This window comes from Achromobacter sp. 1L-A-4-B-C2 (genome assembly GCF_057291955.1).
The window spans coordinates 514672-739947 of sequence record NZ_JBXAWP010000004.1; the positions used below are offsets into that span (position 1 = coordinate 514672).

Below are 225276 nucleotides of genomic sequence, written 5' to 3' on the forward strand. Positions count from 1 at the left end.
GCGGTCCAGGTCTTCAAGATTCATGGGAGGCGCCATCGGCAGGCTGCTGGCCAGGCCGCCCGGGCCGGTCAACCCCGCCCAGGCCTGGCGCATCATTTCCATGCTGGCCAGCAAGGGGTTGCCCGACAGATCGGAATTCTGCCCCATGCCAGGAAGGACGAACGGGTTGGTGAATTGGTCGCTCATGCCAGGTCTCCCCAAAGACTAGTGCCGCCGGCCGCGGATCATCCGGGCAGCAGCTGGTTGTTTTCCACACGCACGTGGTCGCCGGACGCAAAAGCAAACGGCTGCGCGCTGCGAAACTGGCGCGCACTGCCGTCGCTCATGCGGACCGTCAGCTCATAGTGCGTCACCGTTTGTTGCTGTCTGATATTACGCTCAACTTCGCGGCCTGCCAAAGCACCGCCGACTGCGCCAAGCACCGTCAGCGCCGTCTTGCCGCTGCCTCCGCCAAATTGATTACCCACTACGCCGCCCACCACGCCGCCACCGATGGTGCCGACCAGGTGATCGCTGTTGTCCTTGACCGGCACCTGCACCTGGCGGATGGTTTCCACCACGCCACAGCTCTGGCAAGCCTGCTGCGCCGGGGCGGGCGCGGGTGCGCGAGGGGCCGACGCAGACGCCGGGCGGGCCTGCTGCGTCGCGGGTGCGGATGGCTGCGCCTGACGCGTAGCCGGTGCCGGGGCGGGCTCTGGTGCGGGCGCCAGGTTAGCGCTCTCGGGGCCGGCTTCGGCCACGGGCGTATCGGCGTGCGGGTTGGCCGAGGGCGAGGGCAACCAGCCCATCACCGCGGCCACGCCCACTGCGCACATGACGATCACGGCGATGGCGGCTGCCGCAACCAACGGGTGCAAGCCGCTGCGCGGGCTTTGAATTCGGGTGGATGTATTCATGACGATGCTCCATCGTAACTAACCGGCATCGGTATAGCACCCGGGCGCGGTTTCGGCATGTTGCGATGGTGACGCTTCTTTGCAGGCGTTGCAGCGCGTCGCGGCGCGGTGGACAGCCTTGGGCATTCGTGGACAATAGGCGGATGGATTCCATTTCCCTGCCCCAACTCGAACAGGCGATCAATTACTGGCGCAACGTCTCGCCGTCTGTCGGCGACGAATCGCGCCTGTGCCCGGAAGCGGCGGCGCTGGCCACGCCCTATGCCTTGATGATCATTTCGCACCGCCACGACATCGCGGTTGCCGAACTGAATGAAAAAGCCCAGGCGGCGTTGGCCGGCTGGGCTGCTGCGGGCACTACGGCCCGCTGATTTTTCTGCTGATTCTTCTGATCGTCGAACTGATCCCTGCATGGATCCCTGTGCGGATCCTTCCCCGGCACCACTGCCTCAGTTCTTGAGCAGCGCCTGGATGTCGTGCGTCAGCGCGTCCACGCCCAGGTTGTTATTGGCCAGCACGCGCGATTCGCCCTTGCCATCAATCAGGTAGAACGCGGCGGTGTGATCCATCGTGTAGTTGCCGTCCTTGGTGGGGGCCTTGGCGTAGTACGCCTTGAACGATGCCGCCGCCTTCTTGATCTGATCCGGCGTGCCGGTCAGCCCCAGAAAACGCGGGTCGAAAGCCGTCACGTACTGCTTGAGCACTTCCTGCGTGTCCCGCTCCGGGTCCACTGTAATCAGCAGCACCTGCACGCGGTCGGCGTCCTGGCCCAGCTTTTTCATCACCTCGGTCAGCTCTGCCAACGACGTGGGACACACGTCGGGGCACTGCGTGAACCCGAAGAACACCACCACCACCTTGCCGGCAAAGTCGGATAGCTGACGGCTCTTGCCGTTGGTATCGGTCAGTTCCATGCCACGGCCCAGTTGGGTACCGCTGATGTCGCTGCCCTTGAACTTGGGCGCGGCATCGCCGCAGGCGGCAAGCGCGCCGGCAAGAACCGTCACGGCGGTGGCGGCGGCAAGGCGCAGGCCCAGCCGGCGGCTGGCGGAAAACACGGACATCAACAACCTCCAGGGGTCAGCGCAGCAGGCCGACCCAGTGGTCCACCAGCAGGGCGCCGAATAGCAGCGCCAGGTAGAGAATGGAAAAGCGGAACATGCTGCGCGCCAGTTCGTCGCTATAGGCGCGGTACAACCGCCACGCATAGGACACGAACATGCCGCCCAGCACCAGCGCCGACAGCAGATACAGTGCGCCGCTCATGCGGATGGCGTAGGGCAACAGCGTCGTTGCGACCAGCGCCACGCTATAGAGCAAGATGTGCAGGCGCGTGAACTGGTTGCCGTGCGTCACCGGCAGCATGGGCAGGCCGGCCTTGGCGTAGTCATGGTTGCGGTACAGCGCCAGCGCCCAGAAATGCGGTGGCGTCCAGATGAAGATGATCAGCACCAGCACCCAGGCTTCGGCCGGAACCGAATCGGCCACCGCTGCCCACCCCAACGCGGGCGGCATCGCGCCCGACAGGCCGCCGATCACGATGTTCTGCGGCGTGCGCGGCTTGAGGATGACGGTATAGATAACGGCGTAGCCCACAAAGGTGGCAAACGTCAGCCACATGGTCAGCGGGTTCACCAGCGTGTACAGCACGAACATGCCCGCGCCGCCCAGCAAGCCGGACAAGCTCAATACCTGGAAGGCTGAAATGGTGCCACGCGCGGTGGCGCGTCGCGCGGTGCGCAGCATACGCGCGTCGACTTCCTGTTCGATCAGGCAATTGATGGCGAAGGCGGCTGCGGCAAGCAGCCAGATGCCGATAGTGCCGAACAGCACGCGGCGCATATCGGGTACGCCCGGCACGGCGAGAAACATGCCGATGACCGCGCAAAACACCGCCAACTGCGTAACGCGCGGCTTGGTGAGGACGAGGTATTGGCGGAACAATCCGGGTTGAGGAGCGGCAAGACTGGTCATAGTGGACCCTATTTTAAACGCGCACCGAATTGGGGCCATAGCCCCCTGCCGGCACGCTTCCCGCCGTGGACAAGCGCACCATCAGCACCACGGCGGCCAAGGTCAAACCGGCCGCGCCCCCATTGTGCAACACCGCGATCAGCAAGGGCCACTGGAAAAAGATGGTCGTCAGGCCGGTGAACAGCTGGGCGGCCAACAGCGCCAACATCAGCGTGGCCGGGCCGCGCAGGCCCGGTTCGACCCGCAACCGCCATGCCAGCGTGCCCAGGTACAGGAACACGACGAAGGCAAAATTGCGGTGCACCCAATGAATCGCGGTCAGCGCGGGTTGCGAGATCATTTCCCCTGAGGGCAGTTCACCCAGGCCACGGATCACGGAATAGCCGCCGTGAAAATCCATGTCCGGCACCCACTGCCCGTGGCACATGGGAAAGTCCATGCAGGCCAGCGCCGCGTAGTTGGTGCTGACCCAGCCGCCCAGCGTCACCTGCACCAGCAGCAGGCCGAAGCCCGCCGCCACCCACGGCTTCCAGCGCTTGGCCGCCGCGGCGATCGCCAGATGCGGGCGTTCACGCGCCGACAACCAGGTCATCAGCGCCAGCACCGACAAGCCGAACACCAGATGGGCCGTCACCACGGCGGGCATCAGCTTGTGCGTGACGGTCCACGCGCCGAACGCGCCCTGCACGCACACGGCCACCAGGGTGGTCACGGCCAGCGCGGGCGACCGGCCCAGTTCACGGCGATAGCGCCATGCCATGTAGACGATGCCGATGATGAGCATGCCCAGGATGGAGCCCACGTAGCGGTGGATCATTTCGATCCAGGCCTTGGACATGGTCACCGGGCCGAACGGCATGGCTTGTGACGCCTGGTGGATGTCGCCCTGCGCGCCCAGCGGCGTCACGCTGCCGTAGCAGCCGGGCCAGTCGGGGCAACCCAGGCCGGAATCCGTCAGGCGCACGAACGCGCCGAACATGATGAGGTCCAGCGTCAGGAACCAGGTAAAGAAAACGAGCTTGCGATAACGCGCTTTGATGCGTTCCATGTCAACCAGGAAAAAAAGAAAATGCCCGCGCCCCTCGGGGGAAATCCGTCAACCGATGCGCGAGTTATAGACGAGCTTGCTGATGTCCTTGCGCACTTTGACGCCATCGGCATCGGCAGGGTACTGCATCATCAGGTTGCCCAGCGGGTCGATTACCCACATGGGGTCCTGCAACGGCGGCTGTCCGGCTGCGCTATCGCGGGCCAGCAGGTAGCGGGCAAGCTGGTCCGGATTCACGCGCAGCATGACCGTGCCTTGATAGGCTTCCAGTACCTTTTCGGGCACGGGGGCATCGTCGGTGATGAACCAGACGCGCGCCAGGCGGTCCACGTTCTTGCCCTGACTGGCATGCGTGTTGCGCGTGATGTAGAGCTTGCGCGCGCAGCTTTCGGGGCAGGCGGCGCCGTCGGCGGCCACCAGCAGCCATTTGCCCTTGAGGCTTTGCAGGTCGAAGGGCTTGCCGTCCAGGGTGGTCAGCTTCAGGTCGGCGGCGGCGGGCATGGGCCGCTGGGGCGAGACCAGCGTGCCGTAGTTGCTGGAATCCGATGGCCACCACTGCGGGTTCATGTAGACGACGAAGGCGGCCACGATGGGCGCCAGCGAACACAGGAACACCAGCACCATGGGCATCAACGAGCGCTTGCGCGCGGGCGGACGGGATGAAATGTCGCGAGCCACTTTATATCCTGGAAAAGTCTTTCATTGACGCGCGCTCAAGGCTTTGGACCTTGTCCCGCGCGCTGGCGCATGCGCTTGATGGCGCCCCCCAGCACCACCAGCCATGCGATGGCGGCAATCGAAGCAAACGCAAACCACTGCACGGCGTAAGACGTGTTTTTCTGAAAGTCCACCGGCGGCTGCGGCCAGTCGCGCACCAGGCCGTCGGCACTGTTCTGGCCGGGCTGGCCGGTCTGGGTCAGCACGACAGGCAGCAGGTTCAGCCCCGTTGCGCGGGCATAGGCGTCCAGCGGCAAGTTCTGGACCTGCGGCAACCTGCCGCCCGCGACGGGCCACGTGGCGGGCAGGGCGGATTGGTCCTGCCCACCCAGCGACCACAATTCGAACATGCGCGGCACGCGTTCGGCCATTTCGCCGGTGATGGTCTGCGGGCCTTGCGGCGTGGCGGGCAGCGCGGGTTCGCCCTGGCCCGGCATGACGCGGGGCAACCAGCCGCGCAGCACCAGCACGGCCTGGCGCGACGAGGCATCCAGCAACAGCGGCGTGGCCAGCCAGTAGCCCGGCCGCCCTTCGTGGTTGCGATTGTCCAGCAGTACACTGAATTGCGGCAGCCACGCGCCCGTAGCCTGCGCCACGCGCCACGGCGTCAGGTCATCGGACGGGGTAGCGGGCGTGAGCATCACCGGCGCTTGCTTGCGGCCCGCTTCGATAGCGGCCAGAATGGCGCGTCGCTCATCGCTGCGACGCAACTGCCACTGCCCGAGCGACGCCAGAATCACCACGGCAACGCCAAGCAGAATCAAGGCGGCTATGGTGTTGCGGGTTGAATGCGGTCGGGCCATGTATCGTTGCTAACTCTGTTTTGTCCGGAGACCACCATGCGCGTTTTCGTCGTACTGGCCTTCATCGGAATTCTGGCCAGTCTGGCATCCGCCCTGGTCTATCTGATGCGGGACAAAGGGTCCACCAGCCGCACCGTCAATGCGCTGACCGTGCGCATCGGGCTATCGGTTGCCCTGTTTCTGTTTGTGCTGTTCGCCCACCACATGGGCTGGATCGAGAGCACGGGCCTGCGCTGACGCGCCGGCCCCGGCGTGCGGCAAGCCTGAAAAGGAATCGGGCGCCGCGCGTTAATCGACAGGGTTATCGCCCTGGAGTTCCCGCGCGGCGCCCAACTTGCGGCGCCGCCAGCCTAGAACCAGTACACAAACAGGTACAGGCCCAGCCACACCACGTCCACAAAGTGCCAGTACCACGCGGCGCCTTCAAAGCCGAAGTGATGATCGGCGGTGAAGTGCCCGCGCATCAAGCGCACCAGGATCACCGTCAGCATGGTGGCGCCCAGGATCACGTGGAATCCGTGGAAACCGGTCAGCATGTAGAACAGCGAACCGTACGCGCCCGAATTGAATTTCAGGTTCAGTTCGGTATAGGCGTGATGGTATTCGGCGGCCTGACAGGCCACGAAGACAAAGCCCAGGATGACCGTGGCGGCCAGCCAGAACATCGTCTTGCCACGATGGTTTTCGCGCAGCGCGTGGTGCGCGATGGTCAGCGTGACGCCCGAGGAAAGCAGCAGCGCGGTGTTGATCGTGGGCAGCCAGAACGGGCCTACCGTCTGGAACTCTTCGACTACGCCGGCCGGCCCGAAGTTGGGCCATGCGGCCTTGAAGTCGGGCCAAAGCATCAGGCGGTGATCGATGTCGCCCAGCCACGGCGTGGTGATGGTGCGGGTGTACCAGAGGGCACCGAAGAACGCCGCGAAGAACATCACTTCCGAGAAAATGAACCAGCTCATGCCCCAGCGGTACGAACCGTCGATGCGCTTGCTGTTCAGGCCGGCTTCGGATTCCTGGATGGCGTCGCCGAACCAGTAATACAGCACCACGATCAAACCGATAAAGCCCGCCAGCACGGACCATTTTGCCCAGCTGACCCCGTTGATCCAGCCCGCGGCGCCCAGCCCCATGAACAGCAGCGCCACCGCCGTACGCACGGGATGCCCCGAGTCGGCGGGCACAAAGTAGTACGGTGCCTCTTTACCTTGAACCGAGTGGCTTGCACTCATGGCTTTCTCCCTGGTACAGATTTAGATTTAAGTGATTCAAGTCAGGCTGGAAACGGCCCAACGCACAATTAATACCAGCACAGTCACGAAGATTGCCGCCGCCAGCAGCCCAGCCAGAATCACGTGCACCGGGTTCAGCTTGGCGCTGTCTTCCCGGTAGCCCGCGCCCTTGCGTACGCCAAAGAACCCCCACGCCACCGCCTTCATCGTCTGAAGGAAACTGAGCTTGCGGCGTGAGGTTTCGTGCAGGTCGTCGCTCATAAAGGGGCCTAACCGACCGCGTTGCCCGTCAGCAGCGCCGAACCGCGAAACACGGTCCAGCCGAACACGGCAATGACGAAGGCCACGAGGACCCATCCTGCAATCTTGTTACGGCGGCGCTGCTCGGGAGTCATTGCTGTGCTACCTGGATCGTGGAAGACGGTTTACTTCACTTCGGGCGGAATTTCGAAGGTGTGGAACGGGGCGGGCGAAGGCACCGTCCATTCCAGCCCTTCGGCGCCTTCCCACGGCTTGGCGGCCGCCGGTTCACCCTTGCCCATGTAGCAACGAATGATCGCCCACAGGAAGATCAGCTGCGACAGGCCGAACCAGAACGCGCCGATGGTGGCCATCTGGTGGAAGGTCGTGAATTGCGCGGCGTAGTCGGCGTAGCGACGCGGCATGCCGGCCAGCCCCAGGAAGTGCATGGGGAAGAAAGTCACGTTGAAGGAAATCAGCGTGGACCAGAAGTGCAGCTTGCCCAGCTTTTCGCTGTACATGCGGCCCGTCCACTTCGGCACCCAGTAGTAAGCGCCCGCGAACAGCGCGAACAGCGAACCGGCCACCAGCACGTAGTGGAAGTGCGCCACCACGTAATAGGTGTCGTGCACCTGGATGTCGATGGGCGCCACCGACAGGATCAGGCCGGTAAAGCCGCCCATGGTGAACACGAAGATGAAGCCGATCGAGAACAGCATCGGCGTTTCGAACGTCATGGAGCCGCGCCACATGGTGGCGACCCAGTTGAACACCTTCACCCCGGTGGGGATGGAGATGAGCATGGTGGCGTACATGAAGTAAAGCTGGCCGGTGACCGGCATGCCCGTCGTGAACATGTGGTGGGCCCACACGATGAACGACAGCACGGCAATGGACGCGGTGGCGTACACCATCGAGGCGTAGCCGAACAGCTTCTTGCGGGCGAACGCGGGCACGATGGCCGACACGATACCGAACGCCGGCAAGATCATGATGTAGACCTCGGGGTGCCCGAAGAACCAGAACACGTGCTGGTACAGAACCGGGTCGCCACCGGCGGCGGCGTTAAAGAAGCCCGTGCCGAAGTGGCGGTCGGTCAGCACCATGGTGATGGCGGCGGCCAGCACCGGCATCACGGCCAGCAGCAGGAACGCGGTGATCAGCCAGGTCCAGCAGAACAGCGGCATCTTCATCAGCGTGAGGCCGGGGGCGCGCATGTTCAGGATGGTCACGATGATGTTGATCGCGCCCATGATCGAGGACGCGCCCATCAAGTGCATCGCAAAAATGCCCAGGTCCATGCCCGGACCCATCTGCAACGACAGCGGTGCGTACAGCGTCCAGCCGGCGGCGGTGGCGCCACCCGGCACGAAGAACGACGCCGTCAGCATGATGGCTGCCACCGGCAGCAACCAGAAGCTGAAGTTGTTCATGCGCGCGAACGCCATGTCGGATGCGCCGATCTGCATCGGGATCATCCAGTTCGCAAAGCCCACGAAGGCCGGCATGATGGCGCCGAACACCATGATGATGCCGTGCATGGTGGTGAACTGGTTGAACAGTTCGGGGCGGAAGAATTGCAGACCCGGCTCGAACAATTCGGTACGCAGCAGCAAGGCTAGCGTGCCGCCTTCCAGCAACATGGCAAACGAGAAGATGAGATACATCGTCCCGATGTCTTTATGGTTCGTGGCGAAAAGCCAGCGACGCCAACCCGAAGGCATGGCGTGGTGGTGGTCATCGTGACCGTGGCCGTGGCCCGGCGACACGTGGTCTACAGTGACGCTGCTCATGATGGACTCCTTCCTGCTGAGTGCCGGCCCCGATCCACGGGACCGGCAGGGTATCTCTAACTAAACGGAACCGGTTCTATCGGTGTAGGGCGCAGGGCTGCGCGATCAACGCGCGGCCGCAACGTCCTTCGGTAGAACCGTCGGGTCCTGCCCCTTGCCTGCATTGCTCCAGGCATGGCGTGTATAGCTGATGACCGCTGCGATCTCGACATCATTGAGCTGCCCGCCAAATGCCGCCATCGCGGTGCCGGGCTTGCCCTTGAGCACGGTGTTGATCTGGCCCGCCTTGGGGCCTAGAACAACCTTGTCTCCGTCGAGTGCCGGGAAGCTGCCCGGGATGCCCTTGCCGTTGGCCTGGTGACAGGCCACGCAATTCGCGGCGAAGACTTTTTCGCCACGGGCAACCAGTTCGGTTTCCGTCCACTCTTTATTAGGATCGTCGGCGTTTGCCGCCATTTTCTTCTTTTGGTCTTCAACCCACTTATCGTAGTCCGCTTGCGCCAGGACTTCGACAACGATGGGCATGAAGGCGTGGTCCTTGCCGCACAGTTCGGCGCACTGGCCCCGGTAGATGCCCGGGGTATCGGCACGGAACCAGGCGTCGCGCAGGAAGCCGGGGATGGCGTCCTGCTTGACGCCGAAGTCGGGAATCATCCACGAGTGGATCACGTCGGCCGCGGTCAGCACGACCCGGACCTTTTTGTCCACCGGCACCACCATGTGGTTGTCCACTTCCATGAGATAGAACTCGCCCTTGGGCTCGCGGTTCTCGATCTGCGCGCGGGGCGTGGACAGCGTGGACAGGAACTTGACGCCGGCGGCAGAGCCGTCGAGGTACTCGTAGCCCCACTTCCATTGATAGCCGGTGACCTTGATGGTGAGGTCGGCGCTTGAGGTGTCCTTCATAGCCACGACCGTCTTGGTCGCCGGCAGCGCCATGGCGATGACGATGATGAAGGGGATGACCGTCCAGGCCACTTCCACGCCCAGATGCTCGTGGAAAGTCGCCGCCTTGTGCCCGCGAGATTTGCGGTGCGCCCAGATGGAATAGAACATCACCCCGAACACACCGATGAAGATCACGATACAGATCGTGAGCAGCATCCAATGCAGCCACATGATGTCGCGTGATATTGCGGTCACGCCTTCATGCAGGTTCAGCTGATTGACCTTCGGGCCGCCGGGCATGTCTTGCACCTGAGCACCGGCCACGCTGCCAATCAGCATCGCACAAGCCCCCAGTATCCCTCTCCACTTCTTCATGCTTACCTCGAAACACGGCGCGAGGGCCCTTGTCGCCTAGTGGCACGAGTGTCACTTCAACAGGACTACGCGCAATTATTAGATGGCAGGGTTAAGCAGGGAGATAGAGCGGCCCCCGCGTTCCCACTCGAAATCACAAAGAAACTGGCGGATTATAGCGGACACGCAAATAGATGTAAGACAAGGCTCTTGAATAAAAGGGGCCTGCCCCCATCTGCGCTCGCCCCGCGTTCGACCCTTGACGCGCGCCGCAAACCGTGTGGCATAAAATCGTCGCCACCCTCATCACAACACGCCAAGATGCCCAAGCAGTTGTCCGATCTGTATGCCGACCTGTGCGCCCGCGCGCAGCAACCCGCCCCCGACGGCGCGCACGTTTTATATGTGGCGGGCCGGCGCTGCGGCTGGGCCACGCATGCGGCGTGCGACGCCCTGCGCGACGCCCCCGGCGTCGTCTGCGACGAGGCCGCGCTGCACATCGGCGCGCACCTGAAACCGGGCGCGGAGTTGAACGCCGTGCTGGAAAACACCGCGCAACTGTTGCGCCAAGCCAACTGCTTGCGCGGCTGGCGCGATGAACTGCTGGACGTGATGGACGGCAACGAACCCGTCGGCGTGATCGAACGGGCGGCGGTGCGCCCGCTGGGCCTGCTGACGCACGCGGTGCACCTTAGTGCCTGGACGCCGGACGGCCGCATGTGGGTGGCGCGACGCGCGTTAAGCAAGTCCACCGATCCCGGTATGTGGGACACCTTGGTCGGCGGGCTGGCCGGTAGCGGCGAAGACCTGGAGCTGGCGCTGGTGCGCGAATGCGGCGAGGAAGCCGGGCTGGACCCGCACCATCTGGCTCGGCGCACGCCGCTACGCACCATCCTGCGCATTCACCGCCGGTTGCCCGAGGGCTATCAGGTGGAGGACGTGCTGACCAGCACCTGCGTGCTGGCCGCCGATGCCCGCCCCGCCAACCGGGACGGCGAAGTGATGGAGATCGCCACGCTGGATGTGGCCACCGTGCTGCGCCAGATCGAAGAAGGCGAGTTCACGCTGGAGGCGGCGCTGGTGATTGTCGAAGACATCATGCAACGCCGCGCCGCCGGCCAGATCTGACCTGACTTAGCGGGACGCGGCCCCGGGGGCATCGGCCGCGGGCTCGGCGGGCAGGCGCATGTCGGTCTGGTCGGCCGGGTCGTCCTGGCGGGATTCGCGCGCGGCGCCGGCCGCCTCGGCCGCTTCTGCCGCCTGCGCCGGGCTGGGCGCCGAAGCGGGCGCGGGCGAAGGCGTGGCCGCCGCCTGGGACGCCTGCGAGAACTGCTTCCACACCTCGATGGCGCGCAGCCGCTGCTTGGCCACCACCTGGATTCGCTCGCGCAGATGCTCATCGCGCGCCAACAGGGCGTGGAAGTCGCGCGATGTCAGCATCAGCAGCTTGCTGTAGCCCAGCGATGTGACTTCCGGCGTGATCTGCTGTTCGCCCAGCAGCCCAAGTTCGCCAAAGAACTCGCCGCTGCCCAGTTCGATCATGGTGTTGTCGGGCAGGTGCACCGCCACGGCGCCCGACGCCACGAAGCACATTTCCTCGCCGTGCCGGCCCTTGGTCAGCACCCGCTGGTCAGGCAGCGCCAGACGCGGCTTGAGCAACTTGCTGATGGCACGCAGCGAATCCGGCGACAGGCCCTCGAACAGCGGCACGCGCTTGATGAGTTCGGCCGCGCTCATTTCAATATCCAGCGGCGGGTGCGTGTCGATGTGCGCCCAGCGGCTTTTCAACTGCGCCATCAGATCCGCGTAGACCTCGCCGCTGATCAGGAACTGCTCAAGCATGTCGCGGTAGCGGATGCGTTCAAGTTCGCGCGCGACGCGGCCCAGATAGCTTTCCTGCAACCATTGCGCGTACGACGGATATTGCAGGTTCAATGCCTGCAGGGCGCTTTCGACCAGGTCAAGGCGGCGCTGGTGCAGCACCACGATGCGCTGGGTGGCGTCTTCGCCCAACAGGGGCGTGATTTGCTCGCGGGCAAACACGATCAGCCGCTGCGCCACCGAACGCTTGCTCATCAAGTTGGCAAACCGTTGGCCCAGTTCACGTGCCAACCAGCCCTGGAAGCCGAACAGATAGTGCATCCGCAAGGCCAGTCGGAAGCCGGTGGAATAGCGCACGTCCTGCACGATGGCGCGCTCGAAGCCGGGCACACCGCCCAGCCGGATGGCGTCTTCCAGCCGCTCGGCCCGTGCCAGCAGCGTTTCCGCCATGCGCCAATCCACGATCTGCGCTTTCAGGATGTCGAAGAACATTTCCTCTTCGCGCTGCGCCACGATGGCCAGGCCCACGGCGACGCGCTGCTCGTCGCTCATCTGGCTGACCTGGCCGTCGTGCACGCTGGTCAGGCTGGCGTCGAACACGGCGCGGATGCGGTCGCGCACTTCCGTGCCGATGTGCTCGGTCTTGGCGACTTCTTCCGTCTTGCCTTGCAGGTCTTCCAGGGCCACGGCCAGCGCCTGGTTGCGGATGGTGCGTTCCACGGACGACAGCTGGTTCAGCCCCAGCATGCGTATCAGCGGCCGCAGGCTGATGCCGTTGATGAACAGCGTCAGCAGCACATAACTGGTAGTGGCCACCGCGATGAACTGGCGCGCCTCTTCCGCCACGCCGGTCTGCTCGGTCACGGCCAGGGCCAGCGCCAGCGACACGGCGCCGCGCAGCCCGCCCCACAACATCACCACTTTGTAGGGGTTGCTGACCTTGGTGCCCAGCCGCGTCAGCCCCAGCAGCGGCAACAGGCCGAACACGACAATGGCGCGCGCCACCAGGGTGGCGACGAACACCACGGCCACCAGCACCAGTTCCTGCCAATCGGCAGCCGCCATCAGCTTGGGGATGAGCATGGCCGCGAACAGGAAAATCAGGGAGTTTGCCCAGAAGCCGAACTGTTCCCAGGCGCTGGACAGGTATTCGAAGGTGGTGGGCGACATGCGCGTGCGGCCGGTGGAACCCACGACCAACCCCGCGATCACGGTCGCGACCACGCCCGAGACGTTCAGATAGTGTTCCGAAATGAAGAAGGACAGGTAGGCCAGCGTCAGCGTCAACGTGATTTCGGCCGTGGGAAAGCCGCGCAACCAGGCAAACAGGAAGCAGGCCAGCCGCCCCATCGCAAAGCCGGCGATGCCGCCCCCGATGAAGTGCACGATGAAGTCGTTGAAGATGCCGCTGACGGTGAGCTCACCGTGACCGCCTAGAACGGCCAGCAACACGGAATACAGGGCGATGGACGCGGCATCGTTGAACAGGCTTTCGCCTTCGACCAGCGTCGTCAGGCGCTTGGGCGCGCCCACCTCGCGGAAAATGCCGACCACGGCAACCGGATCGGTCGTGGCCACGATGGCGCCAAGCAGCAGGCATACCACCAGGCCGTAGGACGAGATCGCGTCCAGGGTCACGCCCACCACCACGGTACAAACCACGACGGCCACAATGGCCATCATCAGGATGGGCCCGATGTCGTCCATCAACCGGCGCACGTTCATGGACAGCGCGGTTTCGAACAGCAGCACCGGCAGGAACACCATCAGGAAGGTTTCGGACGAAATCTCGAAGCGTTCCAGCGAATCCAGGAAGTCGGCGATCCAGCTGGGCGCCCAGCCGTGCACATGGATCACAATCCCCAGCAAGCAACCGACGATAGCCAACAGCACCGAGTAGGGCAGCTTGAGGCGGCCCGCCAACGGCGGCATGAAGCAAACCAGAGTGAGCAGTCCGGCCAGGCCGAACACAAGAAAACCTACATCCATGAATAGCGCCGAGTCGCGAACGGTGAAAAGTTTCACAAGAATAGCGGCATTTTTGGCGGACGCCGGGCAGGAAACCGTAGGTATCGTAGAGAATGCACGTTTCGTTACCCGGCGTGCGAAGGCAGAAACGCGTCGCGCCATGTTTTTTGGGTAATGTTCAAACGTGCAAAACCCCGACAGGAGCGGCACTTGCCACGCGTCCATTCTTTGGCCCGGCGTCACGACGCGCCCGCCATGCTTGTCCAATTGACCGACAGCCATTTGTTCGGCGAGCCCGATACATCGATGCTGGGCGTCAATACCGACGCGAGCCTGCGCGCCGTGCTGCGGCAGATCGACGCCGACGGCAAGCGCCCCGACCTGTTGCTGGCCACGGGCGACCTGTCCCAGGACGGCGAGGCGGCAGCCTATCGGCGGTTTGCGGCAATTCTGGGCCAGGCAAGCGTGCTGGCCGGTGCGCAGATCCGTTGCCTGCCGGGCAATCACGACCAGCCCGCCGTGATGCGGCAGGAACTGGCGCATTGGTCTACGCCGGTCACCGACGTGGGCGCCTGGCGCGTGGTCACGCTGGACACCACCGTGCCCGGCTCCAATGCCGGGCATCTGCCGGACAGCCAGCTGGACATGCTGGAAGCCGCGCTTGCCGAGGCGCCCGGCCGTCATACCTTGATCGCCATGCATCACAACCCGATGCAGATGGACAGCCACTGGCACGACTCGATGATGATCGACAACCCGCAGGTGCTATTCAAGCGCCTGACCCGCTGGCCGCAGGCGCGCGTGCTGTTGTGGGGCCACGTGCATCACGAATTCGATCGTCGCCGCCACAACCTTCGCATGCTGGCCACGCCGTCGACCTGCTTTCAATTCAGCATCCGCGACGGCAAGCACGTGGTGGACAACCTGGCGCCGGGTTATCGCTGGATCAAGCTTTATCAGGATGGATCGATGGCCACCGGCGTGCGTCGCGTGCAGAACGCGCTGTGGCATACGGCGCTGGCAGCGGACAACGCGCAGGCCGCATAAAAATCGGGGCACCAGATATACGAATATATGTGGTGCCCCGCAAGCATCCGTCTCATAGGGGAGGGGAAAGAGGAGAAGCCGAGACGGATGGCAAGACTGCTAACCAAAGTTCGCGGTCTACATGAAGTTAGTCGGCGCACTCTTTATTAAGTTTCTGAAGATCCCGAAATTCGCCGGCTAATTTGTATCAAGTTATTTATTAGTCCAGACGCCAGGCGACATCGTGGCGGCATCGGCGGAAGCATCGGTGCCAGCGCTGCAAAAAGCAAAGGGCCGCGCAAGCGGCCCTTCGTATGCAGCACCCGACGGATCAGGCAGCCAGGTTGCCGCGCATCTTCTTTAGCGCGGCGGCTTCGATCTGGCGAATGCGTTCGGCGGATACGCCGAACTCTTGTGCCAGTTCGTGCAGCGTGGCGCCGCCGTCGTCTTGCAGCCAGCGGGCTTCGACGATGCGGCGCGAGCGGGCGTCCAGCGCCTCAAGTGCGCTGTTCAGCCCGGTGCTTTGCAGTTCGTCGCGCGCCGCGCGTTCCAGCACCCGCGTGGGTTCCTGGCGGCCATCGTCGGACAGGTAGGCGATGGGCGCGTAGCTGTCGTCATCGTCGTCCTGGTTTTCCAGCGACATTTCGCGGCCCGACAGGCGCACTTCCATTTCGCTGACGTCTTCGCGGCGCACGTTCAATTCGCGCGCGATGTGGTCGACCTGGTCGGGGTCCAGCGTCTGGCCATCGGGACGCATGCTGCGCAGGTTGAAGAACAGCTTGCGCTGCGCCTTGGTCGTGGCGACCTTGACCAAGCGCCAGTTGCGGATGATGTATTCGTGGATTTCGGCCTTGATCCAGTGCACGGCAAACGACACCAGCCGCACACCGCGCTCGGGGTCGAAACGCTTAACGGCCTTCATCAGGCCAACGTTGCCTTCCTGGATCAGGTCGGCATGCGGCAAACCGTAGCCCAGGTATTGGCGCGCCACTGACACCACCAGGCGCAGGTGCGACAGAATCAGTTCACGCGCAGCGCCCAGGTCTTCCTGGTCGCGCAGGCGACGGCCCAGCTCGGTTTCACGCTCGGCCGACAAAACCGGCAAGCGGTTGACCGAAGAAATATAAGCGTCGATCGTGCCAAGTGCGCCCGGATTGGCAATGGCCAACGCCAGAGCGTTGCCGGAAGCGGCCAACGAGGTACTGGGTTGTTTCATAGCGGGGGTCTCCGGAAAGCGAAGGGGTAACGACATGGATTCGATGTTAGCACTCTAGTAAAGGGAGTGCTAATTCGACTATTGCGACGCATCAAAGTTTCCATATTTTGATGCGGCCCTGTTTTTCCCAAAGCAGGGCGGCAGGGCGGGTGCTACCAGCCCAGGCGTTTCAAGCCCTCGGCGGTGGCCTCGCCGTCCGGGCGGATGAACAAGGCGCCGCGTGGGTCCATGAACACCTGGTACTTCGCGCCGTCGAACAGGGGCATATATGCGCCGCTTCCGAATTGGACATCCACAAACGGGAACCAGTTCGGAAAACTTTTCTTCAGCGACCCTAAATCAGGCGCGGGCCAGTCGTCCAAGGCGTGGACAGAGCGCGTGGCCGAAGCCTCGCGGGCCGCGTCGCTGTACCTGCCCGACAAGCGTTCCAGGCGATACAGCGGCGGCACGCCCGCCATCAACGCCGGCAGGCGCCAGCGCACGACGCGGGCATCGATCTGCCACTGATCTCCATATAGAACGTACTGCTTGGGGCCCACGCCCGGCGCGTCGGTGGTGACTTGGAACTGCCCCTCGGCCTGCTGCCGGACTTCAACGCGGGCCACGGATTCGTCAGCGGTCAGCCTGAAAAACTGCACCAGCGACAGGGCCAGCAGCCCGGACACACAACCCAGCAGCACCAGCATCAAGCCGAACAGCCGGCGCACCGGCCGGAACTGGAAGATCTTGCGGCCGCGCTCGTCGCGGGGTCCGCCCCGCCCAAGCAGCATGACAAGGCCGGGCAGCAGGACGACGACGGCGCCTAGCAAAATCCAGACAAAAGGGGCGAGGCCGTTGATCAAATGACGAGTTCCTATGGGACGCCGAGGGTTTCAGCCCGACGCGCCCAGGACGCCACGAGCCCGCCGCGGCAGGCATTTCAGTATAAAAGCGTGGCTTTATGCCGCCGGTTTTCCAAGGCGTTCGACGTGAAACCGGATGTGATCCTCGATGAACGTCGAGATGAAGTAATAGCCGTGGTCGTAGCCCGGTTGGCGACGCAGCGTCAGGGGCTGGTCGGCCGCTGCGCAGGCGGCTTCGAATACCTCGGGATACAACTGATCGCCCAGGAATTGGTCGGATTCCCCCTGATCGATCAGGATGCCGGCGGGAAAGGGCTGCTTCAAGCCGCGCATCAGGACCGATGCATCGTAGGCGGCCCAATCCGTTTCGTTGCCGCCCAGGTAGGCCCCGAATGCCTTCTTGCCCCAGGGGCACAGGCTGGGCGCCGCAATCGGCGCAAACGCCGACACCGAGCGGAACTTGCCCGGGTTGCGCAGCGCCAGCACGAGCGCGCCATGGCCGCCCATGGAGTGGCCGAAGATGCCGGTGCGCGACGCGTCGCCAGGCAGGGTGTCGCCGGTGACGATGGCGTGCAGCTCGTCAGTCACGTAGCTGTACATGCGATAGTGGTCGCGCCAGGCGGGCGTTACCGCGTCGACATAGAAACCGGCGCCCGTGCCCAGGTCCCAGCTTTCTTCTTCGCCGGGCACGTTGGCGCCGCGCGGGCTGGTGTCGGGCGCGACCAGCATGACGCCAAGCTCGGCCGCCAGCCGCTGCGCGCCCGCCTTGATCATGAACGTTTCTTCCGTGCAGGTCAGGCCCGCCAGATAGATCAGCACCGGCACGGGGCCGGCATCGGCTTGCGGCGGAACGAAGACCGAAAAGCGCATCGGCAGGCCGATCTGCGTGGACTCGTGGCGGTAGTACCGCTGCGTACCGCCAAAACAGCGATGCTGGGAAATGAGCTCCAGGGCCACGGGCATGGACGTTCTCCGGTCGGGGGATGAAAAATTCGTCGACGGGTTAGGGTATATCCACGGTACGACGTTCCGTCGCCGAATGTTAACCTGCTGTGCATACAGGCCGGACGACAAAAAAACCCGAATCCGTGCCCATATTGTGATCACGGGACTTGACCAGCGCCCACCGTGGCACTATTTATATACCGTGAGCGAAGACAACCCGTTCTTCCAGATACGCAAGCCCTGACACTATGGCCCGTCTGCCCCGTCTGTACGCCCCTGGGCTGCCCCAACTGGTGCAGGCCAATTTCATTTCGCCGTTGGCGGCGCCGTCTCAACCCGCCCCCGCCGATATCCTGAACCAACTGGCCACCTGGCTGGGCGAATCTGCTCAACGTCATCGGGTATCGGTCCACGGCTGGTTGCTGGCCAATGACCGCATCCTGCTGCTGGCCACCCCTGCTGACGAAGAAGGGCTGCCCCGCTTGATGCAGACGCTGGGCCGCAACCTGGCGGCGCGCCTGCGTGGCGGCCGGGTCTTCGCGGGGCGCTACCGGTCCGCGCTGCTTGAACCGGGTGCGTGGGTGCTGCCGGCGCTGGTCTGGCTGGAAACGTATCCCGTGCGCAGCGGGGCATCGCAAGATCCGGATTCCTGGCCCTGGTCGTCCGCGTCCAGCCATACGGGCAACACCAATGCCGCGCCGGCGCAGTGGCAATCGGATCACGCTGACTACTGGGCTTGCGGCAACACGCCGTTCGACCGCCAGGCCAATTACCGCAAACGCTTGCAAGACGGCCTGTCGCGCGAAGAATCGCAGCGCATCGACCAGGCCGTCTCCGGCCAGTGGGCATTGGGTGGCCCCAGCTTCATCGCCAGCCTGGCGCATACCGCCAGCCGGCGAGTGGCCCCGGGCCAGCGCGGTCGGCCGCGCAAGAAACCCGCGACAACGACGGAGTCGGATACGCCGCCCCCGCCCCCGCCGCCCGGTACTGGGCAAAGTTCTTCCTGATAAACGAACCCGCCGCAATCGGCGGGTTTTTCTTTGGGGTTTCAGTTGCGCCCGGGCTCGCCCTTTGTGCATTTTTTGCGACACGCGCGACCGCGTTTTGCGCTTGGTTTCGTGCCGCCACTGTCCCGCTTGCCCGTCCGCTATTAAACGGGGACGCAAGGCGGAATTTTGCCCAGTTCCGGTGCATGCGCCAAACGCTTCCTCTACACCCGCCCCTGCCTAACCAATAACGGCGCGGATGTTGTTATGTCCCCGTATTTGCGCCCTATGATGGAGCATCGATATAAATAGGGTCGCACCCCGTATGTTTCTGTTGCACCCTACTCTTGCCGGGGGTATTGTCCGACTCCTGCACTGCAACATTACGACGCAGGCCCACTGCGGAGCGCGCCATGCCCCAAATTACCCCCAACGAATCCTGTTCCACGCCCAAGGCCACCCCGATCGATGCTTCGCGCATTGGTTTTCCGGCTGCCCAGGGCCTGTACCACCCCAAGAACGAGCATGACGCCTGTGGCGTCGGATTCGTTGCGCACATCAAAGGCAAGAAAAGCCACGCGATCATCCAGCAAGGTCTGAAGATCCTTGAAAACCTGGACCACCGCGGCGCTGTCGGCGCCGACAAGCTGATGGGCGACGGCGCGGGGATTCTGATCCAGATTCCCGACACGCTCTATCGCGACGAACTGAGCCAGCAAGGCATCATCCTGCCGCCCCCGGGCGAATACGGCGTGGCCATGGTGTTCCTGCCCAAGGAAACCGCCTCGCGCCTGGCTTGCGAACAAGAGCTTGAACGCTCGGTGCGCGCTGAAGGCCAAGTCGTGCTGGGCTGGCGCAATGTGCCGGTGGATGTCGACATGCCCATGTCGCCCACGGTGCGCGACTGCGAGCCGGTCATCCGCCAGTTGTTCATCGGCCGTGGCGCCGACGTGATGGTGCCCGACGCGCTGGAACGCAAGCTGTACGTGATTCGCAAGACGGCCAGCCACGCCATCCAGAACATGCATCTGGCCCACGGCAAGGAATACTTCGTGCCGTCCGCGTCGGTGCGCACCGTGGTCTACAAGGGCCTGCTGCTGGCCGACCAGGTGGGCCGTTATTACCGCGACCTGGCCGACACCCGCACGGTGTCCGCCCTGGCGCTGGTGCACCAGCGCTTCTCGACCAACACGTTCCCCGCCTGGCCGCTGGCCCACCCGTACCGCATGATTGCGCACAACGGCGAAATCAACACGGTCAAGGGCAACTTCAACTGGCTGCGCGCCCGCGAAGGCATGATGCAGTCGGCCGTGCTGGGCGACGACCTGAAAAAGCTGTACCCCATCGTCTATGAAGGCCAGTCGGACACCGCCACGTTCGACAACTGCCTGGAACTGCTGGTCAACTCCGGCTATTCCCTGGCGCACGCCATGATGATGATGATCCCGGAAGCCTGGGAACAGCACACGCAGATGGACGAGTCCCGTCGCGCGTTCTACGAATACCACGCCGCCATGATGGAGCCGTGGGACGGCCCCGCCGCCGTTGCGTTCACCGACGGCCGCCAGATCGGCGCCACGCTGGATCGCAATGGTCTGCGCCCCGCCCGCTACCTGGTCACCGATGACGACATGGTCATCCTGGCGTCCGAAGCCGGCACGCTGTCGATCCCCGAGAACCGCATCGTCAAGAAGTGGCGCCTGCAGCCGGGCAAGATGTTCCTGATCGACCTGGAACAAGGCCGCATCATCGACGACGCCGAGATCAAGCTGCAACTGGCCAACAGCCGCCCGTACCGCCAATGGATCGAGCGCCTGCAGATCAAGCTGGAATCGCTGCCGGCCCCGCGCCAGGCCGCTGTCGCCACGCAGTCGCCGGTGTCGTTGCTGGATCGCCAGCAGGCATTCGGCTGGACCCAGGAAGACTACAAGTTCATCCTGGAACCCATGGCGTCCACCGGCGAGGAAGTCATCGGCTCGATGGGCAACGACGCCCCGCTGGCCGTGCTGTCCGACCGCGCCAAGCCGTTCTACAACTATTTCCGCCAGTTGTTCGCGCAGGTCACGAACCCGCCCATCGACCCCATCCGCGAACAGCTGGTGATGTCGCTGGTGTCGTTCATCGGTCCCAAGCCCAACCTGCTGGACATCAACAACGTCAACCCGCCGCTGCGCCTGGAAGTGTCCCAGCCGGTGCTGGACTTTGCCGCCATGGCGCAAATCCGCGACATCGAGCAGGTCACGGGCAAGAAATTCCGCAGCTTCGAACTGGACATCACCTACCCCGCCGCCTGGGGCCCCGAGGGCATTGAAGCCCGCGTGGCCGCGCTGTGCGCGCGCGCCGTCGATGCCGTACAAAGCGGCTACAACATCCTGATCGTGTCGGACCGCCTGGTCGACAGCGAACGCGTGGCCATCCCCGCGCTGCTGGCAACGTCGGCCGTGCACCAGCACCTGATCCGTGCCGGCCTGCGTACCAACACCGGCCTGGTCGTGGAAACCGGTTCCGCGCGTGAAGTGCACCACTTCGCGCTGCTGGGCGGCTACGGCGCCGAAGCCATTCACCCCTACCTGGCGCTGGAATCGCTGGGCAAGATGAATGACCCCGAAAAGGCCGTGAAGAACTTCATCAAGGCAATCGGCAAGGGCTTGAACAAGGTCATGTCCAAGATGGGCATCTCGACCTACATGTCCTACACCGGCGCGCAGATCTTCGAAGCCGTGGGCCTGCAAAGCAACCTGGTGAACAAGTACTTCACCGGCACCTCGTCCAACATCGAAGGCATCGGCATCTTCCAGGTGGCCGAAGAAGCGCTGCGCCAGCACCGCGCGGCGTTCAGCACCGACCCGGTGCTGGCCAACGACCTGGAAGCCGGCGGCGAATACGCCTACCGCGTGCGCGGCGAAGAGCACATGTGGACGCCGGATTCCATCGCCAAGTTGCAGCACGCCTCGCGCGCCAACAACTACCGCACCTACAAGGAATACGCGCAGATCATCAACGACCAAAGCCGTCGCCACATGACCCTGCGCGGCCTGTTCGAATTCCGCTTCGATCCGTCGCGCGCCATCCCGCTGGATGACGTCGAACCCGCCAAGGACATCGTCAAGCGCTTTGCCACCGGCGCCATGTCGCTGGGCTCGATCTCGACCGAGGCGCACTCGGTGCTGGCCGTGGCCATGAACCGTATTGGCGGCAAGTCCAACACCGGCGAAGGCGGCGAAGACGAACTGCGTTACCGCGCCGAAATGCGCGAAGGCAAGAGCACCATCAAGGACGGCGACACGCTGGCCTCGCTGCTGGGCTCGGACCGCATCGAAGCCGACGTCGTCTTGAAGAAGGGCGATTCGCTGCGTTCGAAGATCAAGCAGGTGGCCTCGGGCCGTTTTGGCGTGACCGCCGAATACCTGTCGTCCGCCGACCAGATCCAGATCAAGATGGCGCAGGGCGCCAAGCCCGGCGAAGGCGGCCAGCTGCCCGGCCACAAGGTGTCGGAATACATCGCCAAGCTGCGCTATTCCGTGCCGGGCGTGGGCCTGATTTCGCCCCCGCCGCACCACGACATCTATTCCATTGAAGACCTGGCTCAGCTGATCCACGACCTGAAGAACGTCAATTCCAAGGCTTCGGTGTCGGTCAAGCTGGTGTCCGAAGTGGGCGTGGGCACGGTGGCCGCGGGTGTCGCCAAGGCCAAGGCCGATCACGTTGTGATCGCCGGCCACGACGGCGGCACGGGCGCGTCCCCGGTGTCGTCCATCAAGCACGTGGGCACGCCCTGGGAACTGGGCCTGGCCGAAACGCAGCAAACGCTGGTGCTGAACCGCCTGCGCAGCCGCATCCGCGTGCAGGCCGACGGCCAGATGAAGACCGGCCGCGACGTCGTGATCGGCGCGCTGCTGGGCGCTGACGAATTCGGTTTCGCCACGGCGCCGCTGGTTGTCGAAGGCTGCATCATGATGCGCAAGTGCCACCTGAACACCTGCCCGGTGGGCGTGGCCACGCAAGACCCGGTCCTGCGCAAGAAATTCCAGGGCAAGCCGGAACACGTCGTCAACTTCTTCTTCTTCATCGCCGAAGAAGTGCGCGAAATCATGGCGCAGCTGGGCATCCGCAAGTTCGACGACCTGATCGGCCGCGCCGATCTGCTGGACATGCGATCGGGCGTTGAGCACTGGAAGGCGCAAGGGCTGGACTTCGCCCGCGTGTTCCATCAAACGCAATCGGACGCCGACGTGCGCCAGACCGAAGAGCAGGACCACGGCCTGGCCGGCGCGCTGGATCACCAGTTGATCGACCGCAGCCGCCCCGCGCTGGAACGTGGCGAAAAGGTGTCGTTCATCGTGCCGGTGCGCAACCGCAACCGCACGATCGGCGCCATGCTGTCGGGCGCCGTGGCCTCGCGCTACGGCCACGACGGCCTGCCGGACGACACCATCCACATCCAGTGCAACGGCACCGCCGGCCAGAGCTTCGGCGCGTTCCTGGCGCACGGCATCACGATGGACCTGGTGGGCGAAGGCAACGACTACGTCGGCAAGGGCTTGTCGGGCGGCCGCATCATCGTGCGCTCGCCCAACGACTTCCGCGGCTTCGGCCCCGACCACATCATCGCTGGCAACACCGTGCTGTACGGCGCGTTGGCGGGCGAGGCGTTCTTTAACGGCGTGGCCGGCGAACGTTTCGCGGTGCGTAACTCGGGCGCGGCGACGGTTGTCGAAGGCACGGGCGACCACGGCTGCGAATACATGACGGGCGGCACGGTCGTGGTGCTGGGCGCCACGGGCCGTAACTTCGCGGCCGGCATGTCGGGCGGCGTGGCCTATGTGTGGGACCCCGAGCGCACGCTCAAGCATCGCGTCAACCTGTCGATGGTCGAACTGGAAGGCGTGGCGCCGCATGCGGAACAGCAAGCGCTGAACAACATCGACATCTGGCACAGCGCGCAGCGCGGTGGCGAACGCGAGACGGATGAAACCATCCTGCGCCGCCTGGTGGAAGACCACTTCCGCTACACCGGCAGCTACCGCGCCCGCGAGATCCTGGGCGACTGGGAAGCCTCGCGCGGCAAATTCGTAAAGGTCATGCCGACGGACTACCGTCGCGCATTGGGTGAAATGTGGCGTGCAGCCAACCAGCAACAACTGGCTGCGTGAGGGATACCATGGGAAAGATTACTGGCTTTATGGAATTTCAGCGCTTGCAGGAGGCCGCCGAGGCCCCGCAGAAGCGGCTGAAGAACTGGCGCGAATTCGTGCTGCACCTGACCGACGACCAAGCCAAGCAGCAAGCGGCGCGCTGCATGGATTGCGGCATCCCGTTCTGCAACAACGGCTGCCCGGTCAACAACATCATCCCCGACTGGAATGACCTGGTGTACAAGCAGGACTGGCGCCGCGCGCTGGACGTCCTGCACTCCACCAACAACTTCCCGGAATTCACCGGCCGCATCTGCCCGGCTCCGTGTGAAGCCGCCTGTACCTTGAACATCAACAGCGACGCCGTGGGCATCAAGTCCATCGAGCACGCCATCATCGACAAGGGTTGGTCCGAGGGCTGGGTTGCACCGCTGGTGCCGGCACGCAAGACCGGCAAGAAGATTGCCGTGGTGGGCTCCGGCCCCGCCGGCATGGCGTGCGCGCAGCAGTTGGCGCGCGCCGGCCACTCGGTGACGCTGTTCGAAAAGAGCGACCGCATCGGCGGGCTGCTGCGTTACGGCATCCCCGACTTCAAGCTGGAAAAGCATCAGATCGATCGCCGCATTTCGCAGATGGAAGCGGAGGGCGTGGAGTTCGCGCCGTCCACCTACATCGGCAATCCGAAAGACCCCGTGGCCGATGGCCTGACGGTGCGCACGCCGGAATCGCTGAAGGCGGAGTTCGACGCCATCGTCATGACGGGCGGTTCGGAAACGCCGCGCGATCTGCCGGTTCCCGGCCGCGAGCTGTCGGGTGTGTATTTCGCCATGGACTTCCTGCGCCAGCAGAACAAGGCCGTGGCGGGTGACCGCCTGACGAACCAGACGCTGGCCAAGGGCAAGCACGTGGTGGTGATTGGCGGCGGCGATACGGGTTCGGATTGCGTGGGCACCAGCAACCGCCATGGCGCGGCCTCGGTCACGCAATTTGAATTGATGCCGCAACCGCCCGAGTCCGAGAACAAGACGATGACCTGGCCGTACTGGCCGCTGAAGATGCGCACGTCGTCCTCGCACGAAGAAGGCTGCGAGCGCGATTGGTCCGTGACCACCAAGCTGCTCAAGGGCAGCAACGGCAAGGTCGAAAAGCTGGTCGGCGCGCGCGTCGAGTGGTTCAAGGACGAAGCCACGGGCCAGATGAAGATGCGCGAAGTCGAAGGATCGGAATTCGAGATCAAGGCTGACTTGGTGCTGCTGGCCATGGGCTTCGTATCACCGGTGCAGACCGTGCTGGATGCGTTCGGCGTGGATCGCGATGCGCGCGGCAACGTGCGTGCCAACACCGACGACTACCGCACCAACGTCGAAAAGGTTTTTGCCGCGGGCGACATGCGCCGAGGCCAATCGCTGGTGGTCTGGGCCATCCGCGAAGGCCGCCAGTGCGCGCGCTCGGTCGATGAATTCCTGATGGGCAGCACCGAACTGCCGCGCTGATCTTCCGGCAACGCAAGACCCACGCAACACCTACGCAAGACCCCATTCGCCGCCTGCGCGCCCCAGCGCCAAGGCGGCGAATGTCATTGAAGGCAGGGAATGTCATTGAAGGCGGCGAACGAGACCGCATTAGTCCCCCCGCTGTTGCCGCGCCACCACGTCGCATTCCGCATCTTTTAACGGTTTGACACACATCAATCTGGCCTTGCGCCGGGTCTGAGAACCTGTGGCCTCACCTTACGGAAAGATCGGAGAAGAAAAATGTTTTCGCTGAACGGGCGTATCCGCGCCACCGCCATTGCCGCACTGATCGCCGCCGGCTCACTGGCTGCCCCGGCGCATGCGCATGAAGCGGGCGACGTGCTGTTCCGAGTGGGCGTGACGCAGGTGCGCCCCGCTTCCAACAACGGCACGGTGCTGGACGGCAGCGTCAAGCTGGACGCGAACAACAACGTACGCCCGAGCTTCACGCTGGGCTACATGGTGACGCGCAACATCGGCATCGAACTGCTGGGCGCGTGGCCGTTCCAGCATGACGTCAGCGGCAGCGGTTTGGGCAAGATCGGGTCCAGCAAGCAGCTGCCTCCGACCCTGAGCCTGCAATGGCACATCCTGCCCGACAGCATGATCCAGCCGTACATCGGCGTGGGCCTCAACTACACGCACTTCTTCGACACCCAGGCCGAAGGCGCGCTGAAGGGTTCCGACCTGAAGATGGGCGATTCGTGGGGCGTGGCCGCGCAACTGGGCGCGGACTTCAAGATCAACGAACGCTGGTTCATGAACGCCGACATCCGCTACATCGACATCAAGTCGAAGGTGAAGCTGGACGGCCAGCACATCGGCACCGCGCGCATCGACCCGTGGGTGGCGACGCTGGGCGTGGGCTACCGCTTCTAAGCAGCGGCTGTTTGGCGGCCCGGCGTCTGCAATTGCAGGCGCAAGGCCTGCAACGCGGGCGTATCGTCGTCCGCGCGCCAGACCAACTGCGTCAGGGCGGTAGCGGATGGGCCGGTCAGTGCGCCGACATGGACGGAATGCTCGGCCCCCAGCACTGCCAACACCGAGCGCGGCACGATGGCCACACCCGAGCCCGCCGCCACACACGCCACGATGGCGTGATACGACGCAAACTCCATCACCCTGCCCGGCGCCACGCCTTCGTGGTTCAGCCACGATTCCAGGATGCGGCGGTACGAACACCCCGCCGCGAAGGCGATCACCGTGCGGTCGCCAAGATCGCGCGGGCTGCTGATCGGCCCCCATGCCAAGGGCGAGATCAATGCCAGGCTTTCCTGAAAAGCGTCCATGGCGGCCAGACCCTCTGCCGGAAACGGCTGGGCAACAAACGCCGCTTCGATTTCGTAATTGCGCACCTGCGCGGCCAATGCGCCCGACGTGCCGGTGACCAGTTCAATGCCCACTTGCGGCCATGCCGCGTGATAGGCCGCCAGGATCGGCGGCAGGCGCGCGGCCGCCGTGCTTTCCATGGTGCCGATGCGCAGCACGCCCTGCGGCGCGCCGTCGCGCACTGCCGCCTGCGCCTCGTCGGACAAACGCAGCAGCCGGTCGGCGTAGGACAGCAGCACGCGGCCCTGGTCCGACAGCACCAGCCGGCGGTTCTGGCGGCGAAACAGCGGAGCGTTCAGTGACGCCTCCAGCTGCTTCAGGCGCGTGGACACATTGGACTGCACCCGGTTCAGGTGCTGGGCCGCGCGCGCGACGCCGCCCTGGTCGGCCACGGCTTTAAAAATCTGCAACGCATCGAGATCCAAGTTTCTCATTTCAAGAACCTATGTTCTTAATAATTCACTATTAAAGATATAAGTACAGCCGTAGAGTAGGCCCATGTCAACGCCTGCTTACCCTTCCGTTTCCGATGCCGCTGCCGCTGCCGATACGCGCAGCGCGGCCACTCTGGCGTGGCCGGCCGCCCTGGCCCTGGCTGCCGCCATGGGCATCGGCCGCTTTGCGTTTACCCCGGTCTGGCCGCTGATGGCCGAGGAAGGCGGCTTGTCGCTGGCGCAGGGCAGCTGGATCGCCTCGGCCAACTACGCCGGCTACCTGCTGGGCGCGCTGGCCGCCGTGGCCTGGCCCATCCGTCACGCAGGCCACGCACGCGTACAGCTTGCCATCAGCCTGCTCGCCGTGGCGCTGTTGACACTGGCCATGCCGTTGACGCATGACGTCATGGTCTGGTGTGCGCTGCGCCTGGCCGCCGGCTATGCCAGCGCCAGCGCGTTCATCTGCGTCGCGGCGGGCCGGACGGTAGCGCCGGGCGATCCGCGGGAGCCCGCCGCGTCGGCGCTGACGTATGCGGGCGTTGGCGCCGGTATCGCGCTGACCGGCTTGGCGTGCCTGGCGTTGATGGCCTGGGGCGTGCGGGCGGACGGCACCTGGCTGGCGCTGGGCGGGTTGACGCTGGCCTTGTCCGCCATCGCCTGGCCCGGTTTGAAGCGGCCATCGCATGTGCCGTCGTCGACGGCGCACGCCGGCCCACCGGCGCGTGTGCCCCGCGTCACCGCCCGGCTGGCATTGCATTACGGCGTTTTTGGCATCGGCTACATCATCCCCGCCACCTTTCTGCCCGCCATGGCCAAGCAGGTCATCGCCAACCCCGCCGTGTTCGGTTGGGCATGGCCGCTGTTCGGCCTGGCCGCTGCCGTGTCATGCCTGCTGGTGCCGCGGCTGGCACGGGCCCGCGATGAAAAGCGCGTCTGGCAGGTTGCGCAGGCGCTGATGGCGGCCGGCATGCTGGCCGCCGCGCTGTGGCACCACATCGCCGCCGTGATCGTGGCGGCGCTGCTGGTGGGCGGCACGTTCATGGTGATTACGCAGGCAGGCATGCTGACGGCCCGGCGCATGGCCGGCGCCGCCGCCCCGCGCGCCGCCGCCATCATGACCGCCGCTTTCGCCGCCGGGCAGATCCTGGGGCCGCTGTTGGCATCGTGGGCCGGCCACTGGGGCGCCGGCCTGCCGCAGGTGCTGGGCGGCGGGGCCGCGCTGCTGGCCGTGTCCGCGTGGCGCTTGGGAAAAATCACGACAGAAGACAAAGGCGCTGGGCATAATGCGATCGGCCCGCAGGGCTGTACACATTAGAGACAAGAAAGAGGAGTCACCAGCATGAAATCACTGCGCCCCCTGATCGCCGCCCTGGCGGCCGTTGCCGCCTTCAGCGGCGCCGCGCAAGCCCAGACCGCCGACTGGCCCGCCAAGCCCATCACCATGATCGTGCCTTACGCGCCGGGCGGCTTTGCCGATACCCGCGTGCGCCTGCTGGCGCGCAAGCTGGGCGAATCGCTGGGCCAACCCATCGTGGTGGAAAACAAGGCGGGCGCGGGCGGCGTGGTCGGCACCAACCTGATTGCGAAGGCCGCCCCCGACGGCTACACCATCGGCACGGGCAACCTGGCCCCGATGGCGGTGAACCCGTCGCTGATGAAGGAAATGCCCTACAACCCGCAGAAGGATCTGGCCCCGATCGTGCTGATCGAGAACAGCCCGCTGGTGTTGAGCGTGAATAACGAATTGCCGGTCAAGACGCTGGCGGACCTTATCGCGCTGGCCAAGAAGCAGCCGGGCAAGCTGTCGTTTGGCTCGTCGGGCGTGGGCGGGGCGCACCACCTGTCCGGTGAAATGTTCCGCGAACAGGCCAAGATCGACATCGTGCACGTGCCCTACAAGGGGGGCAGCCTGGCCGCCACCGATTTGATGGGCGGCCACATTTCGATGATGTTTGAAATGGGCTATTCCGCGTTGCCGGCCATCCAGGGCGCCAAGATCCACCCCATCGCCGTCACGTCCGCCAAGCGCCTGGCCGTGCTGCCCGACGTGCCGACGATGGCCGAGTCCGGCCTCACCGGCTTCGAGTCCTACAACTGGCAGGGCATCGTGGCCCCGGCCGGCACGCCGGCGCCGATCATTGCCAAGCTGAACGCCGAGTTCAACCGCATCCTGAAAGAACCGGATGTACAAAAGGCCATTGCCGACACCGGCAGCCAGGCCGGCGGCGGCACGCCCGAGGAATTCGCGGCTTTCATCAAGAGCGAAACCGACAAGTGGGCCCACGTCATCAAGGCTGGAAACATCCAGCTTCAATAACCTGAAGGAGTCACCCCATGGCCGCCCGATTGCTAGACCTGCTGAAGCTGGACCACCCCGTCATCCAGGCGCCCATGGCGGGCGGGGCGACGACGGTGGAACTGGTGTCCGAAGCGTCCAAGGCGGGCGTTCTGGGGTCGCTTGGGGCGGCCTACATGACGCCCGCGCAGATCGAGACCGCCGTGCAGGGCATTCGCGCCCGCACGGACCGCCCGTTCGCCATCAACCTGTTCGCCAGCGTGCCGGCGCAGCCCATGCAGGGTGACGCCGGCCGCATGCTGGCGTTGATGGCCCGTTACCACGCCAAGCTGGGCCTGCCGGCCCCGGCCGCGCCGGGCGCCCAGGCGGACCCGCTACCCGAGCAGATCGACGCCATCCTGCGGCTGCGCCCGGCCGTGTTCAGCTTCACGTTCGGCCGCATCACCGGCGATGTCCTGGCGCGCTGCCGCGAGCTGGGCATCCTGACGGTCGGTACGGCGACTACGGTGCGTGAAGCGGTGACGCTGGAGCAGGACGGCGTGGACGCGGTGGTGGCCCAGGGGGCCGAGGCAGGCGGCCATCGCGGCACGTTCCTGGACGATTTCGAGCAGTCGCTGATCGGCACGATGGCGCTGGTGCCGCAGATTGCGGATGCGGTATCCATCCCGGTGATTGCTTCCGGCGGCATCATGGACGGGCGTGGCATCGCGGCCGCGCTGGCCCTGGGCGCCGATGCGGCACAAATGGGGACGGCCTTCCTGACGTCGGACGAATCGGGCATCAGCGAAGCCTACAAGGCCGTTCTGCCCGGATCGCGTTCGGAGCAATCGCGGGTGACGCGGGCGTTTTCCGGCCGCCCGGCTCGCGGCATTGCCAACGCGTTCATGCGGGACGCCGACGCCATTGCCGCCGACATCCTGCCGTACCCCCTGCAAAACGCCTTGACGCGCCCCATGCGCACCGAAGGCGGCAAGGCCGGCAATACGGAAGTGTTGTCGCTGTGGGCAGGTCAGGCCGCGCCGCTGGCCCGGCGCGAAAGCACGGCCGATCTGGTGGGCCGGCTGGCGCGCGAACTGGCTGCCGTCCGACATCGCAACTGATGCGGCCCTGAGACGGCCCTGAAGCGGCCTTGGGCAGCCGGGGCAGATTGGGGCGGCCTTGGGCGGCTTGGAGCGCTTGGGCAGCCTGAGGCTGCATGGGGCGGCTGGAGCGGTTGGGACGGCCGGGGCTGCGGCGCCTGGGACGCCTGGGGCGCCCGACCGCCCGGGCCGACTTATGCGCAGGGTGCGGGCCGGCCCAGCCCAAAAGCGCCGCCCGCTCGCCTCAAACACGACCGAATTGTCCCTGCCACCGAAAACACTGTTCCACGGGCGGGCCCTTGCGTTGTCATTGCAAAGCGTCGAGCTACAATGGCGCCTCGCCGCTGGGGCCCATCGCCTGTTTTGCCCCGGCACCTGAGTAACCGGGCGCTTCCTGCCGCAGCCTGTCTTGCCCGCGCAGCCCGGCTATCCGCCCCGCGCGCCGACAAGCCAGCAGGGCCAGCTCCGCCACCGAAACACTCTTTCGTTGCCCATGCCCGCTCAATCAAGCAGCACCCCGGAATTCGCCCTGCGCCTGGACGGTGTAGCGCTTGGCTACGGTGATTTCACCGTCCTGCGCGATATCTCCATGGAAGTGCGCGCAGGCGAAGTGGTCGCCATCATGGGCGGCTCGGGCTCGGGCAAGACCACGCTATTGCGCGCGGCCACCGGCCAGTTGATGGCCCAGCAAGGGCAGGTCGAGGCGTTTGGCCAGGATCTGGGCCAGGTCACCCCGGCGCAGTTGCAGTCCCTGCGCAAGCGCATGGGCGTGCTGTTCCAGCAAGGCGCGTTGTTCACCGATTTGAACGTGTTCGAAAACGTGGCGTTTCCGCTGCGCGAACACACCCGGCTCTCCGAAGCCGAAGTCACCGACCGGGTGCTGGACAAGCTGGACGCCGTGGGCCTGCGCGCCGCCGCGCATCTGAAGGTAGCTGAAATTTCCGGCGGCATGGCCCGCCGTGTGGCGTTGGCCCGTGCCGTCGTGCTGGAACCCGAACTGATCCTGTACGACGAGCCCTTCGCGGGCCTGGACCCGATCTCGCTGGGCATCACCGCCCGCCTGATCCGCCATCTGGCCGACCGGCTCGGTTGCGCCTCGGTGCTGATCACGCACGACGTCCAGGAATCCTTTTCCATCGCCGACCAGGTGTATCTGGTGGGCCAGGGCAAGCTGGCCGCTGCCGGCACGCCGGAATCGTTGTCGGCGTCGCAAGACCCTTACGTGCAGCAATTCCTGAAAGGCGAACCCGACGGCCCGGTCGCGTTCCAGTATCCCGACACGCCGGCTTTTCAGAAGTGGCTGTCCGCACAGAAAGGGCGCAAAGCATGAGCGGTTCCAACAACATGGTTGGCGCGCTGGGGGGCTGGGTGCGCAAACAGATTTCCGGCATCGGCTTTTTCACCCGCTTTTTCGGCGGCATGCTGGCGCGCAGCGGCATTGTGTTCGCGCGGCCGCGCCTGGTGTCCCAGCAAGTGCACTTCATCGGCAACTATTCGCTGCTGATCATCGCCGTATCCGGCATGTTCGTGGGCTTCGTGCTGGGGCTGCAAGGCTATTACACGCTGAACCGCTACGGCTCGGAAGAGGCCCTTGGCCTGCTGGTGGCGCTATCGCTGGTGCGCGAATTGGGCCCGGTCGTTACCGCGCTGCTGTTCGCGGGCCGGGCGGGCACATCGCTGACGGCCGAGATCGGCCTGATGAAAGCGGGCGAACAGCTCTCGGCCATGGAAGTCATGGCCGTGGACCCCATTCGCCGCGTGCTGGTGCCGCGCCTGTGGGGCGGCATCATCGCCATGCCCATCCTGGCCGCCGTGTTCTCCATGGTGGGCATCCTGGGCGGCTGGGTCGTCGGCGTCGTAATGATCGGCGTGGATGCGGGCGCCTTCTGGTCGCAGATGCAAAACGGTGTCGACGTCTGGAACGACGTGGCCAACGGTGTCGTCAAGAGCGTGGTGTTCGGCATCACGGTCACGCTGGTCGCGCTTTACGAAGGCTGGCAGGCCAAGCCCACGCCGGAAGGCGTGGCGCGGGCCACCACGCGCACGGTGGTCGTGGGTTCCCTGGCGGTACTTGGGCTGGACTTCCTGCTCACCGCCTTGATGTTTGGAAATTGAAACGGATTGATCATGTCACGCGAAAAAACCGACTTCTGGGTAGGCCTGTTTGTACTGCTGGGCGCGGTCGCTCTGGCGTTCCTGGCGTTGCGAGCCGGCAACCTAAGCACCTTTTCCTTCGCCCCCACCTATACGCTTTCGGCCAATTTCGATAACGTAGGCGGCCTGAAACCGCGCGCGGCCGTCAAAAGCGCCGGCGTTGTGGTGGGCCGCGTGTCCAGCATCACCTTCGACGACAAGACCTTCCAGGCGGTCGTGTCGGTGAATCTGGAAAAGGAATACCAATTCCCGAAGGATTCCTCGGCCTCGATCCTCACGTCCGGCTTGCTGGGCGAGCAGTACCTGGGTCTGACGGCCGGCAGCGAAGAAGAGAACTTTACCGACGGCGGAAAAATCCGCTATACACAGAGCGCGGTTGTGCTGGAGCAGCTGATCAGCCAGTTCCTGTACGGCTCCGCTGAAAAGCAGGGCGCCTCGTCGTCCGAGCCCGCCGCGAAAGCGCCAAATTAAAGACGATGCGAAAGACGCTGTAACGGCGTCGCGCCTCGACATCGCAATAACATAAGAATCGTTGATAGGGTTTCCTGATCATGAACAAGAACGCATTTTCCCGAATTGCCACCATCGCGGCGGCGGGTGTCCTGATGGCCGGCTGCGCCGCGCCGCAGAACCCGGACCCGCGCGATCCGTGGGAAGGCTTCAACCGGGGCGTGTACAAGTTCAATGACACGGTGGACCGCGCGGTATTCAAGCCGGTCGCCCAGGCGTATACCTATGTCACGCCGCAGCCCGTTCGCAGCTGCGTGCACAACATCTTCAGCAACATGACGGACCTGTGGTCCGGCACGAACAGCTTCCTGCAAGGCCGTGGCCACGACTTCGTGAACACGCTGGGCCGCTTCCTGTTCAACACCACGATGGGCGTGGGCGGCTGCTTTGACGTTGCCTCGGCCAACGGCGCACGCAAGATCCCGAACGACTTCGGCACGACGCTGGGCGTGTGGGGCTTTGGCCAGGGCCCGTACCTGGTGCTGCCGATCTTCGGTTCGTCGACCGTACGTGACGGCGTGGGCCTGGCCGGCGACTTTGCCGGCACCACCTACGGCTACATGGGCATCGATTCCATCGACAACGTGCGCCTGCGCAATTCCCTGTGGGGCCTGCGCCTGGTTGACACGCGCGCCAGCCTCTTGAACGCCACCGACACGATCGACCGCGTGGCCCTGGACCCGTACAGCTTCATCCGCGACGCCTACCTGCAACGCCGCAACGCCATGGTGATGGGCCACCGCGTTGACGACGAAGGTTCGCTGCCCAACTACGAAGACGACGAGGGCGATGCCCCTGCCGCCGGCAAGGCTGCCCCGGCACCCGTGCCCGCCACCAAGTAAGCTCTAGGCTTGCGTTCATCGGTACCGTAAGGAGTTTTGATGCGATTTGCTTTTCTTTCCCTGATGCAACGGTTGGCCTTCGCGGGCCTTCTGGGCCTTGCCGTGGCCGGCGCTGCGCAGGCCAAGCCTGATCCCAACGGCGCGCCGGACCAGTTCGTCCTGGCCACCGCCAACGAAGCGCTGGATGTCCTGAAGGCTGACGGCGCGGTCAAGGCCGGCAACACGACCCGAATCAACGAAGTGGTCAACCAGCACATCCTGCCCTACGTGAACTTCCAGAAGACCACGCGTCTGGCCGCCGGCCGCTTCTGGCGCCAGGCAACCGACCAGCAAAAGAAAGCGCTGGCCGAGGCCTTCCGTGGCACGCTGGTGCGCACCTACAGCGGCGCGCTGACCCGCGTCACGCCCAGCACGTCGGTCAAGGCGCTGCCGTTCCGTGGCGACCCCAAGGCCGACGACGTGGTCGTGCGCACGCTGATCAGCCAGTCGAACGGCCAGCCTACCGGCGTGGACTACCGTCTGGAAAAGACGCCGCAAGGCTGGAAGATCTACGACATGAACGTCGAAGGCATCTGGCTGATCGAAAACTACCGCAACCAGTTTGCGCAGCAGATCAACCAGAACGGCATCGACGGCCTGATCCAGGCCTTGAACCAGCGCAACCAGTAATTTCGGGTTCCGGCTGTCTTCGGCCCGGCGCGCCCTTGTGGCCCGCCGGGCCGATTATTTCGGGGACGGATAAAACCGCCATCCCCCCAGGCCCTCCGGGGCCATAGGCGCTTGCCGTCACGGCGCGCTTATATAATGATCAATTCGCTCTTTTCGGGCACCCCCCGCCGTTATGTCAGCCGTCAGTCTAGAAAACGTCTCCAAGATCTACTCGCCGCGTGTGCGCGGCTGGCAGAAGCTGCTTGGGCGCAAGCCCGCCCCCGGCTTTCAAGCGCTGGACAATGTCAGCCTGAATATCGAGCATGGCGAGTTCTTCGGCCTGCTCGGGCCGAACGGCGCGGGCAAGACCTCGTTGATTTCCATTCTTGCCGGCCTGGCGCATGCCACGTCGGGGCGCGCCAGCGTCTGTGGATACGACGTCGTTGCCGACTACAAGTCGGCGCGGCGGTCGCTGGGCGTGGTGCCGCAAGAGCTGGTCTACGACCCCTTCTTCACAGTGCGTGAAACATTGCGCATCCAGTCCGGCTACTTCGGCCTGCGCAACAACGACGACTGGATCGACGAAATCCTGTTCAACCTGGGCCTGTCCGACAAGGCCGACAACAACATGCGCGCGCTGTCGGGCGGCATGAAGCGCCGCGTGCTGGTGGCGCAGGCGCTGGTGCACAGGCCGCCCGTCATCGTGCTGGACGAGCCCACCGCCGGCGTTGATGTCGACCTGCGCCGCACGCTGTGGGAATTCATCTCGCGCCTGAACAAGGCCGGCCACACCATCATGCTGACCACGCATTACCTGGAAGAAGCGGAAGCCCTGTGCGGCCGCATCGCCATGCTCAAGCGCGGCCGCATCGTGGCGCTGGACACGACGCAAGCGCTGATGGCGCGCGTGGGCGGCGTCGACCTGGAAGACGCGTTCGTGCGCATCATGCACCAGGGCGATGAACCCGCCGCGCCCGCCCTGCAACCCGAAGAGATCTCGTCATGACGCAGCCCAACGCGACCGCCGGCCAACCGCTGGTGCAGCCCCGCCTGGACGCGGGCTCCGGCTTTCCGACCCTGCTGCGCAAGGAATTGCTGCGCTTCTGGAAGGTGGGTTTCCAGACCATTGCCGCGCCCGTGATCACGGCGCTGCTGTACCTGCTGGTCTTCGCGCACGTGCTGGAAGGGCGCCTGATGGTGTATGGCACCGTGCCGTACACCGCGTTCCTGATCCCCGGCCTGATGATGATGAGCATGCTGCAGAACGCGTTCGCCAACCCATCCTCGTCGCTGATCCAAAGCCGCATCACGGGCAACCTGGTGTTCATGCTGCTGCCGCCGCTGTCGCACCGTGACATCTTTGCCGCGTTCGTGCTGGCGGCCGTGGTGCGCGGCCTGAGCGTGGGCGTATGCGTGTGGTTCGTCGCGCTGTGCTTTGTGTCGCTGGTGCCGGCCAACCCGCTGTGGCTGCTGGTCTTCGCGGTGCTGTCCTGCGGCATCATGGCCGTGCTGGGCGTGGTCGCGGGCCTGTGGTCTGAAAAATTCGACCAGCTGGCGGCCTTCCAGAACTTTCTGATCATGCCCGCGACGTTCCTGTCCGGCGTGTTCTATTCGATCCACACCTTGCCGCCCTTCTGGCAGGCCGTGTCCCACTGGAACCCCATCTTCTACGCCATCGACGGCTTCCGCTACGGATTCTTCTCGGTGTCGGACGTCTCGCCCTGGCGCAGCCTGACGGTGGTGACGGGGGTATTCCTGGCGCTCTCGCTTTACGCGCTGCGGCTTCTGGCCAGCGGCTACAAACTCAGGAACTGACGTCCATGCTTCCCACTCCCGCGCAAGTCCGCCAATACATTGCGGACGGCCTGTCCTGTGAACATCTTGACGTGCAAGGCGACGGCTCGCATTTCGACGCCGTCATCGTCAGCGCGGCCTTTGAAGGCAAACGCCTGATCCAGCGCCATCAAATGGTTTATGCCGCGCTGGGCGACCGCATGAAGGCCGAGATCCACGCACTGTCGATGCGCACGCTGACACCTGACGAATACCAGCAAGCAGGCAAGTAATGGATAAATTGCGCATTACCGGCGGCTCGCCGCTACACGGCGAAGTCTCGATATCCGGCGCCAAGAATTCCGCGCTGCCGATCCTGTGCGCCGGCCTGCTGACGGCCGACGCGCTGACGCTGACCAACGTGCCGCACCTGAACGACACCGCCACGATGCTGCGCCTGCTGGCGCGCATGGGCGTGCAGGCCGAACGCGGGGCCGACGGCGTCGTCACCTTGCAGGCCAACCGCGTCGACAACCTGGAAGCGCCCTACGAACTGGTCAAGACGATGCGCGCATCGATCCTGGTGCTGGGTCCGCTGCTGGCACGCTTTGGCGAGGCGCGCGTCAGCCTGCCCGGCGGCTGCACCATCGGCCAGCGCCCCGTCGACCAGCACATCAAGGGCCTGGCCGCGCTGGGCGCGCAGATCAGCATCGAACACGGCTTTGTCGTGGCGCGCGCCAAGCGCCTGAAGGGCGCCTCCGTGCGCACCGACATGGTCACCGTCACCGGCACCGAAAATTTGCTGATGGCCGCCGTGCTGGCCGACGGCCAGACCGTGCTTGAAAACGCCGCCTGCGAACCGGAAATCGTGGATCTGGCCGAGCTGCTCATCAAGATGGGCGCACGCATCCAGGGGCACGGCACCGGTCGCATCGTGATCGACGGCGTTGAACGCCTGCATGGCGCCGAACACCGCGTCATTTCCGATCGCATCGAAGCCGGCACCTTCCTGTGCGCCGTGGGCGCGGCCGGTGGCGACATCCTGCTCAAGAACACCGACCCCGCCATTCTGGGCGCCACGCTGGACAAGCTGACCGAAGCCGGCCTGACGATCGAAACCGGCCCCGACTGGATACGCGGCGCCATGTCCGCGCGCCCCAAGTCCGTGGGCTTTCGCACGCACGAATACCCGGGCTTCGCCACCGACATGCAGGCCCAGCTCATGGCGCTGAACGCTGTGGCGGACGGCACCTCGGTCATCGTCGAAACGATCTTCGAGAACCGCTACATGCACGTGCAGGAACTGCGCCGCATGGGCGCCGACATTGACATCGACGGCCACACGGCCGTGGTGCGCGGCGTGAAGCGCCTGTCGGGCGCCACCGTCATGGCCACCGACCTGCGCGCGTCCGCCAGCCTGGTCATCGCAGGGCTGGCGGCCGACGGCGATACGCTGGTCGACCGCATCTATCACCTGGATCGCGGCTACGACCAGATGGAAGTGAAACTGCGCGCCCTGGGCGCGAATATCCAACGCGTGACCGGCAAGGAACAGGCATGAAAGGTAATAGCCCCCAGGCTGCGCCTTCGGCTTGCTGCCCCCCGAGTGGGTCCGTTCATTTTGAGGCTGCCCGGCAATGAACAATGCCACGATGAAGCCCCTGACCCTGGCGCTGTCCAAGGGCCGGATTTTTGAAGAAACCATGCCGTTGCTGGCCGAAGCCGGCATCGAAGTCACGGAAAGCCCGGAAAGCTCGCGCAAGCTGATCCTGCCCACCAGCGACCCCGGCCTGCGCCTGATCATCGTGCGCGCCTCGGACGTGCCCACCTACGTGCAATACGGCGCGGCGGACCTGGGCATAGCGGGCAAGGACGTGCTGATCGAGCACGCCAAGGAACAGCCCGGCGGCCTGTACCAGCCCATCGACCTGAACATCGCCAAGTGCCGCCTGGCCGTGGCCGTGCGCAACGGCTTTGACTACGAAGGCGCGGTGCACCAGGGCGCGCGTCTGCGCGTCGCCACCAAATACGTGCACTCAGCCCGTGAACACTTCGCGGCCAAGGGTGTGTACGTGGACATCATCAAGCTGTATGGTTCGATGGAATTGGCGCCGCTGGTCGGCCTGGCCGACTGCATCGTGGACCTGGTGTCCACCGGTGGCACGCTGCGCGCCAACGACCTGGTCGCGGTCGAAGACGTCATGCCGATTTCATCGCGCCTGATCGTCAACCAGGCCGCGCTCAAGACTCGCGGCGCCCGCCTGCAACCCTTGCTGGACGCCTTCGAAAGAGCCGCCTCCCGCAACGCCTGACCCCCGCCCGCCGCGATAACGCGGCGGCCGCTTTCCGCTTTGCTGCATGACGCCATGGCCCTGATCAATCGTCTTGATTCCCGCGATCCCGGATTCAAATCCGCCCTGTCCAAGCTGCTGGCTTTCGAGGCCACCGAGGACGAGTCCATCGACCGTGCCGCCGCCGGCATCCTGGCTGACGTGCGCGCGCGCGGCGATGCCGCGCTGGTGGAATACACCCAGCGCTTTGACCGCATGCCCGGCGCATCCGCCGACACGCTTGAAATCCCCAAGGCCGACTGGCACGCCGCGCTGGCCACGCTGCCCACGGCGCAGCGCAACGCGCTGGAAGCCGCCGCCGACCGCGTGCGCGCCTACCACGAGCGCCAACGCGCTGAAACCTGGACCTACACCGAAGCCGACGGCACGCTGCTGGGCCAGCAGGTCACGCCGCTGGACCGCGTGGGCCTGTACGTGCCGGGCGGCAAGGCCGCCTATCCGTCGTCGGTGCTGATGAACGCCATTCCCGCCAAGGTGGCAGGCGTGCAGGAATTGATCATGGTCACGCCCACGCCCGACGGCGTGCGCAACCCCATCGTGCTGGCCGCGGCCGCCATTGGTGGCGTGGACCGCGTGTTCGCCATCGGCGGCGCGCAAGCCGTGGGCGCGCTGGCTTACGGCACCGACACCGTGCCCGCCGTGGACAAGATCGTGGGCCCGGGCAACGCCTATGTGGCCGCCGCCAAGCGCCGCGTGTTCGGCGTGGTGGGCATCGACATGATCGCCGGCCCCAGCGAAATCCTGGTCATCTGCGACGGCAAGACGCCGGCCGACTGGATCGCCATGGATTTGTTCTCGCAAGCCGAGCACGACGAACTGGCGCAGTCCATCCTGCTGTGCCCGGACGCCGCGTTCATCGAAGAAGTCGAAGCCGCCATCGCGCGCCTGTTGCCCACGATGCCGCGCGCCGACATCCTGCGCGTCAGCCTGGCCAATCGCGGTGCGCTCATCCAGGTCCAAAGCCTGGAAGAAGCCTGCCAGATCGCCAACGACATCGCGCCCGAGCACCTGGAAATTTCCACCGAGCAGCCCGAAATCTGGACCGCCAAGATCCGCCATGCCGGCGCCATCTTCATGGGCCGTTTCAGCTCGGAAGCGCTGGGCGACTACTGCGCGGGCCCCAACCACGTGCTGCCCACGTCCCGCACCGCGCGCTTCTCGTCGCCGCTGGGCGTGTACGATTTCCAAAAGCGCTCCAGCCTGATCCAGGTGTCGCATCAGGGCGCGCAGACGCTGGGCCGCATCGCCGCCGAGCTGGCGCTGGGCGAGGGCCTGCAAGCACACGCCGCCAGCGCCCAGTACCGGGTCGACAAACCATGAGCGCGGCCCCGGCGGCAGGCGTCGCTGGCCGCATCGAAGGCACCGTGCGCGCGGATATCCGCGCGCTGGCCGCCTACCCGGTCGCCAACGCGGATGGCTGCATCAAGCTGGACGCGATGGAATGCCCGTATGAATTGCCCGACGTGGTGCGCGACGACATCGCCCGCGCCGTGCGCGACACACCGCTGAACCGCTATCCCGCCGCTGACCTCTCTGCCTTGCAGCAGGCGGTGAAAGCCGGCTTCGGCCTGCCCGACGCGGCCGACGTGCTGTTCGGCAACGGCTCGGACGAGCTGATCCACATCGTCGTCCAGGCCTGCTGCAACCCGGGCGACGTGGTGTTGTCGCCGTGGCCGTCGTTCGTTTATTTCGACATGGCGGCGCGCTTTGATCACGCTCGCTTTGTCGGCGTGCCGCTGACCGACGACCTGACCCTGGATCTGCCGGCGATGCTGGCCGCCATCCGCGAACATCAACCCAAGGTGGTGTTCCTGGCCGTGCCCAACAACCCCACCGGTGGCCTGTGGTCGGACGAAGACGTGCAGGCCATCATCGCTGCCGCCCCCGGGCTGGTGGTGCTGGACGAGGCGTACCAGCCTTTTGCCGACCGCACCTGGATGCCGCGCGTGCTGGACGCGCCCAACGTGGTCGTCATGCGCACAGTGTCCAAGATCGGCCTGGCGGGCCTGCGTTTCGGTTACCTGGCGGGTCATCCCGACTGGATCGCCGAACTGAACAAGCTGCGCCCGCCCTACAACCTGGACGTGCTGACGCAAGCCACGCTGATGGCGGTGTTGCGCCACAAGCCCGTGCTGGACGAACAGGCCGCGCGCCTGCGCGCCGACCGCGAACCGCTGGCCGCCGCGCTGGCCGCCTTGCCGGGCGTCAGGGTATTCCCTTCCGCCGGCAACTTCGTACTCGCCCGCTTTTCCGGCAAGCTGGACGGCAACGCCGTGCATCTTGCGCTGAAAACGCGCAAAATATTGATTCGCAACTTTTCCAACGCCCATCCGCTCCTGGCAAACTGCCTGCGCATTTCGGTGGGCGCCCCGGCCGAGAACGCCGCCTTGCTGGCTGCCCTGCAAGAGATTTTGAGTGCTTAACATGCGTACCGCAGAGATCACCCGCAACACCAACGAAACCCGCATCCGCGTGGCCATCAACATCGACGGCACCGGCAAGCAGACGATCGACACGGGCGTGCCATTCCTGGACCACATGCTGGACCAGATCGCGCGCCACGGTCTGATCGACATGGACATCAAGGCCGAGGGCGACCTGCACATCGACGCGCACCACACGGTGGAAGACGTCGGCATCACGCTGGGCATGGCAATTGCCAAGGCGGTCGGCACCAAGGCGGGCCTGCGCCGCTACGGCCACGCGTACGTGCCGCTGGACGAAGCGCTGTCGCGCGTCGTGGTGGACTTTTCGGGCCGCCCCGGCCTGGAATATCACATCCCGTTCACGCGCGCCCACATCGGCAATTTCGATGTAGACCTGACGCGTGAGTTCTTCCAGGGTTTGGTCAACCACGCGCTGATCACGCTGCACATCGACAACCTGCGCGGCTTCAACGCCCACCATCAGGCCGAAACCGTGTTCAAGGCCTGTGGCCGCGCCCTGCGCATGGCCATGGAAGTCGACCCGCGCATGGGCGACGTGGTGCCGTCCACCAAGGGCGTGCTGTAACGTTCGCCAACCCCCACCGCAGCAGGCAAAAGAAGTGACCACTATCGCCATCGTCGATTACGGAATGGGTAATTTCCATTCCGTCGCACGCGCCCTGAAGTTCGCCGCCCCCGACGCGGACGTCCGCATCTGCAACCAGCCCAAAGACATCGACGCGGCCGACCGCGTGGTGTTTCCCGGGCAGGGCGCGATGGCGGACTGCATGCGGACCCTGAATGAATCCGGCCTGCGCGAAGCCGTTGTGCGCGCCGCCCGCAACAAGCCCCTGTTGGGCGTGTGCGTGGGCGAGCAGATGCTGTTTGATTCCAGCGAAGAAGGCGGCACCTCGTGCCTTGGCCTGTTTCCGGGTGTGGTGCGCCGCTTTTCGGGCCCCCGTTTTGCCGACCTGATCCCCGCCGATGACGAAGCCTGCCTGGCCGACACCGGCGAGGCGGGCCTGGCCGACACGCGCCCCGAGCGCCTGAAAGTGCCGCACATGGGATGGAACAAAGTCCGCCAGACGCGCTCTCATCCCATCTGGGACGGCATTCCGGACGACACGCACTTCTATTTCGTCCATAGTTATTACGCCGATCCGGACGATTCCGGCCTGACAGTTGGTGAAACCGATTACGGCGTCGCCTTTACCTGCGCAGTGGCGGCGGCTAACATTTTCGCGGTGCAGTTCCACCCCGAAAAGAGCGCCGAGCACGGTTTGCGCCTGTATCGCAATTTTGTAGACTGGCAGCCGTAGGCCTAGAGCCGACAGCGCCAGCCCATTCAACCCCTCTTTCTTTTTTGCTGCCCACCATGCTGCTGATCCCCGCCATCGATCTCAAAGACGGGCGCTGCGTGCGCCTGCGCCAGGGTGACCTGGACGATGCAACGGTGTTCTCCGAAGACCCCGCCGCCATGGCCACCCGTTGGCTTGACCAAGGCGCGCGCCGCCTGCATCTGGTCGACCTTAACGGCGCCGTTGCCGGAAAGCCGAAGAACGAAGCGCCCATCAAGGCCATTCTGGAAGCCGTCGGCGACGACATCCCCGTCCAGATCGGCGGCGGCATTCGCGACCTCGACACCATCGAACGCTACCTTGATGCCGGCATCTCCTACGTGATCATCGGCACCGCCGCGGTCAAGAACCCGGGCTTCCTGCAAGACGCCTGCGGTGCTTTCCCCGGCCAGATCATCGTTGGCCTGGACGCCCGCGACGGCAAGATCGCCACCGACGGCTGGAGCAAGCTGACCCGCCACGACGTGCTGGACCTGGCCAAGAAGTTCGAAGATTACGGCTGCGAAGCCATCATCTACACCGACATCGGCCGTGACGGCATGCTGTCGGGCGTCAACGTCGAAGCCACGGTGCGCCTGGCCCAACACGTGCGCATCCCCGTTTACGCCTCGGGCGGCATCGCCGGCATCCAGGACATCGAAGCCCTGTGCGCCGTCGAGGAAGAGGGCGTCGAAGGCGCCATCCTGGGCCGCAGCATCTACGAAGGCACGCTGGATTTCCAAGCCGCGCAGGCGCGCGCCGACGAATTGGCAAAATGACCCTCTCTCGCAGCAGCACCGAGGCCGGCGCGCCCGTAGCAAGCGCGCTGACCCGCCGCATCATCCCCTGCCTTGACGTCACCGCCGGCCGCGTCGTCAAAGGCGTGAACTTCGTCAACCTGCTGGACGCGGGTGACCCCGTCGAGATCGCCCGCCGCTACAACGAGCAGGGCGCGGACGAACTGACGTTCCTGGACATCACCGCCACCAGCGACGGCCGCGACCTGATCCTGCCCATCATCGAGCAGGTGGCCTCCCAGGTTTTCATCCCGCTGACCGTGGGTGGCGGCGTGCGCCAGGTGTCCGACATCCAGCGCCTGCTGAACGCCGGCGCCGACAAGATAAGCATCAACAGCGCGGCCGTGGCCAATCCGGAACTGGTGCGCGCCGCGTCCGACTACCACGGCTCGCAATGCGTGGTGGTGGCCATTGACGCGCGGCGAGTGTCTGCCGATGGCGAACCCGCGCGCTGGGAAGTCTTCACCCATGGCGGCCGCAAGGCCACCGGGCTGGACGCCGTGGCCTGGGCACGCCGCATGGCCGCCTACGGCGCGGGCGAAATCCTCTTGACCAGCATGGACCGCGACGGCACCAAGTCCGGTTTTGACCTGGAACTGACGCGCGCCGTATCCGACGCCGTGCCGGTACCCGTCATCGCCTCCGGCGGCGTGGGCAACCTGCAACATCTGGCCGATGGCGTCACCACCGGCCGCGCCAGCGCCGTGCTGGCCGCCAGCATCTTCCACTTTGGCCAGCACACCGTTGGCGAGTGCAAGCGCTTCATGGCCGAACAAGGCATTTCCGTACGGTTGGATTAATGATGAGCACTGAACCCGCCTGGATGGCCGACGTCGTCTTTGACGAAAACGGCCTGATCCCCGCCATCGCGCAAGATGCCGAAAACGGCCAGATCATGATGGTCGCCTGGATGAACCGCGAATCGCTGGCCGAAACGGCCGCCACCGGTCGCGCCGTGTACTGGTCGCGTTCGCGTCAGCGCCTGTGGCGCAAGGGCGAAGAGTCGGGCCACGTGCAGGAAGTGCACGAATTGCGCCTGGATTGCGATGGCGATGTGATCTTGCTGAAAGTGCACCAGGAAGGCGGCATCGCCTGCCACACCGGGCGCGCCAGCTGTTTTTTCCGCCGCCTGGAAGGGCCGACGGACCAGGCATCCTGGGTCACGGTTGACCCGGTGCTGAAAGACCCCGAACTGATCTACAAATGACCGATCAAACGCTAAGCGCCGCCGATATCCTGGCGCGCATCGCCGACACGCTGGAAACCCGCCGTCCTGAAAACGGCGGCGACCCGGCCGCGTCCTATTCCGCCAAGCTGCTGGCCAAGGGCCCGGATTCCTTCCTGAAGAAGATCGGTGAAGAAGCCACGGAACTGGTCATGGCCGCGAAAGACGGCGTGCCGGACCGCATCGTCAGTGAAACGGCCGACCTGTGGTTTCACTGCCTGGTCGCGCTGACGCACTTCAAGCTGCGGCCGGAAGACGTGCTGGCCGAATTGGCCCGCCGCGAAGGCCTGTCGGGCCTGGCGGAAAAAGCCAGCCGCCCCAAAGACTGACCCCGGAGCCCGGAAAATGAGCGACAACTGTCTTTTTTGCAAGATCGCCGCTGGCGACATCCCGTCCAAGAAGGTCTTTGAAGACGAGGACTTTGTTGCATTTCACGATATCAATCCGGCAGCACCGGTACATTTGCTGCTGATCCCTCGACGTCATGTCACATCCATGCAGGATATTACGGCCGAGGACGCAGGTTGGTTGGGTAGAATGATGTCGTTGGCGCCGCGGCTAGCAGCCGAAAACGGTTGCCGTCCGGGCCCTGATGGCGGATTTCGCATCATGATCAACTCTGGCGTCGAAGGCGGCCAGGAAGTCCCGCATTTGCATTTCCACATCATCGGCGGCTCGCGACCCTGGAAAGGACGCGTGGCCCCCACCGCGTAATTCGGAGAAACATCATGGGTAGTTTCAGCATTTGGCATTGGTTGGTCGTTCTGGTTATCGTGGCGCTGATTTTCGGCACCAAGAAACTGCGCAACATCGGCTCGGATCTGGGCGGTGCGGTGAAGGGTTTCAAGGAAGGCATGAAGGACGCCAACGGCGACAAGCCCGCCGACCCGATCGCGCAACAGCGCGTGTCCGGTGAAACCATCGACGTGCAAGCCAAGGAAAAGACCAACTCCTGAGCCCCGGCTCGTCTCCCGGGCCCGCCCCGAACGGGGCCGGCCCTTATTGCTTCAATTCCCGAGCGGCCGTCGAATGTTTGATGTCAGCCTCACTGAACTGATGGTGATCGGCGTCGTCGCCTTGATCGTCATTGGCCCCGAACGCCTGCCCAAGGTTGCCCGCACCGTCGGTCACCTGCTGGGGCGCGCGCAGCGTTACGTCAACGACGTGAAGTCCGATATCCAGCGCGAAATCGAAATCGACGAGCTGCGCAAATTTAAAAGCGAAATGGAAGATGCCGCGCAGGGCGTGCAGCAGTCGCTGAACGAAACCCACGCGTCATTGCAAGAACCGGTGCAGCAGTTCCGTGCCGAATTGGACGAAGTGGCCCGCGAGGCCAATGGCAAGGTCGCGCCGGTGATCGTGGGCGATGCGCCCGCCACGGCGGCCCCGCTCGCAGCCCCACTCGCAACCGCCACCGAGCCCGCCCGCACCATCGCGCCGCCCAGCCAGAACCACAGCCTGGACCTGGACCTGCCGCCGGCGTCCAACACCGGCACGGCGCCTGCCGCCCCCGCCCCACAACAACCCGCCCCGGCGCCCCGCGCGCCCACGGCTGACGACGCCGCGCCCGCCGCCAAGCCCGTCCCGCCCTCCGGAACACCGACGTGACCCAGGACGCCTCCCAAGAAGAAGGCCAGCAAGAGACCTTCATCTCTCACCTGGTCGAATTGCGAACCCGCCTGTTGCGCGCCGTGGGCGCCGTCGTGGCCGTGTTCATCGTGCTGTTCATCTACCCCGGCGCATCGGCCATCTATGACGTGCTGGCCGCGCCGATGCTGGCCTCGCTGCCCGAAGGCACGCGCATGATCGCCACGGGCGTCATCACGCCGTTCATGGTGCCCGTCAAGGTCACCATGATGGCCGCCTTCATCGTGGCGCTGCCCGTGGTGCTGTACCAGGCGTGGGCTTTCGTGGCACCCGGTCTGTACCGCCACGAAAAGCGCCTGGCGCTGCCGCTGATCGTCTCCAGCACGTTCCTGTTCATCGCGGGCATGGCGTTCTGCTACTTCGTCGTGTTCCGCACGGTGTTCCATTTCATCGCCACGTTCGCGCCGCAGTCCATTACCCCGGCTCCGGACATCGAGGCCTACCTGAGCTTCGTCATGACGATGTTCATGGCGTTCGGCATCACGTTCGAAGTGCCCGTGGCCGTGGTGTTGCTGGTCAAGATGGGCATCGTTGAACTGTCCAAGCTGCGGTCCGCGCGCGGTTACGTGGTGGTCGGCGCCTTCATCATCGCGGCGGTGGTCACGCCGCCGGACGTGGTCAGCCAGTTCATGCTGGCCGTGCCGCTTTGCCTGCTTTACGAAGTGGGGCTGATCTGCGCCCGCATGGTGCAGCCCAAGCCGGACGCCGCCGACGACGCCGTGTCCGATTCGCTGACCGAACGCCACTGACACGGGCCGGCATGGCATCGTCTGAAAGGGTCGCTTCGGCGGCCCTTTGCATTTTCGCTTCGTATATCGCACAAAGGGTCCGGTATAGGACTGTTTCACCCTTGTGGGCCGCCGCTCGCGACTCTACATTGCAGGCATGTCGCCTGCTCAAAGGCTACGCGCCCTGATGCGGTGGCGTGGCATCCATAGTCAAAACCAGTTGGCGCGCCTTTCCGGCGTGCCGCAGTCCTGTATCCATCGGATCCTTACGCGTGGGGAACACTACTCGCCGTCTCGCACCACGCTGCTGCGTCTGGCCAAAGCGCTGGACACCAGCGTGCCGTGGCTGACCGACGGCGTGTTGGGGCCCACGGAATCGGGCGCCAGCGGCATGCCGCCGGGGTACGGCTCGCAGCCGCCCGTGATGCCGAAGTCGTGCAAGCCCGTGGTCGACGGCTACTGCGCTGAAATCGGCGCCATCCTGCAACACCAGCCCGACACCACAAAGCGGGCCGTGCTGTCGGTGGTTCGACTATTGGCCCAAAAGTCGCGCAGTGACTAGCCCTGCATCTGGCACGGTGGCCGGTGGTTGTGCTGCTGGCGGTAGCTCCCGCGGCCGCAACCGCAGGCCCCTTCGCGATTGCTATCGCGGCTTGCCCGGCCGGGTGCCCACCACCACGGCCACCTCGACGGGCTTGCCCGCGCGCAACACGCCCAGCGTGGCGCGCTGGCCGGGCGGCAGCTGCGCAATCTCCGACAACAACTGCGACGTGTCCGCCATGCGCTTGCCATTGACCGATTGCACGATATCGCCCACGCGCAAGCCACCGCGCGCGGCCGGCCCATCGCGCATCACGCCGGCAATGATGACGCCGCGCGTGTCACCCTTGAGCTCAAACGCGCGCGCCAGCTCCGGCGTCACGTCCTGCGGTTCCACGCCCAGCCAACCTCGCTTGACCGAGCCCGTCTTGACGATGTCGTCCATGACCTTGCGCGCAATCTCCACCGGCGTGGCAAAGCCGATGCCCATCGACCCGCCCGATTCCGAATAGATCGCCGTGTTGATCCCCACCAGATTGCCCTGCGCGTCCACCAGCGCACCGCCCGAATTGCCGGGGTTGATGGCGGCATCGGTCTGGATGAAGTTTTCGTACGTGTTCAGTCCCAGCCCGTTGCGCCCCAACGCCGACACGATGCCTTGCGTGGTGGTCTGGCCCACGCCAAACGGGTTGCCTATCGCCAGCACCACATCGCCCACGCGCAAGCCCCGGTCAGCGGCCAGCGTGGCCACCGGCAAAGTGCGCAACGAACTCAGCTTCAGCACCGCCAGGTCCGTGTCCGGGTCTGCGCCCACCACTTTTGCCGCATCGCGCCGGCCGTCGGCCAGCGCCACCTCGATCGCGTCGGCCGCCTGCACGACGTGGTAATTCGTCAGCACATGGCCGTCCTGGCTGACGATAACGCCCGACCCCAGGCTGGTCGTGGCCTGCCGCCGACTCATGCCGGGCACTTGCCCGAACAGCTGGCGCAGCACGGGATCATCGGGCAGCGGCACCAACGGCACATTGACGTGCTTGGTCGTGTACACGTTCACCACGGACGGTGCCGCGCGCGCCACGCCATCGGCGTACGACACCGGCCCCACGCCCGTGCCGGCCGGCGGCCGGGCGGACGCGGCGGCGGCGGGCGTGGCCGCGCCTGAGCCGGCAAGGCGCAGCAGGTCGGGCCGCAGGGTCGTGACCACGAATAGAATAGCCAGGCAGACCGTGACGGCCTGAGCAAATATCAGCCAATATCGGCGCATGATTCTGATAGGACAAGCAATGAAAAAAGTGGACTCCCACGTGCTGGCCAGCTGGCTGGACGACACCCTGCAAGCCGCGCGCTTCAAGGACTACTGTCCGAACGGTTTGCAGGTGGAGGGCCGATCCGAAGTCGGACACATTATCACCGGTGTCACCGCCAGCGAAGCGTTACTGCGCGCGGCGGTTGAACGGGGCGCTGACGCGGTGCTCGTGCATCACGGCTGGATGTGGCGCAACGAAGACCGGCGCATTATCGGCACGCGCCGCACGCGCATGGCGCTGGCACTGAAGAACGACCTGAACCTGTACGCCTACCATTTGCCGCTGGACGCGCACCCCACGCTGGGCAACAACGCACAGCTGGCCCGCGTGCTGGGCCTGGCGCCCGCGCGCCGCGACGATGGGTCGCCGCGCACCTGCGGGCAAGACAATCTGGTCTGGTTGGGCGAGGCCGCCGGCGTGCAAACGCTGGGGCAGTTGGGCGAACGCGTGGCTGAACGCCTGGGCAGGCAACCGCTGGTCGTGGGCGACCCCGCTCAGCCCTTGTCCACCGTGGCCTGGTGCACGGGCGGCGCGCAAGGCATGCTGGCAGACGCGGTGGATGCCGGCGCCACCGCCTACATTACCGGCGAAGTGTCCGAGTCCACCGTGCACTTGGCGCGCGAGACCGGCGTGGGCTTCATTGCCGCGGGTCACCACGCCACCGAACGATACGGCGCACAGGCGCTGGGTCAGGCAGTGGCCGAGCACTTCGGCATCAAGGTCGAATTCATCGACCTTGATAACCCGGCATAAAGCCAGCCCGGCATAAAGGGGTGACGCCCGCTGCGGATCATTACCCGGCGGGCAGCAAGCCCGTGGCGCATGTGGCGCATCGGCCACACGGCCTGGTGCCGTGTCTTATTTCTTGAGCAGGTCGCGAATTTCGCGAAGCAGCGCCACGTCTTCGGGCGTTGCGGCCGGCGCGGCCGGTGCTTCCTCGGCCTTGGTGCGGGCCTTGTAGATGGCCTTGACCATCCAGAAAATCACAAACGCCAACAACACGAAGTTGATGAGGATCGTCACGAAGTTGCCCCACGCAAACACGGTGGCGCCCGCCTTGGTCAGGTCGGCATACGTCATCGGGCCGTTGTAGCCGGCAGGCATCGACAGCACAAAGAATTTGTTCGAAAAATCGACCGCGCCACCCAGGATGAAATTCACCAAGGGCATGATGATGTCTTTCACCATGGAATCGACGATCCTGCCGAACGCCGCGCCGATGATCACACCAACCGCCAGGTCAACGGCGTTGCCTTTTACAGCGAAATCTCGGAATTCTTTGATGAAACCAGTCTTTTTGCTCATAAAAGCACTCCCTTCGTGATACGCCCTTCAGTGGGCTGGCGCTATAATACGCGGTTGCTATGTTGTTACATATTCCCGCGAACCCGATGCCGCAGAAGTGATGCTACTCGTAGAGCGGGCGCATCAACAAGGATAGGAAGATGAGTCAGGATACGCTGGTACACGATGATGACGGTGCGGTTGATCCCAACCTGCCACCTGATCCTTCGCGACGTTTCTGGGTTACCACCGCCTGTGCTGTGGGTGGCGTAGCAGGTGTCGCAACGGCAGTGCCGCTTGTGAGCACGTTTTCTCCCTCTGAAAAGGCCCGCGCGGCCGGGGCCCCCGTTGAAGTGGATATCGGCGATATACCCGTCGGCACCATGAAAACCGTGGAATGGCGTGGGAAGCCGGTGTGGATCATTCACCGTTCTCCCGAACAGCTCGCCGCCCTCAAGACGCTAGACCCTTTACTGGCCGATCCTGAATCCAAGCGGCCTGGCTTCACTCCCAAATACGCCGAAAACGAGGCTCGCTCGCGCAAGCCCGAGATCTTCGTTTGCGTCGGCATCTGTACCCACTTGGGCTGCTCGCCTACCTCGCACTTTGAAACGGGCGGCGGTGGCGGCATGGGCGCCAACTGGCAAGGCGGATTCCTCTGCCCCTGCCACGGCTCTACGTTCGATCTGGCTGGCCGGGTCTACAAGAACAAGCCTGCTCCCGATAATCTCGAAGTACCGCCCTACCAGTATCTGAGCGACACCCGCATCATTGTGGGCGTCGATGAAGACAACAAGGCCTGACGCTCGCGTCGCGCTTTTTTCCCGATTACGTAAGTAAAACAAATACGCCACGTATTAGAGAAGGAGCCGTTACATGGCTGGCGAGAAAACCGTCGAGACAACAGGCCTGTTGGGGTGGCTGGACCGGCGTTTTCCGGTGACATCCACCTGGAAAGCCCATCTGTCCGAATACTACGCACCAAAGAATTTCAACTTTTGGTATTTCTTTGGCTCTCTGGCCTTATTGGTCCTGGTGCTGCAGATCGTGACCGGCATTTTCCTGGTCATGCATTACAAGCCGGACGCCGAACGCGCGTTCCAATCCGTCGAATACATCATGCGCGAAGTCCCATGGGGCTGGCTCGTGCGCTATATGCATTCGACCGGCGCATCGATGTTCTTCGTTGTCGTCTACCTGCATATGTTGCGCGGGCTGCTTTACGGTTCGTACCGCAAGCCGCGCGAACTCGTGTGGATTTTCGGCGTGGCGATTTTCCTCTGTCTGATGGCGGAAGCCTTCTTCGGTTATTTGCTGCCGTGGGGCCAGATGTCGTACTGGGGTGCTCAGGTGATCGTTAACCTGTTCGCCGCCATTCCGTTCATCGGCCCCGAGCTGTCGATCTGGATTCGCGGCGACTACGTCGTGTCGGACGCCACCTTGAACCGCTTCTTTGCCTTCCACGTCATCGCGATTCCGCTGGTGCTGGTCGGCCTGGTCGCGGCTCACCTGGTTGCGCTGCACGAAGTCGGCTCGAACAACCCGGACGGCATCGAGATCAAGCAGGGCCCGAAAGACAAGTACGGCCGGCCCAAGGATGGCATTCCGTTCCACCCGTTCTATTCGGTGCATGACCTGATGGGCGTGGCGGGCTTCTTGCTCGTGTTTGCGTTCATCGTGTTCTTCGCGCCGGAAATGGGCGGCTACTTCCTCGAGTTCAACAACTTCATTCCTGCTGACTCGCTGAAGACACCTCCGCACATCGCACCGGTCTGGTACTTCACGCCGTTCTACTCGATGCTGCGTGCCACCACCGACGAATTCACGTGGGTGCTGGCAGGTGCATCGGTGCTGGGTGCGCTGGTATTGCTGTTCAAGAGCAATATGCGCGGCATCCTGCGCTTTGTGGTCCCGGGCATCCTGATCGTCGTGGCCGTGCTGCTGCGCGTGATCGATGCCAAGTTCTGGGGCGTGGTCGCCATGGGTGGCACCGTCGTCATCCTGTTCTTCCTGCCCTGGCTGGACCATTCCCCGGTCAAGTCGATCCGCTACCGCCCCACGTGGCACAAGTGGATCTACGGCATCTTCATGGTCAACTTCCTGGTGCTCGGCTACATCGGTACGCAGCCGCCCAGTCCGCCGTTGAACATCACGTCGCAGATCGGCACGCTGCTGTACCTGGCATTTTTCTTCCTGATGCCGGTCTGGAGCCGCCTTGGCACCTTCAAGCAAGTGCCCGAGCGCGTTACGTTCCACGCCCACTGAGCCCACCAGATAACGGATTAACCATGATCAAGAAGCTGATTGGTGCCGTGGCCTTGATGCTCACGTGCACCACCGCATTTGCCGCCGAAGGCGGTTTCCCGCTGGACAAGGCGCCGTACCGCGTCAACGACATGTCGTCGCTGCAAAACGGCGCCAAGTTGTTCGTCAACTACTGCTTGAACTGTCATAGCGCGTCCTCGATGCGCTACAACAAGCTCAAGGACATCGGGCTGACCGACCAGCAAATCAAGGAAAGCCTGCTGTTCACCGGCGAAAAGGTGGGCGACATGATGACGGTTGCCATGTCACCCAAGGACGCCAAGAAGTGGTTTGGCACGACGCCCCCGGACTTGTCCGTGATCGCTCGCGCCAAATCGGTCAACGCCGGCCCGTCCGGCGCCGACTACATCTACACCTACCTGCGCACCTTCTACCGCGACTCGTCGCGCGCGACCGGCTGGAACAACCTGGTTTTCCCGGCTGTGGGCATGCCCCACGCGCTCTGGGAACGCCAGGGTCCGCGCGAGCTGACCACCACGGCCATGCACGAAGTGGAAGTGAAGGATGCCAAGGAAGGCGCACCCAAAACCTGGGAACGCGTCACGACGGTGTACGATGCTCAAGGTTTTTCCACGGTCAAGGCCGAACCGGTAGCTGATTACCGCGGCCATGCCACCTTTGATGCCAAATTTAAGGCCGCCAACCCGGCCCAAGTCGCAACATACGACAACGACGTCGCAGACCTGACCGCGTTCATGTCCTGGATGGCAGAGCCCGTCCAGACTTTCCGCGTCCGTCTCGGCGTTGGCGTCATGTTGTTCCTGCTGTTGTTCTTCCTGGTTACGTGGCGCTTGAACGCCTCGTACTGGAAACACGTGCGCTAACCGCAACGCCCCGCCAGGCATGCAAGCCGCTACCTATTCTTAATAAGGGACGGCAACGGAGGATAGGGCCGTACGCCTATCCCGTCTGGCAATTGGGGCCAGCGCCTGCTAGATTTAGGCGCTGGCCTTTCGTTTTTCATAAAGGACTTTCACCATGATGGTGCTCTATTCCGGAACCACGTGTCCGTTTTCGCAACGCTGCCGCTTCGTGTTGTTCGAAAAAGGTATGGACTTCGAGATCCGTGACATCGACCTGTACAACAAGCCCGAAGACATCGCGGTGATGAACCCGTACGGTCAAGTGCCCATCCTGGTCGAGCGCGACCTGGTTCTGTACGAGTCCAACATCATCAACGAGTACATCGACGAGCGCTTCCCGCATCCGCAGCTGATGCCGGCCGACCCCGTCATGCGCGCCCGCACCCGCCTGTTCCTGTACAACTTCGAGAAAGAACTGTTCGTTCACGTCTCGACGCTGGAAGACCGCAGCGCCAAGCCCGACGAGAAGAAGCTGGCCAACGCGCGCCAGAACATTCGCGACCGTCTGGCCCAACTGGCCCCGATGCTGCTGAAGAACAAGTACATGCTGGGCGAGGAATTCTCGATGCTGGACGTGGCCGTGGCGCCGCTGCTGTGGCGCCTGGACCATTACGGCATTGAACTGCCCAAGAACGCTGCTCCGCTGCAAAAGTACGCCGAACGCATCTTCTCGCGCCCGGCCTACATCGAAGCGCTGACGCCTTCGGAAAAAGTGATGCGTCGTTAAGGCTGGTTGTGTGATGGGTGAAACTTCGACCAAACCGTATCTGATCCGCGCACTGCACGAATGGTGCACCGACAACGGCTACACGCCGTACATCACCGTACAGGTCGATGAGCACACCATGGTGCCCGTCGCGCATGTGCGTGACGGTCAGATCACACTGAATGTCGGCACACTGGCCACCAACCGCTTGGTGCTGGGCAACGAATTCATCGAATTCCAAGCCCGCTTCAGCGGCGTGACCGAGAACGTCTACGTTCCCGTTGGCGCCGTCAGCGCCATCTACGCGCGCGAAACCGGCGCGGGCATGGGCTTTGAAGTGCAGCCCTATGAACCGCCGGAAGCCGGCGCCCAGGGCGCGGTGGAACCCGCCGCCCCCGAAGGCTCCGATGCCCAATCCGACGCCCCGACCGGCGACGACGGCGGCAACGACGACGAACCCAAGCGTCCGCGCCTGACCATCGTCAAATAGCATCTGCTACACAAAGACGGCGTGCCTGGCACGCCGTCTTTGCAACCGCCGCTGCGACATAATCCGCCGTAAATTGAATGTCGTCGGCGCCCCGTGCCCCCTTGCACGCGGCCCCGTCGATTTTTCATTACAATGCAGTCCCTGCGCGTGCCCCGGCACGCCGTGCCGGTGTAGCTCAGTTGGTAGAGCAGCTCACTTGTAATGAGAAGGTCGAGGGTTCGATTCCTTTCACCGGCACCATGAACACCCTGTAGTTTCCAAGAAAAAACCCGACGATTTCTCGTTGGGTTTTTTTATTCCGGGCGCCAGGAAACGCCGCCCCCTTATCCCAACGGCGGCAGCATGTTGAACAGCAGCACCATCAGCAAGCCCACCACCGCCACGATCGACTGCACGACCGAAATCGTTTTTGTCGCTTCGCCCATCGTCATGCCGAACGATTCCTTCACCATCCAGAAGCCGGCGTGGTTGGCGTAGTTGAAAAACAGCGAGCCGCAGCCGATCGATAGCGCCAGCAGGGGCAGGTTCAGCGTGGGGTCGGCGCCGGCCAAGGGGGCCAGCAGGCCGGCGGCGCCCACGATGCCGACGGTTGCCGAGCCGGTGGATACCGATAGCAGCATGGCGATCAGCCAGCCCAGGATCAGCGGCGGGAAGGCGAACTGGTGCGTCAGGTGCACGATGGCATCGCCCACCTTGGCGCTGGTCAGCACCTGCTGAAAGGCGCCGCCGCCCGCGATGATCAGCATGATGCCGGCGATGGGCTTCAGGCTTTTGCCCAGGCCGTCGCGCAATTTTTCGGCGTCGCCGCCGCGCATGAAGACCAGCGTGACCGCGGCGAACAGCACGCCCAACAGCATGGCCACCAGCGGGTTGCCCAGGAAGGCGGCCACGTGCATCAGGCTGGAATCCTTGGGCAACAGCATTTCAGCCAGGGCATGCACCAGCATCAACAGCGCGGGCAGCAGCGCCGCCAGCACGCCCAGGCCCACGCTGGGCGCAGCGATAGCCGAGCCATTTTCCGGCGTGACGGTGAATTGCTCCAACAGGGCTTCGTCCGGGCGCGTTGTCATGCGGGGCGTGATGAAAGCCCCGTATAGCGGGCCGCCCAGCACCATCGCGGGCAGCGCGGCCAGAAAGCCGTAGATCATCGTGGGGCCCACGGTGGTCTTCAGGGTAGCGATGGCCGTCAGCGGGCCGGGATGCGGCGGCACCATGCCGTGCATGGCGGCCAGCGCGGCAATGACGGGCACGCCCACATAGACGTAAGCCGACCCCTTGAAGCGTTCCTGGCTTTCCAGCTTGCGCGCCACGCTGAAGATCAGCGGCAGCATGACGACCAGGCCCACTTCGAAGAACATGGGAATGCCGATGACGAAAGCCACCAGCGTCATCGCCCAGGGAATCAAGCGCACCGAGGTGCGCCGCAGGATGGCATTGGCCAGGCGTTCCGTCGTGCCGGAATCCGCCAGGATCTTGCCCAGCATCGCACCCAGCGCGATCACCACGCCCACCGCGCCCAGCGTTTTGCCGGCGCCGTCGGTCAGGTTTTTAACGATGGCAACCGGCGACATGCCGGTTGCGAAACCCACCCCGATCGAAACGATCAATAGCGCCAGCAGCGGATGCATGCGAATGCGCGAGACGATGAGGGCGACCAGCACCAAGACGCTCACCAGGGCGGTGAGCAGCAATTGAATGTCAAACGAAGACATGGATTAACCCAGTAAAGACGAGAGAGGTCGCGAACCTTCTGGGTGCCATGATAAGGGATCGGCAAGCCGCGCGCCCCGCGCCTTGCCTCCCCCTCGCGCTCAGTCCGGCTTGATTCCCGCCGCCTTGATGACCGCCACATTGCGCGCCAGTTCGCTGTCGACCTTGGCGCGGAAGGCCGCCGGGTCCTGGTAGGTGGCGTCGAAACCCAGCTCTTGCAGCTTGGCCCGGGTATCGGGTTCGGCCATCACCGCCTGAATCTCCTTGGACATCCGATTGACGATGGGCGCGGGCGTGCCCTTGGGCATGACGACGCCAAACCAGGTTTCGAAGTCATAGCCCGACACGCCGCTTTCCGCGACGGTGGGCACCTCGGGCACCAGCGTTGACCGCGCGCTGCCCGTCAAGGCCACCGCTCGCGCCTTGCCGGCCTTGATCTGCGGCAGGCTGGCCACCAGCGTGTCGATCGACAGCGGGATCTGGTTGCCGATCAGATCCGTCATGGCCGGCGCACTGCCGCGATAGGGCACGTGCAGCAGCTTGGCGCCGGTGCGTTGGGCCAGGGATTCCCCGGCGATATGCGGCGTGGAGCCATTGCCAAACGATCCAAAACTAAGTGCCTGCGCGGCCGACTTGCTGGTGATGTCCGCCACCGTGCCGATCCCGGTTTGCGGATTGGTCAGGATGACAAACGGCGTGCTGCCCGCGACGGCCACGTATTCGTAGCTTTTGACCGGGTCGTAGTTCAGGTTCGAATACAGCAGCGAATTCAGCGTGAAGGTAGGCGCGCCGGTAATCATCAGCGTATAGCCGTCGGGCGCCGCGCGCGCCACGGCCACCGCGCCGATGCTGGTGTTGGCGCCCGGCTTGTTCTCGATCACCACCGTCTGGCCCAGGCGCGCACCGAGTTTGGCCGCGAACAGGCGCCCGATCACATCGGTGGACCCGCCGGGCGGAAACGGCACCACCAGGGTGATGGGCTTGGACGGATACGTGTCGGCCGTGGCCAACAGCGGCGTGGCGGCCAGGACGCACAGGGCCAGCGCGCGCGATATCGTTTTGTTCATGGATTTCCCCTTGTGTTGTTGGATGGTTCAGTTAGGCAGCGCCGGCGCGCGGCGCCAATGCTGTGTGGCGGATTCGAACGCGTGCGCCAGTTGCAGCAGTGCGTGTTCCTGGCGATAGCGTCCGACGATCTGGATGCCTACCGGCAAGCCGTCTTCAGTAAATCCGCAAGGCACCGAAATGGCTGGGTGGCCGGTCAGCGACAGGTAGTAGCCGGACCGCATCCAGTCGATGTAGTTGTGCATCGGCGTGTCGTCGATATGGCTCACCGTTTCTTCTTGCACCGGAAAGGGCACCACCTGGCTGACCGGGCCGATCAGAAATTCATGCGTCTGCATGAAGGCGTGCATGCGCGCGAACAGTGCCGCGCGGTCGCGTTCGGCCTGCACGACGGTGGCGGGCGCTTGGGTCAGCCCCAGTTCGATGTTCCAGATCACCGTGTCCTTGAGCAGATGCCGATGCTGGCGCAACGCGGCCTCGTAGCCGACGGCGAACACCTGGGCGCGCAGCGCCTGGAAGGCATCGTTGGCGCCGGTGAAGTCCGGGCAGGCCTGCTCGACCTTGGCACCCAGATCCGCGAAGATCGGCAACTGGCTTTCCAGTACTTGCAACACGTCGCGCTGAACGGGCAGATCACCCCACGTGGGCGCGTACGCGATGCGCACGTCCTTGAAATCGCGCTCCAGGCTGGCCAGGAAGCGCGCGGGGTCCTGATCGACGGTCAAGGGGTCGCGCGCATCCGGACCGGCCGTGGCAGCCAGGAGCAGGGCCACATCGGCCACCGTGCGCGCCATGGGGCCCGCGACCGTCAACGCGTTGTAAGGGCAGGCCGTGGGCCACTGGGGCACGCGGCCGGGCGACGGGCGCAGGCCGACCACGTTGCAGAACGACGCGGGGTTGCGCAGCGAACCCCCCATGTCAGTGCCATCGGCCAACGGCGTCATACGCGCGGCCAGGGCCGCCGCCGCGCCGCCACTGCTGCCGCCCGCCGTCATGCGCAAGTCGTAAGGGTTGCGGGTGGCGCCGAACACCGCGTTGAAGGTCTGCGAGCCCGCGCCAAACTCCGGCAGATTGCTCTTGCCCAGCGTGATGGCCCCAGCGGCGCGTTCCCGCGTGACGATCAGGCTATCGCGCTCGGGTACGAAATCGCGATACAGCGGCGAGCCGTAGGTGGTGCGCATGCCGGCCGTCAGAAACGAATCCTTGTGCACGATCGGCAAGCCGTGCAGCAAACCCAGCGCGCCTCCATGGGCCTGGTGTTCGTCGGCCAGCGCGGCACGCGCCATGGCTCCTTCAGCGTCCAGGGTCACGATGGCGTTGACCTGCGGGTTGCACGCATCGATACGCGCCAGGTGGGCCGCCATGACGTCACGCGCGCTGGCCTTGCCGGCGACGATCTCGGCACGCAGCGCGACGGCGCTCAGGTCACAGAGCGATGAAGAATGCGTCATGGGGAGGGAAAACCGCGAAAATGGTGGGACGTCATGTGTATTGCTATGCGATACAAAGTATTGAATAATCAACTTTATAGTGGCTATTGGGCCCCCGGACAATTCGGGGAAACTAGCGTCGGACCCGTCTTTGGTCCTCGCCAGGCCCGTGCGCCATCACCGGTTCTCGCCCGCGTCCATCCTCGCGTTCTTCCCGCGTACTCCCTCCGCTTTCAGCCATGACGACACGCACCGCTTCCCCGACCGACACCGCCACGCCCGACGCGGACGACCCGCTGTTTGTCGCGTCGTTGGAAAAAGGAATGCGCGTGCTGGACGCCTTTCGCGACGCCACGGATTCCCTCGGGTTGACCGATATCGCCACGTTGACCGGCTTGGGAAAAAGCGCCGCTCAGCGCTTCGTGCACACTTGGGAGCGCCTGGGCTATCTGGCCAAGGACCCGGTATCGCGGCGCTATCGCCTGGGTCCGCGCGTGGTGGAGCTGGGCTACTTCTTCCTGCGCAACGACCGGCTGGTATCGATGGCGGCGCCGCATCTGGTCGCGCTGCGCGACCGCTGTGGGCTGGCCGTGCACATGAGCGTGCTGGTCGCCACCGACATGATTTATCTGCTGCGCCTGCCCAGTCGGCAACTGACACTGGCCGAGATGCTGCCGGGGCGCCGCATGCCCGCCTGGTGCAACAGCGGCGGGCGCATGCTGCTGACCCAGCAGGACGACGACGCCATCTTGCAGGCATTGCACCAGGCGCCGCCGCGCGCGTTCACGCCGCGCACGGTGACAGACCCGGCCGCCTTGCTGGGTTTGATCCGCCAGGCGCGCGACGACGGCTATGCGCTGACCGAAGACCAGGTACTGCAAAACCAGGTTGGGGCGGCCGTGCTGTTACGCGATGCGCGTGACGTGCCGCTGGCCGCGATCAGCGTCAGCGCGCCGCGCCACGACTACCCCGGCGATCGCTTGCTGCGCGATATCGTGCCGCAACTGTTCCGCACCGCCCACGCGATCCAGCACGCGTGAACAGAATTTCCGCGGCCGCTTTGCATTCTTTCAATTTTTTGTGCATAATTCGGCCCCTCTACCTGTTCCCCGATAGCTCAGTCGGTAGAGCGACGGACTGTTAATCCGCAGGTCGCTGGTTCGAGCCCAGCTCGGGGAGCCAAAATTTCAGCAGTGCATGCCGTATCCGCACCGCTTGCAGTACCCCTAAAAAAGCCCGCAACTTGTTTGCGGGCTTTTTTGCATTGGGGCGCGCCGTCTGCGTGCCTGCGCCAAGAGCGCGTAGGATAATCGCGCATCCCTGTCGACGGCCTCGTCTTGCCCCTCCATGCGATCCACGCGATCCCTGCCTGCCCTGGTTTCCCTGCGCGCTTTTGAAGCGGCCGCGCGCCGCTTGAGCTTTTCGCTGGCCGCGCAGGAACTGTTCGTCACGCAAAGCGCGGTCAGCCATCACATCCAGCGGCTGGAAAGCGAGTTAGGCGTGGCGCTGTTTGAGCGGCGCACGCGGGCCGTCGCATTGACGCCCGCTGGCCAGGCCTATTTTGAACACGTGCACGCGGCCTTCGAGCTCTTGCGGCAGGGCACGGACAAGCTGCGCGCACCCGCCGCCGCGCGCGTAACGCTGAAGGTGGGTTTGCTGGCCTCGTTCGCCACGCGTTGGCTGGCGCCGCGCCTGCCGGCCTTTGCCGCCGCGCATCCCGAGATTGAATTGCAGCTGCTGCCCGACATCGGCCTGGCCGACGTGGCGGGCGGCGACGTGGACGTGGCCATCCGCTATGGCCGTGGCTCCTGGCCCGGCGTGGCCTCGCGCCTGCTCATGACCGAGCAACTGTCGGTAGTTGGCGCGCCCGAGCGCATCGCCGGACGCAAGCGGCCGCGCACGCCTGAAGACCTGTTGCGCCATCCGCTGCTGACCTCGCACGCCAAACAGCCCTTTGAATGGGATGCCTGGGCGCGCCGCTTTGGCATGGACCTGGGCCGCGCCCAGACGGTGCGTCTGCACGACTACAACATCGTGGTGGAAGCCGCGTTGGCCGGGCAGGGGCTGGCCATGGGTCGGCACCGGCTGATCGCGCCGCACCTGGCCAGCGGCGCGCTGGTGCAAGCGCTGCCCGGCGCGATGTTGGAAGATCCGCGCATCGGCTGGTGGTTTGTCGCGCCACGTGGCGCGTTGCAGCCTGCTGCTGCCGCGTTGCGCGATTGGCTGGCGGACGCGGCGCAAACGGACGAGCCGACTTCCCACGCGACACATTAGTTTTACTCATGTGTCGTCGACAAGAATTGATTGGTCAGGCGGCGGCGCGGCCGATAGCATCAAGCCCTGCGTTACGCTTTTAAAGCGGCCTGGGCGTCCATCGGTTTTGGGCTCCCCGCTTTTGACACTCTGACATTTCACAGGACATCCGCTATGACCCGTACGATCTCCGGCCGTGTGGCCGAACTGGGCTACACCCTGGAAGCCGCCGCCGCGCCCGCCGCCAACTATGTGCCTTTCGTCCTTGAGGGCAATCTGCTGACCATCTCGGGCCAAATTTCACGCAAGGGTGGCAAGCCGCAATACCTGGGCCAGCTGGGCAACCAGGTGTCGGATGCCGACGGTGTCGAAGCGGCCCGTTTGTCCGCCCTGGGGCTGCTGGCGCAGATCGCCGCCGCCACCGGCGACCGCCTGGACCGCGTGGCTCGCGTCGTGCGTCTGGGTGTGTTCGTGGCCAGCACGCCGGATTTCAACCGCCAAAGCGCCATCGCCAACGGCGCCTCCGACCTGATGGTGGAGGTGTTCGGTGATGCCGGCCGCCATGCGCGCAGCGCGGTAGGCGTGGCATCCCTGCCGCAGGGCGTGTCGGTGGAAATCGAAGCCGTCGTCGCACTGACCCCCGCCTGAGTCCACGCCGGGTCTTGGCCCTTTTGCCAGCGCCTTGCCGCGCGACACGCCCTGGCTGCGTGCCGCGCGCACCCCAACGGAATCGATCATGTCTGCCCCCCTGACCGCCGCCCCTCTGACCGCCGCCACCATCCAGGCCCTGCGCGCGCAGACGCCCGGCGCCCAAACCAGCGTCCATTTCAATCACGCCGGTTCGTCGCTGCCGTCCTCTGGCACGCTAGAGGCGATCCACGCGCATCTGCAACGCGAGGCCATGCTTGGCCCCATGGAAGCCGGCGTGGCGTCCCGCGCGTTGACCGAAAACGCGCGCACGCTTGCCGCCCAGCTGCTGAACGCGCAGCCTGATGAAATTGCATTGACCACCGGCAATTCCGCCGGTTGGGGCGCGGCCTTCGCGGCGCTTGCCCCCTGGCGGCCCGGCGACCGCATCCTGGTTGGCCGCCACGAATGGGGGGGCAACCTGGCCGCCATGCGCCTGCACGCCGAACGCGCGGGCGCCGTGTTGGAAACCATCGCGTCGGATGACAGCGGTTGCGTGGACCCCGACGCGCTGGCCGACATGGTGGACGACCGGGTGCGCCTGATCGCGCTGACCTGGATGCCCGCCAATGGCGGCCTCATCAACCCGGCCGCCGCCATCGGCCGCGTGGCACGCCGGCATGGCATTCCTTACTTCGTGGACGCCGCGCAGGCCGTCGGGCAATTGCCCATCGATGTCGCCGAGGTGGGTTGTGACGTCTTGAGCGGCGTGGGACGCAAGGCGTTGCGCGGCCCGCGCGGCACGGGCCTGCTGTATGTGCGGCGCAGCTTCCTGGACCAGTTGACGCCCGCCTTCGTCGACACCTATTCCGCGCCGCTGGACGCCGACGGCCGCCCCGTGCTGCGCGCCGACGCCGGCCGCCTGGAATCGGCCGAAAACTCATTGGCGCTGCGTTGCGGCCTGGCCAATGCGCTGCAAGAGGCACTGGCACTGGGCTTGGGCTCGATCCGCGCCACGCTGGATGCCACCGCCCAGCGCGTGCGCACCGAACTAGCCGCCATCCCGGGGCTGACGGTGCTGGACCAGGGGCGCGAAAAATCAAGCCTGATCTCGTTCAACCTGCAAGGGCGAAACGCCGCCGACGTTCAGCGCGCGCTGGCGGCCGTGGGGGTAACGATCGGCAGCAATGGCGTACCGTACACGCCGCTGGATATGCAGGCGCGCGGCCTGACCCACATTGCCCGGGTATCGGTCAGCCCGTTGACCAGCGACAACGAGATTGATCGCTTGCTGGACGCCCTGCGCGACGTGGCGCGCGCGGCGCCGTAGCGCCTGGGGCTGGGCCAGGACCTGGACCTGGACCTGGACTTGGATACCCCACGATTACCCCTCAGCCCTAACCCGCCACGCGCCGCATGAACGGCGACCACTTGGTAAATACAAGCAGGTTGCCCACCATCACCAGCGCCAATCCCAGCAGCGCGGGCGGCGTCCACTGGTAGCCCTCGGCCACCGTGGACACGGCCAGCGCCACCACCGGAAACAGCACCGTGCAGTACGCGGCGCGCGCGGGCCCCATGCGCCCCACCAGCGTCAGGTAAGCCGTAAAGCCGATCACCGACCCCGGGATCGCCAGGTAAAGCAGGGCGCCGACGTACTGCTCGGACGTGTCGAACTGGAATGGCAGGCCGGCCAACAAGCAGCCCGCCAGCAGGATCGCCGCCCCGTAGCACATGCTGTAGGCGTTGCCGGTTAACGGCCGCACGCCCGCGCGTTGTTGCAGCGACGACAGCATGTTGCCCGTTGAAAAGCAGAACGTGCCCAACAGCGCAAAGCCCAATCCCAACAGCGTTTCGTGGCTGGCCTCCTGGCCGGCAAGCTCGGGCCAGAACAGCAGCACCAGCCCGGAAAAGCCGACGGCGCCGGCCAACATCACGCGCGGCGCGATACGGGTGCCGAACCACAGACGGGCGTTCAACGCGTTCCACAAGGTTGCCGCCGAAAACACCACCGACACCAGGCCGCTGGGAATCCACTGCGTCGCCGTGTAGAAGCACAGAAAATTCAAGCAGAACAGGCACAGCCCCTGGCCCACGCACAGCCAATGCCCACGCCGATCCAATTTTTGTAGCTTGCGGGTCAGCAGCAGGATGGCAAACAGCACCAGCGCCGCCAGCGCGAAGCGGTAGAAGATCGATACCGGAATGGCCACCGCGCCCAGTTGCAGCTTGATGGCGATCCAGGTGGTGCCCCAGATAACGACGGTCAGGAAATACAGGAAGAGATTCACGGTGCAACCAGCAAGGGAAAAGGGGCGCGATGAAGGCGGACGCGATGCGGGCGGCAGTGGCCGCTTGCCTGGCAGCCAGTGTGCGCCGCCGGCGGCCGACACGATTGCCGGATCTTGCGGTTTTTATGCCGCCTCGCGCGCGGCGCGCGCGAGATCGCAGTAGCATTTCGCTTCTATGGGAATCGTCGCTTCGGCCCCGGCCGACTTCTCCGTCTTTCGCACCTTGTCGCGTTCCACCGCCACGCTGGAACGCGCCGCCGGCTTGGGCGAAGGCATCGCCATTTCGCAATGGGCCCGCAGCGCACGCGAGACGCTGGGCTACGACACCCCCGGCCACCACACGCTGTCGCTCTACCTGCATGGCGGCGACAAATCGTTTCGTGTGGGCCGCGACACGCTGCACGGTGGCGCGGGCAAATTCTGCGTACTGCCGGCCGAACACTATTCGCGCTGGTGCATGAACGACACCGTGCATTTCCTGCACCTGTACATTGCCCCCGAACGCCTGGCCCGCGAAGCCGTCATGCGCCTGGATTGCGAGCCGCGCACGCTGGAATTGCGCGACCGCACCTACATCCAGGACGAATCGCTGATCGACGTCTGCCGGCAGCTGCTGGGCACCGACTGGGCGCAGCCCGCCGACCGCCTGGCCGCCAGCAGCGCGGCCGAAACGGTGTTGCACCATCTGTTGCAACAAGGCGTGGCGCGCAAGACGGTGCAGCCTTCGCGCGGCGGCCTGGCCCCGGCCGTACGCCGGCGCATCATGGATTACGTCGACGCGCACCTGCATGCCCCCTTGACGCTGGACGAGCTGGCGGGCGTGGCCGCCTTGTCCACCTACCATTTCGCCCGCATGTTCCACACCTCGTTCGGCGAACCGCCGCATGCCTGGGTGCGCGCGCGGCGGCTTGCGCGCGCACGCGGGCTGCTGGCAGCAGGCAAGGGCGACCTGGCCGGCGTTGCCCAGGCCAGCGGCTTTGGCAACGCCAGCCACTTGTCCCGCGTGTTTCGCGAGGCCGTGGGCGTCACCCCGGGCCAATACCGGCACGCCCGACGTCAGCACTGAACAGGCGTTGCCCCGGCCCCCGCGCGCGGGCGAAGTTCGCCACGTTCGCCAAATGCGCAGGTCTACAATGTCGCATCGCCCTTTGCGGCCTTACGCTGCGGCCCGTCCGCGCTGCCTACCAACGCGATGCCGCCTTCGACCTCTCGCGCTTTTGACCTGCCGACCGGCTCTGCCAGCCCCCGCCCGTTGCGCGCGCACTGGCTGGCCGAACTCATCCGCCTGCGCGAAACCCATTGGGGTCCGCTGGACGACGCCGATGCCGTGCGCCGCGTGCGGCAGCTGGACACCGATCTGCCTTCGCGCATCCTGGCCCGCGCCGACCTGCTGGCGCAGCGCGAGAATCTTGGCCCGCTGGTAGATGGCTGGCGCCGCAGCGCACAGGCCATCCTGGCGGCGTTGTTCGTGCTGGCCCTGATGTCGGGCATCGCCGTGGCGCTGGGCGCGCTGGGCGACGGCTCGCGCCCGGTCAACGTGCTGTGGGCGCTGGGCGCATTGCTGGGCTTGCATGCGTTGACCTTTCTGCTGTGGCTGGGCAGTTTTCTGCTCAAGCCCACCGCCGCCACCGGGCTGGGGCGGCTATGGCTGTGGGCCACCCGCAAGCTGGCGCGCGGCCCCGACAGCGCGCTGGTGCCGCAGGCCTTTCTGAATCTGCTGGCGCGCGCGGGCGCCTTGCGCTGGCTGTTCGGCGCGGTCAGCCATCTGCTGTGGTTGACCGCGCTATGCGCCGCGCTGGCCGCCTTGCTGGTGGTGCTGTCCACCGCCAGTTACCGCTTCGTCTGGGCCACCACGCTGCTGGCGCCCGACACCTTCGTCTGGCTGACGCAAGCCATCGGCTGGTTGCCGGCGCACCTGGGCTTTGCGATGCCGGACGCGGCGGTCATCCGCGCCAGCGACGGCAGCCAGACGCTGTCCGCGGACGCGCAGGTGCAATGGTCGTTGTGGCTGATCGGCGTCGTGGTGGTTTACGGCATCCTGCCCCGGCTGCTAGCCGCCGCGCTTTGCGTGGCCGCCACGCTGCGTGCGCTGCGCCGCTTGCGCATCGACCCCTTGCTGGCAGGCTTTTCGCCGTTGCGAGACCGCCTGGAGCCCGCCGCGCAGTCCACCGGCATCGACCGTCCGGTGGATGCGCTGCACCAGCCGCGCGTGCAATCCGCGCCGCTGTCCGGCCTGGCGGGGCAGCCCGTGCTGTTGGGGCTGGAGCTGCCGGGCGACCTGGCCTGGCCGCCCGCCAACCTGCCCGACACCGTGCAGATGGCGGGCAACCTGGACACGCGCGAAGAGCGCAACCGCGTGCTGGACGCGCTGGCGCAAGCGGCCGCTTCGCGTTTGCTGATCGCCTGCGATGCGCGTCAAACGCCGGATCGCGGCACCTTGTCGCTGATCGCCGAACTGTCCGCCCATGCAGGTCATACGGCCGTCTGGCTCATTGCTTCGCGTGCAGGCGGCGATCAAGAGGGCGGTGATGGCAAACACGACACCGACGGCGGCGGGAACGGTCGCGGCGACGCCAGCCGTAACAGCGACGGCAGCAGCAGCAGCAGCAGCAGCAGCAGCAGCAGCAATCACAACACCCGCGCCGCGCTGTGGCGCGAACGCCTGCTGGCGTTGGGCCTGCCTGCCGACGCCATCCAGCAAACGCCCAACGCGCCGCTGACGTGGCTACAGGCCGACCATGGCTGACGACATCATCAAGATCGCGCTGGTCGGCCACACCAACACCGGCAAGACATCGCTGCTGCGCACCCTGACGCGCGACACGACTTTTGGCGAAGTGGCCGACAGCCCCGGCACAACCCGCCACGTGGAAGGCGCGCGGCTGCGGCTGGACGGCCGCGCCGTGCTGGAATGGTTCGACACCCCCGGCATGGAAGACAGCATCGCGCTGCTGGAATATCTGGAACGCCTGGACCAACCAGCCGAACGGCTGGACGGCCCGGCGCGCATCAGGCGCTTTCTGGATACGCCCGAGGCGCACGGCCGCTTCGAGCAGGAAGCGCGCGTGCTGACGAAGATGCTGGAGTGCGACGCGGCGTTGTACGTGATCGACGCGCGCGACCCCGTGCTGGGCAAGCATCGCGACGAACTCTCCATTCTTGCGGCCTGCGGGCGGCCCCTGCTGCCCGTGCTTAATTTTGTGAACGCCCCCGCGCATCGCGCCAACGAATGGCGCGGCGCCATGGCGCGGCTGGGCCTGCACGCGGTGGTCGAATTCGACACGGTAGCCCCGCCGCTGGACGGCGAGCAGCAGCTGTACGCCAAGCTGGGCGTGCTGCTGGACCGCCATGCCAGTGCGCTGGCGCGCCTGTCCGACAGCCTGTCCGCGCAACGCCGCGAACGTCACGCCGCCGCCTACGAACTGCTGGCCGATCTGCTGATCGACGTGGCGGCGCTGCGCCTGGCCAGCCCCAGCGACGACACCGCGTTAGCCGCCGCCTCGGCGCAGTTGCGCGACCACGTGCGCCAACGCGAACAAACCTGCGTGAACGCGCTGCTGGCGCTCTACAACTTTCGCGCGGCCGACTTCACCGACGACGCACTGCCTTTGCAAGGCGAACGTTGGGGCATGGACCTGTTCCACCCGCAGGCGCTCAAGGACATGGGCGTGCAGGTGGGCATGGGCGCCGCGGCCGGCGCCATGGCGGGCGCGGCCGTCGACCTGCTTAGCGCGGGCCTGAGCCTGGGCACCGGCATGCTGATCGGCGCGGCGGCGGGCGGCTTGTGGCAAGGCGTTGAAAAGCTGGGCAAGCGCGTGGCCGGCAAGCTGCGCGGTTGGCGCGAGATCAGCGTCGACGACGCCGTACTGCGCTTGCTGGCGCTGCGCCAGCGCCAGTTGATCGATGCGTTGGAACGTCGCGGACACGCCGCCCGAGAACCATTGAAACTAGCCCTTCCGGATGATGACGCCTGGCGCAAAGGCCCCTTGCCGGAGGCCCTGAAAGAAGCGCGCAGCCGCCCGGAATGGTCGGCGCTGGGTAAACACTACGAAGACAGCGACCGGCGCAAACGCACTGTCCATGAGCTGGCTCGAACGCTTGCCGCCTCTGCCGCATCGCCCGGCCCGGCCATCGAATAGCCCGTCATTGCGCAGCGCGCAGTGCCCCCTTTTTTAGCGGCGAAAATGCACCATTCCAGGCGGACGGCAAGCGCGGACTAACCCCAATCCAAACCGATTGACGCTTAAACGAATGCGTCTATAAGATTCGATCTGCATCGGCGCGGGCTCGCCCCCGCCATGACAATCACAAGGGGTTGGATCTATCGTGAAGTCGAAGTCCTCTGCAGTGATTCCCGGCATCGCCTTTCACGGCCTGCGCGCGGCACACCCTGCGTGCCGCGCCACCCCGCACCGCCTTTCGTCGTAAGCAGCAACGCCATGCCCCGGAACCCGTTGGGGCTGGGGCCCTGTCACTTCTGTCGCGCAATCCGCGCACCACACGGAGCATGAGGGCTATGCGTACTTTTCCTCACTTGAAGCAAGCTGCGCTGGCGACCGCCATTGCCGCGTCGTTGGCGTTCAGCGCCGGCGCGACCGCCAAGACCTTTCACTGGGCGTACCAGGGCGACGCCACCTCGATGGACCCGATGGCGCTGAACGAGACGTTCACGCTGGGCTTCCAAGGCAACATCTACGAAACGCTGGCCGGCTATGACGGCAACCTGAAGCTGACGCCGCTGCTGGCCGAAAGCTGGGAAAACCCCGAGCCCACCAAATGGGTCTTCAAGCTGCGCAAAGGGGTGAAGTTTCACGACGGCTCGCCGTTCACCGCCGACGACGTGATCTTCTCGTGGAAGCGCAGCCTGACGCCCGGCTCGGACATGAAGGGCTACGGCGCCAAGGCCTCCGACATCAAGAAGGTTGACGACTACACCGTCGAAGTCACCACCCCCACGCCCAACCCCATCCTGCCGCGCGAATGGGTGTTCCTGTACATCATGAGCAAGACGTGGGCGGAAAAGAACAAGACCACCGAGGCCACCAACGTCAAGGGCGACAACCAGGGCAACTATGCCAACCTGAACGCCAATGGGACCGGCCCCTTCATGCTGGTGTCGCGCCAGCCCGATGTGAAGACGGTGCTCAAGCGTTATGACGGCTACTGGAACAAAGACATCAAGACCAACGTCGACGAAGTCATCTTCCAGCCGATCACCCAGGAAGCCACCCGCGTGGCCGCGCTGATCTCGGGCGAAATGGACCTGGTGCAGCCCGTGCCCGTGCAAGACTGGAAGCGCCTGGAAGACGCCAAGGGCGTCAAGCCGCTGACGGCGCCCGAAGCGCGCGCCATCTTCATCGGCATGGACCAGGACCGCGACGAACTGCTGTTCTCGGACGTCAAGGGCAAGAACCCGTTCAAGGATGCCAAGGTGCGCGAAGCCGTTGTGCTGGCCGTGGACACCAAGGCCATCAACGACAAGATCATGCGCGGCGCGGCCAAACCGCTGGGTTCGCTGGTGGCCACCGCCATCAACGGCTACGCGGATTCCTACGGCGCCCCGTACAAGCCCGACCCCGAACGCGCCAAGAAGCTGTTGGCCGAAGCGGGCTATCCGAAGGGCTTCACCGTCACCATGGACTGCCCGAACGACCGCTACGTCAACGACGAAAAGGTCTGCCAGGCAGTGGCCGGCATGTTGGCGCGCGTGGGCATCAAGATCAATCTGCTGGCGCAGACCAAGTCCAAGTACTTCGGCAAGATCCTGCTGCAAGCGGGCAACCAGACCAGCATGTACATGCTGGGTTGGACACCAAGTTCCACCGACGCGCACAACGCGCTGCTGAACCTGGCCGCGTGCCGCGATGCGAAGACGGCGGCCGGCCAGTTCAACCTGGGCGGCTACTGCAACAAGAAGGTGGACGAGCTGACCAACAAGATCGGCGTCGAAACCGATCAGACCAAGCGCAACGCCATGATCAAGGAAGCCTTCGAGATCGTGCGCAAGGACTACGGCTATCTGCCCTTGCACCAGCAGCCGATGTCCTGGGGCGTAAAGGACAACATCAAGGTCATCCAGCGCGCCGACGACGTGCTTGACCTGCGTGACGTGGTGTTGCCGTAACCGCCTGACCAACACGTCTGTTCAACATTTGTCTGACTAGTTCAGCCCCGGATGGCGCAAGCCATCCGGGCGCGCCCGGCCCAGCCCCGGTTCCGGCTGTCAACGGAAACGCGGCCCGGCGTTATCTGCAAACGAGGGCACCCGATAATGCTTTCCTTTATTGCGCAACGGCTTATCCAGTCGGTGCTGGTGATGTTGACGGTGGCGCTGATCGCGTTCTCCATGTTCCGCTATGTGGGCGACCCGATCGCCAGCATGGTCGGCCAGGACACCACCCCTGAACAACGCGCGCAGTTGCGCGAACAGCTGGGCCTGGACGACCCCTTCGTCGTGCAGTTTGCGCGCTTTGTCGGCAACGCCGCGCATGGCGACTTCGGCATTTCGTACCGGCAGCGCCGCCCCGTCAGCGAGCTGCTTGAAGAGCGCATGCCCGCTACGCTGGAACTGTCGTTCGTGTCTGCCGTGATGGCGCTGGCGTTGGGTATTCCGATGGGCATCTACACCGCGCTGCGCCGCCACGGCGTGCTGTCCAAGGCGTTCATGGCGTTGTCGCTGGCCGGCATCTCGCTGCCCACCTTCCTGATCGGCATCCTGCTCATTCTTGTCTTTGGCGTGCAGCTGCGATGGCTGCCCAGCTTCGGACGGGGCGACGTGGTCAGCCTGGGGTGGTGGACCACCGGCTTTCTGACCAAGTCCGGATGGCTGGCGCTGATCATGCCGGCGATCACACTGGCGCTGTTTCAGATGACGTTGATCATGCGGCTGGTGCGCGCGGAAATGTTGGAAGTGCTGCGCGCCGATTTCATCAAGTTCGCGCGGGCGCGCGGCTTGCCTGAACGACTGATCAACTTTCGCCACGCCTTGAAGAACACGATGGTGCCGGTCATCACGATCACCGGCCTGCAACTGGGCTCGATCATCGCGTTCGCCATCATCACCGAAACCGTATTCCAGTGGCCCGGCATGGGGCTGTTGTTCATCCAGGCCATCAGCATGGTGGACATTCCGGTGATGGCGGCCTATCTGGTGCTGATCGCCTTCATGTTCGTGGTCATCAACCTGGTCGTCGACCTGCTGTATTTCGCCGTGGACCCGCGTCTGCGCGTGCAGAGCAAGTAAAGGAATCAACATGATTGCTCGCATCGCTCCCCTGTTTGCCCGCGCGGCCGACAGCGATATCTGGCACAGCTTCAAGCGTTCGCCCGGCGCCATCATCGCCGCCATCGTGACGCTGGCCATCTTGCTGGGCGCGCTGTTCGCGCCCATCATCGCGCCCCACAACCCCTTCGACCTGGCGTCGCTGTCCATCATGGACGCCAACACGCCGCCCGCCTGGGAAGAGGGCGGTAGCCCGGACTTCCTGCTGGGCACCGACGATCAGGGCCGCGACATTCTTTCTGCCGTGTTGTATGGCTCGCGCGTGTCGCTGCTGGTGGGGTTTGCATCGGTGCTGTTCTCGATGGTGCTGGGCGTAACGCTGGGTCTTATCAGCGGTTACGCCGGCGGCCGCATCGACAGCTTCATCATGCGCATCGCTGACGTGCAGTTGTCGTTTCCCGCCATCCTGGTGGCGCTGCTGATCGACGGCGTGGCGCGTGGCGTCTTGCCGCGCGACATGCACGATCAACTGGCGCTGTACGTGCTGATCTTCGCCATCGGGATCTCGGGCTGGGTGCAGTACGCGCGCACCGTGCGCGGCTCCACGCTGGTCGAACGCAACAAGGAATATGTGCAGGCGGCACGGCTGATCGGCATCGGCCCGATCACCATCCTGCGCCGCCACATCCTGCCCAACGTCATGGGCCCCGTGCTGGTCATTGCCACCATCCATTTGGCGATAGCCATCATTACGGAAGCCACGCTGTCGTTCCTGGGCGTGGGCGTGCCGCCGACGGCGCCGTCGCTGGGCACGTTGATTCGTATCGGCAACAGCTATCTGTTTTCGGGCATGTGGTGGATCTCGATTTTCCCGGGCATTGCGCTGGTGGCGCTGGTGCTATCGGTCAACCTGCTGGGCGACTGGCTGCGCGACGCGCTCAACCCCAAGCTGCGCTGAGGACGTCATGGCCCTGTTGAACATTGAAGACATCCGCATCGAATTCCCCAGCCGCCGTGGCACGCTGGTGGCGGTGGACGGCGTATCGCTATCGCTGGAAAAAGGCGAGATCCTGGGCGTGGTGGGCGAATCCGGCGCGGGCAAGTCCACCATCGGCAACGCGGTGATCGGCCTGCTGGAAGCGCCCGGTCGCTTGGCCGGCGGCTCGGTGCTGCTGAACGGTGAACGCATCGACACACTGACGCCCGCGCAAAAACGCAAGGTGCGTGGCCGGCGCATCGGTATGATTTTCCAAGACCCGCTGACCTCGCTGGACCCGCTGCAAACGGTCGAAAGCCAGCTGGTGGAAACCATGCAGGTGCACCTGAACCTGACGCACGCCGAAGCCAGGAAACGTGCGGTGCAACTGCTGGTGCAAGTCGGCATCGACCAGCCGGAACTGCGCGTCAAGCAATACCCGCATCAGTTCTCGGGCGGCATGCGCCAGCGCGTGGTGATTGCGCTGGCCTTGTGCTGCGAACCCGAAGTCATCATCGCCGACGAACCCACCACCGCGCTGGACGTGTCCATCCAGGCGCAGATTCTTGAGCTGTTGAAGAAACTGTGCCGGGAAGAGCAGGTCGGCATGATCATCATCACGCATGACATGGGCGTGATTGCGGACGTGACGGATCGGGTGGCGGTGCTGTATCACGGCAAGCTGGTCGAACAAGGGCCCACCGCCAAGATCCTGGGCGACCCCGACCATCCCTACACGCGCAGCCTGATATCGGCCGTGCCGCGCCCGGACATCAAGCTCAAGCGCTTTCCGCTGGTCACCTATATCGAAGACGTCAAGACGCCGTCGCAACCGCTGGACCTGGCCACGCATTGGCTGGGGCAACGGCGCGACTTTGGCGCGCAAACGGATGGCCCCTTGGTGCAGGTGCGTGACCTGTCCATGCGCTTCGTGCTCAAGAGCGCGCTGCTCAAGCGCAACCAACGCACGCTGGACGCCGTCAAGCGCGTGAACTTTTCCATTGGCGAAGGCGAGGTCTTCGGGTTGGTGGGCGAATCGGGCTCCGGCAAGTCCACGGTCGCCAGGTTGATCTCGGGCTTGTACACGCCGTCGGAAGGCTCGGTCACGTTCGGCGGCACCGACCTGACGGCGCTAAAGGGCGAGAAACAACTCAACCCGTTCCGGCGCCAGATCCAGATGATTTTCCAGGATCCGTTTTCGTCGCTGAACCCGCGCATGCGCGTGCTGGACATCATTGCCGAGCCCATCCGCTTTCATAAGCTGGCGGCATCCGAAGCCGAAGCGCGCCGCATCGTGGCGGATCTGCTGGACGTCGTGGGCTTGGGCGATCGCGCCGCCGAGCGCTTTCCCCACGAGTTCTCGGGCGGCCAACGCCAGCGCATCTGCATCGCCCGCGCGCTGGCCACGCGCCCGCGTTTTTTGATCTGCGACGAACCCACGTCCGCGCTGGACGTATCGATTCAGGCGCAGATCCTGAATCTGCTGAAAGACCTGCAAGAAGAACTGGGCCTGACCATGCTGTTCATCAGCCACGACCTGCCGGTGATTCGCCAGATGTGCGACCGCGTCGGCGTGATGCGCTATGGCGAATTGCTGGAAGTGGCGGAAACCGAAACGCTGTTCCAGCAGCCGCAACACCCCTACAGCCAGCACCTGCTTGGCCTGATGCCGCGCCTGCAAACCATGTCCCGCGAGGGGCTGGATGTGGTCGAAGGCTGACAGCGAAGCGCAACCGGAGCAAGACATGACGGCGACACGACAGACTCTCTTTATCGGCGGCCTGGTATTCGATGGCGAGGGCAAGGTATTGCGCGATCACGGTGTGCTGATCGAAGACAAGCAGGTGGCGCGCGTGGCGCCGGCCGGCGCGTTTGAAGGCTATGCGGGGCTACAGGTCAACACCACCGGCATGACGCTGATGCCCAGTCTGGCCGACTGCCATGTGCACCTGGTCTACACCGGCGGCGCCGACCCCAACGCCTTGCTCAGCAAGCAGGGCCCCGCGCAGATCACGTTGACCGCGCTGGAAAATGCCCAGGCCAGCCTGCGCGGTGGCGTGACCGCGTTGCGCGACTGCGGCGGCAAGGACTACCTGGAATTTGGCGTGCGCGACGCGATTGCGCGCGGCGTGTTTCCCGGCCCCACCATCAAGGCGTCCGGCCGCATCATCTGCATGACGGGCGGACACGGCAACCGCATCGGCCGCGTTGCGGATGGCGTCGATGACGTCGTCAAGGCGGTGCGCGAGCAAGTCCACGCAGGCTGCGACCTGGTGAAGATCATGGCCACCGGCGGCGTCATGACGCCCGGCGTCAGCCCGATGGACGCGCACTACAGCTTCGATGAACTGAAGGCGGGCGTGCACGAAGCCAAGCGCTTTCGCAAAAGCACGGCCAGCCATGCGCAAGGCACCCAGGGCATTCTGAACGCCGTGCGCGCGGGCATCGATTCGATCGAACATGGCATCTTCATGGACGATGATTGCCTGCGCGAAATGCTGGAAGCCGAAACCTATCTGGTGCCCACCATCGCCGCGGTGCGCAACATCATCGCCAACGCCGACAACGGCATCCCGGCGTACGCGGTGGAGAAGGCGCGGGCGGTGGAACAACGCCATCGGGAATCGTTCCAGATGTACTACAAGGCCGGCGGCCGCATTGCGATGGGCACGGACGCGGGCACGCCATTCAACCTGCATGGCGAAAACGCCATGGAGCTGGCGTACATGGTCGAATTCGGCATGACGCCTGTCGATGCGCTGATCGCCGGCACGTCGCGCGGCCACGACCTGATGGGCTTGACCCAGCACGGCGTCATCGCCGAGGGCAAGGTGGCCGACCTGCTGCTGGTGCAAGGCGACCCGACCGAAGACATCCTGAAAGCGGCCGACAAGCGCTTCCACGTGGCGGTGCTGCGCAACGGCGAGCTGGCGGCGGGTGCGTTGCCGTTCTGACCCTGGCAGGGATACAACGAAAAAAAGCCGCCGCGCCCAACGGCGCGGCGGCTTTTTACTTTGGCAACGACCGGGGTCGCGTGCTTCGTGGTGTGCGCCTTAGCGCGCGCCACCCATCGCGCCGCTCATCACCATCATCAGGAACTGTTCAACCGGCATCTTCTTGCCGTTGAAGTCGACTTGGCCGTCGGCGTAGTTCACGTAGGTAACGATGTTGTTGTTTTCGACCTTGGCAACGCCCATCGCGGCAGCCATGGTGCCAACCATTTCGGCCTGGCCCTTGGCGGTTTGCACGGCTTGTTCGGCCGGCACGCCACGCATTTGCGGTTCAACGGCCATCAAGTCGCTCAGGTTGCCCTTGGACAGCACCAGCTTGGCATCCAGCTTCTTCACGGCTTCGGTCAGCGTGTCGGCCACTTCGCCGTCCATCGAGGCCGGCTTGGCAAAGTCCAGGTTCAGGTTGAACGTGGACGTGCCGTTGGCGGTGCGCACTTCCAGCGGCGACACGGCCAGCGTGGGGTTGCCTGCCAGGATCTGCGCCACGTTGGTCTTGATGACCTGCTGCTCTTCAGCGGTGAACTGCGGCAGTTGTTCCTGGCCGTTGCTTTGCATCATGCGGCGCGAGGCGGCTTCGTAGACGTCGTTCAGCGCCTTGAACGCCTTGGAGTCCAGCTTCTGCACATCCAGCGCCAGCTTCAGGCCGGCAACGTCCTTGGCTTGCACGTTGATCATGCCGAAGTCCAGGGCCATCTTGGCGCCCATGGCGGGGCCGTTTTCGGTCATGTCGACGGCGATCGAGGTGTCCTTGAACTGAACCGGCGGCTTTTCCTTGGACGTGATGGTCCAGTCCTTGAGCGTCAGCTTCTGGCTGCCCACGTACATGTCATTGGACGCCGGCGTCATGTCGCTGGTCAGCGAAATGCCTTGCAGGGCCATGCTGACGATGTCGCTGTTTTCGCTCTGGCCGGACAGCACCAGCTTGTCGGTCTTCAGGTCGAAGATGCCGTGCTTGTTCGACGTCGTGTAGTCGACGTTGCCCGTCATGCCCGAGAACGACAGGCTGGTGTCGCCCTTGGTGACGTCGGCGGGGGCCAGGTTGAACTTGCCGGTGATGTTCTTGGCGTAGCTGACGCTGTAGTGACCCGACAGCGGCGTTGCGCCCTTGGTGGCGGCAAACCATTCCTTGACGGTCGGGGTTTCTTCCAGCACGAAGTCGCTGGCGACCATGGCCGGCGCGAAAGAGCCGGACTTCAGGTTCGACAGCGGCAGGGGGCCGTGCGACAGGTGTTCCACAAACAGCACGTCGCGATCTTGCGCGGGCTTGCCTTGTTCGGCCGGCGTGGTGAACTTCACGCGGTAGCGGGCGGTGGACGAAAACACACCGCGCTCGAACGAAACCAGCTCCACGGACGAGGCGATGCCCCACTGATCGCTGAACTTCTTCAGTTCAACATTGGCCTCGCCAATGGACTGGTTGACGAAAGCCTCGGCCTTTTGGCCCGTGTACCAGGCGGTGCCGGTCCACGCCGCGCCCAGAACGACCACGAGGCCCACGATTGCCGATTTCTTCATAGCGACCCTTTATTCTTCAAATGGATAGATGCGCAGCGATTATAGGGAGAGCGCACTAGGGAAAACACGTATTTGGTTCATAAGCGCTGCAAGTTGTTACTTGGCGATACAGCACGGCTGAATCCAGTCCGCTGCTGCACCGCCACATCAGCTACAATCGCCGAGTGTGCTTTGCCAATCTGCACACGTCCGCTATGGCCCTTCGCTGCCAAGCTTCGCCCATCAGGGCGCTTCCCTTTTCTCCTTATTCGTCCGCCTGGATTGGAGTCTCTCAACTTGAGCGACGGGCTGCCGCTGGAGTTGTTTTGACTACCTCTTCCCCTTTCGCCGACCTCGGGCTGGCTGATTCCCTGTTGCGCGCCATTGCCGATACCGGCTACACCGCACCCACGCCTATTCAAGCCCAGGCGATTCCCCAAGTTTTGAAAGGCGGCGACCTGCTCGCCGCCGCGCAGACGGGTACCGGCAAGACCGCCGGCTTCACGCTGCCGATCCTGCATCTGCTGATGCAGCAAAAGCCCGAAGTGCGCAAGCCCGGCCGCCCCCGTTGCCTGATCCTGACCCCCACGCGCGAACTGACCGCGCAGGTGGCCGAATCGGTGCAGACGTACGGCAAGTACACCTCGTTGACGTCCATGGTGATGTTCGGCGGCGTCAACATCAACCCCCAGATTTCCGCGCTGCGCAAGCCGCTGGACATCCTGGTGGCAACGCCGGGTCGCCTGCTGGACCACTGCGGCCAGAAGACGGTTGACCTGTCGGGCGTTGAAATCCTGGTGCTGGACGAAGCCGACCGCATGCTGGACATGGGCTTCATCCGCGACATCCGCAAGATTCTTGCCCTGCTGCCCAAGCAACGCCAGAACCTGCTGTTCTCGGCCACGTTCTCGGACGAAATCCGCACGCTGGCGCGCGGCGTCCTGAACAACCCGGGCGAAGTGTCCGTCACCCCGCGCAACACCGCCACCGAACTGGTCACCCAGACGGTGCACATGGTGGAACAGCATCACAAGCGCGACCTGATCAGCCACATCATCCGTGAAAGCGGCTGGCACCAGGTGCTGGTGTTCACGCGCACCAAGCACGGCGCCAACCGCCTGGCTGAAAAGCTGGTCAAGGACGGCCTGACAGCCGCCGCCATTCACGGCAACAAGAGCCAATCGGCTCGCACCCGCGCGCTGGCCGGCTTCAAGGACAGCACCGTGACGGTGCTGGTGGCGACCGACATCGCCGCCCGTGGCCTGGACATCGACCAACTGCCGCAAGTGGTGAACTTTGAACTGCCGAACGTGCCGGAAGACTACGTGCACCGTATCGGCCGCACGGGCCGCGCGGGCGCCACGGGTGCTGCCGTCTCGCTGGTCGACAACAGCGAAATCAAGCTGCTGAAGGACATCGAGCGCCTGATCAAGAAGACGATCGAGCGCAAGCCCGTTGAAGGCTGGACCCCGTCGCCCACCAGCGCCGCCGCCTTCGAACGCCAGGAACGCGATGAAGACGCGCGCAGCCCGCGCGGTGGCAATCGCAATGGCGGTCGTGGTGGCAATGGCGGTAACGCCGGCCGTGGCGGCAACGCTGGCGCCGGCCGTTCGCGTCCGGCCCAAGGCCCGGCGCGCGCCGCTACCGGCGGCCGTGCCCCCGCACCGGCTCGCGCCGGCGGCGAAGGCCGTGGCAATGGTGGCCAACGCGACGCCAAGCCCGCCGACCGCCCGGCTCACGCCGGTCGTGGCGATGGCCGTCCGCAGCAGGCCCCGCGCCGTCCCGAAGGCGCGCAGCGCCCGGCGGGCAACGGCGGTTCGGGCCGTCCGCGCGCGGCGTTGCTGGGCAAGTAAAGCCAAGCGAGTAATATCCCGGCACCCCCATACTGCGATCCTAGGACCCGCGCCATCATGCCCTTATCCACCTGGTTGACGTTCTTCCTGGCCTCCTGGGCCATTTCGTTCTCACCCGGGGCGGGCGCGATTTCCGCGATGTCCTCTGGATTGAAATACGGCTTTGCACGCGGCTACTGGAACACGGCCGGCCTCATCATGGGCATCCTGTTCCAGTTCGTCGTGGTGGCCGTGGGCTTGGGCGCCGTGCTGGCCACGTCCGAAATGGCCTTCAATGTGGTCAAGTACCTGGGCGTGGCCTACCTGATCTACCTGGGCGTGCGCCAGATTCGTACTGACGCCGCACCCGTGGCGGTGGACGCGGGCGACCCGAAGCAGGCGTCGATCCGCGATCTGGTCATGCGTGGCTTTCTGATCAACACCATGAATCCGAAGGGCACCGTGTTCCTGCTGGCCGTTGTGCCGCAGTTCGTGGACCCGGCGATGGCGTTGACGCCGCAGTACATGGCGCTGGCCGGCACGCTGGCGTTTACCGACCTGGTCGCCATGGGCGTGTACACGCTGCTGGCGGCCCGCGTGTTGCGCTTGCTGCGCGACGCCAAGCACATCCGCTGGATGAACCGCACCTTCGGGTCGCTGTTCATCGTGGCGGGCGTTTTCCTGGCGTCGTTCCGCCGCCATTCCTGAATTTTCCGGCCTTGGGGCGCTCGCTGGCGACGGCGGGTGCCCCACGGCTTTTTCATGCACGAAGCCGTACCGCGCCGGCTCCAAAAGCGGCGTTAAGTACAATCCCCCGACCATGAACATCCCTCACGAAGTAGCGCGGCGCCGAACGTTCGCGATCATTTCCCACCCTGACGCGGGCAAGACCACGTTGACCGAAAAGCTGTTGCTGTTCGCAGGCGCGATTCAGATCGCCGGCAGCGTCAAGGCGCGCAAGGCCACGCGCCATGCGTCGTCCGACTGGATGGAAATCGAAAAGCAACGCGGCATTTCCGTGGCCTCGTCGGTCATGCAGATGGAATACCGCGACTGCGTCATCAACCTGCTCGACACCCCGGGCCACCAGGACTTCTCTGAAGACACCTACCGGGTGCTGACGGCGGTGGATGCCGCGCTGATGGTCATCGACGCCGCCAATGGCGTCGAGCCGCAGACGATCCGCCTGCTACAGGTTTGCCGCGCGCGCAACACGCCCATCATCACGTTCATCAACAAGATGGACCGCGAAGTGCGCGAGCCGCTGGAATTGCTGTCCGAGATCGAAGGCCACCTGGGCATGGATGCCGTGCCGTTCTCGTGGCCGGTGGGCATGGGCAAGTCGTTCGGCGGCGTGTTCGATATCCGCCGCGACCGCATGCGCGTGTTCCGCCCCGGGCAGGAACGCCGCTCGGACAATGATGATGTGATCGAAGGGCTGAGCAATCCTGAAATCGCCCGCCGTTTCGGCTCGGCGTTCGAACAGGCCAGCGGCGAGATCGAACTCATCAACGAAGCCGCGCCCGCGTTCGACCGCGAACAGTTCCTGGCCGGCAAGCAGACGCCCGTGTTCTTCGGCTCCGCCATCAACAACTTCGGCGTGCAGGAAGTGCTGGACGCGCTGGTCGACCACGCGCCGCCCCCGGGCCCGCGCGTCGCCCTGCAACGCGAAGTGCTGCCCGAAGAACCCAAGTTCACCGGCGTCGTGTTCAAGGTGCAGGCCAACATGGACCCTGCCCACCGTGACCGCGTGGCGTTCGTGCGCGTCAGCTCGGGCCGCTTTGAACGCGGCATGCGTTTGAAGGTGGCCCGCACCAACAAAGAGATGCGCCCCAACAACGTGGTGTCTTTCCTGTCGCAACGGCGCGAGCTTCTGGACGAGGCGTATGCCGGCGACGTGATCGGTATCCCGAACCACGGCGTGCTGCAATTGGGCGACGTGCTGACCGAAGGCGAAACGCTGCAATTCACCGGCCTGCCGTTCTTCGCGCCGGAGCTGTTCCAGGCGGTTGAAGTGAAGGACCCGCTGCGCACCAAACAGCTGCGTACCGGCCTGACCCAATTGGGCGAAGAGGGCGCGATTCAGGTGTTCCGTCCGGAGGCTGCGGGCGGCTCTTTGCTGCTGGGCGCAATCGGCCAGTTGCAGTTTGAAGTGGTGGCTCACCGCCTCAAAACCGAGTACGGCGCGGACGCCAGAATGCTGCCTTCGCGCTACACAATGGCACGTTGGATTACGTCTGAAAACCCCAAGGCGCTGCGCAAGTTCATGGATGCCAATGCGGCTCATATCGCCTATGATGTCGTCGATGCGGCGGCGTTTTTGATCAGTTCCCCTGCGCAGTTGCGCGTAGCCGAGGACCTGTATCCCGAGGTGAAATTCCATGCCATGCGCGAACACGGCGGCAAGGTTTTCGGGGACAAGGCGTAGACCCGTTCGGGTTCCGCACGGCAGATGAGGGTAGCAATGTCTTGGCGTTTATTATTCGCAACGCTCCTGATCGCGCTTGGCGCGTCGGCCTGGGGCGGTATTCAATTGGGTGACTGGCTGGTGGCGCATGCGCCGCCCGCGGCACCGGCTCCTGGTCAGGACGCGGCAGCTTCGCAGCAGCCCGTTCTGGACGCCAACGGACGCCCTTACGTGGCGCAACCGCCGCAGCCGCGCATCGACGGTACCCTGGGCGTTCCCGACAAACCGGCCGACCGCCAATGGCAGGTCAATACAGTGTCGCTGTTCGACACCGTCAGCGATCCCGCCGTGAAGCTTTCGCGCGAACGCATCACGCCCGAGCAAGCCCGCGAAATCGCGGCCGCCTCGGAAGTGCCGCTGCCTTCCGGCACCTCGGACGTCACCACCATGGACTTGCAAGTGCCCGGCACATCCACCGCCATCAACGGCGGCCAGATGCAGGCCAACGGCTACGGTACGCCGCAGATGGTGCAAGCGCCTCCGCCCCCGCCCAATACGTCGCCGGCGCCTGGCGCTCCGGGCTGGCAAGACGCGCTCAAGCGCGAACTGGCGCAGTGCGCCACGCAAGGCTTCTTCGAACGGCCTTCGTGCTCATGGAACGCGCGCAACAAATACTGTGCGCCGAACCGCGCCTGGGGCACGATGGCCGAATGTCCGGCCCGCCCGCAATAACCGTCTCAGATAACAATCAATACGCCGCGCGTTGTTTACGCGGATATGACAAAGGCGCCCCAAGGGGCGCCTTTTTATTGCCTTGCGGCCCAGCCGATTACTCGGGCACGGACATCTGGCTTTGCAGGTAATTCTGGATGCCGACCTTGTCGATCAGATCGATCTGGGTTTCCAGATAATCGATGTGCTCTTCGGTGTCGTCCAGGATGTCCTGGAACAGATCGCGCGAGACATAGTCACGCACCGATTCGCAATAGGCGATGGCTTCCACGACGGTGGTGTGCGCGGCTTGTTCCAGCTTCAGGTCACAGGCAAGCAGCTCGGGCACGTCTTCACCGATCAGCAGCTTGTGCAGGTCTTGCAGGTTGGGCAGGCCGTCCAGCATGAAGATGCGTGCGATCAGGCGATCCGCGTGCTTCATTTCACCGATGGATTCTTCGTATTCGTGCTTGCCCAGCTTGTCGAAGCCCCAATGGTTCAGCATGCGCGCATGCAGGAAATATTGGTTGATGGCCGTCAGTTCGTTGGTCAGTTGCTTGTTCAAGAACTGGATGACGGTTTTGTCGCCTTTCATAATGGACTCCTTGCAGTCAGGCGCGACGCGAGTGCATCGCGACAAAGGAGCGCACGATGCCGCGCGTACGCAACCCCGGCAGACTACCACCTGCCGGCGGGGCGCGCCTAGCCTTGCGCCGCATTTGGTAAACGGCTTTAGAACCGCTACCAGAAAGCGACAAGCCAATGAGAATGAGTATGCGTGCGTGATGCTTTGCGTGCACAACGCAGGCCCTATGCGGCGTAGCGCTGAGTCAGCTGGCGCATTCGTCCGGTACTTTCCTTTAATGGTGTCGATAAGCCCGTGATAAACGGCTGACATTCCATCGAAATCCCACTGATGCCCTCAGGTTGCATATCCGCAACCTTATTAGCGCTATTTTGCTTATTCAGTGGTTCAACGCGCTTTGCGCGTCGTCAACCAGATCCCAAAGGCGATTGGCACGATGCCCAAAAGATCCAGCCACGATACCGGCTCGCGCAGGACCAGCCAGCCAAACAACAGGCCCAGCGGCGGCATCAAGAAATGCAACGCACTGGCCGACGTGGCGCTGGCCCGGCTCAGGATCATGAACCACAAGTAGTAGCCGCCCATCGACACGGCCACGATCATGTAGGCCATGCTGGCCAGCAGGCTCGCCGTCAGGCGCGCATCACTCAGGCTTTCGTTCATCAGCGCGAACGGCAGCAACGCGGCAGCCGCTGCCAGGGATTGGATGCCGGTCGACGTCCATAGCCCTGCCGCCGGCTTGAGCCGCTTGTAGAGCAGCGTGCCGGCCACCAGCGCCACCAGGCCACCCGTGACCAGCAGCGTGCCGTGCATGTCTTCCTGCATGCCTGTCAGGCGTGATCGCAGCACCACGGCCACCCCGACCAGCCCCAGGCACAGGCCCAGCAACTTGCGCCACGTCAGCCGCTCGCCCAGTACAGGGCCGGCCAATACGCCGATCAGCAGCGGGTTGGTACTGATCAGCACGGCGGTGAATGCCGACGACACGGTCGTCATGCCGGACCAGCTCAGCCCCAGGTACAGCGCGTTGTTCAAGACGCCCAGCAGGATGAGGGACGCGAGGTCACGCCCTTGCAGTGGCCGGCCCCGGCCGCTGAAGGCGGCGATGCCCAGCATCAACACGCCGGCAATCAGGAAGCGGATGGTCAACAGGGTCAACGGGGGGCAATCGCGCACCGCGATCTTGGCCGCCGCAAAGGCCGAACTCCACAGAAAACAGAATGCGGCGATGGGCACCCAACTGATGCCCGAGGCGGCAGGGGCGGTCGGGGCGCTGGCGGCGGGCGTGGCCTTCATCGGGAGTCCATGAGAACGGCACGCCACGCATGGCGCAGGGATCAAGCATTCTGCTCGCGCCCTGGCGCAATGACAAATAGTTTGGGAAAGGCTGCGTCCGGAAAGCAGCGCGGCCCGCCGAAGAACTCAGCGAGCCGGAGGGGACGGCAATGCGTTAGCCGGCAGCGACCAGCGGAATCGGGAAGCTGCTGTGGTTGGCAGCCGAACCCGATTCAACCAGGGTGGCGGGCGCATTGACCGGAACGGCGATGGAGCGAACGTCGCACACGCTGGAGCAGCGGCCGCCTGGCAGGTATTCGGCGGCGGTTGCCGCGCAGCAGCCGCAGCACGTGGCCACGCCCAGCTCGAATTGCAGGTCGGACAGCGTCGTCGCGCCACCGTCCACGCTGGCGCGGACTTGGCGTTCGGTGATGGCATTACATACGCAAATGTACATGCGAATGATTATCGAAAATTATTCGACGGATGACAAGCCCTGAACGCAAAAAAATTTGTAGCGCAATTGTCACGCAACCCCTTGAAACAAAGGACGAATCCTCAAAGATTCGTCCCCTATTTCAACGCGCCGAGGCTTGCGCCTTGCGCAGCGTAGCCGGGGCAATTCGCAGCGCTTCTCGGTATTTTGCCACCGTCCGACGGGCGATAACTATCCCCTGATCGGCCAGTTTCTGCATGATCTGGCTGTCCGACAAGGGCTTGGCCCGGTTCTCTTCCGCGACCATTTGGCGGATGAAAGTCTGCACCGCCGTGGCCGACGTGGCGTCACCGCCGTCGGTGGAGACCCCCGTCCCGAAGAAGCGCTTGAGCTCCAGCGTGCCAAACGGAGTAAGCATGTACTTCTGCGTTGTGGCCCGTGAAATGGTCGATTCGTGCAGCCCGAGCTCACCGGCGATGTCTTTCAGGATCAGCGGACGCATGGCCGACGGCCCCTGGCTGAAAAACGCCGTCTGGCGTTCGACGATGGCCTGGGCGACACGCAGGATCGTGTCGAAGCGCTGCTCCACGTTACGTATCATCCATTTGGCTTGCTGCAACTGGGTTTGCAGGCCCGCGTGCGCGGATTCCTTTTGGTTGCCCAGCATCTGTGCATACAGCCCGTTGATTTGCAGCCGGGGAACGGCGGCGCTGTTCAGCGTGACCTGCCAGCCGCGCCGCGCCTTGCGCACGATGACGTCGGGCACAGCGTAGTCCGCCGCAGGCACGGTCCAGGCGCGTCCGGGCCGGGGCTCCAGCCGCAGGATCAGCGTGTGGGCCGCGCGGAAAATTGCCTCGTCGCAGCCCACGGCAGCGCACAAGCGTGCAGCGTTACCGGTGGCCAGCAAGGGCAGATGGCGCGCACAGATTTCGCGGGCGCAGGCCAGGACGGCCGGATCGGCCGCTTCGGGCAAACGGGAGAGGTCGGGGTGGCGCAATTGCAACACCAGGCAATCCGCCATGTCGCGCGCGCCGATGCCGACGGGGTCGAACGATTGCAGCAGCGACAGCGCCGCCCGCAACTCATCCAGGTCGGGTTCCATTTCGGCCGGCAGCCACGTCAGGATTTCCTCAAGCGGCGAGCCCAGGTAGCCGTTTTCATCCAGCTCGTCGATCAGCAAGGCCGCCAGGGCAGCATCGCGCGGCGCCGCCCGCGTCAGCATCAGCTGGCCCAGCAGGTGTTCGCGCAACGTGTCCGGGCGCGCCGCCTCGGGCAGCCCGGAGTCATCATCCGAATACACGCCGCCCGAGCCAGGCATTTCTTCGACGGGGGCATCGCGTTCCGCTGCGGGGGTGTCGTCATCGACCGAGGATTCGCGTTCGGATTCGGCTTGCGCCTCGGCGGCGGGGGTGTCGTCTTCCCGTTCCAGCAGGGGGTTGTCCGCGAGCACTTGCGAGATCTCGGCTTCCAGGTCGAGCGTGGACAACTGCAACAATCGTATCGATTGCTGCAATTGAGGGGTCAGCGTCAGGTGCTGGCCAGGTCGCAGTTCTAAAATTGGACGGGTCATAGGTACAATATTTTGCATGATGAATCTGACTTCGCCCGCAAGCGTTCGCCAGGACAGCCGACTTATCGGCCAGACCCTGCTCAAACTGGCGCTACCCCGAATCGTTGTGCGCGCGATAGTCATCGCCGTCGCCGTCGTCCTTTGGTATCTCGTTGCCTCGTGGATACTGGATTTCGGCAAACGCATGAACTATGACTTCCTGCATACGCTGGGCCAGCCAACCCAGGATATGGCGCAGAAGGTCAATCCCTATATCTGGTGGGTCGTTGCCGGCATCTGGACGCTGATCGTCTTCTTCTCGGTCCGCGCCTGGTTTGCAGCCAGCCTGGCCTCGGGCGCGGCAACCCCGGTGGGCACGGATACGCTGGCCGATCTGGCGCCGAACCTGTCGGAAGAATCGTTGGGCGTGCTGCGCTGGACCTGGGGCGACCGCCAAGAACCCTTCACTGTAGGCGACTTGCGGCGCGCACTGTCTGAAATTCGCCACAATCGCAGCGGCAAGATCGCCATGGTGGCCGAACAGGCGCAAATTTTGGAAGGCACGGCCATCCCGCCGTCGCGCGATCCGCGCGATGACGGCCGCCGAGCCCCGCGTACCGAAGTCCGGGGCGAGACCCGCGGCGACCGCTACGTCGAACCTCGCATCGGCCCGGCCCGCTAACGCGGCGCGGACTTTTTTGCCACACAGGCCGCCGATCTGGCGGCCTTTTTTGTTTCAGTCCGGCGCCAGCTCCGCCTTCTATACTGACCCGTCCAGGCTCGCGCAACCGCAGGCCGCGCAACAGACCCAGCAAAACCATAACGGCAGCCGAGACCTGCCGATGCGCGGCCGGCCCCTGGAGAGAAAATCATGTTCCGCACCCCCATCCGGTATGCCGCCGGTTTGCTCGTGGCCTGCTCGGCCGCATTCGCCGCCACGCCCGCCATGGCCGCATGGCCCGACAAACCCATCACCTTCGTCGCGCCGTTCAGCGCCGGCGGCGCCAACGACCTGGTCGCCCGCATCATCGCCAAGGCAGTGGGCACGACGCTGAAGCAATCCGTCATTGTGGAAAACCGACCCGGCGCCGGCGGGGTCGTGGGCGCCGCGCACGTCGCTCGCAGCGCGGCGGATGGCTACACCTATCTGGTCGGTAGCAATGGCACCGTCACCAACAGCCTGATCCGCTCGGACCAGCCCTACAAGGACGACGAGCTGACCCCCGTCGCGCTGTTGACCATCACGCCCTCGGTGATCGTGGCCAACCCGTCCAACCCGGCCAAGGACCTGAAGGACTTCGTCGAGCGCGCCAAGAAAGCCAAGACCGACCGCATCACCTTTTCCACCGCCGGCAATGGCAGCACGCCACATTTCGTGGCGGAAATGGTCAAGGAAGCCACGGGCCTGCCCATCGAGCCCATCGCCTACAAGAGCGGCTCGGAAGGCGTGACGGCGGTGATCGGCAACCAGGTCGACGCCACGTCGGAAGCCAGCATCGTGACGTTGCCGCTGATCCAAAGCGGCAAGTTGAAGGCGCTGGCCACCACGTGGGACAAGCGCATGGCCAGCGCGCCGGACATTCCCACCACCGCCGAAGCCGGCTTTCCCGCCGTGCGCATCGGGCACTGGGCGGGCTTGTACGCGCCCGCCGGCACGCCGGCGGACGTGTTGGACAAAATGAACGCAGCGGTCGAGCAGTCGCTCCAGACCAAAGAAGTGCAGGACGCGTTGCGCCAGAGCAGCATCGAACCGGGTGGCGGCTCGCGCGCGAGCTTTGTGGAATTCGCAGCCAGTGAACGCGAACGCCTGGGCAAGATCGTGAAAAACGGCCACATGCAAACGCAGTAGACGCACGCCACCGCCCGATGCCGCAGCGGCATGCTGCGACCTCGGGCGCGGGCCGGATTCTCGGTCTCGCGCCGCTGTCGATCAAAGATCGCGGCGCGCTCTGCCCCCGGTTTTTTTCAACGTTTTCGTTTGCGCTGGCAAAGAAAATATGTTTGACTAGCACCCTATGGCCGCTCACCGCACCCTCCCCGCGATTGCCACCGGACGCTTCGTCGCTCCGGTCGCCGGCCTGCGCGCTCGTTCCTTCTTCGCTGCCGCGCTATCGCTATACCTACCGATCGGTTGCCGGGCCTAGTGTCCCCGTGGTAGCTCGGCAGCCACGTTTGCCACACGCGATTTCCCCCTTTTATTTGTGAATCCTGCCGGTTAATCACGGCAACCCCTGGCGCAAAACCGTCATCCGGTCATCGCGCCGCCGAGACTCAGTGCTCACGGGATTCAAAAGAAACCGATTGATCGAGGTGTAGTCATGATGCTTGCCAACCCCGCCACCAAATACGTCCCCTTCGCGCCGTTCACCCGCGACTTCTCCGAACGCACGTGGCCCAGCCGCCGCATCACCAAGGCGCCGATCTGGATGAGCACCGACCTGCGTGACGGCAACCAGGCGTTGATCGAACCCATGAGCGTCGAGCGCAAGCTCCGCTTTTTTGAACAACTGGTGAAGATCGGCTTCAAGGAAATCGAAGTCGGCTTCCCGTCCGCGTCGCAGACCGACTTCGATTTCGTGCGCAAGCTCATCGACGAAAAGCGCATCCCCGATGACGTCACCATCATCGTGTTGACGCAGTCGCGTGAAGACCTGATCAGCCGCACGGTGGAAGCCGCGGCGGGCGCCAAGCAAGCCATCGTCCACATGTACAACGCTTGCGCACCGGCCTTCCGCAAGGTGGTGTTCAACATGTCCAAGGACGAAATCAAGGGCATCGCCACGACCGGCACGCGCCTCATCAAGCAATACACCTCGCAGCGCCCCGAAACCAAATGGAGCTACGAGTATTCGCCTGAAGTGTTCAGCACCACCGAGCCCGAGTTTGCCTTGGAAGTGTCGAACGCCGTCGCCGATGTCTGGCAGCCCACGCCCGACCACAAGATGGTGTTGAACCTGCCCGCCACGATCGAGGCCACCAGCCCCAACCTGTACGCCGACCAGATCGAATGGATGCACAAGAACCTGGCGCGCCGCGACAGCATCGTGCTTAGCGTGCACCCGCATAACGATCGCGGCACCGCCGTGGCCGCCGCTGAATTTGCCGTGATGGCCGGCGCCGACCGTATCGAAGGCTGCCTGTTCGGCAGCGGCGAACGCACCGGCAACGTCGACCTCGTCACGCTTGCCTTGAACCTGTACACGCAAGGCGTGCATCCCGGTTTGGACTTCTCCGACATCGACGAAGTGCGCCGCTGCGCGGAATACTGCAACCAGTTGCCGGTGCACCCGCGCCATCCGTATGCCGGCGACCTCGTCTTCACCGCGTTCTCCGGCTCGCACCAGGACGCCATCAAGAAGGGCTTCGCGCTGCAACAGGCCGACGCCGTCTGGGAAGTGCCGTACTTGCCGATCGACCCGGCCGACCTGGGCCGCAGCTACGACGCCGTGATCCGCGTGAACAGCCAGTCGGGCAAGGGCGGCGTGTCGTACCTGCTTGAGCAGGAACACGGCCTGGTCTTGCCGCGCCGCCTGCAAATCGAATTCAGCCGCGCCATCCAGCGCGTGACGGACGAGACGGGCAGCGAAGTCACCGCCGACGACGTGCACACCATCTTCAATCGCGAATACCTGGAACAAAAGGCGCCCTGGAAGTTGATCCGCCACCGCATCGACGGCAACCCGTCGGCCGGCGAAGGCCAGCATTTCAGCATCGAAGCCGAACTCGAATACAACGGCGAACGCCGCATCGTGACGGGCAAGGGCGATGGCGCCATCTCGGCATTCGTGGCGGCGCTGGACGTGCCCGTGCGCATCATGGACTACCACGAGCACGCCATCGGCACCGGCACCGACACGCGCGCCGCCTCCTATGTCGAACTGCGCGTGGGCGAGTCCTCCACGGGCTTTGGCGTAGGCATCGACCGCGACATCGTGACGGCCTCGTTCCAGGCCGTCCTTAGCGCCGTGAACCGTCACATCAACGCGGGCGCCGTGGCGTCCGCCGAGCAGGAAGCCGCCGAGGCCGCGTGATCCGCGCTCGCCTTCTGAACTGAACGCCCGAAGCCGGCCCGGAACATGGGCCGGCCAACAACCAGGAACACACCTCTTCCTGGCGCGACCGGCACAAAAAAGCCCGCCTTATCGGCGGGCTTTCTGCTCTCTGCTTTCGGCATTTGATTGAACGCGCGCCGCGTTCAGCCTCGCGGCCACATATCCGACGCACCGATATCCGGCGCATTGGCCTCAAGCAGACGCTCATGCACCCACGCCCCAATCGCCAGCGTGCGGTAGTCGTCATAGCGCTGCCCGATCAGCTGCAACCCCACGGGCAGCCCTTGCGGGCCCGTGGCGAAGGGCAGGTTCAGGCAGGGCAGGCCGAACAGCGTCCAGGGCCGCGAGAACTGCGGATCGCCCGTGCCCAGGTCGGCAAATGGCGCCTCGCCGGCGGCGCTGGGCGCCAGCAACACGTCGCAGTCGTCAAACCAGCTGTTCACCCGAATGCGCGACTCTTCGGCGCGCGCCAGGTTCTTGATGTGTTGCTCGGCCGAAATCTGCGCGCCCGCTTCCAGCACCGCCTGGATCTTCGGGCTAAGTTGGCCGGCGTGTTGCAGGCGCTCGAAAGCCAGCGACTGCGACGCCTCGTACGCCATGATGTCGGCGTGCAGCTGCACCAGCATGCAATCCTGCGAAGGCAGCGGCACCTCTTTCACGGTGGCGCCCGCGCGCGACAAGGTCGCCGCCGCCTGGGCGAACGCTTCCTTCGTTTCGGCCTGCGCGTGCCGCCACTGCAACGTGCGGCACATGCCCACGCGCGGCTTGGCGTCGTAGGACAGGTCCTGCATGCGGGCATCGCGCATCATCACGGACGCAAACAAGGCCACGTCGGGCACCGAACGGGCAAAGCCGCCCACCGTGTCCAGCGATTCGGCCAGGCTTTTTACGCCCGCGCGGGGAATGGCGCCGAACGTGGGCTTGAAGCCGACGATGCCGCAATACGACGCCGGGCGGATGATGGAACCCGCCGTTTGCGAGCCCAATGCGAAGGGCACCATGTCGTCCGCGACCGCGGCGGCCGAGCCACTGGAGGAGCCCCCAGGCGTGTAGGCCTCGTTGCGCGGATTGCGGGTCGGGCCGGCTTGATAGGTCGCAAATTCAGTGGTGACCGTCTTGCCCACCACGATGGCGCCCGCGCCACGGCAAAGCGCCACGGCGGCGGCGTCCAGGCCGGGGCGGTGGCGCTCATAAATAGGCGAGCCGTAGCGGGTAGGCAGATCGACGGTGTCGAACAGGTCTTTCACGCCGATCGGCAGGCCATGCAGCGGACCCTGCAAAGGGCCATCGTCCAGGGCCTGTGCAACGTCCAGCGCCGCCTGTTTTTGCAGGGCGGTCCAGGCGTGGATGGTATTTTCGCGCTGCTCGATACGGGCAAAACAGGCTCGTACCAATTGCACCGCGGTTAACTCGCGCCGTTGCAGCTTGCGCGCGGCTTGAACCGCGCCAAGGCTGTTTAAGGCAGTAGACATTTTCCTTTCCTCTTTACCGGCGCCGCGCAAGGCGTGGCAGCTGATTACGCACCCGGTCCCCTTGACCGAGGGGTCTGCCCTTGCGTTGCCGGCGGCGTTGTTGCGCCGTGGGCCATGCGGACCGATCCCTGCCATTGTGCGCGCCGCGTCAATTAGGAAAAACACCAAAAACACCGTGTTTTCCCGGGTGAAACGACTGCGCCGCGCCTAGGCTTTATGTTGTTGCGTTCACACCAGCATAGCGCAAACCCGTGCAACACAAAGGTCATATTTGTCTTGTAAGATGAAAACGTTTTCAGCAAACAGACAGTAATCCCGGTATGGCTACGCGCCCGTCGCCCCGCTTTTCCATCATTGAAGTGGCCCGCAAGGCAGGCGTATCGCCGGCGACGGTTTCGCGCGCATTCAATCAACCCGAGATCGTCCATCCCGACACGTTGGCGCACATCCGCAACGTGGCCAAGCGCGCAGGGTTCAGGCCGAACCGCGTTGGCCGCAGCCTGCGCTCCGGCAGCACCCGCACCATCGGGTTGATTCTGCCCACCCTGTCCAATCCCGTGTTCGCCGAGTGCTTTGAAGGCGCCGAGCGCCGTGCGCGCGAATCGGGCTACAGCGTCATGTTGACCGCCACCGGGTATGACCCCGCCGTTGAATCCGCCGCGGTCCAAGGCCTGATCGACCATCAGGTCGACGGCCTGATCCTGACCGTTGCCGACGTCAACAAAAGCGCCACGCTGGACGATCTGGACAGCGCCGGCATGCCTTATGTGCTGGTCTACAACGAGTCGTCCACGCACCCATTTGCGTCGGTGGACAACCGCGCCGCTGCCAGTGACATGGTCGCGCATCTGGCCGCGCTGGGGCACCGCCGCATTGCGCTGGTGACCGGGCCGCTGACCGCCTCGGATCGCGCCCGCCGCCGTTTGACCGGCGCCCGCGCCTGCGCCAAGAAGCTGAACCTGGACACCGTGCAGCACATCGCCATGAGCTCGCACACCGGCAGCGATGCCGACGTGCTAAAGGCCGCGCTGCGCGGCAAACAGGCGCCTACCGCCCTGTTCTGCTCGAACGACCTGCTGGCCACTGCCGTCATCGCCGATCTGGTGGCGCTGGGCCTGCGCGTACCCACCGACATTTCGGTGTGCGGCTTTGACGGCATGCGCTTCGGCGCCTTGCTGACGCCGCCGCTGACGACCGTGGCGCAACCCAGCGACGGCATCGGCCAGACGGCGTGCTCGAACCTGCTGGCGCAGATCCATGGCCAACCTGCCCAATCGAACCGCTTGCCGCATTGCATCGTGGTAGGCGGTACCGCGGCGTCCGTACGCCGCTGATCTCTTCAATTACGACAACGCACGCATCATGCTCATTGCCCAAATCACCGACCTGCACATGCGTACCCCGGGCGACAAGGCCTACGGCATCATCGACCCGGCCGCATTCCTGGCGCCGGCCGTGCGCGCGCTGAACGCGCTGACGCCGCGCCCCGACTGCGTACTGATCACAGGCGACCTGACCGACCTGGGCCGCCCACACGAATACCAGGTGCTGCGCGACCATCTGCAAGCGCTGGAGATTCCGTACTTTCTGCTGCCCGGCAACCATGACGACCGCGCGCAACTGCGCGCCGCCTTTCCCGACCACGATTACCTGCAAGGCGGCGGGCCGTTCATTCAGTACGCCATCGAAACCCATCCGCTGCGCCTGTTGGCGCTGGACACGGTGGTGCCGATGAAAAGCCATGGCGAACTTTGCCAGGACCGCCTGGACTGGCTGGCCGCGCGCCTGGCCGAACAGCCGGACCGGCCGACGCTGGTGTTGATGCACCACCCGCCGTTCCTGACCGGCATCGAACACATGGATGCCATCGGCCTTCTGGCCGGGGCGCCAGAGCTGGAACGCGTGGTGTCGCGCTTTCCCAATGTAGAACGGGTGCTGTGCGGGCATTTGCATCGCACCATCTTCCAGCGCTTCGGCGGCACGATCGCGTCCACCTGCCCGGGCACGGCACACCAGTTGGCGCTGGAGCTGGGGCCGCGTCCCACGCTGCAATACATCATGGAACCGCCGGGCTACCAGCTGCATTGGTGGCAAGGCACGAACCTGGTTACGCACCACGCGGTGCTTGGGGAATATCCCGGGCCTTATCCGTTTGCCTGAGCGCTGCGCCGAAGGGGCGCGCAGCGTTGTTTGTAGCCGTTTGGCTTGCCACGAATCCGTCATGTTTGCGCTGCACAATGAAAAGGTTTTCATAACAGGCAACAATGCGGATCTAACAATTAGATCGTCGAGACAGCATGTCATCCATCGTTCTGGATAACCTCACCAAACAGTACGGCGGCGCCGCCGCCATCCACGGCGTGAGCTTCACGGTGCCGGCGGGCAGCTTCACGGTGCTGCTGGGCCCATCCGGCTGCGGCAAGTCGACCACCCTGCGCATGATCGCCGGCCTGGACACGCCCACATCGGGCACCATCCGCATCGGCGATCGCGACGTTACGCAACTGCCGCCGGCCAAGCGCCGCATATCCATGGTGTTCCAGTCATACGCGCTGTTCCCGCATTTGTCGGTGCGCGAGAACATCCTGTTCGGCCTCAAGGTCCGCAAGGAACCCGCGCGCGACTTCGACCGCCGCTTGCAGCGCGTGGCCGGGCTGCTGGGCCTGGAGCATCTGCTGGACCGCAAGCCGTCGCAGTTGTCGGGCGGCCAGCAGCAGCGCGTGGCGCTGGGGCGCGCGGTGATTTCCGAAGCGCCGGTGTGCCTGATGGACGAGCCGCTATCCAACCTGGATGCGCAGCTGCGCCACGAGATGCGCCGCGAGATCCGCGCCTTGCAGCAGGACCTGGGCATCACGATGGTGTACGTCACGCACGACCAGACCGAGGCGATGAGCATGGCCGATCAGGTGGTGCTGTTGCGCGGCGGTCAGATCGAACAACACGACACGCCCGACGGCCTGTACGCACGGCCGGCCACCGAGTTCGCCGCGCGTTTCATCGGCACGCCGCCCATGAATCTGATCGGGCTTGCCGCCGCGAACGGCGCCGCCGTTATCGCCGGCACGCAAGGCCCCGTGATCGCCAACGCACCGGCCGGCGCCGTCAAGCTGGGCGTGCGCCCGGAACACATCCGCATCGACAGCGCCGGCCTACCGGCCATTGTCGAAAGCGTTGAATACTTCGGCGCGGATTCCATCGTGGTGTGCCGGGTAGGCGACACCAGCGGCGTGGCCGTGCGAGTGGGCGGCCATTTGCGCGCCCGCGCCGGCGAGGCCCTGAACCTGTCCTGGCAGGGCGGGCAACAGCATTTCTTTGCCGCCGATTCGGCGGTGATCAACACCGTCGGGCGCTAGAAGACGCCCATTGCACAGGAAAGGAAACGCCACCATGCGACGCATCGTACTGAAGACCCTGGCCGCCAGCCTGGCCGCCGCTTGCCTGTCCCTGCCGGCACAGGCGCAAAACAAACCCGTCGAGGTCGAGTTCTATTACCCGGTTGCCGTCGGCGGCCCGATCACCAAGATCGTCGACGACATGGTCGCGGACTTCCAGAAGGAAAATCCCGACATCAAGATCAAGCCGATTTACGCCGGCTCGTATCAGGATTCGATCGCCAAGGCGCTGACGGCGCTCAAGGGCGGCACGCCGCCGCAACTGGCCGTGCTGCTGTCCACCGACATGTTCACGCTGATCGATGAAGACGCCATCGTGCCGATCGATTCGCTGGCGAAAAGCGATGCCGACAAGAAGTGGCTGGGCGGCTTCTACGACGCGTTCATGCAGAACAGCCGCTCGGGCGGCCACACCTGGGGCGTGCCGTTCCAGCGTTCGACCATCGTGATGTACTACAACAAGGACCTGTTCAAGGCAGCGGGCCTGGACCCCGAACGCGCGCCCGCCACCTGGGCCGAGCTGGTCGATTACGGCAAGAAGCTGACCAAGCAGGACGCCTCGGGCAACACCACGCAGTGGGGCATCGAGATCCCGTCGGGCGGCGCGTTTGCGTACTGGCTGTTCCAGGCGCTGACCACGCCGAACGGCGCGATCCTGATGAACGAAGCCGGTAACGAGGTCTACCTGGACAAGCCGGCGGTGGTGGAAGCCGCGCAGTTCTGGCGCGACCTGTCGGCCAAGCACAAGATCATGCCCACCGGCACCATTGACTGGGGCACCACGCCCAAGGACTTCCTGGAAAAGAAGGCCGCCATGGTCTGGACCACCACCGGCAACCTGACCAACATCCGCAAGAACGCCGACTTCCCGTTCGGCGTGGCGATGATGCCGCAGCAAAAGCGCGGCGGCAGCCCGACGGGCGGCGGCAACTTCTATATCTTCAAGAGCGGCACGCCGGCGCAGCAGCAGGCCGCGCTGAAGTTCGCGCAGTGGGTCACCACGCCGGAACGCGCGGCCGACTGGAGCATCGCCACGGGCTACGTGGCCGTGACGCCGGCCGCCTGGCAAACCGAAAAGATGAAGAAGTACGCGCAGGAAGTGCCGGCCGCCACGGTCGCGCGCGACCAGCTGGAGGTCAGCGTGGCGGAATTTTCCACGCATGAAAACCAGCGCGTCACCAAGACCCTGAACGACGCGCTGCAAGCGGCGTTGACGGGTTCGAAGACGCCGCAGCAGGCGCTGACCGACGCACAGCGCGAGGCCGACCGCATCCTGCGTTCCTACAAATAAACCGACAAGCACGATGAGCCGCTCTTTACATGCGCTTTATGGCTGGCTGCTGTTGCTGCCAGCCATCGTGCTGCTCGCCGCCTTCACGCATTACCCGGCGGTGGCGACGCTTTGGCACAGCTTTTTTTCCACGCCCAAGGGCGCGCGTCCGGCGCGTTTCGTGGGCCTGGAGAACTACGCCGTCATGCGTGACGACCCGGTGTTCTGGCAGTCGCTGTGGAACAACCTGTGGTTTGCGCTGGGCACGATCCCCACGTCCATCGGCATCGCGCTGATCATGGCGTTGTGGGTGAACCGGAACCTGAGCGGCCGCGGCTTTTTGCGCATGGCGTACTTCACGCCCACCGTGCTGCCGATGGTGGCGGTGGCCAACATCTGGCTGTTCTTCTACACGCCGCAGTACGGGCTGATCGCGCAGGTGATGGGCTGGTTCGGTTCGCCCGGCCCGAACTGGCTGGGCAACCGCGAAACTGCCTTGCCCGCGCTGATGCTGGTCACGGTGTGGAAAGAATCCGGCTTCTTCATGATCTTCTATCTGGCCGCCTTGCAGACCGTGTCGCCGTCGCTGCGCGAGGCCGCGATGCTGGAAGGCGCTTCGCGCTGGCAGTATTTCCGCCGCATCCTGTGGCCGCTGTTGATGCCCACCACGCTGTTCGTGCTGATCAATGCGCTGATCAACGCCTTCCGCCTGGTGGACCATGTGGTCGTCATGACGCGCGGCGGGCCGGATAACGCCAGCACCCTGCTGCTGTACTACATCTACCAGGTGGGTTTCAGTTTCTGGGACACGGCTTACGCCGCCACGCTGACCGTCGTGTTGCTGGTGGTACTGGCGCTGACCGCGCTGTTCAAGTTCCGCTGGCTGGATCGCAGGACGCACTATCAATGAAAGACAAGCTAGATACCCTGGGCGCCTGGGCGCTTGGCCTGTTGTGGATCCTGCCGCTGGCCTACGCGATGTGGGCGGCTTTCCACCCGCCCGCCTACGCAACCCGCTTCGAGCTGTTCGCGCCGTTGACGCTGGATAACTTCGTGCGTGCCTGGCACGCGGCGCCGTTTCCGCGCTATTTCCTGAACACCTTCCTGCTGGTCACGATGGTGTTGGCAGCGCAGTTGGTGCTGTCCACGCTGGCGGGCTACGCGTTCGCGCGATTCGAATTCCGGGGCCGCGATTTCGTCTTCATGCTGGTGCTGCTACAGCTGATGATCATGCCCGACGTGCTGCTGGTAGAGAACTACCGGTCCATGAGCCAGCTGGGCGTCCGCGACACCGTGTTCGCCATCGGCCTGCCGTACTTCGCGTCGGCGTTCGGCATTTTCCTGTTGCGCCAGACCTTCAAGACGGTGCCGCGCGAACTGGAAGAGGCGGCGCGCATGGAAGGCGCGGGCCCCATGCAGATTCTGTGGAAGGTGTATGTGCCGTTGGCCAAGCCGATCTACGTGGCGTACGGGCTGGTGTCGGTCAGCCACCACTGGAACAATTTCCTGTGGCCGCTCATCATCACCAACTCGGTGGAATCCCGGCCGCTGACGGTGGGCTTGCAGGTGTTCTCGTCCACGGACCAGGGCATCGACTGGTCGGTCATTACCGCCGCCACGCTGATGTCGGCGGCGCCGCTGCTGATTGCCTTCCTGCTGTTCCAACGGCAATTCGTGCAGTCGTTCATGCGGGCGGGGATCCGCTAGCCTGTGGTCTGCGGTCTGCGGTCTGCGGTCTGCGGTCTGCGGTCTGCGGTCTGTGCGGCCGGCGCCGCGCACCCGAAAAAATCCCCGCCTTGAGCGGGGATTTGTTTTGTGGCGCTTGCCGAGAGCCGCGCCGTCAGTAGCCGACGGTCAGCCCCGGCAGGTCCACCGTGATGCGCGGGCGTTCCAGCGCCAACGCCAGGTGCTCGGCGAACTCGCGGGCTTCCTTGGTGTCGGTGGACAGGGTGTCGTAACCCAGGGCATCGGCCACGCCCAGCACCTTATCCAGCAACAGCACTTTGCCGCTGGGCCGCAAGGGTTCGCAGCCCAGGGTTTCCCAGGCGCCGTCGAACCAATCGCGCGCATCGCTCTGGCGCTGCGGGGACGGCTCTACCGTGGCGGTCAGGTCCAGCGACCGGCGGGGGTCGAAAACAATGGTGATGTCGCTGCGCATAAGGGTTTCCTTGAAAGGGCGTCAGGCCGCAAGGGTAAGGCAAAAAACACCGGTCGGATTGTCCGCCCGGCGACATTGCTTACCACCCGCGCGAGGCTTCCCAGGTGACTTCGACGCCCGCTGCCTGTGATTGCCGCAGCATATCCAGCAACGGAAACGCGCGTTCCTTCAGGCCGACCGTGCGCGCCATGGCCGCACGGGGCGCCTTGTCTTCGTCGTCTTCGTCGTCAAGCGGGCGCTCGGCGACCTCGATGGCGTGTTCGATGCCGGCGATGGCGGGGGCCAGTTGCTCCACCGTGAAAACGCCGCGTTCGGGGATCTTGTCGCCGATGGGTTTGCCCGCTGCCTGCAGAATGGGGCCGGCGTGGTCGGACAGCATCAGGACCTCGGCCACGACCTTGGAGTGAAAGGTAATCAGCATATTGCGGTCTCCCTTATTGAATACGTTACATACACTACCGCAACGCCCCAGGGATGCCAACTGGCGCCCTCGCGCGCGCGACACGGCCCGGACACCGGGCACCCGCGCCGCTGGCTAGGCATTTGATTTTGTTCAGAGTTCCGCCCGCCGCGCGAACGCTTGCCGGACGGTTTGCACGCCCGATCCGCCCGATTGGGCCGCCAAATCAACTATCATTCCGGATGATTCCCGTGACACTGCCGGCCCGGACACCGTCCGTTTGATTCCCGCCTTGGTCACTCACCCAGAACTTCTTCAGACGCCCATGCTCCCCGAGCAACAAAAACAGCTTATCTCCCTGATCCAGGCCGCCGTTGCGCAGAGCCTTCCCGACGCCCAGGCCAATGTGCTGCTTGAGCGCCCCAAGGTCGCCGCCCACGGCGACGTCGCCACCAACGTAGCCATGCAGCTGGCCAAGCCGGCCCGCCGCAACCCGCGCGAGCTGGCCCAGGCCATCGTGGACGCGCTGATGGCCGCCCCCGGTGCCCGAGATCTGGTCGACAGCGCTGAAATCGCCGGCCCCGGCTTCATCAACCTGCGTATCACCGCCGCCGCGCGTCAGGCCGTCATCGCCGCCGTGGCCGAGCAGGGCGCAAGCTTTGGCCGCGCCCCGCGCAGCGGCGAGAAGATCCTGGTTGAATTCGTATCGGCCAACCCCACCGGCCCGCTGCACGTGGGCCACGCGCGCCAAGCCGCGCTGGGCGACGCCCTGTGCCGCCTGTACGACGCCATCGGCTGGGACGTCACCCGCGAGTTCTACTACAACGACGCCGGCAACCAGATCCACAACCTGGCCATCAGCGTGCAGGCGCGTGCCCGTGGCCTGACCACCGAATCCCCCGACTGGCCGGAAGACGGCTACAAGGGCGACTACATCGCCGACATCGCGCGTGACTTCCAGGCCGGCAAGACCATCCAGCCGTCCGACGGCGAACCCGTCACCGCCACCGGCAACATCGACAACCTGGACGACATCCGCGTCTTCGCCGTGGCGTACCTGCGCCGCGAACAAGACCTGGACTTGCAGGCGTTCGGCCTGGCGTTCGACAACTACTACCTGGAAAGCTCGCTGTACACGTCGGGCCGCGTCGAAGCCACCGTCAAGGCGCTGGTTGCCGGCGGTCATACCTATGAAGAAGGCGGCGCGCTGTGGCTGCGCACCACCGAACTGGGCACGGGCGACGACAAAGACCGCGTCATGCGCAAAAGCGAAGGCGGCTACACCTACTTCGTGCCGGACGTGGCGTATCACAAGGCCAAATGGGAACGCGGCTTTCACCGCGCCGTGAACATCCAGGGCAGCGACCACCACGGCACCGTGGCCCGCGTGCGCGCCGGCTTGCAGGCGCTGGAAGAGGGCATCCCCAAGGATTACCCGTCGTACGTGCTGCACAAGATGGTCAAGGTGATGCGCGGCGGCGAAGAGGTCAAGATCTCCAAGCGCGCCGGCAGCTACGTCACCATGCGCGACCTGATCGACTGGGTGGGCCGCGACGCCGTGCGCTACTTCCTGATCCAGCGCCGCGCCGACACCGAATTTGTATTTGACGTGGACCTGGCCTTGTCGAAAAGCGACGAGAACCCCGTCTATTACATCCAGTACGCGCACGCTCGCATCTGCACGATGATCAACAACGCCGGCATGCCCGCCGCTGACGTGGCCGCCGCCGATACGTCCTTGCTGACCGCGCCGTCCGAATTCGCGCTGATGCAACGCCTGGCCGAGTTCCCCAACGTGGTGGCGCTGGCGGCGCAAGACCTGTCGCCGCACCACATCGCGTTCTGGCTGCGCGACTGCGCCTCGGACTTCCACGCCTGGTACAGCGCCGAACGCGTGCTGGTGGACGACGTGGCCCTGAAGCTTGCCCGCCTGCGCCTGGCCGCCACCACGCGTCAGGTCCTGGCCAACGGCCTGGAACTGATGGGCGTATCCGCGCCCGAGCGGATGTAACATCGGTTCATGGCAACAAAGCGCAAAACCACCCGCCGTTCCTCCGGCGAAAGCGGCAGCACCCTTTACGGGGCGCTCGCCGGCCTGCTCATCGGTCTGATCGTGGCCGCCGTCGTGGCCTTCTACGTCACCAAGGCGCCGATCCCCTTCGTGGACCGGGCCACTCGCCAGGGCGACCCCGGCAAGCTACCCGATCCGCGCCAGGCGCCGGACCCCAACGCGGGCCTGTACGGCCGCGACGGCGCGGCGGGCGCGCCGCCCACCGGCCCCACCGCCACCGCTCCGGCGCCGCTGCCGGGCGCGGGCACGGGATCGGGCGCCGCGTCCAAGCCTGACGAAACCCCGTCCCGGCTGGACGATCTGGGCGCGCTGATCGCCACGCTACCTTCCACCGCCAAACCGCAAGCCGCCGCGCCTGCGGCCAGCGCCCCCGGCACCGCCCCCACGCCGCTGTCCAAGCCCGCACCAGCGCCCACGCCGGCTCCTGCCGCCAAGGCCGCCGCGCCGGCCGCAACCGGCACGTACTACCTGCAAGCCGGCGCGTTCCGAGGCGAAAACGACGCGGAATCGCTCAAAGCCCGCATTATTCTGCTGGGCTTGCCGGTTGCCGTGCAAAAGGCCGAAGTGAACGGCAAGCCGCTGAACCGCGTGCGCGTCGGCCCGTTTGCGCGGCTGGACGACATGAACCGGGCGCGCGGCCGCCTGGGCGAAAACAAGATAGAAACCGCCGTGGTGCGCCAGTAGCGCGATGCGGCGCCATTTTTTTCATTGAACTAATCCGGCCCCGGGCCTGTCTGTAACTTTTTACTCAGGAACCTCTCATCCATGTTGTCCCCCAAGATCGTTCGCATCATGGCCGCGGCCGCGCTGACCGCCTCCGCGTTCTTCAGCCCGGTTAGCCACGCCCAAGGCACCCAAGCCTACGTGGCCATCAACCCGCCGCTGCCCTCCGATACCCCGGGCAAAGTGGAAGTGCTGGAATTCTTCGCCTACACCTGCCCGCACTGCGCCGCCATGGAACCCATGGTCGAAGCCTGGGCCAAGACCGCGCCGTCGGACGTCGTCCTCAAGCAAGTGCCCATCGCCTTCAATGCCGGCATGAAGCCGCTGCAACAGGTCTACTACACGTTCATGGCCCTGGAACGCCCCGACCTGCACGCCAAGTTCTTCACCGCCATCCACGGCGAAAACAAGCGCCTGTTCGACAAGAAGTCGATGGGCGAATGGGCCGCCTCGCAAGGCGTGGACCGCGCCAAATTCGATTCCGTGTTTGACTCGTTCAGCGTGCAGACCCAAGTGCAGCGTGCCACGCAGCTGGCCGACGCCTACCGCATCGACGGCACCCCGTCGTTTGCCGTCGGCGGCAAGTTCATGACCTCGCCGGTCATGGCGGGCAACAGCTATGAAGGCGCCCTGAAGGAAGTCGACAAGCTGGTCCCGATGGCGCGCAACAAGTAAGTCACGCGCCCCCTTCGCTTCATCGTGCAAAACGCCTCGGCCACATGGCCGGGGCGTTTTTCTTTGGGAAATCGTTGAGAAAGTCTTCCATCTTTCTCATTTGCCGGGGCTACACTTTTGTCACAAGAATTCGCCGCGACGACGGCATCAAAAGGGTGGAAGACAAATGAAGCAGCAATTCCTGCGTAAACGCGCGGCACAAGCGCTGGGCCTGTGCCTGGCATTGACCGCCATCGCCACGCACGCCAACACGGCGGACGGCGTGAAGATCGGCGTACTGACGGACATGGCGGGCGTTACCGCCGACGCCACCGGCAAGGGCTCGGTGGAAGCCGCCCGACTGGCTATCGAAGAAATGGGCGGCACGGTGCTGGGCAAACCCATCTCGCTGGTCTCGGGCGACCACCAACACCGCCCCGACATCGGCAGCAGCATGGTCCGCAAGTGGTACGACACCGACGGCGTAGACGTCGTGGTGGACGTGCCCAATTCCTCGGTCGCGCTGGCGGTGCAGGGCATCGCGCGTGAAAAGAAAAAACTGGTGCTGTTCTCCAGCCCCGGGACCACCGCGCTGTCGCAGGCGCAGTGCTCGCCTTACGGCGTGCAGTGGACGTACACCACCTACGCCTTGTCGCGCGGCACCGCCACCGCTGTAGTGAACGAGGGCAACAAGCGCTGGTTCATCCTGGCGTCGGACTACGCCTTCGGCAAACAGCTGGCGGCGGACACGGAAACCGTCGTGAAAGCCAATGGCGGCGAAGTCGCAGGCACCGTGTTCCACCCCCTGAACGCGTCGGACTTTGCGTCGTTCCTGTTGCAGGCGCAGGGGTCAAAGGCGCAGATCATTGCCATTGCGAATGCGGGCGGCGACACGATTTCGGCCATCAAGCAGGCGGCGGAATTCGGCATTGGCGGCGCACAACAGCTGGCAGCGATGCTGCTGCTGATCACGGACGTGCACAGCCTGGGGCTGCAAGCGGCGCAGAAAACCTACCTGACGGTGCCGTCGTACTGGGACATGAACGAGGGCACGCGCGCCTTCACCAAGAAGTTCGAGGCGCGCGTCGGCCGCCCGCCCACCTTCCTGCAAGCCGGTGTGTACGGCCAGGTGCGGCACTACCTGCAAGCGGTGAAGGCGGCCGGCACGGCGGACTCGGACGCAGTGATGGCCAAGATGAAATCGCTGCCCATCGATGACCCGTTCAGCATGAACGCACGCATCCGCGAAGACGGCCTGGTGGTGCGCGACATGATGCTGGCGCAAGTGAAGACCCCCGCGCAGTCCAAGGCCCCGTGGGACTACTACAACATCGTGCGCAGCATTCCCGGCGACACGCTGGCCTGGCCGCTGTCGGACAGCCAATGCCCGCTGGTCAAGCGATGACGCGGCCCAAGCCTGACGCCGGGGCTGCCCCGCGCGCGAATCCCCGGGGCGATGCCGTCACGCTGGCCGACTTCGGCAGCTTCTACGCGGGCGGCAGGCCGGTGCGCGTGGCCGGGCTGCCGCAGCGCGAGATTGCTTTCACAAAAAGCGCGTCGCTGGCGTATGACCCGAATGGCCTGTACCACTTCGAGCAGGCGTATGTGCAGTACTTCATCCCGGCGCGCTTGGCGCATCCGCTGCCCATCGTGCTGCTGCACGGCGGCGGCATGACGGGCGCGATGTGGGAACAGACGCCGGACGGTCGCGCGGGCTGGATGCAGCACTTTCTGCGCCAGGGCCACGCGGTGTATGTGGTGGACAACGTCGAACGCGGCCGCGCCGGCTGGGCGCCGTTTGAACAGGTGTGGCCCGAGGCGCCCATCATGCGTACCGCCGAAGAAAGCTGGTCGTTGTTCCGTCTGGGCCGCGCCGAGGATTTCGGAAAGCGCCGCCCCTTCGCGGGGCAGCGCTTTCCGGTGGGTGCGTTCGACGATTTCATCCGGCACGCGGTGCCGCGCTGGCTGAGCAACAACGAGGCGGCGTTGCACGGTTTCTGCGCGGCGCTGGATCGCATCGGACCCTGCGTGGTCGTGGCGCACAGCCATGGCGGCGAGGTCGCTTACCGGGCGCTTCATGCGCGGCCCGATCTGGTGCGTGGTGTGATCGGCATCGAACCGTCGGGCTACTCCGCCGACGTCACGGCCGCCGCCGTGGCAAACAAGCCGTTCCTGTTCGTCTATGGCGACTATCTAGACGCCACGCCGCTATGGCAACGCCTGTGCGCAAGCGGGCGGGACTATGCAGAATCGTTGGCACGCCACGGCGCCCGGGTAGACACGTGGCGGCTGGCCGACATGGGTATCGCCGGCAATTCGCACATGCCGATGATGGACGACAACAGCGACGACATCGCCGCCCGCATCGGCGCGTGGATCCGCGGCGGCGTCACATAAGCGTGCGGCGCTATGCGCTGACCGCCGCCGCCTTTTCCAGCGCCTGGGTCAGGTCCGCGATGATGTCCTCGGGCGCTTCCAGGCCGATGTGCAAGCGCACCAGCGCGTTCTCGCCTTCGCCCCAATAGCGGTGCTTGGACAAATCCTTGGGCGACACCAGCTGCACCAGGCTTTCGTAGCCGCCCCACGAAAAGCCGATGCCGAACAACGTCAGGGCATCCACGAACGCGCGCGCGGCGGCGGGCGACAAGCGCAACTCAACCGACAGCATGCCGTTGGACCCGGAGCAATCGCGCTGCCACAACGCGTGGCCGGGATCTTCGGGCAACGCCGGGTGGAAAAGGCGCACGGTTTCGGGGCGACTCTTGAAGAATTCGCACACCTGCAAGGCATGGCGCGCGTGCTGCGCCATGCGGATCGGCATCGTGCGCACCCCGCGCAGCGCCAGCCAGGCGTCGTCGGCGCTGATGGAATAACCCATCGCGTACTGCGTGCGGTTCAGCTTTTTGGCAATGCCTTCGTCGTTGGTCACCACCGCGCCCAGCATCAGGTCCGAGTGCCCGCCCACGTACTTCGTGCCGGCAATGATCGACACCTGCGCCCCCAGCGTCAACGGACGGTAGATGTAGCCCGAGCCCCAGGTGTTATCGGTGGCCAGCACCAACCCGTGGCGCTTGGCGAAGGCGGCCATGGCGCCCATGTCCAGCATTTCAAACAGCAGCGAGCCGGGCGATTCCACGTACAGCAGTTTCGTGTTGGGCTGCACCAGCGCGTCCAGGTCGTCGTCGGCCGCGAAGTAGGTGATGTCGATGTTCATGCGCTTGAGCACGGCGTCGTCCAGTTCCCGCATCGGGCCGTAGACGCAATCGGAGATCAGCGCGTGGTCGCCGGCCGAGCACAGCGCCATCATGACCATCGTCATCGCGGACAAGCCCGAGGGCGCCAGGTAGCAATGCGTGCCGCCTTCCAGCTGCGTAAAGACCTGTTCCAGCGCGGCGTGGGTGTCCATGCCCATGCGGCCATAGGTGGTGGCGCGACCGCCTTCGGCCTTGCTGCGCTGCGCTTGTTCCAGCGCGGCCAGGTTCTGGAACCGCACGGTGCTGGCGCGCATCGGCGGCAGCGGCACGGGCGCGGTACCGGTCTGGGGGTCGAACGGGGCGGTGCCCGCGTGCTGCAAAACCGTATCGATGTGTTTGGAGGTCATCTTCGAAGGAACGCTGGAGAAATGAACAGGGCCGGACTCGGGGCGAACAGGGTGAACCATATCAGGCGTGGCGGCGCCTGTCCCTAGGCGGTGACCCAACTGACCGTTTCGGGCAGGTCGGCACGGCGCGTGCGGTAGCTGTTGGCCGGATGATCGGCGTCGGCATAGCCGAACGAGATGCCGCAGACCACGCGCCGGTCGGCGTCGATGCCCAGCACGTCGCGCAGTACCTCGGGGTACATCGCCAGCGACGCCTGGGCCACCGTGGCCACGCCGTTGGCCTGCGCCGCCAGCAGGAAGTTGGCGACGTAGCCGCCGCAATCCATCGCGCCGTATTCGCCCAGCGCTTCGTCGGTGGTGATGATGGCTACGTGCGGCGCATCGAACAGCTGGAAGTTGCGCAACTCTTGCCGGCGATAGGCGTCGCGATCACCGCGCGCCACGCCCACCGCGCCGTACAGCTGAAAGCCCGATTCGCGGCGGCGCGCCAGGTATTCGTTGCGGTATTCGCGGGGGAAGGGGAAGTCGGGGGTGAAGCCCGACGGCGCGTCGGCTTGTTGCGCCCGCGCCAGCAGCGCGGCGCGCAAGCGATCGGTACCCGCGCCTTCGGTCACCGCGACCCGCCAGGGCTGGCAGTTGCACCATGACGCCGTGCGCTGGGCCAGCGTCAAGATGCGTTCGATGACGTCGCGCGGCACGGGCGCGGGCAGGAAGGCACGGCAGCTGTGCCGGGCCAGCAGCAGGGCGTGCAGCGCGGCGTCGGGGCCGGCTGCGGTGTCGAGGCCGGGGCCAGCGTGGGAGGCATGTCGGGCCGGGGCGGCTTGCGATGCTTCGGACGCTTGCGATGTTTCTGGCGCTTGCGATGTTTCTGGCGCTTGCGATGCTTCTGGCGCTTGCGATGCTTGCGATGCCTGCGCGGCGTTTGTCGTCATGGCTTGTCTCTCTCCGTCCTTGGGGTTCCGTGGCAGCACTGAACAGCGGGGAATTTGCCCTTATGATGCCATTCTCCGGGCTACCCGGCGCCCACCTCCACCAGGCCACGTCCCATGCTGCCCTTCGACACCCTGATCGCTTTTTTCGGCATTGCCGTGCTGCTGGCGCTGACGCCCGGGCCGGACAATGTGTTCGTGCTGATGCAGTCCGCTATCTGGGGACGCAAGGCGGGCATGCTGGTGGTGCTGGGGCTGTGCACCGGTCTGCTGGGCCACACGGCCGCCGTCGCCCTCGGGCTTGCCGCCGTGTTCGCGGCCTCGCCCATGGCGTTCACGGCGCTTAAGCTGGCGGGTGCGGCGTACCTGACATACCTGGCGTGGCAGATCCTGCGCGCCCCCGTGGAATCGGAAGACGGCAAACGGCCCGAACCGCTCAAGCCCGGCGCGCTGTACCGGCGCGGCATCGTCATGAACCTGACCAACCCAAAGGTGCTGCTGTTCTTCTTCGCCTTCCTGCCGCAATTCACCACGCCCGCGCTGGGCCCGGTCGGCTTGCAGGTCATGCAGCTGGGCGCCGTGTTCATGGTGTCGACGTTGCTGGTGTTCGGCGCCATTGCGTTCTTTTCCGGCGCGTTCGGCGAACTGCTGCAACGCTCGGTCACGGCCAAGCGTTGGCTCAATCGCATCGCCGCCCTGGTGTTCGTGGGCCTTGCCGTCAGGCTGGCCACGGCGACACGCTGACGGGTCCGGTCACGAACCCGCCGCGCTTGTCGATCACGCGGCCGTGAACCGCACGATGCCGTCGTCGCCGGTGGCACGACGCAGCTTGCCCTCGAAATACAGCGCATGCAGGTGCGCCAGCGCTTCGCCCATGGCGAAGGTCAGCTGATGCAGGTCCAGCTTGCGCTTGAACAGCACCGGCAAGATGTCCGTCGTTGACTGCGGCTGCGCGGCGCATGCCTCAAGCACTTCGGCCAGACGATCGCGGTGGTGTTCGTGCTGCTGCGCAATGCGCTCGTGCAGGCCCTTGAACGGCCGCCCGTGCGAGGGCAGCACCAGCGCGTCGCGGGGCAGGCCGGCGTAGCCGTCCAGCGACCGCAGGTACAGCGGCAAGGGGTTGGCGTCGGGCTCGTAATCGAACACGCTGATGTTGGTGGAAATGCGCGGCAGCACCATGTCGCCCGAGATCAGCACGTTCAGGTCGGCGCTGTATAGCGAGGCGTGTTCCGGCGCGTGGCCGTAACCCACGATCACGCGCCAGTCGTGGTCACCGATGCGCACCTGATCGCCGTGCATGATGCGCGTGTAGCGGGCGGGCACCGCCGGCACCAGGTTGGGATAGTAGTTGGCGCGCTGGCGGATTTGCTCTTGCGCGTCCAGGTCCATCAGGCCATGGCGCGCAAAGTGTTCGACGGCGGACTGGCCGCCCGGGCCGCCGCCCGCTTCGTTGCGGCGCGACGACCACAACGAGGCCACCATGAAGTCCGTCATCGTCATCCACAGCCGCGCGTTCCAGCGTTCGCACAGCCAATGCGCCAGGCCGATGTGGTCGGGGTGCATATGCGTGACCAGGACGCGCAGCACGGGCAGGCCTTCCAGTTCGTTCTTGAAGACGTCTTCCCACAAGGCCTTGACCTCGTCGCGCGAGATGCCACAGTCAACGATGGTCCAGCCGTCCTGGCCGTCGATGCGGTCGCGCAGCAGCCAGAGGTTGATATGATCCAGCGCGAACGGCAGCGGCATCCGGATCCACTTGACGCCTTCCGCCACCACATGGGCCCGGCCGGCTTCGGGCTGGAAGTCCGCCCAGGGGTACTGCAATTTCTGTTCGTTGGGGTTCATTGCCTCTTGCTCCACGCTTGACGTTGACGTCAAGTCATCATAATTTACGTTTACGTAAACTGCCACACGCCGCATGCCCTCGTCAACCTGGACCATCTCTGAGCTCGCCCGCGAGTTCGACGTCACGCCTCGCACGATCCGCTTCTATGAAGACCAGGGTATCGTCAGCCCGGCGCGCGAGGGCCGCAACCGCATCTTTGGCCCGCGCGACCGCACGCGCCTGAAACTGGCGCTACGCGGCAAACGCCTGGGCTTGCAGCTGTCTGAAATCCTGACGCTGATCGACATGTACGACGGCCCCGGCGATACCGAAGTGCAATTGCGCCAGTACCTCAGCGTGCTGGAGCAGCACCGCGACACGCTGGAACAACAGCGCCGCGACATCGAAGACACCTTGCAGGAAATTGCGCAGCAGGAACGCGAATGCCGCGCGCTGCTGGCGCAAAAACCCTGAGGGCGCGCACGTGGCGGCCCTGCAAACCCTTGCGCTGTTCGTCCTGACGGCGCTGGCCGAAATCATCGGCTGCTACCTTCCATACCTGTGGTTGCGCAAGGGCCATTCCATCTGGCTGCTTGCCCCGGCCGCGGCCAGCCTGGCGCTTTTCGCGTGGCTGCTGACTTTGCATCCCGCCGCCTCCGGCCGCGTCTACGCCGCTTACGGCGGCGTGTACATCGGCATGGCGTTGATGTGGTTGTGGGCGGTTGACGGCGTGCGGCCCAGCGCAAGCGACTGGCTGGGCGTTGGCCTGTGCCTGGCCGGCATGCTTGTGATCATGTTCGGACCCCGCCCGACCTGACGCGGCCCGACCTACGCGGCCCGACCTGCACAGCCCGACCTCCCCCGTCGGCGCCTCAGAAAGTTCCGATCAAAAATAAGACTTATCCAATATCTTTGCGTCCGACAGGAAGGCAAGATCGGCAATCGCCATCCCCGCTGCATCGCGGCCGTGATTGCCCGAAGCCCTTGCGCGCCTTCCTTCGGCTTTGCTTCTGTCTTGCCGGGTTCTTGCGGCGGCGCACGGTGGTCAATGGCGGTGTCTCTGGCAACAGGATTCCTCATGCACACGAAGCCCCAACACCCCATCCTCGACCGCCAACCGCAATTGCGCATCGCCGCCGACGCGGCCGGCTTTGAATGCCTGGATACGCATTGGCGGGGCTTGTCGGCGATGTACCGTTTCCAATGCACCGCAGGGCACCAATTCCAGCGCACGCTGCAAACTTTCGGCCGCGCGCTGCAAGTCAAATGCCCGTTATGCGCGGCCGAGGCCAACTTCACACGCCTGGGCGAACTGGCGCAGAAGAACGGGGTCACCTGCCTGGAGCCGCACTGGCTGGGCTGGGATGTACCGCATCGCTTTCAATGCGACGCCGGCCACGCCTGGAACCGCAAGGGCAACAAGGCGCTGCAACGTATCGGTTGCGCCGTGTGTGGCCGTGACGCGGGCTACCGGCGCCGGCGCGACGACCTGCTGGTGCGTATCCAGAAGACCGCCATCGCGCGCGGCGGGCAGTGCCTGGATACCGCCAGCCCGCGTGGGCAAAAGAGCTTTCAGTTCCGCTGCGGCGCGGGGCACGAATGGGAAGCGGCGGGTGCGGATGTGCTGCGTCGAACCTGGTGCCCGGAATGCGCGCGCCTGCGCAAGGTCGAAGGCTATCGGCATCCCGACGGCCTGGCCCGCCTGCAACGCAAGGCCAAAGAGCGCGGCGGCCTGTGCCTGTCGGACGCGTATCGCGGGCTGGGCGTACGGTATCGATTCCGCTGCGCCGACGGCCACGAATGGCTGACCACCGGCGGCAAGATCTTGCTGGGCAGTTGGTGCGGCGTTTGCGCCAACTTGAACAAGCGGCTGGGCATCGAGGCCGCGCATCAGGCGGCCCGCGATCGCGGTGGCGAATGCCTGACGTCCGTGTACTTGAACACCACCCGAAAAATGCACTGGCTGTGTCATCGCGGTCACGATTGGCATGCGCCGTTCGCGTCGATTCGCGCGGGCCATTGGTGCGCGCAGTGCGCCCACATGGCCCGCATCACCAATGCCAAATCGCTGGCCGCCATGCGTTATCGGGTCATGGGGCTGCCGGTGGATGACCGCGGGCTGCCCCACAAGCCCAGGCTTAATCGGCCTTGATATTGCCTTCTTTGATCAGGCGGGCGTTGTTGGTGAATTCCGCCTGCACCTGCTTGGCAAACGCCTCGCCGGTCGCGGTGCCCGGTTGCAGATACGACTTGGCCAGCAGGTCCTGGAAATCAGCGCTGGCCACCGCGCGCGTCAGCGCCGCCAGCAGCGGCTGGGACACGGTGGGCGGCAAGTTGGCGGGCGCAAACACGCCGAAGTTCGAGTAGTACTGCGCCTGCGGCAACTTCAGTTCGGCCATCGTCGGCACATCGGGCCATGCGGCCAGGCGTTGCGGCGCCATCACCGCCAGCGGCTTTAACGCGCCGTTAGCCACGTGCGGCAGCACCACGTCGCTATTGACCACCAGCAATTCCACCACGCCGCCCAGCCCGTCGGTCAGCGCCTGACTGTTGCCCCGATAGGGCACGTGCAGCATCTGCGTGCCGGTCTGCCTGGTGACGGCGGCCATGCCGATATGCGCCACGGTGCCCTGGCCCGGCGTGCCGTAACGCACGCCTTCCGGATGCGACTTGGCGTAGTCGATCAAGCCCGCAAAGTCCTTGACCGGCAGGGCCTTGGTGGCAACGATGGCCACCGGCGCGACGGCCACGCTGGCCACCGGCGTCAGGTCCTTCATCGGGTCGTAGTTGGTCTTGGCCAGATGCGGGAAGATCGTCAGCGGGCTGGTCGACGCCAGCAGCAGCGTCGTGCCGTCCGGCTGCGAACGCGCAACGAAGTCAGTGCCCACCGAAGCGCCCGCGCCCGGCTTGTTTTCAACGATGACGGTAACGTTGGCTTCCTTGCGCAGCACATCGCCCAAACGGCGGCCGATGGCGTCCGCGCTACCGCCCGCCGTGTACGGCACCACCAGCGTGATGGGTTTGGCGGGCCAGCCTTGGGCCATGGCGCCGCTTGCCACGATTGCCAGAGCCGCCCCCGCGGCCTTGATCAGCAAAGTCTTCTTTTTCATATTGTCCTGGTGATGTTGCGTAGCACTGCGTGAGGTAAAGCGTCGGGCGAACAGGCCCGTCAGGCCGTCAGATAGCGTTGCGCCAGGCGAACCCAGTACGACGCGCCCGCCGGAATCAAGGAATCATTGAAGTCATAGCTGGCGTTGTGCAACATGCACGGACCCAGCCCGTGGCCGGCCATGCGGTGTTCGCCGTCGCCGTTGCCCAGGAAGACATAGCAACCCGGCTTTTCCTGCAACAGGAACGCGAAGTCTTCCGATGCCATGGCGGGTTCGATCGTCAGCGCGCGTTCGTCGCCGACCACATCGCGCATGACCTGCATGCAGAATTCCGTTTCGGCCACGGTGTTGACCAGCGCCGGGTAGCGGCGTTCGAAGAACACGTCGGCTTCGCAGCCATGCGCGGCGGCGATGTTGCCGGCTATTTCGTTCATGCGGCGTTCGATCAGGTCGACGACCTCGGTGCGATACGCCCGCACCGAGCCGCCCAGCCACGCCGTGTTCGGAATGACGTTGATGACGCTGCCGCCTGCCTGCACCTGCGTGATCGACAGCACCGCCGCGTCCAGCGGACGCTTGCTGCGGGTCAGGATGGTTTGCAGCGCCTGGCCGATGGCGAACAGCGCGGGCACCGGGTCGTTGCAATCCTGCGGCGCGGCGGCGTGGCCGCCCTTGCCCTTGACAGTGACCTTGAAGCCATTGGCCGCCGCCATCATCGGGCCGGCGCATACGCCGAACGCACCGGCCGGCAGGCCCGGCCAGTTGTGCATGCCAAATACGGCTTCACAGGGAAAGCGTGTAAACAGGCCGTCCTGAATCATGGCGCGGCCGCCGGCGCCGCCTTCCTCGGCAGGCTGGAAACACAGGTAGACGGTGCCATCAAAGCCGCCGGCCGTCTGCAAGTGCCGCGCCGCCGCCAGCAGCATGGCGGTGTGGCCATCATGGCCGCAACCGTGCATCTTGCCGTCATGGCGCGAGCGGTGTTCAAACTGGTTTTCTTCCTGCATGGGCAGGGCGTCCATGTCGGCGCGCAGCATGATGGCCCGGTCCGACGTGCCCCGCTTGATCACGCCCACCACACCGGTCTTGGCGATGCCCGTATGCGTCTCGATGCCCCAGCCGCGCAGCGTGTCCGCCACCACTTTGGCGGTTCGGTGCTCTTCGTAGCACAGCTCCGGGTGCATATGGATATCGCGCCGCAGCGCCACAATTTCGTCCAGATTGGATAGTTCAAGCACGGCAGACTCCGCTTCGGTCAGGCAAATTCGGGGGACAGGCAGGCATAGTAAACAGCGTTCTTCCCCATGAAAGCGGCAAATTCCTAGGGATAACCCGACTCCAATTTACGTTTACGTAAACGTAATATTTGCGGTGCATCATTGCGCGGCGACACCGGATCGGCGCATGATGAGCCACACGATGGCGGCACGGCGCAGGCCACAGGCGCCCATAAGAATGTAAGCACCCACTATCACGGAGACATCGATGAACCTTCCCGGCCTGAACTTCGACCTGGGCGAAGACCTGGACATGCTGCGCGACGCCGTGCGCAATTTTGCGCAGGCCGAGATCGCTCCGCGCGCTGCCGAGGTGGATCGCAGCGACCAGTTCCCGATGGACCTCTGGCGCAAATTCGGTGAGCTTGGCGTGCTGGGCATGACGGCCGACGAAGAATACGGCGGCGCCAACATGGGCTACCTGGCCCATATGGTGGTGATGGAAGAAATCTCGCGCGCCAGCGCCTCGGTCGGCCTGTCATACGGCGCGCACTCGAACCTGTGCGTGAACCAGATCAACCGCAACGGCACGGCCGCACAAAAGGCCAAGTACCTGCCCAAGCTGATCTCCGGCGAACACGTGGGCGCCTTGGCCATGAGCGAACCGGGCGCCGGCTCGGACGTGGTCAGCATGAAACTGCGCGCCGACAAGAAGGGCGACCGCTACGTGCTGAACGGCACCAAGATGTGGATCACCAACGGCCCCGACGCCGACACACTGGTGGTCTACGCCAAGACCGACCCCGAGGCCCACCAGCGCGGCATCACCGCCTTCCTGGTCGAAAAAGGCTTCAAGGGCTTTTCGGTGGCGCAAAAGCTGGACAAGCTGGGCATGCGCGGCAGCCACACGGGTGAACTCGTGTTCCAGGACTGCGAAATCCCCGAAGAAAACGTGCTGGGCCAGGTCAACGGCGGCGTCAAGGTGCTGATGAGCGGGCTGGACTACGAACGCGCCGTCTTGTCCGGCGGCCCGCTAGGCATCATGCAGGCCGTGATGGACGTGGTGGTGCCCTACATCCATGACCGCAAGCAGTTTGGCCAGGCCATCGGCGAATTCCAGCTGATCCAAGGCAAGGTCGCCGACCTGTACACCACGCTGCAAGCCAGCCGCGCCTTCTGCTACCAGGTCGGCAAGAACCTGGACAAACTGGGCGCCGAACACGTGCGCCAGGTGCGCAAGGACTGCGCCGCATTGATCCTGTACACGGCCGAGAAAGCCACGTGGATGGCGGGCGAAGGCGTGCAGATCCTGGGCGGCAACGGCTATATCAACGAATACCCGGTGGGGCGCCTGTGGCGCGACGCCAAGCTGTATGAAATTGGCGCGGGCACCAGCGAAATCCGCCGCATGCTGATCGGCCGCGAACTGTTCAACGAAACCGCCTGACACGCCGGCCGAGCGCCCCACCATGATCCGCATGTCCGATGTCCAGCATATCGAGCAGGCCCCCGCCCCGGGGCCCTCGGCACTGGACGTGGCGCGGATCATCCTGGCCGGGTTTGACCGCCACTACGCGCTGTTTCGCTACAGCGCGCAGCGGGCCAAGGCGCTGTTCGAATCGGGCGACTGGCACGGCATTCAGCACCTGTCGCGCGAACGCATCGAGTACTACGACATGCGTGTGCGCGAATGCGCCACGCAGCTGGAAGCGGTGCTGCGCGGCCGCCCGGAAGGCGCGCTGGACGACCTCCCGGGCCACAACGGCAACGCCAACGGCAGCGGCGTGGCCGTACCCGCCCTGACCGGCGCCCAGACCGCCTACTGGCAACAGATCAAGCAGGAATTCGTGGGCCTGCTGGGCGAGCACAAGCAGCCGGAATGCGCCGAGACCTTCTTCAATTCCGTCTCGTGCCGCCTGTTGCACCGCGACTATTTTCACAACGATTTCCTGTTCGTTCGGCCCGCCGTTGCCACCGACTATCTGGACAGCAGCACGCCGTCGTACCGGGTGTATTACCCGGCAACCGACGGCCTGGAAAAAAGCCTGATCCGCATGGTGGCCGACTTCGGCCTGGCGCTGCCTTTCGAAGACCTGCCGCGCGATACGCGCATGCTGGCGCGCGCCGCCGTCGCGCAATTGCGCACGCTGCTGCCGCGCCACGTGGGCCGGCGCATCGCCAGCGATTGCCAGATCCATGCGCTGGGCTCGCTGTTCTTTCGCAACAAGGGCGCCTACATTGTCGGCCGCCTGATCAACCAGACTACCGTCTACCCCTTTGCCGTGGCGCTGACGCGCAACCCGGCGGGCCAGGTCACGCTGGACGCGCTGCTGCTGGGCGCCGACGACCTGAGCACGCTGTTCAGCTTCACACGCGCCTATTTCCTGGTCGACATGGAAACGCCCGCCGCCGTGGTGAATTTCCTGGCCAGCCTGTTGCCGCGCAAGCCCAAGGCCGAGCTCTACACCATGATCGGCCTGCAAAAGCAGGGCAAAACGCTGTTCTACCGCGACTTCCTGCATCACCTGGCCCATTCGCGCGACGCCTTCGACATTGCGCCCGGCATCAAGGGCATGGTGATGTGCGTGTTCACGCTGCCGTCCTACCCCTATGTGTTCAAGCTCATCAAGGACCGCATCGACAAAGACGGCATGGACCACGCCACCGTGCGGCGCAAGTACCAGATGGTCAAGCTGCATGACCGCGTGGGCCGCATGGCCGATACCTGGGAGTATTCGCAGGTGGCGTTGCCGCGCAGCCGCTTCGCGCCCGCCTTGCTGGACGAACTGCGCCGCCTGGTGCCCAGCCTGATCGAAGAAACGGCCGACACGGTGGTCATCCGCCACGTCTACATCGAACGGCGGATGACGCCGCTCAATATCTATCTGCGCCAGGCCTCCGACGCCTTGCTGGACCCCGCCGTGCGTGAATACGGCGACGCCATCCGCCAGTTGGCCGCCGCCAATATCTTCCCCGGCGACATGCTTTACAAGAACTTCGGCGTGACGCGCCTGGGCCGCGTCGTCTTTTATGACTACGACGAAATCCAGCGCATGACCGAGATGAATTTCCGGCGCATTCCGCCGGCTCCCAACGAAGAAGCGGAAATGGCGTCGGAACCCTGGTACGCCATCGGACCGAACGACGTATTTCCCGAAGAATTCGGCCGCTTCCTGCTGGGCGACGCGCGTGTGCGCGGCGCCTTCATGCGTCACCATGCCGACCTGCTGGAACCGGACTGGTGGCAAGCCTGCCGCGCCCAAGTGGCGCAGGGCCGTATTGAAGAATTTTTCCCTTACGATACGGACAGACGCCTGCGTCCGGCACGCCTTTCTGGCGACCGCGTAGCGCCGACACCCAGACGCTGTCCCGACCCCCACAGGAGTTAGTCATGTCAGATCCCATCGTTATCGTTTCCATCGCCCGCACCCCCATGGGCGGCATGCTGGGCAGCCTGTCCGGCCTGGCCGCGCATGAGCTGGGTTCGGTGGCCATCAAGGCCGCCATCGAACGCGCCGGCATCAAGCCGGACCAGGTCGACGAAGTCATCATGGGCAACGTGCTGCAAGCCGGCCAGGGCCAGGCGCCCGCGCGCCAGGCGGCGCTGGGTGCCGGCCTGCCGCTGGGCGTGGCATGCACCACGATCCACAAGGTGTGCGGTTCAGGCCTGAAGGCAGCCATGTTCGGCCACGACCTGCTGGCTGCCGGCAGCGCCCAGGTGGTGGTGGCGGGTGGCCAGGAAAGCATGAGCAACGCGCCGTACTTGCTGCTCAAGGCACGCCAGGGCTACCGCTTCGGCCACAACACCGTGTATGACCACATGGCGCTGGACGGCCTGGAAGATGCCTACGACAAGGGCAAGGCCATGGGCGTGTTCGCCGAAGACTGCGCCGCGAAGTACGAATTCACGCGTGAACAGCAGGATGCTTTCTCGCTGGAATCGCTGCGCCGCGCCCGCGCCGCCACCGAAGACGGCAGCTTCAAGTGGGAAATCGCGCCCGTTACCGTTGCCGGCCGCAAGGGCGACACGGTGATCGACACCGACGAAGCCCCCACCAAGGCCATGCCGGAAAAGATCCCCACGCTCAAGCCCGCCTTCAAGAAAGACGGCACCATCACCGCCGCCAACTCGTCGTCGATTTCCGACGGCGCCGCCGCGATGGTGCTGATGCGCGCGTCTACCGCCGAAAAACTCGGCGTCAAGCCGCTGGCCCGCATCGTCGGCCACAGCCAGCATTCGCAAGAGCCGGGCTGGTTCACCACCGCGCCGGTCGGCGCGCTGAAAAACCTGTTCGCCAAGACCGGCTGGAAGGCCGAGGACGTGGACCTGTACGAAATCAACGAAGCCTTCGCGGTGGTCACCATGGCCGCCATGAACGACTTCAAGCTGCCGCACGACAAGGTCAACGTGCATGGCGGCGCCACCGCCCTGGGCCACCCCATCGGGGCATCGGGCGCGCGCCTGATGGCCACGCTGGTCGGCGCATTGCGCAAGACCGGCGGCAAGCGCGGCGTTGCCACGCTGTGCATCGGCGGCGGTGAAGCCGTGGCGATGGCTATCGAAATGGTCTAAGTACGTGGCCTAAGTCATGGCCTAAATCACGGCCTGAACCATGGCCAGGGAGACGGAATCATCTCCGTCTCCCGATTGGCTTTTCGCCGCGCCTTTCTTGTATGTCTTCCGGACGCGACCACGAGTCGCGGGTCATGCCGGGAAAGGCGCAACGAAAACCCATTCGACAAGAATGCCCGGCCCACCGGGAAGCAGAGACAAACCGCTCGACCAGAGCGCCTTCAAATTCCAATCACGCAGGACGGGTGGAACCCCATGCCCATCATCGAATCCCGCATCAATCCGCGGTCGCAGGACTACACCGATAACGCGCGCGCCATGCAGGCGCAGCTGGATGATCTGAATCAGAAACTGGCGCAGACCGCGCTGGGCGGCAGTGAAGCCGCGCGCGCCAAGCACGTGGCGCGCGGCAAGCTGCTGCCACGCGACCGCGTCGAAAACCTGATCGATCCGGGCACGCCGTTCCTGGAACTGTCGCCCATGGCGGCGCACGGCATGTACGACGGCGACGCGCCCGGCGCGGGCGTCATCACCGGCATCGGGCGTGTGTCGGGCACCGAATGCGTCATCGTCTGCAACGACGCCACCGTCAAGGGCGGCACGTACTACCCGATGACCGTCAAGAAGCACCTGCGTGCACAGGAAATCGCGGCGCAAAACCATCTCCCCTGCGTCTACCTGGTGGATTCGGGCGGCGCCAACCTGCCGCAGCAAGACGAAGTGTTCCCCGACCGCGAACACTTCGGCCGCATCTTCTACAACCAGGCGCAGATGTCCGCGCAGGGCATTTCGCAGATCGCCGTGGTGATGGGCTCGTGCACCGCCGGCGGCGCCTACGTGCCCGCCATGAGCGATGAATCCATCATCGTGAAGAACCAGGGCACCATCTTCCTGGGCGGCCCGCCGCTGGTAAAGGCGGCCACGGGCGAAGAAGTCAGCGCCGAGGACCTGGGCGGCGGCGACGTGCACACGCGCCTGTCCGGCGTGGTGGACCACCTGGCCGCCAACGACATGCACGCGCTGCAACTGGCGCGCAACGCCGTCGCGCGGCTCAATCGCAAGAAGCCCGCGCAACTGGCCACCGTCGCGCCGCGCGAACCGCGCTACGACCCCAGCGAACTGAACGGCATCATTCCCGCCGACACGCGCAAGCCCTATGACGTGCGCGAAGTCATCGCGCGCATCGTGGACGGCTCGGAGTTCGATGAATTCAAGGCGCGCTTCGGCCCCACGCTGGTGACCGGCTTTGCGCATATCCAGGGCATGCCCGTGGGCATCGTCGCCAACAACGGCATCCTGTTTTCAGAGTCGGCGCAAAAGGGCGCGCACTTTATCGAACTGTGCGCGCAGCGCAAGATTCCGCTGGTGTTCCTGCAGAACATCACCGGCTTCATGGTTGGCCGCAAATACGAAAACGAAGGCATCGCGCGCCACGGTGCCAAGATGGTGACGGCGGTGGCCACCGCCGCCGTGCCCAAGTTCACCGTGCTGATCGGCGGCTCGTTCGGCGCCGGCAACTACGGCATGTGCGGTCGCGCCTATTCACCGCGCATGCTGTTCATGTGGCCCAACGCCCGCATCTCCGTCATGGGCGGCGAGCAGGCCGCCAGCGTGCTGGCCACCGTCAAGCGCGACGGCATCGAAGCGCGCGGCGGCCAGTGGTCGGCCGACGAAGAAGCCGCGTTCAAGGCGCCCATCCGCGAACAGTACGAACACGAAGGCCATCCGTACTACGCCACCGCGCGGCTGTGGGACGACGGCATCATCGCGCCCGCCGACACGCGCCGCGTGCTGGGGCTGGCGCTGTCGGCCGCGCTGAACGCGCCCATCGAAGACACGCGGTTCGGCGTCTTCCGCATGTAGGGCATCGGCCCCATCGCGCCCCTTACCGCAGCGCTTGCAGTTCAAGAAGAATTACAGCCAGGATGACATTCATGTTCGACACTTTGCTGATTGCCAATCGCGGCGAGATCGCCTGCCGCGTCGCCGCCACTGCCCGCCGCATGGGCATCCGCACCGTCGCCGTCTATTCGGATGCGGACGCCAACGCGCGCCACGTGGCCGCTTGCGATCAAGCCGTGTACATCGGCGGATCGGAACCGCGCGCCAGCTATCTGCGCGCCGACGCCATCCTGCAAGCCGCGCGCGACACCGGCGCGGGCGCCATCCACCCGGGTTATGGCTTCTTGTCGGAAAACGAAGCGTTCGCGCAAGCCGCTCAACAGGCCGGCATCGCGTTCGTGGGCCCGCCGGCATCCGCCATTGCCGCCATGGGCAGCAAGTCGGCCGCCAAATCGCTGATGGAAAAAGCCGGCGTGCCGCTGGTGCCCGGCTATCACGGCGACAACCAGGACCCGCAATTCCTGAAGACGCAGGCGGACGGCATCGGCTACCCCGTGCTGATCAAGGCCAGCGCGGGCGGCGGCGGCAAGGGCATGCGCGTCGTGGAATCGTCCGGTGCATTCCTGGACGCGCTGGCCTCTTGCCAACGCGAAGCGGCATCCAGCTTTGGCGATGACCGCGTGCTGATCGAACGCTATCTGCAAAAGCCGCGCCACATTGAAATCCAGGTGTTCGCGGACACGCAGGGCAATTGCGTCTACCTGTTTGAACGCGATTGCTCGGTGCAGCGCCGCCACCAGAAAGTCATTGAAGAAGCCCCCGCCCCCGGCATGACCGAAGAGCGCCGCCGCGCCATGGGCGAAGCCGCCGTGGCCGCCGCGCGCGCCGTGGGCTATGTGGGCGCGGGCACGGTGGAATTCATTGCCGAGCCCGACGGCCGCTTTTACTTCATGGAAATGAACACGCGGCTGCAAGTCGAACACCCGGTCACGGAAATGATCACCGGCCACGACCTGGTGGAATGGCAGCTGCGCGTGGCCGCCGGCCAGCCGCTGCCGGCGCGCCAGGAAGACCTGCGCATCAACGGCCATGCCATCGAGGCCCGCATCTACGCCGAGAACCCTGAAAAGGGCTTCCTGCCGTCGATCGGGACCCTGGCCTACCTGGGCCTGCCGCCGCACACCGCGTTCGCCAACGCCGACATCCGCGTCGATGGTGGCGTGCGCACGGGCGACACGATCACGCCGTTCTATGACCCCATGATCGCCAAGCTGATCGTGCATGGCGCCGACCGCGACCAGGCCCGCCAGCGCATGTTGCAGGCGTTGGCGCAAACGCAGGCCGTGGGCGTGCAGACCAACGTGGCCTTCCTGTCGCGGCTGATGAAAGACACCGCGTTTGCAGCGGCCGACCTGGACACCGGCCTGATCGAACGCCAGCGCGCCACGCTGCTGCCCGAACCGCAGCCCGCCGACGCCGCCACGCTGGCGCTGGCATCGGCCGCCGTGCTGGTGCGCCAGGGCCTGGCCCAGCCGAACGCAACGTCTGCCGGCAAAGGCCCCGCCGACCCTTGGGACGCACGCGACGGCTGGCGCTTGGGCGGCCAGTATCAGCGCCACCTGCAATGGGTGGACAACGGCGAGACGCGCCGCGTCACCGTTGCGCGCCAAGGCGGCGCGTGGACGCTGGACACCGGCGCGGGTCCGCAGCCGTTCCTGTGGCGCGCGCATGCCAGCGCGAATCCCAACCTGGCCTATGGCCTGCGCATTACGCTGGCCGGCCATGAAAACGCCGGCACCGTCGTGCTGCACGCCGACCGCGCCCACGTCTTTGGCGACAACGGCGCACACGTGCTGGAACTGTACGACCCGCTGGCGCACGCGCAGGACACGCAGGGCGAGCATGCCGGCGGCCTGACCGCGCCGATGCCGGGCAAGATCATCTCGATCTCGGTCAAGGCGGGCGACACGGTCGAAAAGGGCCAACCGCTTCTGGTGATGGAAGCCATGAAAATGGAGCACACCATTTCCGCGCCGGGCGACGGGAAGGTCGAAGAGGTGTTCTACGGCGTGGGCGATCAGGTCACCGAAGGCGCCGAGCTGGTGTCGATCGGGGCGTAAGCGAGAATCGCCGCACACAGTCGCGGAGGGGTGGCGCGGAGGGGTGGCACGGTTTGGTGGCACGAGTGGTGGCACGGGTTGGCGGCGCCCTCGGCGGCATGTCCCACGCGGCGCGCTCTGCCGCCTTGACCGCTGCGCATTGCCCCGCCGGCTGTCGCTTTAGTTTCGCGTCAGCCGGCTGTCACTAGAATGTGCCTTCCGGCGCCGTCCGCGCGCCTGCCGCGCACGCTCTCATGCCCGCCCCCGATTCCCCCAGTCCGCTTACCCGCCCACCTTTCCTGCACTTCCTGTTCGCCCGCGTCAGCGCGTCACTGGCCTTCCAGATCGTCTCGGTAGCGGTCGGCTGGCAGATCTACGCGCTGTCCGGCAGCGCCATGGACCTGGGCTTGATCGGCCTGGCCCAGTTCCTGCCCATGGCCGCGCTGACGCTGGTGGTGGGCCACGTGGCCGACCGCTACGACCGCCGCAAGATCGTCGCCGTGTGCATGGCGATGGAAACGCTGGCGACGCTGGTGCTGGCCATTGCCGCGCTGCATGGCGTGGGCGGCAAGACGCTGATCTACGCCACCATCATCATCATGAGTTCGGCGCGCGCGTTCGAAGCGCCCACCTTGTCCACGCTCATCCCCGCCGTGGTGCCGCGCGCATGGCTGCCGCGCGCCACGGCACTGTCATCATCGGGCGGGCAGATCGCCCAGATCGCCGGACCCGCGCTGGGCGGCATCGGCTACAGCCTGGGCGCCGGCTGGATCTATTGCGTGGCAGCCGCGTTGTACCTGACGGCATTCGCGTCCATTGCCACCCTGGTCATCGAACGCGCGCCGCCGCGCAAGGAACCCACAACCTGGCGCACGCTGTTCGCGGGCATCACCTTCATCTTCCAACGCCGGCTGCTGCTGGGCACCTTGTCGCTGGATCTATTCGCGGTGCTGCTGGGCGGCGCCACGGCCTTGCTGCCGCTGTTCGCCAAAGACATCCTTAATGCCGGGCCATGGGCCTTGGGCGCCTTGCGTGCGGCGCCCGCGTGCGGCGCGGCCTTGATGTCGTTGACGCTGGCGCGCTTAAGCCTGGGCGACAACGTCGGGCGGCTGCTGTTCGGTTCGCTGATCGTGTTCGGGTTGGCGACGACCGTATTTGGTTTGTCCACGTCAATTCCGTTGTCCGTGGCGGCCCTGGTCGTGCTGGGCGCGGCCGACGCGGTCAGTGTCGTGGTGCGGTCCTCGCTGGTGCAGCTGAACACGCCCGACCACATGCTGGGCCGTGTCAGCGCGGTGAACACCTTGTTTATCGGCGCGTCGAACCAGCTGGGCGAATTTGAATCCGGTTTGACGGCCGCGCTGTTCGGCGCGGTGCCGGCCGTGGTGCTGGGTGGCATGGGCACGATTGCGGTCGCCGGGCTGTGGATGCGGTGGTTTCCGGAATTGCGAAGGCTGAAGACGCTGCACGGCCACGAGTCGGCGCAGACCTGAGGGCGGGGCGCGGCGAAAGAGTAGACTGACCGCCTCTTTCCTTTGTTTTGAGTCCATTCTCCATGCTAGTCAAAGCCCTGCGTGTCGGCCTGGGTCAACTGATCGTCATTGGCGACGCGCTGACTCGTCCGCGCCCGCAACAGCGATCGGCCCAAGGCCAGGCCAGCGTCAACGCGGAAGCCGCCGCGCTGTCGCTTTACCAATTCAAGGCCTGCCCGTTCTGCGTGAAAACGCGTCGGGCCATGCACCGCCTGAACGTGCCGGTAACGCTGCACGACGCCAAGAACGACCCCCAGGCGCGTGAACAGCTGCTGGCTGGCGGCGGCAAGATCAAGGTGCCTTGCCTGCGTATCGACGAGGCCGCCGGCACGCGCTGGATGTATGAATCCAGCGAGATCATTGCGTATCTGGACCAGCGTTTCGCCAACGTGGCCTGAGCGATCCGCGCCAGATATTCCCTAGCCCGCGCGCGCTGTCGGCATGGCACTTGCTGCGCCAACGACTCGGCGGGCGCGGCCCCGGCCCGCCGCGTGTCGCTCGCACGGGGCCCCGCACAGGGAGCAATCATGGCAACTCTTAACGACATGACCATCGCGATTCTGGCCGTGGATGGTTTCGAACAGGTAGAACTGACCGGTCCGCGCGACCGTCTGCAAGCGGAAGGCGCCCGCACCGTGTTGATATCGGCGCGCGGCGAGCCGATTCAAGGCATGCATCACGACAAACCCGGCGACCGCTTTCCCGTGGACCTGACGTTCACGCAGGCCGAAGCGGAACCGTCGGTATTCGATGGGCTGCTGTTGCCCGGCGGCGTAATGAACGGGGACGAAATCCGCATGCATCCCAAGGCGCAGGACTTTGTTCGTGCCATGTTGGACGCGGGCAAGCCCGTTGCCGTTATCTGCCACGGGCCGTGGCTGCTGGTGTCCGCGAACGTCGTGCGCGGCCGCACCATGACCAGCTGGCCGTCGCTACAGGACGACCTGCGCAACGCCGGCGCCAACTGGGTGGATCAGGAAGTGGTGGTGGACGGCACGCTGGTATCCAGCCGCAAACCCGACGACATCCCCGCATTCAGCAAGGCGTTCATCGAGGTCTTGCAGGCGTCCAGGCGCTGATGTGTTTCAGGCGCGCGCGGGGGCTATCGGCTATCGGCTATCGGCTAACGGCTAACGGCTGGCGACTAGCGGCTGGCGGTGAACAGTCGACGGTCAACAGCCAGCGGCTAGCGGCTAGCTGGCCCCGCTGCCTGGCGCAGATCGGCCACGTTAAGCATGCGCGCGTTGCAGGCTTGCACCAGTTCGGGGTCGTGGCTGGCAAACAGCACGACGCGGTCCCGCGCCCAGGTCTTGAACACGTCGGCCAGCACGGCGCGCGCCTGCGCGTCCAGCCCGTTGCTGGCACCGTCGGCAACCACGACGGCCGGCTCGCCCAGCGCGGCGGCCGTCAGGTACACCTTGCGGCGCGTGCCCGTGGACATCTGCTCAAAGCGCTTGTCCAGATGCGGTTCCAAGCCCAGGCGCGATGCCAGATCCAGCACGCTGTCATCCAGGCCGACGTTTTTTTGCGCCGCCGCTTTCAACAGGAAGTCGCGCCCGGTCTGCGTGGGAAATTCCAGGCAGTTGTCCGGCACATAAGCCACGCGCGACCGGGCTAGCCGCGGTGCTTGCTCAAGGGAATGCCCGTCTATCCAGACGTCTCCGCCGTCAGGCGGGATCACGCCCGCGATGATGCCCAGCAAGCTGGATTTTCCGGTGCTGTCTTCTTCGCACAGCGCCATGCAGCCGGGCTCGAACGTATGAGTCAGGCCTTGGAATACAAGGTAGTCGCCGTAGCGCTTGCTGAGGTTGTCGATGCGTAGCATGGCGGGAAGTTTGCCAGAGGAACGGGCGTTCGACCAGAAGCCCGTGCCGCGCGCGCAGGCGGCAGCGGCCGGGCGCTAGGTTCGCTTGCCAACGCCGGGCGGCACCACGCCCCGGCGCTCAATCGGCGTGGAGAAAACGATGGATGTTCGGGTTTCGCCATAGCCGTTGATCGTGCCGATAAAGCGTTCCAGATCCGCCAGGCCAGTGGCCACCACCGTCATCATGTAGGAATCCGCGCCGGCGACGTGATGGCACTCCAGCACTTCGGGCGCCTGGCGCAAGCGATCCAGAAGCGCCTTCTTGCCCGGCTGCGTCGCCGTGATGCCAACGATGGCCTTTACCGGGTATCCCGCTTTTGCGGCGTCCACCTCAACCGAAAAACGCTGCGCGATGCCCGCGTCCTGCAAGCGCTTAAGTCTTTCCGCCGTGGCCGCCACCGACAAACCGGCCGCTTGGGCCAAGGTCTTCAACGGCGCGCGCGCATCCTCTTGCAGCGCGCGCAACAGACGCCAAGCGATGTCATCCAGATCATTTTTATCCATTCTTGCGCAGCCCCGTTTTCACAAGAAAAAACGACAGGGAAATCGCTTTTCAGAAGAAGAATGTACTGTATCGAAGCCTGGGGTGGACTCGATAATTTGGGTTCCTCAATGCAGACGGTTGAACCAAAACAGCATGCTCGATATCCAGCACTACGGCAGTTTCATCGTTGCCATCCTGATATTCCAGGCGGTGCCCGGCGCGGGCACGATCGCCATTCTTGACGCCACCGCGCGCAACGGCAAGCGCGCGGGCATGGCCGCCGTGATGGGCACGCTGGCGGGCGACTTGCTGTTCATGGTGGCGGCCGTGGCGGGCCTGGCCGCCATCATGCAGGCGCACCCGCTGATCTTCCGAGCGCTGCAATGGTCCGGCGTGGCGTACTTGCTGTGGCTGGGCGTGCAGCTATTGCGCAAACAGGGCGCGATGGATGGCGGGGCGCCTGCCAGGCGCGTGTCGGCGCGGGCCGCCTTTCGCCGCGCGTTCCTGGTCAGTCTGACCAACCCCAAGGTCATGCTGTTCTTTGTGGCGTTCTTTCCCTTGTTCCTGAAGCCGCAAGCCAGCCCTGCAACGCTGTTGGCGATGATGCTGCACGTAACGGTGCTAAGCCTGCTTTACCAAACCGCCTTGGTGTCGATCGGCCACCGGGTGGCGCGGCGCTGCTCGGCATTGCCGGGCGCCCGGACCGTGGCGAGGCGGCTGGCCGGGTTGGCGTTGATCGGCTTGAGCATCAAGCTGGCGGCGGACGTGCGCTGATCCGAGCGCGCCAAGCGCGTGGGTCCGATAACGCAACGTCGATAGCGCAACGTCGATAAAGCAACATCGATAGCGCAACGTCGATAACGCAGCGCCGATCACACATCACCCGCGTCGCAGCGCCTTCAACACGATGGAAAACGCCGGCGAGGGCTGGCGGCGGCTGGGATAGTAAAGGTGATAGCCGGTGAACGTCGGGCACCAGTCTTCCAGTACGCGCACCAGTGCGCCGGCTTCGATGTGCGGCATCAGTTCATCTTCGGGCAGCAGGGCCAAGCCCAGCCCCGCCAGCGCCGCGTCCACCTGCGGCGGTGCGGTGTTGAAGATCAGCTGCCCATCCACGCGCACATTCACCTGCCGGCCACGGCGTTCAAAGTCCCACACATACAAGCCGCCAGACGTCGGCATGCGCTGATTGATGCATTGATGCGCGGTCAGGTCGTCGGGCGTCAACGGTATGGGATGCCGGGAAAAGTAGTCGGGCGAGCCCACCACCGCCATGCGCAGCACCGGCCCGATCGGCACGGCGATCATGTCTTTGTCGATGGTGTTACCCAGGCGCACGCCTGCATCGAAGCGGTCGGCGACGATATCGCGCAGCCCATAGCTGACGTCGAACTCGACATTGATTTCGGGGTAGTCGCGCAGTACCGGCGCCAACCGGGGCAACAGCACGGACCGCAAGATGTGATCGCCGCAGGTGATGCGCACCGTGCCGGCGGGCTTGTCGCGCAGTTCGGTCAGCGCATCCAGCTCCGCTTCGATTTCGTCAAAGCGGTGGCCAATGGCCTGCATCAGCCGCTCGCCGGCGGGCGTGGGCGACACGCTGCGCGTGGTGCGCGTCAGCAGCCGGATTTGCAGCCGTTCTTCCAGGCCGCGCACCGCCTGGCTTAACGCCGATTGCGTCACGCCCAGCGTGCCCGCCGCGCGCGTGAAGCTGCGTTCCCGCGCCACGGTAACAAAGGCCAGCAGATCGTTCAGGTTGCGTTTCGCCATGCGCGCGGCTCGTTTTATTTATTAGCTGGACTAATAGGGCAATTAAGGATTCATTACCTAGTCTAGCTTATCGCTCATCTTCAAAATGGAGACCATCCCGTCAATTCCCGTCAACTCCCGTGAAGGAAGCCGCCATGCAAGCGTCCAGCCCCCTTGAAACCGCCGCTGTCGACCCGGCCCATCAACCCGATGCCAACCGCCGCACCTTGTTAAAGGCCGCCGGCATCGGCACCGGCATGGCAGCGCTGGGCGCGTTGTCGTCCACGGGCACCGCCGCATTGGCCGCTGCCGCGCAACCGGCAGGCGCAACGCCCGAAGGCGCCGATAACTTCTACACCAGCGACCGCGTCACGGTCCAGAAGGTGACGTTCAAGAACCAATACCAGATGGAGGTGGCTGGCAACCTGTTCACCCCCAAGGATCTGGACCGCCGCAAAAAAACGCCCGCGATTGTGGTCGGCCACCCCATGGGCGCCGTCAAGGAACAAAGCGCAAACCTGTATGCCACCAAGATGGCCGAGCAGGGCTTCGTCGCGCTGTCTTTGGACCTGTCGTTCTGGGGCGCAAGCGCCGGCCAGCCGCGCAACGCCGTATCGCCGGACATCTACGCCGAAGACTTCAGCGCGGCCGTGGACTTCCTGCGGGCGCAGCCCATGGTTGATCGGGACAATGTCGGCGCCATCGGCGTTTGCGGAAGCGGCAGCTTCGTCATCAGCGCGGCCAAGATCGACCCGCGCATCAAAGCCATTGCCACGGTCAGCATGTACGACATGGGCGCCGCCAACCGCCACGCGTTGAACCGCACGCTGACGCCTGCGCAACGCCAGGCCATCATTGCCGACGCCGCGCAACAGCGCGATGTGGAATTCGCCGGTGGCGAACGAAAGTACACCAGCGGCAGCGTGCATCAGCTGACTGCCGATTCGACGCCTGTGGACCGCGAGTTCTACGACTTCTACCGCACGCCGCGCGGGCAATTCACGCCCGCCGGCTCCTCACCCGCATTGACGACGCACCCCACGCTGACCAGCAACGTCAAGTTCATGAACTTCTATCCGTTCAACGACATTGAAACGATTTCGCCCCGCCCGCTGCTGTTGATCACCGGCGACCAGGCGCATTCGCGCGAGTTCAGCGAAGACGCCTATCGCCGGGCGGCCGAGCCCAAGACCCTGCACATCGTTCCCGGTGCCGGCCATGTCGACCTCTACGACCGCGTCACGTTGATTCCGTGGGCGACGTTGAACGCATTCTTCGACAAGCATCTGGGGCGCGTGGAGGCGTCATGACCACATCCACGCAGCAGGCCACGGCGGGCGGTACGCCGGATCACGACGCACCCGGGGTTGTGCACGTCAGCCCCGATGCGCCGGCCCATTGGGGCGGCGTCTTCGCAATGACGTTGTGCGTCTTTGCGCTGATCGCCTCGGAATTCATGCCGGTCAGCCTGCTGACCCTGATCGCCACGGACCTCCAGGTCAGCGAAGGGCTGGCGGGGCAGGGCATTGCCATTTCGGGCGCGTTCGCGGTACTGACCAGCCTGTCCATCGGCAGACTGGCCGGCAGCATGAATCGCAAGACGCTGTTGCTGGGGTTGACGGCGCTGATGGCCGTCTCTGGCGCCACCGTGGCGTTGGCGCCGAATTACCCGGTGTACATGGTGGGCCGCGCGCTGATCGGCGTGGTCATCGGCGGTTTCTGGTCGATGTCGGCGGCGACCGCCATGCGGCTGGTACCGCCGCGCCAGGTGCCCCGCGCCTTGGCCGTCTTCAATGGCGGCAATGCGCTGGCCACCGTCGTGGCGCCGCCGCTGGGCAGCTACCTGGCGGCGGCGATAGGGTGGCGCGGCGCCTTCCTGTGCCTGGTGCCGGTGGCGGCACTGGCGCTGGCGTGGCAATGGGTCAGCCTGCCCGCCATGCAAGCCGAGCCGCCTACGCGAGCGTCGGGCAACGCAGTCACGCTGCTCAAGCGCCCCTTCGTTGCGCTGGCCATGGCCGCTTGCGGTGCGTTCTTCATGGGGCAATTCGCGCTGTTCACCTACTTGCGGCCTTTCCTGGAAACCGTCACGCACGTGGGCGTGTCGGCGTTGTCGCTGGTCTTGCTGGCCATTGGCGTGGCGGGCGTCGTGGGCACCGGCCTGATTGGCACGGTCCTCAAAAAAGGCCTGTATCCGCCCCTGATCGTCATCCCCGTGTTGATGGCGGCCATCGCCCTGGCGCTGATCCCGTTCGGCGCCTCGCTGACCGTGGTCGCGATGCTGTTGGGCTTGTGGGGGCTGCTGGCCACTGCCGCGCCCGTCGGCTGGTGGAGTTGGGTGGCACAAGCCATGCCCCGATCCGCCGAAGCCGCGGGCGGCTTGATGGTGGCGGTGATCCAGCTGTCCATCGCGCTGGGGTCGACGATAGGGGGGCTGCTGTTCGACCACAGCGGGTATCGAAGCACCTTTGCAGTCAGCGCCGTGGTGCTGCTGGTGGCGGCGATGCTGGCCACCCTGACGTCACGGTCGCACGCGCGCGCGGCGGCAGGCGCGTAGGGGCCGGGCGGTGGCAGGTAATGGGCATGCCGGCGGGGTCACGGCTCGCCCGCGTCAAAGTCACTAGAATGCCATCATCACGTTCCAGTCTCGTACTCGGCCCGCGTTCAAAAAGTTGCGCCTGGCCGTGGACCGCACAACGTCCATCCCCGACCCGAATCAGGTGCAGCACCCATGCCAACCATGAAACCACCCGCCCCCTTCGAAGACGCCGTGACGTTTCAATTCGGCGATTCGCCGGAACTTGCCGACGCCTTGCTGGCCCTTGTGCTGGCCGGAACCAAGACCGCCACTTGCGGCGCGCTGCACCACTTCGGCGACGAAGAGCCCGTACCCCAAGCGGGCCGGCGCGATGTCGTGCTGGACGGCCAGGGCCGCCCCGCCTGCGTCATCGAGACGACCGGCGTATTGATCCAGCGCTTTGACCAGGTCGACGAAGCGTTCGCCGTCGCCGAAGGCGAAGGCCCGTACCCGGTCTGGCGCGACGAACACATTGCCTACTTCGAACGCAATGGCGGTTACTCGCCGGACATGATGCTGGTGTGTGAGCGCTTCCGCGTCGTTCACGTTTTTGACAGGTCGGCCCCATAAGGTCCAAAGAGCCCGGGCCGCGCTACACATGGGTGATCGCGGTCTTGATCCGCGTCGTAAACTGGCGATCCAAATTCCTTTGGAAAACCGCATGTCGCCCATCCCGTTTTCGACGCCCCTGCCCGGCCGGGATCAGACTTGGCGCTTCATGCATAGCCGCCAGTCCGCGCACTTTCCCGGCGACGATGCGCGCCTCGTGTTCTACGATGCGCCACCGGACGAGGCCACGCTGGCCCAGATCACAGACGTGCACCTGTGGGCGCCGCACGAAGATCCCCTGCAAGTCCTGCCCGAGCTCATCGCCCGGCTGCCCTCGCTGGTCCATTTGTCGATTGGACCGGGCGTCATCCTTCCCAGTGTCGTAAAGGGGCTGCGCGCCGATATGCTGCCCGCCAGCCTGCGCCACTTGTCCATGCATCCCCAATCGGGCACCTATACCTGGCAGGCGGGTCCGATGCCCCGCCTGGAATCCCTGACCGTCGGCGCAACGCTGCGCATGGACCCACAGGACTTCCCCGCGTTGATATCGCTATCGGCCATTCCCGATCGGCGCGGCGCGTTAGTGGATAGCGCGTTGCAGCTGGCGTTGAAAGAACTGAACCTGTGGAACGTGCCGTTCGATTCGTCGCTGTTCAATCGCCTGGCGCCGCTGCCGCTGGTCGCGCTTGGCCTGTTGGGTGGGCGGACCCTGACAACGCTATCCGGCATTGAACAGCTGCCCGGCCTGCGTTCGCTGCGTCTGAAGAACCTACCCTTGCTGGATACGATCGGCTCGATTGCGACCCTTGCCGAGTTGGAATTTCTGAACATCCAGTACTGCGCGCGCATTGCGGATATCAGCGTGCTGGCAACGTTGCGACGTTTGCAGGAACTGACCTTGGTTGGCTGCGGCAATGTGGGTCTGGGCCAGCTGGAACACACGTTGCGCGCTTCGTTGCGGCGCGCGAATATCGCTGCCACACGGTAACCACGGTGCCACTTCATGGCACTTCAAGGCGTTTCAGGAGATCAAGGATATGCACTGCAATCGCAAGGCGTGGGCAAGCTGGCAGCGATCGGGCCGCCTGGCATTGACGTTGGGTATTGCCGCATTGCTGGGCGCTTGTTCTATGTCCTCCGGCATGTGCGACGCATTCGGTCCCAGCAAAAGCGCGTCGATCGCGGTGCCGCAAAACGCATCGGTTGATGCGGTGTTCGCCTGCATCGATCAGGCAAGCGTCTCCAACAAAGACCATGGTTCGCTGTTCGACAGCGGCTACGCCATCCGCGACACGCAATCCGGCGTGCTGGAGTCAAAAAATTACAGCACGCCCAACACCGGCGGCTTCCGTCTGCGGGCCGAGGTCTCAAAGCAGACGTCTACCTTGAAGCTGTCTTTGCGTGGCGCGGGCGCTTATTGCACGGACCTGGGCGTGGACAAGGAAATGGCCCGGCTCGCGTCGGACATCAGCAGCTGCCTTCAGCGGTAATTCCCAATGACCGTTCAACGTACGCTTGTGCTGCTTGCCGCGCTGACGCTGCCGCCCCTTGTGGGCGCGCAAGCCCCGTCCAGCGTTGCCGCCTGGACGCCGCCAGGCCCGACGGCATGCGCCTTTTCAGGGTGGACCACCAACCAGAAGCCCGAAATTCTGGTGCGCGCCGAGGCGTCCGCCACGTCCGACGTGCTGGGCAGCCTGCCCACTACGCTGGGCGATGGCCCCGATCCGGATATCGATTACTACAGCGTCACGTTCGATGTCACCGAGGCGCGCGACGGCTGGCTCAAGATCAAGAATGCCAGCGACGACATGACGGGTGGCGACGTCAGCCAGCCCCGGCCTGTGTATCGCGGCGAAGGCTGGATCGAAGCGGCGGATGCGCAAGTCGGCATCCAGTCGGCGCGGGGTTACGCGCGCCCGGACATCGCCACCGAACGGCTGCTGGACCTGGGCCACGACTGGCTGACCGAGCGCGCCACGCTGCAAGGCATCGTGGCATGCGAAGGCGACTGGCTGCTGCTTGATTACGAGATGCGCAACAACGAGAAATTCGAACGCCTTGCCCCGAAGGATCGTGCGCGAGGGCGCGCGTGGTTTCGGGGCCTCTGCGCGTCCGCCGAGACGACCTGCGATATGCGTTCGGTGGATGAATGAACCACCCGGCTACAGCGACTCCAGCTGCTTGGGGTCGAACGCCCATTGATGCGTCCTGTTGTCCGCACACTGAATGACCGTCTTGCTGCGCTTCTGCGGCCCGATATCTTTCAGCTTGATTTCCGCATTGCAGACGGGGCAGCTCCCACCCATCGTGGTGAGGTAGACCCGCCCCGACTTATCGGCTTCGAAGTTGAACAAGCCGGCAAGCCGTACAAACCGCTTCTTCATCAAACCATGGCCGATCAGAAACGCAATCGCGCTGGGCACAACAAACCAGAACCACCACACGCCCCACTTGAAAGCCACTTCGCCAATGGTGACGGCCAGCCCCGCCGCGCCGAACGCGGTAAGCCATCCCCGCTGTAGCGAACGGCCCGCCAGCGCGAGGGGTATGACGTCCATGCGCACGAGCTGCGGCCGATCCCAGCCGCCCTCCTTGGAGAGCGGTTCTTTATACGCCGGAGCGGCCGGCTCCTTTTCCACATCGAAGCCACCCAGCGGCGGCGGCGCCTGTTTGGCGTCGGACAAGCCGGACAAGGTTTTGCTGCACTCGTCGCAAAGCCGGCCACGACCGCGATGCGCCGCCCCACAAGTTTGACAATGCACGCGCGCTCTCTCGTGAATGATGACGACGGGCAAAAGGATACAACTGATTGGCGCCCCAGGCACCCGCGCGCGCCGCCCTGGTTCCCCTACGCCCCCATCGTCAAAATGATCTTCCCCACGTTCTGGGACGATTCCATTCGGCGGTGCGCGTCCGATGCGCGTTCAAGCGTATAGGTGCTGTCGACGACGGGAACCAGCCCGGCGCCGCTGGAAAAGCGGTCCAGCCAATGCTCGCGAAAGCGCTGCACCATTGCGTGTTTTTCGGCTTGTGGACGCGATTTCATGACGGTGCCAAAAATTTGCAGATGGCGATAGAGGATGTCTTCAAGCGCGATGTTGACCTGGCCGCCGCCGCCCAGGATACCCACCTGAACCAGCCGCCCGCCGTTGGCCAGCGACGCGATGTTGCGTGCGAAGTTGGGCGCGCCGATGAAGTCGATGACTACGTCCACGCCCCGCTTGGACGTGTGTTCGGCCACGACCCGCGCGTAGTCCTGCGTGCGATAGTCGATGACGCAATCGGCGCCCAGTTGCTGGACCTGTGCCAGCTTGCTGGCCTCGGCCGTGGCGTACACGGTGGCGCCCGTCGCTCTGGCAAGCTGCACCGCCGCGGAACCCACGCCGCCGGCCGCCGCGTGGATCAGTACGGAATCTCCGGCACGCAAGCGCCCAAGGTGCAGCATGGCTTCGTGCGCGGTGACGAACACTTCGGGGATCGCGGCGGCATGGACGTAATCCAGCGCGTCGGGAACGGGCAAGGCCATGCGCCAGTCCAAGCGCGCAACTTCCGCGTAGGCGCCGCCGCCCACCACACCCATCACGCGGTCGCCCACCTTGAATCCACGCACGGCGCTTCCTGCTTGCAGCACTACGCCGGCGATCTCCAGGCCCATGATGGTGGAATCGCCAAAATTCGGGCGGCCGTAGCCACCCCGGCGGTGCGTCAGGTCGGCGCGGTTCACGCCAGCGGCATGCACGCGGACGATAAGGTCGTCCGGGCGCATTTCGGGCGGGGGAACATCGGCCACTTCAAGCACGTCGGCCTCGCCAAACTGTTCAAAAATAATCGCTTTCATTGCTTGTCCTTCGCGCCGCTTTCGGGTGTTGCGGCAAGTGTGTGTTGGGCAATCGCCGATGCGGTAATTGCTGCGGGAAAGCCGACGTAGAACGCCAGGTGCGTGATCGCCGCCGCCAGTTCTTCACGCGTCACACCGTTGCCGACGGCGCGACGCAAATGGGCAGGCAGTTCGTCCGTGTGGCCAGCGGCAATCAGCGCGGCCACGGTGACCAGGCTGCGGTCTCGGAGCGCCAGCGCGGGGTCGCCCCACACGTCGGGGTAAAGCGTGTTGTCGACGAAGGCCGACAGCGTGGGCGTGAAGGCGCGCGCGGCCTCACGCGGCTGGCTGAAATCGATGTTGGACATGTGCTTTCCCTGTTCAAGCCTGACTGATGAACTTGTGCGTGAGGTAGTACTCGATACCTTCAACGCCGCCTTCCGAACCGTGTCCGCTTTCCTTCATGCCCCCGAACGGCAGCTCGGTCGCGACGATGCGATATTGGTTGATGCCGATCATGCCGGCTTCCAGCCCATCGGCCACGTCGATCGCCGTGCGCGCATCGCGGGTGAATGCATAGGCGGACAAGCCGTAGGGCAGGCGGTTGGCTTCCTGCAAACCGTCCGCAAGCTCATCAAAGGCCATCAGCACCGCGATGGGGCCAAAGGGCTCTTCGTGCATGATCCTGGCTTGCATCGGTACATCGGCCAGCACTGTCGGTTCGAAGAAATAGCCTTCCCCTTCGATGGCGTTGCCGCCAGTCAGCACCGTGGCCCCGCACGCCACCGCATCCGCGATCAAGGCCTGCATCTTCTCAAGTTGGCGCGGGTTCGCCAGCGGGCCGACCTGGGTGGCAGGATCAAGCCCGTTGCCCACTTTCAGGGCGCGCGTGGCCTTGACGAAATGTTCGCGGAATTCGTCATAGACACCGCGCTGCACCAGAAAGCGTGTCGACGAAATGCAGACCTGGCCCGTGCCACGAAACCGGTTGGCGGCGCCTTCGACCGCGGCGCGTGCGACGTCGGCATCGTTGAACACCAGAACCGGCCCGTGCCCGCCCAGCTCCAGCGTGATGGGCTTCACCCCTTCGGCGGCGCGTGCCGACAACAACCTGCCGATCGGCACCGACCCGGTGAACGTCACCTTGCGGATCACCGGAGACGCAATCAACTGCCGCGAGACGTCGTCGGGCACGCCAAAGACCACTTGCAGCACGCCTTTGGGCAGGCCGGCATCGTCCAGGGCACGTGCCAGTGCCAGCGCGGTGGCGGGGCTTTCTTCGCCCGGCTTGATGATGACGCTGCACCCGGCGGCAAGCGCGGCGGCCAGCTTGCGTGCCGGCGTGATGGCCGGAAAGTTCCAGGGCGTGAAAGCGGCCACCGGCCCGATTGCTTGCCGCTTGACCAGCTGCTGCACACCGGGGCGGTTGGCGGGCACCACGCGGCCGTCTATGCGTTTGGCTTCCTCGGCAAACCAGTCGAAGTAATCGGCCGCGCGCAACACTTCATCGCGGCTTTCAACCAGCGGCTTGCCTTCTTCAAGCGTCATCAGCGTGGCAATGTGCTCGGCCCGCTCGCGCATCAATTCCGCACCGCGCTTGAGCACCCGGGCACGCTCGTTGGGAAACGCGGTGCGCCATGCGTTGAACGCCTGCTGCGTCACGTCAAGCGCGCGCTCCAGGTCGGCGGGCGTCGCAAGCGGCACGCGGCCCAGTTCCTGGCGCGTGGCCGGGTTGATGACGGCCGCGGTGTCGCGGTCGCCAGCGCCTATCCATTCGCCGTTGATGAAGAGGTAGAGCGGATCATAGTTGCCGTTCATGGCTGCAAACTCCGATAAGATTGTTCGTTTCCTGCCGGGCCAGGACCTGACCATGGAACGAAGTCTAGGCGCGAGACGGGCGCGAATTTAGCCCCCGGCGAAGGAATGACTTTCTCTGCCAGAGGAAAAGTCGCCCCCCCCACAATGGACCCATGATGGACAAGCTTTACAACATGTCGGTGTTTGCGAAGGTGGTCGAAATGGGCAGCTTCACTGCCGTCGCCAACCACCTTTCCACCACGGTCGGCAACATTTCACGCGCGGTCACGACGCTGGAAGAAGGGCTGAACGCCCGGCTGATCCAGCGATCCACCCGCCGCCTGGTTGTGACCGACGTGGGGCATCGGTTCTATGACCGCTGTGTGGCGATCCTGGGCGATGTCGAACGGGCGGAAGCCGAAGCAGGCCATGCAACGATCTCGCCACGTGGCGTCTTGCGCGTTCACGCGGTGCCTGGCCTGGGTCGCACTCTGGTCACCCGCGCGGCGATGGCTTACAGACAGGAATACCCCGATGTTTCCGTTGACCTGCTGCTTTCGCAGCGCATGCCGAACCTGCTGGAAGAGCAGCTTGACGTCGGGATCGTGATCGCGCGCGCCTTGCCCGACTCCGCCTACGTCAGCCAGAAAATCGGCGTCAGCCACTGCATCCTGGCCGCATCGCCCGCCTACCTGAAGCAGCATCCGCCCGTGCAAACCGCCGAAGACCTTGCCCGGCATGACTGCGTGCTGCTCAGCACCGTGGACTACGCCCCGGACGAATGGCATCTGGAAAGCGCGGACGGCACGTTCACCCACTGCCCGCCCGGCGCGCATTTCGGCGTGAACGATATGGACGCCATGGCGACGGCCCTGCGCGATGGCGCGGGCATCGGCCTGCTTGCCGGCTTCTCGGCAATCGAGGATCTGCGCCGGGGCACGCTGGTGCGGGTGCTGCCCGGCTATTACACGAACCAGCGCAACGTGTATGCGCTGTACCCATCACGACAATTCGTGGATGCAAAGATCAAGTTGTTCGTGGACGCGTTGAAGCTGCACGTGGGCGCGCAGCTGGCGGGGTATGCGGCGGAACTGGGGATTGTGGCGCAAGAGGCGGGGTAGCGAATGGCGCCGCGGGAGGGTTATGGCTCAGGACTCGGCAGCGTCCCGTTGCGCCAGCCATACCGTCGCGCCACCGCAAGCCGGATCCTTTTCCATGTGCTGCTTCACGGAAAACCCATTGGCGTTGAGCAGTTGCCGGTACTCATTGGGGTCCAAACTGCCGTGATAAAGCGGCTTGGTTTCGAACTGGCCAATGGCTTCTCCCAGCGACGTCCCGCTGGTGAACATCAACACCGCCCCGGGCGCCGCCAGACGACGAAAAGTGCTGAACATGGGACGCTGGTCCTCGGGGCTCAGATGGAAGAAGCTATGCCAGGCGATCAAGCCGTGAAAGCTCTGGGTGAACGGCAACCGCCGCATATCAGCGGCGATCCATCGATGGTCAGGGAAAGTGGATTGCGCCCGCGATAACAAGGGCAACGACGTATCGATGCCCGTCACCAAGCACCCGTTTTCGATCAAATGACGCGCGATTGGGACACCGTTGCCGCAACCGATGTCGAGCACTTGCGCATTCTGGACGGGCATCAAAGACAAAAACTTCGTCAACCAGCCGAGTTCGACAAGCCCCGTCCCGCGCAGCGCTTCAAACGCTGCTGCGTGGTCTTGATAGATGGCGATAACGTTATCGGCGGGTGAGGGCATCTTCTTTGGTCGAAATAGCATTCAGGAGGCGCAATCGGACTTGAACTTCTTTTCCGGATTGTTCAACGTCAAAAATCGCGGTCTGAAACTTGAAAGCACTCGCTCTCGTGCCAGTACCACGCACTCAGTCCGGCTTCCCGTCATGGCCGCCCAGCGGCCTGGTGGGCCAGTCTACCCAGCGGTTCACGCGGGTACGTTCGTACGCTTCGTTAAGCGGGAAGCGCACAAGGTTGTCGGCGCGTGTCGGTTCGCCGACCACCATCAACCTGACTTCGTCCTGCGTGTTGTCGATGAAGGTATGACAGATGCCGGTGCCAGCGGGAAACGCAACGCAGTCCCCTTCGGCGATGGCATGCAACACGCCGTCGATCCAGACATCGGGCTTGCCTTGAAGCACGAATACGAATTCCTGCTCGGTGCTTTCGGCGTGCGGATATGACGTGCGTCGACCGGGCAGCAGCCTCACGTGATGAATGCCGACGCGCGTGATGCCAAGTGCCGTGGAAAGCGGCGCGTCCAGCCCCATGGGTTCGGTATCGCCCTGGTAGGAATGCGCGTCGGGCGCTTCAAGTTCGGTCCAGTGCTTGATGAATTCCGGTCGGCTCATCGGCGGTTCTCCTGGTTGTTCCTATGAAGGCATGTCTTGATTACAGCGTATCAGGCATCCGTCGACACCGTAGTCGCCTCCCACGCTCGAAACTCGTCATCCAACGCGGCAAGCTTGGCTCGCACCAGCATCAGCGCATCGCTGCCCAGCAATAGATGCGCCGGAGGATTGTCGGCCTCGATCGCGGCAAGCATCGCGCGGGCAGCCTTGACCGGGTCGCCAAGCTGCTTGCCGCTTTTCTCTTCACGCGCCTGCCGGATCGGGTCGAAGATGACATCGTAGTCCGGGATGGAACGTGGGGTTCTTGTCATTGAGCGGCCGGCCCAGTCGGTTCGGAAAGAGCCGGGCGCGACCGCGGTGACGGCAATGCCCAAGGGCTTGACCTCTTTGCCCAGGCTTTCCGAAATGCCTTCCAGCGCGAATTTGCTGCCGCAGTAGTAGGCGATTCCCGGCATCGTTATGTGTCCGCCCATCGACGTGATATTCAGGATATGACCGCGTCGTCGCGCGCGCAGGTAGGGCAGCACTGCCTTCATCATGGCGACGGCGCCGAACACGTTCACGTCGAACTGCCTGCGCATCTCCGATAGCGGCGACTCTTCCAGTACGCCCTCGTGCCCATACCCGGCGTTGTTGACCAGGACGTCGATAGGTCCCACGCTGGTTTCGATTTCCGATACGACGTCGTCAATGCGGTCGAACTGGGTGACGTCCAGCACGCGCCCATAGGCCGCATCGGACAGCGATTCGAAATCGCGCTTCGCGTCTGCGCTTCTTACCGTGCCCACCACCGTGTGACCGGCGGCCAGCGCTTCTTGCGCCAGCGCGCGGCCGAATCCGCTGCTGACTCCGGAGATCAGGAATATCTTGTTCAACGCCATGTTGCGTCTCCAAAATGCAAAGAGGAGACTGCATACTATTCTTGCCATAGACGACTTATCAGCCCGAATTTGCTGAATTTCTTGCATAAAGCTATGAGCCTAAACGCCGCCTTGACTCAATGTTCGGCCACGCATTCCGATACGCCCAAGCGCACGGTCGCGCTACTGCGCGCCTTGGCGCCCGCCGAAGGCTATAACCTGACCGCGCTGCCCAGCGTGCGCATCCTGCGTTCCGACCGAGCGCTTTCACGCACCCCCGTTTTGTATGACCCCGGCATTGTGATCGTGTGCCAAGGGCGCAAGCGGGGGTACTTTGGCGGGCAGATGTATCAGTACGACGAGGATCACTATCTTGCCGTCTCGGTGCCGGTTCCTTTCAGCATGGAAACCGATGCAACACCGGAACGCCCATTGCTGGCGCTTTATCTGCACCTTGATTTCACGGTGGCTGCCGAGCTGGCCGCGCAGATCGGCAACGCAGGCACGGGCGATGGGGCGGAGGTGCCCAAGAGCATGATGTCGACTCGGATGGACCACAGGATGCACACCTGCGTTCTGCGCTTTCTTGAAGCCATGCACCAGCCAATCGAAGCCGCCGTGCTGGGACCGGGCCTGCTGCGCGAACTGTATTTCCGCGTGTTGACCGGGCCACAAGGCGGGGCGATGCGCGAGGCACTGGCGATGCGAGGGCAGTTTGGCAGGATAGGGATGTCGCTACGGCATATTCATGCCGCGTACGCCGAACCGCTTGATGTGACGCAGCTTGCGCAGAAGGCGGGCATGAGCGTTCCCAGCTTCCACAGCCATTTCAAGGCGGTCACGCAAGTGTCCCCGATGCAGTACGTGAAATCGACGCGGCTCCATCAGGCAAGGCTGTTAATGGTGCGCCAGGACTTGACCGCTGAAGCGGCGGGCCACGCCGTAGGCTACACAAGCACATCGCAATTCAGCCGAGAGTTCAAGCGGCTTTTCGGCTTGACGCCGGCGGCCGAGGCGAGACGCATGCGCGAAAGCTTCGCGATTCCTGCGTCGTTTGCCGACGCCACCTATGTGTCGTCGCACTGAGGTCGGGGGCTACCGCTTGTCCGGGGTGCCGCGATAGACAGGCCCGCTGGGCAAGGCGCTTTTAGCTGCGAACAAACGCAAGCAGCAAGTGATATTCGCCCTGGTCCGCGGCGCGTAGCGCGTTGAGATAGCGAGTCCGAGCGTTGGAGGCGTTCACAAGATTTCCCGCGCCCCCCCAGGAAAACTGCGCTTGCCCCAGGCTACGTAGAAGAGCGTCAGCCATCATTCGGGAATGCCGCCCGTTGCCGTTTGGGAATGGGTGAATCCAGACCAGGTCGCGGTGAAAGCGGGCAGCGATTTCGTCGGGTGGATAGGCGCCACGCTCGATTCCCCAACGGGTGTTGGCAAGCAGTTGCGATAGACGTGTGCTGACCTGCGTCCAGTCACAACCGATATTCTTGTCTGACCGCCGGAAGGTCCCTGCCCAGCTCCACGTCTGGTCAAACATTTTGGAATGGAGCGTTCGGCAGAATCCTTCGCTTAGAACATCTGGCGAGCGAACCCTTTTCAACCAGCGCACCGCACGCAACAGGTTTTCCTGCTCCCAATCATTCAAGTCGCCCTTGGTGCTCAGGTGCTCGGGGATGAGGCCCGCCCGTTCATCGGGGTCCAGTGGTGTCTGGCCGTCTTGATAGTCAAGATCTAGCGCCATAGCTCGGACCATCGGCCCCGTAGCAGTTCATCGATTCTGCGCTCTACTTGTTTACGGAGTCGGTCCTCTGTTGGGCGCTGGTCTTCGAGGCCCATGGTGTGCGCAACGCCTCCGACCTCTTCCAGCGCGACAGCGCGGGCGCGCTCTTGAACCCTATCCGTGAGCGGCTTGCGAGGCACCAAGGCATAAACAAGTTCGCAATCAAGTCCGTCCGCCAGCTTGCGCAGTTGCCTGAGCGAGATGCGTTCGTCCGCTTCCGCTTGTTCTGATTTATGAAGCGTGGGTGCCGAAATTCCCAAGCGTTCGGCTTGCTGCCGCTGAGTCAAGCCAAGTGACTCCCGGATCAGCTTCAACCAACCGCTAGCAGGCGGTTTTCGCCCCAGCAGGTTTGCGTAAGCAGAGAGCGCGGCCTGCAGTTGTTCCAAGCGAAGTTGGTTGAGTTCGGGGGACATTTTCTAGCCTGTACGCGGTCATAAGTTAGGAAAATATTAGCCTATAGCGCAGCAAAACGGCAGATTTTATTAGCCTATAGTGCAACAGACTTTGCGCGGTTGCTGCACTATAGGCTAATGATGAAGGGTGCGGTCCCCGTCCCCCGCGCCCCCTAACGCCTGTCCGCGCAAGAAAAAGGGCCGCGAATCCGCGGCCCTTGCTCACTCTTGCCAGCCTGAATCAATCAAGCCTTGCGCACCTGCCCGATCAGCGCGTCCAGTTGCGTCAGCATCAGGTCGATTTCTTCGGCCGTGACGTTCAGCGCGGGCATGAAGCGCAGCAGGTTGGGGCGCGGGGCGTTCAGCAGCAGGCCTTGCGGGTTCTGGTTGCGGGCGGCTTCGACGATGGCGGGGCCGTCGTCGCGGTCCATGATCAGGGCGCGCAGCAGGCCTTGGCCGCGTTCGCCCTTCATGCCGTACTTGGCCGACAGGGCCAGCAGGCCTTCGGACAGTTGCTTGGCGCGCGCGTTGACGGCGTCCATGAAGCCCGGGGCGGCCAGGGCGTCGAACACGGCCACGCCCACGGCGGTGGTCAGCGGGTTGCCGTTATACGTACCGCCCTGGTCGCCGTGCGAGAACACGCAGGCGTCCTGGCGGGCCAGCAGCGCGGCCAGCGGCACGCCGCCGCCGATGCCCTTGGCCAGCGTCATGATGTCCGGCGTGACGTCGGAATGCTGGTAGGCGAACATTTTGCCGGTGCGGCCCATGCCGGTCTGGACTTCGTCCACGATCAGCAGCAACTGGTTCTCGTCGGCCAGCTTGCGCAGGCCTTGCATGAACTCCTTGGTGGCGGGGATGACGCCGCCTTCGCCTTGCACCGGCTCCAGCATGATGGCGACGGTCTTGTCGTCGATCAGCTTCTTCACGGATTCCAGGTCGTTCAATTCCGCCTTGGGGAAGCCTTCGACTTGCGGGGCGAACATCTTGTCCCAGCCCGGCTTGCCCGATGCGGACATCGTGGCCAGCGTGCGGCCGTGGAAGCCGTGGTTCATCGTGATGATCTTGTAGGCGCCGTTCTTCTTGACCTGGCCCCACTTGCGCGCCAGCTTGATGGCGCCTTCGTTGGCTTCGCCGCCGCTGTTGGCGAAGAAGACGCGGTCAAAGCAGGACGCGCCGGTCAGGCGTTGGGCCAGCTCGATCGAGGGAATGTTGTAGAACGCCGGCGACGGGTTCATCAGCTTTTGCGACTGTTCGACCAGCGCGCGCTGCATTTCCGGAGCCGAATGGCCCAGCGTGTTCACCGCCCAGCCCTGCACGAAGTCCAGGTATCGCTTGCCCGCATGATCCTCCAGCCAGGAGCCCTTGCCGCTGACGAACACGAGGTCCGGGCGGGAAGTGATGTCCATGAGGGTGTTGACGTTGAACTGGCTGAATTCCATGGCGGTTCCTGCGGGGTAAGGACAGCGGTGAAGGAAAAACTTCGCGGGCTAAGCGCGAAAAGGCAAATGTAGCACCGACAGAGGGATGCTATCGTGACGCACCCCCCGCCGAATCGCCCCGGGCCGCCTCACAAGGGCCGCCGTTCGGGCGCTCTATTTTATGAGAAGTGGCGCGCCCCTCGCGCGCAGCCCTTGTCGCTTTTTACTGACCAATCATGAAACGTATTCTTTCCAGTCTTGCCGCCGGCCTGGCGCTGGCGGCGGCCGGCGCGCCGGTGCACGCCGAATATCCCGAACGCGCCATCCGCCTGATCGTGCCGTTCCCGCCCGGGCAGGCCACCGACATCTTTGCCCGCGCGCTGGCTGAAAAGCTGGGCGCCGCCGTCAAGCAGCCCATCGTGGTGGAAAACCGCGCCGGCGCGGGCAGCAATATCGGCATGGAACAAGCCATGCGCGCCCCGGCCGATGGCTACACGCTGGTCATCGCGGGTAGCGCCGCCGCCGTCAACCAGACGCTGTACAAGACCATCAACTACAGCCTGACCAAGGATTTCGCGCCGGTGTCGGGCGTGTTCTCGGTGCCGCTGATGTTCCTGGCCACGCCGGCCTCGGGCATCACGTCCCTGAAGCAGCTGGTGACGCAGGCGCGCGCCAATCCGGGTGAACTGGCTTACGCCAGCGCCGGCATCGGCGGCACGCAGCATCTGTCGGCCGAGATGTTCAAGGCGGCGGCCAACATCGATATCCGCCACATTCCGTACAAGGGCAGTGGCCCGGCGCAGGCGGATTTCCTGGGGCACCAGGTGCCGCTGATGGTGGATTCCGTGACCGCGGGCCTGCCGCACGTGCAGAGCAAAAAAGCCGTGGCGCTGGCCGTGACCACCGCCAAGCGCCTGCCGCATTTGCCGGACGTGCCGACGGTGGCCGAATCGGGTTATCCGGGTTTCGAGGCCATCGGCTGGGCCGCCGTGCTGGCCCCGCGCGATACGCCGGCCGACGTCACCACTTACCTGAGCCGTCAGATCGGCGTGGCGCTGAATACGCCGGAGATGCAGAAGTTCCTGCGTGACCGGGGCGCCGAACCGATGCCGCTCAGCCCCGAGGCCACGGGCAAGTTCATTGCCAGCGAAGTGGACAAGTGGGGCCGCGCGGTCAAGCAGTCCGGCGCGCAGGTGGACTAAGCGTTCCTCCTTCCGCCAAAGCCGTCCCTGTTTTGCACGGGACGGCTTTTTTATGGACGCCACCTTGCCCAATGCCGCCGCTTTGGGCGGTTTTTCTGGATAGTGCATCTTGCCGCAGCCGGTTTATCGGTGGGAGGAGCTTGCCTAAGCTCGAAACTCCATCGATTCATGAAGGGGTTTTCCATGGCAGACCATTCCATCAAGGGCAAAGTCGTGCTGATTGCCGGCGGCGCAAAGAACCTGGGCGGCTTGATTGCGCGCGATCTGGCCGCGCACGGCGCCCGCGCCATCGCGATCCACTACAACAGCGCGGCGTCCAAGGCAGCGGCGGACGCGACGGTAGCCGCCGTCGAAGCGGCCGGCGCCCAAGCCGTGGCCTTGCAAGCCGACCTGACAACCGCGGGCGCTGTCGAAAAGCTGTTTGCCGATGCGGTGGCCGCCGTGGGCAAACCGGATATTGCGATCAACACCGTCGGCAAGGTGCTGAAAAAGCCCTTCACCGAAATCAGCGAGGCCGAGTACGACGAGATGACGGCGGTCAATTCCAAGACGGCCTTTTTCTTCCTGCGCGAAGCGGGCCGGCACGTCAACGACAACGGCAAGGTCTGCACGCTGGTGACGTCGCTGCTGGGCGCGTTCACGCCGTTCTATGCCGCGTACGCCGGCACCAAGGCGCCGGTCGAGCATTACACCCGCGCCGCGTCCAAGGAGTTCGGCGCGCGCGGGATCTCGGTCACGGCGGTGGGCCCCGGCCCCATGGACACGCCGTTCTTCTACCCGGCCGAAGGCGAGGACGCGGTGGCATATCACAAGACCGCGGCCGCGCTGTCGCCGTTCAGCAAGACGGGCTTGACCGACATTGAAGACGTCGTGCCCTTCATTCGCCACCTGGTCAGCGACGGCTGGTGGATCACGGGCCAGACTATTTTGATCAACGGCGGCTACACCACCAAGTAAGTAGCCGCTAATCTGTCGGGCATGGACCGATTCGACCAGTACCGCGTATTCGCCCAAGTCGCCGAGATGGGCAGCTTCATCAAGGCCGCCAACGCGCTGAACGCACCTCGCGCGTCGGTGTCCGCGGCCATCCAGCAACTGGAGGCCCAACTTGGCGTACGCCTGCTGCACCGCACGACGCGGCAGGTGCGGCTGACGGCCGACGGCGAACAATTGCTGGCGCGCGTGCAGCCGCTGCTGGCGGACGTGGAAGACATCGACCAGTTGTTCCATGCCAGCCAGTTGCAGGCCTCGGGCAGATTAAGCATCGACGTGCCCAGCCGGGTGGCGCGCCGCCTGATCGCGCCCGCGCTGCCCAGCCTGCTTCGCCGCCATCCCCGCCTGGTGTTGGCGTTGACCTCGACCGACCGCGCCATCGACCTGGTGCAGGAAGGCGTGGATTGCGCTGTACGGATCGGAGGGCTGGCCGATAGCAGCCTGGTGGTGCGGCCGCTGGGTCGAATTGCCCTGATCAATTGCGCCAGCCCCGGCTACCTGCGCGAACACGGCGAGCCGCGCCAGCCCGCCGACCTGTCGGAAGGGCACTGGACGGTAGGCTATGCCTCCCCGAAGACGCGCCGCGAGCTGCCTTGGGAATTTCATGCCGACGACGGGCACATCGCGCAACCGCGCAGCCGCGTGATCGTGGACAACGCCGAAAACTACATCGCCTGCTGTCTGGCGGGGATGGGCCTGATCCAGATACCGCGCTTTGACGTGCAGCATCTGCTGGATGCCGGCGAGCTGGTGGAAGTGATGCCGGCGTTTCGCGCAGCGCCGATGCCGGTGTCGCTGATCTACCCGCATCGACGCCAGCGCACGCGGCGCCTGACCGTGTTCCAGGATTGGTTTGAATCGTTGATGCGGCCCCATCTGGAGGCCTGAAACCCGCCCATGCCGCCCATGCCACGCTTGCCGCGCGAGCCAAAGCGGTGCGAAACGCGCTCGCCGCCGGCGCACCCGCCGCACCAAAACGGGGCGGCGCGCGGCGGCCGAGCAACGCATCCACAGCGCCACCGCGCGCCATGCGCAATGGCACGGAACTTGCTTTTCCAGCTTTGTATACCGAATCGGTGTGCAACGCGTCGACCCGTCCCGGGCGATGCGCGCCCTGGAGAGTTCCTCATGAACCGTAGAACCCTGTTGTTGTCCCTTTGCACCGCCGCCAGCCTGCTGGCCGCGCCGCTGACGCACGCCGACACGTTGGATGACATCGTCAAAGCCGGCACCATCAAGATCGCCGTGCCGCAGGACTTCCCGCCGTTCGGCTCGGTGGGCGCCGACATGAAGCCGCTGGGCTATGACATCGATACGGCCGCGCTGATCGCCAAGCAATTGGGCGTGAAGCTGGAACTGGTGCCCGTCACCAGCGCCAACCGGGTGCCTTACTTGCAGACCCGCAAGGTGGACCTGGTGATCTCCAGCCTGGGCAAGAATGCGGAACGCGAAAAAGCCATCGACTTTTCCGACGCCTACGCGCCGTTCTTCAATGGCGTGTTCGGCCCGGCGGACCTGAAGGTGTCGTCGGCGGCCGACCTGGCCGGCAAGACCATCGGCGTCACGCGTGGCGCGGTGGAAGACATCGAGCTGTCGAAGATCGCACCGGCCTCGGCCACCCTGAAGCGCTATGAAGACAACAACGGCACCATCACCGCCTTCCTGTCGGGCCAGGTGCCGATGATCGCCACGGGCAACGTGGTGGCCGCCGCCATCCTGGCGCGCAACCCGGCCAAGAAGCCCGAGACGAAATTCCTGATCAAGAATTCGCCGTGCTACATCGGCATGAACAAGGACGAGCCCAAGCTGCGCGCCAAGGTCAACGACATTCTGGCCGCCGCCAAGCGTGACGGCTCGTTGTCGGCGATATCGCAGAAGTGGCTGGGGGCCGAGCTGCCCAAGGACCTGTAAGTTCCGACGGCGGCCACCATGGCTTACCAATACGACTTCGCGTCGGTATTCGACTACACGCCGGTGCTGTTGAAAGGCATCGGCGTGACGGTGGAACTGATCGCCTTCGGCGCGGTGGCGGGCGTGGCGCTGGGCATCGCCTGCGCCTGGGTCCGCACGCAGGGGCCGCGCGGGCTGCGCGCGCCCGTGGCCGCCTATGTCGAGGTGATACGCAACACGCCGTTCCTGATCCAGCTGTTCTTCGTGTTCTTCGGCCTGCCATCGCTGGGCGTGCAGCTGGGCGAGATGCAGGCGGCGTGCCTGGCGATGGCGCTGAACCTGGGCGCCTACAGCGCCGAGATCATCCGCGCGGGCATCGACGCCACGCCCAAAGGGCAGTACGAGGCGGGCGCCAGCCTGGCGATGACGCGCTTTCAGGTGTTCCGGCACGTGGTGCTGAAACCGGCCTTGAAACGCATCTGGCCGGCGCTGTCGTCGCAGATCGTGATTGTGATGCTGGGCTCGGCAGTGTGCTCGCAGATTGCGGCCGAAGACCTGACCTTTGCCGCCAACTTCATCCAGTCGCGCAATTTCCGCGCGTTTGAGGTGTACCTGGTCACCACCGGCATCTACCTGGTGCTGGCCATTGTCCTGCGCCAGTTGCTGCGCCTGGCGGGCTGGCGACTGTTTCGCAAGGCGGCGCGATGATTGAATTTTCAATGTGGGACATCGTCCGCAACCTGCTGCTGGCCGCGCGCTGGACGGTGGTGCTGTCGCTGGTGGCGTTCGTGGGCGGCGCGCTGATGGGCATGCTGGCGCTGATGATGCGCACGTCGCGCGTGGCGCTGATGCGCCGCGCCAGCTGGGCGTATATCGAACTGTTCCAGGGCACGCCGCTGTTGATGCAGCTGTTCCTGGCGTTCTTCGGGCTGTCGCTGCTGGGGCTGGAAGTGCCGCCCTGGCTGGCGGCCGGCGCGGCGCTGACGCTGTGGTCCGGCGCGTTCCTGGCCGAGATCTGGCGTGGCTGCGTGGAAGCCATTCCAAAAGGCCAGTGGGAAGCGTCCGCCAGCCTGGCGCTGGGCTACGTGCAGCAGATGCGCTACGTGGTGCTGCCGCAGGCGCTGCGCATCGCCATTGCGCCCACCGTCGGCTTCGCCGTGCAGATCGTCAAGAGCACGGCGCTGACCTCCATCATCGGGTTCACCGAGCTGTCCAAGGCCAGCACGGTGATCACCAACGCCACGTTCAGTCCCTTCACCGTCTATGCCTGCGCCGCGCTGATCTACTTCGCGCTGTGCTGGCCCCTGTCGCGCCTTAGCCTCCGGCTGGAAAGGAAGTTGCATGCCCCTCATCGCCCTTGAAGACGTCCGCAAGAAATTCGGCGACAACGAAGTCCTGAAGGGGGTGACGCTGCGCGTTGAACCCGGCGAGGTCATCGCCATCATCGGCAAGAGCGGCTCGGGCAAGAGCACGCTGCTGCGCTGCGTGAACGGGTTGGAGCAGATTGACGGCGGCGCGATCATGGTGGCCGACGCGCAGTTGGGCGACGACGAGCTGCGGCTGCGCGCGCTGCGGCTCAAGGTTGGCATGATCTTCCAGCAGTTCAACCTGTTTCCGCACCTGACGGTGGGGCGCAACGTGATGCTGTCGCCCATGGTGGCCAAGCGCATGCCGGAAGCGGACGCGGCCGACATGGCGCGCGCCATGCTGACGCGCGTGGGGCTGGCGCACAAGTTCGATGCGTGGCCCGAGGAACTGTCCGGCGGTCAGCAACAGCGCGTGGCGATTGCGCGCGCGTTGGCGATGCAGCCGCTGGCGCTGCTGTGCGACGAAATCACATCGGCGCTGGACCCGGAGCTGGTCAATGAAGTGCTGGCGGTGGTGCGCGAACTGGCGGCCGACGGCATGACGCTGCTGATGGTCACGCACGAGATGCGCTTTGCGCGCGAGGTCTGCGACCGCGTCGTCTTCATGCACCAGGGCCGCGTGCATGAGATCGGGCCGCCCGAGGAGTTGTTCGCATCGCCCGCCACCCCCGAACTGCGGCAATTCCTGGGGATGACGAACCTGGCGATGTGACGGGAAGCGCGATCAGCGCGAAAAGCCGCGCGCGGCGATTTCCCAAATGTCCTGCACCACGCCATCGCGCACCACGACCAGGCCGTCATGCAGATTGAAGGTAGGGTCCACGTGCGAGGGCACCAGGCGCAGCACGTCGCCCAGCGCCGGCGCGGTGGCGCCGGGCGCGACACGCACCACGCCATGTTCATCATTGATGGCGGCGTAGGTCAGGCCGGGCGCGTCGAAGACGGCGGGCGGGCCGCATTCGGCGGTGGTCGATTTCAGACCCGCGTCCAGGATGACGCGCTCGGGCGCGGGCACGCTCATGACGGTGGACAGCACGAACAGGCTGTTCTGGAACGTAAGCGGGCCGTCCCAATCGTTGGCGCCGTAATCGCCATCCATGAACGCGTACGAGCCCGCTTGCAGTTCGGTGTAGACGCCGCTTGCCGCATCGAATTCCGCGCTGCCCGTGCCGCCGCCGGTGATGATGTCGCACGCGATGCCGCTTTCGCGCAGCAGCTGGGCGTAAGACGCGGCGATGCGCGCGGCCTGGCGGCAGATCCGCGCGCGTTCTTCGCGCGTACGGGCGTGCTGCACCGAGCCGTGATAGGCCTGAAGGCCCACGAAGTCCACGCCGGGAAGATCGCGCGCCTGTTGCGCCAGCGCCAGCACCAGGGCGTCGTCCGAGACGCCGCAACGCCCTTGTCCGACGTCCACTTCGACCAGCACATCGATCTGGGCGCCGGCTTGCACCATGGCTTGGGAAATGTCCGCCAGGTTTTTCGCGTTATCCACGCAGACGCTCAGCTTGGCCACGCGCGCCAGCTGGCCCAGCAGGGCCAGCTTGGCCGGCCCGACGACTTCGTTACTGATGTGGATGTCGTGGATGCCGGCCGCCACGAAAGGCAGCGCTTCGCTGACCTTCTGGCAGCAGATGCCGCGCGCGCCCAGTGCCAGTTGGCGCCGCGCGATCTCGGGACATTTGTGCGCCTTGGCGTGCGGGCGCAGGGCGACTTCGTGGCGGTCCGCCCAGGCCTGCATGGCGCGCAGGTTGGCCTCGAAGGGGCCCAGGTCCAGCACCAGGCTGGGCGTGTCGACGCGGGCCAACGGGTCGCCCGGTTGCGCGGGCGGGGGCAGCGCTATGCCGCGTATGACTTCCTGGGACATCGAGGTAACTCCGTGATCTACAGCGCGTGGGATGTAACCGCCAGCGGCGACACCATAACTAAAGCACGACCTTCCATAACCCCAAGGCTTATTCACCCCCAGGTAAACGATAGCTCCGTAACCATTGGCTACGGATGCCCCGCATGCCAGAATTTCAACATGAAAACGGCCCCCAAGGGGAGGCCCATTTTTGTGCCCGGACGGCGCTTTTATTGAACCGCCCGCCACAGGAATGACAAGACGATTTCCGTCACAAGAACCCTACCTGACAACACCGGAGAAGCTCGCATGAAACTCAAACACTGGATCACCGCCCTGACCGTCGCGGTTGCCGCCGTCGGCACCGTGGGTTCCGCACAGGCCCAGCAGTTCTTCCGCATCGGCACGGGCGGCACGGCCGGCACGTACTACCCCATCGGCGGCATCATCGCCAACGCCGTGTCGCAGCCGGGCAAGCTGGTTGCCACGGCCGTGGCGTCCAACGGGTCGGTGGCCAACATCAACGGCATTCTGGGCGGCTCGTTCGAAGCCGGCTTCACGCAGTCGGACGTGGCGTACTGGGCCTATAGCGGCACGGGCACGTTCGAAGGCAAGCCCAAGGCGCAAGACCTGCGCCTGATCGCCACGTTGTATCCCGAGAGCATCCACCTGGTGACGCGCAAGGGCGCGGGCATCAAGAGCGTGGCTGATCTGAAGGGCAAGCGCGTGTCGATGGACGAACCGGGCTCGGGCACGCTGGTTGACGTGCGCCTGATCCTGGGCGCCTACGGCATGACCGACAAGGACATCAAGGCCGAATACCTGAAGCCGAACCAGGCGGGCGACAAGCTCAAGGACGGCGGGCTGGACGCGTTCTTCTTCGTGGGCGGTGCGCCGGCCGGCGCCATCGCCGAACTGGCCTCCAGCGGCGCGGGCATCGAAATCGTGCCGCTGGTCGGCCCGGAAATCGACGCGCTGCGCGCCAAGCAGGAGTTCTTCACGCCCGACACCATCGCCGCCAACACGTATCAGAACGTGGGCGAGGTCAAGACCATCTCGGTCAATGCGCAAATGGTCACGTCGGCCAAGCTGCCGGAACAGGTCGTGTATGACGTCACCAAGGCGCTGTACAGCGACGCCACGCGCAAGACGCTGGACAACGGCCACGCCAAGGGCAAGCTGATCACGCGCGAAAACGCCATCAAGGGCGCCGGCATCCCGTTCCACCCGGGCGCCGAGAAGTTCTACAAGGAAATCGGCTTGTTGAAGTAAGCCCAAGCCGTACTCGCGACGGCGATACGCCGGCGCGCCGGGTACCCCCCGGTGTTGCGCCGGCATTGCGCAGGGCCGCCTCGTGCGGCCCTGTTTGCGGATTCACCTGAGAAATACGTCGATGGAAATAGACCACGAAAAGACCCAGCAACTGGCGGAAAAGTACGATTCCGAAATCCGCTTCCGGCCACTGGACAAGACCGCCACCTGGATCGTCTCGGGCCTGCTGGTCACGCTCTCGATCTTTCATTACTACACCGCGGGCTTTGGCCTGCTGCGCGAGGCCACGCATCGCGGCGTGCACCTGGCGTTTGTGCTCAGCCTGATTTTCCTGGTGTTCGGCTTTTCGAAGTCGCACTATCAGCGCGAGCCGAAGTCCACCTGGTACGCCCCCGGCGGCATCCCGCTGTATGACTGGATCATCGCCGTGGCGCTGGCGCTGTCGGTCATGTACATCCCGTACATCTTCGAAGACCTGGCGTTCCGCGTGGGCAATCCGCTGCCCATCGACGTGTTCATGGGGTCCATCCTGCTGATCGGCCTGCTGGAAGCCACGCGCCGCGCCATGGGCTGGCCGCTGCCGATCATCGCCCTGGTGTTCATGGCCTACGCCATGTTCGGACCGTATTTCCCCGGGCTGCTGCAACACGCGGGCAACACCTGGTCCCAGATCGTCAACCACATGTACCTGACGAGCCAGGGCGTGTACGGCGTGGCGGTGGGCGTGGTGGCGACCTACGTGTTTCACTTCGTGCTGTTCGGCGTGCTGGCCACCCGCATCGGGCTGGGCCAGTTGTTCCTGGACGTGGCCTCGACCATTGCCGGCCGCTATGCGGGCGGCCCGGCCAAGGTGTCGGTGTTTGGCTCGGCCATGTTCGGCATGTTGTCCGGATCATCGGTGGCCAACGCGGTCACGGTGGGGTCGCTGACCATTCCCGCGATGATCCGCGTGGGCTATCCGCGCCACTTCGCGGCCGGGGTCGAAGCCGCCAGCAGCACGGGTGGGCAGATCACGCCGCCCATCATGGGCGCGGCCGCGTTCCTGATGATCGAATTTTTGGGCATCCCGTACCAGCAGATTGCCATCGCCGGCATTTTCCCGGCCTTCCTGTACTTCTTCGGCCTGTTCATGCAGGTGCACTTCGAGGCCAAGCGCGAGGGGCTGCGCGGCCTGACGGCCGAGGAAATGCCCAAGCTGAAGCAATCGGTCAAGATGCGCTGGCCGACCTTGATCCCGCTGTTCCTGCTGATCGGCGTGCTGGCCAGCGGCCGCACACCGTACCTGGCGGCGTTCGCGGGCATCACCGGCTGCATCCTGGTGGGGCTGCTGAATCCGTATCAGCGCTTGCGTTGGCGTGACCTGTACGAAGCCTTCGAGACCGGCGCCAAGTACGCGCTGGCCGTGGGCGCCGCCGCCGGCACGGTGGGTATCGTGATCGGTGTGGTGACGCTGACCGGCGTGGGCTTCAAGGTGTCGTACATCGTGATCTCGGCGGCGCAGTCCATCGCCGGCGTGGCCTCGGTGGTGATTCCGGAAGCCATCGCGAACACGCAGTCGCTGACCTTGGTGGCGGCGTTGATCATGACGGGCATCGTCTGCATCCTGATGGGCTGCGGCATTCCCACCACGGCCAACTACCTGATCATGGTGGCGGTGGCCGCTCCCACCCTGGTGCAACTGGGCGTGCAGCCGATTGCGGCGCACTTCTTCGTGTTCTATTTCGGCATCCTGGCGGACATTACGCCACCGGTGGCGCTGGCGGCCTACGCGGCGGCGGGCATGGCGGGCAGTGACCCGTTCAAGACCGGCAACACGGCATTCAGGCTGGGCATCACCAAGCTGATCGTGCCGTTCGTGTTCGTGTTTTCGCCGTCGCTGCTGATTTCGGTGCAGGGCTTTACCTGGTACGACTTCTTCGTCACGCTGATCGGCTGCATGGTGGGCCTGGTGCTGCTGTCGGCCGCATTCTCGCGCTACATGCTGGTCGGCATGAAAAGTTGGGAACGGTGGCTGTGCACGCTGGGCGCGTTGCTGACCATCGTGCCGGGCGTGACCAGCGGCGTGATCGGGCTGGCCATCTGCATTCCGGTCTTCATCCGCCAGCTTGCCGGACTGAAGCTGGAGAACGCGGCCAAGGCAGCCTGAGCGCCGCCTTGCCGGGGCGACCCGGCCAGGCAGAAAAAACAGGGGCGGACCTGAGTGTCCGCCCCTGTTTTCTTTTGCACAATCGCGCATTTTGGCAGCAAATACGGGCAGAATGGGGGCCGTCCACGACAGGGTGACGCCATACAACATTCCGCCTTTTCGCCGGTTGCCCGGCTAAATAAATCAGCGTAAAGTAAAATTCATGTTTGCTGGTCTGCCGATATGCGGGCCGACTGTGCAAACAGGCACAACACTGCGCCATATGTTCGATATCCTGGTTTATCTGTTCGAGAATTACTACACGCCGCAAGCCTGTCCTGCGGCCGATGTGCTCGCAAAGCGGCTAGCCGCCGCCGGTTTCGAGCACGAAGACATCGACGACGCGCTCGGTTGGCTGTATGGCCTTGCCGAGACCACCGAACGATGTGTCGACCTCGCTCAGGCGCCCAACACCGGAACCCGGATCTACACCGACAACGAATACAGCCAGCTCGGCTCCGAATCCATCGGCTTCATCGCCTTCCTGGAATCGGCCGGCGTGCTGCCGGCGCCCCTGCGTGAGATCGTCATCGACCGAGGCCTGGCTTCGCCCGAAACGCCCGTGCCGCTATCCAAGATCAAGATCATCGCCCTCATGGTTCTCTGGAGCCAGGAAGCCGAGATCGACAACCTGGTCCTGGAAGAGCTGCTGGACGAAGAGGGCGTGCGGTTGTTGCATTGACGCGGCGCGCAGGCTTTTTGCGGTTGCTGTGACCGGTTGCGATGCCGTACGTAGGCCGATTCGCCCCCAGCCCTAGCGGCCCGCTGCACGCGGGTTCGCTGGTGGCCGCGCTGGCCAGTTGGCTGGATGCGCGCGCCCACGGCGGGCGCTGGCTGCTGCGCATCGAAGACGTGGACACGCCGCGTACCGTGGCGGGGGCCGCCGACACGATCATGGCGCAACTGCGCGCATTGGGCTTGCACTGGGACGGCGACGTCCTGTGGCAGTCCCAGCGCAACGCCGCCTATCAATCCGCGTTCGACTCGCTTGACGCCCGTGGCCTGATCTACGGCTGCGGCTGCACGCGCCGTGAAATCGCCGATTCCGCATTGCGGGGCCAGAGCGTGCCTGGCGCCGACGGCGAACGCCCCTACCCGGGCACCTGCCGCCACGGCCTGCCGCCTGGGCGCCAGGCGCGTGCTTGGCGCTTGCGGGTGCCCGACGGCGTTGAACATTTCGAAGACCGCTGGCTGGGTCCGCAAGAGCAGGACGTGGCTGCCGCCGTGGGCGACTTTGCCTTGCGGCGCGCCGACGGCTTGTGGGCGTATCAATTGGCGGTAGTGGTGGACGACGCGGAGCAGGGCGTAACCGACGTGGTGCGCGGCGCGGATCTGCTCAGTTCCACGGCGCGCCAGCGCGTGCTGGGCCGCCTGCTGGGCTTGCCGCCGCTGCGCTATCTGCACGTGCCGCTGATTCTGGATGCGGGCAGCGGCTTGAAGCTGTCCAAGCAGAACGGCGCGCCCCCCATCGACACCGGCGCACCGCTGGCCGCGCTGCAAGAAGCGTGGCGCGGTTTGGGTTTTGCGCCCATCGCGGCAACCGACCGGGAAGGTTTCCTGTCGGCGGCCACCGCGCACTGGGCGCGGCGCTTTCCGCTGTCATCCACTACAAATTAGTTTGCCGCTACAGCGGTTGCAGGTCTTCGCCCAGCATCCGCACCAGCAAGGCTTCGCCGTTTTCCGCCACCCGCAGTTCGCCATACCGCGCCACTTCAAAACGCTTGGCCTCGCCCTCCTGGAAGAACCAGGCGTTGGTGACGATACGCACGCCGCGATCGCGGACGCGGTATCGCAACGGCACCTCGGTCGGTGCATGCGGCTGCACGTCCGGCTGGATGCGCAACGGCGTGGCCACGCCGCGCGAATCGGCTTGCAGCATCACATAGCCGTCGGGTTCAAACCCCATCAGCGAATCCTCGTCCGCCAGGCGATCGCCCCCCAGCCGCAAGCGGGTGATGTCGCGGCTGGCGGCGAAATTCAGCGCCATGTAGTCGCCCTGCATCAACGAACGGGGATCGACCGGCGCCAGTTCCAGAATCACCACCTTGCCGGTAGCCAGCAGCTTTTCGCGCTGCCAGATGCCGCCATTGGCCACCACCAGCACCAGCGCCAGACCGCCCAGAATGGCCAGCGTGCGCCAGCGCAGCGGGCCGGACACCGGCGGCAGCGGCGCGCGCCGGTCGGGCGCCTGCGTACGCATCAGTCGGGGCACCAGCCAGACCAGGCCTCGCAGCACGAACAGCAGCAAGGCGCCTCCGCCCAGCCACAGCGCCTTTTGCAGCAAGGGCACATCCAGCTGGTAGTAATAGACGCCCAGGTAGGCCAGCAGGCTGAGCACGCCGAAGATCACCAGCCGCAGCTGGTTCAGCCCAAAGCCCAGCAACAGCCAGGCCAGCGCAAAGCCCACGCCCGGGCTGGGCAGCCAGAAAAGCGCCAGGGCCAGCAAGGCGATGGGCACGCCCCAGGTCACGCCACCCGTCAGCACGTGGCGGCGCGGCCATAGCACCGCCAGCGCGGCGGCGGCCGGCAGCAGCGCACCGGCCACGACCAGCAACACGCCCTGGGGGTTCAGCTTCCACATGGCCGGCAGATGCAGGGCCGAGATGCCGCCCGCCAGCCAGACCATGCCTTGCACGGACAGCAGGAAGGCCCAGGCCAGCGGCTCCATCGCGTGGCCGCGCTTGCCGCCCACACGATGGCTCCAGGTCAGGATGACGGCCGTGGCCCAGGCGCCGATCACGGCAATCGGCAGCCAGACGAAGCCGGCGCGGCCCGCGTCGAAGTACAGCCAGGCGTCCAGCAGGTCGTCGCGCATCAACTCCGGGGACAGGCCGCGCCAGATCAGGGCGGCGCCCGCCGCCGCGATCAACAGGCCCGACAGAAAACGCAGGATCACATCCGGCCCCAGCGCGTAGACCACCGCCGCCAGCAGCAATACAAATAAGCAGGCGCTGGTGAACGATGTGGAACTGGACAGCCCGTAGATGATGAGGATCTGGCCCGTGAAGGCCATCGCGGTGCCGCATTGGCGCCAGAATGGTCCGGCGTCGCTGCGCAGCACCGCCACGCCCGCGCCGCACAAAACCAGCCCGGCCACCAGCGCGCCTTCTTCCGACGTCACGATGCCCGAGAACGCCACGAACACCAGCAGCAGCAAAGTGGCCAGCCAGGCGCTCAGGCCCAGCAGGCATTGCACGTACCAGGGCGGTTCGGCATGCGGCATGGCGGCAGGGGCCAGTTGCACGACGGGGGTGCCGGCATCGCCGGATTCGACCGCGTTGCCCGCCGACGCGGCGGCCGGTTCGGCATCGGCGGTGACCAAGGCGGCGTCGGGTTCGGCGGCCAGCTTGCGCAACCACCGCGCGGCCAGCACGGCCTCGGCCATGAGCAGGGCGGCCAGGGGCAGCGCAGCCCATACGCCGGGCTCCAGCCGCAACAGCCATTCGCCCACCACCCGCAGGGACACGCAGATGACGCCCGCCGCCAGCATGGCCAGAATGACCAGGTCGCGCCGGCCGCGCTGATAGTAAAAGCCCAGCCCCAGCGTCGCGGCCAGCCAGGCGATGCCGTTAAGCGAGCCCACCCCGCGCAGGATGAAGTCCCCGAACATCAGGGACAGCACCAGGGCGCTGATGGCGATGAAGGCCAAGACGCGCGGCCCGATCAGCGTGCTGGCCCGCCAGCGGCGCGCCGCCAGTTCCCAGCCCAACAGCAGCGTCAGGTTTAGCGCGGCCATGATGAGGTTGGGCAGGCCCGAGCCGTCATAGAGGGCATACCAGGTGAAGACGCGTTCGCCCAGCCACAACGCGGCCGCCACATTCAGAACCAGCGCCCACAACAGCCACACCGCCTGGCTGGCCGAAGCCAGCGCCCAGGGCAGCAGCAGAACCGCCCACCAGGCGAACAATTCCCAGGTATCGGCGCCAGTCTGGTAAGTTTGACCCAATAACGCGAGCAAGGCGCCCAGCAAGATGCCGGCCAATGCCAGAAGCGCGCCGGGGAGGCTGCGCCGCACGCCAGGCGAGGCCCGAAGGCGCAAACCGGCCCAGGCCGCCGCCAACGCCGAGATCGCCAGCAAACCCTGCGTGCCGGCAAAGCGTTGCACTTTTGTCATGTCTTGCCAGTTGGCGGCAACCCAGCAAATCGCAGCGCTGCCCAGCAGCAAAACGCCTAGCCACAAGGTGCTTCGCGCCAAGAATTGACGCCAAGCGTGCAGTTCGGATCCCGCTTGCCTTTCAGTGCCGACTTGCATCTGGCGAATCTCCGATCTTATTATCCGCGCTACTAAGGCGGGACTACCGCCACTGGATACACATGAATAAAACGCTGATTATTGCCGAGAAGCCCTCGGTGGCCCTTGATATATCACGCGCCTTGGGAGGCTTTGCGCGCGAGGGCGACTATTTTGAAAGCGAACGTTACGTACTCGCATCCAGCATCGGCCATTTGCTGAGCTTGGTCGCGCCCAATGATCCGGTCAAGGGAAAGTGGAGCTTCGCGCACCTGCCCGTGATTCCGCCGGAATTCGAACTCGGCCCCACCGACAAGAAGTCGGCGGAACGCCTGAAGCTGCTGGTCCGCCTGGCCAAGCGCAAGGACGTCGATTCGATCATCAACGCCTGTGACGCGGGACGCGAGGGCGAACTGATCTTCCGCTACATCATTCAGTATGCGGGTGTGAAAAAGCCGATTCAGCGCCTCTGGCTGCAATCGATGACGCAGGCCGCCATCCGCGAAGCCTTCGCCAACCTGCGCGACGACGTGCAGCTCAAGCCGCTGGAAGCGGCCGCCCGCTCGCGCGCTGAAGCCGACTGGCTGGTCGGCATCAACGGCACGCGCGCCATGACCGCCTTCAACAGCAAGGACGGCGGCTTCTTCAAGACGCCGGTGGGCCGGGTGCAAACGCCCACGCTGGCCATCGTGGCCGAGCGCGAAGAGCGCATCCGCCGCTTCGTGCCCCGCGACTACTGGGAAGTGCGCGCCACCTTCATCGCCGCCGCCGGCTTGTACGAAGGCCGCTGGATCGACCCCCAATTCAAGAAAGACGACCGCGACCCGGAAAAGCGTGAATCGCGCCTGTGGTCCGCCGCCGCCGCGCAAAGCGTGGTGGCAGCCTGCCGCGACCAGCCGGGCAACGTCACCGAAGAATCCAAGCCGTCGACCCAGATGTCGCCGGCCCTGTACGACCTGACGTCGTTGCAGCGCGAGGCCAACGGCCGGTTCGGCTTTTCGGCCAAGACCACGCTGTCGCTGGCCCAGACCCTGTACGAACGCCACAAGGCGCTGACCTATCCGCGTACCGACTCCCGCTACCTGCCCGAGGACTACATCACCACGGTGCAGGAAACGATGCGCGCGCTGGCCACGGGCGGCTCGAACGCCGTGGGCGGCCTGTCGCGCCACGCGGGCACCGTCGTCAGCCAGCAGTGGGTGAAGCCCAACCGCCGCATCTTCGACAACAAGAAGGTGTCGGATCACTTTGCCATCATCCCCACGCTGCAAATCCCGCACGACCTGAGCGAAGCCGAGGCCAAGCTGTACGACCTGGTGCTCAAGCGCTTCCTGGCCGTGTTCTTCCCGGCGGCCGAATACCGCGTCACCACGCGCCTGACCGAAGTGCAGGGGCATCGCTTCCGCACCGACGGCAAGGTGCTGGTCACCCCGGGCTGGCTGGCCGTGTACGGCAAGGAAGCCCAAGGCGAAGACGCCAACCTGGTGCCGGTTGCCGATGGCGAAACGGTGCGCACGGAAGACGTCGAAGCCGTGGGCCTCTCGACCAAACCGCCCGCCCGCTTTAACGAAGGCACCTTGTTGTCCGCCATGGAAGGCGCCGGCAAGCTGGTGGACGACGAAGAACTGCGCGAAGCCATGTCCGAACGCGGGCTGGGTACGCCGGCCACGCGCGCCGCCATCATCGAAGGCCTGCTCAACGAGGTGTACCTGCGCCGCGAAGGCCGCGACCTGGTGCCCACCGCCAAGGCGCGCCAGCTGATGACGCTGCTGTCCGGCCTGGACGTGACCGAACTGACCTCGCCCGAACTGACCGGCGAGTGGGAACACAAGCTCAAGCAGATCGAGCAGGGCGGCCTGGGCCGCGAGGCCTTCATGCGCGAAATCGCGCAGATGACCCAGGTGATCGTCAAGCGCGCCAAGGAATACGAGCGCGACACGGTGCCCGGCGACTACGCCACCTTGCAAACGCCGTGCCCCAAGTGCGGCGCGGTGGTCAAGGAAAACTATCGCCGCTTTGCCTGCACCGCCTGCGATTTCTCGATTGGCAAGCATCCGGGCGGCCGCACGTTCGAACTGCCGGAAGTCGAAGAGCTGCTGGCCAAGCGCGAGATCGGTCCGCTGCAAGGCTTCATCAGCAAGATGGGCCGTCCGTTTGCCGCCATTCTGCGTATCAGCGACGAGTACAAGCTGGAGTTCGACTTCGGCCAGAACGACGAAGACGACACCGAAGCGGTGGACTTCTCCGGCCACACGCCGGTCGGCCCCTGCCCCAAGTGCCAGTCGCGCGTGTTCGAGCACGGCATGAGCTACGTTTGCGAAAAGTCGGTCGGGCCTGAGAAGACCTGCGACTTCCGCTCGGGCAAGGTCATCCTGCAACAGGAGATCTCGGCCGAACAGATGGGCAAGCTGCTGACCACGGGCCGCACCGACCTCTTGGACGGCTTTGTGTCCAGCCGCACGAACCGCAAGTTCAAGGCATTCCTGGTGCGTCAGCCCGACGGCAAGATCGGCTTCGAGTTCGAGCCGCGTCCTGAAAAACCGGGTCGCGCCCCGTCCAAGACCGCTTCGAAGACGGCGACGAAAACGGCGACGAAAACGGCAACGAAGACGGCAGCGAAAAAAGCGCCGGCCAAGAAAGCGGCGGTGAAGAAAACCGCAACTAAGACAGCCACCAAGACGGCCACCAAGACCGCCGCCAAGAAGGCAGTCAAAAAGGCCGCGCCGAAGAAAACCGCTTCGTAACGGGAATCCAGGCGCAACGAAAAGGGCGGAGCCACTCGCCCCTGATCACGCCTGATCCCTTACCCGGCTGCCATTTGCCGACCCACGCCCGGACAACCCGGGCGTTTTCCATTGTTGGGCCGCACACGCTGGGGTATTGTTTACGCCAAACAGCGCCACCCAAAAGCGCCAACCAAAAATCAATTCGAGGACGACATGACCCACAGCCCCCGCTTCACCACGCGCCGCCGCATCCTGACCGCCGCCGGCGCCCTGGCCGGTGTCGCCTTGCTTGACGGGCGCGTTGCGTTTGCCCAGCCCAAGCTGGGCCGCGTCGTCTACGGACAAGGCAGCATCGATCCCTTTTTCGCGGCCGGCTACGTGGCGCTCAAGAAGGGCTACTTCAACGAAGGCGGCCTGGACGTTGAATACCTGAATTCGCAAAGCGGCCCGCGCACCAACCAGCTGTTGGCGGCCGGCCAGATCGTGTTCGGCGCCACCGCCGCCACGGCCGCCCCCGCGCTGACCATTGCCGGCAAGGCCGCCACGCTGGTGTTCGGCTTTGACCGCAAGCTGACGTACGCCAACATCATCGTGCGCCGCGAAGACTTCGAAAGCGGCAAGATCAAGTCGTTGAAAGACCTGGCCGGCAAGCGCGTCGGCGCCACGCAACCGCAGTCCAGCACCTGGCTGATGGCGCTGTACCTGATGCAGAAAGCCGGCGTGGCCGACAAGGTCGACATCCGGCCCCTGGGCGATCTGGCCACGATGCTGGGCGCGCTCAAGACCGGCTCGGTATCCGCCAGCATGGCCACCATGTCGATGATGGAACAGGCTCGCCAGGAAGGATGGGGCGTGCCGATTTTCGACGCCACCACCGAAGCCTCGTGGAACGAATTCATGGGCGGCGACGTGCCAGGCATTGCCGCGTTGACGCTGCAAGACACCATCCAGAAGCGCCCGGAAGTGGTGCAGGCCTTCGTCAGCGCAATGGTCAAGGCGCAGGACTTCATCACCGCCACCCCGGCCTCGGGCATCGCCGACGTCATCTACGACGACTACCTCAGCGCGTTCCCGCGCGCCGCCATCGAGAAAACACTGGGCGTCTACAAAGACACGGTGTTCTTGAAAGACAACATCATCACCGAAGACGCATACAACCGCATGACGGCCATCATGGGCGACGGCCGCCAGTTTTCCAATGACGAAATCAAGACCGTGCCCTATGCCAAATGCGTGAACATGAGCTTCGTGCGCAAAGCGCGGGGCCTTTGATGATTACGCTGGACAAGGTCGGCAAGGCGTACCAGTCACGCCAGGGCACGACGCATGCGGTGGGCGACGTCAGCCTGACCATCGAAGCGGGTGAATTCGTCTCCATCGTCGGCCCCTCGGGCTGCGGCAAGAGCACGCTGCTGAACATGATCGCCGGCTTTTTGCGGCCCACCACCGGCAGCATCCACGTGGACGGCCGGCAAGTGGACGGGCAGGTGCCGCCTGCGCTGGGCTACATCTTTCAGAAAGACACCTTGCTGCCGTGGTTCAGCGTCAAGAAGAACGTGGCGCTGGGGCTGAAGTTTCACGGCGTGGCCGCCGACAAGATCGCGCAGCGCGTGGCCGAACTGCTTGAGCTTGGCCACCTGAGCGACTTCGCCGACGCCTATCCGCACCAGCTGTCGGGCGGCATGCGGCGGCGCGTGGCGCTGTTGATGAGCCTGGCAGTCGAGCCGCGCATCCTGCTGCTGGACGAGCCCTTTGGCGCGCTGGACACACACACCAAGACGCACCTGCATCGCGAGCTGATGGAGATCTGGCGCAAGCTGGGCCAGACCATCGTGATGGTCACGCACGACCTGGACGAAGCCATCCTGCTGTCGGACCGCGTGGTGGTGCTGTCCGGCCCGCCCAGCCGCGTGCTGCTCGATGAACGCATCCGCATCCCGCATCCGCGCGACGTGTTCACGCTGCGCGAAACGCCGCAGTTCGTCGCCCATGTGCAAAGCCTCTGGAGCGTGCTGGGCCAGCAGTTCCGCGCCGCCGCCTGATTCTTCCTGCCCCATGATTCCGACTGAAACCTCAAATTCCTTGCAGGACCAGCTACGGCTGGACCGCCGCGCCGGCATCAAGCGCCGAGTCCGCATCACGTTGTGGCAGGTGCTGATTCTTGCCGTCATTCTTGGGTCATGGGAAACGCTGACGCGCATTCCGTGGTTTACGCAGAACACCTTGTTCGACCCGTTCTTCATCAGCCAGCCGTCCCGCGTGGCGGTGCGTTTGTGGGAATGGCTGCAACCCGGCCCGCGCTCGGTGTGGCCGCATCTTTGGCTGACCTTGCAAGCCACGATGGTGGGGCTGGTGGTGGGGGTGGGCAGCGGCTTTATCGTCGGCATGACGCTTAGCCGCAGCCGCTTCCTGGCCGATGTCTTCAACCCGTTCATCGTGGCGTTTAACTCGATGCCGCGCATCGCCTTCGTGCCGCTCATCACCATGTTCTTCGGCCTGGGGCTGGCTTCCAAGGTGGTGACATCGTGGTTCGTGGTGTTCTTCCTAGTGTTCTTCAACACCTACAAGGGCGGGCGCAGCGTCGAGCGTGAACTGGTGGACTTCTGCCGCACGCTGGGCGGCTCGCCGCGCCAGATCCTGTGGCGGGTGCGCATACCCACCGCCGCGGCCTGGACGTTCGCCGCCTTGCCTAACGCCATCAGCTTCGCGTTGATCGGCGTGGTGCTGGCCGAATTCGTCGGGTCGACCACGGGCATGGGCTACCTGATGATCACCGCGCTGGCCACCTTGAACGCCACCGACATGTTCGCGGCCGTAACGCTGCTGTCCATCGTCGGTATCGCGCTGGTTTATTGTGTGACCTGGCTGGAACGGCGGCTGCTGCATTGGGCGCCGGAATTCAGGGAATGACCATGGAACATTCGGGACAGCATTGATGAGCACTCTTCCCTATTTGCGTAACTTCGACCTGACGGGCCAGGTGGCGCTGATAACCGGGTCCGCGCGCGGGCTGGGCTTTTGCATTGCGCGCGCGTTGGCCGGCTGCGGCGCGCGCGTGTTGATCAACGGCCGCAACAGCGCGTCGGTGGACGCCGCCGTGGCCGAGCTGGCCGATGCGGGCCTGGACGCGCATGCCTTGCCGTTCGACGTCAGCAACGACGCCGACATGGCGCGCGCCTTTCAACGCATCGATGACGAGCATGGCCGGCTGGACGTGCTGGTCAACAACGTGGGCGCACGCAACCGCAAGACGCTGCGCGACACAACGCCGGCCGAAATCCGCGAATTGATCGATACCGATCTGGTGGCCGGCATGCTGCTGGCCAAGTTCGCGGCCGAACGCATGGTGCGCCAGGGCGGCGGGCGCCTGATCGCGATCACGTCGGTGGTGGGGGAATTGGCGAGGGCGGGCGACGCGGTCTATCCCGCCGCCAAGCAGGGTTTGACGGGCATGGTGCGCGCGCTGGCGGCAGAATTTGGCGGCCAGCACATCACCAGCAACGCCATCGCGCCGGGCACGTTCGCCACGGAAACCAATGCGGCCATGGTGGCGGACCCGAACTTCGGCCCGCGCATCGCCGCGCGCAATCCAACGGGCCGGTGGGGCGAGCCGGAAGAAATCGCCGGCGCGGCGGTGTTCCTGGCGTCACCGGCCGCGTCCTACGTGAACGGGCACGTGCTGGTGGTGGACGGCGGCCTGTCGATCCAGTTCTAGGCGATCAGGTCGTCTCGTCTTGGTACCAGACGCCTTCGGCCAGCATCATCTTCTGGTGGCCGTGGCCCGCCGGCATCATCGGAAAGCAGTTCTCTTGCGCGGTCACGGCCACGTCAAGAAAGTACGGCCCGTCATGCGCCAGGCATTCGGCCAGCGCGGCGTCCAGCTTGGCCGGATCATCCACGCGCGCCGCGCCCCAGCCGAACGCGCGCGCCAGCGCCACGAAGTCAGGCAGCGACGCGTTATAGCTGTGGCTGTAGCGGCCGCCGTGGATCAGTTCCTGCCATTGGCGCACCATGCCCATGTAGCCGTTGTTGCACAGCACGACCTTCACGGGCGTCTGGTGTTGCATGGCGGTGGACAGTTCCTGGATGTTCATCAGCACCGATGCATCGCCGCTGACGCACACGACGGTCTTGTCGGGATGCGCCACCTGCGCACCGATGGCGGCGGGCACGCCATAGCCCATCGTGCCGGCGCCGCCCGAGGTCAACCAGCGGTTCGGCTTGTCGAAACGCAGGTATTGCGCGGCCCACATCTGGTGCTGGCCCACGTCGGTGGACACGATGGCGTCGCGATCGGCCAGCGCGGCGTTCAGGCTGGACATCAGGTGCTGCGGCAAGATGGCGTCGGCGGCGGGCGTGAAGCCCAGGCAGTCCTGCGCGCGCCATGCGTCGATGCGCTTGAACCACGGCGCCAGGCGCGCGGGCTCCAGCGGTGCGTCGCCCAGTTCGGCGCGCAGCGCGCGCACCAGCGGCAGGCAGTCGCCCACCAACGCCACGTCCACGCGCACCACCTTGTTGATGGAGGCGGGGTCGATGTCGATATGGATCTTGCGGGCGTGCGGGCAAAACTCGGACAGCTTGCCGGTGATGCGGTCGTCGAACCGGGCGCCGATGCACACGACCAGATCGGCGTTGTGCATGGCCAGGTTGGCTTCAACGGTGCCGTGCATGCCCAGCATGCCGACAAACCGCGGGTCGGACGCGGGGAAGGCGCCCAGGCCCATCAGCGTCAACGTGCACGGCGCGCCGGTGTGGCGCACCAGATCCGTGAAGGCCTGGCAGGCCTCGGGGCCGGCATTCACCAGGCCGCCACCGCCGTAGAAGATGGGGCGCTTGGCCTGTGCGATCAACGCGGCAGCACGGCGCACGGCTGATTGCGGCAACTTGGCCGCCAGCTTGCCCGACTGCCGGCGCGCTCGCAGCGCGGCCAGCTTTTGCTGCGACGGCAGGCCCGGCACATCGTCATCCGCGTCGCGCGGGACGGCCAGCTGGACGTCTTTCGGAAAGTCCACCAGCACCGGGCCGGGCCGGCCCTGGCGGGTCAGTTCAAATGCGCGCCCCACCACGTTGGCCACGTCGTCCACGGCGCGGATCTGGGTATTCCACTTGGTGACGGAACGCGAAATGCCAATGGCATCGCATTCCTGAAAGGCGTCGGTGCCGATCGCGGCGGTAGCGACCTGGCCGCTGATGCACAGCACCGGAATCGAATCGCACATCGCGTCCAGCAGGCCGGAGGTGGTGTTGGCCATGCCGGGGCCGGAGGTCACGAACACCACGCCCGTGCGGCCGGTGCTGCGGGCATAACCCTCGGCGGCGTGCACGGCGGCCTGCTCGTGGCGCACCAGCACGTGGCGCAGGCGCGGCTCCGCGTACAAGGCGTCGTACAGCGGCAGGACCGCGCCCCCCGGGTAGCCGAACACGGTATCGACCCCGTTCGCAATCAGCGTATCGAGCAGAATCTTGGCCCCGTTGGCAGGAGGGGCTTCGGTGGCGGCTAGCGCGGCGGCGGCGGTGGGGTGCAGGCGATCGTTCATGCTATCTATCTTATTCGTAGGCGCGCAGAATTTTTATCTTCTTTTCCACGAATACGGGTTAGCCGGAGTAAATTCATCTTTGATTTGGAGGAATCAAAGAAAATGAACCTGGACAAGTTTGACCTCGCCATTTTGAAGGTGCTGCAAGAGAACGCGCGCGCCAGCTTGAATGAGATCGGCGCGGCGGTGGGGCTGTCGTCTACCCCGTGCTGGAATCGCATCAAGCGGATGGAGGGCGCCGGCGTCATCCGGGGCTACACCGTGGACATCGACCCGGCCAGCCTGGGCTTCATGGACACGGTCATCGTGCACGTGACGCTGGAAAGCCACAGCGAAGAAACCTTGTACGAGTTCGGCCGCGCGCTGGCGGCCATCCCCGAAGTGCTGGAAGCGTTTCTGGTGTCGGGCGATTACGACTATTACATCCGCATCGCCGTGCGCGACACGCGCGACTACGAACGGCTGCTGCGCGAGCAGCTGTACCGCATCCCCGGCATCCGCCACAGCAAGTCCTGCTTTGTGCTGCGTCGGTTGAAGGAGACGATGCTGCCGCTGACCGGCCCGGTGGCCTGAAGCGGCGCTCAGCGCAGGATGTAGTCCTGCGGCACGGCCGGTTCCGGTAGCGGGCGCACGCCCAGGCCTTCCAGCAAATCGATCTCGATGACGCGGGCCAGCGCCGACAGGGGCAGGTCGTTTTCTTCCAGGCCGAAGGGGTCCTCAAGCTCGTCACCCAACGCGTCCAGCCCAAAGAAGGTGTAGGCAATGATGATGACCGCCACGGGCGTCAGATATTCCAGCGTGCCCACCAGGCCAAACGGCAGCAGCAGGCAGAACAGCCATGCCGTGCGATGCAGCAACAAGGAATACGCGAACGGACAGGGCGTGAACTTGATGCGTTCGCAGGCGGCCTGGATGGCGGCGCACTGGGCCACGCGTTGGGTCAGGCCCTGGTAAAGAATGTCGCTGAGTTCGCCGCGCCGCAGGCAGCCGGCCAGATCGCGGTTGATGGCCATGAGCAGGGCGTCGGGCACGTTGCGGCAACCGGCCAGCGTGTCCAGTTCGTCTTGCTGCACCCAGGGGCGCACCGCATCGACCATGTCCTGCCCGCGCAGCCGCGCCGCCAGGCCATAACCGAAACCGATGCAGCGCCGCACCAGCCGTTCCTGGATCGGGTTGGCGGTGCTGGCGGCCAGCAGCACAGCGCTTTCGCGCGCCAGGCTGCGCGCCTGCACGATCAGGTCGCCCCATTGCTTGCGGGCTTCCCACCAACGGTCATAGCAGACGTTGTTGCGAAACCCCATGAACACCGACAGCGCCAGCCCGAACAGCGAAAACGGCACCGCCGTCAGGTGCGCGGGCGAGAACCACTGGCGGTGGTACATCCACACCACCACGCAGGACAACAGCGTGATGACGAGGATCCTGCTGAGAATGCGCGGGATGATGGAACCGCGCAACACAAAGAACAAACCCAACGCGGAAGGCCGCGGACGGACGATCATGATGAATATCAAGTAAAGACAAGGCGGCGCTCACTATACGCCTGTCATCCGTGTCACAAGCGCGTCGATATAATTCTGTTTCGTCTCATTCCCCCACCGTCTCGCCCCACGCCTCCATGACCACCGAAGCCACCCCGATCAAGCCCTGGCACGTCGTTCGCCGCTCGAAGTTGCATGGCAATGGCGTCTTCGCCGCCCGCAAGATCCCCGCGGGCACACGCATCATCGAGTACGGCGGCGCGCGCATCAGCGCCAAGGAAGCCGACCGGCGCCATCCGACCAACCCGGACGATCCGTTCCACACGTTCTTCTTCGCGCTCAGTTCCGGCCGCGTGATCGACGGTGGCGACCAAGGCAATGACGCGCGCTGGATCAACCATTCCTGCCAGCCCAATTGCGAAGCGCAGGAAGGCAAGCACGGCAAGCGCGTCTACATCGTGGCCTTGCAGGACATCCCGCGCGGCACCGAGCTGTCGTACGACTACGGGCTGGTGCTGGACGGCCGCATCACCAAGGCGCTGAAAGAAGGCTACCGCTGCCTGTGCGGCACCCCGCCGTGCCGAGGCACGATGCTGGCGCTGCCGAAGAAGAAGACGGATAAGAAGGCATCGAAGGAAGCGGCGGAGGCGGTGACGGAGAAGGCGGAGAAGGTGGCGGAGCCGCGGACGAAGGCCGCAGCGAAGAAGGCAGCACCGAAGGAGGCCGCGACGAAGAACGCAGCGACGAAGAACGCAGCGACGAAGAAGGCTGCACCGAGAAAGGCTGCACCGAAGAAGGCAGCAACGAAGCGGGCAGCAACCAAAACGGCCCCGACCCAGGCGGCCCCGGCCGACAAATCCGTCCCCTGAAACTCGGCGTACACGCTCCCCGCCCGGCCTGTCCCACCCCCCCGCGCGGACAGGCGTACAATCGCCGATGTCGTTAACACGACATGCAGTACGTCTTCAGGGCGGGGTGCAATTCCCCACCGGCGGTATGCCATGCAATGTGGCGAGCCCGCGAGCGCCCGGCGTCCTTCACGGACATCGGGGTCAGCAGATCTGGTGAGATGCCAGAGCCGACGGTCATAGTCCGGATGAGAGAAGATGTGCCGGCACAACACCCCGTCCTCCAGGCGCACTTGCGCCTGGAACGTCGTATTGCGCTTGGCTGTCGATTAGCCCTGAAACGTTTTTCGCCCCCTTCATTTTGCGAGAGCGTTTCAATGTCCAACCTCAATACCCCGCAGTCCCTCCCCAGCCTGGCTTCGCAACCGTTCGCCGCCCGTTTGCAGCGCGCGCTGCATCATCTGCGCCTGGGCCGTCCCGTCATCCTCATGGACGACTTCGATCGCGAGAACGAAGCCGACCTTATCGTCGCCGCCGACAAGCTGACCGTGCCCGTCATGGCGCAACTGATCCGCGACGGCAGCGGCATCGTCTGCCTGTGCCTGCCCGGCGAAACGCTGGACCGCCTGGAACTTCCGCCCATGGTCACGCGCAACCAAAGCCGCTTCGCCACCGCATTCACCGTGTCGATCGAGGCGCGCGACGGCGTCAGCACCGGCGTGTCCGCCGTGGACCGCGTCACCACCATCCGCGCGGCGATTTCGCCAACCGCGCAAAGCGAAGACATCGTGAGCCCCGGCCACGTCTTCCCGCTGCGCGCACAGCCCGGTGGCGTGCTGACGCGACGCGGTCACACCGAAGGCTCGGTCGACCTGGCCGTGCTGGCCGGCCTGCGCCCGGCCGGCGTGCTGTGCGAACTGATGAACCCCGACGGCACCATGATGCGCGGCGCCTCGCTTGAACGCTACGCCGCCCAGCACGGCCTGGTCGCCCTGACCATCGCCGAACTGGCCGACCACCTGCAACAGCTGAAAGACGGCCAGACGCAGCCCGTGGACGACGAAGTGCTGGAAATGGCCGCCACGGTCTGACGTCGGGCATTGAGAAATGCGTGCGTGAAAAGGGCGTGGCGATCTGACACCATCGCGACAGAATTCGTCGATGGCATAATCCGCGCTTGCGGGTAAAAAATCAGATTGCCTGCCGTAAATTCCATGAGCCATTGCTCAGGTTTGATACTCGCCTTTCAACGCATCCATGACCGCCATTCCCCAGCCCCGAAAATCGCCGCGCCAGCTCCGTTCCCAGCAGACCGTCGATACGATCCTGCAAGCGACGGCTCACGTGTTGGCCTCGCACGGCTACGCGGGCACCAACACCAATCTGATCGCTGAAACGGCGGGGGTCAGCGTCGGGTCGCTGTACCAGTACTTTCCCAACAAGAACGCGCTGATCGCGGCGCTGCACCAGCGCCATGACAACCAGATGCTGGATGTCATCGACGATGTGCTGAACAGCAATCCCGCCGCGACGCTGCAAGAGCGCGTGGCCGCCATCGTGCAGGCCATGTTGCACGCACACCTGCTGGAACCCGCGCTGCACCGCGTGCTGGAACGGGAATTCCCCTTGTTCGACACGCCGCGCGAACACAGCATGGCTGACCAGGACATCCACCGCCGCATGCGGCATCTGCTGGAACTGCACCGGGCCGAGATCGCGCAGCAGGATCGCGATCTGGCGACCTATGTGGTGCTGCGCATCATGGAATCGCTGGTGCACGCGGCGGCGTTGGAGCCGCCCGCGGGCTTTTCCACCGAGCAGCTGGAAGAGGCCGTGGTGGATGCGGTGATGGGGTATCTGGGTACGCCGGTGGCGAAGAAGGCAACGCGCAAGAAGGCGGCGAAGTAAGTGGTGGCGAAGTGAGCGGCGGCAACGTAAGCGGCGACGAAGTCAGCTGCGGCGACTGGCGCTATTACCGGCTCCCGCCGGCGTCCTGCGCCATGCGGGCCAGGCAATCGGAAGCCTTGCCCACCACGATGCGCGCACTGCACGCCAGCATCAGGTTCAGATTCAAGCCGAAGTCTTCTACCGTGTAGCCATCGGCGTCGACCATGCGCGCGGCGCCGTCGTCGGCCGCCGCCCCCACCGCCACCTGATCGATCAGCGATCCCGCCTGGCTGGTATAGCCCCATACCGGTTTGCCGCAGGCGATGGCGTAGCCCACCTCGAAGGCCGTGCCCGAATCCGGCTCGGTACCCCGGAACGCATTCAAGTTGGCCATCACCATGTCGGCACGCCGGATCAGCGCGACGTTCTCGCGATAGATCCACTGCGCCAGTGCCGCGCCCGACAGGTCTTGCGGCGCCGTATTGTCCAAGGGAAAAAGCCCCTCGAATCCGTACGTCGCGCACAAGGCCTTGAGCCGCTGGCCATGCGCCACGGCATCGGGCAGGAAGACGTCGAACCCCGCAAGATACACGCTGCGCATAGGGGCTACTCCGGTTCTGAAACGTTGAAGGGCTGGCCGGTGGCAAAGAACGAACCGCCCGCCACATAGTGAATCGAACGGCGCTCGTCTTGGGGGAAGTGCCAGCGGTTTTGCGAGAACACATCGGGCGCGGCCCACGCGGCCACGACTTCGCCGATGAACAGATCATAAGCCTGCTGGTTGTGCGGTTCGGGCACGACCTTGCATTCCAGCCAGCCCAGGCAGTCGCTGACCAGCGGCGCGCCGATCTTGCTGGCGGCAAACGTGGTCAGCCCGCAGTGTTCGAACTTGTCCACGCCCCGGCCCGTTTCCGAGCCCACCTTCAAGGTGGCCGCGGCCTGCGCGCGCGACGGTATGCACAGCGCGAATTCGCCCGATGCTTCGATGAGTTCGCGCGTGTAGGTGTTTTTGTCCACCACCACCAGCATCTTGGCCGGATTGAAATCCAGCGGCATCGCCCACGCGGCCGCCATCACGTTGCGCGATGCGCCATGGGCGCTGGTGACCAGCACGGTGGGGCCGTGGTTCAACAGCAGGTAGGACCGGGGCAACTCTACGGCTTCGATACGTGACATGGCGGCCTTGTTAGAACATGCCATTCTGATTGGCGGGGTTCTCGGGAATTTCCTGGCTGACGTCCCAGTGTTCGACGATCTTTCCTTTGTCGACCCGAAAGATGTCGACGATGGCCTGACCTCGATCTTCAGGCGAATCACGCCATTGATTGTGGATCACCACCAGATCGCCCTCGGCGATCACACGCTTGATGTCGACGATGGCTTGCGGATGCTGGCCGAAATAAGGCGGGAAGAAATCAACCATGGGGCTGACGCCATCACGCATGTAAGGGTTGTGCTGCACATAGTTGGGGCTGACGTACAGGCGCACGGCCTCATCGACGTCGCGGTCCTGGAACATCATGCGAAAAAACGCAACGACGATCTCCTTGTTCGACTGCGGCGCGGCCGCCAGCGCGGGCGCGCAGGCCAGGCTTTGGGACGCAAGCAGCACACAGGCGGCCAAGGATTTGCACTTCATACGCATACGGACAACTTCTGGATACGCCGGCTGGCGGCCTGCCAGTTTACAAACAAAAAGGCGGGTTCCGGCAGGCTTGCACAATAGAAAAAGGAGCCCTTGACGGGCTCCCAGGGACCTTGGCGGCAGGGGCCGGCGGCGGCTTCAGTAGCCCACCGTGTAGCGGCGGCGCGCATGCTGCGGGGTTTCGATTTCGTCGGCCAGCGCAATCGCGTAGTCCTCCATCGAAATCCAGCTCTTGCCTTCGTCATCGGCCAACAGGTGGTCTTCGCCCAGGCGGAACTGGCCGGTGCGCTCGCCCGGCTCAAACATTGCCGAGGGCGACAGGAACGTCCAGTTCAGCACCTTTTCCTGGCGCAGCGTGTCCAGGAACACGACGCCTGCGCGCGCCTCGGGTTTGTAGGCATCCGGAAATTCGGGGGTGTCGATCAACAGCGTGCCGGGCGCCACCAGCAGGCTGCCCGCGCCGCCGACCACCAGCAGGCGCGGCACGCCCGCGTTCTTCACGGCGGCGATCAGGGGCTTGGCGTCGGTCGACACGAAGCGTGTGGCGCTGACCACGGCGTCGTGGCCGGCCAGCAGGGGGGTCAAGGTGGCGGGGTCGGTGGCGTCGCCCTGCTGGATGGTCAGGCCGGGCTGGGCGTTGACGTCGGCTGGGTTGCGGGCGATGCCCGTTACCTGGTGGCCGCGCTTGAGCAGTTCGTCCGCCACGCGCGAGCCCACACGGCCCGTGATTCCGATCAATGCGATTTTCATGGTCTTGCTCCTGGGAAAGGGGCGGGGCGGCAGGCGGTGCACGATGCGCCGCCTGTCGCCCCGAATCTGGCAATCCATACTATTCGGTCAATTCCGAACAACAAACCCATCAAAAGGGACGAGTTTTTTGCAATCCATGCATCAATGCATCATGAATCAATGGATCATGAACCCATAGACCCACCCGGACCAATCAACCGGCAGCGGCCGCGCGCTGCGCCTGATACACCTGCAAATGCGAATAGGCCACGCGCAGATAGGTCGCGTCCACGCCCAGCGTGTGGGCGCGATGCACCATGTCGCCCACAATGTGGTCCGCTTCCACCGGCAGGCCCTGGCGCAGGTCGCGGAACATGGACGCCGTCATGGGTTGCGTGCGGTCGCTGATCAAGTTCTGCACAAACGCATCGGCCTCCGGACGCACCGCATGGCCGGAAGCGGCGGCCACGGCCTGCGATTCTTGCAGCAGGCTTTTCAGGATATCGATGCCGTCGTCGGTGGACGCAATCTGGCCGATCGAGCCGCGCATCAGGCACGTGGCGGCGGCCAGCGTGGTCAGCATCACGTACTTTTCCCACATGTCCTGGTGGATGTCTTCGCTAAGGCAGCTGACATATTCACCGCCGGCCAGAGCCTGTTCCAGCGCCACGCAACGCTCGCTGCGCGCCGGGCCCGCGCGTTCGCCGAAGACGATATTCGCGTGCTTGCCCAGGTGCACCACTTCGCCGTCCGGGCCCAGCGTGGCGTTGATCTGGCACAGCCCGCCCAACACGCGATGCGGTTCAAATTCGCGGTCCAGCACGTCGTATTGCAGCACGCCGTTCATGATGGGCAGCACGGCGGTGTCCGGACCGACAGCGGGGCGGATGGCGTCGATGGCGCTGGCCAGGTCGTACGCCTTGCAGCTGAGCACGACCACGTCATAGGTGCCTTGCAGCGTCTGCTGCGTGACCAGCTTCGGATGCAAGGTGGCATCACCGAGCGGGCTCTTGATGCGCAAGCCTTGTTCGCGCAAGCGCGCGGCGCGCGGTTCGCGCACCAGAAAGGTCACATCCGCGCCCGCCTGCGCGGCGCGCCCGCCGAAATATCCGCCCGTGCCGCCGGCACCCAAAAACAACAACCGCATTCGTCTCTCCTGTAGCCGCCCACCTGTATTGCGGGCTGAACTGGAATTATGCGCTTGGCAACAAGCCTCGCCCACCCCGGCGTGCATCCAAACGAGCCCGCGCGGCCACAACGCGTCGCAGGGCCGATCATCAGCCTGGGCCGGTTATTTCATGAATGTCACCAGTACCCAGGTGACGTCCTGCCCATTGATCTGCGGGAAGATCGTCTGATGCATGAAGGTCTGGGGGCCCGTGGCAAATTCCTGGCACGTCCATGTGCCAGGGTAGGGGCAGGCCTGGCCCGACCGACCGTGCGCGGCGCCCGCGGGCGCGGCCACGGCTTCGTGCATCCACCGCCACGTTATTGGCCGCCCTTGGTACGCCGGCAAGGGCTCATGTTTGGCCACGACGCACCAGACGTCGGCCACTTGGTGCGCGCGCCACTGACCGGCGCGAGGGGCAAGCTGGCCCGTTTCGGCGCCGCGCGCCGGTTCAGGTTCAGGCGCCCGCTGGTCGATATCGCGTTGCCAGATGACGCGCCCGCGCGAGGTGTCCTGGGAGATGGGTGGCGCGACATCGTCGGCCTTGAAGTAGCGGCGTGACTGGTCTTGCGCCAGCGTGTACCACCAGCCCTCAGACGGAATCGTGCTGCCCGCGACGACGTGGGTGGGTACGGGATCGACCGCCGGCGCCCCTGGTTCATGACCACGAATGTCCGGCGTGGGCCAATCGCTGTCATCGTCGAACCGCGCCAGCCAACGCTGAGTGTCGCGACGGTTGAAGCGTTCGTTCGGGTCGCCGTCCCATTCGCCGAAGCCGACCAGATCCAGCTGCGGGTGGCGAATTCTGCGCAGCAGCCGGTTGAGCAAAACGGGAAGCGCGGGCACGCCGTCTTCCACCGGATAGAGCTCGGGTTGCGGCCCCAGCTCGATCCAATGACCGCCACTCAGGGCGTCGATACGGATACGCGGATCGGCAAGTTGCGCGATCACGTCTTCGCTGGAAAGAGACGCCTTATTGCGCCAGATGTCGGACAGGAAGAAGCCCCAGGTGGGTGGACGGATGCCGGAAGGCAGCTGCGGCGTGAGCGACATGCCGAATGGGTAATCGGTATCCAGGCCATAAAAATGTGGCGCCAACGCGCGATCCCATACCGCTGTTTCGGCACGCATGCCGAATTCCAGCGGGTTTCCCATTGAAAAGCCGCTGTAGACCTGGGCCGGCTTCAGGCGGCCGATCGCATCCAGCATGAACCGCCGCCACGCGTCCTTGTTCTCCAGCCACCATTGCCAGCGGTAATAAAACTGGATCGATGAATAGTTTTGTTCACGATCGCCCCGCAGATTGTGCCGCCACAGATACGCGGAATGGGTTGGCGAACTTTGGTCGTTCTTTTCGTCTGAGAACTTTACGACGAAAACATTTTCCAGAGGCTTTCGCCTCGCCCACTCGCGTATATCGCCAAGCCGCTTCGAGCCGTAGGGATGCGGGCGTTCGGAGTCAGGATGCGTGGCGACGGTGAACGGATGCCCAACCAGATTCTCGAATGCCTCCTTCACATCGATCATCGCGAGCGTTGTCTGAAGGTAATGCGTGGGCTCGTAGGTGAAGTAGAACGTCGAAAACAGGGTTGTCGATAATTCGAACGCGCCGTGGTCGACGGCGGTGTGAGGCCATTTTTTCAGGTCGGTGACCATGCCGAACAGATCGTCGTCGTCGATCAAAGGGTGACTGGCGCTCATCGTCCTCTCCTTGGCTTTCGATCGCTATCGCCAGCCTTCTCTGGCCGATAGCCGGTGCAATCCTCCGGCACCCGCAAGAGTGCAACTTTTTGGGGATCCCGGCCCATCAGTTCAAGGTAGTCGCTTATCTGCACATCCCTGACCCAGTCGTTCGGAAACTTGATCTCCACCGCCGCGAACACGTTGTCGACCTCAAACGGCTGCTGGCGGTATTCCACGATGACCAAATCCGGCGCCAGGCTGCCTTTCGGCCTTGGCCAGAAGGGGAAATATTCACTGATGCGCAGGGGTCGCGTCGCCGGGTCGCCCAGCATCGCCGCGCGCGACGCGGCGTTGTAGTTAGGTTCCGCTTTCAAAGGGCTTTGCCACGCCAGCAGGTCATCCACCGCTTCAAACACCAGCGACGCCGTGGTCTGCTTGAGCGCGATATCGATCGTGGTTTCGATGACCTCGCCCGGGATCTTCTTGCGTATCCGTCTGGGCACGACCAGCGGCGACTTCAGCGCCCACTGGCACACCATGCTGATCACCGGCCGGAATGGGATCTTGCGTTCGATGTACTGCCGGTACGTCACGTTTTCACGGCGGCCGCGCGACACCGTGACGTTGCCGCCAGTGCGCACGAACGTCGAGCTCTTGATGTCGATCTCTTTCTTCATGCCGCTGATGGCATCTTTAAGGATGGTCTGGACCTCTTTCTTGCGCTGGCCGATCTGCGCCAGCGTCTCGGCCGTTTCGATGGCGGTTTGCGCCGTTTCGTAGGCGGCGTAAGCACGGTAGGCGCGATATCCCCAGATAAGCGCACCGACAACAGGGGCTGCCATGCAAGACCTCCTTGTCGACGGGAACCAGGCCGGCATGCAAGAGGCACGGCGCCCTGGACCTCAACCCGAAGCCAAGATCTTGCGCAATAGACGCGGGGCAGGTCTATAGGAGGAGTCTGATAGCGCGTATCAGGGGGAGCCGAATTCCGACATCGCGCAAGACGGTTGGCCAGGGACCAGACCGGGCAACCGGGTGCCACGGGTCACCGGTCTCACGTGTCGCCCGCTTTCGATCAAGCCTCTTGATTGCGCTCCATCCACGCTTCGTAGCCGCCGCGCAGCGCCCACGTCTTGGGGTATCCCGCAGCGCGCAGGCGCGAGGCGAGCAGTGCGGCCGAGACCTCGTTCGGGCAGGCGCAATAGACCACGATGTCGGAATCCAGCGCCTGCGCATCCAGCTTGGGCAGGGGCGCCTTCAGGTCCACGGCGATGGCGCCGGGAATGCGCGCGCCGTCGCCTTGCGCGTCGGGCCGCACGTCAAAGACCAGCGTGTTGCGGCCGTCCTGACGCCATTGCATCAGCTCGTCGACCGACACGCGCGGGATGACGCGCAGGCTGCGCAGCAGGATCTTGCGGCGCAAAAAGCGCGCCAGTATGTACAGCGCCAGCACCGCCGCCAGCACACCCAAGCCCATCGGGCCGTAGGTGCCCAGCACATCCAGCACGTCGTTGATGACGCTGTGGAACAGCCCGCCCAGCAGCAGCGCGGAACCCGCCCAGATCATCGCGCCGACCAGGTCGTAGGCCAGGAAGCGCCGATACGCCGTGCCGGTCAGCCCGGCCATGACGGTGGACAGCGCGCCCGCGCCGGGCAGGAACTTGCACACCAGCAAGGCGCGCACGCCAATGCGCAGGTACAGGCGCTGCGTCTGGCGTATGCAGGAATCCTGCGACAAGGACATCTTGCAAACCACGCCCAACAGCCGCGCGCCATATCGGCGGCCGGCCACATACCAAAGCGTGTCGGCCAACAGGCAGGCAACGGTCGCGGCCAGCCACGGCGCGAGCCAACCCGCCGCGCCGCCCAACGCACCGGCAGCGATCAACATGGGGTAGGCGGGCACGGGCAGGCCCGCCTGTTCGACCAGGACGTTGGCGAACACCAGCCACCCGCCGTATTGCTCGAGCAGCAATTGAATGTCTTGCATGGATCTTCCAGCTTGCCGCGCCACGCACGGCCGAAGCGGCGATTTTAATGGGCCTGCCGCCCGCGCGGCGCTTGGCGAACGCGCCCGCGCACCAAAACGCGGTTTTCCACGCGCCGTGTCCATCCCTTGGGACGGCAGGCACCAAATTGGTGCCACGTTTCCCTGCCAGGGTGCCTATAATTCCGCCCGGCCATCAGGTTTCCCCGACTAGTGCAGGGCAAGCGCATGGCATACAACTTGCTTCGCCAGGACTGGCAGCGAACCCGACCATGTGGATGGGACGCGCCTTCCGGCGTCCCCATCCGATGACCGATCCCACGCCCACGTTTTCGTCCGATTGCCCCGACTTGTCCGCCGGTGGCCGGGACCGTGGCACGTTGGACCGCGAATCCGCGCGACACCCGCATTGCCGGCCGTGCCCGGCGCTGTCCGGCACACACCGTGCCGCCGCCGCATCGCTGCCATCCCATCACGTTTCCATCCCCCGCGAAGGAGTCACCCGCATGAAATCCCTGTCCCCCTCGTCCGCAGGCGGCATTGCCCGCCGTGGCCTGCTCAAGCTGGCCGCGGCCGCCGCCACCGGCGTGCTGCTGTTCTCGGGCGCGGCGCAAGCCCAAGCCCCCGCCAAGACCAAGGTTGCCGCCATCTACACGGTGCCGGTCGAGCAGCAATGGGTGTCGCGCATCCACAAGGCGCTGACCGCCGCGCGCGACCGTGGCGAGATCGACTACACCTTCTCGGAAAACGTCACCAACGCCGACTACGAGCGCGTGATGCGCCAGTACGCCGAGCAGGGCAACAAGCTGGTCGTGGGTGAAGCCTTCGCCGTGGAAGCCGCCGCCCGCAAGGTGGCCAAGGACTATCCGCAGACCGCCTTCCTGATGGGCTCGTCGGGCAAGCCGCAGCAGCCCAACTTCTCGGTGTTCGACAACTACATCCAGGAACCCGCGTACCTGACCGGCATGATCGCCGGCGGCATGAGCCAGACGGGCAAGATCGGCCTGGTGGGCGGCTACCCCATCCCCGAAGTGAACCGCCTGATGCAAGCCTTCATTGAAGGCGCCAAGGAAGTGAACCCGAAGGCCGAATTCACCGTGACCTTCATCGGTTCGTGGTTCGATCCCCCGAAGGCCAAGGAAGCCGCCTTCGCCATGATCGACAAGGGCGCGGACGTGCTGTACGCCGAGCGTTTCGGCGTGTCGGATGCCGCCAAGGAACGCGGCAAGCTGGCTATCGGCAACGTGATCGACACGCAGCCGCAGTACCCCGAGACCGTCGTGGCATCCGCGTTGTGGAGCATGGAACCGACCATCGACGAAGCCCTCAAGCAGGTCAAGGCCGGCACGTTCAAGGCTGAAGACTACGGCCAGTATTCGCTGATGAAGCACAAGGGCTCGTCTCTCGCGCCGCTGGGCACCTTCGAAAAGAAGATCCCGGCCGATCTCATCGCCAAGGTCGAGGCCAAGCAGAAGGCCATCCTGGATGGCAGCTTCACCGTCAAGGTCAACGACAAAGAACCCAAGTCCTCGGCACGATGAACCAAGCGCCTCTCGCCCTGCAACTGACAGGGATCACCAAACGGTTCGGCAGCCTGACGGCCAACGACGATATCTCGCTGACGCTACGGCAGGGCGAGGTCTTGGCCTTGCTGGGCGAGAACGGCGCCGGCAAATCGACGCTGGTGTCGATTCTGTTCGGCCACTATGTGGCCGATGCCGGCAGCATTGACGTGTTCGGCAAGCCCCTGCCGCCCGGCCGGCCCGACGCCGCGCTGGCGGCGGGCGTGGGCATGGTGCATCAGCACTTCACCCTGGCCGACAACCTGAGCGTGCTGGACAACATCATGGTCGGCACGGAATCGCTGTGGAAGCTGGCCTCGGGCCGCGCCAAGGCACGCCGCCGCCTGGTTGAACTGGGCCAGCGCTTCGGCCTGGGCGTGGACCCGGACGCGCGCGTGGGCGGCTTGTCCGTCGGCGAAAAACAGCGCGTTGAAATCCTGAAGGCGCTGTATCGCGGCGCGCGCGTGCTGATCCTGGATGAGCCCACCGCGGTGCTCACGCCGCAAGAAGTACAGGATCTGTTCGCCACCTTGCGCGGCTTTGTCGACGACGGCCTGGCCGTCATCTTCATTTCGCACAAGCTGGACGAAGTGATGGCCGTATCGCGCCGCGTGGCCGTGCTGCGCCAGGGCAAGCTGGTGGCCGAACGCGACACCGCCGGCACCAGCCCCGCCGAGCTTGCGGAACTGATGGTGGGCCGCAAGGTCGTCATGCCGCGCGCCGAGGCGGTGGCCGCCGCCGAACAGGCCGCGCCGGTCGTGACCTTGTCGCAAGTGACCGTGCGCGACGGCCGCGATGGCGCGCCGCGCCTGGACAGCCTGGACCTGACCGTCCACAAACATGAAATCGTGGCGATCGCGGGCGTGGCCGGCAACGGCCAGCAGGCGCTGGTATCGGTGCTGACCGGCCTGCGCCACCCCAGCGACGGCACCATCCGGCTGGGCGCGGAACACGCGCCCGCGCCCACCACGCCCGCCGGCTGGACCGCTGCCCGCGTCGGCCGCATCCCCGAAGACCGCCACGGCGAAGGCATGATCGGCGACAGCCCGCTTTGGGAAAACGCCATCGTTGAAGACCTCAAAGACAAGCGCTTCGCGCGCTACGGTTTGATCCGCGCACGCGCCGGCCGCGCCTACGCCGCGTCACTGGCCAAGCAGTTCGATGTGCGCGCGGCCTCGTTGGATGTGCGCACGCGCAGCCTGTCGGGCGGCAATATGCAAAAGCTGATCCTGGGCCGCACGCTGGCGCGCGAACCGCGCTTCATCGTGGCCGACCAGCCCACCTGGGGCCTGGACATCGGCGCCGTGGCCTATGTGCGCGAGCAGCTGCTGGCCGCCCGCGCGCGCGGCGCCGGCGTGCTGCTGGTGTCCGAAGACCTGGAAGAAATCTTTGCGCTGGCCGACCGCATCGCCGTGCTGTGCGGCGGCAAGCTGGTGGCCGTCAAACCGGTGGCCGAATGGACGCCCGCCACCGTCGGCCTGGCCATGACGGGAACGCGCGCGTGACGACTCGTACCGTCGCGCGCCGCGCCTGCCGCGCCCCCCTTTACCGAGCCTTACTCGCATGAAACTGATCCTGGAACGCCGCCCCGAGCCCAGCCGCCTGGCGCTGGCCTTGGCCCCCATCGCGGCCATCCTCTTTACCCTGGCGGTCTGCACTTTGCTGGTCGCCTGGGCCGGCGCGCCCGTGGGCCGCACCTACGCGCTGCTGTTCGAAGGCGCGTTCGGCTCGCGCTTCGCGCTGTCTGAAACGCTGACCCGCGCCACGCCCTTGATGCTGACGGGCCTGGCCTGTGCCGTGGCGTTTCGCGCGCGCTTCTACAACATCGGCGCCGAAGGCCAGCTGTATCTGGGCGCGCTGGCGGCGGTGGCCATCGGCGGGCTGCACGACGGCACGGGGTTCGACCTGCCGGTGCCCGTGCTGTTCGGCGGCATGATGCTGGCGGCCGCGCTGGCCGGCGCCTTGCTGCTGCTGATTCCCGCGCTGCTCAAGACCCGCCTGGGCGTGGACGAAGTGGTGACCACCTTGCTGGGCAACTTCATCGTGCTGCTGTTCGTGTCCATGATGCTGGACGGCCCCATGAAGGACCCGATGGCGATGGGCTGGCCGCAGTCCGTGGCGCTTAACGGCGACCTGGAGTTGGGCAAGCTGATCGAGCGCACGCGCGCCCACACCGGGCTGCTGTGGGCCGCGGGCCTGGCGCTGGGCTTGTGGCTGTTGAATCGCTACACGGTGTTCGGCTTCCAGATGCGCGCCGTGGGCGCCAACGCGCACGCCTCGCGTTTCCTGGGCCTGCCGGTCAACCGCGTGATGCTCGGCACCGCGATGTTGTCCGGCGCGCTGGCCGGCCTGGCGGGCGCCATCGAAGTGGCGGGCCGCACCGGCTACGTCACGCTGGATATGTCGCCGGGCTATGGCTACACCGGCGTGGTCGTCGCCATGCTGGCCGGGCTGCATCCGCTGGGCGTGATCCTGGCCAGCATCTTTGTCGCCGGCATGCTGGTCGGCGCGGACAGCATGAGCCGCGCCATCGCGGTGCCGAACTACATCGCCGACGTCATCGTCGCCACCTCGTTGCTTGCCATGCTGGTCGCGACGCTATTTGCGCAGTACCGCCTGCGCCGCAACCGGGCTTGAGGAGCACGCCATGGAATGGATGGATCTGTTGAGTTCCTCGGCCTTCTGGGTCGCCGTGCTGCGTCTGGCGACGCCGTTGATTCTGGGCACCTTGGGCGTGCTGCTGTGCGAGCGTGCGGGGGTGTTGAATCTGGGCATCGAAGGCATCATGGCCGCCGGGGCATTTACCGGCTGGCTGGTCGTGTACCTGGGCGCGCCGCTGTATGTGGGCGTGTTGGCGGCGGCCTTTGCCGGTGCCGTGTTCGGTTTGCTGCATGCCGTGCTGACGGTGCCGCTGGGCCTGTCGCAACACGTGTCGGGATTGGGCGTGACGCTGCTTGCCACCAGCCTGTCGTACTTTGCTTACCGGGTGACGTTTCCCAGCGTGAACACGCCGCCCACGATCACGCCGTTTGCCGAGATGAAATTCCTGGACGGCATTCCGCTGATCGGCCCGGTGCTGGCGGGGCAGACGCCCATGACACTGATCGCGCTGGCCGCCGTGCCCATTCTTGCCTGGGTGCTGAACCGCACCCCGGTCGGGTTGGCGATCCGCATGGTGGGCGAAAACCCCGCCGCCGCCGAAGGGCAGGGCCTGTCCGTCACGCGACTGCGCATCGGCGCGATTGTGGCCGGGTCGGCACTGATGGGCGTGGCCGGCAGCTTCCTGACGCTGGCGGCGTTCAACGCGTTCTTTTTCAACATGGTCAACGGCCGCGGCTGGGTGTGCGTGGCGCTGGTGGTGTTTGCATCGTGGCGGCCCGGCAAGGCGCTGCTGGGCGCGCTGATCTTCGCCTTCTTCGATGCGCTGCAACTGCGCCTGCAACAAGGCGGCGCGGCCTTGCCCGGCCTGCCCGAGCTACCGTATCAGGTGTACGTGATGCTGCCATACATCCTGTCCATCCTCGCCCTGGTAGTCATGGCGCGCCGCGCCGCCTACCCCCAAGCGCTGATGAAGCCGTACCGCAAAGGCGAACGCTAGCGGGGACCCAGCCCCGAAGCGCTGCGCGCTTCCCCCTCAAGGGAGCATCGCGACGGGCCGGCGGAGCCGGCTCCGCGCGACCCCGAGGGTGGGGTACTTTTGCGGCATTGTGAAATACTGAACTTCCATTAGGATCACCCCATGCTCGATCTGATTATCAAGAATTGCACGCTGCCCGATGGGCGCACGAACGTCGACATCGGCGTGGCGCAGGGTCGCATCACGGCGGTGGAACCCGCGCTGAAAGCCGAAGCCGGGCACGTGATCGATGCCGCCGGCCAGCTCGTGTCGTCGCCCTTTGTGGACGCGCACTTTCACATGGATTCCACGCTGTCCTTCGGGCTGCCGCGCGTGAACCAGTCCGGCACCTTGCTGGAAGGCATCGCGCTGTGGGGGGAACTCAAGCCGCTGTTGACGCAGGAAGCGCTGGTGGAACGCGCGTTGGCATATTGCGACTGGGCCGTTGCCCGCGGCCTGCTGGCCATCCGCTCGCACGTAGACGTCTGTGACCCGCGCCTGCTCGCCACCGAAGCGCTGCTGCACGTACGCGAAAAGGTCAAACCCTACCTGGACCTGCAACTGGTCGCCTTCCCACAAGACGGCGTGCTGCGCGCGCCCGGTGCGCTGGACAACCTGAAGCGCGCGCTCGACATGGGCGTGGACGTGGTCGGCGGCATTCCGCACTTTGAACGCACCATGCAGGACGGCGCCGAATCCGTGCGCATCCTGTGCGAACTGGCCGCCGAACGCGGCCTGCGCGTCGACATGCATTGCGACGAAAGCGACGACCCCTTGTCGCGCCACATCGAAACGCTGGCGTACCACACCCAACGCCTGGGCCTGCACGGCCGCGTCACCGGTTCGCACCTGACGTCCATGCATTCCATGGACAACTACTACGTGTCCAAGCTGATCCCGCTGATGCGCGAAGCCGGTGTCGCGGCAATTGCCAACCCGCTGATCAACATCACACTGCAAGGCCGCCACGACACCTATCCCAAGCGCCGTGGCATGACCCGCGTGCCCGAACTGCTGGCGGCCGGCGTGCCGGTGGCCTTCGGCCATGACTGCGTGATGGACCCCTGGTACAGCCTGGGCTCGGGCGACATGCTGGAAGTGGCGCACATGGGTCTGCACGTGGCCCAGATGACGGGCCAGGACGCCATGCGCGCCTGTTTCGAGGCCGTGACGACCACGCCCGCCAAGATCCTGGGGCTGGACGACACGGGCATCGCGGTCGGCAAGCGTGCCGACCTGGTGTTGCTGCAAGCGCGCGATCCCGTCGAAGCGCTACGCCTGCGCGCGACCCGCCTGATGGTGCTGCGCGCGGGGCAGGTGATTGCCACCACGCCGCCCGCTACCGCCACCTTGAATCTGCCGGGCCGCCCGGGTCAGGTCAGCTTTCAGACACCGGCCCGCTGACATACGGCGGCCGCTTGGCGGCCGTCACGATAATCTCCACCAGCAGCTCCGGCGCGGCCAGCTTGGCCTCGCAGGTGGCGCGGGTGGGCATCGCATCGGGCAGCGCCCACTCGGCCCACACGCTGTTCATACCCGCGAAATCGCGGTCGATATCCTTCAGCCAGATCTGCACCGACAGCAGTCGCGACTTGTCGGTGCCGGCCTCGGCCAGATAGCCGTCGATCTTGGCCAGCGCGTCGCGCGTCTGCGCCACGATGCCGCCTTCGGCCGCTGACGTCACGCCCGCCACATAGACCGTATCGCCATGGATCACGATGCGGCTCAGGCGCTGGTTGGTTTGCTTGCGCACGATGTCGTCGTTCATTCGTCCTGCTCCTTTTCTGATGGGGTGGACGCCTTCGCCGCGTCCGAAAAACGGTCAATCCGGAAGGGCGCAATCGGCATGTCCGTCGCGCCGGTGATAATCAAATCGGCCATGATGCGGCCCACGATGGGGCCCAGTTCAAAGCCATGCGCCGAAAAGCCGAACGCATGGAACGCGGTCTCGTGGCGGCTGCTGCGACCGATCACGGGGATCTCGTCCGGCATGGCCGCTTCGATGCCCGCCCAGCCCCGGTTCACGATGGCGTGGCGCATGTGGGGGAATAAGTCGCAGACCGTACGCGCGCCTTCCGCCAACGAGCGGAAATCCAGCTCGGTCCATTCGGCGTCGCGATCCACCCAGGCACGCCGCCCGCCGCCGATCAGCACCGTGCCATTGCCGCGCTGCTTGAACGATAGCGCGCGCCCGGTGCCCAGCACGACGGGGTCCAGAAAGTGATCCATGCGCAACGTCACCAACATCATCGGGCTGATGGCCAGGAGCGGCACCGGCTCACCCCACTGCGCCGCGATACGGTCAGCCCAGGCACCCGCGCAGTTCAATACTTGCGGCGCGGTGTAGGTGCCGGCATCAGTGTCCACGCGCCACTGCGTGCCGTCGTGCGTCACGCCATGCACGCGCACGCCTTCCAGAAAGCGCGCACCCAGGCTCGCGGCCTTGGTACGAAACGCCAGCGTTGTGCGATACGGGTCGGCCGCGCCGTCCTCGCGCGCGATCAGCCCGCCCTGGATGGTTGGCGCGATGGCGGGGATCATGTCGCGCAGGTCCTCGGCGCTGATCCATGCTTCGTGCGTGTAGCCATGGTCCGTCATCGTGCGCAGGCGCTGCCGCAACGTGTCGGCGTCGGCGGCGTTCTCGGCCACGCGCACCTGCCCGTGCTGCTCGAAACCACAATCGTCGTCCACCAGGTCGCCGATGCGAACCCAAAGTTCGCGCGAGGCCAGCGCCAGCGGCACTTCGGCCAGATGCCGCGACAAGGTCCGCACGCCGCCCGCGTTCACGCCCGACGCGTGCCGACCCACGTAGTTCTTTTCGATCACCAGGGCGGGCACGCCCGCACGCGCCAGATGCAGCGCGGCCGAGCTGCCGTGCAGGCCCCCGCCAATGATGATGACCGCCGCCGACCGCGTTGAAACGGTCATGGCATTACTTTTTGAGGCGGACAACGGCTTGGCGGGAATCGTCCGTCTGCGGCAGCGACGCCAGCTCGCCCAGCGTCAGCGGCTTGGTCGGAAAGCGCAGCCGGTAATAGCCCACTTCCTGCGTTGGCACGCCGCGCTCTTCGGCGATGATCTCGGCCACCGTCAACCCGCAGAAGCGCCCCTGGCACGGCCCCATGCCGCAGCGAAGAAACGCCTTCATCTGGTTAGGTCCGCTGCACCCGAGCTTGACCGTTTCGCGCACCTGCGCGGCGGTGACTTCCTCGCAGCGGCACACGATGGTGTCGCCGGTGGGCCGCCGGAACGCATCAGGCGCCTTGTAGAGCGTATCGAAGAACTCGCGGCCTCTCACGGCACGGGCAAGCGCCTCGCGCGGCGCGACGGCCTGTCTATCGCGCTTGGCGGCGTCGATACGGCCCAACAGATGCGCGGCTTGCAGCGCGGCCAGCCGGCCCCGGTGTTCCGCCGCCAACGCACCCGCGATACCCGCGCCGTCACCGGCCATGCCGATGCCGTCCACCGTCGTCAGGCCCCACTCGTCGACCTGCGGCTCCCAACAGTCCAGGGCGTCGTTCCAACGATGCTCGGCACCCACGGCGCGTGACAGGTTCACGTTGGGCACCACGCCCTGATGCAGCATCAGTTGTTCGGCCGGCAAGGTCTTGGTGACGCCGCCCGCCGTGTAGCGCACGCTTTGCAGCTTGCCGTCGCCAACGGCCTCCAACGCGGTCACGCCGCGTGTGATCGGCACCGCGGCCTTGACAGCCCGCAGCAGCTTCAAGCCCTTGCCCAGATACGGCGACCGCAGAAAGCCCCAGACCTTGGGCAGCGCCTGGCCCATGCGTCCGGGCGGCGTGGTTTCCAAGAGCGCGTCGATCTTCACGCCCGCGTTCAGGTATTGCCACGCCACCAGATACAGCAGCGGGCCGCTGCCCGCCAGCACCGTGCGATCCGCCGGCACCACACCGGCCGACTTCAGCAGAATCTGCGCGGCACCCGCCGTGATCACGCCCGGCAGCGTCCAGCCCGGAATGGGGAAGGGACGCTCTTGCGCGCCCGTTGCCAGCAGCAAGCGGCGCGCATGGATGATGCGCGCTTCACCCGCCACGGAATACGCCACTTCAAAGCCCTTTTCGGGATGCGGCGCGGTGCGCTCGGCCACCGCCCACACCGTGGCGCCCGGCACGTAGCGCGCGCCCGATTGCTTGAAGGGCGCAATCAGGGATGCACCATGCCAGTAGTCTTCGCCCAGGATGCCGCGGTCGGTCACCGGCGTGGTCGTGATGGCGCGATAGATCTGTCCGCCCGGCGCCGGCTGTTCGTCCAGCAGCACGGTATCCACGCCCAGCCCGGCCGCCACCGTCGCCGCCGCCAACCCGGCCGGACCCGCGCCCACCACCAGCAAATCGCATTGCGTTGTTTCGATCATGCCTGCACCTTGCGCGCGCCCAGCTGGCGCTCGATCTTCATGCCTTCGCGCACGGCCGTCATGCAGCCCTGCTGGTTCGCCTGGCCGTCAATGGTGACCAGGCAGTCGTAGCACACGCCCATCATGCAATAGGGCCCGCGCGGCACTTCGTTCACGGCGGTGTCGCGACAGGCCGACACACCGCCCGCGAACAAGGCGGCCGCCACGCTGTCGCCCTGGCGGCATTGCAGCTCGGCCCCGTTGACCGTCACGCGCACGGGCGCGCCTTGCGCCTGGCGCTGCGCCTCATCAAGCCTCTTGAACATGAAACCTCCGGGTCGAGAAGGGCGCCATGTCGTCGGCAAGCTTGCCGGCCACGATCATGGGCGCCAGATTGAGGGCGTGCGCGGCGGCCAGCGTCACACCGCTATGACAGGTGGCGACAAAGGCGCCCGGGCACGTTTCGGATTGCTGATAGATCGGAAAGCCGTCCTTGGACATCACGCGCAGCGCCGCCCAGCTACGCACCACGCGCACGTCGCGCAATGCAGGCAGCGTGCGTACGGCGCGGTCGGCCAGCGTGCCCAGGATCGGCAGCCCCACCAGGTTATCCACATAGCCGGCTTCTTCCTGCGAATCGCCGATCAGCCACGTGCCTTCATCGGTTTGGCGCAAGGTGGACAACGGTGTTTCCAACAGGCGGCGCGTGCGTTCCAGCACCACGATCTGGCCGCGTTGCGGGCGCACCGGCACGTCCAGACCCACCTGCGCACCCAGGTCCTTGTTGGACAAGCCCGATGCCAGCACCACCTTGCGCGCGCGCACCGTGCCCGAGGGCGTCGCGATCTCAAACACGCCGTCGCGCTGCTTGATGCTTTGCGCCGGACGGCGCGGCAGGTAATCCACAACCCGCTGTGCAAAACTCGCATGCAAGGCGCGCAGCAGCTTGAGCGGGTTGGCAATGCCATCGACCGGCGTCCACGTCGCGCCGCGCACATCGGGGCCGATGCCCGGCACCAGGTCGGCCACTTCGGCGCGGTCCAGCAGCTTCCAGTCGTATTGCGCCATGCCCGGCTGCGCCAGCAAGGTCTTCATGAACGTACCGCGCGCTTCCACCTCTTCGTCGCTTAGCAGCGCATGCAGCCCACCGCGCTGTTCCAGGTGCACGTCCACGCCGGTTTCATCCAGCAGTTGCGCGGCCAGACGCGGCCAGCCGGACGCGGACGTCATCGTCCACACGCCGTAGCGCGGCAGGCCCATGCCCTTGCTTTGCACCCACACCAGCCCGAAGTTGCCGCGCGACGCGCGGTAGGCCACGTCGCCTTCGTCCAGCACGGCCACATGGTCCAGCTCGCGCCGCAAGCCATAGGCAATGGCTGATCCCACCAGCCCGCCGCCGATCACCGCGGCGTCATAAATGCCGCGATGCACGGGCGCGCGGGGCGCCAGTTCTTTCTCGTCCGTCATTAGCGTCCCTTTCCTACAAACAGCTTTTCCAGGCCGACCACGCGGTCCAGAATGAAAATGGCGATGATCGTCACGTAGATCAGCACGGCCGACACGGCGGTCACGAGCGGATCGATGGTGTCTTCGATATGCAGGAAGATGCGCACCGGCAGCGTCGTCGTGGACGGCGAGGCGATGAAGATCGACATGGTCAGTTCGTCAAAGCTGGTAATAAAGGCGATGACCCAGCCGCTGACCACGCCCGGCAGCAGCAGCGGCAGCACCACGCGCCGGAATGCCGTCCAGTTGGACGCGCCCAGCGATTGCGCGGCGCGCTCCAGCGCGGGGTCGATACCGGTGGCCGATGCCAGCACAAGGCGCAGCGCGTAGGGCATCACCAGGATGACATGCGCCACCACCAGGCCCACATAGGTGCCGGCCAGATCCACAGTGGTGAAGAACTTCAGGAATGCCAGGCCAAGCACCACATGCGGAATCATCAGCGGCGACAGGAAGAACGCCACCAATGCCTCGCGGCCACGAAAGCGGTTGCGGGCCAGGGCCAGCGCGCTGGGCACGGCCAGCCCGATGGCCAGCGTGGCGGACAGGGTGCCCAGGCCAAGGCTGAACCAGAACGCCTCGATAAAACGCGGGTTGTCCAGGATGGCGCGGAACCAGCGCAACGACAGCCCGCCCGTGGGCAAGGAAATGAAGCCCTCGGACGTGAACGCCACCGCGCACACCATGACGATGGGCGCCAGGATGAACAGGATGAAGATCGTGTGAAAGACCAGGCCGATGGGGCCGTTACGAAATTGCATGTCAGCCCCCTGCCTGGTTGAAGACGGCACCGTACTTGCGTTCAATGATCCGGTTGGCGGACAGCAGCACGACGACGGTGGCCAGCAACAGCACCACGGCCAGCGCCGCGCCCAGCGGCCAGTTCAGTGTGTTCAGGAATTCGTCGTAGGCCGCCGTGGCCACGTTCTTCAAGCGCCGGCCGCCAATGATGGCCGGCGTGGCGAACGAGCTGGCCGCCATCGCGAACACCATGATCGCGCCCGACAAAATGCCGGGCATCACCTGCGGCACGATCACGCGCCGGATCACCGTGAACTGGGACGCGCCCAACGACAGGGCGGCCGCTTCGGTGGCGGGATTGATCCGTTGCAACGAGGCCCACACCGAGATCACCATGAAGGGCACCAGCACGTGCGTCAGCGCGATGCCCACGCCCAGATTGCTGTACATCAGGTCCACGGGCGTGCTGATCAGCCCGATGCCCATCAGCGCCTTGTTGATAAGTCCGGTGGACCCGAACAGCAGCGCCCAGCCCAGCGTGCGCACCACTACCGAAATCAACAAGGGGCCCAGCACCACCATCAGGAACAAGCCTTTCCATGGGTTAGCCATGCGCGACAGCACGTAGGCCTCGGCGGTGCCCAGCACCAGGCAGGCAACGGTCACGGCCGCCGCCACGCCGAAGGTGCGCGCGTAGATTTCGTAGTAGTAGCCGTCGCTGAAAATCTCGACGTAGTTCTTCCAGGTGAAGGTCACCTGCATGCCGCCATAGAACTGGAAATCGAAGAAGCTGATCAGGAACACCAGCGCCATCGGCACCACCAGGAACGTGGCGTAGACCACCAGCGCCGGCGCGCTCAACATCCATGGGTTGGCGCGCGCGCTCATGACGCCAGGCCCTTGGGCGCGGCCGCGACTTCGCACATGTCCTGCGCGCGCCAGCGCAAGTGCACGGGCTCGCCCTCGGCGGGCACGGCCACGCCGTCGTTCTGACGGATCACCATCACTTCGCCCACCGATGTGTCGACCTGGCACAGCCAATGGTTGCCCTGGAATACGCGCGTTTTCATGCGTCCGGGCAACGCACAGGCGGCAGGTTCCGAGAACAGGATTTTTTCGGGGCGGACGATCACCGCGCCTTGCGGCACGGGTGCGCCGGCCATGGGGATATGCGCTTCGCCGATGCGCGCGCGCGTCTCGTTTTCGTATTGTTCGGCCGTGGGCGTGAACACATTCGCCTTGCCCAGGAAGCCGCCGACGAAGTGGCTGGCCGGCCCTTCGTAGGCTTGAAAGGGCTCGGCCACTTGTTCGACCCGGCCCTGGTTCATCACCACGATGCGATCCGACAGCGCCAGCGCCTCCGACTGATCGTGGGTGACGAGAATGGTGGTGGTGCCGATCGTGCGCTGGATGCTGCGCAGTTCCAGCTGCATTTCCTCGCGCAGCTTGGCGTCCAGGTTCGACAGTGGCTCGTCCAGCAGCAGCACGCTGGGCCGGATCACCAGCGCGCGCGCCAAGGCGACGCGCTGCTGCTGCCCGCCCGACATGCGAGCCGGATGCCGGTCCGCCAGATGCGCCAGCCCGACCAGCTTCAAGGCATCGGCCACGCGCGCTTCGCGTTCTTCCTTCTTGATCCGCTGCATCTCCAGGCCGAACGACACGTTTTCAAACGCGGTCATGTGCGGGAACAGGGCATAGTTCTGGAACACCAGCCCCAGCCCGCGCTTGTTGGCCGGGACGCGGCTGACGTCGCGCCCGTCCAGCACAATGCTGCCGCTGGTGGGTTCGACAAAGCCCGCGATCATTTGCAGCGTGGTGGTCTTGCCGCAACCCGAAGGCCCCAGCAGGGAAATGAACTCGCCGCGATTGACGGACAGGCTCAGTTCTTCCACTGCGGTCGTTTCGCCATAGCGCTTGCACAGGCGGTTCAGCACTAGATAACTCATGAAGGCTCCCGTGGGCGACGCGCCGCGCCGCCCCGTATTGCACGATCGGCGATGCGTGTCAGCGCTCGATTTCCCGCGTCCAGCGCTTGTTCCAATCGTCTCGGTTCTGGTTCACCGTGTCCCAGTCGATCACGATCAGGTCGGCGGCGCGCTTGCCGATAGGCAGCGGCACGCGCGGGTCATCGGTGACCTTGGCCTTCTTGTTGACCGGCCCGTAGCCGTAAGCGTTGGCCAGCTTTTCCTGCACTTCGGGCGTCACCAGATACTGCACAAACGCCTGCGCCATGGGATTGGTCTTCGGCTTGGCGACCGGGCATACCGAGGACAGCAGCGCATAGGCGCCTTCCTGCGGATACACGAAGCCCACCGGGAAGCCGGTGTCGGCAAACGATTTGGCGCGGCCGCTGCCCCACACGGAAATCACGGCCTGGCCTGACGAGAACAGTTCCGTCATCTTGCCCGGCGAGGGCTCGTACACCAGCACGTTCGGGCCGACCTCATTCTTGAAGGTGGTAAAGCCCGCGTCGATCTTCTTTTCGCCGCCGCCGCCTTCACGCGCATATTCCACCAGCGCGTGCAGGCCGTAGGTATTGTTCAGCGGTGGCACCACCAGCTGCTTCTTGTACTTGGGGTCCTTCAGGTCTTTCCACGACGTGGGCGCGGCCCACTTCTTTTCGTCGAAGACCTTCTTGTTGTACATGATGCCGGTGGCCACGATGCCGATAGCCACGGCCTTGTCGTCCTTGTAGCGCGCGGTGCTGTAGATGTCGTCGGCGGGCAGGCCCTTGATGGGTTCGCAAAAGCCCAGCGCGATGGCCTGGTACATGGGGCCGTCATCGATGATGGCCACGTCGATCTGCTGGTTGCTCTTTTGCGCCTGCAAGCGCGCCACCGTGTTGGTGGAGTTGCCGGCCACGTAGTCCAGCTCAATACCGTGCTGCTTGGCGAAGGGCGGAAAGATGTCCTTGCGCATGATGTCTTCGAACGAGCCGCCGTAGCCGGCCACCACCAACTTCTGCTGCGCTGCTGCGTTTGCGCTGAGTCCGACGGCTACCGTCGTCGCCGCGATCACTGCAAGTACCTTGCCCATGAGAACCCCCGATTGTTGGTACACTTTGTCCGTACATGAATGTCCGGACAAATAATGAATCCGACTAGACATCGTTGTCAATCGGTTATTGTCCGTACAAACCCCATATAAAAATTCAAGGAGCACCCCCCATGACCCGATCCTCCGAGCGCGCGGCCGGCCCCGCCGGAGCCCGGCAGGCGCGTGGCAAACCCGAATCGCCCGCCTCCGGGGGCGATGCCGGCGGCCCCCGCTACAAGAGCATTTTTCAGGCGCTGTCGCACGACATCAGCACCGGCCGCTACCCCGTCATGACGCTGCTGCCCACCGAGCACGAGCTGTGCGACCAGTTCAACGCCAGCCGCCACACGATTCGCGAAGCCATCCGCATGTTGACGGTGGCGGGCATGGTGTCGCGCCGCCCGGGCGTGGGCACCCGCGTTGAGACCGCCCGCGCCAGCACCCGCTTCACGCAGCGCATCTCGCAGTTTCCAGACCTGCTGCAATACGCCCGCAACGCTGCGCTGCTGGTGCAGGACGTGCGCACCATCAAGCTGCCCAAGCGGCTGGCCGAAGCGCTGGGCTGCGCGGCCGATAAAACCTGGCTGCATATCAACTCCATCAAGACGCTGGACGACGCCGACACGGCAGCCGCCACCACGCTGATCTACGCCGATCCCGAACATTCGAACGTGCAGGTCGAGGTCAAGTCCCGCATCTCGCTGCTGCGGCTGATCGAAGATCACTTCGGCGACCGCATTACCGAGGTCAACCAGGAGTTCTCGGCCACGCCCATCAATGCAACGGTGGCCAGGCAACTCAAGGTCGAGCCCAAGACGGCGGGCTTTGTCATTACCCGCCGCTACTACGGTGAGGGCGGCCTGTTGCTGCTGGCCACCATCACCACCTTCCCGCACGACAAGATGAAGTACTCGATGACGCTCAACGTGGCGTAGGCTGGCTAGTGGCGATGACGGCCTTGGCGCCACGCGCGCCATAGGCCGTGCGCGCTGCGTCGGCCGTGATCTTGCCGTCGGCCAGGTCCTGCTCGATGCGGGCCTGCGGCCGTTCGGCGGCCGGCCCGTAGCCGCCGCCGCCCGGCGTTTCGATGCGCACGCTTTCGCCGGACGCCAGCGCGATATTGGCGGTCTTGGAAAACAGTTCTTCCTCTTGCGGCGTGCCGAAGTTGCGCACCAGCCGCGCGCGGCGTCCGTCGCCGCCGCCATCCACGCCGGCCGCCACGCCCACCGTGTGGCTGTCGGACCGCGCCGAGAACACGATGCCCGGCCCCACGGCGCGTATCTGTTTGGCAATTGCCATGCCGCCGCGCGTGCGGCCCGCGCCACCCGAATCCGGAATCATCGCGTACTCGTCCATCAACAGCGGGTACTCGTTTTCCAGCGCTTCCACGGGCAGGTTCGACGTGTTGGTCATGTGCACGTGCACGGCATCCATGCCATCGGTATCAAAGCGCGCGCCCGCGCCGCCGCCCAGCGTTTCCAGATAGACGAAGTGGCCGGCGCGCTCGCGCCAGCGGCCGGAAAACACAATGGCCGGGCAGCAATCGTTGCTGGACGCCATGGTTTTTTGCGGCGGCAGCAGGCCTCGGAACGCGCCGAATATCGCGCCCGCGACCTTCTGCGCGGTAATCGATCGCGCACCGACGGCGGCGGGATGCTCGGGGTTGGTGATGGTGCCCACGGGCGCCGACAAGGTGATGGGATCGAACAGGCCCGCGTTGGGCGCAAGGTCAGGGTCCAGCAACGCCTTTACGGCGTAGTAGACGCAGGCGCGCAACGCGTTGAACGGCAGGTTCATCGCGCCTCGCGCCTGTTTGCCGGACCCTTCGAAATCGAAATGCAGCTTGTCGCGCCGCACGGTCAGCGTCACCTGGATCGGCACCGGGTCGCCGCCCATGCCATCGTCGTCCAGGTCGCTGCGGAAGGTGTAGCTGCCTTCCTGCAATTCGGCGATGCGGTTGAGCAGGCGACGGCGCGTGTATGTGATGACGTCATCCACGGAACGCAGCACGGCCTCCAGCCCCATCTGGCGGATCAGGCCTTGCACGGCGGCGGCGCCACGGCGGTTGGTGGCCATCTGCACGCGCAGGTCCAGCACGCGCTCTTCGGGGTCGCGGGTGTTGGCGCAGATCAGGCGCAGCAGGTCTTCGTCCGTTTGTCCGTGCCGGGCGATGCGGCAGGCGGGGATGCGTATGCCTTCTTCGAAGATGGACTTCAAGCCGCCCGCGATGGACCCCGGCACCGCGCCGCCGACGTCGGAATGGTGCGCGATGTTGGCGGCGAAAAATCGCAGCACGCCGTCCCAGAACACGGGCGTCACGATGTTGATGTCGGGCAGGTGGCTGCCGTCGGCCAGGTAAGGGTCGTTGCAGATGAACACGTCGCCTTCACGAATCTCGTTCACCGGATACGCGCGCAGGATGGCGCCCATGGCGCCGTCCAGCGAGCCCAGGTGCAGCGGAATCTGCGTGCCCTGCGCCACCAGCCGCCCGGCGGCGTCGAACAGCGCCACCGAGCAGTCCTTGCGTTCCTTGATGTTGGTGGAGAACGACGCGCGCACCAGCGTATTGTTCATGTCCTCGGTGATGGACAGCAGGCGGTTGCAAAATACCTCCATGCCGATCGGGTCGGCCAGCGCAATGCCGGCGTCGGAATTGTCGGGCTCGGGATTGTTGGGCTTGGAATTGTCGGGCTTAGCCATGCAAGCCTCCTTGCAAACGAATGATCAGGTTGCCGTAGTCGTCCACGCTGGCCTCATGGCCCACGCCCACCACCGTGGTCGAGCTCATTTCCTCAAGCAGGGCGGGGCCGATGAAGCGCGCGCCGGTCGGCACCAGGTCGCGGTCGTAGACGGGTGTTTCCAGCCAGCCGTGCACCGGGCCGAAGTAGGCTTTGCGCCGTCCCAGGCTGGCGTCTTGCAGCGCGCCGCCGATGTGGCGCGGCGCCAATGGCGCTTTCACCACCTGGCCCACGGCCTGCATGCGGCAGTTGATGATCTGCACCTTGCGGTCATCGACCGTGTAGCCGTATTCGCGTTCGTGCGCGTCGGCAAAGCGGCGCGCGAATTCGGCGTAGCCGCCCGCGCCCATGCCGTCGACGCTGACCTGCACTTCAAAGTTCTGCCCTTCGTAGCGGGCGTCGATGGCGCTGTGGCAGACGCGCAGCGCAGGGTCCACGCGTTCTTGTTCCAGCCAGCGTTCGGCCTGCTCGCGCAAGCCATCGAAGATGGCGGTAATGGCGGGCCAGCCGGCTTCGCTGGCCAACGAGATTTCGCTTTGCACGAAGTCAAATGAGATGTCGCTGAGCAGGATGCCGCGCGCGCACATGGTGCCGGGTTCCTGCGGCACGATCACGACGGGGATGCCGCATTCCTCGGCGACCTCGACCGCGTGCAGCGGCCCGGCGCCGCCGTAGGCGTACAGCGCAAAATTGGACAGGTCGTAGCCGCGTTCGGTGGACACGGCGCGGATGGCGCGGCTCATGTTGGCCGCCGCGATGCGCAGGATGCCTTCGGCCGCCGCTTCCAGGTCCATGCCCAGCGGCTGCGCCACGCGCTGCGAGATCACATCGCGCGCGGCGTCGGCGTGTACGGGCATGCGGCCACGCAGCAGGGCGACGGGGTTCAGGCGCTGTAGCGCGATCTCGGCGTCGGTGATGGTGGGCTCCTGGCCGCCACGGCCGTAGCCCACCGGGCCAGGCACCGCGCCCGCGCTGTGCGGCCCCACCTTCAGGGCGCCGGCATCGTCCAGCCACGCGATACTGCCGCCGCCCGCGCCGATGACGTGAATATCGACCATGGGGGTCTTGACGGGGTAGCCGGCCACATGCCGATGCGAGGTGAACAGCGGCCGGCCTTCGCACACCAGCGACACGTCGGTGCTGGTGCCGCCGACGTCGAACGTAACCAGGTTCAGGCTGCCGATGGCGCGGCCCACGGCCGCTGCGCCCACCACGCCGGCCGCCGGGCCGGACAGGCAGGTGCGCACGGGGTACTGGCGCACGGTGCCGATCGACATCAGGCCGCCGTTGGAATGGATGGTGTGCGGCTCGTGGCCGATGTCCAGGTCGCGCACGCGCTGCATGAAGCGTTCCAGGTAGCGGGCCATCTTGGGGCCGACGGCGGCGTTCAGCACGGTGGTGGACAGGCGTTCGTATTCACGGAATTCAGGCAGCACGTCGGACGACAGGCTGATGTAGGCGCCCGGCATGGCCTCGGCCACGATTTTTGCAGCGCGACGTTCATGCTCGGGATTGCGGTACGCATGCAGAAAGCAGACGGTGACGGCCTCGATGCCGGCGGCGGCGAACTGCCGCGCGGCCGCCAGCACCTGGTCCTCGTCCAGCGGGGTCAGCACGTCGCCCGATGCGCTGACGCGTTCGCTGACTTCAATGCGAAACTCGCGCGGCACCGCCACGGGCGGTTTGCCGACGCTGTAGTCGTACAGGTGCGGGCGGGTCTGGCGGCCGATTTCCAGCACGTCACGAAAGCCGCGCGTGGTGATGAGGCCGACGCGCGCGCCCTTGCGTTCGATGATGAGGTTGGTGGCCACCGTGGTGCCGTGCCCCACGTGCGACACCTGCGAGGGCGGCACGCCATGGTCCGCCAACATCTGGCCGATGCCCGTGGCAATGGCCTCGGACGGGTCGTGCGGGGTGGACGGCACTTTGTGAAAGTGCACGACGCCCGCGTCCTCGTCGATCATCGTGAAGTCGGTGAACGTGCCCCCGACGTCTATCCCTATGCGATACATATCGTTGATTCCAAAGAAAGGACTAGGCGCGCAAGATCAGTCCAGGCGAATGCCGGCTTGCTTGACGACGCCGCACCATTTGTTGATCTCGCTTTTGATCATCGTGGCGAAGGCGGGGCCGGCCACGTCAGACACTTGTGCGCCCTGTTGTTCCAGGTACGTTTTCATGGCGGGCGCGTGCAGGGTCTGCACCAGGCCGTCCGTAAGTTTCTGGCGCAGCGGCTCGGGCAGGTTGGCAGGCGCCAACATGCCGAACCACACCATGGCTTCGTAGCCGGGGTAGCCGGATTCCGCGACGGTGGGCACATCGGGCAGCAGCGCGGAGCGCTGTGGCGAGGTGACGGCCAGCGCCTTGATCTTGCCGTCCTTGATGTAGGGGTAGGACGTCATCACCACGTCCATCATCATGTTGATCTGGCCGCCCACCAGGTCGATCAGCGCGGGACCCGAGCCGCGATACGGCACGTGCACCATGGAGACGCCGGCGGTGGACTTGAAGAGTTCGGCAGCCAGGTGGTTGGAGGTGCCCTGGCCGTTGGACGCGAAGGAATACTTCTCGGGTTCCTTCTTCAACAGCGCGACGAACTCTTGCAGATTATTGGCGGGCACTGACTGGTTGACCGACATCACATTCGGAATCGTGGCGATCACGGTCAGTGGCGTGAAGTCCTTGACGGCGTCGTACGGCAGCTTGGAATACACGCAGGGCGCGCTGCCGTGCGTGCTGACCGATCCCATCAGGATGGTGTAGCCGTCGGCAGGCTGGCGGGCGACGTATTCGGTGCCGACGGTGCCGCCCGCGCCGGGCCGGTTTTCAACAATGACGTTGGCGGAAAGGCGCTGGCCGAGTCCTTCGGCGATTTTGCGCGCGATCAAATCGGTGGACCCGCCCGCCGCGAACGGCACGACGATGCGGATGACTTTGTCTGGCCAGGCCGCTTGCGCGGCGCTGGCGGTGGCGAAGATCACGAGTCCGGCGGCAATGCGACAGCAACGACGTATCAGCCCTTGGTTCATGGCTTGGTTTCCCCTTGTTGATAGAACTTCCTTGTGGCCGGATCATGCGTGTCCGGTCCTGGTTCGCTGCAACAACAGGGTCATCCTAGGCTTCTGGCTTCAAGGGCAGCAGCCCTGCGGGCTTATATTTGTATAAACGCTATTTATAGGTGCATGGCCGTGAAGAATCCGGACCTGAATCTGCTTTTGCATTTTGACGCGCTGATGGCGTGCCGCAACGTGTCGCGCGCGGCCGAGGCGATGAACATCAGCCAGCCGGCGATGAGCGCGGCGATGAATCGGCTGCGTCAGCTGTTCGGCGACCCGTTGCTGGTGCGCGAGGGCGGTGCGTGGCAGCCGACGTTGCGCGCGATGGAGTTGCATCAGAACTTCAAGCCCTTGCTGGAAAGCTGGCATCGCGCGACTCGCACCCGCGAGGCGTTCGACCCGGCGCATTCATCGCGCACGTTGTCGTTGTACGCAACGGACTATGTGCAATACACGTTGCTGCCGAAGTTGATTCCGCGGCTGGCGGTGGATGCGCCGCACTTCCAATTGCAGATTGTGCCGGCCCGGCCGCAACATGGCTTGAGCATGCTGGACACGAACCATGTGGAGTTGATCGCGGGGTATTTTCCTGATCCGGCGCCGGATCTGCGCACACGCTTTCTGTACCAGGAGCCGGCGGTGTGCATCGTGCGCGAGGGGCATCCGTGTTTGCGCAAGCGTTGGAACCTGGACGCGTACCTGAGCTATGGGCATCTGGATCTGGCGGCGCACACGCGTTATTTCAGTACGGCGATTGATCGCATCTTGATGGGGCAGAACCGCAGCCGCAAGATCGTGGCGACGTTGTCCAGTTATCTGGTGTGCCCGTTCATTGTGGAAGGGTCTGATTTGATTGCGACGATGCCGGTAAGCGTTGCACGCGCGATGTCGGGCGCGGCGCGGATCGTGACGCAGAAGGTGCCGTTGACGTTGCCGCAGATTACGGTGTCGTTGTACTGGCACGAGCGCTATCAGGACGACCCGGCGCACGCGTGGCTCAGGCAGTACCTGGCCGGCGTGCTGGGGTAGCGGGTGGCGCCGTGCCAGGCCTTATTTCAAGGGCAGGCAGATGCGGGTTTGCAGTTGGGCGGGCGGGGTGTTGCGGGGGTCGTTCAGGTATTGCTCGAACATGGGGATGTCGGCGGGCAGGTGGCCGCTGGCGGGTAGCCATTCAGAGAACATCCATTGGTAGGGTTTGGCCATTTCGTTGTAGGGGCCGGTGTAGGTCAGGATGGCGCAGCGGCAGGCGGGAATGATGTGGCGTTGCAGTTCTTCGCCCAAGTCGGCGTCAACGTTGACGGCCATGCCGGCCAGGGATCGCAGCTTGTTTTCGGGGACTTGTTCGGGGTCGTCGAAGTAGACGCCGAAGCCTGGCGTTGCGGGGTCGGCGATGCCACGGCCGTAGGCAAGCATGAAGGCGCGGGTAAAGACGGGGCCGATGTCTTGGTAGCTGCCTTGGTGGGGCAGGACGGCGAGGGTGGCGCCGGGGAAGTGTTCGATGGCGATGGGGTACACGGCAGGCTCCTGAAGGGCTAAGGGTTGGGAACGCGCGGCGCGGTAGCGGCCGGGCGGGGTGCCGAAGAAGTTGCCGAATGCCCGATTGAAGGCGGCGTCGGAGTCGTAACCGGCGCGTTGTGCAATGGCTCTTAACGGCGCCTGGGAATCGGCCAAGGCAGCGGCGGCGCGATGCATGCGGATGCGTTGGACGGTGGCGTTGACCGTTTCGCCCATCATGGCGCGGTAGACCCGGTGAAAGTGATACGGCGACAGGCAAGCCAGGTCGGCCAGCTGGTGCAGATCGGGGTCGGCGTCAGGGTGGGCGGCGAGCCAGCGCAGGACGGGGTCCAGGCGGTCGGTGTAGAGGGATCGGGTTTCGGGCTTCATGCTTGCTCCTTGGAGGGCAATGTAGCTTTGGGGGATTTGCGGATTTTGCGGTTTTTTTGTTGGGGAGGGTTCTTTTGACGCACGGCGTGGCGGCGGCTGGTGGGAGGCGGGTCAACGATTGCGGTCCGGAGCCTTCGCTCCGGACTGCCCCGTCGTCATCCTCGTTGTCGCCTGCGGCGACTGCCTTCGGATTCCCTCGGGCTTATCGACTCCCCGCCTCCCACCAGCCACCGCCACACCATGCTCGGTCAGTTTGCGCTGACGTCAGGGGGGGGAGGGTGGAGTGCTTGGCGTTTTTTTGCGAGGGTGGTGGTGGGCTGGAAGATCTTGCGGGGCCCGCCCCAGGCCGGCCGCGCGGGCGGCCTTTTGGGGCTTACGCGCGTTGGTGCGGGGTCGTCTTGATTGGTGCCGGGTCGTCTTGATTGGTGTGGCGTGCTGGGTGCTTGGTGCTGCTCCGTGCTTACTGCCTGCTGTTGCTGCTTGATGCTGATGCTGATGCTGGTGCAGGTGCTGTTGCTGATGCTGATGCTGGTGCTGATGCTGTTGCTGATGCTGGTGCTGGTGCTGGTGCTGATGCTGGTGCTGGTGCTGATGCTGCTGGCGCCAGTGCCAATGCTAGAGCTTGATGTTCATTCCAACCGGGGGGATAGACGCCTCGTGGGGTGTGCGCTCAATATCCGCGCAGCGGATCGTAGATGTTGGGTAGCGCATCGCCGCGCTCGTTGGCTTCGATCAGCCATGCGGTGTGACGGGCGCGTTCCTTGCGGTCGGGGATCGCCGCGCAATGGGGCGTGATGATGATCTGCGGGTGCGTCCACAAGGGGGAGTCCGCCGGTAGCGGCTCTTGTTCGAAAACGTCCAGCACCGCTTGGTGCAACTGGCCGCTGTCCAGCGCGGCGATGACGTCTTGCGTGACCATATGCGTGCCACGGCCGGCGTTGATCAGGCTGGCGCCGCGCGGCAGCTGCGATAGCGTGGTGGCGTTGAGGATGCCTTTGGTGGCCTCGGTGGCGGGCAGCAGGCAGACCAGCAGGTCGGTGTTGGCCAGGAATTGGCCGAATTCCGCTTGGCCCGCGTAGCAGGGCAGGCCGTCGAGTTGGCTGGCGCCGCGTGACCAGCCGCTGACGGGGAAGCCGACACGCGACAGCAGTTGCGCGGCGGCGACGCCCAGGTGGCCCAGGCCCATGATGCCGACGCGTACGTCCGCGGCAACGCGCAGGGAGTCGAACAGTTCCCAATGTTGGCGTGCCTGGTTATTCACCACGCGCTTGATGTCGCGCGTGAGCATCAGCGCGGACGTCAGCACGAATTCGGCCATTTCGGTTTGGGTGCGGGCGGTGACCATGCGGGCGATGCGCAAGTGCCGGGGTAGCTGGGGGTCGGCCAGGATGTGGTCGACGCCGGCGCCCGCGCTGATGATCAGTTTCAGGTTGGGGAACGTGGCGAGGCGGCCGGCGTCGGGCGCCCAGACCAACGCGTAATCGACGCTGTCGGGCGCGACGTCTTCATGCCACCCGACCACGTCCAACTGCGGCGCGAAGGCGTGGAACTGTGCGCGCCACGCGTCGATGGCGGCGGGGCCGCCGGAATTGATGATGAGCCGCATGCAAAGGTTCCTTGTTGGCGGACGCACGTAGCGGATGCGTGTTAGCAGACGCGCGTTAGCGGACGCGCGTCTGCTACGCGCGTACCGGCCGCACGCTGGCAGGCGCTTGCTTGCGAGCGCGCTTGCGGTTTATCCACAGGCGCGCTGCAAGATCTTATCAACGTTCGACGGTGCGGTTCCAGCGGGCGTTGAAGGCGGGGCGCGCAGTGTTGATCTGGTCCCAATCCAGGATCTTGGCGTTTTCCATGTAGCCCTGGAAGCGCTTGAGCGCGTCGGCGCTGGCGGCGGACGCCTTGACGTTTTTGTTGGATGGGAAGTGGCCACCCATTTCCAGTGCCTTGGCCTGCGCGCTGGCGGACAAGAGGTACAGCGCCAATTTTTGCGAGAGTTCGGGTTCGCTGTTCTTGGCGATGACGCATTCACCCACCATCAGGATGACGGAGCCTTCCTTGGGCTGGGCGTATTCCACCGGGATGTCGCGCTTTTTCAGGCGGGCGATGGCGGTGGGGGTCAGCGGGAAGATGGCGGCTTCGTTGGACTGGATCATTTCGGCCAGCTTGGCCGAGTTGGGGATGTATTCCAGCACGTTGGGGCCGATGGTGTCGGGCCACTTCTTGAAGCCGGGTTCATAGTTCTTGTCGTCGCCGCCCTGGATGCGGTTGAACATCAGGAAGCCGTGCAGGCCAAAGGTGCTGCCGGCGGCGGACTGGAATACGACCTTGCCTTTGTACTTGGGGTCGGCCAGGTCCATCCAGGAGGTGGGCGGTGCCCAGCCTTTGTCGGCGAACATCTTGGTGTTGTAGCCCAGGCCGGTCATGCCGATGTCGATGCCGGCGGCCATGCGGTCTTTCATCACGGCAGTGGGGTACAGCTCTTTCAGGACGGGGTCGTCATTGAGCTGTTGGCACAGGCCCATGGAGATGGCGCGCGCCATGATGCCGTCGTCCAGGAACATGACGTGCATCTGCGGGTTGTCTTTGTAGGCTTGCGCCTTGGCCAGTACGTCGGTCGACGTGCCGGGCACGACGACGATTTTCACGTTGTTGGCTTTCTCGAAATCGGGGAACACGTATTGCGTGAAGGCGCGTTCCATGTCGCCGCCGTTCATGCCGACGTACAAGGTCTTTTGCTGCGCCATGGCCCCTGCGGACAGCAACGCCAACGTTGCCGCGCCCAGCAGCCGCTTCCCCTTGCTCAGGCGCGATGCGCCCTGTTTCTTATCCATCATGGTGACTCCTGCGTTTGCTCACGAACACGTTCAGGCCGAGCCACGGCGCCGTGAGCGGCGGCCGCGTATCGTTCAATGCAAAAGGCATCGATAGGAATCGAGGACTGGCCGCGCACGACCAGTTCGGAAAGCACTTCGCCCACGGCGGGGCCGATCTGGAAACCGGCGCCGGACAGGCCGAAGGCGTGGAACAGGCCGGGGACTCGGGCACTGGGGCCCAGCACGGGATTGTGGTCGGGCATGTTGCCTTCCACGCCGGTCCAGAAGCGGATGACCTGCGCGCCGCGCAGCACGGGCAGCAGCCGGGTAGCGTTGGCCATCAGCGCGCCCAGGCCGGCGCGGCCGGGCCGTGCGTAGTCGGGGTCGGTGGACACGCCACGGCCACCGCCGATGACGCAATTGCCGCGCGCGACCTGTCGTGCGTAGATGCCACCGCCTTGTATGCCCAGGCTGACGTCCATGAAGAGGGGCAGCGGCTCGGTGACCATCATCAAAGGGTGGATGGACGTTTCGGGTACGGCTTCGCCAAAGTGCTCTGCAAAGCGGCCCGCCCAGGCGCCCGCGCAATTGAGCAGGACGCGGGAGCGCACTTCCAGGCCGTCGGCGCGCACGATGAAGTGCGTGCCGTCGTGATCGGCCTGGGTAACCTTCACGCCTTCGCGCACGTCGGCGCCCAGCGCCGCCGCCGCGCGCGCGAAAGCCGGTGACACCAGCCGGGGGTTGGCGTGGCCGTCTTCGGGGCAGAAGGATCCGCCCGCGACGTCCTGGCCCAGCCAGCCGAAGCGGCGCGCCAGCTCGCGGCGGTCCAGCATTTGCAGGTGCATGCCGAAGCCGCGCGTGCGCTGGCGATACGCTTCCAACTGCACCATGTCGGCGTTGGACGCGGCCAGCTTCAAATGACCAGAGCGCACGTATTCGCCATCGATGCCGATCAGTGACGGCAGCTGGCCCCACAGTTCATGTGCGCGTCGGGCCAGGGGCATCTGTTCCAGCCCGCGCCCTTGCCGCCGCACACCGCCATAGTTGACGCCGCTGGCGCGCGCGCCGCACAAGGCGGCTTCCAGCAAGACGACGGGTACGCCGGCGCGCCGCAGGAACAGCGCGGCGCTGCCACCGACGATGCCGCCGCCGATGATGGCCACTTCGGTGTCGATGCGCCGCGTCATGTCGACACCTTGTCCTGGCGTTCCAGGCACACCACGCGCACGGGTACCGGTTTGACGGGCGGCTGGTTACGCAAGCGGCCCACGTCGGCGGGCGTGCGGCCGCAGGCTTGCGCCAGGACCTCGGCTGCCGCCGCGCCGCACATGCGGCCCTGGCAGCGGCCCATGCCGACGCGTGTCAGCGCTTTGAGGCGGTTCAGTTCTTGCGCGCCCGTGTCGGTGACGGCGCGTCGCACCGTGCCAGCCGTCACGTCTTCGCAGCGGCAGATGACGGTGTCGTCGGCGATGGTTGCGGCCCAGTCCTCGGGAAAGGGAAAGGCGCGTTCCAGCGCGGAGCGCACTCGGCTGTTGGCGGCCAGGCGCGTTTCCAGCAGGCGGGCACGCGCGGTGTCGATGGGTTGGCCGATGTCTTGCAGCAGCGCCAACGCGGCGCGTTCACCCGCAAGTTCGGCGGCGTCGGCGCCGGCGATGGCGGCGCCGTCACCGGCGACATAGACGCCGGGCACGCTGCCGCGTCCGGCGGCATCGCGGCGTGGCGTCCAGTTTCTATCGCGCGCATTGAATTCGAATTCGCAGCCGACCAGGCTGGCCAGTTGGGTTTCGGATCGCAGCGCCAGGCCGTAGGCCACGGCGTCGCAGGACACGGTTTGTTCGCGGTTGGCCTGGCGATAGGTCAGGCCCGATACGCGGTCCTTGCCATGCACGGCGACGGGCCGCACGCCGCGATGCAGCGGCACGCCATGCGCGCGCAGCCAGGCCATGGTGTACATCCCCTTGGCCAGCAGCCCGGGCGCGCGCAGCATGCCGGGCAGCGCGGCCAGGCGGTCGGTAAAGCGCGCGGTGTCCAGCACGGCGGCCACTTGCGCGCCGGCCTTGGCGTATTGATAGGCCACCAGGTAAAGCAGCGGCCCGGTACCCATGAAGACCACGCGCGATCCGATGGCGCAGCCCTGGAATTTAAGCGCGACCTGCGATCCGCCCAAGGTGTAGACGCCGGGGGTCAGCCAGCCGGGAAAGGGCAGCACGCGGTCGGTGGCGCCGGTGGCAAGGATCAGGTGGGTGTAGGGCACGGCGGTGCTGACGCCGTCTTGCATCACGTCCAGCGTCTTGCCTTCCACGTTCCACACCAGGCTGCCGGGTCGATAGTCGGCGTGCGGCTGCAAGGCGGCCATGGCGCGATGCACGGCATCGGCCTTGCGATGTTCAAAGCCGTACAGCGCGGACTTCGGGCGTTGGAATTCGGGTGGTGGCTGGCGATAGATCTGGCCACCGGCGCGCGGCGCTTCGTCCAGGATGACGGGCCGCAGGCCGTGCGCGACCAGGGCCTGGGCGGCGCGCACGCCGGCCGGGCCGGCGCCTACGATGACGGGCATCACGATGCTCATGCGATGTCGTCCTCGGGCCAGGGTGCCGCCGCCAGCGTGCCGGGCACGGCAGCGGGCGCCACGGGCAGACTTAAAAGACGCATGCCGGGTTCGACAAACGTTGAGCAGGCGCGCAGGCGCGAGCCGTCTTCAAGCTGCATCCAGCAGTCCTGGCAGGCGCCCATCATGCAGAAGCCGGCGCGTGGGGCGCCGCTGAATTCGGAATGGCGCACGCAGTCGGCCTGGGTCAGCACGGCGGTCAAGACGGTGTCGCCGGCCAGCGCGGTACAGGCTTGCCCGTTCAAGGTGAACGGGACGGCGGGCCGGCCCGATTCCGCCAGGCGTTTCAGTATTGCCATGATGCCGGCGCCTCTCTTTTCGCCAACGGCAAGCGTTTCATTTCTGCCCCACCAGCACGCGGTCCAGGCCGTACACGCGGTCCAGCAACAGCATGGTGACGGCGGTCAACAGGATGACCAGCGCCGACACGGCGGCCATCATCGGGTCGATGGATTCCGTGGCGTACATGTACATGCGCACGGGCAGCGTGATGGTGGACGGCGCGGTGATGAAGACGGACATGGTCAGTTCATCGAAGCTGTTGATGAAGGCCAGCAGCCAGCCGCCGGACACGCCGGGAATGATCAGCGGCAGGGTCATCTGGAAGAACACGGTGGCGCGGCTGGCGCCCAGCGACAGCGCGGCGTGTTCGATGGAGCGGTCAAAGCCGACCAGCGCGCCGATCACCAGCCGCATCACATACGGCGTGATGACGACGACGTGCGCGGCGACCAGCCAAGAAAAGCTGCCGGCCATGCCCATCAGCGCGAAAAAGCGCAGCAGCGCCACGCCCAGCACCAGGTGCGGAATCATCAGCGGCGACAGGAACAGGCCGTTCAGCACATCGCGGCCCGGGAAGCGGTAACGCGTAATGGCGATGGCGGCCGGCACGGCCAGGCACACGGCGATGGTGGCCGACAGAAAGGCCAGCCACAGGCTGTTCTGAAACGCCTGCATGAAGTTGGGATGTTCGAACACCGCCCGGAACCAGCGCAGCGAAAATTGCGTGGTGGGCACTGTCAGCGTGGAGTCGGGCGTGAACGCCACCAGGCACACGATGACCAGCGGCGCCAGCACGAAGGCCACCACCAGGAAGTTGAACGCCAGCGCGAAAGGGCCGTTTTTCTGCATGTTGGTTCCTTGTCGGCTAGCCCAGGCTGCGTCGGTAAGAGCGTTCGACAACGCGGTTGTACGCCATCATGATGATGACGTTGAGCACCAGGAGCACGATGGCGATGGCCGCGCCCAGCGGCCAGTTCAGCTCGGTCAGGAATTCGTCGTACACGACGGTGGCGACCATCTTCAGCCGTCGTCCGCCCAGCAGCGCGGGGATGGCGAACGAGCTGGCCGACAGGCCGAACACGATCAGGCTGCCCGACAGGATGCCGGGCATGGCTTGCGGCAGCACGATGCGCGTCAGCGTCTGAAAACGCGACGCGTTCAGCGACAGCGCGGCATGCTCGACGGTGGGGTCCAGCTTTTGCAGCGACGTCCACACGGGGATGACCATGAAGGGCAGCATCACGTGCACCAGGCCGATGATGACGGCGGTGGGCGTGTACAGCAGCGGCCCCATGCCCAGGGCGGCGGCCGCGCGACCGATGGCGCCGCCTGGTCCCAACAGCATGCTCCAGCCGAACGCCCGCACCACCAGCGATATCAACAGGGGCGACAGCACGACCAGCAAAAAGATGGACCGCCACGGCTTGCCCATGCGGGACAGGATGTAGGCTTCGGGCGCGCCGATCAGCACGCAGATCAGCGTGGTGACGCCGGCGATCCAGAAAGTGCGCCAGAAGATCTCCAGGAAATAACTGTCGGTGACCACGGCCAGATAGTGTTCGAACGTATGGCCGGGCAAGATGCCCGCGCCGTAGTCGAACGGCCGAAACGACAGCACGAAGGTCAGCGCCAGCGGCGTCAGCACCAGTGTCAGAAAAACAATGGCCAGCGGGATGGAGCCCAGAATGGCCAGCAGGCCATCATTGCGCGGCTTGGGGCCGGTGGCGGCTTGAGTCAGCGTCGCCATGTCAGGCGGCCTTTTCCACGGCAGGCGCGCGCAACACGCGCAGCACGCCTTCGGCCCAGTCCAGCCCGATGGTCTCGCCATCGTCATGCGGGCGGCGGCCGTCGTTGGGCGTCAGCACGGTCAGCGCCCCCACCGGCGAATCCAGGTCGTACATCCACTGGCTGCCCAGGAAGTAGCGCGTACTGACCACACAGGCCAGCTTGCCCTGGCCGGCGGGCACCGGCACCAGTTTTTCGGGGCGCAGCGACAGCTGCACGTTGTCGCCGTGGCGCAGGCCTTCGCCGTCGACCAGCACCCGCAGCGCGCCGGTTTCGATTTCGGCTTGCGCGCCGCAACGCGTGACGCGGCCAGGCAACAGGTTGGTCTTGCCGACAAAGCGCGAAATGAATTCGGTTTGCGGATGTTCGTACATGCGAAACGGCGCGTCCACCTGTGTGGCGCGGCCGTCCTGCATGACCACGACGCGATCGCTGATCGACAGGGCTTCGGCCTGGTCGTGCGTGACCATCACGGTGGTGGTGCCGATCTTCTTCTGGATGCCGCGCAATTCAAACTGCATGTCTTCGCGCAGCTTGGCATCCAGGTTGGACAGCGGCTCGTCCAGCAGCAGCACGGGCGGGCGGATGACCAGCGCGCGGGACAGCGCCACGCGCTGGCGTTGGCCGCCCGAAAGCTCGCGCGGATAGCGGTCTGCGTGCTTGTCCAGCTTGACCAGCGCCAGCGCCTCGCGCACGCGTTCCGCGCGCTCGGCGCGTTCCACTTTGCGCATCTTCAAGCCGAAGGCCACGTTGTCGGCCACGGTCAGGTGCGGAAACAGGGCGTAGCTTTGGAACACGATGCCCAGGCCGCGCGTGTTGGGTTTGGCATGGGTGATGTCGCGCCCATCCAGCGTGATGACGCCCTGGGTCACGTCGGCAAAGCCGGCGATCATCTGCAAGGTGGTGGTCTTGCCGCAACCCGAGGGGCCGAGCAGTGAGACGAACTCGCCCTTTTCAACGGTCAGGTTCAGGTCGGAAACGACGCGCAGGTCGCCGTAGTTCTTCGAGACGTTGTCCAGCCGCAGAAATGACATTTTCCAAACCCCGTCGCCCGATGCGGGCGTTGTGCCGCGCGTGGCCCGGTTGCCCGGCGCGTTAGCGGCTTATCGATGGGGCAGTCTAGGAGTTGCCAAAATACATGGTCAATTAGGGTTTTCCGAAGAATCGAATTTTTTGGTTGTTATTTCCGTCCAGAAGAATTTGCTGCTACAAACGATGCTGAATATTTTGTTTATCGGAATTCAATAATGAAGAAGACTGAGACAGCGGACGATTCCAGCGGCCAGGGGGTCTTGCAACGGGCGTTTGCGGTGCTGCGCGTGTTGGCCGATGCCAAGGGCGAAAAGCTGCGGCTGACCGACATCGCCGCGCGTACCGGCCAGGCGCAGGCCACGGTGCATCGCGTGCTGCAAGGCTTGATGCAGGAAGGGGTGGTGGAGCAACCCGCGCAAAGCAAGGGCTATCAGCTGAGCGTGGCTTTCTTTGCGCTGGCAGCGGCCGCGGGCACGCATCAATCCAGCTTGCGCACGCTGTACCGCCCGGCCATGCTGCGGCTGTCGGGCATGCTGAACGACACCATTTTTCTGCTGGTGCGCAGCGGCTTTGACGCGGTCTGCGTGGACCGGGTGGACGGGGCTTTTCCGGTGCGTTCGCATACCGGCGACATCGGCGGGCGCGTGCCGCTGGGCATGGGCCAGGGCGGCCTGGTGCTGCTGGCCAGCCTGCCGGAGGCGGAACGCGAAGAGGTGATCCGCTTCAACATTCCCCGGCTGCACCATCTGGGTTTCGTCGATGAAATCTCGATGCGGGTGCGCATCCAGGAATGCCAGCAATTGCAGTACGCGCGCAGCCAGGGGCAGGGCGTGTTTCCGAATATCGCGGGGCTGGCGGTGCCGGTCCAAGACCGCAACGGCGTCACGGTGGCGGCGCTGAGCGTGGCCGCCCCCATCGAACGCATCAACGACGAGCGCCTGCCGCTGATCGTTGAGATGCTGCGCCGGGAGGCCGACGCAGTGGGCGCGCAGATCAATCCTTTCGACCCGGCGTTGCGGCGGCCCAGCCAGTACCTGGGCGCCGGCAACGGGGCGTAGTCCGCGTCGTGCGCGTCGTCCGCGCGCTGCGCATGGTGCGCGAGGTGCGCGGTATGTACGAAAGGGGCCGCCGCGAACGGCGGTTCAATCACATCGCATGGCGCGCACAGGCGCCGCGTCTCAGGTCGGGTACGTGCCGGGCAGCAGGATGCTGCGGTCGCCCACTTCAAGATTGCGGCGGCCGCACAGCGCCATCGTCGTATCCATTTCCTTGTAAAGCAGCTCCAGCACGCGGGTCACGCCCGCCTGGCCGTACGCGCCCAGGCCGTACAGGAAGGCGCGGCCGATCATTGTGCCGCGCGCGCCCAGCGCCACCGCCTTCAGGATGTCCTGGCCGGAACGGATGCCGCCGTCCATCCAGACTTCGATCTTCGAGCCCACCGCATCGGCAATCGACGGCAACGCCGCGATCGACGACATGGCGCCGTCCAGCTGGCGCCCGCCGTGGTTGCTGACGATCAGCGCATCGGCCCCGCTATTGGCGGCCAGGTGCGCGTCTTCCACATCCAGGATGCCCTTGATGATGAGCTTGCCGCCCCAGCGCTGCTTGATCCATTCCACATCGTCCCAGCTCAGGCGCGGGTCGAATTGCTCGGCCGTCCAGGAGGACAGCGACGACAGGTCGCTGACGCCCTTGGCGTGGCCGACGATATTGCCGAACGTGCGGCGCTTGGTGCCCAGCATGCCCATGCACCAGCGCGGTTTGGTCGCCAGGTTGATCAGGTTGCGCAGCGTGGGCTTGGGCGGCGTCGACAGGCCATTCTTGATGTCCTTGTGGCGCTGGCCCAGGATCTGCAAGTCCAGCGTCAGCACCAGCGCGGTGCAGCCGGCGGCCTTGGCGCGGTCGATCAGGTTGGCCACGAATTCGCGGTCGCGCATCACGTACAGCTGGAACCAGAACGGCTTTTTGGTGGCCTCTGCCACGTCTTCCAGCGAGCAGATGCTCATCGTGGACAAGGTGAACGGCACGCCGAAATCCGCCGCCGCCTTGGCCGCCAGGATCTCGCCGTCGGCATGCTGCATGCCGGTCAGGCCGGTGGGCGAAATCGCCAGCGGCATCACCACGTCATGGCCCACCATCGTGGTGCGCAACGACCGGCCTTCCATGTTCACCGCTACGCGCTGGCGCAGCTTGATCTTGTGAAAATCGCTTTCATTGGCGCGGTAGGTGCCTTCGGTCCAGGCGCCGGAATCGGCGTAGTCGTAGAACATGCGCGGCACGCGCTGTTGCGCAATGGCGCGCAAATCTTCGATGCAGGTGATCGTAGAAAGGTTAGCGGTCATGAGAGGTCTGAGGAGTGATAGAGGTGCGCCAGCTGCGTTTCGTATTTTTAGAATCTCGAGCCGCCGGCTGCGGGCGGCCTCGCCGCAACGCCTGGGTAACAGGACCTGCGGCGCCGCCCAGTATACGCGCCGAGGCCGGCAAGCGCTGCTTGCCGGCCTCGTTCGCCCCCCCTCTGACCGGGGCTCTTTCGGCCCCCTGTCCACCCAAGCTATCGCGGCCAGACCTTGCTGACCGCGCGGATCGTTGCCCACGCCACCCAACGCGGGCTGGTCAGCCGCGCGCCCGGCAGCCGGCGCATCACATCCACGGCCAGACCGCCGCGCTTGTGCCATTGTTTTTTACGCGTCTGGCTGTCGGTCCAGCGGCCTTCCAGCCACGGAAATTCACGGCGGCCCGGCTTGTAGACCGGCGGCGTGTTGTAGATCAGGATGTACGCCAGGCGCGGCGACGGCGACGTATTCGGCCCCGTGAAATGCAAGGTGCGCGCGTCATGCACGGTGATGCCGCCCGGGTCCAGCGGTTCGGCCACGGCCTGGTCGCGGCGGAAGTCGCCGCAGCATTCCAGCGGATGCAGGCTCTTGTCGCCGCCGGGCGAGCGGTGTTCCAGCACATCCCATTTGTTCGATCCGGGAATGAACTGCATGCAGCCGTTTTCCACGGTTGCCGGTTGCAGCGCCAGCCAGATGCTCAGTTCGTTGTAGACAAAGTCGGGCGAACGGAACGCCTCGTCCTGGTGCCACGGCGTCTCGGGGCCGAACGGGCCGGGCTTGAGCAGGGCGTGCTCGCCATACAGCGCCGCCTCTTCGCCCAGCAGTTGCCGCGCCAGGTCCAGCGTGCGCTCGTGGTAAGTCGTCTTGAGCAGACCGGGGGCATAATGACGCGGATCGTGCAGGCTGGGAAACTTGGCGGGCTTGGACGGGTCGTCCCGGCTCACAAAGTCGTACTGCGCACCCTCGTTGTATCCCGTCTTGTTGGCGAACAGGTCCAGCAGGGTGCGGCGGATATAGCCCACCTCGTCCTGCGGACACATGTCCTTCAGGGCCAGGTAACCCTGATCCCTGTAGCGCGCTGTCTCAGCTTCCGACAACAAACTGGTCTCTTCCATAATGGCTTCTCCAAGCTCTGGTAGCGGGTGTTCCCGTTGGCACGTTTTGACATGAGCACTAACGTATCGCTTCGATGCCCATGGGGCCTATAGACCATCCGCTGTAGCCATATCCGCCTATTCATCCCATTGGCGGCGCATCATCCGAAGGAAAATCCATGCAAGACCCTAAAACCGACCCCCATATCGAAACCGTTCTTGTGTCAGTCAGCGGCACGGTGCAAGGCGTGGGGTATCGCCACGCGACCGTGCGGCGCGCTCATATGCTGGGTGTGACGGGCTGGGTGCAGAACCTGCTGGACGGCACGGTCGAAGCCCTGGTGCAGGGCACGCCCGACCAGGTGGACCACATGCTTGAATGGCTGCGGCGCGGCCCGCCGGGCGCCTCGGTAGGAGAAATCACGACGCGCCGCGAGTACACCGACAAGCGTTACATCCGTTTTGAGCAGGTGTAGGCAACAAATCCGGGTCGCCGTGAAGGGCTAGTCCGGCCGGCCGAGGGATGAGTGTTGCATTACCGGGTTTGGCTGGCCGGAGGGGCGGGGTTGTGACCCGTTCCGGTCACGGGTTTCGATCACCGGTTCCGCAGCCAGCGCCCGCCCACCTGGTTAATGATCAGCCCGGTCAGCACGCCGGCCGCCCCCAGCCATTGCAACGGCTGCAACTGCTCGCCAAAGGCCATCGACGCCGCCCACAGGCCCACTACGGGCACCAGCAGCGAGAATGGCGCGATCTTGGCGGCGGGGTGGCGGGTCAGAAGGCGGGTCCACAGCGTGTAGGCCACCAGCGTGGCCAGCACGGCCAGGTACAGCACCGACAGCGCCTCGCCCCAGCCCATGCCGGTAATCATGCCCACCACCGGCTCCCAGCCGTCGATCAGCACGGCCAGCAACAGGAACGGCAGCACCGGCGCGGCGCTGCTCCAGGCGATGAACGCAAACGGGTCGTAGCCGGGCGCCTTGCGGCTGGCCAGCCGCACGATCATGTTGGACGCCGCCCACATGAAGGCGCCCCCCAGCGTCAGCGCAAAGCCCAGCATCGTCATCTGGCCCGGCCCCTCGCCGCGCCCGCCGGCGATCACGGCCAGCCCCAACGCGGCCACGCCCAACCCGATCCAGTGATGCCGCCGCGCCCGCTCGCCCAGCACGGGCGCCGCAAGCAGCAAGGTAAAAAACGCCTGCGTCTGGATGACCAGCGAAGCCATGCCGGCCGGCATGCCGAATTTCAGCGCGGTGAACAACAGGCCGAATTGGCCCAGCCCCTGCACCAGCCCGTAGGCGGCGATCCAGTGCCACGGCAGCTGTGGCCGGCGCACGAAAAGGATCAGGGGGAAGGCGGCAAGCGCGAACCGAAGCGCGCCCAGCATCATGGGGGACAAGCCCCGCATGCCGACCTTCATGACAACAAAATTAAGACCCCAGATGACCACGACCGCCAGTGCGCAGAAATAGTCTTTTCGGGTGAGATGAGTCGTGGACATGCGGCATTATCGCACCGCCGGAAGGTGCCGGCGGCGTCGATAAACACGAGTTTTCCAGCGCAATTTTCAGCGCCGGACCGTGGGGTTTTTTCAGCGCCTTTTCAGCGTTTTTTCAGCACTGCCGCAAAGGCTTGCACCGCGGTGTCGATGTCCTCGTCCTCGATGTGGCGATGCGTCACGCAACGCAGCCGCGTGCGGCCCCACGGGCGCGTCAGCAGCCCTTCGGCCTGCAAGGCGGCGACCCACTGCGTATTGGTCATGCCGGAATCTGCCGTCTCGACCTGCACGATGTTGGTTTGCGGCACCGTAGCCGACAGGGCCGGCGCCAGGCGGTTGATGCCGTCGCTCAAGCGGCGCGCGCGCACGTGGTCTTCAACCAGCCGCCCCGTCATCGTCTGCACCCCTTCCAGGCCGGCCGCCGCCATGATGCCCGACTGGCGCTGCGTGCCGCCCAGCATGCGGCGCAGCGTGCGCGATTTGGCGATCACGGCCTTGCTGCCCGCAAGCACCGCGCCCACCGGCGCGCTCAGACCCTTGGACAGGCACAGCGACACCGTGTCGGCGTACTGCGTGATCTCGTCGGCGGGAACGCCCAGCGCCACGGACGCATTGAACAGGCGCGCACCGTCCAGGTGCACGGGGATACCGCCCGCCTGCGCCATGCCATGCACCGTGCGCATATGGTCCAGCGGCAGCACCGTGCCGCCGGCGTTGTTGTGCGATGTTTCCATCGCCACCAACGACGTTTTCAAGCGGTGGCCGCCCGACAGCAACGCCTCTTCCAGCCGGTTCAGGTCCATCGCCCCGTCCGTGCCGGACACGCCTTGATAGAACAAGCCGGTGAAGGTGGCCGCGCCGCGCTCCGACGTATACATGTGGGCCGACGATTCCAGCACCACCTGTTCATTGCGCTGGGTTTGCGCCAGCACAGCCAGCAGGTTGGCCATGGTGCAGCTGGGCACGAACAGCCCGGCCTCCTTGCCCAGGAGTGCCGCTACGTGCGCTTCCAGCGCGCGCACCGACGGGTCGCCATCCAGGCCGTCATCGCCAATCGGCGCGGTACGCATGCGCTCGTACATGGCCGCGGTGGGGTGGGTGACGGTGTCGCTGCGCAGGTCGACTGGCACGGTCTGATTGTCGGCGGGAGTCCGCTGGGTCATGGGAATCAATGCTGCAAAATTTTGGAAAGAAATTGGCGCGTGCGCGGGGCACGCTCCTCGACATTGCCGAAGAATTCGTCCTTGACGCAGTCTTCGACAATCTTGCCGCCGTCCATGAAAATCACACGGTCGGCAACGCGGCGGGCAAACCCCATTTCGTGGGTCACCACCATCATCGTCATGCCTTCGCTGGCCAGGTCCGTCATGACGTCCAACACTTCGTTGACCATCTCGGGGTCCAGCGCCGAGGTGGGTTCGTCGAACAACATGACGACCGGGTCCATCGACAACGCACGCGCAATCGCCACACGTTGTTGCTGGCCGCCCGACAGTTCGCCGGGATGCTTGTCCTTGTGCGCCGACAGGCCCACACGTTCCAGCAGCGTCAGCGCCCGCGCGCGGGCCTCTTGCTTGCCGCGCCCCAGCACCTTGGTCTGGCCCAGGCACAGGTTTTCGGTCACCGACAGATGCGGGAACAACTCAAAGTGCTGGAACACCATGCCGGCCACCGAACGCAGCTTGGGCAGGTTGGTGCGCGGGTCGCCCACCGAAATGCCGTTGACCACGATGTCGCCCTTTTGAAAGGGTTCAAGCGCGTTCACGGTCTTGATCAGCGTGGACTTGCCCGAACCGGACGGCCCGCACACCACCACGACCTCGCCCTTGCCGACTTTCGTCGTGCATTCATCCAGCACCTGAAAGGAGCCGTACCACTTGCTGACCTGGTTGATCTCGATCATCGGGGTATTCGGAAACAGTTGCATCGTTAAACCCTATCGCAGCACGCGGGTGCGCTTTTCCAGCAGTTTGACCAGGCGGGACGCCGTGAAGCAGATCACGAAATACACCACCGCCACGAACAGGTAGAGCTCGACCAGGCGGCCATCGCGCTGGCCGATCTTGGAGGCCGCGCCCAGGAAGTCGGTCAGCGACAGCACGTAGACCAGCGAGGTGTCCTGGAACAGGATGATCACGCGGGTCAGCAGCGCCGGCACCATGTTGCGAAAGGCCTGCGGCAGCACCACATAACGCATGCCTTGCCACGGCGTAAGTCCGATGGCCATGCTGGCCGACACCTGACCACGCGCAATGGACTGGATGCCCGCGCGCATGATTTCGCAGAAGTACGCGGCCTCGAACATCGTGAACGTGATGACCGCGGAATTGAACGCCCCCACGCGCAGCGGCGTCGGCGACCCGACCACCCACGCCGCCATGTACGGCACCAGGAAATAGAACCAGAAGATCACCAGCAAAAGCGGGATGGAACGCATCACGTTGACGTAGATGCCCGCCGGTACCGACAGCAGCTTGAAGCGCGACAGCCGCATCATCGCCAGCACCGTGCCCAGCGCCAGGCCCATCACGGCGGCCAGCGCCGTCAGCGTCAAGGTGAACGTCATGCCCGTCTGGAACAGGTAGGGCAGTGCGGCCCCGATGACGTCGAAATCAAATTTACCCATCGCGATCCCCTACCGGCCCAGGCCGGCGGTATTGACGGCGACCGGGCCGCTCTTGCTGGCCGCGCCGATCAATCCGGGCACCGCGATATGCCGCTCAAGCTGGCGCATGCCCAGCACGACCATGCCGTTGAGGATCAGGTAGATCACCGTCGCGGCGGAAAACGCCTCGAAGATGTGGAAGGTGAATTCCTGCATGGATCGCGCCTGGCCGGTCAGCTCCAGCAGGCCGATGGTCAAGGCCACCGACGAATACTTGATGGTGCCCATGAATTCCGAGGTCAACGGCGGCAGCACGATACGGAACGCCTCGGGCAGGATGATGTAGCGGTACACCTGCACCTCGGTCAGCCCCAGCGCGGTACCCGCCTGGAACTGGCCGCGCGGCAACGACTGGATGCCGGCGCGCAGCTGCTCGGCCACACGAGCCGACCCATAGAAACCCAGGCACAGCACGGCGGGCACAAACTGCCCCCAGGGTTGCGGCATCTGCTTGATCGCCAAGCCCCAGGCATGCGGCAGCAATTCAGGCAGCACGAAGTACCACAGGAACATCTGCACCAGCAGCGGCACGTTGCGAAACAGCTCGACGTAGGTCGCGCCCAACACATTCATCACGCGCGATTGCGCCGTGCGCATCACGCCCAGCCAGGACCCCAGCAACAGCGAAAAGACCCACGCCGTCAGCGCCAGCGCCAGCGTCCAGCCCACGCCGATCAGGATGGTTTCCAGGAAGGTGTGCACGCCGTCCGGCGACATCTCCAGGAAGACGCTCCAACTCCAGTTGTAGTTCATGCCCGTGCCCTAGATGGCGGCGCCGGTCACGGCGCCTTGCCCCAAAACCGCCGCGGGACGCCTGGGCGTCCCGCGGACTACCTGCTGTTTACTCGTACGCCTTGGGGTCACCCGAATCGGTCGGGTTGGCCAGCGCGCGCTTGAGCGCGTCGCTCATCGGGTACTTCAGGTTGATCTGCTTCGGGGGAATCGGCGAATTGAAGTACTTGTCGTAGATGGCGGCGACCTTGCCGGTCTTGATCAGGTCGAGCACGGCATCGTCCACCACCTTCTTGAAGGCGGGGTCATCCTTGGGTTCCATGATGCCGTAGGGCGCCATTTCCAGGCCCTTCTTGCCGATCACGAACGCGTCGGGGTTCTTGGACGAAGCCACGGCGCCGTACGCGATGCCGTCATCGTTGGCCGACCCCGCGGCACGGCCCGATTCCACCATCAGGATGGTTTCGGCGGTGTCCTTGGTGGGCGCCATCGTGATGCCCAGATTGCCCTTGGCGTTCAGCCCGGAGATCAGGCGGAAGGTCTGGCCGCCGGCCTGGGCGGCGATGGTCTTGCCGCGAAACGATTCCAGGTTGTTGGGATCGACGCCGCCATCCTTGCGCGCCACCAGCACCACCTGCGCCACGAAGGTCGTGGGCGCGAACGACACCAGCTTGTGGCGGTCCAGGTTGTTGGTGGTGTTGCCGCATTCCAGGTCGATGGTGCCGTTGGCCAGCAGCGGGATGCGCGTGGCCGAGGTCGTCGGGTTGTAGCGCACGTCCAGCTTGGGCAGCTTCAATGCGGCCTGGATATGCTTGGCCACTTCCTGGCAGATCTCCACCGTGTAGCCGATCGGCTTCTGGTTGCCGTCCAGATACGCAAACGGCACCGAGGTCTCGGGGTGACCCAGGGTGATCACGCCGGTTTCGCGGATCTTGTCCAGGCGGCTGGGGCCTTCGGCGTGGGCGGTGGCCGCGCTGCCCAACAGGGCGGCAGCGACGGAGATCGCGGCAAATGCTTTCATCTGATTCCCTTGGCGCCGTGCAATCGGCGCGTATTTGTATTCACGATCGGCGGCACCGGTTTGGCCGGCGTCCGCCACGTCCCGCGATGAGCCCCGCGGCTGGCAAAAAGTATCAACTAGCAGTATGGTTTTATCCAGTTCCAATCAGGTATTCCTCTATACGGATTTGATATGGCCATTCCACGGATGGGCTTAAGACACATCGAGGCCTTCCGAGCCGTCATGATGACCGGCTCGATGACGGCCGCGGCACGGCGCGTGCACACCTCGCAGCCGCACGTTAGCCGCTTAATAGCGCAATTGGAAGCGATCACCCAGTTTCCCTTGTTCGACCGCAATGGCAGCCGCCTGAGCCCTACGCAAGACGGCTCGCGCTTCTTTCAGGAGGTGGAAAAAACCTTTATCGGCCTGGCCGGGCTGGAGTCGGCGGCGGCCAGCATCCGCTCGTTCAGCGCCAGCCGCCTGAGCGTGGCGGCCATGCCCCGGCTGGCCGGCGGCATGCTGGCGCGCATCGTCGCTGCCTTCAAGACCGAGTACCCGGACGTGATGGTGTCCATCCATTCGGGCAGCGCCAGCGCGGTGCACAACTGGATCAGCTCGGGCTTTTGCGACACGGGGCTGGCGATGCTGTCGGGCGACAGCCCGGGCATCCAGGTCGAACCCGTGCTGACCATGAGCTGCGTGGCGGTGCTGCCCAAGGGGCACCGGCTGACCAAGCTGAAAAAGCTGAAACCCGCCGACTTCGCGGGCGAGCCCTTCATCGCCTTTCCCAGCGCCACGCCGCTGCGCGAGAAGATCGACGCCGTCTTCAAGGCAGCGAAGGTGGAACGGCAGACCGTGGCCGAAGCGGGGCTGGGCTCGTCGGTATGCGCGCTGGTGGGCGCGGGGCTGGGCGTGGCGCTGATCAACCCCTTGGCCGCGCGCGAAGAGTACGAGGCCAACGGCGTGGAAGTGCGCCCGTTCAGCCCGTCGGTGCCGGTGACGGTGGCGCTGCTGTACCCGCCGTATCACACGCGAACGCGGCTGGTCAGCGTGTTTTCACGGTATGCACATCAGTTGATGCAGGAAGAGATGGCGGATCTGAAGGCGCGGCCGGCGCGGTAGTAGGGGCTGTGGAGCGACGCGTGCGGCCAGCGGCGTGCGGCTAGCGGCGTGCGGCTAGCAGCGTGCGGCTAGCGGCGCGCCACTAGCGGCGTGCAGCGTGCGGCATGCGGCCGCGTGCGGCTGCATGGGGGACGCGCGGGGACGCGCGGTGGGCGGCTGAGTGCTACCGCGGCGCTGCTTGGACTCGACCGTCCGCGTGCAGATAACGCATCGTACCGTCGGCATGCATGGCAGGCACGGCCTGACCCTGGCTCCAGCATTGCGCAATCGCGGATGGCACGCCATGCACGCCGTCACCCGTATGCAGGGCCGCCGGCACGCCGATCCACGCATACACCGGTTCATGCAGCCACGCACCGTTCGCGTCGGCGATGCCGATGTGCAGGCCATCCGGGCTGTGCTCGCTGGCTTGTTCGTTGGCGTGTTCCGGCGCTACGGCGCACAGCCAGCCGTAGGTGCCGTTCCACATCAGGCCGAACAGCATCTGCTGCGTGCAGGGCAGTGTCTCGCGCCGCTCGGCCGTGTCGTAAACGCCCTGGAACCATTCATTCCATTCGCCGTGATCCACGCACCGCAGCACGCGTACATAGCGGCCGACCTGGCCTGCGGGGGGTGGCGTGATGTCGGCGGGGTCGGGCGCGGGCAGCCAGATGATGTCGGCCAGATCGGTATACGCCACGGGAACGACGACATCGCCCTGGCCGTCCACGACGCCGCGACGATCGTCATCGGTCAGGACGCGTATGCGCATCTTGCCGCTTATCCACAAGCCGGCAGGATCGGACTCCGTATCCACGGGCGCCAACCCGGCGTACTGGGCATCCAGCACCAGGCGGCCTTGGGCGTCGATCAGACCGCACAGGTCGCCGCGTTGCGTCACATAGGCGTGCAGCGCGTCGTCCCAGTTGATGTCGTCCCACACGGGCGGGCTGGCCCAGGCCCCGCGCCGGTCGATCAGGCCCCAGCATTCGGCTTGAAAGGCCGGCGCCAGACCGCCTGGGGAAAAGTCGCCGGCTGATTCGAAAGCGGCGGGTATCGCCCACGCCCCCGACCTATCCACAAAGCCGATCTGCTCGCCTATCCGCGCCATCGCCAAGCCCTGTGAATAACTCCATACCTCGTCCAGCTGGCACGGCATCAACAGGCGGCCGCTAGTGTCGATCAGACCCAGCTTGTCGTCCTTGAGAACGGCGGCAACGCCGTCTTCAAAACGCCAGATGGAATCGAATTGCGGTGGCACCACCACGCGCCCGTTCTCGCCGCGTCCTTCACGCACGCCCCATAAGTTGTCCACAGCAAAGCGATGCTGGCCATCGCCAAGGTGGGTGTCATGCCGCTTGGCCGGGGAGCCATTGACGGCCCCTTTGTCGTTGTTGTTGTTGTCGTTGTTGTGGTCGTTGTCGTTGTCGTTGTCGTTGTCGTTGTCGTTGTCGTTGTCGTTGGGATCGTGTGCGTCACTAGCGCTGGCTTCATCGTCGCCGTCGTCCGCGCCCTCGTCCTCGTCCTCGTCCTCGTCCTCGTCCCCATCCTCATCGAAATCTTCATAGCGCACCCGCCGGGCGGGCTCTTGCAGGTCGAAGTAGGGATGCGCCAAGCCGCCCAAGCCGACACGCCAGGCCCATCCGGATTCATCGTCGGCGCCCGTTACGCCCAGCAAGCGCAACACTGCCGCGATATCGTCCGCCCGCATGCCGTCCTGCAAAGCCTGCCAATGATCCGCGCACAACGTCCGCGCGTGCGCCAGGTACGCATCCGCGCCATCCGCATGCAGCCATGCCAGCTCATCAAGATTGGCGCTTATCCACAAGCCGGCCACGTCGCCCGGCGCGGCCCCGGCAGCCCGGACCTCCTTGGCAAGCCGCGCATCGATCCGTTCGACCAGGTACGCCACCGCCGCATCCAGCTGCACACAATGGGGCGCATCGCCGCTTGCCGCGTGGCCCCGCACGAAGTCCGCCACCAGGCGCAAGCGATCAAGCCCGGCCTGCGCGGGGGCCGCCAACGCCGCCGTGCCCGCATCGCCAAACACGCGCTGGGACGCATCGGCGGCCCGCAAGGTGCCCTCGGCCAGCAACACCTGCCACAAGGTCGGCAGACTGCCGTTGGCACCGGCAAGCGCTTCTGATGACACCGTGCGACCATCCCGGTCCGCCTGCAACGACAACCACGCGCGATTACCCATACCTGCATCCTTCAAGCACATCGGCCGCGCACCGTCCGCGCGCGACCCGTCAAAAAGAAAGGCCAGCCCTTTCAGGCTGGCCTTGGACTGCCGCTGGCAAACGCTTACGCGTCGATGTTGCCTGCCGACAGCGCATTGCGTTCGATGAACGCGCGGCGCGGTTCCACGTCGTCGCCCATCAGGGTCGTGAAGACCTCGTCCGCCGCGATGGCGTCTTCGATCTGCACGCGCAACAGGCGGCGCACCTTCGGGTCCATCGTGGTTTCCCACAGCTGTTCCGGGTTCATTTCGCCCAGACCCTTGTAGCGCTGCTTCGAGATGCTGCGGTCGGCTTCGCTGCGCAGCCATTGCATGGCTTCGCGGAAGTCAGACACGGTCTGTTCCTTGCGCTTGTCGCCTTCACCGCGCGCGGCCAGCGAACGCGAACCGACCTTGCCCAGGAAGCTCTTGGCGGCCTTGGACAGGATGGCGTAGTCCGAGCCGTTGATGAAGTCGGCGTCGATGATGCTGACGCGCACGTTGCCGTGGTGCATGCGCTGCACCGACAGGCGATGGCGTTCGGTGGCTTCGTCAAATTGCGGCACCACTTCCACGCCGTTGCCGCTGACCGGGTCGCGCATGGCGTCGGCCAGGCGCTTGGCGGAATCGGCGGTGGATTCGGCCGTTTCCAGGTTGATCTCCACGCCTTCGGCCATGGCCGACAGCGCGCCCACGTCGAACACCTTCGACAAACGCGCGATAACGCCGTCGGCCGCCACGTACTGGCTGGCCAGGTCGGTGAGCTCGTCGCCACGGATGATGTTGCCGCCCGAGATGATCTCCGCATCCTTCAACGCCAGTTGCAGCATGAACTGCGCTTCTTCCTGGTCGTCCTTCAGATAGCGTTCTTCGCGGCCAACCTTCACCTTGTACAGCGGCGGTTGGGCGATATACACATAGCCGCGCTGCACCAGCTCGGGCATCTGGCGATACAGCAGCGTCAGCAGCAGGGTGCGGATGTGCGCGCCGTCAACGTCCGCGTCAGTCATGATGATGAGGCGGTGGTAGCGCAGCTTTTCCACGTTGAAATCGGGGCCAATGCTGGTGCCCAGCGCCGTGATCAGCGTCGCGATCTGTTCGCTGGCGATCAGGCGGTCAAAGCGCGCCTTTTCCACGTTCAGCACCTTGCCGCGCAGCGGCAGGATGGCCTGGAACTTGCGGTCGCGGCCTTGCTTGGCCGAGCCGCCTGCGGAGTCACCCTCGACGATGTACAGCTCGCACAGCGCCGGATCTTTTTCCTGGCAGTCCGCCAGCTTGCCGGGCAGGCCCGCGCCTTCCAGCACGCTCTTGCGACGCGTCATTTCGCGCGCCTTGCGCGCGGCTTCACGCGCGCGGGCGGCTTCGACGATCTTGTTGCACAGCGCCTTGGCGTCGTTCGGGTTTTCAAGCAGCCAGGATTCCAGCGTACGGGCCACGGCTTCTTCAACGGCCGGACGCACTTCGCTGGAGACCAGCTTGTCCTTGGTCTGGCTGCTGAACTTGGGCTCGGGCACCTTCACCGACAGCACGCAGGCCAGGCCTTCGCGCATGTCGTCGCCGGACGTTTCAACCTTGGCTTTCTTGGCCAGCTCGTTGTCGGCAATGTACTTGTTGATGATGCGGGTCATTGCCGCGCGCAGGCCGGTCAGGTGCGAACCGCCGTCGCGCTGCGGGATGTTGTTGGTGAAGCACAGCACGCTTTCGCTGTAGCTGTCGTTCCACTGCATCGCCACTTCCACGCCCACCGACACGCCGCCGGCGGCCGACTCGGTGCTGACCGAAAACACGTTCGGGTGCAGTACGGTCTTGGCGCGGTTGATGTATTCAACAAAGCCCTTCACGCCGCCCGAGAACGCAAAGTTCTCTTCCTTGCCCTGACGCTGATCCACCAGGCGGATCTTCACGCCGTTGTTCAGGAACGAGAGCTCGCGCAGGCGCTTGGAAAGGATCTCGTAGTGGTATTCGATGTTGTTGAAGATGACCGGGTCGGCCAGGAAGCGCACTTCCGTGCCGCGCATGTCCGTCGTGCCCGTCACGGCCAGGGGCGCGACCCGCGCGCCTTGGCGGAATTCCATCTGGTGGACCTGGCCGTTGCGGCGGATGGTCAGGCGCAGCCACTCGGACAGAGCGTTCACGCAAGACACGCCCACGCCGTGCAGGCCGCCGGACACCTTGTACGAGTTCTGGTCGAACTTGCCGCCGGCGTGCAGCTCGGTCATGACGATTTCGGCCGCGCTGCGGTGGAATTCGTCGTCCTTGTGGATGTCCGTCGGGATGCCGCGGCCGTTGTCCGTGACCGAGATCGAGTTGTCGGTGTGGATCGTGACGACGATGTCGTCGCAATGGCCGGCCAGGGCTTCGTCGATGGCGTTGTCCACCACCTCGAACACCATATGGTGCAGGCCGGTGCCGTCGGACGTGTCGCCGATATACATGCCGGGGCGCTTGCGCACGGCCTCCAGCCCCTTGAGCATCTTGATCGAGTCAGCGCCGTAGCCGCTGGTCTCGGGAGTGGTGTTCTGCTGATCTGACATGTCTGGTTCGATAACGCTTTAAAGAACGGCCTGGCGGCCGGACCGCCCGCGAGCCCTCAGGCCCGCAAGCGGCACAAACCCACAAGAGGGGTGCGGATCAAATCCGCATGGGCATGACGACGTACTTGAACTGGTCGTCTTCGGGCAGGGTGATGAGCGCCGATGCATTGGCATCGGGCATGACCGACCACTGGATGTTGTCGACTTTCACGTTGGCCAGCACATCAAGCAAATAGCCCACGTTAAAGCCCACGTCCAATGCTTCATGGCCGTAGTCGATGTCGATTTCTTCCTGCGCTTCTTCCTGCTCGGCGTTGGAAGACGAGATCTTCATCTGGTTCTGCGCAAGTTGCAGGCGCACGCCCTTGAACTTGTCGGTGGTCAGGATGGCGGCACGCTGCAGGCTGCCCTGAAGCGCTTCGCGGCCCACCATGAAGTGGCGCGTGTAGTTCGTGGGAATCACACGCGTGAAGTCGGGGAACTTGCCTTCGACCAGCTTGGACACCAGTTCCACGTCGCCGAAGCGAAAGCGGATCTGGCCCGGCGCCACATCAATGGAGACCACTTCGTCGGAGTCTTCCAGCAGGCGCTGCATTTCCAGCACGGTCTTGCGCGGCACGATCACTTCGTGGCGTTCGGCGATGCCGTCGGCTTCCGTCGAGCAATGCGCCAGGCGGTGGCCATCGGTGGCGACGGCGCGCACACGACCCGGTTCAAACACCAGCAGCATGCCGTTCAGGTAGTAACGGATGTCTTGTTGCGCCATGGCGAAGTGCACCATGTTGAACAGATGGCGCAGCGTGCGTTGCGGCATCGTCAGCGAGACGTCCCATTGCTCGGGCTGAGCCACGGTGGGGAACTCGCTGGCGGCCAGCGTCTGCAGCGCGAAGCGGCTCTTGGCCGACTGCACCGACAGCTTATTGCTGGCCAGCGCCAGGCGCACGTCGCCGGTATCCGGCAGCGCTTTCAGGATGTCGAGCAACTTGCGCGCGGCAACCGTGGTGGACTCGTTGTCCTGGCCCACGCCGAAGTCGGCGTGCGTGGTGATCTGTACTTCCAGGTCGGTCGCAATGAAGGCAACCTTGTTGCCTTCCTTGCGCATCAGGATGTTCGCAAGAATGGGCAGGGTATGGCGTCTTTCGACGATGCCCGCCACAGTCGACAGCGGTTTCAGCAATGCATCGCGTGTGGTTTGTACGAGTTGCATGTTCATCCTTTTAGAGTTTGTTCCAACACGTGCAGGGTATGGTTGAGCTCCGCTTGTTTTGCGCGGGCGTCGGAAATCTTGCGTACGGCATGCAGTACGGTGGTGTGATCGCGCCCCCCGAACAGATCACCGATTTCCGGCAGGCTTTTCTGCGTCAGCTCCTTGGCCAGGTACATCGCAACCTGACGCGGCAAGGCGATATTGGCGGGCCGGCGTTTCGAGTACATGTCCGCGACCTTGATCTTGTAGAAATCCGCCACCGTCTTCTGGATGTTTTCCACCGTGATCTGGCCGTTGGACACGGACAGCAGGTCCTTCAGGGCTTCCTTGCAGACATCCACCGTCAGCACGTCGCGACCGTGGAAGCGGGCGTAGGCCAGGACCTTGCGCAGCGCGCCTTCCAGCTCGCGCACGTTGCTGCGCAGATGCTTGGCAATGAAGAACGCCACTTCCTCGGGCATGGGCACGCCTTCGGACTCGGCCTTGCGCAGCAGAATCGCCACGCGCATTTCCAGCTCCGGCGGCTCGATCGCCACCGTCAGGCCGGAGTCAAAGCGCGAGATCAGGCGGCTGTCGATGCCCGACAGTTCCTTGGGGTACGTATCGCTGGTGATGATGATCTGCTTGCGCTGCGCGACCATTGCTTCGAACGCGTAGAAGAATTCTTCCTGCGTGCGGTTCTTGCCGGAGAAGAACTGGATGTCATCGATCAGCAGCAAGTCCAGCGAATGGTAGTAGCGCTTGAAGTCATCGAACGCCTTGCGCTGGTACGCCTTCACCACGTCGGACACGTATTGGTCGGCATGCACATAGCGCACCCGCACGCCGGTACCGGCAGCGACCATCGCGTTGCCGATGGCGTGGATCAAGTGCGTCTTGCCCAGGCCCACGCCGCCATACAGGAACAGCGGGTTATAGGACGTGCCGGGGTTCTCGGCCACCTGCAACGCCGCGGCGCGCGCGAGCTGGTTCGCCTTACCCGTCACGAAGTTCTCGAACGTGAGATCCGTATTCAGGCGCGAACGCTCGTACACGATGTTGGCTGCGTCGGCGTTGACCGCTTGCGCAGCCACCGTGGTGGCGGGGGGGGGAGGGGCGGCCGTAGCCGGGGCCTGCATGGGCGGCGCGCCGCCCGCGGGCTGTGCAGCGGACAGGTGCGATTGGTCGGGCTGCGGTGCACGCACGGGCGCGACCGGCATGCGCGGGGCGGCTCCATGAGAAGGCAACTCGAACAAGACCTGTACCGGTCGCTTGAACCACTCCGCGGCCAA

Annotated in this window: 215 protein-coding genes, 2 tRNA genes, 1 pseudogene and 1 riboswitch (2 of these 219 cut by a window edge); of the genes and pseudogenes, 124 read left to right on the plus strand and 94 right to left on the minus strand. The window is 65.0% G+C overall.

Annotated features, from left to right (window positions below):
- Window positions 1-186, minus strand: partial view of a PhaM family polyhydroxyalkanoate granule multifunctional regulatory protein gene (locus AC0Z35_RS20845; RefSeq protein ID WP_485132629.1) — the 5' portion only. Its footprint begins 678 nt before the window's first position; the window shows 186 of its 864 coding nt (coding positions 1-186); the start codon lies at window positions 184-186; the stop codon falls past the left edge of the window.
- Between the two features lie 38 nt (window positions 187-224).
- The gene (locus AC0Z35_RS20850) at window positions 225-896 is read right to left on the minus strand and encodes a glycine zipper 2TM domain-containing protein (protein ID WP_319307773.1); all 672 of its coding nucleotides are present in this window, start codon (window positions 894-896) and stop codon (window positions 225-227) included.
- A 143-nt stretch (window positions 897-1039) separates the two neighbouring features.
- Here AC0Z35_RS20850 and AC0Z35_RS20855 point away from each other — a divergent pair, with 143 nt between their 5' ends.
- Complete coding sequence (locus tag AC0Z35_RS20855; RefSeq protein WP_046805299.1) at window positions 1040-1267, plus strand: DUF3717 domain-containing protein; 228 nt, start codon at window positions 1040-1042, stop codon at window positions 1265-1267.
- Window positions 1268-1345: 78 nt separating this feature from the next.
- Here the strand turns inward: AC0Z35_RS20855 and AC0Z35_RS20860 are convergent, their stop codons facing one another.
- The 5 genes from AC0Z35_RS20860 to AC0Z35_RS20880 are packed head-to-tail and all read right to left on the minus strand — an operon-like array spanning window position 1346 to window position 5438.
- Window positions 1346-1960, minus strand: coding sequence for an SCO family protein (locus tag AC0Z35_RS20860; protein WP_485132630.1), 615 nt, complete (start codon window positions 1958-1960; stop codon window positions 1346-1348).
- A gap of 16 nt (window positions 1961-1976) precedes the next feature.
- Window positions 1977-2870: a heme o synthase gene (gene cyoE / locus AC0Z35_RS20865; protein ID WP_046805297.1), complete on the minus strand. Its 894-nt coding sequence runs from the start codon at window positions 2868-2870 to the stop codon at window positions 1977-1979.
- Window positions 2871-2883: 13 nt separating this feature from the next.
- The gene (locus AC0Z35_RS20870; RefSeq protein WP_485132631.1) at window positions 2884-3918 is read right to left on the minus strand and encodes a COX15/CtaA family protein; all 1035 of its coding nucleotides are present in this window, start codon (window positions 3916-3918) and stop codon (window positions 2884-2886) included.
- 48 nt (window positions 3919-3966) lie between these two features.
- Entirely contained in the window at window positions 3967-4596 is a 630-nt protein-coding gene (locus AC0Z35_RS20875) for an SCO family protein (protein ID WP_185975343.1), read from the minus strand.
- A 35-nt stretch (window positions 4597-4631) separates the two neighbouring features.
- Window positions 4632-5438, minus strand: coding sequence for an SURF1 family protein (locus AC0Z35_RS20880; protein WP_120153457.1), 807 nt, complete (start codon window positions 5436-5438; stop codon window positions 4632-4634).
- Between the two features lie 36 nt (window positions 5439-5474).
- On the opposite strand from AC0Z35_RS20880, the gene AC0Z35_RS20885 reads away from it, so the two are divergent.
- The gene (locus tag AC0Z35_RS20885; protein WP_006216871.1) at window positions 5475-5675 is read left to right on the plus strand and encodes a twin transmembrane helix small protein; all 201 of its coding nucleotides are present in this window, start codon (window positions 5475-5477) and stop codon (window positions 5673-5675) included.
- A 113-nt stretch (window positions 5676-5788) separates the two neighbouring features.
- Here the strand turns inward: AC0Z35_RS20885 and AC0Z35_RS20890 are convergent, their stop codons facing one another.
- From AC0Z35_RS20890 to coxB, 5 genes are all read right to left on the minus strand, one after another.
- Complete coding sequence (locus AC0Z35_RS20890) at window positions 5789-6664, minus strand: cytochrome c oxidase subunit 3 (protein ID WP_219991545.1); 876 nt, start codon at window positions 6662-6664, stop codon at window positions 5789-5791.
- 36 nt (window positions 6665-6700) lie between these two features.
- Window positions 6701-6925, minus strand: coding sequence for a DUF2970 domain-containing protein (locus AC0Z35_RS20895; protein WP_006216869.1), 225 nt, complete (start codon window positions 6923-6925; stop codon window positions 6701-6703).
- Between the two features lie 8 nt (window positions 6926-6933).
- Window positions 6934-7059, minus strand: coding sequence for a cytochrome oxidase small assembly protein (locus AC0Z35_RS20900; protein ID WP_046805294.1), 126 nt, complete (start codon window positions 7057-7059; stop codon window positions 6934-6936).
- Window positions 7060-7089: 30 nt separating this feature from the next.
- A complete protein-coding gene (gene ctaD / locus AC0Z35_RS20905; RefSeq protein ID WP_104144718.1) occupies window positions 7090-8697 on the minus strand; it encodes a cytochrome c oxidase subunit I in 1608 nt (535 codons plus the stop codon).
- Window positions 8698-8802: 105 nt separating this feature from the next.
- Window positions 8803-9960 carry a cytochrome c oxidase subunit II gene (gene coxB, locus AC0Z35_RS20910; RefSeq protein WP_104144717.1) on the minus strand — a complete coding sequence of 386 codons (1158 nt, stop codon included), beginning with the start codon at window positions 9958-9960 and terminating at the stop codon, window positions 8803-8805.
- 300 nt (window positions 9961-10260) lie between these two features.
- Here coxB and AC0Z35_RS20915 point away from each other — a divergent pair, with 300 nt between their 5' ends.
- Window positions 10261-11067, plus strand: a complete 807-nt coding sequence (locus AC0Z35_RS20915) for an NUDIX hydrolase (protein WP_485132632.1) — start codon at window positions 10261-10263, stop codon at window positions 11065-11067.
- 6 nt (window positions 11068-11073) lie between these two features.
- Here the strand turns inward: AC0Z35_RS20915 and AC0Z35_RS20920 are convergent, their stop codons facing one another.
- Window positions 11074-13749, minus strand: coding sequence for a cation:proton antiporter (locus AC0Z35_RS20920; RefSeq protein WP_485132633.1), 2676 nt, complete (start codon window positions 13747-13749; stop codon window positions 11074-11076).
- Between the two features lie 234 nt (window positions 13750-13983).
- Between AC0Z35_RS20920 and AC0Z35_RS20925 the strand changes: the two genes are divergently transcribed.
- A complete protein-coding gene (locus AC0Z35_RS20925; RefSeq protein ID WP_485132634.1) occupies window positions 13984-14775 on the plus strand; it encodes a phosphodiesterase in 792 nt (263 codons plus the stop codon).
- A 310-nt stretch (window positions 14776-15085) separates the two neighbouring features.
- Here the strand turns inward: AC0Z35_RS20925 and rpoH are convergent, their stop codons facing one another.
- From rpoH to fghA, 3 genes are all read right to left on the minus strand, one after another.
- Entirely contained in the window at window positions 15086-16006 is a 921-nt protein-coding gene (rpoH, locus tag AC0Z35_RS20930) for an RNA polymerase sigma factor RpoH (RefSeq protein WP_370512728.1), read from the minus strand.
- A 116-nt stretch (window positions 16007-16122) separates the two neighbouring features.
- On the minus strand, window positions 16123-16812 hold the full coding sequence (locus AC0Z35_RS20935) for a hypothetical protein (RefSeq protein WP_046805287.1): 690 nt from the start codon (window positions 16810-16812) through the stop codon (window positions 16123-16125).
- Window positions 16813-16908: 96 nt separating this feature from the next.
- The gene (gene fghA / locus AC0Z35_RS20940; protein ID WP_485132635.1) at window positions 16909-17775 is read right to left on the minus strand and encodes an S-formylglutathione hydrolase; all 867 of its coding nucleotides are present in this window, start codon (window positions 17773-17775) and stop codon (window positions 16909-16911) included.
- Window positions 17776-18005: 230 nt separating this feature from the next.
- Between fghA and AC0Z35_RS20945 the strand changes: the two genes are divergently transcribed.
- The 4 genes from AC0Z35_RS20945 to AC0Z35_RS20960 all read left to right on the plus strand — a co-directional run bounded on the left by AC0Z35_RS20945 (window position 18006) and on the right by AC0Z35_RS20960 (window position 26271).
- Window positions 18006-18764: a hypothetical protein gene (locus tag AC0Z35_RS20945; RefSeq protein WP_104144712.1), complete on the plus strand. Its 759-nt coding sequence runs from the start codon at window positions 18006-18008 to the stop codon at window positions 18762-18764.
- A gap of 392 nt (window positions 18765-19156) precedes the next feature.
- Window positions 19157-23896, plus strand: coding sequence for a glutamate synthase-related protein (locus tag AC0Z35_RS20950; RefSeq protein ID WP_046805283.1), 4740 nt, complete (start codon window positions 19157-19159; stop codon window positions 23894-23896).
- An 8-nt stretch (window positions 23897-23904) separates the two neighbouring features.
- Window positions 23905-25371 (plus strand): glutamate synthase subunit beta, encoded by a 1467-nt coding sequence (locus AC0Z35_RS20955; protein ID WP_485132636.1) that lies wholly within the window; start codon window positions 23905-23907, stop codon window positions 25369-25371.
- Between the two features lie 261 nt (window positions 25372-25632).
- Window positions 25633-26271 (plus strand): OmpW/AlkL family protein, encoded by a 639-nt coding sequence (locus AC0Z35_RS20960; protein WP_219991540.1) that lies wholly within the window; start codon window positions 25633-25635, stop codon window positions 26269-26271.
- Here AC0Z35_RS20960 and AC0Z35_RS20965 read toward each other — a convergent pair.
- Complete coding sequence (locus AC0Z35_RS20965) at window positions 26268-27155, minus strand: LysR family transcriptional regulator (protein ID WP_219991539.1); 888 nt, start codon at window positions 27153-27155, stop codon at window positions 26268-26270. The genes AC0Z35_RS20960 and AC0Z35_RS20965 overlap by 4 nt on opposite strands.
- A gap of 64 nt (window positions 27156-27219) precedes the next feature.
- On the opposite strand from AC0Z35_RS20965, the gene AC0Z35_RS20970 reads away from it, so the two are divergent.
- The 26 genes from AC0Z35_RS20970 (at window position 27220) to AC0Z35_RS21095 (ending at window position 47530) form a co-directional block, all read left to right on the plus strand.
- On the plus strand, window positions 27220-28470 hold the full coding sequence (locus AC0Z35_RS20970) for a YbfB/YjiJ family MFS transporter (protein ID WP_485132637.1): 1251 nt from the start codon (window positions 27220-27222) through the stop codon (window positions 28468-28470).
- A 24-nt stretch (window positions 28471-28494) separates the two neighbouring features.
- Entirely contained in the window at window positions 28495-29472 is a 978-nt protein-coding gene (locus AC0Z35_RS20975; RefSeq protein ID WP_046805278.1) for a Bug family tripartite tricarboxylate transporter substrate binding protein, read from the plus strand.
- Window positions 29473-29489: 17 nt separating this feature from the next.
- A complete protein-coding gene (locus tag AC0Z35_RS20980) occupies window positions 29490-30551 on the plus strand; it encodes an NAD(P)H-dependent flavin oxidoreductase (protein WP_485132638.1) in 1062 nt (353 codons plus the stop codon).
- Between the two features lie 472 nt (window positions 30552-31023).
- A complete protein-coding gene (locus tag AC0Z35_RS20985; protein WP_104144706.1) occupies window positions 31024-31860 on the plus strand; it encodes an ABC transporter ATP-binding protein in 837 nt (278 codons plus the stop codon).
- Window positions 31857-32645 carry a lipid asymmetry maintenance ABC transporter permease subunit MlaE gene (mlaE, locus tag AC0Z35_RS20990; protein ID WP_485132639.1) on the plus strand — a complete coding sequence of 263 codons (789 nt, stop codon included), beginning with the start codon at window positions 31857-31859 and terminating at the stop codon, window positions 32643-32645. Before AC0Z35_RS20985 ends, mlaE begins: the two co-directional genes overlap by 4 nt.
- A 12-nt stretch (window positions 32646-32657) precedes the next feature.
- Entirely contained in the window at window positions 32658-33155 is a 498-nt protein-coding gene (mlaD, locus tag AC0Z35_RS20995; RefSeq protein ID WP_046805343.1) for an outer membrane lipid asymmetry maintenance protein MlaD, read from the plus strand.
- 80 nt (window positions 33156-33235) lie between these two features.
- Window positions 33236-34036 (plus strand): MlaA family lipoprotein, encoded by an 801-nt coding sequence (locus AC0Z35_RS21000; protein WP_046805274.1) that lies wholly within the window; start codon window positions 33236-33238, stop codon window positions 34034-34036.
- Window positions 34037-34075: 39 nt separating this feature from the next.
- Complete coding sequence (locus AC0Z35_RS21005; protein ID WP_046805273.1) at window positions 34076-34705, plus strand: MlaC/ttg2D family ABC transporter substrate-binding protein; 630 nt, start codon at window positions 34076-34078, stop codon at window positions 34703-34705.
- 172 nt (window positions 34706-34877) lie between these two features.
- Complete coding sequence (locus AC0Z35_RS21010; protein ID WP_104144705.1) at window positions 34878-35690, plus strand: ABC transporter ATP-binding protein; 813 nt, start codon at window positions 34878-34880, stop codon at window positions 35688-35690.
- Complete coding sequence (locus AC0Z35_RS21015) at window positions 35687-36499, plus strand: ABC transporter permease (RefSeq protein ID WP_485132640.1); 813 nt, start codon at window positions 35687-35689, stop codon at window positions 36497-36499. The genes AC0Z35_RS21010 and AC0Z35_RS21015 overlap by 4 nt, the downstream gene beginning before the upstream one ends.
- 5 nt (window positions 36500-36504) lie before the next feature.
- Window positions 36505-36750, plus strand: coding sequence for a BolA family protein (locus AC0Z35_RS21020; protein WP_046805270.1), 246 nt, complete (start codon window positions 36505-36507; stop codon window positions 36748-36750).
- Window positions 36750-38018: a UDP-N-acetylglucosamine 1-carboxyvinyltransferase gene (gene murA / locus AC0Z35_RS21025; RefSeq protein WP_104144703.1), complete on the plus strand. Its 1269-nt coding sequence runs from the start codon at window positions 36750-36752 to the stop codon at window positions 38016-38018. The genes AC0Z35_RS21020 and murA overlap by 1 nt, the downstream gene beginning before the upstream one ends.
- Before the next feature lie 76 nt (window positions 38019-38094).
- Entirely contained in the window at window positions 38095-38769 is a 675-nt protein-coding gene (hisG, locus tag AC0Z35_RS21030) for an ATP phosphoribosyltransferase (RefSeq protein WP_046805268.1), read from the plus strand.
- Between the two features lie 54 nt (window positions 38770-38823).
- Entirely contained in the window at window positions 38824-40128 is a 1305-nt protein-coding gene (gene hisD, locus AC0Z35_RS21035) for a histidinol dehydrogenase (protein ID WP_046805267.1), read from the plus strand.
- Complete coding sequence (gene hisC / locus AC0Z35_RS21040) at window positions 40125-41231, plus strand: histidinol-phosphate transaminase (RefSeq protein WP_485132641.1); 1107 nt, start codon at window positions 40125-40127, stop codon at window positions 41229-41231. Before hisD ends, hisC begins: the two co-directional genes overlap by 4 nt.
- Before the next feature lies 1 nt (window position 41232).
- Window positions 41233-41820, plus strand: coding sequence for an imidazoleglycerol-phosphate dehydratase HisB (gene hisB / locus AC0Z35_RS21045; protein WP_485132642.1), 588 nt, complete (start codon window positions 41233-41235; stop codon window positions 41818-41820).
- Window positions 41821-41854: 34 nt separating this feature from the next.
- On the plus strand, window positions 41855-42553 hold the full coding sequence (locus tag AC0Z35_RS21050) for an imidazole glycerol phosphate synthase subunit HisH (RefSeq protein WP_485132643.1): 699 nt from the start codon (window positions 41855-41857) through the stop codon (window positions 42551-42553).
- A 56-nt stretch (window positions 42554-42609) separates the two neighbouring features.
- Window positions 42610-43350, plus strand: a complete 741-nt coding sequence (gene hisA, locus AC0Z35_RS21055) for a 1-(5-phosphoribosyl)-5-[(5-phosphoribosylamino)methylideneamino]imidazole-4-carboxamide isomerase (protein WP_046805342.1) — start codon at window positions 42610-42612, stop codon at window positions 43348-43350.
- Window positions 43347-44168: an imidazole glycerol phosphate synthase subunit HisF gene (hisF, locus tag AC0Z35_RS21060; RefSeq protein WP_104144700.1), complete on the plus strand. Its 822-nt coding sequence runs from the start codon at window positions 43347-43349 to the stop codon at window positions 44166-44168. Before hisA ends, hisF begins: the two co-directional genes overlap by 4 nt.
- 2 nt (window positions 44169-44170) lie before the next feature.
- Window positions 44171-44575 carry a phosphoribosyl-AMP cyclohydrolase gene (gene hisI, locus AC0Z35_RS21065; RefSeq protein WP_104144699.1) on the plus strand — a complete coding sequence of 135 codons (405 nt, stop codon included), beginning with the start codon at window positions 44171-44173 and terminating at the stop codon, window positions 44573-44575.
- Complete coding sequence (locus tag AC0Z35_RS21070; protein WP_046805262.1) at window positions 44572-44922, plus strand: phosphoribosyl-ATP diphosphatase; 351 nt, start codon at window positions 44572-44574, stop codon at window positions 44920-44922. The genes hisI and AC0Z35_RS21070 overlap by 4 nt, the downstream gene beginning before the upstream one ends.
- Before the next feature lie 16 nt (window positions 44923-44938).
- Window positions 44939-45307, plus strand: a complete 369-nt coding sequence (locus AC0Z35_RS21075) for a histidine triad nucleotide-binding protein (RefSeq protein ID WP_046805261.1) — start codon at window positions 44939-44941, stop codon at window positions 45305-45307.
- Window positions 45308-45321: 14 nt separating this feature from the next.
- Entirely contained in the window at window positions 45322-45549 is a 228-nt protein-coding gene (tatA, locus tag AC0Z35_RS21080) for a Sec-independent protein translocase subunit TatA (RefSeq protein ID WP_046805260.1), read from the plus strand.
- Between the two features lie 73 nt (window positions 45550-45622).
- Window positions 45623-46201, plus strand: a complete 579-nt coding sequence (gene tatB / locus AC0Z35_RS21085) for a Sec-independent protein translocase protein TatB (protein ID WP_219991532.1) — start codon at window positions 45623-45625, stop codon at window positions 46199-46201.
- Window positions 46198-46989: a twin-arginine translocase subunit TatC gene (gene tatC, locus AC0Z35_RS21090; RefSeq protein ID WP_046803901.1), complete on the plus strand. Its 792-nt coding sequence runs from the start codon at window positions 46198-46200 to the stop codon at window positions 46987-46989. The genes tatB and tatC overlap by 4 nt, the downstream gene beginning before the upstream one ends.
- Before the next feature lie 136 nt (window positions 46990-47125).
- Window positions 47126-47530, plus strand: coding sequence for a helix-turn-helix domain-containing protein (locus tag AC0Z35_RS21095; RefSeq protein WP_485132644.1), 405 nt, complete (start codon window positions 47126-47128; stop codon window positions 47528-47530).
- Between the two features lie 81 nt (window positions 47531-47611).
- Here AC0Z35_RS21095 and AC0Z35_RS21100 read toward each other — a convergent pair whose 3' ends face one another.
- Window positions 47612-48772 (minus strand): trypsin-like peptidase domain-containing protein, encoded by a 1161-nt coding sequence (locus tag AC0Z35_RS21100; protein ID WP_485132645.1) that lies wholly within the window; start codon window positions 48770-48772, stop codon window positions 47612-47614.
- A 19-nt stretch (window positions 48773-48791) separates the two neighbouring features.
- Here AC0Z35_RS21100 and AC0Z35_RS21105 point away from each other — a divergent pair, with 19 nt between their 5' ends.
- Complete coding sequence (locus AC0Z35_RS21105) at window positions 48792-49568, plus strand: Nif3-like dinuclear metal center hexameric protein (protein ID WP_104144694.1); 777 nt, start codon at window positions 48792-48794, stop codon at window positions 49566-49568.
- 105 nt (window positions 49569-49673) lie between these two features.
- Here the strand turns inward: AC0Z35_RS21105 and mscL are convergent, their stop codons facing one another.
- Window positions 49674-50120 carry a large conductance mechanosensitive channel protein MscL gene (mscL, locus tag AC0Z35_RS21110; protein WP_046803905.1) on the minus strand — a complete coding sequence of 149 codons (447 nt, stop codon included), beginning with the start codon at window positions 50118-50120 and terminating at the stop codon, window positions 49674-49676.
- A gap of 140 nt (window positions 50121-50260) precedes the next feature.
- On the opposite strand from mscL, the gene petA reads away from it, so the two are divergent.
- The 6 genes from petA (at window position 50261) to AC0Z35_RS21140 (ending at window position 54723) form a co-directional block, all read left to right on the plus strand.
- Window positions 50261-50902, plus strand: a complete 642-nt coding sequence (gene petA, locus AC0Z35_RS21115) for a ubiquinol-cytochrome c reductase iron-sulfur subunit (protein WP_039882595.1) — start codon at window positions 50261-50263, stop codon at window positions 50900-50902.
- A 73-nt stretch (window positions 50903-50975) separates the two neighbouring features.
- Window positions 50976-52364, plus strand: coding sequence for a cytochrome b (locus tag AC0Z35_RS21120; protein WP_046803907.1), 1389 nt, complete (start codon window positions 50976-50978; stop codon window positions 52362-52364).
- A gap of 23 nt (window positions 52365-52387) precedes the next feature.
- The gene (locus AC0Z35_RS21125) at window positions 52388-53248 is read left to right on the plus strand and encodes a cytochrome c1 (protein ID WP_332609081.1); all 861 of its coding nucleotides are present in this window, start codon (window positions 52388-52390) and stop codon (window positions 53246-53248) included.
- A 154-nt stretch (window positions 53249-53402) separates the two neighbouring features.
- Window positions 53403-54014 (plus strand): glutathione S-transferase N-terminal domain-containing protein, encoded by a 612-nt coding sequence (locus AC0Z35_RS21130; RefSeq protein ID WP_006216817.1) that lies wholly within the window; start codon window positions 53403-53405, stop codon window positions 54012-54014.
- 13 nt (window positions 54015-54027) lie between these two features.
- Window positions 54028-54483: a ClpXP protease specificity-enhancing factor gene (locus tag AC0Z35_RS21135; RefSeq protein ID WP_046803909.1), complete on the plus strand. Its 456-nt coding sequence runs from the start codon at window positions 54028-54030 to the stop codon at window positions 54481-54483.
- Window positions 54484-54647: 164 nt separating this feature from the next.
- Window positions 54648-54723, plus strand: a tRNA-Thr gene (locus AC0Z35_RS21140).
- 83 nt (window positions 54724-54806) lie between these two features.
- On the opposite strand, the gene AC0Z35_RS21145 is transcribed toward AC0Z35_RS21140, so the two are convergent.
- The 3 genes from AC0Z35_RS21145 to AC0Z35_RS21155 all read right to left on the minus strand — a co-directional run bounded on the left by AC0Z35_RS21145 (window position 54807) and on the right by AC0Z35_RS21155 (window position 58709).
- Complete coding sequence (locus tag AC0Z35_RS21145; protein ID WP_046803910.1) at window positions 54807-56195, minus strand: GntP family permease; 1389 nt, start codon at window positions 56193-56195, stop codon at window positions 54807-54809.
- Window positions 56196-56294: 99 nt separating this feature from the next.
- Window positions 56295-57260 carry a Bug family tripartite tricarboxylate transporter substrate binding protein gene (locus tag AC0Z35_RS21150; protein ID WP_046803911.1) on the minus strand — a complete coding sequence of 322 codons (966 nt, stop codon included), beginning with the start codon at window positions 57258-57260 and terminating at the stop codon, window positions 56295-56297.
- A 27-nt stretch (window positions 57261-57287) separates the two neighbouring features.
- Window positions 57288-58709 carry an amidase gene (locus tag AC0Z35_RS21155; RefSeq protein WP_485132646.1) on the minus strand — a complete coding sequence of 474 codons (1422 nt, stop codon included), beginning with the start codon at window positions 58707-58709 and terminating at the stop codon, window positions 57288-57290.
- Between the two features lie 218 nt (window positions 58710-58927).
- On the opposite strand from AC0Z35_RS21155, the gene AC0Z35_RS21160 reads away from it, so the two are divergent.
- The 5 genes from AC0Z35_RS21160 (at window position 58928) to AC0Z35_RS21180 (ending at window position 62898) form a co-directional block, all read left to right on the plus strand.
- Entirely contained in the window at window positions 58928-59728 is an 801-nt protein-coding gene (locus AC0Z35_RS21160) for an IclR family transcriptional regulator (protein WP_104144691.1), read from the plus strand.
- A gap of 66 nt (window positions 59729-59794) precedes the next feature.
- Window positions 59795-59870, plus strand: a tRNA-Asn gene (locus AC0Z35_RS21165).
- Between the two features lie 165 nt (window positions 59871-60035).
- Window positions 60036-60962: a transcriptional regulator GcvA gene (gcvA, locus tag AC0Z35_RS21170; RefSeq protein ID WP_485132647.1), complete on the plus strand. Its 927-nt coding sequence runs from the start codon at window positions 60036-60038 to the stop codon at window positions 60960-60962.
- 153 nt (window positions 60963-61115) lie between these two features.
- The gene (locus AC0Z35_RS21175; protein ID WP_046803914.1) at window positions 61116-61589 is read left to right on the plus strand and encodes a RidA family protein; all 474 of its coding nucleotides are present in this window, start codon (window positions 61116-61118) and stop codon (window positions 61587-61589) included.
- Window positions 61590-61677: 88 nt separating this feature from the next.
- Window positions 61678-62898, plus strand: coding sequence for an aminotransferase class V-fold PLP-dependent enzyme (locus AC0Z35_RS21180; RefSeq protein ID WP_485132648.1), 1221 nt, complete (start codon window positions 61678-61680; stop codon window positions 62896-62898).
- A gap of 67 nt (window positions 62899-62965) precedes the next feature.
- On the opposite strand, the gene AC0Z35_RS21185 is transcribed toward AC0Z35_RS21180, so the two are convergent.
- Window positions 62966-63859: a DMT family transporter gene (locus tag AC0Z35_RS21185; RefSeq protein ID WP_485132649.1), complete on the minus strand. Its 894-nt coding sequence runs from the start codon at window positions 63857-63859 to the stop codon at window positions 62966-62968.
- 175 nt (window positions 63860-64034) lie between these two features.
- On the opposite strand from AC0Z35_RS21185, the gene AC0Z35_RS21190 reads away from it, so the two are divergent.
- The 8 genes from AC0Z35_RS21190 to AC0Z35_RS21225 all read left to right on the plus strand — a co-directional run bounded on the left by AC0Z35_RS21190 (window position 64035) and on the right by AC0Z35_RS21225 (window position 75011).
- On the plus strand, window positions 64035-64925 hold the full coding sequence (locus AC0Z35_RS21190; protein WP_485132650.1) for a helix-turn-helix domain-containing protein: 891 nt from the start codon (window positions 64035-64037) through the stop codon (window positions 64923-64925).
- A gap of 126 nt (window positions 64926-65051) precedes the next feature.
- Window positions 65052-66605 carry a DUF2868 domain-containing protein gene (locus AC0Z35_RS21195; protein ID WP_485132651.1) on the plus strand — a complete coding sequence of 518 codons (1554 nt, stop codon included), beginning with the start codon at window positions 65052-65054 and terminating at the stop codon, window positions 66603-66605.
- Window positions 66598-67998, plus strand: coding sequence for a GTPase/DUF3482 domain-containing protein (locus AC0Z35_RS21200; protein WP_485132652.1), 1401 nt, complete (start codon window positions 66598-66600; stop codon window positions 67996-67998). Before AC0Z35_RS21195 ends, AC0Z35_RS21200 begins: the two co-directional genes overlap by 8 nt.
- A gap of 377 nt (window positions 67999-68375) precedes the next feature.
- Window positions 68376-69983, plus strand: a complete 1608-nt coding sequence (locus tag AC0Z35_RS21205; protein ID WP_120153412.1) for an ABC transporter substrate-binding protein — start codon at window positions 68376-68378, stop codon at window positions 69981-69983.
- A gap of 147 nt (window positions 69984-70130) precedes the next feature.
- On the plus strand, window positions 70131-71102 hold the full coding sequence (locus AC0Z35_RS21210; protein WP_046803920.1) for an ABC transporter permease: 972 nt from the start codon (window positions 70131-70133) through the stop codon (window positions 71100-71102).
- A gap of 10 nt (window positions 71103-71112) precedes the next feature.
- Window positions 71113-72039 carry an ABC transporter permease gene (locus AC0Z35_RS21215; protein ID WP_046803921.1) on the plus strand — a complete coding sequence of 309 codons (927 nt, stop codon included), beginning with the start codon at window positions 71113-71115 and terminating at the stop codon, window positions 72037-72039.
- Between the two features lie 7 nt (window positions 72040-72046).
- Complete coding sequence (locus AC0Z35_RS21220) at window positions 72047-73777, plus strand: ABC transporter ATP-binding protein (protein WP_046803922.1); 1731 nt, start codon at window positions 72047-72049, stop codon at window positions 73775-73777.
- A 25-nt stretch (window positions 73778-73802) separates the two neighbouring features.
- The gene (locus AC0Z35_RS21225) at window positions 73803-75011 is read left to right on the plus strand and encodes a metal-dependent hydrolase family protein (RefSeq protein ID WP_485132653.1); all 1209 of its coding nucleotides are present in this window, start codon (window positions 73803-73805) and stop codon (window positions 75009-75011) included.
- Between the two features lie 99 nt (window positions 75012-75110).
- Here AC0Z35_RS21225 and AC0Z35_RS21230 read toward each other — a convergent pair whose 3' ends face one another.
- Window positions 75111-76583, minus strand: coding sequence for a YdgA family protein (locus AC0Z35_RS21230; protein ID WP_046803923.1), 1473 nt, complete (start codon window positions 76581-76583; stop codon window positions 75111-75113).
- A 305-nt stretch (window positions 76584-76888) separates the two neighbouring features.
- On the opposite strand from AC0Z35_RS21230, the gene AC0Z35_RS21235 reads away from it, so the two are divergent.
- The 4 genes from AC0Z35_RS21235 (at window position 76889) to AC0Z35_RS21250 (ending at window position 81533) form a co-directional block, all read left to right on the plus strand.
- Window positions 76889-78415 (plus strand): DEAD/DEAH box helicase, encoded by a 1527-nt coding sequence (locus tag AC0Z35_RS21235; protein WP_046803924.1) that lies wholly within the window; start codon window positions 76889-76891, stop codon window positions 78413-78415.
- Between the two features lie 57 nt (window positions 78416-78472).
- Window positions 78473-79102 (plus strand): LysE family translocator, encoded by a 630-nt coding sequence (locus AC0Z35_RS21240; RefSeq protein ID WP_104144684.1) that lies wholly within the window; start codon window positions 78473-78475, stop codon window positions 79100-79102.
- A gap of 112 nt (window positions 79103-79214) precedes the next feature.
- Window positions 79215-80822, plus strand: coding sequence for a peptide chain release factor 3 (locus AC0Z35_RS21245; protein WP_046803926.1), 1608 nt, complete (start codon window positions 79215-79217; stop codon window positions 80820-80822).
- Window positions 80823-80846: 24 nt separating this feature from the next.
- Window positions 80847-81533, plus strand: coding sequence for a hypothetical protein (locus AC0Z35_RS21250; protein ID WP_104144683.1), 687 nt, complete (start codon window positions 80847-80849; stop codon window positions 81531-81533).
- 97 nt (window positions 81534-81630) lie between these two features.
- On the opposite strand, the gene bfr is transcribed toward AC0Z35_RS21250, so the two are convergent.
- The 4 genes from bfr to rpoN all read right to left on the minus strand — a co-directional run bounded on the left by bfr (window position 81631) and on the right by rpoN (window position 85379).
- Entirely contained in the window at window positions 81631-82107 is a 477-nt protein-coding gene (gene bfr, locus AC0Z35_RS21255; protein ID WP_046803928.1) for a bacterioferritin, read from the minus strand.
- A gap of 378 nt (window positions 82108-82485) precedes the next feature.
- On the minus strand, window positions 82486-83394 hold the full coding sequence (locus AC0Z35_RS21260) for a DMT family transporter (protein WP_485132654.1): 909 nt from the start codon (window positions 83392-83394) through the stop codon (window positions 82486-82488).
- Window positions 83395-83548: 154 nt separating this feature from the next.
- A complete protein-coding gene (locus AC0Z35_RS21265) occupies window positions 83549-83830 on the minus strand; it encodes a (2Fe-2S)-binding protein (protein WP_485132655.1) in 282 nt (93 codons plus the stop codon).
- A 121-nt stretch (window positions 83831-83951) separates the two neighbouring features.
- A complete protein-coding gene (rpoN, locus tag AC0Z35_RS21270) occupies window positions 83952-85379 on the minus strand; it encodes an RNA polymerase factor sigma-54 (protein WP_485132656.1) in 1428 nt (475 codons plus the stop codon).
- Window positions 85380-85395: 16 nt separating this feature from the next.
- Here rpoN and AC0Z35_RS21275 point away from each other — a divergent pair, with 16 nt between their 5' ends.
- The 3 genes from AC0Z35_RS21275 (at window position 85396) to leuA (ending at window position 89389) form a co-directional block, all read left to right on the plus strand.
- A complete protein-coding gene (locus AC0Z35_RS21275) occupies window positions 85396-86040 on the plus strand; it encodes a hypothetical protein (protein ID WP_046803931.1) in 645 nt (214 codons plus the stop codon).
- Window positions 86041-86229: 189 nt separating this feature from the next.
- Entirely contained in the window at window positions 86230-87207 is a 978-nt protein-coding gene (locus AC0Z35_RS21280) for a tripartite tricarboxylate transporter substrate binding protein (protein ID WP_046803932.1), read from the plus strand.
- Between the two features lie 469 nt (window positions 87208-87676).
- On the plus strand, window positions 87677-89389 hold the full coding sequence (gene leuA / locus AC0Z35_RS21285) for a 2-isopropylmalate synthase (protein ID WP_046803933.1): 1713 nt from the start codon (window positions 87677-87679) through the stop codon (window positions 89387-89389).
- A 164-nt stretch (window positions 89390-89553) separates the two neighbouring features.
- Here the strand turns inward: leuA and AC0Z35_RS21290 are convergent, their stop codons facing one another.
- Window positions 89554-90882, minus strand: a complete 1329-nt coding sequence (locus AC0Z35_RS21290) for an amidase (protein ID WP_120153403.1) — start codon at window positions 90880-90882, stop codon at window positions 89554-89556.
- Between the two features lie 320 nt (window positions 90883-91202).
- On the opposite strand from AC0Z35_RS21290, the gene AC0Z35_RS21295 reads away from it, so the two are divergent.
- From AC0Z35_RS21295 to AC0Z35_RS21320, 6 genes are all read left to right on the plus strand, one after another.
- On the plus strand, window positions 91203-92216 hold the full coding sequence (locus AC0Z35_RS21295; protein WP_046803935.1) for a substrate-binding domain-containing protein: 1014 nt from the start codon (window positions 91203-91205) through the stop codon (window positions 92214-92216).
- 28 nt (window positions 92217-92244) lie between these two features.
- A complete protein-coding gene (locus AC0Z35_RS21300) occupies window positions 92245-93042 on the plus strand; it encodes a phosphodiesterase (RefSeq protein WP_485132657.1) in 798 nt (265 codons plus the stop codon).
- 137 nt (window positions 93043-93179) lie between these two features.
- Entirely contained in the window at window positions 93180-94235 is a 1056-nt protein-coding gene (locus AC0Z35_RS21305) for an ABC transporter ATP-binding protein (RefSeq protein WP_485132658.1), read from the plus strand.
- Between the two features lie 34 nt (window positions 94236-94269).
- Window positions 94270-95565 carry an ABC transporter substrate-binding protein gene (locus AC0Z35_RS21310; protein ID WP_219991518.1) on the plus strand — a complete coding sequence of 432 codons (1296 nt, stop codon included), beginning with the start codon at window positions 94270-94272 and terminating at the stop codon, window positions 95563-95565.
- Window positions 95566-95578: 13 nt separating this feature from the next.
- Window positions 95579-96454 carry a carbohydrate ABC transporter permease gene (locus tag AC0Z35_RS21315; RefSeq protein ID WP_046803939.1) on the plus strand — a complete coding sequence of 292 codons (876 nt, stop codon included), beginning with the start codon at window positions 95579-95581 and terminating at the stop codon, window positions 96452-96454.
- Window positions 96451-97251 (plus strand): carbohydrate ABC transporter permease, encoded by an 801-nt coding sequence (locus AC0Z35_RS21320; protein ID WP_046803940.1) that lies wholly within the window; start codon window positions 96451-96453, stop codon window positions 97249-97251. Before AC0Z35_RS21315 ends, AC0Z35_RS21320 begins: the two co-directional genes overlap by 4 nt.
- A 133-nt stretch (window positions 97252-97384) precedes the next feature.
- Here the strand turns inward: AC0Z35_RS21320 and AC0Z35_RS21325 are convergent, their stop codons facing one another.
- A complete protein-coding gene (locus tag AC0Z35_RS21325) occupies window positions 97385-97702 on the minus strand; it encodes a hypothetical protein (protein WP_046803941.1) in 318 nt (105 codons plus the stop codon).
- Window positions 97703-97781: 79 nt separating this feature from the next.
- Window positions 97782-98123 carry a DUF1840 domain-containing protein gene (locus AC0Z35_RS21330; RefSeq protein WP_485132659.1) on the minus strand — a complete coding sequence of 114 codons (342 nt, stop codon included), beginning with the start codon at window positions 98121-98123 and terminating at the stop codon, window positions 97782-97784.
- A gap of 304 nt (window positions 98124-98427) precedes the next feature.
- Here AC0Z35_RS21330 and argS point away from each other — a divergent pair, with 304 nt between their 5' ends.
- From argS to AC0Z35_RS21355, 5 genes are all read left to right on the plus strand, one after another.
- Complete coding sequence (gene argS, locus AC0Z35_RS21335) at window positions 98428-100113, plus strand: arginine--tRNA ligase (protein WP_104144676.1); 1686 nt, start codon at window positions 98428-98430, stop codon at window positions 100111-100113.
- A 9-nt stretch (window positions 100114-100122) separates the two neighbouring features.
- Complete coding sequence (locus AC0Z35_RS21340) at window positions 100123-100857, plus strand: SPOR domain-containing protein (protein ID WP_219991517.1); 735 nt, start codon at window positions 100123-100125, stop codon at window positions 100855-100857.
- 81 nt (window positions 100858-100938) lie between these two features.
- Entirely contained in the window at window positions 100939-101571 is a 633-nt protein-coding gene (locus AC0Z35_RS21345; protein WP_046803945.1) for a thiol:disulfide interchange protein DsbA/DsbL, read from the plus strand.
- 166 nt (window positions 101572-101737) lie between these two features.
- Complete coding sequence (locus AC0Z35_RS21350; RefSeq protein ID WP_104144675.1) at window positions 101738-102955, plus strand: ABC transporter substrate-binding protein; 1218 nt, start codon at window positions 101738-101740, stop codon at window positions 102953-102955.
- A complete protein-coding gene (locus AC0Z35_RS21355; protein ID WP_485132660.1) occupies window positions 102934-103947 on the plus strand; it encodes an alpha/beta hydrolase in 1014 nt (337 codons plus the stop codon). The genes AC0Z35_RS21350 and AC0Z35_RS21355 overlap by 22 nt, the downstream gene beginning before the upstream one ends.
- Before the next feature lie 10 nt (window positions 103948-103957).
- Here the strand turns inward: AC0Z35_RS21355 and metC are convergent, their stop codons facing one another.
- Both metC and AC0Z35_RS21365 read right to left on the minus strand, forming a co-directional pair.
- A complete protein-coding gene (gene metC, locus AC0Z35_RS21360; RefSeq protein ID WP_485132661.1) occupies window positions 103958-105151 on the minus strand; it encodes a cystathionine beta-lyase in 1194 nt (397 codons plus the stop codon).
- An 83-nt stretch (window positions 105152-105234) separates the two neighbouring features.
- The gene (locus AC0Z35_RS21365) at window positions 105235-106083 is read right to left on the minus strand and encodes a nitroreductase (protein WP_485132662.1); all 849 of its coding nucleotides are present in this window, start codon (window positions 106081-106083) and stop codon (window positions 105235-105237) included.
- A gap of 114 nt (window positions 106084-106197) precedes the next feature.
- On the opposite strand from AC0Z35_RS21365, the gene AC0Z35_RS21370 reads away from it, so the two are divergent.
- A complete protein-coding gene (locus tag AC0Z35_RS21370; RefSeq protein WP_046803949.1) occupies window positions 106198-106824 on the plus strand; it encodes a LysE family translocator in 627 nt (208 codons plus the stop codon).
- A 33-nt stretch (window positions 106825-106857) separates the two neighbouring features.
- Here the strand turns inward: AC0Z35_RS21370 and AC0Z35_RS21375 are convergent, their stop codons facing one another.
- A complete protein-coding gene (locus AC0Z35_RS21375) occupies window positions 106858-107925 on the minus strand; it encodes an MBL fold metallo-hydrolase (protein ID WP_485132663.1) in 1068 nt (355 codons plus the stop codon).
- A gap of 73 nt (window positions 107926-107998) precedes the next feature.
- Here AC0Z35_RS21375 and AC0Z35_RS21380 point away from each other — a divergent pair, with 73 nt between their 5' ends.
- The 3 genes from AC0Z35_RS21380 to AC0Z35_RS21390 all read left to right on the plus strand — a co-directional run bounded on the left by AC0Z35_RS21380 (window position 107999) and on the right by AC0Z35_RS21390 (window position 110057).
- Complete coding sequence (locus AC0Z35_RS21380) at window positions 107999-108379, plus strand: MerR family transcriptional regulator (protein ID WP_046803951.1); 381 nt, start codon at window positions 107999-108001, stop codon at window positions 108377-108379.
- A gap of 10 nt (window positions 108380-108389) precedes the next feature.
- Window positions 108390-108722 carry a YnfA family protein gene (locus AC0Z35_RS21385; RefSeq protein ID WP_185975325.1) on the plus strand — a complete coding sequence of 111 codons (333 nt, stop codon included), beginning with the start codon at window positions 108390-108392 and terminating at the stop codon, window positions 108720-108722.
- A 261-nt stretch (window positions 108723-108983) separates the two neighbouring features.
- The gene (locus AC0Z35_RS21390) at window positions 108984-110057 is read left to right on the plus strand and encodes a hypothetical protein (protein WP_143215231.1); all 1074 of its coding nucleotides are present in this window, start codon (window positions 108984-108986) and stop codon (window positions 110055-110057) included.
- Here the strand turns inward: AC0Z35_RS21390 and AC0Z35_RS21395 are convergent.
- Both AC0Z35_RS21395 and AC0Z35_RS21400 read right to left on the minus strand, forming a co-directional pair.
- Entirely contained in the window at window positions 110044-111015 is a 972-nt protein-coding gene (locus AC0Z35_RS21395; protein ID WP_046803952.1) for a Bug family tripartite tricarboxylate transporter substrate binding protein, read from the minus strand. The genes AC0Z35_RS21390 and AC0Z35_RS21395 overlap by 14 nt on opposite strands.
- 59 nt (window positions 111016-111074) lie before the next feature.
- On the minus strand, window positions 111075-112253 hold the full coding sequence (locus AC0Z35_RS21400; RefSeq protein WP_319306304.1) for a M20 aminoacylase family protein: 1179 nt from the start codon (window positions 112251-112253) through the stop codon (window positions 111075-111077).
- Between the two features lie 247 nt (window positions 112254-112500).
- Here AC0Z35_RS21400 and AC0Z35_RS21405 point away from each other — a divergent pair, with 247 nt between their 5' ends.
- The 8 genes from AC0Z35_RS21405 (at window position 112501) to AC0Z35_RS21440 (ending at window position 123354) form a co-directional block, all read left to right on the plus strand.
- Window positions 112501-113679 carry an isovaleryl-CoA dehydrogenase gene (locus AC0Z35_RS21405; RefSeq protein ID WP_046803954.1) on the plus strand — a complete coding sequence of 393 codons (1179 nt, stop codon included), beginning with the start codon at window positions 112501-112503 and terminating at the stop codon, window positions 113677-113679.
- 22 nt (window positions 113680-113701) lie between these two features.
- A complete protein-coding gene (gene aceK / locus AC0Z35_RS21410) occupies window positions 113702-115621 on the plus strand; it encodes a bifunctional isocitrate dehydrogenase kinase/phosphatase (RefSeq protein WP_485132664.1) in 1920 nt (639 codons plus the stop codon).
- 2 nt (window positions 115622-115623) lie between these two features.
- Complete coding sequence (locus AC0Z35_RS21415) at window positions 115624-116805, plus strand: acetyl-CoA C-acetyltransferase (protein ID WP_046803956.1); 1182 nt, start codon at window positions 115624-115626, stop codon at window positions 116803-116805.
- 255 nt (window positions 116806-117060) lie between these two features.
- Window positions 117061-118668, plus strand: coding sequence for a carboxyl transferase domain-containing protein (locus AC0Z35_RS21420; RefSeq protein ID WP_319306308.1), 1608 nt, complete (start codon window positions 117061-117063; stop codon window positions 118666-118668).
- Window positions 118669-118739: 71 nt separating this feature from the next.
- Window positions 118740-120767 (plus strand): acetyl/propionyl/methylcrotonyl-CoA carboxylase subunit alpha, encoded by a 2028-nt coding sequence (locus tag AC0Z35_RS21425; RefSeq protein WP_046804047.1) that lies wholly within the window; start codon window positions 118740-118742, stop codon window positions 120765-120767.
- A 233-nt stretch (window positions 120768-121000) separates the two neighbouring features.
- Entirely contained in the window at window positions 121001-122236 is a 1236-nt protein-coding gene (locus AC0Z35_RS21430; protein WP_104144667.1) for an MFS transporter, read from the plus strand.
- Window positions 122237-122298: 62 nt separating this feature from the next.
- The gene (locus tag AC0Z35_RS21435) at window positions 122299-122673 is read left to right on the plus strand and encodes a glutaredoxin family protein (protein WP_046803959.1); all 375 of its coding nucleotides are present in this window, start codon (window positions 122299-122301) and stop codon (window positions 122671-122673) included.
- A 129-nt stretch (window positions 122674-122802) separates the two neighbouring features.
- Entirely contained in the window at window positions 122803-123354 is a 552-nt protein-coding gene (locus AC0Z35_RS21440) for a type 1 glutamine amidotransferase domain-containing protein (protein WP_485132665.1), read from the plus strand.
- A 107-nt stretch (window positions 123355-123461) separates the two neighbouring features.
- Here the strand turns inward: AC0Z35_RS21440 and AC0Z35_RS21445 are convergent, their stop codons facing one another.
- Window positions 123462-124100 carry an ABC transporter ATP-binding protein gene (locus AC0Z35_RS21445; protein ID WP_046803961.1) on the minus strand — a complete coding sequence of 213 codons (639 nt, stop codon included), beginning with the start codon at window positions 124098-124100 and terminating at the stop codon, window positions 123462-123464.
- 75 nt (window positions 124101-124175) lie between these two features.
- Window positions 124176-124643: an Lrp/AsnC family transcriptional regulator gene (locus tag AC0Z35_RS21450; protein WP_046803962.1), complete on the minus strand. Its 468-nt coding sequence runs from the start codon at window positions 124641-124643 to the stop codon at window positions 124176-124178.
- A gap of 133 nt (window positions 124644-124776) precedes the next feature.
- Between AC0Z35_RS21450 and AC0Z35_RS21455 the strand changes: the two genes are divergently transcribed.
- Complete coding sequence (locus AC0Z35_RS21455) at window positions 124777-125397, plus strand: LysE family translocator (protein WP_485132666.1); 621 nt, start codon at window positions 124777-124779, stop codon at window positions 125395-125397.
- A 105-nt stretch (window positions 125398-125502) separates the two neighbouring features.
- On the opposite strand, the gene AC0Z35_RS21460 is transcribed toward AC0Z35_RS21455, so the two are convergent.
- Window positions 125503-126393, minus strand: a complete 891-nt coding sequence (locus AC0Z35_RS21460) for a LysR family transcriptional regulator (RefSeq protein WP_046803964.1) — start codon at window positions 126391-126393, stop codon at window positions 125503-125505.
- A gap of 236 nt (window positions 126394-126629) precedes the next feature.
- Here AC0Z35_RS21460 and AC0Z35_RS21465 point away from each other — a divergent pair, with 236 nt between their 5' ends.
- From AC0Z35_RS21465 to AC0Z35_RS21490, 6 genes are all read left to right on the plus strand, one after another.
- A complete protein-coding gene (locus AC0Z35_RS21465) occupies window positions 126630-127682 on the plus strand; it encodes an alpha/beta hydrolase (RefSeq protein ID WP_485132720.1) in 1053 nt (350 codons plus the stop codon).
- Window positions 127679-128926, plus strand: coding sequence for an MFS transporter (locus tag AC0Z35_RS21470; RefSeq protein WP_104144663.1), 1248 nt, complete (start codon window positions 127679-127681; stop codon window positions 128924-128926). Before AC0Z35_RS21465 ends, AC0Z35_RS21470 begins: the two co-directional genes overlap by 4 nt.
- A gap of 183 nt (window positions 128927-129109) precedes the next feature.
- Entirely contained in the window at window positions 129110-129517 is a 408-nt protein-coding gene (locus tag AC0Z35_RS21475; RefSeq protein WP_046804050.1) for an ASCH domain-containing protein, read from the plus strand.
- 91 nt (window positions 129518-129608) lie between these two features.
- Window positions 129609-130484 (plus strand): leucine-rich repeat domain-containing protein, encoded by an 876-nt coding sequence (locus AC0Z35_RS21480; RefSeq protein ID WP_485132667.1) that lies wholly within the window; start codon window positions 129609-129611, stop codon window positions 130482-130484.
- Between the two features lie 49 nt (window positions 130485-130533).
- Entirely contained in the window at window positions 130534-130986 is a 453-nt protein-coding gene (locus AC0Z35_RS21485) for a hypothetical protein (RefSeq protein ID WP_485132668.1), read from the plus strand.
- Between the two features lie 6 nt (window positions 130987-130992).
- Window positions 130993-131649, plus strand: a complete 657-nt coding sequence (locus AC0Z35_RS21490; protein WP_104144660.1) for a hypothetical protein — start codon at window positions 130993-130995, stop codon at window positions 131647-131649.
- Window positions 131650-131658: 9 nt separating this feature from the next.
- On the opposite strand, the gene AC0Z35_RS21495 is transcribed toward AC0Z35_RS21490, so the two are convergent.
- The 4 genes from AC0Z35_RS21495 to AC0Z35_RS21510 all read right to left on the minus strand — a co-directional run bounded on the left by AC0Z35_RS21495 (window position 131659) and on the right by AC0Z35_RS21510 (window position 135131).
- On the minus strand, window positions 131659-132189 hold the full coding sequence (locus AC0Z35_RS21495) for a hypothetical protein (RefSeq protein WP_485132669.1): 531 nt from the start codon (window positions 132187-132189) through the stop codon (window positions 131659-131661).
- Between the two features lie 155 nt (window positions 132190-132344).
- The gene (locus AC0Z35_RS21500) at window positions 132345-133334 is read right to left on the minus strand and encodes an NAD(P)H-quinone oxidoreductase (protein ID WP_120153362.1); all 990 of its coding nucleotides are present in this window, start codon (window positions 133332-133334) and stop codon (window positions 132345-132347) included.
- On the minus strand, window positions 133331-133681 hold the full coding sequence (locus AC0Z35_RS21505; RefSeq protein WP_314355875.1) for a carboxymuconolactone decarboxylase family protein: 351 nt from the start codon (window positions 133679-133681) through the stop codon (window positions 133331-133333). Before AC0Z35_RS21505 ends, AC0Z35_RS21500 begins: the two co-directional genes overlap by 4 nt.
- Before the next feature lie 13 nt (window positions 133682-133694).
- On the minus strand, window positions 133695-135131 hold the full coding sequence (locus tag AC0Z35_RS21510; RefSeq protein WP_485132670.1) for an NAD-dependent succinate-semialdehyde dehydrogenase: 1437 nt from the start codon (window positions 135129-135131) through the stop codon (window positions 133695-133697).
- 155 nt (window positions 135132-135286) lie between these two features.
- Here AC0Z35_RS21510 and AC0Z35_RS21515 point away from each other — a divergent pair, with 155 nt between their 5' ends.
- Complete coding sequence (locus AC0Z35_RS21515; RefSeq protein WP_485132721.1) at window positions 135287-136231, plus strand: LysR family transcriptional regulator; 945 nt, start codon at window positions 135287-135289, stop codon at window positions 136229-136231.
- Window positions 136232-136258: 27 nt separating this feature from the next.
- On the opposite strand, the gene AC0Z35_RS21520 is transcribed toward AC0Z35_RS21515, so the two are convergent.
- The 3 genes from AC0Z35_RS21520 to AC0Z35_RS21530 form a co-directional block, all read right to left on the minus strand.
- Window positions 136259-136876, minus strand: a complete 618-nt coding sequence (locus AC0Z35_RS21520) for a methyltransferase domain-containing protein (RefSeq protein WP_314355879.1) — start codon at window positions 136874-136876, stop codon at window positions 136259-136261.
- Window positions 136877-137000: 124 nt separating this feature from the next.
- Window positions 137001-137483 carry a cupin domain-containing protein gene (locus tag AC0Z35_RS21525; RefSeq protein ID WP_485132671.1) on the minus strand — a complete coding sequence of 161 codons (483 nt, stop codon included), beginning with the start codon at window positions 137481-137483 and terminating at the stop codon, window positions 137001-137003.
- 50 nt (window positions 137484-137533) lie between these two features.
- Complete coding sequence (locus AC0Z35_RS21530; protein WP_485132672.1) at window positions 137534-138364, minus strand: oxidoreductase; 831 nt, start codon at window positions 138362-138364, stop codon at window positions 137534-137536.
- Window positions 138365-138457: 93 nt separating this feature from the next.
- Between AC0Z35_RS21530 and AC0Z35_RS21535 the strand changes: the two genes are divergently transcribed.
- A complete protein-coding gene (locus tag AC0Z35_RS21535; protein ID WP_485132722.1) occupies window positions 138458-139429 on the plus strand; it encodes an AraC family transcriptional regulator in 972 nt (323 codons plus the stop codon).
- A 61-nt stretch (window positions 139430-139490) separates the two neighbouring features.
- Here AC0Z35_RS21535 and AC0Z35_RS21540 read toward each other — a convergent pair whose 3' ends face one another.
- From AC0Z35_RS21540 to AC0Z35_RS21550, 3 genes are all read right to left on the minus strand, one after another.
- On the minus strand, window positions 139491-140081 hold the full coding sequence (locus AC0Z35_RS21540; RefSeq protein ID WP_219991500.1) for a mobile mystery protein B: 591 nt from the start codon (window positions 140079-140081) through the stop codon (window positions 139491-139493).
- Entirely contained in the window at window positions 140072-140533 is a 462-nt protein-coding gene (locus AC0Z35_RS21545; RefSeq protein ID WP_082134412.1) for a mobile mystery protein A, read from the minus strand. Before AC0Z35_RS21545 ends, AC0Z35_RS21540 begins: the two co-directional genes overlap by 10 nt.
- A 224-nt stretch (window positions 140534-140757) precedes the next feature.
- A complete protein-coding gene (locus tag AC0Z35_RS21550; RefSeq protein ID WP_120153350.1) occupies window positions 140758-141951 on the minus strand; it encodes an acetylornithine transaminase in 1194 nt (397 codons plus the stop codon).
- Between the two features lie 215 nt (window positions 141952-142166).
- On the opposite strand from AC0Z35_RS21550, the gene AC0Z35_RS21555 reads away from it, so the two are divergent.
- The 7 genes from AC0Z35_RS21555 (at window position 142167) to AC0Z35_RS21585 (ending at window position 148094) form a co-directional block, all read left to right on the plus strand.
- A complete protein-coding gene (locus tag AC0Z35_RS21555) occupies window positions 142167-143132 on the plus strand; it encodes a Bug family tripartite tricarboxylate transporter substrate binding protein (RefSeq protein ID WP_485132673.1) in 966 nt (321 codons plus the stop codon).
- Window positions 143133-143315: 183 nt separating this feature from the next.
- Window positions 143316-144089 (plus strand): SDR family oxidoreductase, encoded by a 774-nt coding sequence (locus tag AC0Z35_RS21560; RefSeq protein ID WP_319306350.1) that lies wholly within the window; start codon window positions 143316-143318, stop codon window positions 144087-144089.
- 21 nt (window positions 144090-144110) lie between these two features.
- Window positions 144111-145013 (plus strand): LysR family transcriptional regulator, encoded by a 903-nt coding sequence (locus AC0Z35_RS21565; RefSeq protein ID WP_485132674.1) that lies wholly within the window; start codon window positions 144111-144113, stop codon window positions 145011-145013.
- Between the two features lie 240 nt (window positions 145014-145253).
- Window positions 145254-146036 (plus strand): transporter substrate-binding domain-containing protein, encoded by a 783-nt coding sequence (locus AC0Z35_RS21570; protein WP_219991496.1) that lies wholly within the window; start codon window positions 145254-145256, stop codon window positions 146034-146036.
- Window positions 146037-146054: 18 nt separating this feature from the next.
- Complete coding sequence (locus tag AC0Z35_RS21575) at window positions 146055-146723, plus strand: amino acid ABC transporter permease (RefSeq protein WP_046803981.1); 669 nt, start codon at window positions 146055-146057, stop codon at window positions 146721-146723.
- Window positions 146720-147376, plus strand: coding sequence for an amino acid ABC transporter permease (locus tag AC0Z35_RS21580; RefSeq protein ID WP_046803982.1), 657 nt, complete (start codon window positions 146720-146722; stop codon window positions 147374-147376). Before AC0Z35_RS21575 ends, AC0Z35_RS21580 begins: the two co-directional genes overlap by 4 nt.
- The gene (locus AC0Z35_RS21585; protein WP_046803983.1) at window positions 147357-148094 is read left to right on the plus strand and encodes an amino acid ABC transporter ATP-binding protein; all 738 of its coding nucleotides are present in this window, start codon (window positions 147357-147359) and stop codon (window positions 148092-148094) included. Before AC0Z35_RS21580 ends, AC0Z35_RS21585 begins: the two co-directional genes overlap by 20 nt.
- A gap of 12 nt (window positions 148095-148106) precedes the next feature.
- Here the strand turns inward: AC0Z35_RS21585 and AC0Z35_RS21590 are convergent, their stop codons facing one another.
- Window positions 148107-149246, minus strand: a complete 1140-nt coding sequence (locus tag AC0Z35_RS21590) for an alanine racemase (protein ID WP_314355885.1) — start codon at window positions 149244-149246, stop codon at window positions 148107-148109.
- 288 nt (window positions 149247-149534) lie between these two features.
- On the opposite strand from AC0Z35_RS21590, the gene AC0Z35_RS21595 reads away from it, so the two are divergent.
- The 4 genes from AC0Z35_RS21595 (at window position 149535) to gluQRS (ending at window position 154299) form a co-directional block, all read left to right on the plus strand.
- Window positions 149535-150497 (plus strand): TAXI family TRAP transporter solute-binding subunit, encoded by a 963-nt coding sequence (locus tag AC0Z35_RS21595; RefSeq protein ID WP_046803985.1) that lies wholly within the window; start codon window positions 149535-149537, stop codon window positions 150495-150497.
- 121 nt (window positions 150498-150618) lie between these two features.
- The gene (locus tag AC0Z35_RS21600) at window positions 150619-152643 is read left to right on the plus strand and encodes a TRAP transporter fused permease subunit (protein WP_314355886.1); all 2025 of its coding nucleotides are present in this window, start codon (window positions 150619-150621) and stop codon (window positions 152641-152643) included.
- A 262-nt stretch (window positions 152644-152905) separates the two neighbouring features.
- Window positions 152906-153364 carry a Smg family protein gene (locus AC0Z35_RS21605; RefSeq protein WP_006216709.1) on the plus strand — a complete coding sequence of 153 codons (459 nt, stop codon included), beginning with the start codon at window positions 152906-152908 and terminating at the stop codon, window positions 153362-153364.
- Between the two features lie 41 nt (window positions 153365-153405).
- Window positions 153406-154299 carry a tRNA glutamyl-Q(34) synthetase GluQRS gene (gene gluQRS, locus AC0Z35_RS21610; RefSeq protein ID WP_104144644.1) on the plus strand — a complete coding sequence of 298 codons (894 nt, stop codon included), beginning with the start codon at window positions 153406-153408 and terminating at the stop codon, window positions 154297-154299.
- A 7-nt stretch (window positions 154300-154306) separates the two neighbouring features.
- Here the strand turns inward: gluQRS and AC0Z35_RS21615 are convergent, their stop codons facing one another.
- A complete protein-coding gene (locus AC0Z35_RS21615) occupies window positions 154307-156934 on the minus strand; it encodes a GDYXXLXY domain-containing protein (protein WP_485132675.1) in 2628 nt (875 codons plus the stop codon).
- Between the two features lie 62 nt (window positions 156935-156996).
- Here AC0Z35_RS21615 and AC0Z35_RS21620 point away from each other — a divergent pair, with 62 nt between their 5' ends.
- The 5 genes from AC0Z35_RS21620 (at window position 156997) to AC0Z35_RS21640 (ending at window position 163354) form a co-directional block, all read left to right on the plus strand.
- On the plus strand, window positions 156997-159657 hold the full coding sequence (locus tag AC0Z35_RS21620) for a DNA topoisomerase III (protein ID WP_485132676.1): 2661 nt from the start codon (window positions 156997-156999) through the stop codon (window positions 159655-159657).
- Between the two features lie 195 nt (window positions 159658-159852).
- Window positions 159853-160911, plus strand: a complete 1059-nt coding sequence (locus AC0Z35_RS21625) for an ABC transporter substrate-binding protein (protein ID WP_046803990.1) — start codon at window positions 159853-159855, stop codon at window positions 160909-160911.
- The gene (locus AC0Z35_RS21630) at window positions 160911-161681 is read left to right on the plus strand and encodes an ABC transporter ATP-binding protein (protein WP_485132677.1); all 771 of its coding nucleotides are present in this window, start codon (window positions 160911-160913) and stop codon (window positions 161679-161681) included. Before AC0Z35_RS21625 ends, AC0Z35_RS21630 begins: the two co-directional genes overlap by 1 nt.
- 13 nt (window positions 161682-161694) lie before the next feature.
- The gene (locus tag AC0Z35_RS21635) at window positions 161695-162549 is read left to right on the plus strand and encodes an ABC transporter permease (RefSeq protein ID WP_120153330.1); all 855 of its coding nucleotides are present in this window, start codon (window positions 161695-161697) and stop codon (window positions 162547-162549) included.
- 25 nt (window positions 162550-162574) lie between these two features.
- The gene (locus tag AC0Z35_RS21640) at window positions 162575-163354 is read left to right on the plus strand and encodes an SDR family oxidoreductase (protein WP_046803993.1); all 780 of its coding nucleotides are present in this window, start codon (window positions 162575-162577) and stop codon (window positions 163352-163354) included.
- A 4-nt stretch (window positions 163355-163358) separates the two neighbouring features.
- Here AC0Z35_RS21640 and ilvB read toward each other — a convergent pair whose 3' ends face one another.
- Window positions 163359-165185, minus strand: a complete 1827-nt coding sequence (ilvB, locus tag AC0Z35_RS21645; RefSeq protein ID WP_314355953.1) for a biosynthetic-type acetolactate synthase large subunit — start codon at window positions 165183-165185, stop codon at window positions 163359-163361.
- A 93-nt stretch (window positions 165186-165278) separates the two neighbouring features.
- Here ilvB and AC0Z35_RS21650 point away from each other — a divergent pair, with 93 nt between their 5' ends.
- Complete coding sequence (locus tag AC0Z35_RS21650) at window positions 165279-165749, plus strand: Lrp/AsnC family transcriptional regulator (protein WP_046803995.1); 471 nt, start codon at window positions 165279-165281, stop codon at window positions 165747-165749.
- An 8-nt stretch (window positions 165750-165757) separates the two neighbouring features.
- Here the strand turns inward: AC0Z35_RS21650 and AC0Z35_RS21655 are convergent, their stop codons facing one another.
- A complete protein-coding gene (locus tag AC0Z35_RS21655; RefSeq protein ID WP_104144636.1) occupies window positions 165758-166678 on the minus strand; it encodes a bestrophin family protein in 921 nt (306 codons plus the stop codon).
- A gap of 116 nt (window positions 166679-166794) precedes the next feature.
- Between AC0Z35_RS21655 and AC0Z35_RS21660 the strand changes: the two are divergent.
- The 3 genes and pseudogenes from AC0Z35_RS21660 to AC0Z35_RS21670 form a co-directional block, all read left to right on the plus strand.
- Window positions 166795-167301: pseudogene (locus tag AC0Z35_RS21660) on the plus strand (SET domain-containing protein); the annotation flags it as partial.
- Window positions 167302-167614: 313 nt separating this feature from the next.
- A riboswitch (FMN riboswitch) is annotated at window positions 167615-167769 on the plus strand.
- Window positions 167770-167882: 113 nt separating this feature from the next.
- On the plus strand, window positions 167883-168596 hold the full coding sequence (gene ribB / locus AC0Z35_RS21665) for a 3,4-dihydroxy-2-butanone-4-phosphate synthase (RefSeq protein ID WP_120153324.1): 714 nt from the start codon (window positions 167883-167885) through the stop codon (window positions 168594-168596).
- A gap of 166 nt (window positions 168597-168762) precedes the next feature.
- Complete coding sequence (locus tag AC0Z35_RS21670) at window positions 168763-169413, plus strand: TetR/AcrR family transcriptional regulator (protein WP_485132678.1); 651 nt, start codon at window positions 168763-168765, stop codon at window positions 169411-169413.
- 64 nt (window positions 169414-169477) lie between these two features.
- On the opposite strand, the gene AC0Z35_RS21675 is transcribed toward AC0Z35_RS21670, so the two are convergent.
- The 8 genes from AC0Z35_RS21675 to AC0Z35_RS21710 form a co-directional block, all read right to left on the minus strand.
- Window positions 169478-169993 carry a nucleoside 2-deoxyribosyltransferase gene (locus AC0Z35_RS21675; RefSeq protein WP_046804000.1) on the minus strand — a complete coding sequence of 172 codons (516 nt, stop codon included), beginning with the start codon at window positions 169991-169993 and terminating at the stop codon, window positions 169478-169480.
- A gap of 5 nt (window positions 169994-169998) precedes the next feature.
- Window positions 169999-170568, minus strand: a complete 570-nt coding sequence (locus AC0Z35_RS21680) for a flavin reductase family protein (protein ID WP_104144749.1) — start codon at window positions 170566-170568, stop codon at window positions 169999-170001.
- Between the two features lie 10 nt (window positions 170569-170578).
- A complete protein-coding gene (locus tag AC0Z35_RS21685; RefSeq protein WP_052945974.1) occupies window positions 170579-171037 on the minus strand; it encodes a nuclear transport factor 2 family protein in 459 nt (152 codons plus the stop codon).
- Between the two features lie 138 nt (window positions 171038-171175).
- Window positions 171176-171787: an NAD(P)-dependent oxidoreductase gene (locus AC0Z35_RS21690; RefSeq protein WP_046804001.1), complete on the minus strand. Its 612-nt coding sequence runs from the start codon at window positions 171785-171787 to the stop codon at window positions 171176-171178.
- A 193-nt stretch (window positions 171788-171980) separates the two neighbouring features.
- Window positions 171981-172913, minus strand: coding sequence for a 2-dehydropantoate 2-reductase (panE, locus tag AC0Z35_RS21695; protein WP_485132679.1), 933 nt, complete (start codon window positions 172911-172913; stop codon window positions 171981-171983).
- 144 nt (window positions 172914-173057) lie between these two features.
- A complete protein-coding gene (locus tag AC0Z35_RS21700) occupies window positions 173058-174635 on the minus strand; it encodes a type VI immunity family protein (RefSeq protein ID WP_485132680.1) in 1578 nt (525 codons plus the stop codon).
- A complete protein-coding gene (locus tag AC0Z35_RS21705) occupies window positions 174632-175459 on the minus strand; it encodes a VRR-NUC domain-containing protein (RefSeq protein WP_120153315.1) in 828 nt (275 codons plus the stop codon). The genes AC0Z35_RS21700 and AC0Z35_RS21705 overlap by 4 nt, the downstream gene beginning before the upstream one ends.
- A 233-nt stretch (window positions 175460-175692) precedes the next feature.
- Complete coding sequence (locus tag AC0Z35_RS21710; RefSeq protein WP_485132681.1) at window positions 175693-176607, minus strand: DedA family protein/thiosulfate sulfurtransferase GlpE; 915 nt, start codon at window positions 176605-176607, stop codon at window positions 175693-175695.
- A gap of 503 nt (window positions 176608-177110) precedes the next feature.
- On the opposite strand from AC0Z35_RS21710, the gene AC0Z35_RS21715 reads away from it, so the two are divergent.
- The 5 genes from AC0Z35_RS21715 to AC0Z35_RS21735 all read left to right on the plus strand — a co-directional run bounded on the left by AC0Z35_RS21715 (window position 177111) and on the right by AC0Z35_RS21735 (window position 183186).
- Complete coding sequence (locus tag AC0Z35_RS21715; RefSeq protein WP_485132682.1) at window positions 177111-178145, plus strand: BMP family protein; 1035 nt, start codon at window positions 177111-177113, stop codon at window positions 178143-178145.
- The gene (locus AC0Z35_RS21720) at window positions 178142-179671 is read left to right on the plus strand and encodes an ABC transporter ATP-binding protein (RefSeq protein WP_319306383.1); all 1530 of its coding nucleotides are present in this window, start codon (window positions 178142-178144) and stop codon (window positions 179669-179671) included. Before AC0Z35_RS21715 ends, AC0Z35_RS21720 begins: the two co-directional genes overlap by 4 nt.
- Before the next feature lie 58 nt (window positions 179672-179729).
- Entirely contained in the window at window positions 179730-180803 is a 1074-nt protein-coding gene (locus tag AC0Z35_RS21725; protein WP_046804006.1) for an ABC transporter permease, read from the plus strand.
- A 10-nt stretch (window positions 180804-180813) separates the two neighbouring features.
- On the plus strand, window positions 180814-181764 hold the full coding sequence (locus AC0Z35_RS21730) for an ABC transporter permease (RefSeq protein WP_485132683.1): 951 nt from the start codon (window positions 180814-180816) through the stop codon (window positions 181762-181764).
- Window positions 181765-181905: 141 nt separating this feature from the next.
- Window positions 181906-183186 carry an amidohydrolase family protein gene (locus tag AC0Z35_RS21735; RefSeq protein ID WP_219991484.1) on the plus strand — a complete coding sequence of 427 codons (1281 nt, stop codon included), beginning with the start codon at window positions 181906-181908 and terminating at the stop codon, window positions 183184-183186.
- On the opposite strand, the gene AC0Z35_RS21740 is transcribed toward AC0Z35_RS21735, so the two are convergent.
- From AC0Z35_RS21740 to AC0Z35_RS21780, 9 genes are read right to left on the minus strand one after another with little or no spacing between them, the layout of a single operon-like run.
- Window positions 183161-183550 carry a RidA family protein gene (locus tag AC0Z35_RS21740; RefSeq protein WP_046804009.1) on the minus strand — a complete coding sequence of 130 codons (390 nt, stop codon included), beginning with the start codon at window positions 183548-183550 and terminating at the stop codon, window positions 183161-183163. The genes AC0Z35_RS21735 and AC0Z35_RS21740 overlap by 26 nt on opposite strands.
- The gene (locus tag AC0Z35_RS21745; protein ID WP_485132684.1) at window positions 183547-184710 is read right to left on the minus strand and encodes an NAD(P)/FAD-dependent oxidoreductase; all 1164 of its coding nucleotides are present in this window, start codon (window positions 184708-184710) and stop codon (window positions 183547-183549) included. Before AC0Z35_RS21745 ends, AC0Z35_RS21740 begins: the two co-directional genes overlap by 4 nt.
- Window positions 184711-184714: 4 nt before the next feature.
- The gene (locus tag AC0Z35_RS21750; protein ID WP_120153302.1) at window positions 184715-186157 is read right to left on the minus strand and encodes an FAD/NAD(P)-dependent oxidoreductase; all 1443 of its coding nucleotides are present in this window, start codon (window positions 186155-186157) and stop codon (window positions 184715-184717) included.
- A complete protein-coding gene (locus AC0Z35_RS21755) occupies window positions 186154-186462 on the minus strand; it encodes a (2Fe-2S)-binding protein (RefSeq protein ID WP_046804012.1) in 309 nt (102 codons plus the stop codon). The genes AC0Z35_RS21750 and AC0Z35_RS21755 overlap by 4 nt, the downstream gene beginning before the upstream one ends.
- The gene (locus AC0Z35_RS21760; protein WP_046804013.1) at window positions 186446-187603 is read right to left on the minus strand and encodes an NAD(P)/FAD-dependent oxidoreductase; all 1158 of its coding nucleotides are present in this window, start codon (window positions 187601-187603) and stop codon (window positions 186446-186448) included. The genes AC0Z35_RS21755 and AC0Z35_RS21760 overlap by 17 nt, the downstream gene beginning before the upstream one ends.
- A complete protein-coding gene (locus AC0Z35_RS21765) occupies window positions 187603-188403 on the minus strand; it encodes an ABC transporter permease (RefSeq protein ID WP_046804014.1) in 801 nt (266 codons plus the stop codon). The genes AC0Z35_RS21760 and AC0Z35_RS21765 overlap by 1 nt, the downstream gene beginning before the upstream one ends.
- A 1-nt stretch (window position 188404) precedes the next feature.
- A complete protein-coding gene (locus tag AC0Z35_RS21770; RefSeq protein WP_120153298.1) occupies window positions 188405-189271 on the minus strand; it encodes an ABC transporter permease in 867 nt (288 codons plus the stop codon).
- Window positions 189268-190329, minus strand: coding sequence for an ABC transporter ATP-binding protein (locus AC0Z35_RS21775; RefSeq protein ID WP_046804016.1), 1062 nt, complete (start codon window positions 190327-190329; stop codon window positions 189268-189270). Before AC0Z35_RS21775 ends, AC0Z35_RS21770 begins: the two co-directional genes overlap by 4 nt.
- A 58-nt stretch (window positions 190330-190387) precedes the next feature.
- The gene (locus tag AC0Z35_RS21780) at window positions 190388-191419 is read right to left on the minus strand and encodes an ABC transporter substrate-binding protein (protein ID WP_046804017.1); all 1032 of its coding nucleotides are present in this window, start codon (window positions 191417-191419) and stop codon (window positions 190388-190390) included.
- 131 nt (window positions 191420-191550) lie between these two features.
- On the opposite strand from AC0Z35_RS21780, the gene AC0Z35_RS21785 reads away from it, so the two are divergent.
- On the plus strand, window positions 191551-192354 hold the full coding sequence (locus AC0Z35_RS21785) for a GntR family transcriptional regulator (protein WP_046804018.1): 804 nt from the start codon (window positions 191551-191553) through the stop codon (window positions 192352-192354).
- Here the strand turns inward: AC0Z35_RS21785 and AC0Z35_RS21790 are convergent.
- From AC0Z35_RS21790 to AC0Z35_RS21800, 3 genes are read right to left on the minus strand one after another with little or no spacing between them, the layout of a single operon-like run.
- The gene (locus AC0Z35_RS21790) at window positions 192341-194119 is read right to left on the minus strand and encodes a hydantoinase B/oxoprolinase family protein (protein ID WP_485132685.1); all 1779 of its coding nucleotides are present in this window, start codon (window positions 194117-194119) and stop codon (window positions 192341-192343) included. The genes AC0Z35_RS21785 and AC0Z35_RS21790 overlap by 14 nt on opposite strands.
- Window positions 194112-196169 carry a hydantoinase/oxoprolinase family protein gene (locus AC0Z35_RS21795; protein ID WP_485132686.1) on the minus strand — a complete coding sequence of 686 codons (2058 nt, stop codon included), beginning with the start codon at window positions 196167-196169 and terminating at the stop codon, window positions 194112-194114. Before AC0Z35_RS21795 ends, AC0Z35_RS21790 begins: the two co-directional genes overlap by 8 nt.
- A gap of 36 nt (window positions 196170-196205) precedes the next feature.
- Window positions 196206-197186 (minus strand): Bug family tripartite tricarboxylate transporter substrate binding protein, encoded by a 981-nt coding sequence (locus tag AC0Z35_RS21800; RefSeq protein WP_485132687.1) that lies wholly within the window; start codon window positions 197184-197186, stop codon window positions 196206-196208.
- Between the two features lie 153 nt (window positions 197187-197339).
- On the opposite strand from AC0Z35_RS21800, the gene AC0Z35_RS21805 reads away from it, so the two are divergent.
- Window positions 197340-198242 carry a LysR family transcriptional regulator gene (locus tag AC0Z35_RS21805; RefSeq protein ID WP_189371554.1) on the plus strand — a complete coding sequence of 301 codons (903 nt, stop codon included), beginning with the start codon at window positions 197340-197342 and terminating at the stop codon, window positions 198240-198242.
- A 21-nt stretch (window positions 198243-198263) separates the two neighbouring features.
- Here AC0Z35_RS21805 and AC0Z35_RS21810 read toward each other — a convergent pair whose 3' ends face one another.
- Complete coding sequence (locus AC0Z35_RS21810) at window positions 198264-199097, minus strand: AraC family transcriptional regulator (protein WP_120153288.1); 834 nt, start codon at window positions 199095-199097, stop codon at window positions 198264-198266.
- Between the two features lie 443 nt (window positions 199098-199540).
- Between AC0Z35_RS21810 and AC0Z35_RS21815 the strand changes: the two genes are divergently transcribed.
- Window positions 199541-199723 carry a hypothetical protein gene (locus AC0Z35_RS21815; RefSeq protein ID WP_485132688.1) on the plus strand — a complete coding sequence of 61 codons (183 nt, stop codon included), beginning with the start codon at window positions 199541-199543 and terminating at the stop codon, window positions 199721-199723.
- A 44-nt stretch (window positions 199724-199767) separates the two neighbouring features.
- Here the strand turns inward: AC0Z35_RS21815 and AC0Z35_RS21820 are convergent, their stop codons facing one another.
- The 8 genes from AC0Z35_RS21820 to AC0Z35_RS21855 form a co-directional block, all read right to left on the minus strand.
- Window positions 199768-200703: a 2-hydroxyacid dehydrogenase gene (locus AC0Z35_RS21820; protein ID WP_319307463.1), complete on the minus strand. Its 936-nt coding sequence runs from the start codon at window positions 200701-200703 to the stop codon at window positions 199768-199770.
- A gap of 157 nt (window positions 200704-200860) precedes the next feature.
- Window positions 200861-201931: an ABC transporter substrate-binding protein gene (locus tag AC0Z35_RS21825; protein ID WP_046804024.1), complete on the minus strand. Its 1071-nt coding sequence runs from the start codon at window positions 201929-201931 to the stop codon at window positions 200861-200863.
- On the minus strand, window positions 201928-203097 hold the full coding sequence (locus AC0Z35_RS21830; protein WP_319307461.1) for an NAD(P)/FAD-dependent oxidoreductase: 1170 nt from the start codon (window positions 203095-203097) through the stop codon (window positions 201928-201930). Before AC0Z35_RS21830 ends, AC0Z35_RS21825 begins: the two co-directional genes overlap by 4 nt.
- The gene (locus AC0Z35_RS21835; RefSeq protein ID WP_485132689.1) at window positions 203094-204479 is read right to left on the minus strand and encodes an FAD/NAD(P)-dependent oxidoreductase; all 1386 of its coding nucleotides are present in this window, start codon (window positions 204477-204479) and stop codon (window positions 203094-203096) included. The genes AC0Z35_RS21830 and AC0Z35_RS21835 overlap by 4 nt, the downstream gene beginning before the upstream one ends.
- A complete protein-coding gene (locus AC0Z35_RS21840) occupies window positions 204476-204817 on the minus strand; it encodes a (2Fe-2S)-binding protein (protein WP_485132690.1) in 342 nt (113 codons plus the stop codon). Before AC0Z35_RS21840 ends, AC0Z35_RS21835 begins: the two co-directional genes overlap by 4 nt.
- A 37-nt stretch (window positions 204818-204854) precedes the next feature.
- On the minus strand, window positions 204855-205649 hold the full coding sequence (locus AC0Z35_RS21845; RefSeq protein WP_104142367.1) for an ABC transporter permease: 795 nt from the start codon (window positions 205647-205649) through the stop codon (window positions 204855-204857).
- A 16-nt stretch (window positions 205650-205665) separates the two neighbouring features.
- Window positions 205666-206547: an ABC transporter permease gene (locus AC0Z35_RS21850; protein WP_046804029.1), complete on the minus strand. Its 882-nt coding sequence runs from the start codon at window positions 206545-206547 to the stop codon at window positions 205666-205668.
- Between the two features lies 1 nt (window position 206548).
- The gene (locus AC0Z35_RS21855) at window positions 206549-207619 is read right to left on the minus strand and encodes an ABC transporter ATP-binding protein (protein ID WP_219991473.1); all 1071 of its coding nucleotides are present in this window, start codon (window positions 207617-207619) and stop codon (window positions 206549-206551) included.
- Between the two features lie 213 nt (window positions 207620-207832).
- On the opposite strand from AC0Z35_RS21855, the gene AC0Z35_RS21860 reads away from it, so the two are divergent.
- Window positions 207833-208675 carry an IclR family transcriptional regulator gene (locus AC0Z35_RS21860; RefSeq protein WP_104142370.1) on the plus strand — a complete coding sequence of 281 codons (843 nt, stop codon included), beginning with the start codon at window positions 207833-207835 and terminating at the stop codon, window positions 208673-208675.
- 120 nt (window positions 208676-208795) lie between these two features.
- On the opposite strand, the gene AC0Z35_RS21865 is transcribed toward AC0Z35_RS21860, so the two are convergent.
- Together AC0Z35_RS21865 and AC0Z35_RS21870 are read right to left on the minus strand one after the other, a co-directional pair.
- Entirely contained in the window at window positions 208796-209959 is a 1164-nt protein-coding gene (locus tag AC0Z35_RS21865; protein ID WP_046804031.1) for an alpha-hydroxy acid oxidase, read from the minus strand.
- A 209-nt stretch (window positions 209960-210168) separates the two neighbouring features.
- Entirely contained in the window at window positions 210169-211065 is an 897-nt protein-coding gene (locus tag AC0Z35_RS21870; RefSeq protein ID WP_046804032.1) for a phytanoyl-CoA dioxygenase family protein, read from the minus strand.
- A 158-nt stretch (window positions 211066-211223) separates the two neighbouring features.
- Between AC0Z35_RS21870 and AC0Z35_RS21875 the strand changes: the two genes are divergently transcribed.
- Window positions 211224-211520, plus strand: coding sequence for an acylphosphatase (locus tag AC0Z35_RS21875; protein WP_485132691.1), 297 nt, complete (start codon window positions 211224-211226; stop codon window positions 211518-211520).
- Window positions 211521-211639: 119 nt separating this feature from the next.
- On the opposite strand, the gene AC0Z35_RS21880 is transcribed toward AC0Z35_RS21875, so the two are convergent.
- The 6 genes from AC0Z35_RS21880 to AC0Z35_RS21905 form a co-directional block, all read right to left on the minus strand.
- Entirely contained in the window at window positions 211640-212545 is a 906-nt protein-coding gene (locus AC0Z35_RS21880) for an EamA family transporter (protein ID WP_046804034.1), read from the minus strand.
- Window positions 212546-212646: 101 nt separating this feature from the next.
- Window positions 212647-213705, minus strand: coding sequence for a threonine aldolase family protein (locus AC0Z35_RS21885; RefSeq protein ID WP_120153274.1), 1059 nt, complete (start codon window positions 213703-213705; stop codon window positions 212647-212649).
- A gap of 5 nt (window positions 213706-213710) precedes the next feature.
- Window positions 213711-214445 carry an amino acid ABC transporter ATP-binding protein gene (locus tag AC0Z35_RS21890; protein ID WP_046804059.1) on the minus strand — a complete coding sequence of 245 codons (735 nt, stop codon included), beginning with the start codon at window positions 214443-214445 and terminating at the stop codon, window positions 213711-213713.
- Between the two features lie 33 nt (window positions 214446-214478).
- Complete coding sequence (locus tag AC0Z35_RS21895) at window positions 214479-215168, minus strand: amino acid ABC transporter permease (RefSeq protein ID WP_485132692.1); 690 nt, start codon at window positions 215166-215168, stop codon at window positions 214479-214481.
- Window positions 215169-215177: 9 nt separating this feature from the next.
- The gene (locus tag AC0Z35_RS21900; protein WP_046804037.1) at window positions 215178-215960 is read right to left on the minus strand and encodes an amino acid ABC transporter permease; all 783 of its coding nucleotides are present in this window, start codon (window positions 215958-215960) and stop codon (window positions 215178-215180) included.
- An 88-nt stretch (window positions 215961-216048) separates the two neighbouring features.
- Entirely contained in the window at window positions 216049-216960 is a 912-nt protein-coding gene (locus AC0Z35_RS21905) for an amino acid ABC transporter substrate-binding protein (RefSeq protein WP_046804060.1), read from the minus strand.
- Window positions 216961-217131: 171 nt separating this feature from the next.
- On the opposite strand from AC0Z35_RS21905, the gene AC0Z35_RS21910 reads away from it, so the two are divergent.
- Entirely contained in the window at window positions 217132-218064 is a 933-nt protein-coding gene (locus AC0Z35_RS21910; protein ID WP_082134415.1) for a LysR substrate-binding domain-containing protein, read from the plus strand.
- A 163-nt stretch (window positions 218065-218227) separates the two neighbouring features.
- Here the strand turns inward: AC0Z35_RS21910 and AC0Z35_RS21915 are convergent, their stop codons facing one another.
- The 4 genes from AC0Z35_RS21915 to dnaA form a co-directional block, all read right to left on the minus strand.
- Window positions 218228-220246 (minus strand): WG repeat-containing protein, encoded by a 2019-nt coding sequence (locus AC0Z35_RS21915; RefSeq protein WP_485132693.1) that lies wholly within the window; start codon window positions 220244-220246, stop codon window positions 218228-218230.
- Window positions 220247-220350: 104 nt separating this feature from the next.
- Window positions 220351-222798 (minus strand): DNA topoisomerase (ATP-hydrolyzing) subunit B, encoded by a 2448-nt coding sequence (gyrB, locus tag AC0Z35_RS21920; RefSeq protein WP_046804040.1) that lies wholly within the window; start codon window positions 222796-222798, stop codon window positions 220351-220353.
- 97 nt (window positions 222799-222895) lie between these two features.
- Window positions 222896-224005 (minus strand): DNA polymerase III subunit beta, encoded by a 1110-nt coding sequence (gene dnaN / locus AC0Z35_RS21925; RefSeq protein ID WP_006227714.1) that lies wholly within the window; start codon window positions 224003-224005, stop codon window positions 222896-222898.
- 2 nt (window positions 224006-224007) lie between these two features.
- A protein-coding gene (gene dnaA / locus AC0Z35_RS21930; RefSeq protein WP_104142377.1) for a chromosomal replication initiator protein DnaA crosses the window boundary here: on the minus strand, window positions 224008-225276 show its 3' portion. It continues 189 nt past the right edge of the window; 1269 of the gene's 1458 nt are visible here — the last part of the coding sequence; the start codon falls outside the window, past its right edge — the gene reads right to left on this strand; the stop codon is at window positions 224008-224010.

Coding starts and splice junctions, on each gene's coding strand:
- AC0Z35_RS21500 (WP_120153362.1), bottom strand. CDS start 133,334: ATGAAAGCGATTATTTTTGAACAGTTTGGCGAGGCCGACGTGCTTGAA.
- petA (WP_039882595.1), top strand. CDS start 50,261: ATGAGTCAGGATACGCTGGTACACGATGATGACGGTGCGGTTGATCCC.
- AC0Z35_RS21595 (WP_046803985.1), top strand. CDS start 149,535: ATGAAACTCAAACACTGGATCACCGCCCTGACCGTCGCGGTTGCCGCC.
- AC0Z35_RS21900 (WP_046804037.1), bottom strand. CDS start 215,960: ATGAACTACAACTGGAGTTGGAGCGTCTTCCTGGAGATGTCGCCGGAC.
- AC0Z35_RS21295 (WP_046803935.1), top strand. CDS start 91,203: ATGGCTACGCGCCCGTCGCCCCGCTTTTCCATCATTGAAGTGGCCCGC.
- AC0Z35_RS20950 (WP_046805283.1), top strand. CDS start 19,157: ATGCCCCAAATTACCCCCAACGAATCCTGTTCCACGCCCAAGGCCACC.
- AC0Z35_RS21320 (WP_046803940.1), top strand. CDS start 96,451: ATGAAAGACAAGCTAGATACCCTGGGCGCCTGGGCGCTTGGCCTGTTG.
- AC0Z35_RS21395 (WP_046803952.1), bottom strand. CDS start 111,015: ATGAAAAAGAAGACTTTGCTGATCAAGGCCGCGGGGGCGGCTCTGGCA.
- AC0Z35_RS20945 (WP_104144712.1), top strand. CDS start 18,006: ATGGCCCGTCTGCCCCGTCTGTACGCCCCTGGGCTGCCCCAACTGGTG.
- AC0Z35_RS21180 (WP_485132648.1), top strand. CDS start 61,678: ATGTCTGCCCCCCTGACCGCCGCCCCTCTGACCGCCGCCACCATCCAG.
- AC0Z35_RS21290 (WP_120153403.1), bottom strand. CDS start 90,882: ATGTCTACTGCCTTAAACAGCCTTGGCGCGGTTCAAGCCGCGCGCAAG.
- AC0Z35_RS21260 (WP_485132654.1), bottom strand. CDS start 83,394: ATGAAGGCCACGCCCGCCGCCAGCGCCCCGACCGCCCCTGCCGCCTCG.
- AC0Z35_RS21780 (WP_046804017.1), bottom strand. CDS start 191,419: ATGGGCAAGGTACTTGCAGTGATCGCGGCGACGACGGTAGCCGTCGGA.
- AC0Z35_RS21215 (WP_046803921.1), top strand. CDS start 71,113: ATGATTGCTCGCATCGCTCCCCTGTTTGCCCGCGCGGCCGACAGCGAT.
- AC0Z35_RS21730 (WP_485132683.1), top strand. CDS start 180,814: ATGGAATGGATGGATCTGTTGAGTTCCTCGGCCTTCTGGGTCGCCGTG.
- AC0Z35_RS21720 (WP_319306383.1), top strand. CDS start 178,142: ATGAACCAAGCGCCTCTCGCCCTGCAACTGACAGGGATCACCAAACGG.
- AC0Z35_RS21305 (WP_485132658.1), top strand. CDS start 93,180: ATGTCATCCATCGTTCTGGATAACCTCACCAAACAGTACGGCGGCGCC.
- aceK (WP_485132664.1), top strand. CDS start 113,702: ATGATCCGCATGTCCGATGTCCAGCATATCGAGCAGGCCCCCGCCCCG.
- AC0Z35_RS21070 (WP_046805262.1), top strand. CDS start 44,572: ATGACCGATCAAACGCTAAGCGCCGCCGATATCCTGGCGCGCATCGCC.
- rpoN (WP_485132656.1), bottom strand. CDS start 85,379: ATGACCCGTCCAATTTTAGAACTGCGACCTGGCCAGCACCTGACGCTG.
- AC0Z35_RS21130 (WP_006216817.1), top strand. CDS start 53,403: ATGATGGTGCTCTATTCCGGAACCACGTGTCCGTTTTCGCAACGCTGC.
- AC0Z35_RS21155 (WP_485132646.1), bottom strand. CDS start 58,709: ATGACGCATTCTTCATCGCTCTGTGACCTGAGCGCCGTCGCGCTGCGT.
- AC0Z35_RS21750 (WP_120153302.1), bottom strand. CDS start 186,157: ATGATCGAAACAACGCAATGCGATTTGCTGGTGGTGGGCGCGGGTCCG.
- AC0Z35_RS21545 (WP_082134412.1), bottom strand. CDS start 140,533: ATGTCCCCCGAACTCAACCAACTTCGCTTGGAACAACTGCAGGCCGCG.
- AC0Z35_RS21640 (WP_046803993.1), top strand. CDS start 162,575: ATGAGCACTCTTCCCTATTTGCGTAACTTCGACCTGACGGGCCAGGTG.
- AC0Z35_RS21770 (WP_120153298.1), bottom strand. CDS start 189,271: ATGAGCGCGCGCGCCAACCCATGGATGTTGAGCGCGCCGGCGCTGGTG.
- AC0Z35_RS21470 (WP_104144663.1), top strand. CDS start 127,679: ATGACCACATCCACGCAGCAGGCCACGGCGGGCGGTACGCCGGATCAC.
- rpoH (WP_370512728.1), bottom strand. CDS start 16,006: ATGTCGTTACCCCTTCGCTTTCCGGAGACCCCCGCTATGAAACAACCC.
- AC0Z35_RS21830 (WP_319307461.1), bottom strand. CDS start 203,097: ATGACGCGGCGCATCGACACCGAAGTGGCCATCATCGGCGGCGGCATC.
- AC0Z35_RS20850 (WP_319307773.1), bottom strand. CDS start 896: ATGAATACATCCACCCGAATTCAAAGCCCGCGCAGCGGCTTGCACCCG.
- AC0Z35_RS21365 (WP_485132662.1), bottom strand. CDS start 106,083: ATGACGACAAACGCCGCGCAGGCATCGCAAGCATCGCAAGCGCCAGAA.
- AC0Z35_RS21430 (WP_104144667.1), top strand. CDS start 121,001: ATGCCCGCCCCCGATTCCCCCAGTCCGCTTACCCGCCCACCTTTCCTG.
- AC0Z35_RS21370 (WP_046803949.1), top strand. CDS start 106,198: ATGCTGCCCTTCGACACCCTGATCGCTTTTTTCGGCATTGCCGTGCTG.
- AC0Z35_RS21420 (WP_319306308.1), top strand. CDS start 117,061: ATGCCCATCATCGAATCCCGCATCAATCCGCGGTCGCAGGACTACACC.
- AC0Z35_RS21775 (WP_046804016.1), bottom strand. CDS start 190,329: ATGAGTTATCTAGTGCTGAACCGCCTGTGCAAGCGCTATGGCGAAACG.
- AC0Z35_RS21220 (WP_046803922.1), top strand. CDS start 72,047: ATGGCCCTGTTGAACATTGAAGACATCCGCATCGAATTCCCCAGCCGC.
- AC0Z35_RS21765 (WP_046804014.1), bottom strand. CDS start 188,403: ATGCAATTTCGTAACGGCCCCATCGGCCTGGTCTTTCACACGATCTTC.
- AC0Z35_RS21225 (WP_485132653.1), top strand. CDS start 73,803: ATGACGGCGACACGACAGACTCTCTTTATCGGCGGCCTGGTATTCGAT.
- AC0Z35_RS21675 (WP_046804000.1), bottom strand. CDS start 169,993: ATGCGCAGCGTGTATCTTGCGGGGTTCGACGTCTTCCTGCCCGATGCC.
- AC0Z35_RS21405 (WP_046803954.1), top strand. CDS start 112,501: ATGAACCTTCCCGGCCTGAACTTCGACCTGGGCGAAGACCTGGACATG.
- AC0Z35_RS21425 (WP_046804047.1), top strand. CDS start 118,740: ATGTTCGACACTTTGCTGATTGCCAATCGCGGCGAGATCGCCTGCCGC.
- AC0Z35_RS21105 (WP_104144694.1), top strand. CDS start 48,792: ATGAAAAAAGTGGACTCCCACGTGCTGGCCAGCTGGCTGGACGACACC.
- hisF (WP_104144700.1), top strand. CDS start 43,347: ATGACCCTCTCTCGCAGCAGCACCGAGGCCGGCGCGCCCGTAGCAAGC.
- AC0Z35_RS21685 (WP_052945974.1), bottom strand. CDS start 171,037: ATGCGTATGAAGTGCAAATCCTTGGCCGCCTGTGTGCTGCTTGCGTCC.
- AC0Z35_RS21175 (WP_046803914.1), top strand. CDS start 61,116: ATGACCCGTACGATCTCCGGCCGTGTGGCCGAACTGGGCTACACCCTG.
- AC0Z35_RS21485 (WP_485132668.1), top strand. CDS start 130,534: ATGCACTGCAATCGCAAGGCGTGGGCAAGCTGGCAGCGATCGGGCCGC.
- AC0Z35_RS21635 (WP_120153330.1), top strand. CDS start 161,695: ATGATTCCGACTGAAACCTCAAATTCCTTGCAGGACCAGCTACGGCTG.
- AC0Z35_RS21380 (WP_046803951.1), top strand. CDS start 107,999: ATGCCCTCGTCAACCTGGACCATCTCTGAGCTCGCCCGCGAGTTCGAC.
- AC0Z35_RS21230 (WP_046803923.1), bottom strand. CDS start 76,583: ATGAAGAAATCGGCAATCGTGGGCCTCGTGGTCGTTCTGGGCGCGGCG.
- AC0Z35_RS21875 (WP_485132691.1), top strand. CDS start 211,224: ATGCAAGACCCTAAAACCGACCCCCATATCGAAACCGTTCTTGTGTCA.
- AC0Z35_RS21550 (WP_120153350.1), bottom strand. CDS start 141,951: ATGGAATTCAGCCAGTTCAACGTCAACACCCTCATGGACATCACTTCC.
- AC0Z35_RS21825 (WP_046804024.1), bottom strand. CDS start 201,931: ATGATGGATAAGAAACAGGGCGCATCGCGCCTGAGCAAGGGGAAGCGG.
- AC0Z35_RS21150 (WP_046803911.1), bottom strand. CDS start 57,260: ATGAACAAAACGATATCGCGCGCGCTGGCCCTGTGCGTCCTGGCCGCC.
- AC0Z35_RS21615 (WP_485132675.1), bottom strand. CDS start 156,934: ATGCAAGTCGGCACTGAAAGGCAAGCGGGATCCGAACTGCACGCTTGG.
- bfr (WP_046803928.1), bottom strand. CDS start 82,107: ATGAAAGGCGACAAAACCGTCATCCAGTTCTTGAACAAGCAACTGACC.
- AC0Z35_RS21795 (WP_485132686.1), bottom strand. CDS start 196,169: ATGTATCGCATAGGGATAGACGTCGGGGGCACGTTCACCGACTTCACG.
- AC0Z35_RS21475 (WP_046804050.1), top strand. CDS start 129,110: ATGAAACCACCCGCCCCCTTCGAAGACGCCGTGACGTTTCAATTCGGC.
- AC0Z35_RS21490 (WP_104144660.1), top strand. CDS start 130,993: ATGACCGTTCAACGTACGCTTGTGCTGCTTGCCGCGCTGACGCTGCCG.
- AC0Z35_RS21805 (WP_189371554.1), top strand. CDS start 197,340: ATGGCCGTGAAGAATCCGGACCTGAATCTGCTTTTGCATTTTGACGCG.
- AC0Z35_RS21460 (WP_046803964.1), bottom strand. CDS start 126,393: ATGGCGAAACGCAACCTGAACGATCTGCTGGCCTTTGTTACCGTGGCG.
- AC0Z35_RS21325 (WP_046803941.1), bottom strand. CDS start 97,702: ATGCGCAGCGACATCACCATTGTTTTCGACCCCCGCCGGTCGCTGGAC.
- AC0Z35_RS21745 (WP_485132684.1), bottom strand. CDS start 184,710: ATGACCGTTTCAACGCGGTCGGCGGCGGTCATCATCATTGGCGGGGGC.
- AC0Z35_RS20890 (WP_219991545.1), bottom strand. CDS start 6,664: ATGAGTGCAAGCCACTCGGTTCAAGGTAAAGAGGCACCGTACTACTTT.
- AC0Z35_RS21200 (WP_485132652.1), top strand. CDS start 66,598: ATGGCTGACGACATCATCAAGATCGCGCTGGTCGGCCACACCAACACC.
- AC0Z35_RS21700 (WP_485132680.1), bottom strand. CDS start 174,635: ATGAGCGCCAGTCACCCTTTGATCGACGACGACGATCTGTTCGGCATG.
- hisC (WP_485132641.1), top strand. CDS start 40,125: ATGAGCGCGGCCCCGGCGGCAGGCGTCGCTGGCCGCATCGAAGGCACC.
- AC0Z35_RS21075 (WP_046805261.1), top strand. CDS start 44,939: ATGAGCGACAACTGTCTTTTTTGCAAGATCGCCGCTGGCGACATCCCG.
- AC0Z35_RS21800 (WP_485132687.1), bottom strand. CDS start 197,186: ATGAACCAAGGGCTGATACGTCGTTGCTGTCGCATTGCCGCCGGACTC.
- AC0Z35_RS21850 (WP_046804029.1), bottom strand. CDS start 206,547: ATGGCGACGCTGACTCAAGCCGCCACCGGCCCCAAGCCGCGCAATGAT.
- AC0Z35_RS21845 (WP_104142367.1), bottom strand. CDS start 205,649: ATGCAGAAAAACGGCCCTTTCGCGCTGGCGTTCAACTTCCTGGTGGTG.
- AC0Z35_RS21145 (WP_046803910.1), bottom strand. CDS start 56,195: ATGTCTTCGTTTGACATTCAATTGCTGCTCACCGCCCTGGTGAGCGTC.
- AC0Z35_RS21670 (WP_485132678.1), top strand. CDS start 168,763: ATGACCGCCATTCCCCAGCCCCGAAAATCGCCGCGCCAGCTCCGTTCC.
- AC0Z35_RS20970 (WP_485132637.1), top strand. CDS start 27,220: ATGTCAACGCCTGCTTACCCTTCCGTTTCCGATGCCGCTGCCGCTGCC.
- hisI (WP_104144699.1), top strand. CDS start 44,171: ATGAGCACTGAACCCGCCTGGATGGCCGACGTCGTCTTTGACGAAAAC.
- AC0Z35_RS21415 (WP_046803956.1), top strand. CDS start 115,624: ATGTCAGATCCCATCGTTATCGTTTCCATCGCCCGCACCCCCATGGGC.
- AC0Z35_RS21310 (WP_219991518.1), top strand. CDS start 94,270: ATGCGACGCATCGTACTGAAGACCCTGGCCGCCAGCCTGGCCGCCGCT.
- murA (WP_104144703.1), top strand. CDS start 36,750: ATGGATAAATTGCGCATTACCGGCGGCTCGCCGCTACACGGCGAAGTC.
- AC0Z35_RS21005 (WP_046805273.1), top strand. CDS start 34,076: ATGCGATTTGCTTTTCTTTCCCTGATGCAACGGTTGGCCTTCGCGGGC.
- ctaD (WP_104144718.1), bottom strand. CDS start 8,697: ATGAGCAGCGTCACTGTAGACCACGTGTCGCCGGGCCACGGCCACGGT.
- hisB (WP_485132642.1), top strand. CDS start 41,233: ATGCGTACCGCAGAGATCACCCGCAACACCAACGAAACCCGCATCCGC.
- AC0Z35_RS21355 (WP_485132660.1), top strand. CDS start 102,934: ATGCCCGCTGGTCAAGCGATGACGCGGCCCAAGCCTGACGCCGGGGCT.
- AC0Z35_RS20985 (WP_104144706.1), top strand. CDS start 31,024: ATGCCCGCTCAATCAAGCAGCACCCCGGAATTCGCCCTGCGCCTGGAC.
- AC0Z35_RS21315 (WP_046803939.1), top strand. CDS start 95,579: ATGAGCCGCTCTTTACATGCGCTTTATGGCTGGCTGCTGTTGCTGCCA.
- AC0Z35_RS20885 (WP_006216871.1), top strand. CDS start 5,475: ATGCGCGTTTTCGTCGTACTGGCCTTCATCGGAATTCTGGCCAGTCTG.
- AC0Z35_RS21530 (WP_485132672.1), bottom strand. CDS start 138,364: ATGGCGTTGAACAAGATATTCCTGATCTCCGGAGTCAGCAGCGGATTC.
- AC0Z35_RS21510 (WP_485132670.1), bottom strand. CDS start 135,131: ATGAACGGCAACTATGATCCGCTCTACCTCTTCATCAACGGCGAATGG.
- AC0Z35_RS21540 (WP_219991500.1), bottom strand. CDS start 140,081: ATGGCGCTAGATCTTGACTATCAAGACGGCCAGACACCACTGGACCCC.
- AC0Z35_RS21630 (WP_485132677.1), top strand. CDS start 160,911: ATGATTACGCTGGACAAGGTCGGCAAGGCGTACCAGTCACGCCAGGGC.
- AC0Z35_RS21585 (WP_046803983.1), top strand. CDS start 147,357: ATGCCCCTCATCGCCCTTGAAGACGTCCGCAAGAAATTCGGCGACAAC.
- AC0Z35_RS21300 (WP_485132657.1), top strand. CDS start 92,245: ATGCTCATTGCCCAAATCACCGACCTGCACATGCGTACCCCGGGCGAC.
- AC0Z35_RS20980 (WP_485132638.1), top strand. CDS start 29,490: ATGGCCGCCCGATTGCTAGACCTGCTGAAGCTGGACCACCCCGTCATC.
- AC0Z35_RS21265 (WP_485132655.1), bottom strand. CDS start 83,830: ATGTACATTTGCGTATGTAATGCCATCACCGAACGCCAAGTCCGCGCC.
- AC0Z35_RS21705 (WP_120153315.1), bottom strand. CDS start 175,459: ATGGCAGCCCCTGTTGTCGGTGCGCTTATCTGGGGATATCGCGCCTAC.
- AC0Z35_RS21560 (WP_319306350.1), top strand. CDS start 143,316: ATGGCAGACCATTCCATCAAGGGCAAAGTCGTGCTGATTGCCGGCGGC.
- AC0Z35_RS21195 (WP_485132651.1), top strand. CDS start 65,052: ATGCCGCCTTCGACCTCTCGCGCTTTTGACCTGCCGACCGGCTCTGCC.
- AC0Z35_RS21450 (WP_046803962.1), bottom strand. CDS start 124,643: ATGGATAAAAATGATCTGGATGACATCGCTTGGCGTCTGTTGCGCGCG.
- tatB (WP_219991532.1), top strand. CDS start 45,623: ATGTTTGATGTCAGCCTCACTGAACTGATGGTGATCGGCGTCGTCGCC.
- AC0Z35_RS21580 (WP_046803982.1), top strand. CDS start 146,720: ATGATTGAATTTTCAATGTGGGACATCGTCCGCAACCTGCTGCTGGCC.
- AC0Z35_RS21375 (WP_485132663.1), bottom strand. CDS start 107,925: ATGAACCCCAACGAACAGAAATTGCAGTACCCCTGGGCGGACTTCCAG.
- hisG (WP_046805268.1), top strand. CDS start 38,095: ATGAACAATGCCACGATGAAGCCCCTGACCCTGGCGCTGTCCAAGGGC.
- AC0Z35_RS21680 (WP_104144749.1), bottom strand. CDS start 170,568: ATGTCACGTATCGAAGCCGTAGAGTTGCCCCGGTCCTACCTGCTGTTG.
- AC0Z35_RS21715 (WP_485132682.1), top strand. CDS start 177,111: ATGAAATCCCTGTCCCCCTCGTCCGCAGGCGGCATTGCCCGCCGTGGC.
- AC0Z35_RS21505 (WP_314355875.1), bottom strand. CDS start 133,681: ATGTCCAACATCGATTTCAGCCAGCCGCGTGAGGCCGCGCGCGCCTTC.
- AC0Z35_RS21655 (WP_104144636.1), bottom strand. CDS start 166,678: ATGATCGTCCGTCCGCGGCCTTCCGCGTTGGGTTTGTTCTTTGTGTTG.
- AC0Z35_RS21240 (WP_104144684.1), top strand. CDS start 78,473: ATGCCCTTATCCACCTGGTTGACGTTCTTCCTGGCCTCCTGGGCCATT.
- AC0Z35_RS20880 (WP_120153457.1), bottom strand. CDS start 5,438: ATGGCCCGACCGCATTCAACCCGCAACACCATAGCCGCCTTGATTCTG.
- AC0Z35_RS21095 (WP_485132644.1), top strand. CDS start 47,126: ATGTCGCCTGCTCAAAGGCTACGCGCCCTGATGCGGTGGCGTGGCATC.
- AC0Z35_RS21100 (WP_485132645.1), bottom strand. CDS start 48,772: ATGCGCCGATATTGGCTGATATTTGCTCAGGCCGTCACGGTCTGCCTG.
- AC0Z35_RS21725 (WP_046804006.1), top strand. CDS start 179,730: ATGAAACTGATCCTGGAACGCCGCCCCGAGCCCAGCCGCCTGGCGCTG.
- AC0Z35_RS21855 (WP_219991473.1), bottom strand. CDS start 207,619: ATGTCATTTCTGCGGCTGGACAACGTCTCGAAGAACTACGGCGACCTG.
- AC0Z35_RS21350 (WP_104144675.1), top strand. CDS start 101,738: ATGAAGCAGCAATTCCTGCGTAAACGCGCGGCACAAGCGCTGGGCCTG.
- AC0Z35_RS21735 (WP_219991484.1), top strand. CDS start 181,906: ATGCTCGATCTGATTATCAAGAATTGCACGCTGCCCGATGGGCGCACG.
- AC0Z35_RS21575 (WP_046803981.1), top strand. CDS start 146,055: ATGGCTTACCAATACGACTTCGCGTCGGTATTCGACTACACGCCGGTG.
- AC0Z35_RS20920 (WP_485132633.1), bottom strand. CDS start 13,749: ATGGATGTAGGTTTTCTTGTGTTCGGCCTGGCCGGACTGCTCACTCTG.
- AC0Z35_RS21340 (WP_219991517.1), top strand. CDS start 100,123: ATGGCAACAAAGCGCAAAACCACCCGCCGTTCCTCCGGCGAAAGCGGC.
- hisD (WP_046805267.1), top strand. CDS start 38,824: ATGGCCCTGATCAATCGTCTTGATTCCCGCGATCCCGGATTCAAATCC.
- AC0Z35_RS21015 (WP_485132640.1), top strand. CDS start 35,687: ATGACGCAGCCCAACGCGACCGCCGGCCAACCGCTGGTGCAGCCCCGC.
- AC0Z35_RS21525 (WP_485132671.1), bottom strand. CDS start 137,483: ATGAGCCGACCGGAATTCATCAAGCACTGGACCGAACTTGAAGCGCCC.
- AC0Z35_RS21000 (WP_046805274.1), top strand. CDS start 33,236: ATGAACAAGAACGCATTTTCCCGAATTGCCACCATCGCGGCGGCGGGT.
- tatA (WP_046805260.1), top strand. CDS start 45,322: ATGGGTAGTTTCAGCATTTGGCATTGGTTGGTCGTTCTGGTTATCGTG.
- AC0Z35_RS21910 (WP_082134415.1), top strand. CDS start 217,132: ATGGCCATTCCACGGATGGGCTTAAGACACATCGAGGCCTTCCGAGCC.
- argS (WP_104144676.1), top strand. CDS start 98,428: ATGCTCCCCGAGCAACAAAAACAGCTTATCTCCCTGATCCAGGCCGCC.
- AC0Z35_RS21330 (WP_485132659.1), bottom strand. CDS start 98,123: ATGCTGATTACCTTTCACTCCAAGGTCGTGGCCGAGGTCCTGATGCTG.
- AC0Z35_RS21760 (WP_046804013.1), bottom strand. CDS start 187,603: ATGACGGACGAGAAAGAACTGGCGCCCCGCGCGCCCGTGCATCGCGGC.
- AC0Z35_RS21570 (WP_219991496.1), top strand. CDS start 145,254: ATGAACCGTAGAACCCTGTTGTTGTCCCTTTGCACCGCCGCCAGCCTG.
- AC0Z35_RS21790 (WP_485132685.1), bottom strand. CDS start 194,119: ATGGCTAAGCCCGACAATTCCAAGCCCAACAATCCCGAGCCCGACAAT.
- AC0Z35_RS21870 (WP_046804032.1), bottom strand. CDS start 211,065: ATGGAAGAGACCAGTTTGTTGTCGGAAGCTGAGACAGCGCGCTACAGG.
- leuA (WP_046803933.1), top strand. CDS start 87,677: ATGATGCTTGCCAACCCCGCCACCAAATACGTCCCCTTCGCGCCGTTC.
- panE (WP_485132679.1), bottom strand. CDS start 172,913: ATGCGGTTGTTGTTTTTGGGTGCCGGCGGCACGGGCGGATATTTCGGC.
- AC0Z35_RS21690 (WP_046804001.1), bottom strand. CDS start 171,787: ATGAAAATCGCATTGATCGGAATCACGGGCCGTGTGGGCTCGCGCGTG.
- AC0Z35_RS21160 (WP_104144691.1), top strand. CDS start 58,928: ATGACGACACGCACCGCTTCCCCGACCGACACCGCCACGCCCGACGCG.
- AC0Z35_RS21250 (WP_104144683.1), top strand. CDS start 80,847: ATGAGGGTAGCAATGTCTTGGCGTTTATTATTCGCAACGCTCCTGATC.
- AC0Z35_RS21785 (WP_046804018.1), top strand. CDS start 191,551: ATGACCCGATCCTCCGAGCGCGCGGCCGGCCCCGCCGGAGCCCGGCAG.
- AC0Z35_RS21520 (WP_314355879.1), bottom strand. CDS start 136,876: ATGCCCTCACCCGCCGATAACGTTATCGCCATCTATCAAGACCACGCA.
- AC0Z35_RS21650 (WP_046803995.1), top strand. CDS start 165,279: ATGAACCTGGACAAGTTTGACCTCGCCATTTTGAAGGTGCTGCAAGAG.
- AC0Z35_RS21820 (WP_319307463.1), bottom strand. CDS start 200,703: ATGCGGCTCATCATCAATTCCGGCGGCCCCGCCGCCATCGACGCGTGG.
- metC (WP_485132661.1), bottom strand. CDS start 105,151: ATGACCTCCAAACACATCGATACGGTTTTGCAGCACGCGGGCACCGCC.
- AC0Z35_RS21620 (WP_485132676.1), top strand. CDS start 156,997: ATGAATAAAACGCTGATTATTGCCGAGAAGCCCTCGGTGGCCCTTGAT.
- AC0Z35_RS21435 (WP_046803959.1), top strand. CDS start 122,299: ATGCTAGTCAAAGCCCTGCGTGTCGGCCTGGGTCAACTGATCGTCATT.
- AC0Z35_RS21840 (WP_485132690.1), bottom strand. CDS start 204,817: ATGGCAATACTGAAACGCCTGGCGGAATCGGGCCGGCCCGCCGTCCCG.
- dnaN (WP_006227714.1), bottom strand. CDS start 224,005: ATGCAACTCGTACAAACCACACGCGATGCATTGCTGAAACCGCTGTCG.
- AC0Z35_RS21135 (WP_046803909.1), top strand. CDS start 54,028: ATGGGTGAAACTTCGACCAAACCGTATCTGATCCGCGCACTGCACGAA.
- AC0Z35_RS21565 (WP_485132674.1), top strand. CDS start 144,111: ATGGACCGATTCGACCAGTACCGCGTATTCGCCCAAGTCGCCGAGATG.
- AC0Z35_RS21710 (WP_485132681.1), bottom strand. CDS start 176,607: ATGCAAGACATTCAATTGCTGCTCGAGCAATACGGCGGGTGGCTGGTG.
- AC0Z35_RS21905 (WP_046804060.1), bottom strand. CDS start 216,960: ATGAAAGCATTTGCCGCGATCTCCGTCGCTGCCGCCCTGTTGGGCAGC.
- coxB (WP_104144717.1), bottom strand. CDS start 9,960: ATGAAGAAGTGGAGAGGGATACTGGGGGCTTGTGCGATGCTGATTGGC.
- cyoE (WP_046805297.1), bottom strand. CDS start 2,870: ATGACCAGTCTTGCCGCTCCTCAACCCGGATTGTTCCGCCAATACCTC.
- AC0Z35_RS20925 (WP_485132634.1), top strand. CDS start 13,984: ATGCTTGTCCAATTGACCGACAGCCATTTGTTCGGCGAGCCCGATACA.
- AC0Z35_RS21345 (WP_046803945.1), top strand. CDS start 100,939: ATGTTGTCCCCCAAGATCGTTCGCATCATGGCCGCGGCCGCGCTGACC.
- AC0Z35_RS21625 (WP_046803990.1), top strand. CDS start 159,853: ATGACCCACAGCCCCCGCTTCACCACGCGCCGCCGCATCCTGACCGCC.
- AC0Z35_RS21455 (WP_485132666.1), top strand. CDS start 124,777: ATGCTCGATATCCAGCACTACGGCAGTTTCATCGTTGCCATCCTGATA.
- AC0Z35_RS20955 (WP_485132636.1), top strand. CDS start 23,905: ATGGGAAAGATTACTGGCTTTATGGAATTTCAGCGCTTGCAGGAGGCC.
- AC0Z35_RS21120 (WP_046803907.1), top strand. CDS start 50,976: ATGGCTGGCGAGAAAACCGTCGAGACAACAGGCCTGTTGGGGTGGCTG.
- AC0Z35_RS21445 (WP_046803961.1), bottom strand. CDS start 124,100: ATGCTACGCATCGACAACCTCAGCAAGCGCTACGGCGACTACCTTGTA.
- AC0Z35_RS20960 (WP_219991540.1), top strand. CDS start 25,633: ATGTTTTCGCTGAACGGGCGTATCCGCGCCACCGCCATTGCCGCACTG.
- hisA (WP_046805342.1), top strand. CDS start 42,610: ATGCTGCTGATCCCCGCCATCGATCTCAAAGACGGGCGCTGCGTGCGC.
- ribB (WP_120153324.1), top strand. CDS start 167,883: ATGTCCAACCTCAATACCCCGCAGTCCCTCCCCAGCCTGGCTTCGCAA.
- mlaD (WP_046805343.1), top strand. CDS start 32,658: ATGTCACGCGAAAAAACCGACTTCTGGGTAGGCCTGTTTGTACTGCTG.
- AC0Z35_RS20870 (WP_485132631.1), bottom strand. CDS start 3,918: ATGGAACGCATCAAAGCGCGTTATCGCAAGCTCGTTTTCTTTACCTGG.
- AC0Z35_RS21835 (WP_485132689.1), bottom strand. CDS start 204,479: ATGAGCATCGTGATGCCCGTCATCGTAGGCGCCGGCCCGGCCGGCGTG.
- AC0Z35_RS21860 (WP_104142370.1), top strand. CDS start 207,833: ATGAAGAAGACTGAGACAGCGGACGATTCCAGCGGCCAGGGGGTCTTG.
- AC0Z35_RS21600 (WP_314355886.1), top strand. CDS start 150,619: ATGGAAATAGACCACGAAAAGACCCAGCAACTGGCGGAAAAGTACGAT.
- AC0Z35_RS21480 (WP_485132667.1), top strand. CDS start 129,609: ATGTCGCCCATCCCGTTTTCGACGCCCCTGCCCGGCCGGGATCAGACT.
- AC0Z35_RS21605 (WP_006216709.1), top strand. CDS start 152,906: ATGTTCGATATCCTGGTTTATCTGTTCGAGAATTACTACACGCCGCAA.
- AC0Z35_RS21280 (WP_046803932.1), top strand. CDS start 86,230: ATGTTCCGCACCCCCATCCGGTATGCCGCCGGTTTGCTCGTGGCCTGC.
- AC0Z35_RS21740 (WP_046804009.1), bottom strand. CDS start 183,550: ATGAACGACGACATCGTGCGCAAGCAAACCAACCAGCGCCTGAGCCGC.
- AC0Z35_RS21210 (WP_046803920.1), top strand. CDS start 70,131: ATGCTTTCCTTTATTGCGCAACGGCTTATCCAGTCGGTGCTGGTGATG.
- AC0Z35_RS21535 (WP_485132722.1), top strand. CDS start 138,458: ATGAGCCTAAACGCCGCCTTGACTCAATGTTCGGCCACGCATTCCGAT.
- AC0Z35_RS21010 (WP_104144705.1), top strand. CDS start 34,878: ATGTCAGCCGTCAGTCTAGAAAACGTCTCCAAGATCTACTCGCCGCGT.
- AC0Z35_RS20860 (WP_485132630.1), bottom strand. CDS start 1,960: ATGTCCGTGTTTTCCGCCAGCCGCCGGCTGGGCCTGCGCCTTGCCGCC.
- AC0Z35_RS20855 (WP_046805299.1), top strand. CDS start 1,040: ATGGATTCCATTTCCCTGCCCCAACTCGAACAGGCGATCAATTACTGG.
- AC0Z35_RS21465 (WP_485132720.1), top strand. CDS start 126,630: ATGGCAGCGCTGGGCGCGTTGTCGTCCACGGGCACCGCCGCATTGGCC.
- gluQRS (WP_104144644.1), top strand. CDS start 153,406: ATGCCGTACGTAGGCCGATTCGCCCCCAGCCCTAGCGGCCCGCTGCAC.
- AC0Z35_RS21895 (WP_485132692.1), bottom strand. CDS start 215,168: ATGGGTAAATTTGATTTCGACGTCATCGGGGCCGCACTGCCCTACCTG.
- AC0Z35_RS21275 (WP_046803931.1), top strand. CDS start 85,396: ATGATGAATCTGACTTCGCCCGCAAGCGTTCGCCAGGACAGCCGACTT.
- AC0Z35_RS21810 (WP_120153288.1), bottom strand. CDS start 199,097: ATGAAGCCCGAAACCCGATCCCTCTACACCGACCGCCTGGACCCCGTC.
- gyrB (WP_046804040.1), bottom strand. CDS start 222,798: ATGTCAGATCAGCAGAACACCACTCCCGAGACCAGCGGCTACGGCGCT.
- AC0Z35_RS21865 (WP_046804031.1), bottom strand. CDS start 209,959: ATGACCGCTAACCTTTCTACGATCACCTGCATCGAAGATTTGCGCGCC.
- AC0Z35_RS21205 (WP_120153412.1), top strand. CDS start 68,376: ATGCGTACTTTTCCTCACTTGAAGCAAGCTGCGCTGGCGACCGCCATT.
- AC0Z35_RS21440 (WP_485132665.1), top strand. CDS start 122,803: ATGGCAACTCTTAACGACATGACCATCGCGATTCTGGCCGTGGATGGT.
- mscL (WP_046803905.1), bottom strand. CDS start 50,120: ATGAGCAAAAAGACTGGTTTCATCAAAGAATTCCGAGATTTCGCTGTA.
- AC0Z35_RS21190 (WP_485132650.1), top strand. CDS start 64,035: ATGGGAATCGTCGCTTCGGCCCCGGCCGACTTCTCCGTCTTTCGCACC.
- AC0Z35_RS20915 (WP_485132632.1), top strand. CDS start 10,261: ATGCCCAAGCAGTTGTCCGATCTGTATGCCGACCTGTGCGCCCGCGCG.
- AC0Z35_RS20975 (WP_046805278.1), top strand. CDS start 28,495: ATGAAATCACTGCGCCCCCTGATCGCCGCCCTGGCGGCCGTTGCCGCC.
- AC0Z35_RS21390 (WP_143215231.1), top strand. CDS start 108,984: ATGCACACGAAGCCCCAACACCCCATCCTCGACCGCCAACCGCAATTG.
- AC0Z35_RS20895 (WP_006216869.1), bottom strand. CDS start 6,925: ATGAGCGACGACCTGCACGAAACCTCACGCCGCAAGCTCAGTTTCCTT.
- AC0Z35_RS21590 (WP_314355885.1), bottom strand. CDS start 149,246: ATGTCCCAGGAAGTCATACGCGGCATAGCGCTGCCCCCGCCCGCGCAA.
- AC0Z35_RS21890 (WP_046804059.1), bottom strand. CDS start 214,445: ATGATCGAGATCAACCAGGTCAGCAAGTGGTACGGCTCCTTTCAGGTG.
- AC0Z35_RS21755 (WP_046804012.1), bottom strand. CDS start 186,462: ATGTTCAAGAGGCTTGATGAGGCGCAGCGCCAGGCGCAAGGCGCGCCC.
- AC0Z35_RS21515 (WP_485132721.1), top strand. CDS start 135,287: ATGGACAAGCTTTACAACATGTCGGTGTTTGCGAAGGTGGTCGAAATG.
- mlaE (WP_485132639.1), top strand. CDS start 31,857: ATGAGCGGTTCCAACAACATGGTTGGCGCGCTGGGGGGCTGGGTGCGC.
- AC0Z35_RS21020 (WP_046805270.1), top strand. CDS start 36,505: ATGCTTCCCACTCCCGCGCAAGTCCGCCAATACATTGCGGACGGCCTG.
- AC0Z35_RS21555 (WP_485132673.1), top strand. CDS start 142,167: ATGAAACGTATTCTTTCCAGTCTTGCCGCCGGCCTGGCGCTGGCGGCG.
- AC0Z35_RS21880 (WP_046804034.1), bottom strand. CDS start 212,545: ATGTCCACGACTCATCTCACCCGAAAAGACTATTTCTGCGCACTGGCG.
- fghA (WP_485132635.1), bottom strand. CDS start 17,775: ATGCCCGTGGCCCTGGAGCTCATTTCCCAGCATCGCTGTTTTGGCGGT.
- AC0Z35_RS21245 (WP_046803926.1), top strand. CDS start 79,215: ATGAACATCCCTCACGAAGTAGCGCGGCGCCGAACGTTCGCGATCATT.
- AC0Z35_RS21885 (WP_120153274.1), bottom strand. CDS start 213,705: ATGACCCAGCGGACTCCCGCCGACAATCAGACCGTGCCAGTCGACCTG.
- AC0Z35_RS21915 (WP_485132693.1), bottom strand. CDS start 220,246: ATGGGTAATCGCGCGTGGTTGTCGTTGCAGGCGGACCGGGATGGTCGC.
- AC0Z35_RS21125 (WP_332609081.1), top strand. CDS start 52,388: ATGATCAAGAAGCTGATTGGTGCCGTGGCCTTGATGCTCACGTGCACC.
- AC0Z35_RS20900 (WP_046805294.1), bottom strand. CDS start 7,059: ATGACTCCCGAGCAGCGCCGCCGTAACAAGATTGCAGGATGGGTCCTC.
- AC0Z35_RS20965 (WP_219991539.1), bottom strand. CDS start 27,155: ATGAGAAACTTGGATCTCGATGCGTTGCAGATTTTTAAAGCCGTGGCC.
- gcvA (WP_485132647.1), top strand. CDS start 60,036: ATGCGATCCACGCGATCCCTGCCTGCCCTGGTTTCCCTGCGCGCTTTT.